Source organism: Cyclobacteriaceae bacterium (assembly GCA_025808415.1).
Classification (GTDB): Bacteria; Bacteroidota; Bacteroidia; order Cytophagales; family Cyclobacteriaceae; genus UBA2336.
Genome location: CP075525.1, coordinates 2,938,029 through 3,168,714, shown reverse-complemented (window position 1 = coordinate 3,168,714; position 230,686 = coordinate 2,938,029). Strand labels below are relative to the sequence as shown.

The window sequence follows — 230,686 nt, the reverse complement described above, 5'->3', positions numbered from 1 at the left end:
TGAAGTGAACCGTCTGTCCATCCAGCCTTTTAATATCCGGTCGTGGTTTTATTTTTCCATGCCGGATAAAGTAGAATAATTCGCTGTTTAAGGTCGGGTGATGAAAGCCAAAATCATGCTCAGGTTCGGGTAAGCCATACCGTTTATTTTTTCCCTGAATTATACGCACCAGCATACTGGTTAACTTTCGTGAAACGAACGCAGGCAACAGGTTAATCAACGCACCACCTATGGTATCGGAAGGTTTGCCGAAAATAAATTTTGGAATAACCCAGTACCCCCTGCGCCAACTGATATCGGTAGTTTGTGAAACACGGCAAGACTCAACCGCCACATCACACGCTGAGTTACCGCCCCCGATCACCAACACGCGCTGATCGGCAAAATCAGAAAATCGTTTTACATCATGCGAGTGTATAAACTTGCCCGTAAACTCGCCTGGATATTCGGGGTATCGTGGTTTCCAGTGGTGCCCGTTGCATACGGCCAAGGCGTCAAAGATTTCAGTTTTTACATTTTCGTACTTTTTAGTGGTTACATGCCACTTGCCGTGTGAGTCGCGTGAGCAATGCACCACCAGGGTATGAAACTCAATGTGCGGATATAGGTTGAATCGTTTGGCGTACGCCTGGAAGTAAGCGGCCAGTTGTTGATGAGAAGGGTAATCCGGGTAATCCTCCGGCATGGGAAAGTCATCGTACTGCGAAAGCGTTTTCGAGCTGATGATGTGTGTGGTTTCAAACACACTGGAGTGCGAGGGCTTGTCGCTGAAAACCCAATTGCCACCCACTTCATTGCCGTAGTCGTACACCACAACTTCATGATGTTCATCCAGCAGGTTTTTAGCGGCCGCGATGCCCGAAGGCCCCGCCCCGATAACACATACTCGTTTCGATGTTGACATGAACTACAACTTTTCGGTTAAAATCTGTAAAAACGTTTTCACCGCATCCACATAATTCCCCACTCGAATGTTTTCATTTTCCGCATGCTGATTGTTATCGGGGTTAACTGTTGGAACACTTACTGCCGGAATGCCCAACGTAACCACAAATGGTGAAATAGGAATGGACCCACCCATCATACGGATTTTTATGGGTTCCTTGCCGAAAGCTTTTGTCATGGCTTTACTCAGCCATACACCTGTTTCAGAATCAAACGGTGTTTGAAACGGACCATATGAAACACTCGACTGTATGGCCGCAATGCGAGGATACTTCATGCGTTCTTCTTCGGTGGGTTCTGTAGCCACAATGTAATAGCCCTTATCCTCGATGTGTTTTCGTACCAGTCCTATTAATCGGTTTGCATCACTGGAAGGTACAAGTCGTATGTCAATTTCTGCAGTAGCCCAGGCGGGAATTAATGTTCGGGCTTTGGATCCGACAAACAACGAGTTCATTCCACGGATATTCAGGGTTGGGTATTGAATGGATTCCTGGAAGTTGTCACCAATTTTATCGGGCTCGGCAATACCCAAAAATTTTCGGATTTCCTGCTCATCATCCGGTACCTGGCGAAGTATTCTTTTCTCTTCTTCGGTAAGCACTACACCATCATAAAAACCGGGTAAGGTAACCCGACCGTCATCATCTTTCATGGAAGCGAGCAGTTGCGATAAGCGCATGGCCGGGTTGGGCGTGTAGTTGCCATAGTTACCGCTGTGGGCCGGTTGGCGTGGACCAAACACCGTAAGGGTGATTTCACAAATGCCGCGCGCGCCAAAACTTAAGGTGGGCTGATTGGAAATGTGTTGCGGACCATCGAAGATGATGAGCATATCGGCCTTCAAATCATTTTTGTATTGCTCTACCGCTTTGGGAAGCTGGGGCGAACCCAGTTCTTCCTCAAAGTCCATGATAACTTTCATGTTGTAGTTTGGTTCTTGCTTGAGTTCGGCCAGTGCATCCAGCGAAGCAAGAAAAGCTACGGCCGGGCCTTTGGCATCGGAAGTGGCGCGGGCAAATATCCGCCAGTCGGGGTTATAGCCTTCGTATAAACGTTCATAGGCAATGGTGTTCCAATTGCCTTGTGCATCCTTCTCTTTCAGCGTGGGTTTCCACGGGCTTTCCTGGTGCCAGGCAGAAGGATTTACGGGTTGCCCGTCAATTTGCAAGTAGATCAGTACCGTGCGGGTATTCTTTGTTGGCTTTTTAACACTACGTTCGGCCAACAACAACGGCACAGTTGCAGTATTTAACCGTTTGGTGGTAAAGTTGCGTTTTGCGAATGCTGCTTCGCACCACTGCACATTCTTTTCAATGTCTTCCGGGTAGTGCGCATCGTTGGGCAGACTCAGCAAATCATAAAAATCTTTAAAGGATGCCACGGCATGCTTTTCAACAATCGCAATGATGTCGTTTGGTTTGGATTTTTGTGCGGATAAAACACCAGCACTGAAAATGAATAGTGAAATGAAAATTGATCTTAACATAGCATTATTTAGTTGGCGTCATTGCGAGGAATCCCGATGACGAAGCAATCCCAAACTTTATATTTTGTTCCCATAATCTTAAGTTAGGGATTGTCTGCCTGTCCGGCAGACAGGCTTCGCCTGTACACATCCTTCGCATCCGCTCGCAATGACGGAGTTAAATTTTAGTTACTTCAAATACTTCTCTGGCAACGCAAACCCTGCACTTTCGGGGCACCAGAATATATTCATAATCGCATAGCGATCGTTTTGTTTTAAGATTTGAATGCTATTGATGCCGCGATTGGTTACCGGGCCGTTTTTCTTTTCTTTGGTCTCATAGGTGCTGAATACATGAGCTATCGTTCCGTATTCTTCCGTAACACGATGCAATTCCCACTCGAAAAATCCGGTAGTGATGCGCGTAGTGAACATGGTTACATAATCTTCAGGCGACATGGTACGATACGTGATTTTTCCTTCTGCATTTTTTCCGGTAGGAATAAGCCGTGCATCGGCTGTAAACAAATTCCTGAAGCGATCCCAATCCCTTGCCGTGCAAGGGTCACCGGAGATGACTTCGTAAAGGGCAGTAATAATTGCATCTATTGATTTTACATCGTTGCTGTAGTCCTTTTGTGCCTGTGCACAGACAGGCAAAACAAGAGAAAGTATAAACAGGTATTTCATCAGGTTTGATTTTTCCGAATGTACGAAAAATAACCACGGCAGAAACAGGCATTTTGATCACCGAATCTTTACTTACTTTTACGGCTGATCATGAGTTTCATTCCAAAATATTCTGTTGTGGTTCCGGTGTATAACCGACCGGATGAATTGCACGAATTGCTGGAAAGCCTCACACAACAAACGCTGAAGAACTTTGAAGTGATTATTGTGGAGGATGGTTCAACAAATCGTTCGGATGGTGTGGTGGATGAGTTCAGGGAAAAGCTGCATATCGAATATATCTTCAAACCCAATTCGGGCCCGGGCCCTAGCCGTAACCTGGGTTTTGCACACGCCAAAGGGGAATACTTTGTTGTGTTCGATTCCGATTGTATTATTCCTCCAACCTATTTTGAAGAAGTTGATAAAGTTGTAACCGGCAACAAGCCCGATGCCTGGGGTGGCCCTGATCGAAGTCATGAAAGTTTTACGCCACTTCAGCAGGCCATGGCTTATACCATGTCATCTGTTTTAACAACCGGTGGAATCCGCGGAGGCAAAAAGCATTTAGGTTGGTTTCAACCACGCAGTTTTAACATGGGCATTTCGAAACAGGTGTATAAAGAAACCGGAGGTTTTGCTTTTAGCCGTTATGCCGAGGATATTGAGTTGAGCATACGGATGAAAAAATCCGGGTTTAAATCGGTGTTAATACCCGAGGCGTTTGTTTACCACAAACGGAGAACGACATTACAGCAGTTTTATCAACAGGTTTCAAATTTTGGTAAGGGCAGGGTGATGGTAGGAAGGGCTCATCCGGGTGAAGTGAAACTTACGCATTGGTTACCAGCATTATTTACTTTAGGTTTGGCTGCTTTGTTGGTATTATCCATCATCAGTTCGGTATGGTTTTTTTTTGGCGCAGTCCTTTACGGGATGTTTTCAGTTGCTATCCTCATTGATTCATACCAATCTAACCAAAGCCTGGTGGTTGCTTTATTAAGTGTTCCGGCAGCGTGGGTTCAATTGTTAGGCTATGGGATTGGTTTTTTGAGGGAGCGGTATAACAGGAACGGTTAACGCCCTCGGCTAACATGCTGAAAATGGCCTACTTAGTTGGTCTTTTTATTTTTTTAGTGGATATTGGGTCGGTGAAACCAACCCTCGCCACATGAAGTATTTTTTACTTGTACTGTTATTAGCAGGAATTTTTTGCAGTACACCCGAGGCCAATGGCCAAACAACTGAGCTAAAGCCGGGTTACTATGTTACTGTTGCTGCTTATGCCAAAGCCCGTGAAGATTTAGCCCAAAAGTTCACTAACAATTTGGCCAGTAAAGGCCATACTGCACGCTATGGGTTTAACACCCAAAAGAACCTCTACTTTGTTTATCTCAGTTATTTTACGGAGTTGAAACCCGCGTTGGTGGAGATGCAAAAAGTGCGGGAGAAGGGTGAGTTTACCGATGCATGGGTACGCGTGGTATCGGGTGAAATCGATATGGCATCGACCACGTTAATCAATGCGTTGAAGCCTGATGAAAAACCGACCCAACCGGTCGTTAAACCGGAAGAAAAGACCATCCCAACCATCAGCAAAGAAGCTGCTCCAAAAGAAGTTGCTGTTGAGGAGGAAATCACAGAGAACCCGCCCATTGTGCAACATAACCCCATGACGCTCGGCAACACCGAAGTATTTATCAGTCTATTCAATGCTACCAACAATAGAGTGGTCGATGGCGAAGTACAGGTTATCGATACGGAGCGTAATCGGTTAATGACAACTGTTAAAGGGAATGAGTATTTGATCCTACCGGATCCGAAAAGCAAATCAGGCCAGCTTACTTTAATTGGTGAAGTATTCGGCTATCGGAAACTTCAACACGAAATCAATTACCCGCTACCGTTGGCCGATACGGTAAAGCCCTACGTTGAGTTGATGGGCACCACATTAGCCATCAAGTTTGATATGGTACGTTATCACAAAGGAGATAAAACTACTTTGTATAATGTTTACTTCTTTAACGATGCGGCCATTATGCGGCCAGAGTCGAAGTATGAGTTAACCAGCCTGCTTCAAATGATGCAGGAGAACCGGAATTATAAAATCCGCCTGCATGGCCATACCAACGGAAACTACCATGGTAAAATTTTAGGCCTCGGCCCGGATAAAAATTTCTTTTCGATGGAAGGGGCTGTACAGCAAACCGGCTCATCAAAAGAATTGTCTGCCCAACGTGCCGAAACCATAAAGGAATACCTGGTAGCTAACGGTATTTCCGCTGATCGAATAGAGATCAAGGCCTGGGGTGGCAAACGCCCCATTTATGATAAGCATAGTGCAAACGCGAAAAAGAATGTTCGTGTAGAGGTTGAAATTTTACAGGAGTAGGTCAACGCTTACCCTTCTGCAAGGCCTTCTCATAAATACCGGCAACAATTTTAACCTGAAGGTGTTCAGGAACCAGGTTGGTTAGTTTGCTGAGCAAAAGATTGGTGAATCCGGGTATTACTTCAGCTTTTTTGTTGAACATCGCCTTCAGTCCTTTTTGGGCTACGCGCTCAGGTGTCATTTCAAATTTTTCGGCTGTTGGCTTCATCGCTTCCATGCCCGCCCGGTTTATAAATTCAGTATCTACCGGCCCGGGGGTAAGGCAGGTTACAGAAATAGTGGTATGACGCAGTTCATGCCGTAGCCCCTTTGAAAACATACGCACAAAAGATTTACCGGCACCATAAAGAGTCATGGTAGGGAAGGGTTGAAAGGCCGTTGTGCTGGCCACATTTAAGATAAAAGCCTGGGGTTGTTTCTTTAAGTAAGGGATAAGCCTATAGGTTAGCGATACAAGTGTACCCAGGTTTACCTGCATCATGGCTTGTTGTTCTTCTAAACTAAGTTCATCAAACATCCCCCAACAGGCATAGCCGGCATTGTTTACTAATACATTGGGTTGAAAGTTTTGCTGCTCGCACCACTTTTCAATTATTGCTGCCGCTTCAGGTTTGCTCAGGTCAGTTGGCAGCGTGAATGTTTTTGCAGGGAATTTATGGCTGATTTCTTTTGCTACTTGTTCAAGCAGTGCTTCCGATCGTGCTACCAAAAGCAAGTCGTAACCTTTTTTGGCCAGTTCATAAGCAATGGCTTTTCCCAGCCCTTTGCTGGCACCTGTTACAATGGCCTTTTGCATATATTTTATTTAAACAAATGATAGAACCGCTGGTAAATGGGGGTGGGGCTGTTTTCATTTTTGATCATATAGTCCCCGCAAATAATAGGAACATACATAACCTGTCGCCTGCTTTGTTCACCAACAATTGAGGATTGTGCCACACGGTGCCATAACCGGCCATCGTGAATGGTCAGGTCTCCGGCTTTTGTCATCAGGCCAATTTCGTTTTTATCAGGCTGGTGATTTATAAAGTAAGGTTTTTTAAACAACAGGCTCATCAGGTTTTGTTTGTGCGAGCCCGGTATAAGCTTTAGTCCACCGTTGTTTTCTACGGCATCTGTTAAATGTATGCCAACGTTAAGCATGGGCATAATTTTTTTGCCATAAAAAACATCGCGCAGGCAGTCGGTATGCCAGCCCATTTTGGTGAACTGGCTGGTATCCGTGTTGATATAATGGTTTATCACAAGTCCATCCTTTTCGTTTTCGCCTATACGAACGTTTTGGGCACCGGGTCCAAGTAACACAAAAAGCGCTTCAAACCGAGGGTCTTTCAAAAATTCATGTAATACTGTACTATGTTGTGAGCTAAACGCGAAGCGCTGAACGATTTTTCTTCCATCAATATCGCGGCCGAACTTGATGGGCACACCATTTATCTTTTCAATGTTCTCGGCTATCCATTTCTGCTCAATGGCTTTCATTTCATTCCTGAAAAGTTCAACAGCATGTTGTTGGATAAAGCCGTTGAAATGTATGAAGCCATGTTTTTCAAAGAAGTCGAGGTGCTCCTGGGTTAATGGGTTTGAAAATTCAAACCGAGGGTATTGAGGTGTCATACTTTAAAGAGTCGTTATGCCTTCTTCTTTACGCAAAAATTATGCAGATGTTATTTGAATGTTACTAAAAATCGCATTTAAAACGTTGCGGTGCAATAGCAGATCGCCAGCCGGCTATTGCCCCGGACCTTTTGGGTATTTCAGGCAGTGGATTTAAGCTAAACCTTAAGTTTAGGGGAAACTTTTACAGCTAGCCAGGCAAAAGCCGGTGCTGCCAAAACATCCAACGTGTAGTGGGCATGCTGAACCAACAAAAGTATACCGACCGCCAAGCTTGCCAGGCCAAACAACCAGTTCCATTGCCGGTTATGCCCCAATAAAAAGAAGAAAAGGGCCAATATACCGGTGTGTCCCGAAAAGAACAGGTCCTTGGTTACGGGTTGTTGGTAGAAAAGTTTATCGACCAGTGGATCCTGAAGAGGGAGTAAGCCGGGGGGAGCCTCCAACGGCACCAGCAAAAGCGTAACAAACCGGAATAAGGTTATTAGCAGGTATGCCTGTAAGGCGGTTAAAAATGCCTTTGGCGATTGTACCAGTATGATTATCGCCATCCCGATAAAAATGTAGAGGATAACAAAAATGTAAACCGAAACTTGTTTTGCTGGAAGAGCAACCAGTACTGGGTCGGGTAAAACATAGCCTTCCCGTGCTTCTACAAACCTGAAAATATGTGGGGCTGCCAATGCACAGGCCACCAGTAGCCCAAGGGTAAGTATGAGGTGTTTTCGAAAAACATTATGGTGCCAGGCGGATGCCCAGGTTAAAAATGTGTCCATAGCCTTACTATGCCTGAATGTACTGGATAAAATGACAGGTAACAATTTGTTAATACTACCCTTTTTGTGAAATTGTAATCGTATACACTACCGATAAATGCAACATGAAAAGAGTGCTTCGAAGTTTTTTCCTGATTATTAATTACAAGACCTTAATTATAACCATCCTGGCCCTGATCTCAACCTATATTTGTTATCATCTTGATCTTACGGCCAAATTCCCCGACATGCTGGTGGGGGTTGCCATTGTTTTTCCGGTGGTATTCTCTATCAGTTCAGCCTACACGCGAAGGGAAACAGCTTTGCAAAGGCTGTCTGATTTTAAAGGCCATGCTATTGCTATTTACTACGCCATGCGCGACTGGACCATCGACAAGCAAAATGATTTACCGGAACGTTCGCGCGTGTTGGTGAATGATATTACCCGGCTTATGCGCGATATGTTCACCAAACATCATCGGCATGAGTGGGAAAGCAATGAACACGAAATTTTCGAGCGTTTTTCGCGGCTTTCGGCTTTAACCATGGAGCTTCGGAGTTACGGGGTGCAAAGCGGTGAGATTTCACGCATCAGCCAATATGTAAGTAAAATGATTATCGCATTCGATAACCTGAAAATTATCCACGCCTACCGAACGCCCATTACCTTGCGGGCATACAGCAAAGTATTTATTTATATTTTCCCGGTTATTTATGGACCGTACTTTGCGGCTACCGCGCACGATTTCTCGCCCGGCCTGGAATATGTAATGCCCGTTCTTTACAGTTTCATCCTGGTAAGCCTTGATAATATCCAGGACCATCTCGAGCATCCGTTTGATGAAGTTGGTGAAGATGACATCCGAATTGATGAACAGGATATGGTGGCCGTAATGAAATAACTGTTATGGCCTCGCAAAATAATGAGCCTGCTTCTGCAAACCGATGGCTGATTATCGCGGGCATTTTTGCTTTGGCGTGGGCATTGTTCTGGTCGGTTGATGCATTGATCATGTACCTCTGCCTTGGCGGGGCAGCATTTTCTATTGCTCAATTTATTATTAAAAGATGGGATCAGAAAGTTCCGGCACAGCGAGGACCGGTAACTTCCAGTGAAGGATTGGGCAACTGGATTAAAAAGTTGCAGCAAGCCAACCCGGCCGATCCGGCATTCAGGAAAACTGTTGTTATCCTTATACTGGGCTCTTCCATTTCATTTGTAGTATTGATTATAGTACTGGGTGTTATTTTCGGGGATAATGATTATGACCAGGTACCCAACATTCAACGCGCACGCGATTTTTATTATAGTAATCAATACGATTCAGCTGCCTATTACTATAGTTTGGCAGCCCTTGACGACCCCGAGAACCCGGATATTTATGTAGAGCACGGCAACGTTTATTTTATCACTGAGCGTTTTAGCGATGCCCTTTCGCAATATGATAAAGCCCTTGCCCTGGATGCCCGGCACAGTGATGCACAATACAATAAGGGCCTGGTTTATTTTGAACAAAAGCGTTACCGTGAGGCCATCCGCATGACGACCAACATCTTATACTATGATCCTTCCTATTACCAGGCTATGTTGTTGGTGGGCGATTGTCATTACAACCTTAACCAACCGGATTCGGCACTTCGTTTTTATGAAGGAGCTTATGTAAACAATTACCGCAGTTCGCAGCTTACGCACATGATGGCGTACTTGTACGATAACCGCGGCAATCAACAAAGAGCTATTGAACTATACCGCGAAACCTTAGGCCTCGATAGTGCTAATGCTGATGTATACGAGCGCCTGGGCGAGCTGCTGCCCCCGCAGGAGGCAAACTGGTACCGGACTCGGGCTGCCCAATTAAAGAAGGGCACGGATTGGTAACTACTTGGCGAACTCCATAAGAATACGTTCGCCTTTTTGTAAACGTAGTTTATTTTCAGAAACAACAAAACGGTCTACTTCAGCCAGGGCCTTCAGGAACGAATCTTCAATTTCCATTTTGCCGTCACAAAACATTTTGGTGGCACCCATCTGGCTAAAAGAAAGTTCAGCCTGGCTTTTTTTATACGAACCAAAGTACCGGTTGCATCCGGCATGTCCGGCTACTTTGTTGTCGGGTGAAAAGGTAATGGTTATGGGTTGCTGCAGCGAAGCATAATCTTTTCCGTTAAGCAAGGTTAATTTCCAATCCACTTCCGTAATGGAAGGTTCGTCAGGTTTACAACCGATAAATAGCGTAACCGCCAGCAGGCTGACCAAAAGTTTATTCATAGATTTTTATTTATCTAACACATCATGATAGGCTATTGTTTTATCGAACACCGATTTGGCAAACGGGCACAAGGGTAAAATTTTTAAGGTATTGTTACGGGCATGTTGCACGGTTGCCTCTACCAGTTGTTTGCCTGCACCTTTGCCGCGCAACACATCCGATACCTCGGTATGGTCAATAATCATCAGTTTTTCACCGGCCATGGAGTAGGTCATTTGGGCTAAGCGCTGATTGTTTTCTTCGATATAGAACGAGCCCTTGTTGCCGTTCTGCTGTTGTAAGATGTTCATTATTGGGTCAAAGTTTTAACGGTTTACGTATTGGCGATGGTGGGGCATTTGTAAAACGTCAGCCCAAAATTTGTACAAAAGCCCGATAGAAGCACAAATGTTGAGTTTACAACTGTCAGCCCCACTATTGCCAATACGATGTTAGTGGCTGGTGTTTTTATTCTTTTCTTATTTTTGTCCATTTCCAAGCATACCATACGATTATTGAGGTAAGTATGCTTTCTATAATAGCATAAAAAACATAGAAAACTCTCCATTCAGAAAGAGATGTAACTGCAATCAAAAGCATAAGTGCTGTAAAAAAAAATCCTACAATTAAGTTCAGCATTCTATTCATTTTTGCTTTCAATATAACAGACAAGCAAACCATTAAGGATGGAACTGCCAATAATACTGAAGCTGCAAATAATTTTACTGGATTGTCAAGCATACTGCTACCATTAATTATCCCTTGCACTTTGTTTGGTACATAAAGTTCAAAATAGTCGCCATAGATATAAAAAAATGTCACAGAAGCCCATAAAGCTGAAAGTTTGATTTTGATGTTTACTTTTAAGTTTTCTAATTCTGTTGCCATATATTTTTTGCTTTTGTCTGCCAAATAAGTTGTAAAAATTGTTTTGTCAAGTTAATAGTGTCATCCTTTAGCATTACAGCCAACGGTTTACGTATTAGCGATAGAGGGGCATTTGGAAAACTTCAGTCCAATATTTGCACAAATGCCCAATAGTATTATCCCGATTTTTATCGGGATTGAGTTAACAACAATCAGCCCCACTATTGCCAATATGATGTTAGTGGCTGGTGTTCTTCGTTTCGTTATTTCATGGGTGTACAAATTTCAAGTAGAAATCCGTCAATGTCACGAATGTAACCAACAGTTTGTCCCCAAGGTTTTTGGATTGGATGTTCAGTAACTAATGCACCAAGTTTTATCGCCTTGTCAATGATTGATTGAACATTGTCAGTAACTAAAGCTAATTCTATTCCAAAAGGTTTATCCAATTGCGAACTTTCAATAAACCCGTTTTTTAAATTTGAATTTGCTAATTCTTTAGAAACGAACGAAATTGTTGTTTCTCCTGTAAGAAGTTCGCCATAGTCATTTTCTGGTGTAATAAATTTTATATCAAATCCGAATGCTTTTTCATAAAACTCAAGTGACTTTGTTACGTCTGAAACGTATAAAATTGTGTATCCTAACTTTACCATTTTTTCTTTTATTGGATTGTTATTTTTTGAATTCGCAAAGTTAAATTGCTTTGAGGGTTAGTAATTGTAAAAATCGGTCATTCTTGTTTTGGCTAAGTTTTTTTGGTGTAACCCCCGTAAATTTTTTAACTTCTTTAATGAAGTGTGCTTGATCAAAATATTCTGATTGAGGATTGAGATCATTTTTTACAATACTTTTGAAAGTTTCATTGCATCTAATTATGTCGATATATGTCTTTAATGATAACCCATAGTCTGAATTGAAAAAACGATTTATTTGTCTGCTTGTCAAGTATGATTTAGTTGCAAGCTCTTTAACATTATAGGTTGTCTTTTGGAATATTTGTTCAAATAACAAAATTCTCCTTTTACAAACCGGTTTCGTTAATAAAATTTTCTTTTCTAAATTATTAGTCATTTGTTGGCAGAAACTTGCGAAGTTGCCCAATGGTAGTGTGTCTAATTCAAGAAAATTATTGGTTAGAACCATTGAAGAGTTTAATAGAGTTTTAAAATTTACAAATTCAAAACAAATTGTTGCAAGAGGTTTAAAACGTATTGCAAATATTTTGGTGTATTTCTCTGTTTTAATGTCTACCGGAATTGTCCAAATACCTGTAAGTTTAATTTTGAAAACTTTCTCGTTTTTAATTTCAACTAATAAATCAAAATAACCGTCTGGCAAAATTGTATGTTCAACAGCTTGTGTCGAGGTTTCAAAAGTCCAAAAGCACTTAACAAAACTTGAAAGATAACCGTTTGTTTTTATTTCTTCGTAATTCATTGGTTGTATGGTCTGTTACACTTGCCACTAACGTTTTCGGGCTTTGCGTTCGGGCGGGTTTCGGAGCACGAAACTGTCAACCTGCACTGAACTTGAATAGAAGCACAAGGCTCCAAATTTGCACGTCACCCCGCCTGACGCAAAACCCGTGTTGTGTGCCGTTTTTACATTATTTTCTCAATTACTTCTTCAGTCTCCGTGTCGAAAATTAAAATCCCTTCTGATTTGTCATTTAGTTGCCCAACCAAGGCTCCACTTTTTGACCAAACAGAACTTTTCCCAACACTTAAAAAATTGTCGCAAAAACCTACGCAGTTGGACATTAACACGGGCATTGAGTATCGCTTAGCTATTGTCGGGTAATACATAAATGCAGTTTCAATACCATTATTAGATTTTGCAACACTTGCTAAATAAATGTCAGTACCAAGCTTGAAAGCGTTTTTGGAATGTTTGGGTTGTAAACTTTCATAACAAATCGCTGGGGCGATTTTAATCTTGTCTTTCGTAATTATAATTTGTCCAACTCCGTTTTCAAAATATGGAAGTTCATCCGAATGTAGTTGTTGCTTTGAATAAGTTTGTCTTGGTTTGTTTGGTTCAAAAATTATCATACTTATTCGGATTTTTGATTTTGTCTTTGTTGGTAGACCAAGTCCTATTATGATTCTGTCTTTGTCGCTTATCTCTTGAAATATGTCTAAACGATTGTCATTTTGATGAGTAGCTAGTTCATTTGCAAGTTCTGGTTCGTAACCAGTCAATGAAAGTTCGGGAAAGAATATCGCTTCTACATTATATATCAAAGCATTGTTAATGAATTTCTTATGTGATTCAATATTGGCTAAAATATTTCCCTTTATTGGTTTTATCTGTGCAATGCTAATTTTCATTTTTGTTTTTTATGTTGCTTTGGTGTCGATTTAAAACCGCCACTTATGTTTGGAAGCCTACCAACTTGCTTGGAGTTACTTCTACCTATAGTTATTCTTTTCAAGTTCTAACAAATATTTTTTACGCCAAAGTCCACCACCGTAACCTGTCAATTGTCCTTCTGAACCAATTACCCGGTGACATGGAATTAGAATAGAAATCCGATTCATTCCATTGGCATGGGCAACTGCTCTCACACTTTCGGGGCTGCCAATTGCTATCGCTTGCTCTTTATACGATTTTGTTTGTCCATAATGAATGCGCTGCAATGCAGTCCATACTTTATTCTGAAAGTCGGAGCCTGGTGTATGTAATGGAACAGAAAATTCTTTTCTTTTGCCGTTAAAATATTCTTGTAATTCGATTTCTAATGAGTCAAAATGTTTGTTATTCCCTTGAATAATTGTAGCATTTAAAAGCTTGGCAATTGATTTCAATTCTGTTTCCAACATTTTTCTGTCGGAAAATTCTAATAGACAAATTCCTTGACTTGTAGCACAAGCAAGCATTGTCCCTAAAGGCGTCTCAATTCTTTTAAGGTCAATAATATTTTGCTGTTTTCCGTTCTTTGGTGAAACGCCAAAAATGTTTTTAAAACTGTCGCCAAAACCGCTTAACGATTCAAAACCTATGTCAAAAGCAGTATGTGTAATACTTCCGCCATTTTGTATTTTTTTAAATGCCGAATTTATTCTAAACATTCTTTGATAGGCTTGAAAGGTAATACCGTGGTTTTTTAAAAACCATCGTCTGATTTGGCTAGGTTCAATTCCTTTTCGTTTAAGGTCGTAATCTTTAAATTTTAATGTTGGATTTTCTGACAGTTCATTAATTATTCTCTGAAATTCAATTGGTGTGTGGTTTATCGTTTCTAATGGATTACAAATTTTACAAGCCCTATAACCTTTAAGAATGCACTCTTCGGATGTTCTTAGAAATTCAATGTTTTCAAATTTTGGTTTTCGTGCAGTACAAGAAGGCCTGCAAAAAATGCCTGTGGTCTTAACTGCCGTAAAAAATACTCCTTCAAATGAAGTGTCTTTTTCGACAATGGCTTTGTACATTATTTCTGCTGTCAGTTCCATGATTCAAACAACGATTTAAAAGATTGTTCACCCAAAATTTTTGAAGTCCTATTTTCTAAAGATGAATATGCATACCCATTTAGAAAATTACCCATACTAATTCTTTTTACGCCAAGCGCTTCAAGTCTTTCAAAATTGGGTAATTCCGGCATACACATTACATTTAGCGGTAAGTCAGTTTCTGTTACCATTGCCGAAATATCACTTTCTTTTGTGATAAAAGGTAAAAATATTCCGTCTGCACCTGATTGTTCATAATTCTTAACTCTTTCCGTTGCAACTTGCAACGTATTTGGAATATTCAAAAGAAAAGCATCGCATCTTACATTGATAAAAAGTGAAATTCCCTTTTGCTTTAAGATGCTATTTACTTCTCGTAAAAGGAGAGAGAATTGAAGGCTATCTTTAAGTTTTCGTTCCCCATTTTCAATAAAACTATCTTCAATATTTATTCCTACAATTCCTAATTTGTCTAATGCTATGATGTTAGTGGCAATTTCTGTCGCAGTATTTCCATAACCAAATTCAATGTCCACAGACAATGGAAGTGTAATGCTTTTAATAATTTTTCCAACAATAAATAATAAATCCGAAAAAGGCATTTGTTCACCATCTTCGTAACCTAAGGAATGGGCAATTGCAGCACTTGACGTTCCGATTGCTTGAAAGTTTAATTTTTCATAAACCTTTGCACTCTGTACATTCCAAACATTTCCAATAATCAGTGGCTTTGTCTGCTGATGTAATTCTTTAAATTTTAGATACTTTGTCATTTTTATAATTGTTTTTGCAAAGATACTTTTGGCTTGTTTTGGTATACAACCGAAAAATTGACAAGTATTTATTTTGTAGGGTATCTACCGTAAAATGGCACACAACGGTTTGGCGCTTGGCGCAGTGGGGGATTTTGAAAAACTAAACTGTCAACACAGCACAATGCTTGATAGAAGCACAAAACTTCAATTTCGCACTTCACCCCCCATTGCGCCAAACGTGTGTTGTGCGTTCGGCTTTCTTTTCTGTCAGGCGAGTTTGACAAAGTTATCTTCTAGTTTTACGTTAAAGTTTATTTCTGCTTTCAACGCCTTAAACACTTTCAATATAGTGTCAATTGTCGCACTATTTGCACTACTTTCAAGTTTTGAAATTTGAGCTTTTTGAACTCCTACAAGTTGTCCAAGTTCTTCTTGTGTCAAGTTTCTTTCTTGTCTTGCTGCCTTAATCATCTTTCCTAAAATGTCCATACGAAGTTCATATTCGTAATCGTCACGCTCTTTTGTCCCAACTTTGCCGATATACTTGTCTTTCATCTCGGCAAGTGAGTATGTCTTTAATTCTTTGGTTGCCATATGATTACTTTTTTTGTTTGTTACTAAAATATTTGTCTCTAAGTCTTAATGCCCGGTCAATTTCGTTTGTCGGAACTTTGTCAACTTTCTTTATGAAACCGTGGGTAGCTATTACCAAAGTTTCTTTGTTATCTGTTTTGTCCCAAAATGCAAGAAGTCTTATTTGAAGTCCTGCGAACTTTGTCCGAAACTCCCAAATGTCATTTTGAAGTTTCTTAAAAAGTTTTGGGTCATTAGTTTGTTCAGCAAGGTCAATATTGTAAAAGATTTTCTTAATTGTCTTTGGGTCGAGTTGCGAAATGAATTCGTCTGCTTCTTCTAAAAATTTCGTCTCAAAAAATCTCATTCAATACTGTCTTGTTTAACGTCACAAAGATAATAAAAGTTTCTAAAAATGGAAACAATATTTTTCGTATTTATTGTCGGGGTTGGTTTTCTAAGCTGACGCACAACGTTTTGCCGCTTTGCGAAGGCGGGGATTTTCAGCACTAAACTTCATTAGATGCACATAACTTGAATTTAGCACTTCACTGTCATAGAAGCACGAAACCCCCGCTTTTGCAAAACGGCTGTTACCAGCAGTATTTCTTTATATTTCGTCATATACTTCGTCTTTGTCCAAGAAGCCGAACTCTTCAATTTGTGGTAAAATCTTGTTCGCAAGTTGTTCGTTTGCCTTGCTCAATTCTTTTAGTTCGTCTGTCGCCAAGTTGTGTTCTGTCAAGCAACGTCTGATTTGATACCAACCTGCATCCCAAGTGTCAATTTTCCATTTGTTGGTCGCCATTTGGTTAAGGTTTGAATAAAAAAGTTTGTAAACAGTTTTTGCTTTTTCAATTACTTCTTTTGCTTCGTCCGATATGTCATTTTTATAAAGCCAATCTGCAACAAATCTGTTTTCGTCCTTTGTTATTTGTTGTCTAAAATCAGGGTCTTTAATTTCCCATTGTTTGATTTCTTCAAGTCGGAAAGGGTAAAAGTTGTTTTTGATTTGATATGTGTTACCCAAATACGAAACATTTTTCAATGCAGATGTTTGATTTGAATTAGAGAATAAACTCCAAACCACACAATCATTGATGAATACTTTTGTCGGTTCGGTTTGAGGAATTAAAAATTGATTTCTGTCATTTAGCCAAGTCGGTTTTGGAATTTTTCTAACTGCGTGCAGTGTCAATGCTTTTTCAAAGTTTTCTTTAATTACTGAAAATGCTCCTGCACTTACACTTGGAGACGATAAAATAGTAACATACTTAGCATTTTGGAAGTCGTTTCCTTTACTGCAAATAGAAGCCAAAAAATCTGGTCTTGCTCTGTGGCGAGTGTCAGTATTTCCGTCTTTAACAGTTATACCGTTGCTCATTGCAGGTAAAATGTAATCGTTTGAATTTTGAGGTCTTTTAAACCAATTATTCAATACATCATTTTTATCAATCAGCCTTAGATGTTTAATTCCGATTGTCGCACCTAAACTATTTGCAATGTCAATTTCTACAGATTTAGCTTCTGATTTCTTTGATAAATTCCATATTAAGAAGGAAATTGGGAAATTGCCTGTTACTCCGTGAAAGCATTTTGAGTGAAACAAAAATCCTTTTTCGTATTTGAAGTTAAAATGTTTGTCTCTGTATGCAACGCTATCAGGTGCGTTCAAGTATTTTAGAGTAGAAAACATACCTAAAAAAGAATTTTTAGGTAGCTCGTGAACAATGCGAAACATAAACTGAGCAAAGAGTTCACGTTTTGCGTGACCTACATCCACACTATCCATTGCAAGTTCTACTTTGGTTTTGCTAACTCCTTTTTTTGAACTACCATCTGATTTAGCGTCTTGTGCTGTTGCAAAAGGCGGATTGATGTAGACTATCCAAGTAATGTTTGGGTCGGCTAACTCATCCCTTAATTTTTTAGGGAGTTTCCAATTTGGTGTAAAAGGTAGATTTCCTTTATTGAAAACATATTCAACATCATCATTCAAATAATCATATTGAAAACAAGTTGCATTAGGAAATACTTTACTTAAATGGTCAGCTTCACTTCCGTGAAGTGTTGACATATATAAGTATTTGTATGCTTCGGCAGGTAAATGATATTCAAGGTTGCCGGTTCCAGCAGCCATATCCCAAATTCTAAACTTGCCAGTTTTATACCAATTTTTTCCAAGCACTTCGTTCCAATAGTGAACTGCTTTTTGTCCAAAATGAAGCGGAGTAAAAAACTCTCCTTCAAATCTTCTTTGGCTTTCGTCTGTTAGTCGGTCAAGTTTTGCGTGAATACCGTTTATAGTTTCGGCATTTTCTACATAATCGTAAACACTCCAAAAATAATCGTAGTCCTTCATTAGGACTTTTTGCGTTTTTGAGTTCTTGTCTTCAAATGTGAAAACTACTCGGCTATTATCTTTGTCAATGATTACTTTGTCACGCTGAATATTGGCAAGGAAATAAAAAGATGGTTTGTAGCCGTTTACAATGTAAGGTCCAATTACATTTTTCCAATGCTCAAAAACGGCTTCAAAGTTTTCTTCGTTTATTATTTTCTTGTCGCCAAAATCCATTATCATTTGTGGATTTAAAGCGTTGTCAAGATTTTTCTTAAATGCTTCCTGCTCTTGTTTCTTGGTGATTTTGTAAACGTGAATTTTTCCCGTTTCGGGTTCTTTCACTAAATGATCAATAAGTTTAGGGTCGGGTTTGCTTGCTGGTCTTTCCCAATCGTAACCGTCATTTGTGTAATAAGTTGACCACTTTCTTGTTTCGGTTATTGTCGCTTCGTTTTTGTCGGCAAGGCAAATGAAAAACGGAATTGCTTTCTCTACTTCAACGTATTTCAGTCGTCTGATGTAATAAAGTGATTGAGCAAGAATTGTCGCAAGTGCTTTAAGGTTTTGAAAGTTTTTGTCTGCCTTAAACTCAAATAATACTTGTGGTGTATATAAATCGTGTCTGTCAGCCGTGTTATACTTAATCTTGAAATAAGTTGCATAAATGCCCCTTACTTCATCTTCTTGTGTTGATTTGTCTAACCTATTTTTAAAATCTTCAAAAGTCATTTTCTGTATTTATGTTTTCGTTTGCACGGGTCTGTTAATATTGCTGGTAACGGTTTGCGGCTTGGCGTAGTGGCGGATTTTTAGCACAAAAGTTCAATCGAAGAACTGCACTTGAACCTACCACAAAACTGTCATACGAAGCACTGAACCCGCCATTACGCCAAACCGCTGTTGGTGGCTGGCGTTTTTCATAATTCCACGTAAACACATTCATTTGCTGTCTGAAATTTGAGTTTTGTCGCTTGAAACTGTTCGTTAATAGCAAATTGTATGTCTGTTGTTCTGTTGTCTCCTGTGTTTATTGTCGTGGCTTGGGGAATGGTATAAGTCAATTCGGTATTATTCGTGTCTAATAGCTTTATGTTTTGTTGAACGTTATTAAAAATGAAAGTCCTATTTGAGTTGTTGTTTGTTTGTATTGAAACTGTAACAATATTGTTTGCTGTTGAATAATTTGTAACACAAATGTCGATTCCCTCAAAAGAGAAAGGATTGTTTATTCCTGTATAACGAATTGTAGGAAGTTCAAATAGTTGTGCAACAAGATTGTCAACGTCTGTGAATGGATTTAATAAATGATAGTTTGCTATGTTTGAGTGGTGATATTTCAACCACGCAGCATATTCAAGAGCTATATCACGTTTGTCGCTTAGGTCGTCATATAATTTTGCTTTACCTTTTACATAGGCTGGGTAGTGATTTATTTTTATGTAAGTAGAAACACAAATAGCCCCTTGACAAGTGCATTCTTGTCCCCTGCTTTCGCAATCACTTCTTTGAAATGCTGTTGTGCTTTTTTCAAAGTGAAGCAATACCCATTCTTCAAACGAAATACTTGAAAAAGCAATTTTTATTTTTGATTTAGAAGCAAGTTCAATCGCTTGTAAATTTTGTTGGTCTCTATCTCTGTCTTTGTCAAAAACAACCCAGATTTCGTCATAAGACCTTTGACTTTTCTTGGCTTCTTTGACCATATTTACGGGGTCGGTCTTGCTCCCGTCAACAATTTCTCTTACATCAACAGTTACAGAGTATTTCCATTCGTCTTCATCGCCTAAAATTTCGCTTATTCTTGAAAAATACGCTTGTTCAGTATGTCCTTCGGTAAGAATATACAAAGACCTTTTTATGTTTTTATTCTTACTCATACTCTGCGATAAATTCAAATTTTTTGATGTTAGGAACTGCACCGAATTTTCCTGTTCTATACCATTTATCAAACGGTATATCAGAACGAACATTTTTTAAATCGTTGAAGTCTTTTACTGAATACAATTCAGTAACTCCGTATTTGTTTTTATCACCAAACCAAATCTGGTCTTTGCGAAAGACTTTTTTATCAAGTAAGGTTGTTTCGTGTGTTGCGAAAACAAGTTGTGAATTGTTTTTATTGACTTTGGGATTATGAAACAATTCAACCAAAAACTTCGCAAGGTCAGGATGTAAGCTGTTGTCAAACTCATCTAAGAAAATCAAAACAGGTTCTTCTTTTTCAAAGGATTCAAGCATCAACCCGCCAATCGCAAACATTGTTTTTGTTCCTTGTGATTCTTGGTCATTGAAAGACAACATTTGAATACCCGATTCATTGCCTAAATGAAATACTTTGTGAACACCAAAGGTTTCAAATTTTAGGTCTTTTATTACTCTTTCTCTAATATTTTCAGGTAAACTTTCAAAATCTTTATCGGGTCTTTCCGATACGTGAACTTCTGAAATTTTAGTATCTGCAACACTTATTAGTTTGCTTAGTTTTCTTCTTAATTCTTGTCTTTCTGGCTTATTGAAGTTTTTTTGAACATTGTTGTAAAGTTCATTGATGTGATGAACGGATGGAATATTCCAAACTTCAATTTCTTTGAAATACAAGTAAATATCTCTAAGCTGGTCATTGGGAATGCCACCAAACTTTGAAAGAAAAAGAGTGTTTTTAGTAACTCTTTTATCTTCTTTTTTGTTTTTCATAGCCTCGCCAAATTCAACAAACTCGTTAGCGTCTTTCCTTTCAAAAATTTTTGAAATCCAATTTGTTTCATAAACGCCCAAATACTCATACAGTATTTCCGTTTTGTTATACTTGATGATGTATCTGTGCCGTTTCTTGTTTTTAGGGATAAAATTTATGGTTATTTCAGTCGGCTCATTTTGTGAAGTAACATCTAATAAAAAAGGGTCGTAAAATCTGTTGGGTATTGGGTCGCCTGCTTTTAATTCCAAAGAATTTAAAACAAAGTTTCGCAATGTCCACATTAACCGAATTAGATTGGATTTGCCTGAAGCGTTAGCACCGTAAATTACCGCTGACTTTAAAAGTTTTAAATTTTTGTAGTCCGAAAGAGGAGCAAATGTGTTCCCTGGTTTCAACTTCAAAGAACTTGCTTCTAAGCTGAAATTTTGCTCTTCTTTAATTGAGCGGTAATTTTTAGATGTTATGTCTATTAACATATTCGTTGCTTGTTATCGTTTCAGTTGCAAAGATAAGTTTTAATCTGATAAAATATTGAATTATGTAAATAATTTACAAGATTTGAGGTTTTAGGTGCTTTTAGCTATGTCAATAGTCATTTTTTGTAGAATTTCGCAAGATATGCTGTCGCCAATTGGCGAAAGTTTGATTTTTGGTCAGTCCGTTGATTGTAGCACTGTCGTCTTACGCTTGCCACCAACTTTTTTATATGCGCTATAAACCTTCGCTTATACACCCAAATTTGGGTGTATAAGCGAAACTCAATCACCAAAACTTATCCCCAAGCCCTTGGCGGCTTTTACCAAAAAGGAGTCTTTGTTCACGAAATTCGATTCGCGCGTGGCCTCTTCCAGCGATACATAACTAATGTTGTTGTTTTTCAACGCAACCATTTTTCCAAACTCACCATGGATGACCAATTCCATCGCCTTAACCCCAAACAAGGTTGCCAGCACCCGGTCGAACGCGGTGGGTGTTCCGCCACGTTGTATGTGGCCTAAAACGGTTTCCCGTATCTCGGCCTGGCAACCGGCATCTTTCAATTGCTGCGATAACTGAAAGGCCACACCGCCCAGCCGCACATGCTCCGATCCTTTTTCCCCGCTGCGCGCTACAATGGTTCCGTTTTTTGGTTTGGCACCCTCGGCAACTACAATGTTCACAAACCCTTTTCCGAATTTATAACGGGCGTCAATGCGCTTCACCAGCTTATCAATTTCGTAAGGTATTTCAGGTATCAGGCATATTTCTGCGCCCCCGGCAATGGCGGTGTGTATGGCAATCCAGCCTGCATCGCGCCCCATTACTTCCATAATCATTACCCGGTGATGGCTCTCGGCCGTGGTCACCAGTTTGTCGAAACTATCGGTGGCAATCTGAACTGCGGTTTGAAAACCAAAGGTCATGTCGGTTGCCGACAGGTCGTTGTCGATGGTTTTAGGTACGCCAACGATATTCAATCCCTGGTCAAAAAGTGCTTTCGAAATTTTCTGCGAACCATCACCACCAATATTGATCACAGCATCAAACCCAAGTTTTTTTATTTTCGTGATCAGTTCTTCCGTGCGGTCAATTTCTTTTACGGAGCCATCTTTTTGAACGATGGGGAATTTCATCGGGTTTGCCTTATTGGTTGTTTTAAGGATGGTGCCGCCCTTTACATGAATGCCCGCTGTTTTGCGCTGGGTTAACCGTATTATTTGCTGAGGTTCGTTGAGCACACCATTAAAGGCCTCAATGCTTCCGTATACTTCCCAATTCTTTTCTTTTCGCGCGCGTTTGGCAATGCCGCGTATTACGGCATTCAACCCGGGGCAATCACCACCACCGGTAAGCACCAGTACTTTCTTTTTTTGTTCTTCCATGGAGTTTGTTGGTGTGCCCTGTGGCACAACACAGGTATGTAAAGTACGCTGACAAACTTCAATTGTCAACAGCAGCCGCGCGTTTTAACCGATCGTTAATGGCGCGGCCAAGGCCAACCTCGGGAAGTAATTCCGCCAGGATAATGTCCACGGGCATCTTATCGAAATCGCGAAGGTATTGAAAGAGGTTTCGTGCGGCTTCTTCAGGGTCTTTGCCGGGCGAAAGGATGCGCTGATAAGGTGAGTTGAAATCGCGCGCAAAACTAAGTATGCCTGCTGTGTGTGCCGGATAGTGTTGCAGAAGTTCTTCTATTTTACCGATGATCAGCGGTTTGCCCGGGGCATAGTGGCTTTTAAGCTGACCGGGTGCCAGTGGATTTGAAGTTGAGTGTGTGTTTACTTTCAGTTTTCCCGTAACGGCTTCAATGCGTTCCAGGCTTAAGCCACCCAGCCGTAACACTACCGGGTCATCGCCCTCAAAACCTACAATGGTTGATTCAATACCGATGCTGCATATCCCACCGTCCAGTATGTAGCTGATGTTGTTGCCGAGTTGTTCATTTACATGTTGTGGCGAAGTGGGGCTGACATAACCGAACGGGTTTGCGCTGGGCGCAGCCAGTGGAAACGATAAGGAAGTGAGCAGTTTACGGGTGAGGTGATGGTCGGGACTACGGAAGCCCACCGTGTTCAGCCCTGAAGTAACCAGTGCCGGAATGGTGTCATCTTTTTTTTCCAACACCAGTGTCAGGGGACCGGGCCAGAACAGTTGTGCCAGGCGCTCGGCTTTTTTAGGAATATGGGTTACATAATTTCGGGCAAGTGAAAGTGCAGGAATGTGCACAATTAATGGATCGAATTGGGGGCGGTTTTTTGCGGCAAAAATTTTTGCCACGGCCTCAACATTAAGTGCATTACCTGCCAAGCCGTAAACGGTTTCCGTGGGTATGGCAACCAATTCACCCTGTGTGAGCAGGGATGCTGCTTTTTCAATGTCCGTACCGATTTCAGCCATGCGTGTGTAAAACTAAAATTAATTCACAATGATCCACAAACCTATCTTCGGCAAAGGCAGGCATTTTACCTGCGATCTTAAACCATCACTGAGATGCCCGGCCAAAGGCTGGCATGGCATTTTGGTACGTTTACGGATCATCAGAAATTGATTTGTCATTTTATAGGTTACGAAAGCCGTTCAACATAAATTTCAGGCAACCACGGAGACAAGGCACATCCTAATGCAGTATGTAGGTATATTTAGCCAATCAACTTAACCCATTGCGTTATGAATAACAAAAACAGGAACATTATTAAGGGTATAGCCGTGCTGCTGGTTTTACTGGCGGTAATGATGCAGATGAATTGGGTGGTGATTCCCGCCCTGGTGGCTTACAAATTCTGGCTGGTGGTTATTGCCTTTGGCATGGTGCTGGTGGCTTCGAAGTAATGCTTTGTTTTTTTGATCATTCGGGCAATCGAAAAATTATTCTCCGCGAGCGTTAAAATGTCATCAAGTGCAAACCAGGCCACTTGATTGGACTCAGTGGATACCAGTAGCGGTTCGTGCTGACTGGCCTGAAATATAAACCGGATGTCAAAATGAAGGTGTTCACGGAAATCTTTACGGGCAGGTATTGTGTGAATGTCTATGTCGAAAAAGTTTTCTGTTAACAGGCAAAGATTTTTAAGGCCAGTTTCTTCCTGTGCCTCGCGCAGGGCAACCGCAAAAATATTTTCGTCACCATCGGCATGCCCACCCGGCTGCAACCATTTGCTTAGCTTGGCATGGTGTACAAGCAGGGCGTGCGAACCTGTTTCGTTTACGATCCATGCCGAACCGGTGAGGTGTCCCGGTAAGTGATCGCGAAAGAAGCATCGCGGTTGTTGGAGCAATTCCAGGAATGGGGTAATAAAAACTGCTTCTTCGGGGTAAGAAGTTTCGTAAACTGTGAGGTTCGCAAAAAGCCTTTCGCGTGATCCTAGGCTCATTGAATCACTACGGTAACCTTGTTTATTTTTTTTGCCTCAAGCCTGCCGGTTTGTTCCCCGCCCCCGAAATTATTGGCGCCATCTTTTTCGGCCAGTATGAAGTAAGAGATAGCTTTTAAATCTTTAAAGCGCACCACGCCTTTATCATCGGTTGTACCTTCTGCAGCTGCATTTTTTTCTTCTTTATAGTCATCTTCCCGCTCAAACAGCTTTACGGTAACGCCCGCTTCGGTATTACCCAACTCGTTACGAACGGTAATGTGAATCTGCGTTTTAATGATCTGTTCCATTACCGTTGAAAATGCTGGAAAGAAAACAACAAGCGCGAAAAGGATAAGCAGTTTTTTCATGGCACTTAAATTTTATGGTTTATACTTGTTTGATGGATTTTTGTGTGTTTGTGCTTATGTGACCCAACAGGCTGTAATTTTTCTTACCCCGAAAACATAATGGCACTAATAGTAAAATTGTTGAAAGCATTATATTCAGGAACACGTTCGAAAATTAATAAACATATTTCCGGAAAACCAGTTATTTCAGGTCGTCAGCTGATGGTTTACGATAATTGACCTTGTGGCGGTCGAGTAACATGAATTGTTGCGGCAGGCGCTGCACAAAGCTATCCCAATCCCGTTTTTCTTGTGGCGACCAAACCACTTCGGCCAGTGCCAGGGCACGCGGGTAAACCATGTACTCCACATGGTCAGTTGTTTTAATGTATTCAGTCCACACATTGGCTTGTGCGCCCAATACATTGGTGTGTTCATCCTGGCTTAGTTGTGCAGGGATAGGCTCGTAGTGATAAACTTTTTTAAGGGGGGTATTACCGCCAATGGCTACTGGTTCATTGGCGGGTTCACCCTGGTAGTGATCAAAGTAAAGTGCAAAGCCGGGCGTCATCACCACATTGTGGCCTGCCTGGGCGGCTGCAATACCTCCATCTTCTCCGCGCCAACTCATTACCGCAGCATGGGGTGCCAGGCCGCCTTCCAGTATTTCATCCCAGCCAATAAGTTTTCGCCCCCTGGCATTCAAGTATTTTTCAATGCGTTGTATAAAATAACTCTGCAATTCATGTTCATCGGCAAGGGCTTCAGCCTTCATTCGTTCCTGGCAAAGCGGGCACGCCTGCCAACGCACTTTCGGGCATTCATCGCCCCCTACATGGATGTATTCGCCCGGAAAAAGTGCCAGCACTTCATCCAAAACATTTTCAAAAAAAGTGAACGTTGATTCTTTGCCGGCACAGAACACATCATCAAAAACACCCCATAAGGTAGCGGCTTTGTAAGGTCCCCCGGTACAGCCTAATTCAGGGTAAGCCGACAGTGCGGCCAGTGCATGGCCCGGCATTTCAATTTCAGGTACGATGGTAATGTGGCGTTGTTGTGCGTAGGCCACAACTTCTTTTATTTCTTCCTGGGTATAATAACCACCGTAGCGTTGGCCATCGAACGTATGGGGCACATCGCTGTAATGCCCGATCAGCGTTTCGTCCCTGTAGGCGGCCACTGCGGCAAGTTTCGGATACTTCTTTATTTCAATGCGCCATCCCTGGTCTTCGGTTAGGTGCCAGTGAAAAGTGTTGAACTTGTATTGCGCCATCAGGTCAATGTAGCGTTTGATAAAATCTACGGGAAAGAAATGCCGGCAAACATCCAGGTGTAACCCGCGCCAGTTAAAGCGTGGAAAATCGGTGATGGAAAGCAGGGGTACTTGTAATCCTGTCGGATTTTCCTGAACGAGCTGAATCAATGATTGAATGCCGTAAAATAAACCGGAGGCACTGGTCGAGAAAATATCCACACCATCGGCATTGATAACCAAACGGTAATAACCTTCGGGCAATACTTCTTTAGAAACAAAACTGCGCAGGGAAACCGATCCTGTTGAGTCGCTGACAATTTTAGCGGGCACTTTTTGGGTAGTGAAAAAATCAACCAGGAAAACAGCGGAGGAAATTTCATCCGGATTTATGGCCGATATGGTAACCGTATCCGGAAGTGTATAATGGCCATGGGTAACATTTACAGAAACAGGTAGGGGTACAATAGTGACAGCCGGAGAAGGGGCTTGTTCTTCCTTTTTGCCTTTACATGCCGCAACCAGAAATAGTATTAATGTGATGGTTAACCTGAGACTATAGTTTGCCATGCTGAGTGATTGAATAATCACTCATATTCGGAAAAAACAGGAAGATTAGCTAAAGGAAATGAACGATCTTTTTTAGCGTAACAGTACGACACCCCCGCGTTTTTCCTGTATGCCGTCCTGCGGTCGGTATGCGCTTTTATACCGAACCACATAGGTATACGTTCCTGCCGGCACCAGTTGGGCAGCATTGTTTTTATACCCGCCATTCCACTTGAACAACCTGTCGTTCGATTGATAGATCATCTCGCCCCAGCGGTTAAAGATGAAAACCTCAAAACCGGTATCATCAATAAAGAAGGTGAAAATCCCGAACGCACTGTTCTCACCAATGGAACTTCCGGGCCTGAAGGCATTGGGCGCCACAATGCGCGGCCTGCACTCTTCGATCACATCGGTTTGGTCATTGCTCACGCAACCAAATGAATTCGTAAGGGCAACACTGTATAACCCGGGCTCATCGACCAACAACGTTTGCGTGGTAATGCCCAGGGGTACTCCTCCCTGGAACCAATTGTAACTGATAAATCCGCTTCCCGGATCAAGCGTGATTTCACGTGTATTAGGATCGGGGTTGGCATCGTTGTTACAGATTAATGCGCGCTGAGGCAAGGCACCCGGTGTTGTGGGGAAGAGTATGATTTGATTTTCAACAAAGCGTGAACAACCGGGAACGGTACCAGTAACCCGGTAAAGCCCACCAATATTTCTTACTAAAGTAGCATTGGTGGCACCGGAAATGTTAGTGCCATCGACAGCCCATTGAAATGCAGTGCCGCCTATGTTGCTGGTAGCGGTGAGTGTAAACGGTGAACCCGTGCAAGGCGTTGTAGTAGTCATGGTAAGTTGCAGGTTACCCGCAACATTAACCGGTTTAACAGGCGAAAAGAATGAGCAACCCGAAGCCGTGTTTCGCACGATAACACGATAGTTCACGCCATTGTCAACTGGGTTTGCCAAGATAGATACGCCACCCGGAATCGGGTTTCCATTACGTTCCCACTGGTAGGTATATGTGCCGGGCTGATTGGTGGTAGCGGTGAGCGTAACCTGATCGGCACAGGCATCGGTTTGGATAAAGTCGGCTGTTACATTGTTGTTTACGATCACAACAATATTTTGTGTGGCCGGGCAAAAGCCTGCATCGGTAACGGTTACACTGTAGGTTTGCGATCCTTGCGGAGGGGTTGCCGTTATGGAAGGAATGTTGGTGGCGCTGGTAATGTTTGGTCCTGTCCAGCTAAAGCCTGAGCCTCCGGTTACGGTTAATGTAACAGGGTTTGTGCAACCATTCGTGGCCACCGTAAAAGGAACCTGTGGATCGGAGACTACCGTAATGTTTTCTGTAGTAATGCATCCATCAGCATTTACCTGTATAATATAACTGCCGGGGACAGGTACGGGAAGCGTACTAAAGTTTGCTGTGCCCAGTGGAGTGGCAGGAATAGTAATAGTACCCGTACCTGAATTGGTGACAAAATAGGTAGCGGCACCAATTCCTACTATGCCGGTGGTTTGCACATCAATGGCAACCGGATCGCACGTTGGTGTTTGTGCCAATGCACTGGTAATATCAATGGCATTGTCGTTAATGCCAACCGTGGTGATGGTGGCACAACCTGAAACCTGATCGGCAACGGTAATTCCATAAGTTCCGGCACCCAAAGCAGTAAGGCCAGGATTTACAACCGGGCCAACCGGTCGGTCTACGTCCTGAAGCGAAGTAGAAGGGCCGGTAACGAAGTAGGTAAACAAACTTGCCGGTGAGTTAATGGTTAGTGCAATTTGTCCGGTGTTCGTTCCGCACGCTGCCGTGTTGGATGGAACTGCTGTAAAGGCCGGTGATTCATTAAACGTGAAGGTAACATTATCTACCACGGTACATGCCGTAATGGGATCGGTTACACTAACTTCGTAGGTAAAAATTCCCGGTATGCTGGTATCAACGGGTTGTGTTTGTGCTGTTCCTGCCGGAGCGCCATTAATGGTCCAAACATAAACGGCTCCCGGGTTTGATGCATCTAATGGAAATACGGTAGTACCCTGACACAGGGTTTGATCAGGGCCTAAATCAACAGGCGGCCGATTGTCAGCCACTATTAACGAGCCTGCCGAAGTACAACCACTTACGGTATTGGTAATGGTTACACTAACGATGGATTGCCGGTCCACCAAAATGGTGCGGGTAGTTTCTCCGGTCGACCATAGAAAGGTGAGGTTGGGCAAATCCGGGTTGGTGGGCGGTAGCGCTTCAAGCAAAAGGCTGCCGTTGCAAATAACAGGTTGTAGCACACCGGCCGGCAAAAATGTTGGGTTGGCAGGAGGCGGGAAAATGGTAATGGTTTGTGTCATTGTGGTGTCAAGCCCACAACGATTAAAAACTCTGAGTGTTACAACATAATCCCCTGCTGCGGCATACGTATGTTGTACCTGCGATGAGTCTGATCCAAAGCCATCGCCAAACGACCATTCAAATTGATCGATTGGATCGGTACCAAAACCTGTGAATAATGTTGGTTCACCCAAACAAAATCCGGCAATGTCCATTCCTGCAGGTTGTATAGGATTACCCACGTTCTGTATAAAGTTGGGTAGCCCTAATCGACTTTGCGTACCACCGGCCAGGGCAAATCCATTTACATTAAATGTGGAAACCAATAGCGTGTCAGGATTAATAGTAATTGTACCGAGCGTATTGCGATTGTTAACGGCTACATAAATCTGTCCATTTGGGCCACGCTGTATCGCGCCCAGCTCTTCGTTTATATTGGCCAGTGGAGGTGTAATCAATTGCGGGTTGCCCTGGTAGTCGATATAAAATTCACGAATGGCAGAAGGTGAGCCCAGAAGTGTTGCAAATATTTTATTGCCTGCAAACTCAACACCGTACACCTGGCCCGTGGCGCTGTTCAGGTTGGCCGTGCGAAAGTTGCTTACCCTTCCACTGGCATTATCAAAATCAAAAATCTCCAATACGTTTGAAACTCCCGGGTTGGACAATGCAACAGCCAAAAGATTTCCCCCGCCAAGTTTCATGTAACCGTGACCAGTTTCCGGGGCAGTTAACACATGATCGGAACCAAGGCTGGAAATGACAGGATTACCAATACCCTGCTGGCTGATGGGATAGGCGCGAAATGAATTGTTTCCGTACTCATGGGCTATCAACCAACCGGCATTGCCGGTAATTCGCTCGGTGCTTCGTGAAAAGAGAAGTTGATTGTATTCCACAATACCGCCATCTCCACTGTTAAGTTTTATATCGAACAAAGAATACCGTAATTCATAGGTGCCGGTTCCGTGAACCTCTTGCGTTGTGAAAATATAATAGAGTGTTTCGTCCCCCTGCACCGGAATGATCAAAGCCGATTGTGTTGACCCGGGCTCGCCACCCAAGCCTGGCGGCATCGGGGCCGGGGTAATCTCCACATCGTTGCGATCAAAAATGCGTGCGCCATCGGTTGAGAAAATTACCTGGCCATTGCGATCACTGATTACGGCAACACCCTCCGGACTGTTAATTGGACCGGTTATGGCTACTGGTGGAGGGACATTAAAATCGATACCCGCATTTTGCCCAAAATACCAGATGTTCGATCGCTGGTCCTGCAAACCATACTCGCGCACATTCACACCTGCATAGGCCTGGCAACCGGTGGCATCAGTCACTACTACATAGTAGTACCCCGCAGAATCTGGTGTGAGCACCGTGCCCACATCGCCATTCGACCAAATAACGGAAACAGGTGTACCGTTTTGAATATCAACTGTAATGCGCATATCATCGCTGGTGTCGTTAGGGCACGGAGGTATGCCGTTGTTGATGGGCAATTCGCATTTACAGGCTGTAGTGTCGGAAACAAGGTTAAGCTGAAGATCAAATTGCGTTAAGATAACCGGGTTAGAAGCGGTTACGGACTGGCCATTTAAGAAAGCAGTTACTGTAGCCGTGAATGATCCACCGTTTTGATAGGTATGCACAGGGCTCCAGGCTGTTGCCCCGTTGCCGTCACCAAAATCCCAAACTAAACTATCGGCACCGGGTGTAACCGTGGGGTAAAATGAAACCGGTGAGTTAGAACATGTACCTGCGGTTACAAACGAAACTGTCAGGTTGAGATCAAACGAAGGCGAGAAAGACGGGAACTGTGTTCCGTTAATATTCGGATTTGCAGGAAAGGCAATCGGTTGGTATTGCACTAAGCTTGCAAGGCTGTCAGTGTCCGAAAGTCTGCCAATCAAAAATGGTCCACCACCCGTTGCCTGGTAGATGTGATAAATTGTTGTGTCGGGGGCAATTTGTAAACCATAGCTTTGGTTTACGGGCAATGGTAAAACAAGGGCCAGCGTTACCGAAGGGTTAAGCAAATCAAACTGTAATACCTGTGCATCAGCACCTGAATCGTTTCTTCTGGAGAGGTAAAGGAACCTTCCTGACGGGCTCCACTCCGTGTCATAAAGGGCTCCGGCAATTGGACTGGCAGAGTTTAAAACAAATTGATCGAACGAAAGGGTACCGGTGGCATCATCAAAATCAAGGATGGCAACATTCCGGTTAACGGATAATGGAGTAACGGCAATTTTTCCGGATGCAGGATGATAGGCAAAGTTACTGGCCGAAATATCCAACCCTCCTGTAAGGTTTGGAAAAGTGGTGTGGGTAAATACCCCCGCAGGTTGTACATGGGTTACGGTGTAATTATCGGTGCCGTTAACATGAGTAATCAACCAATAGTCTGTTCCGTTGTCGTGTGGAATAACGATCATCGCTTCCGAGCGACTGTTGGCAGCTAACCCTACAGGTTGGTTTTTGGTGGTGACATCGCCAGTGGGTGGCGCAGGGAATATCGAGTTACCAAAGGCTGTCATGTCCACAATGCTGAACACGATGCTTCCACCGGCTATACCGTTGGCGCTGTTGGTAAAAATATAGTATTGGTTATCAACGCCTGGTACGGGGCAAATGGCTACGGGCTGATTGCCTGAAGTATTGCCCAACAACCCTGTTCCATTGGGCATGGGTGCAGGGTTAGCGCTGATGTCGTACACGCGCGATCCATCGGAATAAAACATCAGGTCGGCATTGATGGGGCTGGAGGCAACCGCACTGCCCCCGGTACCAAAAGGTAACTTTTGATTGGTGACAATACTGGGAGTATTATCCGATCGGCTAAAGCGAATGGCCGAAGTACTGTTTCCAAAATACCAGTTGTGTCGCGAGAAGTCTTGTGCTGATACATCGGCACCAAACCCTACGCACACTATCAAAACCAACACGCGTACTTTCTGTATCACCCTCATGGTTATCTCACTATGTACCTTAAACTAAGTTTAAATGTGGTAAACGGTCAATTTCTAAACGCCCAACCATCGCTAAAGTATACAATTTGCCTAAAAATATCGTTAAGAATCAGAAAAGGAGGTTGTTTGCCCGCCTGTTGTTTTTTAAGTTTCACGAATCGCTTTAATTTGCCACGATGCCAAATCATAAAACAATCAGTAAGCCATTTTTTTTGCTCCTTGTTATCGGGTTGTTAATGCTTGCTGCCAAAACAGAAGTAACTGCACAGGACCCACAGTTTTCGCAGTTTTATGCAGCGCCACTTTACCTTAACCCAGCGTTGGCAGGCGGTACCGGTCAAGCCCGTGCAGGGATCAATTACCGCAACCAATGGCCGGCTATTGATGCCAACTTCACTACCATGTCGGCTTACTTTGATTATTTTATTGAAGATAAGCGCAGTGGGGTAGGTATAATTTTAACCCGCGATGTGGAGGGACTTGCCGGATTGCGTTCCCTTAACGTGGGTTTGCAGTACTCATACGAGCTTCAGTTTTCAAAAAACCTGGGCTTCAGGCCGGGTGCTCAAGTGTCACTTTATAATAGAGATATAAATTTCAATAAGCTCACGTTTGGCGATCAGTTCGATCCCACAACCGGTCAATTGATTTCCCCTTCCACAGCCGAACAGTTTGTGACCAACTTTAGCAAAACTTTTGTTGACCTTTCATTGGGTGGCGTGTTCTTTACCAAAACAGCATGGTTAGGCGTGGCGGCTTTTCACCTGAACCAACCTAACCAGTCGATTGTAGATGAGAATAGTCCGTTGCCGATCAAGTTATCGGTGCATGGTGGGTTTAAATACAAAATGAAGCCCGGGGTTAAGGGCAGTGGATTGTATGCTCAAGAAGCAGAGCGGAGCATATCCCCGGCCTTTCAATACCGTCATCAGGGTCAGTTTGATCAACTCGATCTTGGTCTTTATTATACGGCCGAGCCGTTGGTGCTGGGATTATGGTATCGCGGTGTTCCGTACAAACAGGTGAATGGCTTTGTTAATAATGAGTCGATTGTATTATTGCTGGGCTTCACCAACATTGGCGCAAAACAAGCGCTCAATATTGGTTACAGTTATGATTACACCATTTCCAAACTGGGTGCCGGAAGCGGTGGGGCGCATGAGTTCAGCCTGGTGTACACCTGGCCGATGCGCGACCCGCGCAAGCCGCCACGGGATAAATTGATTATCCCGTGTCCGGATTTTTAAATTTCAGCCACTTACATAAACTAATAGCAAAGGGCATCAAATTTTTGGTGCCCTTAATTTTTTTTCGATAGTTTTCACTTCTTGAATACGGTAAAAACTAAATCACAATCACCTTGAAACGAAGAGATTTTGTACAGTTGGCGGGGCTGGGTATAGGTGGCATGCTGGTGCCTTTCCCGATGATAGGCAATGCTGTTTCCCTGGATGTACTACTTGCCCCGCGTATAAGTGTTGCACAGAAAAAACAATTGGCTGACGTAGCTTTAAACACAGCAAGGTCGTTAGGCGCTACGTATGCCGATGTGCGCATTGGCCGGTACCTGAACCAGTTTATCACTACGCGTGAGAACCGCGTACAGAACATCACCAATACCGAATCATTCGGTACGGGCATCCGTGTAATTGTAAACGGCACCTGGGGCTTTGCCGCCACCAATAACGTTACAGATGATGGTATACGAAAAGCCACACAACAAGCTGTGGCCATCGCGAAAGCGAATTCAAAATTTCAGAAAGAACCTGTAAAGCTGGCGCCAACACCCGGATATGGTGATGTTACCTGGAAAACGCCCATTCAAAAAAATGCATTTGAAGTTCCGGTTTCCGAAAAAGTAGAATTATTGCTGGGCGCCAATGCGGCTGCCTTAAAGAACGGTGCCACCTTTGCCAACGCCAACCTCTTCCAGGTAAATGAGCAGAAGTATTTTGCATCGACCGATGGATCGTACATCGATCAGGATGTGCACCGCATTTGGCCAACCTTTACAGTTTCTGCCATTGACCGGGCTTCCGGTAAATTTAAAAGTCGCGATGCTTTGAGTGCTCCGATGGGCATGGGGTATGAATACATGATACCGAAAGCTGTAGATAAAGTTAAAGGTCCTGCGGATGTGATGTTGTACCGGAACAGTTATGACATGATTGAAGATGCTACCCTTGCCGCAAAGCAGGCAAAGGAAATGATAAACGCTAAATCAGTAGAGCCGGGCAAATATGATTTGGTGCTTGAGCCAAACCACCTGGGCTTAACCATTCACGAATCGGTAGGCCACCCGTTGGAACTTGATCGGGTGTTGGGCTACGAAGCAAACTATGCCGGAACAAGTTTCGCTACGCTGGATAAGTTGAAGGCAGGCAACTTTAATTATGGAAGTAAGCTTGTTAACATTTTCGCAGACAAAACACAACCCGGTTCATTGGGCGCTGTTGGTTACGATGATGAAGGTGTGAAATGCAAGCGTTGGGATTTAATTAAAGATGGAATACTGGTTAATTACCAGGCCATCCGCGACCAGGTGCATATTATTGGTCAGAATGAATCGCATGGATGTTGTTATGCACAAGGCTGGAGTGATGTTCAGTTCCAACGTATGCCAAACGTTTCGTTAGCACCCGGAAAAGACCCGTACACCATCGATGAAATGATCAAAGATGTAGAGAAAGGAATTTATATAGCAGGCCGAGGATCATACTCCATCGATCAGCAACGCTACAATTTTCAATTTGGCGGAACAGTATTCTACGAAATCAAGAATGGAAAAATTGAAGGCATGCTTAACGATGTTGCCTACCAGTCAAATACCCAGGAATTCTGGAACAGTTGTGTAAAAATTTGCGATGAACGCGATTACCGCATGTTCGGCTCGTTCTTCGATGGAAAGGGCCAGCCATCACAAGTGAGTGCCGTTTCGCATGGCAGTTCAACTTCGCGGTTCAACGGTGTGAACGTAATTAACACAGGCCGTACAATTTAAAACCACCACTATGAAGAGACGGGATTTTATTCAATTGGCGGGTATGAGTGCAGGTGTTGCCATGCTTCCATTTGGGGCATTTGGTCAACCTGTAGATATTGCTTTCTTGTTAACACCACGACTTGATACAAGTCAGAAAAAGCAATTAGCCGATGTGGCGCTCAACACCGCTAAATCCTTAGGCGCCACCTACACCGATGTGCGCATCGGGCGCTACCTGAACCAGTTTGTGACAACACGCGAACGCAAAGTTCAGGGCATTATAAACACCGAATCGTTTGGTGCCGGTGTTCGGGTGATCGTAAACGGTACCTGGGGCTTTGCAGCCAGCAATGATGTTACGGCTGATGGTATCAAGAAAACTACCGAGCGTGCTGTAGCCATCGCAAAGGCCAATTCGAAATTTCAGAAAGAGCCGGTTAAACTGGTTCCTGTTGCTGCCTATGGTGAAGTGAATTGGAAAACCCCCATTAAGAAGAATGGATTTGAAGTTCCAGTAAAGGACAAAGTTGACCTGCTGCTGAATGCGAATGCAAAAGCCATGGAAAAAGGGGCGAGCTTTGTCAATAGTTTAATCTTTTTGGTGAACGAACAGAAGTACTTTGCTTCCTCTGATGGCTCGTACATCGATCAGGACATTCACCGCACCTGGCCGAATTTTTCCGTGTCCATGGTTGACCGCGCATCGGGACAGTTTAAAAACCGTTCAGCCTTCAGTGCACCGGTAGGTATGGGCTATGAATACCTGGATGGAAAAGCCGAAGATAAAATACAAGGACCGGGCGGCATCATTCTCTATAATAAATCATACGACATAGTAGAAGATGCAACCATGGCAGCTGAGCAGGCTAAGCAGATGATTGCTGCTAAATCAGTTGAGCCCGGCAAGTACGACCTGGTGCTGGAGCCATCGCATTTATGGCTCACCATTCACGAGTCGGTTGGCCACCCTACCGAGCTTGACCGTGTACTGGGCTATGAAGCCAATTTTGCCGGCACAAGTTTTCTTACTAAAGATAAGTGGGAGTCGAAGAAGTTTCAGTTTGGAAGCAAGATCGTAAACTTCGATGCCGATAAAACCGAAGTGGGTTCGTTGGGTGCTGTCGGGTATGATGATGAAGGGGTAAAGTGCAAGCGCTGGCATCTGATTAAAGATGGTATACTGGTGGACTACCAGGCCATCCGCGATCAGGCACACATTATAGGCTTAAAAGAATCGCATGGCTGCTGTTATTCACAGAGCTGGAGCGATGTTCAATTCCAACGCATGCCCAATGTTTCGCTGCAACCGGGTAAGGATAGGCTAACGCCCGAACAGATGATTTCCGGAGTTGAGAAAGGAATCTACATTGTTAAAGATGGCTCCTTCTCCATCGATCAGCAGCGTTACAACTTCCAGTTTGGTGGTGTGCTGTTTTTCGAAATCAAGAATGGAAAAATTGAGGGTATGTTGAAAGATGTAGCGTATCAGGCCAACACGCAAGAGTTCTGGAACTCGTGTGTTCAGATTTGTGATGAACGTGATTACCGGTTGAACGGAGCCTTCAACGATGGTAAAGGTCAGCCCAGCCAATCCAATGCAGTTTCACACGGATCGGCAACAGCACGCTTTAACGGAGTGAATGTGATCAATACTGGAAGAACAATATAATTCGAAATTCAAGGTTCAAAATTCAAGATTGAACAGAACCTTGAAGCAATCGACAACAATAAAACTGAATATTGAATTTTAAATCCTGAATTAATCATGGCAATACTATCTAAAGAAGAAGCAAAGAAGATATTGGAAAAAGTGATCAGCTTTTCCAAGGCCGATGGCTGCGAAGTTACCCTGAACGGAAATGATGGGGGGAATATCCGTTATGCGCGTAACAGCGTATCAACAGCCGGTGAAGACAGCAACGTGAGCCTGGGTGTATCATCTTACTTTGGTAAGAAATCCGGTTCGGCCACCATCAACGAATTTGATGATGCATCGATTGAACGAACCGTAAGACGTTCAGAAGAGTTGGCGCAACTGGCTCCTGAGAACCCGGAGTTTATGGAACCGCTTGGTCCGCAAACCTATGGTCCTGAGTCCAAAACATTTTCAGAAGCCACGGCCAAAATTAACCCCGATTACCGGGCGCAAGCAGCGGCCAACAGTATTAACCCGGCAGCCGCAAAAAATATTACCGCAGCAGGTTATTTAGAAGACAACCGTGGCTTTACCTCCATGATGAACAGCAAAGGTTTGTTTGCCTACAACCAATCTACCAGTGTTGACTTTACCGTGACCATGCGCACCAACGATGAAACCGGCTCGGGTTGGGTGCAACGTAACTTCAATGATGTGAGTAAACTCAACACTTCTGAAGCGTCTAAAATTGCGATTGATAAGGCGTTGCAATCCCGCAACCCGAAAGCCATTGAGCCTGGCAAGTATACCGTAATCCTTGAGCCCAACGCAGCCGGTGATTTGATCAACCTGATCTTTGGTAGTTTGAATGCGCGCACGGCTGATGAAGGCAGGAGCTTTATGTCGAAGAAGGGCGGTGGTACAAAATTGGGCGAAAAGATTGTTGATGAACGCGTAAACATTTACACCGATCCCTGGAATGACGATGTGCCCGCATCACCGTGGGCCGGTGGCGGAGGTGGTGGTTTTGGCGGAGGCGGTGGTGGCGGCATTGGAGGCGGGCTGCCGAGAAAGAAAATGGAAATCATCACCAACGGTGCTGTAAAAAACCTGGTGTACGATCGTTACTGGGCGGCACAAAAAGGTGTTGAACCGGTGGCGTTTTTTGGTAACCGGATTATGGAAGGTGGTAAGGCATCGCTCGAAGATATGATCAAGGACACTAAACGCGGTGTGCTGGTAACCCGCTTCTGGTACATCCGTGCTGTTGATCCGCAAACCTTGCTGTACACCGGGTTAACCCGCGATGGAACTTTTTTTATTGAGAACGGGAAGATCAAACACCCGATCAAAAATTTCCGCTTCAATGAAAGTCCGATTATTATGCTGAACAATTTGGAGACATTAGGCAAACAGCAACGCGTAAGCGGCTTTGGCGGAGGCTCATTAATCCCGGCCATGAAAATCCGCGACTTTACGTTCAGCAGCTTGTCGGATGCGGTTTAGCCTTTGAGTTAAATTGATTTATGGCGCTCAAAGTCATCATTTGATTATGGTGGTTTTGAGCGTTTTTTGTTTTTCACACAATAACAATCTGCCAAAACAGCTATACGGCCACTCAAATCTTTTCCTAACTTGAACTGTAACTAAATGGATGGGAAGATGTACTAATCTTCATGATTCTGTATCATTAATAAGTAGAGACAATTAAACCCCAAATCACTTGAAACGAAGAGACTTTATTTATTTAACCGGCATGGGTGCTGCGGCCACCGTGCTTCCGGGTATACCCGTGATGGGAAACCCCATTGCCTGGCAGCAGGCGCTTGAACCTGTTGACCCTGCACTAAAAAAGCGCATGGCCGATTTGGCCTTAAATGCCGCCCGCAGTAAAGGAGCCACCTATACGGATGTCCGCATTGGTCGCTACCTGAATCAGTTTATCATTACCCGTGAAGACAAGGTTCAAAACATTGTTAACACCGAATCGTTTGGCATGGGCATTCGGGTAATATCCAACGGAAGCTGGGGCTTTGCCGCAACCGACAAGTTGGATAACGATAGTATTGCCAAAACAGCGGAGCTGGCAGTTGCCATTGCGAAAGAAAACTCACGATTGTTGATCGACCCTGTTCAACTGGCCCCGCAAAAAGGTTTGGGTGAAGTGAGTTGGAAGGCACCCATCGAGAAAAATGCTTTTGAAGTTCCCATCAAAGAAAAAGTTGATCTTCTTTTAAATGTGAATGATGCAGCTTTAAAAGAAGGCGCCAGCTACATTAACTCATTTATGTTCATTGTAAATGAGCAAAAATATTTTGCATCCACCGATGGTTCCTATATCGATCAGGATGTTCACCGCATATGGCCTACATTCTTTATTACTAAGATTGATGCCGCCACGGGCAAGTTCGATACACGAAATTCCCTGAGCTCACCTATGGGCATGGGGTACGAGTACCTGTATGCAAGGCCGCTGGATAAAATCCAAGGCCAAACAGTCTTATATAAAGATCGTTACGACATGATTGAAGACGCAAGGTTAGGTGCTCAGCAAGTTGGTGAAAAATTGAAAGCCAAATCGGTTGAAGCAGGTAAGTATGATTTAATCCTTGATCCTTCACACCTGTGGTTAACGATTCACGAATCTGTAGGCCACCCTTCCGAACTTGACCGTGTGCTGGGTTATGAAGCCAACTATGCCGGCACAAGTTTTCTTACCTTGGATAAGTGGCAATCAAAGAAATTCAATTTCGGCAGCCCTATTGTGAATTTGTTTGCTGATAAAACACAGGTAGGTTCACTTGGCGCAGTAGGTTATGACGATGAAGGTGTGCCGTGCAAGCGCTGGGATATTATCAAAGACGGTATCCTGGTGAACTATCAAGCCATCCGTGACCAGGCGCATATTCTTGGACTGAGTGAATCGCAAGGATGTTGCTATGCGGATAATTGGAGCAGCGTTCAATTCCAGCGCATGCCTAATGTGTCGCTTCAGGCCGGTAAGGATGGAAAGACCGTTGAAGATCTGATCAAAGGAGTTGAAAAAGGAATTTACATTATTGGCGATGGTTCGTTCTCTATCGATCAGCAGCGTTATAACTTCCAGTTTGGGGGTCAGCTATTCTATGAAATAAAGAATGGAAAAATTGAAGGCATGCTGCGTGATGTGGCCTACCAGGCCAACACCCAGGATTTCTGGAATGCCTGCACCGGCATAGCTGATGAGCGGGATTATCGTTTAGGTGGTTCGTTCTTTGATGGTAAGGGACAACCCGGACAGATCAGTGCTGTGTCGCACGGATCATCCACTGCACGCTTTAATGGCGTTAACGTAATCAATACATCACGAAATATCGGATAATATTATGCCTATACTTACGAAAGACGAAGCCAAGGCTTTATTGAAAAAAATACTAAGCTATTCAAAGGCTGATGAGTGCGAAGTAAATCTAACCGGCACCGATAATGGCAATGTTCGCTATGCGCGAAATGCTGTATCGACCAGCGGCCGCATCAGTCAAACGCAAATTGTTGTTTCCAGCGCATACGGAAAAAAATCAGGTGTTGCCACCATCAATGAATTGGATGATGCATCACTTAAAAAAGTAGTGAGACGCTCGGAAGAACTTGCTCAGCTTGCACCCGAAAATCCGGAGTATGTTCCGTTTTTAGGGCCGCAGCAATACAAGGAATCACAAACCTTTGTGCCGGCCACCGCTCAGATCACCCCGAAGCAGCGCACCGATATGGTTGCGCAAAGCCTTCAGGTAGCGAAAGATGCCAAAGCGGTAGCTGCAGGTTTCCTGGAAGACTCCACAGGCTTTTCGGCCATGATGAATTCAAAAGGACTTTTTGCGTATAACACCTTTACCAATGTTGCTTTTAATGTGACCGTTCGTACCGAAGATGGTCGTGGGTCAGGCTATGCTACACGTGGCTACAATGATGTCACCAAACTCGATACAAAAAAGGCCACACAAATCGCAACGGAGAAAGCGGTGAAGTCGGCTGACGCCAAAGCCATCGAGCCGGGCAAGTACACGGTGATATTGGAACCTGCAGCCGTAGCTGTTTTGTTGGAGCGCATCCTGTTTGGTATGGATGCACGCCAGGCTGATGAAGGCAGAAGCTATTTAAGCAAAGCCGGTGGACAAACCCGATTGGGTGAAAAACTGGTGGATGAACGGGTAAACATCTATTCCGATCCGCAACATCCAGAGTTGCCAACATCAACCTGGAGTGGTGACGGACTACCACAAGAAAAAATTTCGTGGATTGAAAAAGGTGTGGTGAAAAACCTGATCTACTCGCGCTACTGGGCTGAGCAAAAAGGTGCGAAAGCTGTTCCATTCCCCGGAGGCATCATTATGCAAGGGGGAACAAAATCGTTGGAGGATTTGATCAAGGGTACCAAGAAAGGGATTTTGGTTACACGACTTTGGTATATCCGTGATGTGGATCCGCAGTCCTTGCTTTTAACCGGCTTGACCCGCGATGGTACCTTCTATATTGAGAATGGAAAAATAAAGCATCCCATTAAAAATCTGCGCTTTAATGAAAGCCCGGTGATCATGCTCAACAACCTGGAAGAGTTGGGCAAAGCGGAACGTACGGTAAGTGTTGAATCGGAATTGAACTATGTTCTTCCACCGTTAAAGATTCGCGACTTTACGTTTACCAGTTTGTCGGATGCGGTTTAGCAGTTAATTAACTCACCGGCCATTTTGTTATGTTGTTTGATAACCAAATGGTCGGTGAATTTTCCGTTCGAATAATTTACAGGTAACCATTGAATCATAACCTGCAAATTGCGTTCACAAATCTATGCGCAGTTCCGATAAATTCTTCTTCACCCGCCTTCAGTACGATTCCGGTGACTGGGATGTGGATCAGCGCATGCCATCGAATTTATTGAACTCACTTATTGAGTATACAACCTTACCGGTGGATACCCGGGAAAACATTGTTCCGTTAAGCAGTGCGGATATTTTCCGATGTCCGTTCTGTTACCTGAGTGGCCATAAGCTGGTGGAGTTCACCGCCCAGGAGCGGGAGAATTTTGAAAAATATGTGCGCAATGGTGGGTTTGTGTTTGTGGATGATTGCAACCATGACATTGACGGATTATTCGCCAAGTCGTTTGAATCGCAAATGGAGCGTATCTTCGGATCGCAGGCGTTGAAAAAGATACCCAACAACCATGCTATCTATTCTTCCTTCTTTAAGTTTGATGGGCCACCCACAACTTCGCAGGAGTTAAACGGCTGGGGCGATGACCTGGTGCACGATTACCTGAAGGCCATTGAAATAAACGGCAGGATGGGAGTATTGTACAGCAATAAGGATTACGGTTGTGAATGGGATTATGATTTCAGGAACAAACGATTTTATAAAATTGATAATACCCGGTTTAGCGTAAACATTGTGATGTACGCGCTATTACGATAAGAATAATAAACTATGACAACAGATTTAAAAGCTACGGAGCAATCAGTAAATGAAATCATCGGCAAGCTTGCTGAATTGAAGAAAGAAATTAGGAAGGTAATTGTGGGTCAGGAAGAGACGATCGATCAGTTGTTGATTACGTTTCTCGCGGGCGGTCATGGATTGCTGGAAGGTGTTCCGGGTTTGGCCAAAACGTTAATGATCCGCACCTTGTCAGAAGCGATTGATTTAAAATTCAGACGCATCCAGTTCACACCCGACCTGATGCCTTCAGATATTATCGGTACGGAGATACTGGAAGAGGATCATTCTACCGGTAAGCGTTTCTTCAAGTTTAACCAAGGCCCCATTTTCGCCAACATACTTTTGGCGGATGAAATCAACCGTACTTCACCCAAAACGCAATCGGCTTTGCTGGAAGCCATGCAGGAGTTTGCCGTTACCTATGGCGGCATGACGTATCCACTGGAAAAACCTTTCTTCATTCTCGCCACGCAAAACCCTATTGAGCAAGCCGGAACATTTCCATTGCCTGAAGCCCAGTTGGATCGCTTTCTATTATATATTAAAGTGAGTTACCCAACGGCTGAGGAAGAACGCTCGGTTTTGGAGAATACAACCAGCAGCAGAAATGTTGTTATTAAAAAGGTTCTTGACGGATCAAAAATCCTGGAAGCACAGGCACTGGTTCGTGAAGTGCACATCAACCCCGACCTGATTGATTTAGTCAACCGTTTGGTACGGGCTACACGACCCGGTGAAAATTCCGACAGCTATGTAAAAGAGTGGGTTCGATGGGGTGCTGGTCCACGGGCCGGTCAAGCCATGATCTTAACGGCTAAGGCACGTGCGTTGCTTCAAGGACGTTTTGCTGTAACGCAGGATGACATCCGCCATGTAGCTTTTCCGGTATTACGCCATCGTATTCTCATGAATTTTAAAGCGGAGGCTGAAGGTGTAACACCAGATCAGGTAACGGAGAAATTATTTCAAACTGCCATAGTGGCTCCTGCTAACCGCATTTAATGCATGCATGCCCAGGTCAAATCATTACTGAAACCTGAAATACTCAACACGGTTAATGGGCTGGAGTTGATTGCACGGATTATTGTAGAGGGCTTTATGAGCGGAAGCAACAAAAGCCAGTCGGTTGGTGCCGGGCAGGAATTCAGTCAGTATAGAAATTATGAGCCCGGTGATGACCTGCGCCAGCTTGACTGGAAAATGTATGCACGGTCGGAGCGTTATTTTATCAAGCAAGCCGATATCGAAACCAACATCACCGTAAAGTTTATGCTTGATGCCAGTAATTCCATGGCGTATATGGAGGATGGAGTTTCAAAACTTCAGTTTGCCAAAGTAATGATTGCGGCATTGGCCTACCTGGCGCGAAAGCAAAGCGATACGTTTGGTTTGTATACCGTGAATGAACATAACATCAGCGTGGTTCAACCCCGTTTTGAGCAGCAGCAGTTTATGCGGTTTTTGAATGAACTGGTGAAAGTAAAAAGTGAAGGCACCTGGAAAAAGGGAAATGGCCTGGAATTGTTGTATGATCATCATGGTAAGGAAATGATTCTTTTCTTTACGGATCTGTATGATGAACAAGAGGATTTGTTTCGCTTTATCTCAAGGTTAAAAACTCCACGCAACGAGGTGATTGTTTTTCATATTCTGGGCAAACACGAACGTGATTTTGATTTTGAAGGGTCGTTTACGTTTGAAGATCTGGAGAGCAATGTTCGGGTGAAGGCCGATACAACGATTCAGCGGAAAGAATATACAGAAAGGGTTGGAGGCTGGATAAAACAATCAAGAGCGTGGATGCTGGAGAAGCATATCAACTACCAGTTGGTGGTGATGAATGATCCGATTGAGCAAACGCTTCGTGATTTTTTGAAGATTCGTAAAATTATTAACCGATAACGTGTCGTTCCTGAATCCGATATGGTTGTGGGGTTTAACCGGACTGTTGATTCCGGTAGCCATTCATTTGCTGAGCCGCAAGGAAGGTAATGTGATCAGGCTGGGAAGTGTGCGCCATATTATGGATTCCGCATCAGCAAGGTTTAGCAGCATACGATTAAATGAAATCTGGTTGCTGTTGATCCGGTGTCTGCTGTTGCTGTTCATCATTCTCTTGTTAAGCGGACTTTACTTTTCTTCTGAATCACGCAACAGTAAAAAATGGATTTTGGTAGAGAAGGGTCTTGAGCGTGATACTGATTTTATGCCCTTGGTGGACAGCTTACAGGACCAGGGTTTTGAATTACGCTATTTGTATGAAGGATTTCCGGTGGTGGATGATGACCTTGAATTAAATGGTAATATCAATTATTGGTTGTTAGCCCAGGCGTTGCAGGCAGAATCTGTTGAGCGGGCTGTTGTCCTGTCCAATAACTACCTGAAGAATTTTACCGGCCAAAGAATTAATCTTCCAGATAATATCCGGTGGATAACGAAAAGTCCGACTCAACATGAGTTTGAATTGGCTTCTATTGATATTGGTGAATTTGAATGGAAGCGCACCGGATCATCGAGCGGTTTAAAGACCCAATTCTCAACGCAAATTTTGGAGAGTAGTAAGGCCACCGTTAAAGCAGATACACTATCCATTATACTGGTCAGCGAAATCGGATTTGAATACGATAAAAAAATTATGCTGGCTGCTTTGCAAGCCATTCAGCAAACTGCTCCATTTATTTTTATCAATAGCGATGTTACCATTAGCGAATATAGTCCAACACATAAAACAGATTGGGTAATCTGGTTGTCCGATCGAAAGCCTGAAGTCCACGATGTATCAATGATCGCATACAACACAGCTGAAATTTTCAATGACCAAGTATTGTTTGAACAAGTCACTCCAACTTACTGGAGATTGAATACCCGATTGAATGAAGGAGTAGCGTTGAATTCACATTTAACAATCAGGCTTTCAGAAATTTTACTTCCGGTAGAAATGTTTGTGGGAAGATTGGAAGAGAATGACAGACGCACGCTACCTGAGCAAGCTGCCTGGTCATCGTTAAATCCGGTTAGTGATAGGAAAACCGCAAGTGTTTCCGAAAATCTGAATATGTATTGGATGGTGCTTATATGCTTCACTCTGATTATCGAACGGTTATTGGCCTTAAAAAGAAATCAATGAAAGCCATAGATGCACCAAATTATCTGAAAAGGATGAGGCTTCGGTACCTGTGGCTGAGGCTGGGTGAATCGGTATTGTGGGCTGTGGCAACCATGGTATTGATTTTTTCAGTCGGTTTGGTGATGTCTTTAAATATTGAATGGACTGTTTTCATTGCAACAAGTATCGGCATGGTGGTGTTCATCGGTCGTTGCCTTGTGCTAGGAATATTTTCTGTTAGTGATAATCGATTAACGTACTTCATCAATCAGCACTATCCGCAACTAGAAGAGAGCGCTGATCTGCTTTTAGCACAAAAGATGGATCTCACTCCACTTCAGCAGTTGCAAAGGCAGATTGTGTTGGCACGTTTCGAAGACCTTTCAACACAAATCAAGCTGCCGCATAAGTTGAAGCAGGCTTCATTTACCCTTGTCATCGCTGCAGTTCTTTATGTTGGATTATCATCTTTTGTTGAGCAGAAGGATCCTTTAACAATTAATCAACTCGTGAAGTCAGGCAAGGAACAGATTGTAGCAGAACTTCCTGCATCAATCAAAAAGGTATCCATCAGTATTGCGCCACCATCCTATACCAACTTATCAAAGCGTGTTGTTACCGATGTAAATCTTGAAGTGGTGGAAGGAAGCCAGGTTCAATGGAGTATTCAATTTGATGGAAATATTCAGAATGCTTTCTTACTGTTTTCAGATAATGACAGTATCGCGTTAAAACAGGTGAACAATGATTATGCTGGAGGGCATTACTTCATCCGCTCCGGATTTTATCAAATCGGTTGGCGGGAAGCTGACGAAGCTGTCAAGTACTCTGATTACTACAAGATTGAAGTCACCAAGGATTATCCACCGGTAATTACCGTGAATAATGTTCAGCAGTTTATTGTGCTTACGCAAAATGATAAACTCTCCGTTAATGTAAATGCTTTGCTTACGGATGATTATGGACTAAAGGAAGCCCACATTATTGCCACTGTGAGCAAGGGCAGCGGTGAGTCGGTAAAATTCAGAGAGGAAAAATTATTGTTTACTGCCCCCGAAAAAGTAGTAGGCAAGCAGTTTAAAGCATACCGTTTGATTGATTTGAAAAAGCTTGGATTGGAGCCTGGTGATGAATTATACTACTACATTGAAGCCATCGATAATAAAATGCCTGCGCCTAACCGTAGTCGAACCGATACCTACTTTGTTTCTTTGCAGGATACTGCAAGTGATGTTTCGTTTTCCGATGGAGGTTTGGGTGTTGATTTAATGCCTGAATACTTTCGGAGCCAGCGACAGATCATAATCGACTCGGAGAAATTGTTGGCTGAAAAGAAAAAGACCAGCAAGCAGGATTTCAATTCAAGAAGTAATGAATTAGGCTATGATCAGAAAGTGCTGAGGCTTCGTTATGGTCAGTTTTTAGGCGAGGAGTTTGAATCGGGTATTGGTATTCAACAGAATTTTGCAGAGGAAGATGATGATCATGATCACGATGATGAAAATATTGCTGAAAAGTATGGGCATGTTCATGATAAGGAGAATGAACATAACCACGTACAGGCAAAAACCGAAACGCCACAGCCTAAGCACCAACATCATCATACTGATCCGAACAAAGAGGAAAGTCCATTGGATGCTTTTCTTCATGCCCACGACAGCGATGAAGAAGCCACCTTTTTTGCCCAGTCTATTAAAATGAAACTAAAGGCCGCTATTACTGTGATGTGGGATGCAGAACTTCATTTAAGGTTATATGATCCTGAAAAATCACTCCCGTACCAATACAAAGCATTGAACCTGTTAAAGGAAATCAGTCAGGACTCCAGGATTTATGTTCACCGCGTGGGGTTTGATCCGCCACCGTTGAAAGAAGAAAAGCGATTAACGGGCGATTTAAGTGAGTTGAGAAACTCAACCTATCACTATGAGCTTATTAGACAAGCAAATTACCCTTCCATTAGGACTGCGTTATCTGTTATTCAGCAAAGGATTGATGACCCAAAGTCAAAGTTTTCACCATCCGACAAGCAGGTATTCTTGAAAGCCGGACAGGAGTTATCCGTTGTGGCGTTACAAAATCCGAAATACATCGAACAGCTTTCTTTACTAAAAGCACTTGCAGAGAATGAGCTGACAGCGCCTGAGCGAAAGTTAATCCTGATAAAACTCCAAAAAGCATTCTGGGAAATTTTACCGTTGGCGCCACGCGCGGCTGGCAAAGAGGCTTCAGCCCGGCATGCACTCGATCAGCAATTTATCAAAAACCTTGAAGCCCTGGGGAACCAATAGTATATGGTTTTTTTTAATCCGATAGTTTCCGTGTGGATGGTGCTTGTAGCTTTGGTTTTAGTAACCAGCATTTTACTTATGATGGAGTGGGTGCGAAAGCTTCGGTATACAGCGCTTCGCTTATCAGCAGTCGTTCTATTGGGTTTGGCGCTGGCGGGTTTATTTCTCAGGCCAGGTTATTATTCAAGTCAGTCCAGCGAAATCATTTTGCTAACCCCCGGATATCAACCTGCAGTAGTGGATAGCCTGTTGCGACAAAATCCAAGCGCGAAATTGATGCATCTTCAGCAAGCCAAACCCTACCGCAATTCTGAACTGCTCGAATCCTATTCTCAACTTCATTTCAATCACAATGAAATCCGTTATGTGGTAGGTCAGGGTTTGCCCGTTCATGCCCTGGATGCGATTAAAAAGAAAGGTTTTGTATTCATGGCAAGCGAACCACCTGATGGGATTGTTGAAATAGCAGTAAGTCAACCTGTGTACCCACACCAGGATAATTTTGTAAGCGGTGTATTTAAAAACCCGCCACCCGAAACCTGGATCCTTTTAGATGGACCAGGTGGTGTGGAAGATTCGGTATTTCTTGAAGATTCGGGATATAGCCACTTTAAACTTTCCTTTAAACCAAAGCAGGAGGGGCACATTTTGTATTCGATCAGTACAAAAACAAAAGGAACATTATCCTTGCCCGAAAAATTACCCATCCATGTTTGCCAACCCGATACCCTTTCAATCCTTTTTGTGCGGGATTATCCCACCTTTGAAACGCAGTACCTTAAGAATTTTCTGGCGAAGCAGCACCATAAGCTAACCCTGCGGTACCGGTTGTCGCAAAGTATGTATCAGTTTGAATATGCTAATACGGGTTTCCGTCCGGTAAATAATCTTTCGCCTGAAATATTGGGTCAGTTTGATGTTTTGGTTATCGATGGCGAATCGCTGCAACGGTTGTCAAAGTCGGAGGCGGCAGCGGTGGATGAATCAATAAATAAAGGTTTGGGCATCCTGGTGTTATCACCAACCAATCGGATTGATACTAGATTATTTCCCTTTGCACAGTCGGTTGTTAAAACTGACACGGCCGTTACTACCATTAACAATAAAAGTCTAAACCTGCCGGCATTGGCACAAAGGGTTAAAAAGGAACCGGGTGTAACATCCGTTATCGAAAACCAGTCCGGACTACTCTCCGGTTACCGGTATAAAGGATTCGGCAAGATTGGTTTTCAGTTTTTGAAAGAGACTTACCGTTTGATCCTTAGCGGTGATTCCGTAGCCTATAGTCATATATGGATGCCCTTGTTGAATGGAATTTCCCGCGCAAAGAATTATGATGGTAAAATCATTGTCGAGAGCCCATTCCCCGTTTATCCTGACAATCCGGTATCGGTAAAATTGATTTCAAGGGATGACGATGTTCAGCTTGAAGTGGATAGTATTTCATGGCCTTTACAGGAGGATGTTATTATCGATAATGTGTGGTCGGCTAAACTATGGGCGGGTGAACCCGGTTGGCACTCACTGGCCACCGCATCCGGTAACAAGGAGTTTTACTATGTCTCTGCGCCTGGTGAATGGCAGTCGGTGGCACTCACTAATCAGATTAAAGCCAACATATGGGAATCCAGTAACAAGGAAGAGAATGGTAGACAAGATGACTTAGTCAGGAAAGAGTTTAATCCCTTGATCTTTTTTCTTTTGTTTCTGCTGAGTGCCGGATTTCTTTGGCTGGTGCCTAAGCTGTAGCAGGAAGTTACCGGCATCGTTTATCTTTGCCCCGGTTTAAAATCATCATCCCGTGTACTTTCAATACCCGCTCGAACTCATAGGTACTTTCTTCTTTGCCATCTCCGGGGCTTTGGCCATGCAGGATAAAGACCACGACTGGTTTGCTGCCGGTTTCACAGGGTTTATAACAGCCATTGGTGGAGGTACCATCCGCGATATGATGCTGGGAAGTTATCCACTGGTGTGGATTGGAGATATAAACTTCCTGTATGCCGTGCTGGCGGGCGTAGTCATGGCTATTATTTTCTTCCGGTTGTTCATCAGGCTGCGCAGAACATTTCTACTGTTCGACACCTTGGGGATTTCTTTCTTCACCATTCTGGGTGTTGAAAAGGCCATGAGTCTGGGTGTTAGGCCTGAGATTGCCGCCATCATGGGCATGTTTACGGCTGTGATGGGTGGGGTAATCCGCGACACACTGGCCAATGAATTGCCCGTAATCTTCCGTAAGGAAATTTATGCTACGGCTTGCCTGGCAGGGGCTATTGTTTACCTGGTGCTTGATATCCATACTCCGCTGGAGCGCAACTACAACCTGCTGATCTCCATTTCAGTCATCATCCTTATCCGGTTGTTGGCGGTCAAATTCAAGCTTGCATTACCGGGCTTCAGAAAAGTTCGGTAAGACTATCAACACTCAGGAATGAGAAGTCTCGGTACTCATATGTTGGACCGGAGCAGATGAACTCGCTAACTCCCGTTAGGCAGAATTTTATATTTCTGAAAAAAAATTAGCCATTTCTATTTATTTATCGTTTACTTTTGCATTAGCGTTAAACTTAAAACTAACTGCATGATTTTTATCTAGCGTTTCTAACCTAACCACTAAGAAAGAAATTGAAAACACCGATCACCACAGTAAGAGCAGCCAAGGCCGCTTTTCAACTCCCCAGAACAATTCTGTTCTCAACACCAGCCTGTATGGTGACCAGGCGATGCCGACCCGCGCGCTTTGTGCGTATTTGATACCGTAAGCCCGATTTTATTGGCAACCACATACCTGTGTAGCACAGGATGTGCACTGGCGTAATACTACGTCCCCCTTTTTTAAATTTTTGAAAACAACGTCTGAAGCATCACAGGTGTATGCAGACTTAATCCATATCGTTACGATCAATGGAAAATAACAACATCATCGTCAGGCTGGCCACAGCAGACGACAAACATTACGCACAAACCATCACCTCGGAGATGGAAGAATCCGCGAAAGCGCGTGGAACCGGTATTGCCAAACGTTCGCCCGAGTACATCGAGAAGAAGATGGACGAGGGCAAAGCCGTTATTGCACTGACTACCGAGGGTACATGGGTGGGCTTTTGCTACATTGAAGCCTGGCAACACGATAAGTATGTGGCCAACTCTGGACTGATCGTGTCACCACCCTTTCGGAAAAGCGGAGTGGCTACCGACATTAAGCGCAAGATTTTTGAGTTGTCGAGGCAGAAGTACCCCGAGTCGAAAATATTTGGCCTCACCACAGGATTGGCTGTGATGAAGATCAACTCTGATCTTGGTTACGAGCCGGTAACCTATTCGGAACTCACAACGGATGAAGAATTCTGGAAGGGCTGCAGGAGTTGTGTGAACTTTGAAATACTGATGAGCAAGAACCGCACAAACTGCATGTGCACGGCTATGCTATTCGACCCTGCTGAAGCGGCAGTGAAGGTTCAGGCGACACAGCCAGTGAAGTCACAAACGCTGGTGACGGCTGAAGGTAAATTGAAAAAGAAGCGCAAGCGCAGGTTTAAAGGTAACTTTAAGCTGTTTGAGCGTTGGGTTAAGTTCAAGCAGTTTGTGCTGTTGCGTTCGCGGAACAAGAACAACGGCTCGGGTAACGGAGAACCTAAAAAGAATTCTATTTTAAGTTTTTTCTTTTGGTAAGATGAAGAAGAAAGTTGTATTGGCGTTTAGCGGAGGGCTTGATACCTCGTTTTGTGTAAAATACCTGAAGGACGATTTGCATTATGAAGTGCACACCCTTACGGTAAACACCGGTGGTTTTGACAAAGCTGAATTAAAGCATATTGAAACACATGCAATGGCATTGGGTTCTGCCAGTCATAAAACAGTGGATGAAACCGAGAACTATTACAATACGGTAATCCGCTACCTGATTTATGGAAATGTGTTGAAAAATAATACTTATCCGTTGAGTGTAAGCGCTGAACGGATGTCGCAGGCATTGGCCGTGGCAAAGTATGCTAAAGAGCTTGGTGCCGATGCAGTAGCCCATGGCAGTACCGGAGCCGGTAACGACCAGGTGCGCTTCGATATGGTATTGAATATTCTTTTACCAGGAATAGAAATCATTACTCCTATACGTGAGCTGAAACTTTCGCGGGAAGCAGAAATCAGTTACCTGAAAGGAAAAGGTGTGGAGATGAACTTTGTGAAAGCGCAGTACTCTATTAATAAAGGAATCTGGGGAACATCGGTAGGTGGAAAGGAAACGCTTGGTTCATTAGGCATGTTGCCTGAAGAAGCCTGGCCTACACAGGTCACAAAGTCGGGCACCGAAACACTTACACTTACCTTTGAGCAAGGTGAATTGAAGAAGGTTAATGAAAAGGATTTTGGCCATCCGGTGGATGCCATTCATCATCTTCAAACTATTGCCGGGCCTTATGGCATTGGCAGAGATATTCATGTGGGCGATACGATTATCGGTATTAAAGGCCGTGTTGGTTTTGAAGCGGCAGCACCTATGCTGATTATTAAGGCACACCATGCGTTGGAAAAACATGTATTAACCAAATGGCAGTTGAGTTGGAAGGATCAGTTGGCTCAGTTTTATGGTAACTGGTTACATGAAGGCCAGTATCTTGATCCGGTGATGCGCGACATTGAGGCATTCCTGACCAACACCCAGCAAAATGTTACCGGTGAAGTTCATATTGAATTGCATCCGTATCGTTTCCAGGTACTCGGTATAGAATCACCTTATGATTTGATGTCGGCTAAGTTTGGTAAGTACGGTGAAATGAATCTGGGCTGGACGGGTGATGACGTGAAAGGATTTACAAAAATATTCGGCAACCAGGTTTCGATTTATCATCAGGTAAGGGAAGGTGTTGAGAGTGAAAGGGATAAAGTTGAAAGTCAAAAGTATAAAGCTGAAAGTTGAAAGCGAAAAGCATAAAGCTGAAAGCGAAAAGTATAAAGTTGAAAGGATAATAATGGCAATAATGGAGAAAAAGATAAAAGCTGGAATTATTGGTGGTGCCGGGTATACCGGTGGTGAAACCTTACGGCTTTTGCTGAACCATCCTGCCGTTGAAATTTCTTTTGTGCATAGCAGGAGTAATGCCGGCAAACAGGTATATGCTGTTCATGCCGATCTGTTAGGTGAAACCAAACTGACTTTTACCGATACGCTATCAGCTGATGTAGATGTCTTGTTTTTATGTATGGGCCATGGCGAGAGTAAGAAATTCCTTCAGGAGAATATCGTGTTGTCAACTGTAAAGATTATCGATTTGGGTAATGACTTTCGGTTGGGTGATAAAGTGGCTGGACGGACATTTACTTACGGTCTTCCGGAATTGAACCGCGCAGTTATCCGTCAGGCAAACAACGTTGCTAATCCTGGCTGCTTTGCTACGGCTATTCAAATGGGCTTGTTGCCGTTAGCCAGCAAGGGTTTGTTGAAAGAAGTGTACACCACAGGCATAACGGGATCAACCGGTGCCGGACAAAAACTTCAGGACACTACACACTTTACATGGCGTGCCAATAACATTTCTGCATATAAAACATTAACGCATCAGCATTTAGCTGAGATCAATCAATCGTTAAAGCAACTTCAATCTTCATTCTCCAGTGCGTTGAACTTTGTACCATGGCGGGGAGATTTCACAAGGGGAATTTTTGTGAGTTCAATCGTGGAAACACAGAAATCACTGAATGAATTAAATCAACTATTCAAAGAATTTTATCAAGATCACCCGTTCACACATGTTGCCGACACCATGATTGATTTAAAGCAAGTGGTAAACACCAACAAGTGTTTGATTTATCTGGAAAAAGAAGGAAACAAACTGGTGGTTCATTCGGCTATTGATAATCTGTTGAAAGGTGCTTCCGGTCAGGCCGTACAGAATATGAACCTGATGTTTGGTTTGGATGAACGGGCCGGACTTCAACTAAAATCAACGGTATTTTAAAATGGAACGGTTAGCCATTATTGGAGCAGGAAACCTGGGAGTTTCAATAGCCCATGGAATTATAAAAGCCGGGTTGATGAAACCTGATCAGCTTACGCTTACGCGGAGAAGTTTAGACAAACTGGATTCCATACGCTCGGCAGGTTTTTCAGTTACAACAAACAATAGAGAAGCTGTTCAGCAGGCTTCGCTTATTATGATATGCGTACAGCCCAAGCAAACCCTGGCGGTGGTTAACGAAATTTCTTCAGTATTACAGGAAGGAAAGCATGTGTTGATCTCCACCGTTACAGGCATTAGCACAGAAGAGATCGCTTCCCAACTTGGTGGAAAGCAAATCCCCATTGTTCGGGCCATGCCCAATACGGCCATCGCCATTGCTTCTTCCATGACGTGCATTTGTTCGCACCATGCATCGCCACAACAGGTTAATACTGTGATCAGATTGTTTGATGGATTGGGTAAAACCCTTGTGGTTGAAGAGCGGTTGATGAAGGCTTCCACCGTACTTGCGGCAAGCGGCATTGCTTTCTTCATGCGTTTTCTTAGGGCTTCCACACAGGGCGGAATCCAGTTAGGTTTTGATGCTGAAGACGCACAAGCCATTGCGGTGCAAACAGCAAAGGGCGCGGCCTTGCTTTTACAAGACCATGGCCTTCATCCTGAAATGGAAATTGACCGGGTAACCACACCAGAAGGATGCACGATTGCGGGACTTAATGAGATGGAGCACCAGGGACTGAGCTCGGCTATTATTAAAGGACTGGTGGCTTCTTTTGAAAAAATAAATAACATACGGAAATGAAAACGTTTGATGTCTATCCACTTTTCCCAATTACCCCTGTTAAGGCTAAAGGCAGCTGGGTGTGGGATGATCAGGGAAACAAGTACCTGGATTTATATGGCGGACATGCGGTTATCTCTATCGGGCATTCCCATCCGCATTACATTGATGCGATTGCGAATCAACTGGCACAAATCGGTTTCTATTCCAACAGTGTTCAGAATCCTTTACAGGAAAAGCTTGCGGAAAGACTGGGCGAAGTTTCCGGTTACCCGGAGTACCAATTATTCCTGTGTAATTCCGGTGCAGAGGCTGTTGAGAATGCATTGAAGATTGCCTCGTTTGTCACGGGAAGAAAAAAAATAATCGCTTTTAAAAAAGCTTTTCACGGTCGTACTTCGGCTGCTGTGGCCACTACTGATAATCCAAAAATTGTTGCTCCTGTAAATGCAGGTCACGATATAGTTTTTGTTCCCTTAAACGATACTGCTGCTTTCAATGAAGTGATGAGTGATGATGTTGCTGCCGTGCTTATTGAAGGTATCCAGGGACTTGGTGGCATTCATGAACCCGAAGATTCTTTCCTACAGTTTCTGGAAGAAAAATGTAAGCAGAATAACGCCATGCTAATTCTGGATGAAATACAATCAGGCTACGGTCGTACCGGTAGTTTTTTTGCACACCAGCGATCAGGCGTAAAGCCACACCTTATCACAGTGGCTAAAGGCATGGGCAATGGTTTTCCCATAGGTGGGGTGCTGATTCATCCGGATATAAAACCCTGGAGCAGTATGCTGGGTACAACCTTCGGTGGAAATTACCTGGCCAGTGTGGCAGCGCTTGCTGTGTTGGATGTGATCGAAAAAGAAAAATTAGTTGCCAATGCCAAAGAAACAGGTAACTATTTATTAAACGAGTTGAAAGCTATTCCTGAGTTTACAGCTGTTCGCGGTCGCGGATTAATGATTGGTTTGGATGTGCCGGAAATACATAAATCGTTGCGAAAGGATTTGTTGATGAAATACAAAATATTTACCGGTGAGTCGTACCCAAATACGATCCGGATACTTCCTCCATTATCATTATCCAAAGAAGAAGTGGATTTCTTTATCCAGTCGTTGAAATCGTGTTTGGCGGCTATGGAAGTGCCTGTGCCATCAAAAGTATAAGTTATAGGTAGCCTCGTGAAAAAGTTTATTTCGGTATCGGATGTAGCGTCAATTCCAAAACTGGTTGAGAAGGCCCTGGCCTATAAAGCCAATCCGTTTATGGATAAAACGATTGGTGTAGGTAAACGCATTGGGTTGTTGTTTCTTAACCCCAGCATGCGCACACGGCTAAGTACACAAATTGCAGCGCAAAACCTGGGCATGGATACGATTGTATTCAATGTTGGTCCGGAGGGATGGGCGTTAGAGTTCGAAGAAGAAGTGATTATGAGCGGCACCACAGTAGAGCATGTGAAGGATGCAGCCCCGGTGCTTGGAAAATATTTTGATATTCTCGGTTTGCGCACCTTCCCGTTGTTGAAACACAAGGAAGAGGATTACAGCGAACAAGTGATCAAACAGTTTATCAAGTATTCGGGTATTCCGGTGGTGAGCCTGGAGAGTGCAACGTTGCATCCGCTGCAAAGCCTGACAGACATCATTACCATATCAGAAACATGGAGTGAAGCAAGACGGCCAAAAATTGTTTTAACCTGGGCACCGCATGTAAAAGCATTGCCACAATGTGTGGCCAATAGTTTTGCGCAATGGATCAACGCATGGGGCCAAGCCGATTTTGTGATTACGCATCCGGAAGACTATGAACTGGATGAGCAGTTCACGAAAGGGGCAGTTATTACCCGCAATCAGGAAGAAGCATTACGAAATGCCGATTATGTGTTTGTGAAAAACTGGAGCACCTATACCGATTACGGAAAAATTTATTGCAACGATCCGAACTGGATGTTAACCAATAAGAAGCTGGCGATTACGAATAACGCCAACGTTATGCATTGTTTGCCGGTAAGAAGAAATGTGGAATTAAGTGATGAAGTACTCGACAGTGCCAACAGTTTGGTAACACAACAAGCGGGCAACCGGGTATGGGCAGCGCAGGCTGTTCTTTCGGAAATTTTAACTAGTAAATAAGTAATTCCCCTCTCCTGTAGGAGAGGGGTAAGGGGTGAGGTTATGAACAAATTGTACATCATCAAAATCGGTGGCAACGTTCTGGATAATCCAGAAGCGTTGAAAAAATTTCTCCAGGATTTTTCGCACATCCGTGAACCGAAAATTCTGATACATGGCGGAGGGAAACTGGCAACAAAAGTTGGGGAGCAGCTTGGTATCAAAGCCAACTTTGTTAACGGCAGAAGAATTACTGATACCGATACCCGCGACCTGGTAACAATGGTGTACGGTGGCTTGGTAAACAAACAACTGGTTGCACAACTTCAACTATTGGGCTGTAATGCACTTGGTGTAACCGGTGCCGATGGGAATATGATTAAGGCCCGGAAGCGCCCGGTAGGTGAAGTGGATTTTGGTTTTGTAGGTGACATTACACCAGCCGATGTAAATACGGCCTTATTATATTTTCTGCTAAAACAAAACGTTGTGCCGGTGTTTGCTTCGCTAACCCATGCCGATGGTGTAATGCTGAACACCAATGCCGATACTATTGCCTCGGTGCTGGCCATTGCGCTTAGTAAACATTTCGATACACGCCTTATCTTTTGTTTCGAGAAACGAGGTGTATTGAAAAATATTGAGGATGAATCATCGGTTATCCGGTTACTGAACGAAAGTTCCTACAAAAATCTGTTAAACCAGGGTTCGTTTGCGGACGGGATTCTTCCTAAACTTGAAAATGCTTTTGCTGCGATAAACGCTGGCGTAAAAGAAGTATTGATTGGCGAGGCCACGCACTTGCTTCAAAACGTTGGACAGGAAACGGAGGGTACGTTGATTGTAAAGTAATTTTGAATTACGATTGAAGGTTTAAGAATTACGAATGATGAATGATGAATGTTGAATTCTGAACAGCTCTATACCGAAGCCATTAACCTGCTTCAATCGTTGATTGAAACGCCATCGTTTAGTCGTGAGGAAGATAAAACAGCTAACCTGATAGCTTCCTTTCTGGATAAGCATAATGTTTTGGTCAATCGTTCAGAGAACAATGTGTGGGCGGTGAATAAATATTTTGACGAACAAAAGCCAACCATTTTACTGAACTCCCATCACGATACGGTTAAGCCAAACCCAGCCTATACGCGCGATCCGTTCAAGCCGGAAATCATTGACGGAAAACTTTATGGTCTTGGAAGTAATGATGCAGGCGGACCGTTGGTTTCGCTGATTGCTACTTTTCTCCATTTCTCCAGCCAGGAAAACTTACCATTTAACCTCGTGCTTGCTGCAACCGCAGAAGAAGAAATATCCGGTAAAGGTGGTATTGAAAGTATTTGGACTTCCCTGCCTCAAATTGATTTAGCCATTGTTGGTGAGCCTACCTTATGCCAGATGGCAGTTGCCGAAAAAGGATTAATGGTTCTCGATTGTGTAGCCAAAGGAAAAGCAGGCCATGCTGCACGCGAAGAGGGGGAGAACGCACTTTACAAGGCGCTTGATGATATTGAGTGGTTCCGGTCGTACAGGTTTCCGAAAGTATCGCCAACCCTGGAGGAGGTGAAGATGACGGTAACCGTTATACATGCAGGTCAGCAACATAACGTAGTGCCTGCCGAGTGTTCTTTTACGGTAGATGTGCGGGTAACGGATGCTTATACGTTGGAGGAGGTGCTGGAAATTATCAAGCAACATGTTTCCTGTGAAGTTGTTCCACGCTCGATGCGTTTACGTCCTTCTGGAATTGCTAAAGATCATGTGTTGGTTCGCGCTGCGGAGAAGTTGGGAATACATCAATACGGATCACCCACCACCTCCGATCAGGCCTTGATTCCGGTGCCTTCGGTTAAAATCGGTCCCGGGGATTCGGCCCGTTCTCATTCTGCTGATGAATTTATTTTTATTAGTGAAATTGATTCAGGAATTAAAAGGTATATTCAGCTACTTGATGCAATTAAATCTTAGCGCCTCAGCGCCTTGGCGGTAAATTTTACCACCGCAGAGACGCAAAGACGCAGAGAAAATCCAATAAGAATTATGAAGTTGTGGAAAAAAGATAAAGACTCTTTAAAATCGGTGGAAACTTTTACTGTTGGTAATGACCGTGAGTTGGATATGCACCTTGCACCATTTGATGTGTTAGGCTCACTCGCTCATATTCAAATGTTGGAGTCGATTGGGTTACTGAGTAAAGATGAGTTAAGGAAACTTTCTGATGAATTAAAATTGATTTACAGGCGCATTGAAGCTGGGGACTTTAAAATTGAAGAAGGTATAGAGGATATCCACTCTCAGGTAGAGCTTGAGCTTACTAAAAAGCTGGGCGATGCCGGGAAAAAAATTCACAGCGGACGCTCGCGTAACGATCAGGTACTGGTAGATATTAAATTGTATTTGCGCCATGAAGTGGAGCAGATTGTAAATTCTGTTAACAGTCTGTTTGGGTTGTTGCAACAGCAAAGTGAGAAGTACAAAGATCATTTGTTGCCGGGCTACACGCATTTTCAATTGGCCATGCCATCATCGTTTGGATTGTGGTTTGGCGCATATGCCGAAAGTCTGGTAGATGATGTGGTTACGTTTGAAGCGGCTTACCGCGTGGTAAACAAAAATCCGCTAGGCTCAGCGGCCGGTTACGGATCTTCCTTTCCGCTTAATCGAAAATTAACAACCGAATTGTTAGGCTTTGATGATCTGAACTACAACGTGGTGTACGCCCAGATGGGTCGCGGTAAAACCGAGCGCATCATTGCCAATGCTATGGCCAACGTTGCCGGTACGCTGAGTAAACTAGCTGCTGATGCGTGTTTGTTCCTGAATCAGAATTTCGGGTTTATCAGTTTCCCCGATGAGCTGACCACAGGATCGAGCATTATGCCGCATAAAAAGAATCCGGATGTATTTGAACTGATCCGCGCACGGTGCAACCAGATCATGGCTTTGCCTAACGACATTGCCTTAATCACGGCCAACCTGCCTTCCGGTTATCATCGCGATCTTCAATTGCTGAAGGAACTACTTTTTCCGGCCATTCAACATTTAAAAGATTGCCTGGCCATGATGCAACTGATGCTGGAAAACATACAGGTGAAGCAAAATATTCTGGAAGATGATAAATATAGATTCTTGTTCAGTGTGGAAGAAGTAAACAAGCTGGTGCTGGGTGGGATGCCCTTCCGTGAAGCCTATCAGAAAGTTGGGCGGGATATTGAGCAGGGTAACTATTCTCCGGAGCGAACAGTGAATCATACCCATGAAGGAAGCATCGGTAATTTATGTACGGATGAGATTTTCCAAATGATGAAAGAGGTTGTGAAGAGATTCAGATTTGAGAATGTACACGAAGCTTATAAAAAATTATTGTAACTTCTCAGCTTCGCTGTTGGCGGGTCGGAGCGTGCGAAATTCCTTATTCCACGTCAACACATCTTCCAAAACTGTAACCTTACGTAAAGACCCTGATAAAACAATTTCATCGCCCCATGTTGCCGTAAGTTTTTCCGTTCCACCCCAGGCGTTGAACAAACTGTAATAACCGTTACGGGGCCTGTAAACAGCATGGTTATCCATCTCTGATTCAATAACCATATTCTCCTTTTCTATTTTCGACTTCAGCTTTTCTTTAAAATCGACCATCGACTGGTAGTCGTTAATGTAAAGTGTGCCGGTTCGAAAGCCGGTAGTTAAAATGGAGGCCAGTACTACGGGGTAAAACACACCGGCCAGTATGATAAAACTCAAACTTACATCCCATATCGAATGATCCATGTAGGCGGCAAGCAACGTAAACAGGTTAAAGATGACCAACAGCAGCACGGTCAACTTTAAAAAAGTTTTAATACTCCATTTCGATATCTCCTTTCGGATGCGCATAACTTGAACTATTTTTCCGCAAAATAAGTATTGTATCCGTTATGATTTTATCTCCTGAGATTCTTTTGTGGATTATTGTGGGCATTGTAGTGATCAGTTTTGGTTTTGGCCAGGTGCTGGAATACATTAACCTGAAGGCTATGCGCACCGACATACCGGCTGAGATCGCTTCTTTCTATGACAAGGAAAAATATGAGAAGTCGCAGCGGTACCACAAGGAAACAACACGGTTTTCATTTCTTACATCCACCATTGGTTTTGCGGGCTCTTTGCTCATGCTTTTGCTGGGTGGGTTTGGTTGGGTTGACGGACTGCTGCGCACCCTAACGGAAAACCCGATACAGCTGGCGCTACTGTTTTTCGGTGTATTAGGCATTGCCTCCGATTTGCTAACCCTTCCGTTTCAATGGTATGGCACTTTTGTTATTGAAGAAAAGTACGGCTTCAATAAAACCACGGTTAAAACCTTTATTACTGACAAACTGAAAGGGTATGTATTGGGTGCACTAATTGGCGGTGGCTTACTGGCTGCGCTGATCTACCTGGTGGAAACCATCGGCCCTGATTTCTGGATATGGTTTTCGGCCATTGCCTGCGCATTTATGCTGTTCATGAACATGTTCTACACTTCGCTTATCCTGCCACTATTCAATAAACTTACACCACTTGCGGAGGGTGAACTGAAAACCGCCATCGAAGAATTTTCGCGCAAGATCAACTTCCCGATTACCAATGTTTTTGTGATTGACGGCTCAAAGCGTTCCAATAAGGCTAATGCTTTTTTCTCCGGTATCGGAAAAAAGAAAAAGATTGTGTTGTACGACACGCTCATAGCTAACCATACCACCGAAGAACTGGTGGCGGTTTTAGCGCATGAGGTAGGGCATTACAAAAAGAGGCACATCATCTGGAGTTTTGTGCTTTCAGTGGTGCAAATATTTTTTATGCTTTTTGTGCTGTCGCTGATGGTGTTCAATGAAAACTTATCGTTGGCGCTAGGCGGCAGCCAGTTGGCTATCCATTTAAACCTGCTGGCGTTCACCATTTTGTTTTCACCCATTTCAGCAATTACCGGATTATTTATGAACCTGTACAGCCGCAAAAATGAATTTGAAGCGGATGCCTATGCCAGGGAAACCTTTAGCGGAAAAGCGCTGGCCGAAGCCTTGAAGAAACTTTCGGTGGATAATTTATCAAACCTGTATCCGCACCCGGCTTATGTATTCTTTCATTACTCACATCCGCCCTTGTTAAAGCGGTTGGAGCGGATTGTCTAAATTATTGTTTCTGCATTCTCGCAGATTCTGTAAAGGACTCTGACACAACTTTGTCAAGTCATACCACGTTATGAAGTATTGAGATTATTAACTAGTTCTTTTTTAACTTTTCAGCTACACTGTCATAGTATTGTCGTGTAAGCACCTCTGTCCAAGTAGTCGGTTGTTCACCGCCATATAATGCCAAATACGTCACATCACTATGCTTGGTTGAAGAATGCCAATGTTCGATATTTTTCTCACATTTAATTATATCTCCTTCTTTCAGAATTATGGGCTCTTTTCCTCTCTCTTGATAATACGCTTCTCCGTCTACAATTATCAAGACCTGCGCGGAACTATGTTTATGCCAGTCCAAGGTAGAGTTTGCTTTAAAGGTTGCCTTTGTGATGTTATAACCTAATTCGGGGTCGTTGTTAATAATGGTATTTAACCAAGCTTCTCCGATATAATGAGTATTTGGTGCCTTCATGCCTTCTGTTCGATAAGAAGAAATGGAATAGTGAGGGTCTTGGGCAAATAAGAATAAGGGAGTTAAAACGAAAAGAGTAAAAATTGAATTTTTCATATTGTAAACTTTATATTTTGTTCTTATGGTCAATCGGAGTCAGTTGCTTGCGGACAACAACTGAGTATGTGTATAGCATATATTTTCTATATCCCGGTATATCCAAAAGGTGTTATCTCCTTCAACCGTTTTTTAAGTTCTGGTTTCACATTAAGCGTATCAATAAATTCCTCAAACTCCTTCTTCCCAATCTTTTCATTCTTGCGCGTTAGTTCTTTTAATGCCTCATAAGGGTTTGGATAACCCTCCTTACGAAGTATGGTTTGGATGGCTTCGGCAACAACGGCCCAATTATTTTCCAGGTCGACATCAATGGCTTGTTTGTTCAGTTCCAGTTTACCAACGCCTTTCAGAAGAGATTGCAAGGCTATAACCGTATGCGCTAGCGGTACGCCTATGTTCCGCAGCACTGTGCTATCGGTTAAGTCGCGCTGAAGGCGTGAGATAGGAAGCTTGGCGGAGAGGTGCTCAAAGATGGCATTGGCATAACCCAGGTTTCCTTCCGCATTTTCAAAGTCGATGGGGTTTACTTTATGTGGCATGGCTGAGCTGCCTACTTCACCGGCTTTTATTTTTTGTTTGAAGTAGTTCATGGAAATGTATTGCCACGCATCGCGGCTGAAATCAATCAATATGGTATTGATGCGTTTCAGGTTATCGAAGAGGGCAGCCAGGTTATCGTAATGATCAATCTGTGTGGTAGGTTCACTACGCACTAAGCCTAAATGCTTACTTACAAAAGCATTACCGAAATGTCCCCAATTAATTTCAGGGTACGCAACATGATGGGCATTGAAGTTGCCGGTGGCGCCACCAAACTTAGCGGAGTAGGGTATGGTTTTTAGTAATTCAAGTTGGTTGTTTACCCTTTCTATAAAAACGTAAAGCTCTTTACCCAAGCGGGTAGGCGATGCCGGCTGTCCGTGGGTGCGGGCCAGCATGGGTATGTCTTTCCATTGAACACTTAGTGCCGTAAGTGCGTTTACCAGTTTTGCCACAAGCGGTAAGAATTCAGCCCCCATAAACTCCTTCAGCGAAAGCGGTATGGCGGTGTTGTTAATATCCTGTGAAGTAAGTCCGAAGTGAATAAATTCTTTCCAGGTGTTAAGCTTAAGTTCAGCCAGCTTTTGTTTGATAAAGTATTCCACCGCCTTCACATCGTGGTTGGTGGTTTTTTCAATTTCTTTAATCTGCAGGGCATCGGCTTCAGTAAAATTTTGGTACACGGTGCGCAACAGACTTTCCTGTTCCTTAGGAAATTTTGAAAGTTCCGGTAGCGTATGGGTTAGGGCAATGAAGTATTCGATCTCCACCCGAATGCGGTAGCGGATCAACCCGTATTCCGAAAAATAAGAAGCCAGGTTTGAAGCGGCCCCGAAGTACCGTCCGTCAACCGGTGAAATGGCAGTTAGTGTATTAAGTTGCACAGCCTTTAATTAAAGTGTAAAAATAACGGAACGTGATGTATTTCTATTAACCATCCGTGCTTATTGCCGTTTATCAGGACATGGCTAACTATCTGGGTTCGATTTTATAGCTTCGCACGCCATGTTAAAAATGCTTTTTTCTGTATTGCTTATCGGTACCCTGTCGGGTTACGCCCAAAACAGGCCCGGCATGGAACTGCCCATCCGCAAAGCATTGGGAACCATTACGTTGGATGGTAAGCTGGATGAGGATGATTGGGGCACCGCTGCCGTGGCCAAAGACTTCTATCTAAATTTTCCGGTGGACACCACTTTTGCCCCCTTTCAAACGGAAGCCCGCCTCACATTCGATGAACATAACCTGTATATTTCATTTGTTTGTTACGATAACGGCACCGAAGACATCGTGCAATCATTGCGGAGGGATTTTGATTTTGAGAACAACGATAACATGGGTGTTTACCTGGGGCCGTTTAACGATGATTTGAACGGCTTTTATTTTCAGATTACCCCACGCGGTGTGCAAAGCGAAGGCTTGATTTCCGGAGGGGGGACCGGTGGCGATAGTTACAGCGATACCTGGGATAACAAGTGGTACTCCCATGTACAGCGCTATGCCGACCGATGGGTTGCCGAACTGGCCATACCCTTTAAAAGTTTTCGGTACAAAGGCGGTGAGCGGCAATGGAACATTACCTTTTTGCGCTGGGACCGCAAGCGAAACCTGGTGTCCAGTTGGGTGGCTACACCCATCCAATACATACCGGCATCGTTCGCGTATGGAGGCAAACTGGTTTGGGTTGATACCCCGCCACCCAGCCACATGAACATTTCGGTAATCCCTTATGTGGCCGGTCTTCGTTCCGTTAACTTCGAGGAAACCCCAACGGCTTCGGCACACGATCTTTCCGTGGGGTTCGATGCCAAGGTGGCCATCACACCATCCTTAAACCTTGACCTTACCGTAAACCCCGACTTTTCGCAGGTAGAGGTAGACCGCCAGGTGATTAACCTTACCCGCTTCGAATTCCGCTTTCCGGAGCTACGGCAATTCTTTTTGGAGAACAATGATTTGATTGAGCGCGCGGGTTTTCCGAATGCGCGCCCATTTTTTACCCGAAGGGTAGGGCTGGCGCGTGATACTTCCGGATTGATCAGGCAAGTGCCCATTGCTTATGGTGCGCGCATCAGCGGATCGATCAATAAAAACTGGCGCATTAACACCATGAACTTGCTTACCAAAGAGAAGCAGTCGCTGGGCTTGCCCAACCAACTGTATACCGTTGCTGCCGTGCAGCGCAATTTTTGGAAGCAATCCAACGTGGCCTTGCTTTATGTTGAGAAGCAATCGTTGGGTATTAAGCCTGCCGATAGTTTACGTTATTTTAATACTGATCTTTGGAAGCAACGAATAAGGGGTACTGACACTACGCGTGTATTGAATAAAAGCAACCGGGTTTTAACCGCAGATCTGGACTTGCTCAGTGCAGATAATAAGTGGTATGGTAGTTTTTTTTACAGTGCTTCGTTCGATGATTATTTGTCAGGGAAGAATGGTGCAGGTGCTGCCTTTTTGCGCCATACTACACGCAACTACGAAATAACCGGTGGCCACACCATAATCCAGAAAAATTTTAATGCCGAGGCAGGCTTCGTGCCCAGTCAACGGGTATATCCGGGGCAGTGGAGTACGTTTGTGGAAGGAACAGTTTCAATGTATCCTTCCAGCAAAACCATTGCCCGCATGGGGCCTTTTATGGGCGCCAATATTGTTGGTATACCCGATGGAACAGTTACCGACCAGGAATTTAATGCAGGGTATAATTTTGATTTGCTCAATACTTCATCTATTGGTGTTGGCTATGGGTTTACGTATCAACGCCTGACAAACACGTTCAACCCAATTGATGGCGAGCGGTTTATTGAGTTTCAACAAGGCGAAACTTTTAAGTGGGGTAGCTTTACGATAGAATACCAATCCGATGCACGGAAAATCTTTAACTACTACATGTCGGCCAGCTACGGGGGTTTTTATAATGGCAATTTGGTTAACCTGAACGGGGTGCTGAACTATCGCTATCAACCGATTGGCAGTGTGGCGGTGCAGTATGATTTTAATTCAGTACACCTGGCTGAGGGGTACGGTAAGGAAAACCTTTTTTTGATTGGGCCACGGGTTGATTTAACCTTTACCGACAAAATATTCCTCACAACCTTTATTCAATACAACAACCTGGCGGATAATATTAACCTGAACACCCGTTTTCAGTGGCGGTATAAACCAGCTTCCGATTTTTTTGTTGTATATACTGAAAACTACCTGCCCCAGCACCTGAAAACCAAAAACCGGGCGCTGGTCTTCAAACTCACCTATTGGCTGAATATTTAGATTGACAGGTACTTATGATTATTTTTGCCACCTAATTGTTTTAAGTATGGCATTCGGGTTTTTTAAGAAAAGCGAGAAGAAAGAAACACCTCAGGGCGGACCTCATTATTTTGAACTTACAGTAAAGGCAATCGTACAGGAAACAAAAGATGCTATCACAATAGTTTTCGGGCAACCTGCATCGGGTAAGATCAACTATAAATCCGGGCAGTTTTTAACCCTGATTGTTCCGGTCAACGGCAAGGAGGTGCGGAGGGCTTATTCGCTCTGTTCATCGCCATTTGTTGATGATGACCTGGCCGTTACTGTAAAGCGTGTTGAAAACGGCCTGATGTCCAACTGGCTACCGGATAATTTAAAGGTTGGCGACACACTGAAAATTATGGAGCCTATGGGGCACTTTACCACCGAGTTTGGTAAAGACCGTAAACGCCACCTGGTGATGTTTGCCGGTGGTTCAGGTATTACGCCCATGCTCTCGCACATTAAAAGCCTGCTTACACAAGAACCGGAAAGCATAGCCTCGTTGATTTACTGCAACCGCGATATCGACAGCATTATTTTTAAAGATGAGTTGGCTAAATGGGAGACCAATTACCAGGGCAGGTTGCACGTCATCCATATTCTTGACAATGCACCCATGAACTGGCAGGGTTATTCCGGTTTGCTCAACCCTGAAATGCTGAAGAAATTATTTGAGCGCATACCGGCCTGGGGCCTTGAAAAAACTACCTACCTGATGTGCGGCCCCGAAGGAATGATGAAGAATGTGGAAACCTTACTGGCGCAGCACAGCATACCGCAGGATAAAATATTTAAGGAGAGTTTTGTACAGGGTACCATTGATAAGGATAAAAAACAGGAAGAAACTACAGCGTCATCCGAAAATAAAACCCGCGAAGTAACCATACGGTATGATGGCCATGAGTATAAGATAAGGGTTGAGCCGAAGCGCACCATTTTGGAAACTGCCCTAGACCAGGGCATTGACCTTCCGTTTTCTTGCCAAAGTGGTTTATGCACAGCCTGCCGTGGAAAGGCTTTGAGCGGAACCGTTAAACTCGATGAAGAAGAAGGGTTATCGCAAGCCGAACGGGCCGAGGGTTATGTATTAACGTGCGTAGGCCACCCGATGACGGATGATGTGGTGATTGAAATTGGATAAAGATTGTTACGGCTGAAGTTTATAGTCTTTGATTAAAACTTCTGGTGATATATTTAATCGCTTGTGGATTTTCCGCACCATGGCTAGATTCAACTTTCTCTTTTTGTTGAGTATTTCTGAAACTTCCCCCTTTTTTCCAATAATGAGAAGTCCGTATACTTGCCTTAATAAACTAACCTTGTATCAATGAAATCAAGAATATTCTTACTTCTGTTTGCCGTTAGTGGTTATATCGCTGACGCACAAACAAAACCCTCCGGATTGTACATGCCCATCGAGTTTCAAAAGGCTTATGAAAAGGGAACCCGCAAGTTGGATGGATCAGTGTCACCAACGTATTGGCAGAACCGATCGATTTACAAGATCAAAGCAACGGTTGATCCGCATACTAAATTATTGAAAGGTGAAGCAACCATTACCTATCTCAATAACACACCCGATACAGTCCGTAACCCTACTTTTCACACTTATCACGATTACTATAAACCAGAATCAAAGAAGGCCGGTTTTTTCAGTGGCGGAAACGCTCCTGATGCCAACCATAAAGGTGTGATTATTGAAAAGCTGGTGGTGGATAACGAAACGTATGATATAAACAACAGGGACGAGGTGTTTTATGGTGGAACAAATTATACGGTGCGCTTACGGAAACCTTTACCGCCTAAAAGTTCAATGGAATTGAAAATCAACTGGAATTATGTCATACCGGGTAAAGGGTTTGAACGCAGCGGTGCTATCGACAGCACGTCTATGTTTGTAGGGTATTGGTATCCGGAAATGGCAGTCTTAGACGATATTGATTTATGGGACCGTATTGTATATGATGCCGCAACGGAATTTTATCACGACTATTCCGATTATGAAATTGAATTGACCGTGCCGGATAATTTTATGGTATGGGCATCGGTAGCGCCATCCAACCCGGATGAAGTCTATTCATCAACCATTCGCGAGCGGCTTACAAAAGCCAGAGCCAGCAGTACACCGGTTAATATTTTTACCGAGGCCGACTTTAAAAAGTCATCAACGAAAAACGCAACGTGGAAATACACAGCAAAAAATTTTCCTGATTTTGCCTTTGCACTAAGTAATCATTTTGTTTGGGATGCGTGCACGTATAAAGATGCCCTGGGCGAATATTTTATCAATACGGCTTATCCAACCAACCATCCTGAGTTTGCAGCCGTATTGGAGGCCATTCAGGAATCTTTAAAAGTATTTCATACCAGGTTTCCTGTGTATGCTTTTCCGTTCAAACACTTTACCATTTTTAATGGGTTGGAAGGCGGAGGAATGGAATTTCCAGGTATGGCCAATGACCAGGAAATGTCGGGTGCTATGATTGAACAATGGACCGGTAAAAAAGTAAGCGACATGGAAGCTCAGTTGGGCTTAACGCTTCATGAAATGTGTCACATGTATTTTCCATTTATGATGGGCATTAATGAAAAGAAGTATGCCTGGATGGACGAAGGTTTTGCAAGCTTTTCAGAATATTTTATCGACCCATTATTTCCTGCCGGAAATTGGGATCAACCTTACCTGGGATCACAGCGTGTTCTGCCCATCATGGTTCCATCACACATAGCCGAAGGTAGCGGACTTAATTCATATACGGTTGGATCGTATTCTTATGTGTCTTTATATCAGTTGTTAGGCAAGGATTTGTTTCTAAAATGCCTTCATGCATACATGAATGAATGGAAACACAAACATCCAACTCCGTATGATTTCATGTTTACCTTCAACCGGGTTTCTGGCCAGGATTTAAACTGGTTCTGGAACAAGTGGTATTTCGATTGGGGATATATGGATGTTGGTATTAATGAAGTGAAGAATAATGTTATTCTGATAGAAAACAAGGGAGGTCGACCACTTGCTTTTAGTGTAACCATAACCTTTCACGATGGCACCACAACCACACAGGATGTGAGCCCAATGGTATGGAAGGCTTCAAAGCTTTATAACCATAAAGTGAATGCCGGAAAGAAGAAAATCAAATCTGTCCAGCTAACCATTCCTACCAATGGCGATGCTGATGGTAAGAATAATACATGGATAGCAAAGTAGGCTGTCTTATTTATTGAATTCCATCTTGAATCTGTCAGCCTGAGCCTGTCGAAGGCTACTCAGGCTGACGGTTTAACTTCACGTGTTCACTTCATGCTTTTTATTGCTCACTATATTCTCTACGGTCCATTCCACCCTTCTTTCAACAGCATACTTGCGTACCGGGCAATCAGTTTTACTGCATATACGGCACGAGAAATCGAGGCAGCCATCGGAGTGAACAAATAACTCCAGCGATTCGCCAAATTCTTTCCGCACCAGCGAGGCGAGGGCGTCAATTTCATTATGGGCTTCATGCACATTAAGGTACCACGGTACCGTAAGGTGGCAGTCGAGATGAAGTGTAGCGCCATATTTTATAATCCGCATGTTGTGCAGGTCGATCCAGTTTTCCCTGCGGTTAGCATTCAGCATGGAAACCATTCGTGTTAGCAGCTCCATGTCACGTTCATCCATAATGCCTGCTAATGATGAGCGTATAATTTTGTAGCCCGTGTATAGAATTATTAGGCTGAACAGTATGGCAACTGCACTGTCGAGCCAAAGGATATCCGTTATGAAAATAAGAAAAAGCCCCACCAATATACCAAGGGTTGAATAAGTGTCGCTTAGTAAGTGTTACCGCTGGCCAGAAGCGCAAGTGAATTGTTTTTTCGGCATCGCGTGGTTTAGCGGATAAATATAAACTGTAAAGGCCCAGAAAGCCGGCCACTACATTAACAATACTTTCCAACGCATCGGTAAGAATGGCAACCGATCCGGTAAGGAAGTAGGCAAACATTTTGATCATGAGCAACAGGGATGAAAACACCGCTACCCATTTTTGAACGTTAATATTTTGCTGTGCAGGAAGCATTATTTTTTCTTCCGGATAAGTTGGATGATAGCCGGAACAGCGATGATCACCCACACCACATTAATAAAGGTGTTAGCGTAAGCGGTATAATACACCGAGTAAATAATCAGGCAAATTCCCCCAACCATGTTTAGTAGCAGAAAAATCAGTGAGTCAGATTTTACTTTCTGGTAACTGTTTAAGCCATAGGCAGCAATGACCATAATGGAACCGATCCAACCAATAACGTCAATAAGAAGTTTCACGTAGCGTGTAAAGGTTAATGGTTACCGTAATTTGACACGCAATAAATACTTATCTGCGGTTATGTAAAGTGTTTTTTCATCGGGCGTTAATGCGCAGTTAGCTGTCGGTACGGGTAATTTTATTTTGCCCAGTACTTTTCCACCTGTACTAAAAATCCATACTCCACCCGGGCCGGTGGCAAACACATTTCCATGCATATCAATTTTTAGCCCATCGGGTAAGCCGGGTTCTGTTTTAGTGTTTGCCGTAGCATCATAAAATACGGAGGCATGAATAATGGAATCATTTTCACCTAAGCTATACTTATACCAAATAGCTTTGTTGGGATCGGAATTTGCTACGATAAATGTTGAGTTATCGGAAAAAAAAGCAATGCCGTTCGGCCGGGTCAATGAATCGATCACCAAGGTTACTTCTCCAGTCGGGCTTACTTTATAAACTCCCTGAAACGGGATTTCTTTTTCAGGGTCACTGGCTTGTTTCGGTAATCCATAAGGCGGGTCGGTAAAGAACAGATCGTTACCCCGGAATGCGGCATCGTTAGGACTATTGAATTTCTTGCCATCGTAGCGATTGGCTAATGGAGTAAAGTCAGGTTTTGGGTTGGAGAGCGGTGCATTCATGTAGGCCATTTGTCGGTTGCCATGCTGGCATAGTACAAGCCGGCCATTTCCGTCCAGCAGCAAGCCGTTCGAACCGGGTTCTTTGCTTTCGGTTTTTGTTCCTGTAAAGCCCGAAGGAATAAGGTACGTTTCTATGCCCTTCGCTTCGGTCCATTTATAGATCGTATTTTTTGGCACATCCGAGAAGAGCAGCATGCTTTCTGCCTCTACCCATACCGGCCCTTCACTCCACTCAAACCCTTCGCCCAGTATTTCAATGGGCGAATCCATTTGGATTATATTATCCAAAGCGCTGTTAAGGCGCTCAACGGAGCCAATTGTTTTTTTGGTTTGCTGGGAACAGCCAACCAATAGCGATAAAACTGATAAAAAGAGTATTCGCATAAATGAATGGTTTTGATGCCTGACAAAACTAAGACAAATATTTTCTGAAAATCCGGTAACGCTTACAAAGCCGTCCGTTTAATTTCTCACATTCCCCGCGCATGGGCAAATTGGTTTCCAGTATCAGGTGGCTGTCCATAATTTCAAACCCTTTTTGTTGCGCGGTTTCAAGCAACGCCTTTCCCAGCAGTACACTAACACCGGTTCTGCGATAACCTTCCTTCACAGCACCGAGTAAAAGGTTAAGCTGTTTTGTTTTTCGCATCGCCCGTAAAATAAACAGAAAGCCAATCGGAAAAAGCCTGCCCTTTGCTTTTTGAATTCCTTTGCTCATCTCCGGCATAGCCACTACAAAGGCAATTAACCTTCCGGTATCCTCAACAACTACTTTTACAAACTCCGGATCCAAAATGGGCAAATATTGCGCAGCAAATTTTTTCATTTCTTCTTCACTCATGGGTGTAAAGCCAAAGATTGGGGCATAGGCTTCATTTACTAATCGAAGAACAGGAAGGATGTATGGTTTAAGCCCTCGTTTCGAGGTAAACTCAATCACTTTTAACGTAGAGCGACTGGTCATTCGGTTATAGATTTCTAAATGGGTAGCCGGAATTTTTTTCGGGATGTCCATTTGGTACGATACACAATCCACTTCTTTTTCATAGCCAAGCTGGGCTACAATTGCAGGCAGGTAAGGTGGGTTTGTAGGCGTGGCAAGTACAGGCAAGAACTCAAGACCTTCAATTTGAAACCCCTGCGGATCCTTATCCGAAAAGCCAAAGGGGCCAGTGATTTTATTCATGCCGTTGGTGCGGCCCCAGTTTTCGATATAGGCTATCAGGGCATGAGCAACCTCTGGTTCATTCAGGCAGTCGAGGTTATAAAAGCGCACTGTTTTTTCATTGTGCAATTCGTTATAGCGGTGGTGGATAATACCCATAATACGGCCCACAACGGTCTTTTCACGAAATGCAAGTACCCGAATAACATGGCAATATTGGAGGGCTTTGTTTTTTGCGGGATCATGAAAGGCCCATTCATCGGTATAAATTGGGGGTACCCATCGCTTATCGTTTTTATAAAGCCGCTCCGGTAAGAAAATATATTCTTTTAGTTCCTTTTTGGTGGATATGATTTTTAACTCGATGGACAAGGCGGTTGATGGTTCTTTAGCGATTTAACGCGATTATGAGCTTCAATGTCACAAATGATTTTATTTTTGCATTCCGCTCAAGGTACTAATTTAACTATGCTCATAAATGAATGCTTTAGAAAAAATTGAACGGCCTGCACGTAAATTTTTACCCGATACATTTAGGCTAACGGATTGGCTGGAGCTTAAACCCTGGTTCGATAGCCTGTTGAACAGGAACATACAATCCATAAGTGATTTGCGTACCTGGTTTACAGACCGGAGCGAACTGGAGGCTGTAATTGCGGAAGATTTTGCCTGGCGTTATATTAACATGACACGTTTTACCGAAAACGAGGACTATAGCAAAAGCTATCAGTATTTTGTCGAGAACATACAACCTCAAATAGCCCCGGTATCGGATCAGCTTAACCGAAAGGCAGAGGCGTCAACATTCCTCAAAGAACTGGAGCGAGAGCCTGGCTACAACATCATGGTCCGTAGCCTGAAGAAGGATATTGAATTGTTTCGCGAGGAGAATATTCCCGTGTTCACCGAAATCAGCCTGGAGCAACAAAAGTACAACCAACTTTCAGGCGCAATGATGGTTGAGTTTAAGGGCCAAGAGCTTACCCTTCAGCAAGCAGCTGTAAAATTAATGTCGACCGACCGTGCGGAACGCGAAGAGGTATATCATAAAATCACTGCCAGAAGATTGCAGGATAAAGAAACACTGGACCAGCTTTTTACCAGGCTAATAGCCTTGCGCCATCAGGTTGCGGTGAATGCCGGCTTTGCCAACTTTCGCGATTACATGTTCAAAGCCATGGGGCGTTTCGATTACACCCCGCAGGATTGTTTCAACTTTCATGATTCTGTTGCTTCTGAAGTAGTGCCCATGTTGAATGACCTTATACGTGAACGAAAAGAATCACTTGGTGTAGCGTCATTAAAACCATGGGATAAAGCAGTTGATCCGGAAGGACGCGATCCGCTAAAGGCGTTTAATGATGGTCATGACCTTACTGAAAAAACCATTGAATGTTTTCATCGCATTGACCCCTACCTGGGACAATGCCTCTCCATTATGAAAGAAATGGGGCACCTGGACCTGGAATCACGCAAAGGGAAAGCCCCTGGGGGATATAATTACCCATTGGCCGAAATTGGTGTTCCATTTATTTTTATGAATGCTACCTCAACCTTGCGCGATATGGTAACCTTAATGCACGAAGGCGGCCATGCCGTGCATAATTTCTTAACCCGTGAACTAGAGTTAAACGATTTTAAATCAACTCCATCCGAAGTAGCTGAATTAGCTTCTATGTCGATGGAACTTATTTCCATGGACGAATGGGATATTTTCTTTCCGGATGCTGAATCCTTGAAGCGTGCTAAACGCGAGCATCTGGAAGATATCATCGAAACGCTGCCGTGGGTGGCAACCATCGATAAGTTTCAGCATTGGATTTATGAAAATCCCAATCACTCAGTAGAGGAGAGGAGGGCGAGCTGGAATAAAATTCTTACTCAATTTTCCGATTCCATAACCGACTGGACCGGTGAAGAGATTGCAAAGGACTACCTCTGGCAAAAGCAATTGCATTTATACGAAGTTCCCTTTTACTATATAGAATATGGTATGGCGCAATTGGGTGCGGTAGCCATTTGGCGTAACTACAAAAAAAATAAGCAGAAAGGATTACAGGGTTATATGAATGCGCTTAAGTTGGGCTATATGAAATCCATTCCGGAAGTATACGAAGCTGCCGGTATTCGGTTTGATTTTTCATTAACCTACATCCGTGAACTGATGGGATTTGTTAAAGCAGAACTTCAGAAAGTATAGCGGGATAGAATTTATGGCAATAACATGCAGGTAGTTATTAGCCCCTGCTTTTATCCAATAAGTTACTCAATTGTTCAGCTTCCGAATCGGTAAGTGTTAATACCTGGTCAATATCTTTTTGTTTGCGGCTGATTTCTTTTAAAAGTGAGAGACCGTTTTCAGTAATGAACACATCGGTTGCCCGTTTGTCTTTTGGGCAAGATTTCTTTTCAATAAGATTTTTAGAAATCAACCGGTCCAGCAAACGGGATATATCGGAGTTTTTATCCAACATACGCGACTTGATTTCTTTGGCCGAAATGCTTTTGGGGTGTTGCCCTTTTAAAATCCGCAGCACATTAAACTGCTGGCCTGTAATACCAAAGGGCTTGAAATGATTTTGCTGTTGGTTTATTAACCAGTTTGAGGTAAAAATGAGGTTAATAACAGCTTTTTGGTGAGCACTGATGAACCTGGGCTGCTTTATTTCGTCTTCGATTTTCATAGAAGAAAAAAATGGATGTCCCGGGTTAACGGGACATCCGGTAAACGGTCATGATTAGCTGTTCGGAACTTTATCCAGCTCAATCTTAATGTTCAAACTCACATTGTCGCCAACAACCATTTCGCCACTTGCCAATTTATTGGCCCAGTTAACGCCATAATCCTGACGGTTGATAATTCCGGAAACCTTAAAGCCAGCTTTTTCACCACGGCCTGTATTAATGGTGCCGCCATAGATTACATCAAACTCAATTTTTTTGGTTACGCCTTTCATGGTAAAGTCACCTTTTAACTTATACTTGGTTCCGTCCTTTACCAGGGTTCCTTTAAATGTTATCTCAGGGAATTTTTCGGCATCAAAAAAGTCGGCTGATTTTAAGTGGCCATCGCGTTTTTCGTTATCGGTGTTGATTGAGGCAACTTTAGCCGAAAAGGTAACTTCTGCACCCGCAAAATCAGCTGCTTTGGAAACAACAGAACCGGAGTAATCCTTGAACGAACCTTCTGTTTCAGCTACTACCATATGCGATACGCTGAAACCGATTTTTGAATGAACATTGTCAATCTTCCAGGTGGATTGGGCGATTGCACTGCCACTTACCAACAGCGCAACCAAAGCGAAATACATTTTTTTCATTATCGTGTTATTAGTTTTTAGGGTTAATGCGAACATAACACAATTCTTTAAATAAATGTTTAAACATCTATTTTTTATTTTGTAAACCACTGATTTACAGGTTAAAAGAAAATCAAATATTTAGCCAATAGTTTAGTTTAAGCACCACGCCACGCAGGCGGGGTTGCCCTTGGGCAAAGAAACGCCCTTCGGTATCGGTAAAGGCTTCGGTAACGTAATTATCGGTGTACACCAGAAAAATGTCGGATACCGGTTTGAATCGCCACTGCAGGCGGGAGTTGATGTTCAGGTTGTTGATCTGATTGTTGTATTGCACAAAGGTGGTGAAGAATACACTGCGCGAAAGCGTGAGGTCAAATCGCGGACCTATAAGCAGCAGGTTTGCATCGTTGTAGGGCTCGGGCAACCGTATGCGGTTTATGGTAAAGTTTAACGAGGCAAAGCCCCACGGTATATACCGGTAGGTGAGCGAGCCGCTCAGGTTTATGCGGGTACCATTAAAATATTCCCCGATGCGTGACGAAAGGTTCGTGAATACGGCCCTGCGCGCATCGGAATTGAAGTTAGCCACGACCAGGTATTGATGGTAGGCGGTTCCGGCTGCGAGCTTTTGTCCATTCGTGCCACTGGGATCAAACGGGCTAAACAGGTAGGTGTATTCTTTCCGCAAGCGTATATTTCCATTGGCGGTGTTCCTAAACCTGAAACGGTACATCAGGTTGGCATCCCAATCCAACAGCCCGTAGGTTTGGTTGCGCAGAATATCAAAATCAATTCCGGGGCCGTGGCTTTGAATAATGGATCCTTTTGGATAGAAATTATACCATTGCGTGTACGCCACCTGCTGGATGTCCCTTCGCCTGGCAAAACCAACCTCCGGGTTGTAATTGGCCCCCACACTTCGGGTGAATAAATTTATCGTCCATTTTAAAGTACTGTAGGTGATAAAACCCCCGGTGGCAAAAGCTGAATCAAGTTTCTGTTGATCGAACGAATGGTGGTAGAAAAACTTTCCGTTCCATACATTGTTTTTGCTCGCCAGGTTATAATCGATGCCCAAAAGCCTATTGTACTTGGCCGGGTTGAAGGTGAACTCACCTTGTATGGAATCCTGAAAGGCTTGTTTGTTAATGGCGATAATACCAATATTGGATCGTGCAAAAACTTTGCGTTGCAATGAAGCCACCATGTAATTGGTGGATGGTAAATTTATTTTTGGGTCTTCACCGGTTTGCATATCCAAAAACCCAATGCGCCAGTTGTTGTCGATTTTTCCGCTTAGCCTCACCCCGCCATAAATCTGGTTTTGAATGTTTTGCCCGGTGGATTCATCACGTGCTATTCCAATCCTTCGTGAGAAGAATGGGCGGGTACCTTCCACACCAAAGTCGGCAAACAAATCGGCATTTTCCAAAAAGAACTGGCGTTGTTCCGGAAAGAAAATCTCAAACCGGTCGAGGTTGGTAACCTGGGCATCTACTTCAACTTGCGAAAAGTCGGGGTTAACGGTAACATCGAGATTAAGGGCTGAACTTATCCCAATCTTTGCATCAAATCCGGCCTCGGCATTTTTATCAGTAGGGCTTCCCTCAACAAAATTTTTTGTGCCACCCGCCAGGAAATATGGAATAACCGATACGTTTGTTCCGGGATTTTTCAACGGCTCGTCCCAGATAAGTTGCCGGTTGAACGCCATGGTTATAATATCAAAGTTTTGTGGCACAGGCGACCAGGTTGATCGCTCGGCATATTCGCTGTCAATCCGGTAAAAGTTAATATTCCAGGTGGTGAGGCCTTCTTTAAAGCGGATGGATTTAAACGGGATAGCCATTTCAGCAATCCAGTAACCTTCGTATGTCTTTACGCTTGAATACCATTTGTTGTCCCAAATCAAGGAGAGGTCTGATGGCCCAGAGCCTCCGTTTGCAATTAGCCCTTCGCGCTGAACGCCAAACGGGTTTACCCCAAACATGAAACCATTGGTTCGGTCGCTGAAGGGATCGAGCACTACGGTTATGCCATCGTTGCCTTCGCCCCGGAAATCCCTGCGCAAGGAAGGGGTTACATAGCGCCTGTCTTTCTTGATGTTCTCCATGCGCGCAATCAGGTAGATGAATTTATCATCGTAGGTCATCCGTACCTGGCTTTGGCTCTTGGCCAAGGTAGTATCACTTGGAAAGAACTGCCGGAAGTTATTGGCAACATCGGCCTCCAACCAGTCAGGTTCGTCCATTACTCCGTCCAGTACGATGGTTGATTTTGCTTTTTTGATTTTTAAGCCTTGGGCGATGCCATTCTTTATGAAAGCAAGCAGTACAAGGAGGAAAAGGATGCGCACCATATAATCAGACCTGCAAGGATAATTTGAAATGGCGTGCCTTACAAATGGGGTTGGGATGAGTGGATTTTTTAAGATTTGAGATAAAAGTCACGGGTTAGGTTTATGTAATCAGTTGCCCAGGTTTCGCCTGAATCATGTTCGTAAAGAAGAATTTTACCGTGTTCAATGGTTTTATGCATTCGGGCGAACTCCATAAGTTGGCGTTCAACCGGTTTATTCCTTCGGGTTTGAAAAGTCCATTCCCGAATGCAAACCATACCTGCCGCTTGTGCCCAAGTTTTGAAAAGCTTGCCTTCAGCAGCGGGAAGAATAACCGCAAGCCTGCCGGCCGGGTTAAGCCATTTGTTTGCTGCCTCCAGCAAATCCTGAAACGATAAGCTTTCGGTATGCCGCGCAACCATTCGGTTTTCATTTTCCGGCTTATAACTGTTGCTGAAGTAGGGCGGGTTGGAAACAATCAGGTCATACTTTTTTTTTGTTTGAAAAAGTTGCACTGGGCAGTGGTACAGGTGAAGCCTTTCGGCCCAGGGAGCTTGTTTAAAATTTTCACGTGCATCTTCCGCGGCATCCATGTCCAGTTCAACCGCGTCAATGTGGCTTGCCCCTGATCGTTGGGCGATCATCAAGGCGATTACACCAGAGCCGGTGCCAATATCCAATACCGATTTAACATGGGTAACATTTACCCACGCCCCAAGCAATACCCCATCGGTGCCTACTTTCATGCTGCTTCGCTTGTGGGTAACGGAGAATTGCTTGAAATGGAATTGATCGCTTTTAATTCTTCTCATGGCAGGTACATGCTGATGGAGATCATTAGGTTACAAAGTAAATAGTTTTAACTTTCGATAGGTTTAATTCCAACGCTATGACCTTTAAGTCCGATCTTGAAATTGCCCAGGCAGCATCACTGCAACCCATCCGCCAGATTGCCAAAAAACTGACTATCGAAGAAGCTGATCTGGAACTGTATGGTAATTATAAAGCCAAGCTTCCGTTAAAGCTTATTGACAATACCCGGTTAAAGAAAAGCAAGCTCATACTGGTTACGGCCATGACACCCACACCTGCCGGTGAAGGAAAAACCACCACCTCCATCGGGCTTTGTGAAGGCATGAATAAAATCGGTAAGAAAACCACGGTAGTGCTTCGCGAACCATCGCTTGGGCCTGTATTCGGCATGAAAGGTGGTGCCGCGGGTGGAGGATACTCACAGGTTGTTCCGATGGAAGATATCAACCTGCATTTTACGGGCGACTTTGCTGCCGTTGAAAAGGCCAACAACCTGTTGGCTGCACTGATTGACAATGATATTCAAAAACCAGGAGGAGGATTGGGCATTGATCCGCGAACGGTGGAGTGGAAGCGTGTGATGGACATGAACGACCGGGCCTTGCGCAACATGATTACCGGTTTGGGTGGAAAGAACGGAGGCATGATCCGCGAGACCGGTTTCAATATTACAGCAGCCTCTGAGATTATGGCCATACTTTGCTTAGCCAAAGACATGGATGACCTCAAGAAAAAAATCGGGAACATATATGTTGGCGATACTTATGACCAAAAGGCTGTGTTTGCCCGCGACCTGAACGCGCAGGGTGCTGTTGCCTTGTTGCTGAAAGATGCAATCAAACCAAATTTGGTACAAACCCTGGAAGGTAACCCGGCCATTATTCATGGTGGCCCCTTTGGAAACATTGCACAGGGCGCCAACTCCATCATTGCTACACGCATGGGCATGAGCTTATCGGACTACGTAATTACCGAAGCAGGCTTCGGTTCGGATTTGGGTGCCGAGAAATTTATTGATATTGTTTGCGGCTATGGCGACTACTCACCCCATGCTATGGTTTTGGTAGCCACCATCAGGGCATTGAAATATCATGGTGGGGTTAAGCGTGAAGAACTGACAAAACCAAACCTTAAGGCCCTTGAGGCCGGCTTTGCCAACCTGGAAAAGCATATTGAGAACACCAAAATTTTTGGAGTGCCTGCGGTGATCTCACTCAATAAATTTATTACGGACAGTGTAGAAGAATTGAACTGGGTTATCAATAAGTGCGAATCATTAGGTGTTGATATTGCTTTATCGGAAGGATGGGAGAAAGGTGGAGCGGGAATGGTTGAACTGGCGAACAAGGTGGCCGAAGCGGCCGATACCTTTCATGGCAAATACTGGCCGGTTTACGATTGGAAGGATACAGTAGAAGAAAAAGTACGTACGGTGGCCGTTAAAATTTACGGAGCCAGGGATGTTGAGTTTTTACCAAAGGCCAAACAAAATTTAAAGAAGATAGAACGTATCGGGCTAAGCGGTATGCCGGTATGCATTGCCAAAACACAAAACAGTTTTTCGGACGATGCAAAAAAATTAGGCCGGCCGAAGGACTTCATTGTTACCGTACGCGAAATTGAAGTAGCTGCCGGGGCAGGCTTTGTAATCCCGATTACCGGTGATATTCTTCGTATGCCGGGCTTACCAAATGTACCCGCAGCGCTAGGAATGGATATTGACAATGAGGGAAGGATTAGTGGATTGTCGTAAAATTACTTTTGTTGTTGGTTGATTTTTCTGAGTACAGCGACATCATACTGATCGAGCAGTTTTTTCTCACCTTCACGATTTAAAGCCTCTTTGTTTTTTATCAAATCATCAAGCGAGATGATGTGAAGCTTTACATGACTATCTTCAATTACACTAGATTGCCGAAACGCACTATCAAAATTAACACCCGGAGTCATGGATAAAATATCTACTGCATCAGGTTCAAAGCCGAGCCCAAGAAATAACTGCTGTTCAAATTCTTCAGGCTTAACATCTTCGACTACCAATTTCATTTCCTGAAAGGCCAAGAGAAGTTTCTCTCCATTTTTCCGGGTAGGTTCAACAAGTATGTCTAGATCACCGGTATTTCTTCTTACACCGTAGTAAATAGCAGCCTGTCCTCCAATAATAAGAAACTTAACACCATGCTTAATGAGGGCTTTTAAAAATTCAAGATGGTATTCACTGAAGATGCTCACGATAATCGGGTCACCTTTACTTTTTTGTTTCGGAGCTCATAATCAACTCCGGGCTTGCGTAAGCGGTCGTTCAAAATACGCATCATCCTCAGACGTTCTTCACCGGATAGGCTACGAAAGTATTCTTCTTTTTCTTGCTGTTCCTGTTCAATCGTTAGTTTCCTGACTTTCATAATCAAATTTAGTAATTTATAGTAGATGATTTTGACGGTTAACCTTAACTTTAACAATTATGCTTTTGCATCTACTTTTTAATTGGATGAGGTATCTTTTATATAGTCTTTTTGTTCTTTCCATTACGGTTACTGCTCAGCCTGGTGAGTATACCTATACCGACTCTACCGGCATACGAATACTTCAGGGTACCCTGTTATATCCTGATGTGAAAAAGGGCAAAGTTCCGTTGGTATTAATTATTGCCGGATCGGGCCCCACCGATCGTGACGGTAATAACCGGCAATTAAAATCAGACTATTTGAAACTGCTGGCGGAGGGTCTTGCCCAGCAAGGAATTGCTTCCTTTCGTTATGATAAACGTGGCGTTGGAAAAAGCACCATGAAAACCAACCGCGAAGATGCGTTGGTTATTGAAGACTTTTCATCGGATGCAGCGGATTGGATCAGGATTTTTAAATCCGATAAGCGCTTTAAAAATATCATTGTGCTCGGTCATAGTGAAGGATCTTTGCTGGGTATGCTGGCGGCTCAATCGGCCAGGGCGAATGGGTTCATCTCACTGGCAGGAGCCGGCCGGCCAATTGACGAGATATTAAAGGAGCAGATCAAATCGAACCCGTTTAACCCTGAGCAACTGGTGCGTGACAATGAAAGCATATTAGACTCGCTAAAAGCAGGTTTTGAGGTAAAACAAATCAATCCGCTCCTACAACCACTTTATCGTGCCGGCATCCAACCCTATATGATTTCATGGCTGAAGTATGACCCGGCTAAACTGCTAAAGGGTTTGAACATGCCTTGTATGATTGTGCAGGGGAGTACAGATATACAGGTAGCCGTAAAGGATGCTGAGCGTCTAAAAGATGCCCGTCCGGATGCACGGTTCTTACTTATTGAAGGCATGAACCATGTACTTCGCGATGCACCTGAGGAGCGCATGGCCAATATTGCTGTATATTCACAAGCTGAAAAGCCATTATCTTCTGCACTGATTCCTGCCTTGGTTGAGTTTATCCGGTCCGTTAAATAAAAATACATGGCGCATGCTGTTCGTCCGGTTGAAATTATAAAGGTTACAGCGAATAACCGTGAGCTTGTTTCTGACCTCGTAGCCACCGAGGAACCACTTGAAATTCGTTTAGGTTACGGTCAATTAACTGCACGCCAACAAAAAAGTTTATCGGTAACCATGCGAACGCCCGGCCACGATTTTGAATTGGCGCTGGGCTTTCTTTTTACAGAAGGGATCATTCAATCGTTCGATCAGGTAGAAAGTATAAAATATTGTGAGGATGTTGGTCGTGCAGAAGAAAAAGAGAACGTGGTGCGGGTTGAGGTCAAGCCCGAGGTAATAATCGATTTTGAAAAACTGCAACGGAATTTTTATACCACATCCAGTTGCGGTGTATGTGGAAAATCCTCTATTAATGCGGTTTCACAACTATGTCCGGTAATTCCCGTGCAATGGATGCTATCACCTGAAATTATATGCGAGCTTCCACAATCGTTGAGAAAGAGCCAGCATGTGTTTGAGTACACGGGAGGACTGCATGCCTCAGGATTGTTCGGTCGCGAAGGAAGTCTCGTTTTGTTACGCGAAGATGTTGGCCGGCATAATGCACTGGATAAAGTTGTTGGTGCCATGTTGGTGAAGAATGAAATACCACTATACAATTCTATATTGTTGGTGAGTGGCCGTGCAAGTTTTGAACTGGTTCAAAAAGCTGCCATGGCTGGAATTCCTGTGTTAGTTTCAGTAGGCGCCCCATCCAGTTTAGCGGTTGAATTGGCAATTGACTCCGGTATTACGTTATTGGGATTTGTTCGTGATAACAGATTTAATATTTATTCCGGGCAGCAACGGATAACCGCATGACGAATGCTTCGAAACAAATCGGGTTATGGACCAGCACTTCGCTGGTAATGGGCAACATGATCGCTTCGGCCTTGTTCATGCTGCCGGCCACACTTGGTATTTATGGTGGCATAAGCATAATTGGTTGGCTGATTTCCGGAGCGGGTGCCATGTGCCTGGCTTTGGTTTTTGGCTGGCTGAGCAAAATAAATCCTAACGCTACCGGTGGTCCGTATGCCTTTACGCGTGATGGGCTTGGCCCGTTTGCTGCCTTTCTGGTGGCCTGGGGATACTGGATTTCGGTTTGGTGTACCAATGCTGCCATTGCCGTAGCGTTTGTGAGTTACCTCACCACATTTATTCCTGCGATGGGCCATAATCCTATGCTGGCTGTACTTACTGGACTTACTGCAATATGGTTTTTAACGTGGATCAATACCCGCGGAGTAAAAGCAGCCGGTATCGTGCAGGTTGTTACCACTGTATTGAAAATTGCACCGTTGGTTGTTATTACCATAGCAGGTCTCATCTTTATAAAGACGGATAATTTTTTTCCGTTTAACGTAAGCATGCAATCCGATTTATCGGCCATAACCAGCGTAACCACGTTAACTTTGTTTGCTTTTTTAGGACTAGAGTGTGCCACCATACCATCCGGAAGTGTAAAAGATCCTGAAAAAACTATTCCCAAAGCCACCATTATCGGCACCGGTCTAACAACGGTTATTTACATTGTCAGCACGGTTGCGGTTATGGGACTTATTCCACCAGCTTCGCTACATGCTTCGTCAGCTCCGTTTGCTGATGCTGCAGCTTCTATCTTTGGTGAGAGCGGTCGTTACCTGGTAGCCGGGGGTGCGGTAATTTCAACGTTTGGCGCGCTTAATGGCTGGATACTTATTCAAGGGCAAATGCCTTTGGCTGCGGCCCGCGACAAGTTGTTTCCAAAATTTTTTGCAAAAGAAAACAAAAGCGGAACACCGGCAGTCGGACTTATTGCTTCAAGCGTGTTGGTTTCGTTGATGATGAGTATGAACTTTAGCAGAAGCCTGGCCGATACGTATAAGTTCATCATTCTCCTGTCAACGTTAACTACCTTGTTGGCTTACCTTTTCTCCACCATTTCTTACGTGCTCATGGAAAGTAGGCTTAACGGAATAACAAAGCAAAACACTACACGGTATGGTGTTGCGGCCATGGCATTCATTTATTCCATGTGGGCTGTAATCGGTTCGGGTGAGGAAACCGTGTTTTGGGGTTTTATATTACTGATGGGTGGCCTGCCCTTTTATGCCATTATGTTGATGAAAAAGGATTGAGCGCAGAATGAAGGTCACCCATCAATCGGAGTACGGAAAACTCAGGTCAGTTTTTATCAAGCGACCAGAAGATGCCTTTGTAAACGATGCCACGATTGATGAACAATGGCAACAACTGAATTTTCTATCACGCCCCGATTTCCCAAAAGCAGTTTCGGAATTCAATAAGTTTCAGGGCCTGCTCAAAAGCTCGGGTGCAGAATTGAATTATTTACCGCTTCATAACCAAGTAACCCTCGATTCTATCTATTGTCGCGATGCAGCCATTGCAACAGATTTTGGGATGATTATCTGCAACATGGGAAAGCCAGCCCGCAAGCATGAGCCGGCAGCCGAGCAATGGGCATTTGAAAAATTAAATATTCCTATCCTTGGGATAATACAACCTCCCGGAACGGTTGAAGGTGGTGATGTAGCCTGGATTGACCAACACACGTTGGCGGTAGGCCATACTTATCGAACCAATGATGAAGGTATCCGGCAGATCAAGCAATTACTTGAACCCCGTGGCGTAACCATTTGGGTAGTGCACATGCCGCATTACAAAGGCCCTTCGGATGTATTTCACCTGATGTCGGTATTCAGCCCGGTTGATAAGAACCTAGCCGTTGTTTACTCTCCACTTATGCCTGTTTCATTCCGCAACGGTTTGATTCAACGTGGTTATGAGTTGGTTGAAGTGCCCGATAGCGAATGGGATTCAATGGCCTGTAATGTACTGGCCATTGCCCCACGGGAATGTATTATGGTTTCGGGTAATCCTGTTACAAAACAGAAATTGCTGGCAGCGGGTTGTATTGTTCATGAATATGCCGGAAATGAAATAAGCGTGAAGGGAGGGGGAGGCCCAACTTGCCTTACACGACCTTTGAAAAGAGAAGTTTAAAATGATTCCTCACCCCAAAAACCATCAAATTTCTGTACTTCAATATCATCCATAACCTTTACCTGGCAGGCCAGGCGCAAACCGTTGGTTAGTTTATGCGGTGGAAAATTCAAGCGCCACTTTTCCTTTCGTGTTAACGGATTTATGTTTCCGGTAATTTTTACAGCACACGTTCCGCAGGTTCCAATTCCCCTGCAGTTTATGTAGCGGGCATTTCTGTTATGAACGGTAAGGCCATATTTCAGGATTGTGTCACGCAGGGTTGCGCCAGGTTTGCATTCTAAGATTTCACCTTGATAGCGGATAATGGGCATGATTTAAACACGCAAGGCCGACAATCCACCATCAACATGGATAACCTGTCCGCTGATCCATGAACTCTCATCTGTAAGTAAATAAGCAGCCGCCTGTGCTATGTCGCGGGCTTCGCCTACGCGCTTCAGCGGGTGGCGGTCACCACTGACTTTCTTTTTTTCTTCACTCGATAAAATTTTTGATGCAAGTGGTGTATCAGTTATGGATGGGGCAATGGCATTAACACGAATTTTGGGAGCAAACTCGGCAGCTAGCGAGCGGGTTAATCCTTCCAATGCACCTTTTGCCATAGCCACCAATGCATGAAACGGCATGCCTTGCTGAACGGCTATGGTGCTGAAAAATACAATGGAGCTTTGTTCAGCTGCCTTTAAGGGGTTTAATAATTCACGAACGCATTTTGCTGCTCCTAAAACATTAATGTTGAAGTCTTGAAGGAATTCTTCATTTGTAAAGCGATGAAATGGCTTAAGTTGAATGGTGCCCGGCAGATAGGCCAGACCATCGATTTTGCCAGGAAGTTGCGATAGGTCAATGGAGGCTGTCTGTACATCGAAGGTGATGTGTTTTGCACCGACTGTAGTTGGAGCTGACCTGCTAAGGATATACACATCATAATTTTTATCGAGGAGTAGTTGAGCCAGTGAAGCTCCGATACCATAGCTTCCACCTACCAGAACAATGGATTTTTTTTCGGACATGGTTTATGAATTTTACCAAATAACAATCCGGGTGTGTGAATGTTATTTTAACTTTTCATTTCCTCTTGCCATAGGGTTGTCACCGGCATACCCTAGATTTGATTGTGTATCAAAAACATATGATTTATGAAACCAGGAAAGGGAAAAACATGGACTGACAAAGTCAATGACCCGACTAAAGAACCCATCGTAAAGAAATTGGAAAAGGATTTTACCGATATGCCTGCCGGGGGCAAGATGCTGATCGCCACGCCTAAAATTATCGATGATTATATCAGGCATATTCCCAAAGGCAAAAGCGCTAACCTTACGGTTCTGCGTAAAGACCTTGCTGCCGAGTATGGTGCCGATTACACCTGCCCGGTAACTACCGGAATATTTTTACGTATTGTTTCGGAAGCTGCTTACGAACAACTGCAAAAAGGTTCTTCCATTAACAAGGTTGCACCGTTTTGGCGCGTGGTGGAGGAAAAATCGGCTTTAAACAAGAAGCTCTCGTTCGGACCGGATTTTGTAGTTCAGCAACGAAAAAAGGAAGGTATTGCAGCCGAAAGCCCAAAGAAGAAATCCTCCCTTTAGGGCAACGCGCTGATAATATCTTTCAAGAAAGTATTCATATCTACCCAGTTTCCTGAGGTGAGACCAAGTTTTACTACTACCAGGTTTTTGGAAGGTATAATGACAACATCTTGCCCCTCAAAGCCGCTCAGGTAGTACATGTCACTCGGAACATCCGGAAAATTTCGGTCAGTAACATCATTTGGGTTTCCTGCATTGAGCCAGAACTGAGCACCATACTCACCTTTTTTTGCGCCTTTGGCAGGCGTAGTGCTGTACTCAATCCATCCTTCGGGCAAAATTCGTTCATTAATCCAGTATCCATCATTCAGGCAGAGCAATCCAAATCGTGCCCAATCGCGTGCGGTGGCAAATGAAAACGATGAACCTACAAATGTTCCACCCGGATCAGGTTCAATGGTCATGGAGTTCATGCCTATTTTATAAAAAATGTTTTTGTACGGAAAACTGTGGTATTCTGTATCACCAATCGTTTGCCGGATGATGTAGGATAAAATATTGGTGGTGCCGCTGGAATAATAGAACACCTCACCAGGTGTATGTTGCAAGGGTGCTTGTGAGGCATAAATACCAGCATCACGTTTTTTGAATAACATATTGGTGGCATCACTGGGTCCGCTGTACACCTCAGCCCATTTTAGTCCGCTGCTGGCTTGCATCAGGTTGTGGATGGTAATGGTATTTCGCTCGTCATTTTTCCACGCTTCAATGGGCGAAGGGTCATTAACCGATATTTTTCCTTCACGAACGAGTACACCCATCATGGCATTGGTAAGACTTTTCGTCATCGACCAACCGGTAAGGCGTGTGTTCTGATCAAATCCATCTGCATATTTTTCAGCAATGAGATTGCCATCGTGAATGACCGCAACCGCCCGGGTTCGTCTGTTTTTTTCTTCACCGGGTTCTTCAAAGGCATCGTTAATAATCTTATTCAGCAAGTCAAGGTTATATCCAAACAGGTTTACTGAATCAGGCATTTTGTTTCCGGTAGGCCAGGGAATAGTATCCTGATTTACACGTGGAGGAGTGGCTACCTTCCAAGGTTGCTTTCTCAACTCTTCTTCTGTGATTTCATTTACGAGTGTACATCCTAATCCTTTCCGGTAGATGGCTTTGCGTTTGGCAAGTCCAAAAACACTGGCGGTTGCCGATGAGTCAGCATAGTTCACGGAGAATGTTCCAAACGATTGGAGGCCTGAACCCAATTCTTCCCGGATCACATCTTCTGCTTTTCGCCCAGCCAGCATGGTACACGAGCAAAGATTTTTTGCCCCGTATCCGGAGATGATCGGGAAGGCAAGCCAGGCATAGTAGATGCCGTAGGATAGTGCCGCAAGAAAAAGGATGAGTAAGGAACGGAGGATGAGTTTACGCATAGGGCGGATTGGTTAAACCACAAAGTACAAAGAATAGCGTTAAACTTTGTGCTCTTTGCGTAACCTTTGTGTGTTCTGTGGTTTTGTATTTTTAACTATGCACAGCTTTTTTAATTCCCTTGCTCTTTCGGATTCTCACCGCAATCACTTTGTATTCCGGGCACATGGCTTCCACGTCATGTTCATCCGAACCAATTACGTTCAACCCGATTTCAGGGAAGTGGAAGGTTGAACTTAATACACCCGACTTTACTTCATCTGTAATACGAGCTTTTAAATCCACTTTACCCCGTGCTGACTCTACGCACACCATATCGCCTTCTTTGATAAAATGTTTTTCGGCATCTGCCGGATTGATCAGCAACACATCTTCAGTTAATAGCTCCACATTTTTTGTTCTGCGTGTCATCGTGCCTGCATTGTAATGTTCAAGCTCGCGGTTGGTGGTGATGATGTACGGGTATTCTTTTTTATTATCAATAATTTCCTGACTTTCCTTGAAATCGAAATAATGAAATTTGCCTTTGCCGCGTTTGAACGTTTCGGTGTGCAGGATTTTGGTGTCGGTGCCGTCTTCTTTTACCGGCCATTGTTTGCCGTTTTCACCCAATTCATTCCATTTTACACCTTTAAAGAACGGAACGATTTGAGCGATTTCTTTTAATACCGTATCCGGATCATAATCGGGTTGCGGATACCCCATCCGGTTCATGATGTCCACTACAATCTGTCCGTCAGCCTTTGTGCCTTCAATCGGCTCCACTACTTTGTTCACTCGTTGGATCCTTCGTTCACCATTTGTAAACGTTCCGCTTTTTTCTAAGAATGATGCTCCGGGCAATACTACGGTGGCAATCTTGGCGGTTTCGGTCATGAACAGTTCCTGCACAACCAATAAATCCAGCTTTTTTAAAGCTGCCATTACCTTGTTGGTGTTCGGATCGGTCTGCACCAGATCTTCTCCCATCAACCAAAGTGCCTTTAATTTATTATCGAGTGAAGCCGTGTACATCTGCGGAATTTTGTAACCGATGTGATTGGGGAGTTTAACGCCATAGAAGTCTTCATACATTTTATGATACTCGGGATTGGTCACATCAAAGTAACCAGCTCCCTGGTGCGGCTGGCAGCCCATGTCGGCAGCGCCCTGCACGTTATTTTGTCCGCGAAGCGGGTTAACGCCAACACCCCTGCGGCCAATGTTGCCGGTGATCATGGCCAGATCGGTAATGAGCATGATGGCATACGTTCCGTAAGAATGTTCGGTAACGCCTAACCCGTGGAAGGCCATCGCGGCTTTTGCTTTGGCATAAGCGAGTGTGGCTTCGCGCACCAGTTTTTTGTCAACACCGGTGATGCGCTCCAGTTCATTGATATTTACATTCAGGATTTGCTTTTTGAAATCGTCATAGCCCTCCGTTCGCGATTCAATAAACTGCTTGTCTTCCAGTCCTTCGGTAATGATGAAGTACAGCATCATGTTCAGCATAGCCACATTGGTGCCCGGCCGAAGCGGCAGGTGATAGGTTGCATAGCGGGCCAGCTCCGTTCTGCGCGGGTCAATTACAATCGTAGTTTTACCCTTCATGGCAAACTGCTTGAACTTGGCACCCGTTACCGGGTGGCCGTCTGTTGGATTGGCGCCAATTATCAGAATGCAATCGGTATCTTTTAAGTCTTCGATTGAATTTGTGGCAGCGCCAGTTCCGAAACTGCGCTGCATGCCCAAAGCAGTAGGCGAGTGGCACACACGTGCACAACTGTCGATGTTGTTGGTGCCGATAACCACCCGGATAAATTTCTGCATCAGGTAATTTTCTTCGTTGGTGCAGCGCGCTGATGATATACCCGCAATGTAATCAGGGCCGTAAGTATTTTTAATATGCGTGAGTTTTTCTGCGATGAAATCATAGGCTTCATCCCAGGAGGCCGGCTGAAGCTCACCGTTTTTCCGGATGAGGGGAGTACGCAATCTTTCCGGGTGATTGTAGAAGGAAAATGCAAATCTTCCCTTCAAACAGGTATGCCCCTGGTTTACTTCGGCATCGTACGGTGCTTGTATGGATTTTATTTTATCATCGTTAACGGCCACTTCCAGGTTACAGCCCACGCCACAATAGGTGCACACGGTACGCACTTTTTTCTGCACGTTAATGCTCTTCGATTCGAACACATCCGAAATGGCTGACGTAGGACAAGCCTGTGCACAAGCTCCACAACTCACACAATCGGAGGTCATGAAGCTATCATTGAAGCTTTTAATAATATGGCTGTCGAACCCGCGACCGGCCATGCTCAGCACCATTTCACCCTGCACCTCATCACAAGCACGAACACATCGGAAGCAATTGATGCACTTCGACAGGTCGGAAGTCATATACGGGTGACTTAAATCTTTTTTCCGGTCAAGATGATTTTTGCCTTCCGGATAACGAACCGTGCGTACACCTACTTGTGCAGCAACCGTTTGTAGTTCGCAATTATTATTTACTTCGCAGGTGAGACAATCCAACGGGTGATCGGTAAGAACGAGTTCAATAATATTTTTGCGAAGTCTGGTAATTTTTTCGGTATCTGTATAAATGTAGGAATTTGCAGTAACGGGTGTGTGGCAGGATGCTACCGTTTTGGTATTACCATTTGGTTGTAGCGCTATTTCAACGCTACACACACGACAAGAACCGAATGGTTCCAGGTTGGGGGCATCGCAAAGTGTGGGAATGCGGTTTCCTAAACTTCTGCGCACAAACGACAATACCGTTTCGCCATCTTTGATCTTGTATGGTTTGTCATTGATGTATGCCAACATGAGTTTATCTGCACCGTTTCCATTGGTGTGGATGTTTATTGTATCTTTTTTCTTCACCGCTTCCATATCCACTACACTTTAGTAAGAAAGTACGACTTCAATTCATCTTCAAAATACTGCACTGCATTCTTTATCGGCAGCGGCAGGCCACCACCGAGCATGCACAACGAACCGATCTCCAGGGTTTCCAATAAATCATCCAGCAATGCACGATCAATTTTGTAATCGCTGGTTCTTGCTTTCTGTAACATCTCTTTTCCACGGGTTGAACCCAACCGGCATGGGAAACATTTACCACAACTTTCGTGGGCCGTAAACTCAAACAAATGCTCTATATATAAAATGAGCGGAAAGTCTTTTGGAATGCAGACAATGGATGCATGACCAAGAAGAAATCCTTCTTTGGAGAATGATTCGAAGTCGATGGTGAGATCATTGATTTTTGATACCGGCACCAATCCACCCAGCGGACCGCCAATATGCATGGCTTTTATTGGCTCTCGGAAGCCGCCCCCTAAATCGTTCACCACAATACCCAAAGGTGTTCCCATTTCCACTTCGTAGATACCAGGCTTATTAAAGTAACCGTCCAGTGAAATAAGTTTTGTTCCCGTTGATTTAGGTGTACCAATCGAAGCAAATTCCTTTCCTCCGTTCCGCACGATAAAGGGAAGATTAGCAAGCGTTTCAACATTGTTTACCACAGTGGGTAGATTAAACAAACCTTGCTGGGCAGGGTAGGGTGGGCGTACCCGAACCTCAGGTCGTTGACCTTCAATGGAGGAGAGTAATGCTGTTTCTTCTCCACAGATATAGGCACCTTGTGCTTTGATAACTTTGAAGTGAAATGAAAAATCAGAACCGAAAATATTTTCTCCGATAAACTTATGATCATGAAGTTCTCGAATAGCATTTTCAATAACTTCAATTGACTCAGGATATTCTGCTCGTATGTACAATACACCAACTGATGCGTCAGCCAGGTAGCCTGCGATGATCATACCCATCAAAACCGAATGGGGTTGATGTTCCAATAAGTACCGATCGGAGTAGGCCCCAGGGTCACCTTCATCGGCATTGCAGACGATGAACCGTTGATGAGCATCTGTGTTTCTGCAACTTTCCAGTTTAATGGCCATTGGAAAGCCCGCGCCACCGCGGCCGCGCAAACCAGAGTTTTTTAATTCAGTTTGTAACTCAGTAACTGATTTTTTTAAACAGTCTTTAAGGATTTGGTAATAAGCTTCAAGGCCCGGAAATTTTTGTGTAAGAATAGCGGTTCCTTTGGAAGCGATGTTGTACTTATCGGCTACTACCGTTTTGTTCTTTTTTATTTCACTAATGGAATCGATTGCTTTGCCCGAGTAATTTTTTCCGCCATAGTGAAACGCAGCGTTTTCATGGCACCGGCCCAGGCAGCACATTTCGCCAATCTCTTCTTCTTTAAAATATTTTTCGAGCTTTTCTTTTAAGGCAGGCTGGGTTCCTGCGCACAGGCAGGCGCTGCCGTTGCACACGTACACTTTTTTGCCCTGGTTTTCGGGTTTTAAAAAATCGTAGAAGGTAGTGGTGCCGTACACATTCGCTTTGCCTATCAGGAATTCTTTTCGCAGGGCCTCCATTTTTTCAACCGAAGGCGTACCCGTTTCGGCAGCGGCAATGCCCAGTTCTTCAAACAGGGTTTTGGTAACGCCCTTTCTTCCGGCCAGATAGCTTAAATTTTTCGACATAATGGGTTGAAATGCACCTTTAAGGTACTCAATTATTTTGGGTTTTCGCTTTGAAATATGGCAGGCGGTTGTAGGGTGTTTTTATTTATTACTAACCCGGGTTTAACGCTGGGTTGAATAGCGGTAGCATTTTTTTAAGTTGAGGCCTCACTCAACTTCTCCACAATCTCCGCCTCCGGCTCTGTAAATACTAAATCCCGCAGCGCGTGTATCATTTGCCTCACGGATATGTTAAAGGCGCGATTGATCGTGATTAACGTTGGTATGTCCGTTTGTTTTATTTTCTTGGAAGCGATGGATGTGGTAATCAATTGCGTAAAGGCAATGTCATCGTCTTTGTTTTTGATGGTAAGGTTATGCAGCAAGCTGATGTTGGTACTAACCTCGGTGTGTTCCAGTATGGCAATAAACTCCTTTTGGGTAGTGTCCCATTTATCTTTAAAGTATTGCATCAGTTCCTCCATGGTTGCGCTGTCGGAGTTTTCGGCTTCCTGGAGATTATGCTGTATATCTTTTAAAATTTTTGCAGATGCGACTGCATTGCGGGTGGCGTGAAGAAGTTTATTCAGTTCGCGTGCTTCGTTGTCGTGAAGTTCATGCATCTGTAAACCAGAAGCGAAGGTGTATATCTCCGCTTCCAGTTGTTTGATCATTTGGTATTGGTCGGTAAGCGATAATTCTTTTGTTTGAACAGGCATTTCTTTTTTCTGAAAAGAAAGAAAGGGTTCCCTTCGTGTTAATTTTAAAATGCGTAAGTGATAGAGGATAACTTCAACAACCAGGTGGCGGATCTCCGTTTTAAGGGCAGCGATACCGGCTTCGGGTACATCGGGTTTAAGGGTGTGGAGGCATCGCGTAAGTGTAGTCTTTTTTTCAGGTATTACCCGAACAATAAACCGGGTGAAGAATCCAATCAGCGGGAGGAAAACAAGCACACCCATTAAATTGAACAAAGTATGAAAGAATGCGATGGCCGTTACCGGATCGTTCTCCAGGTGAACAACTTTTTCAACCAGGTAAATCAACAGGGGAAAGATGATGATGGCCAGCACGGCTGTTATCGCGTTAAAAAGCAAATGGCTGAAGGCTACCCTTTTTTTAATCGTTTGTGACCCTAAGGAACCTATTAGTACCGTTAATGTAGTGCCCAGGTTAATGCCAATAACCATGTAAGCCGCCAGGGGAAATGAAAGTATACCAGAATTAATGGCGCTGAGGATAATGGCCATGGCGGCAGAGCTGGATTGAATAATTGCCGTAAGCACAAAACCGATGAGGATAAAAACAATTCCAGGATAATGCTGAACCGTGCTGAGATCATAATGTTGCGCCATTCCCTCAATACTGGTTTTCATATAATCCAGGCCCATGAAGAGCAATCCAAAACCGACTAAGAATTTGAAGATATTTGCTGCCCGACTGGACGCGCTGAAAAAAATCAAGCCCACACCGCCAACGCCAACAAAAGGAAGGGCAAGGATTTCAATTTTAACTTTAAACCCAAGGGTGGCAACCACCCAACTGGTGAGTGTTGTACCGAGGTTTGATCCGATAATTACGCCAATGGCGCTTTCCATGCCCAGCACACCGGCACCGGCAAAAGCCAATACCATTAATGAAACAGCCGTGCTGCTTTGCAATACAGCGGTTGCCAGTGTTCCGCTGAGCACGCTCCGAAACCAATTTTCCGTGAACTTGCGGATAAGCTTGCGGAACGTTCCACCGGAAAGCTGCTTCAGGGAATCTTCCAGTTGGTGCATGCCAAACAGAAATATTCCAATACCGGCCAACAGTTCAATAACATTCAGTTCCGAATTCATGTACAGATTGGTTTGGTGAAATTTAATGGTTTTATGTTTTGGATAGAATGATCTTTATCATTACTTGCCCCATGCATGCAACGAGCAAAAGTCAAAAAGCAACCGCTTACCGGTAGTGAACTGAAATCTTTTCTTGATCAAAAAGTACTGGAGTACAATCAGCCAGGTTTTATTGGGCACGACCCGGTTTCCATACCACATTTATTTTCAAAAAAACAGGATATAGAAATAGCTGGCTTTTTTGCAGCCACGTTAGCCTGGGGGCAACGCATTACGATCATCAACAATTGCAGGAAACTATTGGCCTGGATGGACAACGATCCGCATCAGTTTATCCTTCATCATTCTGATAAGGATTTAAAACCATTTACTGCATTCAGGCACAGAACTTTTAACCCAACGGACGCACTTTATTTTATTGAGTTTTTAACATGGTTTTATTCGCGACATACTACGTTGGAGGATGCTTTTCAGGTTGAGCCAACAGAGGCTAGTGTAGAGAAAGGTCTGGTTAATTTCCATAACCTGTTTTTTAGTTTGCCTGAATTTCCACCACGCACCAAAAAACATGTTGCCACACCCGAACGTAAATCGGCCTGCAAAAGGCTAACCATGTATTTGCGTTGGATGGTTCGTGAGGATAATAATGGTGTAGATTTCGGTTTGTGGAAAAGGATCAAGCCCTCACAACTGGTTTGCCCGCTGGATGTACATGTTGAACGGGTAGCCCGAAAACTAAAATTGATCAAGCGCAAACAAACCAACTGGCTTACCGCATTAGAATTGACTGAGAACTTGCGCAAGCTGGATGCTGATGACCCTGTTAAGTATGACTTTGCCCTTTTCGGTTTAGGGCTGGAAAAATTTTAAGTGATTACTTCTTTTTAAGCACACCGTTATCGGAATACCAATATTGATGAGGCGTAAAAGAAGACCACTGGTTTACGTTAAAAGCCGGTGTGCCTGATGCACTGCCCTGGAAAACATAAACCCGAACAGCTTCCTGGTTCCGGAGCCAATGCAGTGGTATGCCGGGCAGGCAACTTTCCGGATTGGCCCCATTATGGATAAGAAAATAAGATTTATTTGCGCCAAATACTGTTGCATTTCCATCCTGATCGATGCATACAGCCGTGCGTTCATCAACGCCAATGCCACGCGCCTCTATTCCGCTGTCTTTCATCATCCTGGCCATAAAGGCAACATGCCTTCCGTGCCGGTCGCGTTGGGTATAGTGCTGGTCGGTAATGGTGTTGGAGAGGTATGGAATTTTAATGAAGCTTTCCGAAATGCTTAACAGCGGATCATACGGGTTTTGTAAAGCTTCCGTTGAAATGATGCTGCCATTTTTAGCGTCAAAAATAATTTCGCCAAGCACGGCACAACCCGCACTGGTTCCGCCAATCGGTACTTTCTTTTCGCTTATCAGGTACTGGATCGCCCGCGATACTTCTGTATCGGCCCAAAAGTTTACGTAATTGGCCTGATCGCCCCCGGCTATAAATAAGGCCTCGGCATTCCTGATCTTGTCACGCGCTTCCGTTCGGTTGGCTTTTTCACGGCTATCAATTAGCAGGGTTTCTACCGAGTTGAGATTGCCCAACCCTTTTATGTAATCGTTATACCCGGTTGATCCTGAAGCACGGATTACAACAAAGTCGCCCCCCGAGGCCCGGTCAATCATCCATCTAATAGCTTCATCAACATCAGTGCTGCCACCCATTAGCACAATACCGAATGTGGTGGGCACATTTACATCGGCTTTATCCCCGGTAATGCCCAGGCTAATGGTTTCAGGTCTGGGGTTTGGAGTGGGATTATCCTGTGCTTGGCAAGAAACCAAACAGAGGGATAATAGGAAAAGAAAAGTACGCAAGTTCATTTAATTATTAGGGTGTCGCTGGTGAATACAAGACTGCCAATCATCAGAAATAGAAGGGCTAATGCCAGGCTGTAATGGACAATTATATTTTTTGGTTTCCAAATAAGCATGGTACTGAAAGTCGCAATTACGGCAAGTTGAACCAGTTGCTCCGATAGCGAGTAGTTCAATAAAAAAATGTTTTGAAGAATGGCCACCACCGACAGCAGTATGGTGAACAGAAAGAATTTGTGGCAAATGGAAAAGTAAAACACTTTGAGGTCAAGACTTTTAGGCCATCGGCTCGGGAAAAGTAAGTTGGCAAGAATGAACAACAGAATTGGATACATGATGACGAAGAGAAACATCGGCATGCTCCACGATGAAAGTACTGTAAGTTGATAGGTTTCCCACCACTCATGGATGTGCAATACAAAAGCAAGACTTATCCATATGAAATAAGGCCCGAAAGGTTGGATGGTCTCCCATCGCTTGATGATGCGGGCGATGCCTGAAAGAATAAGTGTGAGCCCCAAACCCAGGATCAGTGAAATGAGCACACTCACATACTCAAATGGGGTCATAAAGCGGGTTTTTGCTTACAATTTAAACTCATTCTAAATTAAATGTTTAGTGTTTCTACCATCAATCTTGGCCAACATTCAACGAACCTTACAGGGCACGTTTAGTGCGCTAAATAATTGGTTCCCGCTTTAAAATAAGTTTGAAAAAATGACTTCCCATAGTAGATTTGCACACCTTGATGTAAAAACCGGACACTATTAACCTATCATGATAAAAGTATCCCAGCACTCACTCCTCAAAAGCATCAGCACCCTTGTCTTATTTTTCACGTTTAGTTTAGCCTACGCACAACAAATACCGACTGAACCTGAGGCTATTGCCAATGGTGAATCGTTGTTTAACGCCAATTGCAAAACGTGCCATCGGGTACACCAAAAATTGGTTGGCCCGGCTTTGGCCAACGTGTATGATCGTGCGCCTTCTATCGATTGGTTGAAGCGGTTTATCCGCAATTCTGCGGCTGTGATTGCCAGTGGTGATGAATATGCCGTTAACCTTTATAATGAGTACAACAAAACCCAGATGACAGCCTTCACCGGCCTGAAGGACGATCAGATCATGAACATTCTGGCGTACATCAAGGCCGAAACTGAAAAAGGTCCTGCAGTAGCTGCCACACCTGCTGCGGCTGGTGGTGAAGGAGGCGGAGCGGGCGTTCCTGCCGAATACTTGAATATAATCCTGGTTGGGATGCTGGTTATTTTGGCCCTGCTGGTAATTATCCTGGTATTCCTGGTTTCTGCGCTCAAGCGTTTTCTCGATCAAAAGGAATTAAGCGAAGAGGACAGGGAAGTTATTCATTCGCCTTATACATTGGCAAGTATATCCCGCAGCCCGGGTTTCAGGTTTATCCTGATCTTTATTATTGGGTCATTGGGCTTCAAGGCGGTTATCAATGGCCTTTACTCTATTGGTATACAGCAAGGCTATGAACCCAAGCAACCTATTGCATTTTCGCACAAGTTGCACGCAGGTGCATATGAGATTGACTGTAAGTATTGCCACACCGGTGTGCTGAAAGGAAAGAGTGCTACTATACCCTCGGTCAACATTTGTATGAATTGCCACCGCTCGGTTAAAACAGAGTCACCGCAGATACAAAAAATATGGGCTGCTGCTGATTGGCAGCCTGAAACGCTCTCCTATGGGCCTAACCAAAAACCTATTGAGTGGGTACGCATCCATAACCTTCCCGACCTGGCCTATTTCAACCATGCCCAGCACGTTAATGTAGGCAACATCGAATGCCAGACTTGCCACGGCCCTATTCAGGAAATGGAAGTTGTTAAACAATATTCATTATTAACTATGGGTTGGTGTATCGACTGCCACCGCAAAACGGATGTAAACTCAAAGGGTAACGATTACTACAATAAGCTTGTAGAGTTGCACAGCACCTCCAGCAAGCAACCCATGAAAGTTGAAGACATTGGCGGGTTGGAGTGCGCCAAATGTCACTATTAATCAGTTTATTCAGAGTTAGGAAACGTTAAGTCAGACTTCGCTTTTATATATTATGGAGAAAGAATCTACGAAGAAGATATACTGGAAAGGCCTTGAGCAACTCACCAACGATGCCGAGTTTGTAAAACACGCCCATCGGGAATTTGCACCCGGACCGGAGGAAGACCTGGGGCATTCACGCAGGGACTTCCTGAAAATGATGGGCTTTGGTGTAGCGGCAGTTTCGTTGGCAGCTTGTGAGGCTCCCATCCGTAAAGCCATTCCTTATGTTAACAAGCCTGAGGATACCGATCCTAGTATTGCCAATTACTATGCCTCTACGTATACCAATGGAGGCGACTATTGCAGCATCGTAGTGAAGACCCGTGAAGGCCGCCCGATTAAAATTGAGGGCAACTCATTATCATCTGTAACCAAGGGTGGCACAAGCGCTCAGGTTGAGGCTTCCGTACTTTCATTGTACGATAATGCCCGGCTGCGCTTTCCACGCGTAGCCGATAATAAGAAAGCTTCCTGGGAAGATCTCGACAAAGCTGTTATTGAAAAATTGAATGCCATTGGTGGCGGCAAAATCGTTATCGTTAGCAACACCATCATAAGCCCCAGCACTAAAGCAGTAATTGAAAAATTCAAGGCAAAATATCCTTCGGCCCAGCTTGTGCAGTATGATCAGAGTTCATGTTATGGAATGCTGAAGGCCAATGAAGAGTCTTTCGGTAAAGCTATGATCCCCTCTTACGATTTCAGTAAGGCAAAAGTAATTGTAAGTGTGGCTGCTGATTTCCTTGGCTCGTGGGTAGCTCCGATTGAATTTACCAAGCAGTACGCTCAAACCCGTGATGTAGGCGAGGACAAAAAGGAGATGTCACGCCACTACCAGTTTGAGGCCGGTATGTCGCTGGCAGGTGCCAATGCAGATTACCGTACCCAAATTAAGCCTTCAGAGGAGGGCGCAGTATTGGTACAACTTTACAATCTGTTGGCCACGAAAGCAGGGGGGTCAACGGTTAGCGGAGGTGTTGATAAGCCTAACCTTGCCAAAGCTGCTGAAGATCTTTGGAAGAACCGTGGCAATGCCTTGGTTGTTGCAGGTTCCAATGATAAATCAATACAGGTTGTAGTAAACGCTATCAACGATATACTGGGAAGTTACGGATCAACCATCCTTCCGCACATTCCTGTTAACTATCGCCAGGGCGATGATCAGGCCATGGCTGATTTCATCAAGGAAGTGAATGCAGGAAGTGTTGCCGGTGTTATTTTTTACAACTGCAATCCTGTTTATGACCACCCCATGGGTTCGCAACTGGCCAGTGGTTTGGGTAAGGTTCAATTGAAAGTGGCTACGGCTTATAAAGAGGATGAAACCGCATCACTGGTTGATTTCATTGCCCCTGATCATCACTACCTGGAGGCATGGAATGATGCAGAGCCTAAAAAGAACCATTATAGCGTTGCCCAGCCGGCCATAACGCCAATCTTTAAATCGCGTGCAGCACAGGAAAGTTTCCTGATCTGGGCGGGCGAAACCAATGTTGATTATTTTGAAATTGTAAAGAATAACTGGAAAAACTGGTTTTATAAATCCGGAAATTTCCAAACGTGGTGGGACACTTGTTTGTACAACGGTGTGCTTGAGCTTCCGGTTGAAGCAGCTACTGTTTCGTTTGCCGGTGATGTAGGCGCTGCGGCTTCAGCCATCGCCTCGAATTATAAAGGAGGTAGTGGTTTCGAAGTTTTTGTATTTGAAAATGCAACGGTCGGCAATGGTTCTCAGGCCAACAACCCGTTACTGCAGGAATTACCCGATCCGATTACAAAAGCAGTTTGGGAACATTACGTTACTGTTGCACCGGCCGACTCGAAAGGGATCAACTTCAAGGAGGCAAAAACCGAATATTATACGATTTCTATACCGGGCAAAGAACCGGTGAAACTTCCTGTATTGGTACAACCTGGTCAAACACCGGGCACGTTAGGTATTCCATTAGGCTATGGACGCACCAAGGCCGGCAAGGTAGCCGATGGCATTGGTAAAAATGCATATCCATTGATCAACATGGTTAATGGATCACTTAGCTATAGCGTTGCAGGTGCTTCGTTTGAGCCTGCCGGTGAACGGTATCAAATTGCTACCACGCAAACCCATCAAACGTATATGGCACGTCAAACGGTAGTGCAGGAAACTACGCTGTCGAACTTTAGCCGTGCCGATTGGAAGAAAGAATTCAAACCCAAGATTGCCACCTGGAAAGATCCTAACCATAAAGTTGCACCAGAAGAACTTTCATTGTGGAAGGGCCATGATTATAAGAATCACCACTGGGGCATGGCCATTGACCTAAATACGTGTATTGGTTGTGGAGCCTGTGTGGTAGCCTGTAACGTTGAGAACAATGTTTCCATGGTGGGTCGCGAAGAGGTGATTAACCGCAGGGAAATGCATTGGTTGCGCATCGACCGCTACTACAGCAGCGATGCAGCCGTACATGATGTGCGTGGTTTGGAAGAAGCTGCTGAAAATCCGGAAGTAGTATTCCAGCCTATGTTGTGTCAGCACTGTAATAACGCTCCTTGCGAAACAGTATGTCCTGTTGCCGCAACCACACACAGCACAGAAGGACTAAATCAAATGACCTATAACCGTTGTATTGGCACTCGTTATTGTGCCAACAACTGTCCGTATAAAGTAAGACGTTTCAACTGGTTCAAATATCACGACAACCGTCAGTTCGAACAGGTTAACCCGGCTATGAATACCGACTTAGGAAAGATGGTATTGAACCCCGATGTGACGGTTCGTTCGCGTGGTGTGATGGAGAAGTGCTCATTCTGCGTGCAGCGCATCCAAAATGGAAAACTCCAGGCGAAGAAGGAGAGAAGGCCATTGAAAGATGGTGAAGTCATTACAGCTTGTCAGGCTTCTTGCTCAACGGGCGCCATCGTATTTGGTGATGTAAATGACCCGGAAAGCCGCATCAGTAAGCTTTTGAAGATTGCCCCGCGCAATTCCGAGCGCCCGCACGGTATCGATAAGATTGCCGGTAACCCGCGCGCATACCAGGTATTGGAGGAAGTAGGCGTGAAACCGAACATCTGGTACCTGACCAAAGTGAGAAATAAAGACGCATAGCAGAAACAGAAACGAATAAACGAGAGACGTAAAATATTATGGCAGTAACTTCAGTGATACGCGAACCCCTGGTAACCGGTGGTAAAACCATAAAAGATGTTTCGCACGACATCAGCCGTCAGGTGGAAGGCAAACCAACCAAACTGTGGTGGATGGCGATGGCTATTTCTTTGGCTTTACTTGGCTTAGGGGCTTACGCCTGTGCGATGCTGTTGTGGCATGGCATTGGGGTGTGGGGACTAAACAAAACAGTAGGTTGGGCGTGGGACATCACCAACTTCGTGTGGTGGGTCGGTATTGGTCACGCGGGTACATTGATTTCAGCTATCCTTTTGTTATTCCGCCAACGTTGGAGGATGTCGATTAACCGCGCGGCAGAAGCGATGACCATTTTTGCTGTCATTTGTGCGGCCAGTTTCCCCGGCTTTCACATGGGTCGCCTATGGTTAGGGTTTTACTGGGCGCTTCCTCTTCCCAACACATTTGGTTCGTTATGGGTTAACTTCAATTCACCCTTGTTATGGGACGTGTTCGCGATCTCAACGTATTTTACCGTTTCGTTGGTATTCTGGTACATGGGTCTAATTCCTGATTTTGCGGTGATCCGCGACCGCGCAGTGGTTCAGGGAAACAAAATCAGGGCTACGGTTTACAATGCCCTTAGCTTTGGCTGGCAGGGTGGTGCCAAAACCTGGATGCGCTACGAGTCTGTAGCGTTAATCCTGGCCGGTCTTTCTACTCCGCTGGTATTGTCGGTTCACACGATTGTGTCCATGGACTTTGCTACTTCGGTTATTCCTGGATGGCACACCACCATCTTCCCGCCTTACTTTGTGGCCGGTGCTATCTTTTCGGGTTTTGCCATGGTACTTACGCTGCTAATCGTTACCCGCAAAGTGTTTAAACTGGAAGATTATATTACCATTTACCACATTGAGTTGATGAATATCATTATCATCATTACCGGTTCGATAGTGGGTATTGCTTACATAACAGAGTTGTTTATTTCGTGGTATTCACGCGTCCCTTACGAAGGTTACGCATTTTATAACCGCGTGGTAGGTCCTTATGCCTGGTCGTACTGGGCGATGATGACCTGCAACGTTATTTCACCGCAACTTTTCTGGATTAAGAAAATCCGTACCAGCATTGTAGCCACGTTTGTACTGTCCATCATCGTGAACATTGGTATGTGGTTCGAGCGTTTTGTGATTATAGTAACGTCCCTTCACCGCGACTATATTCCTTCAAGCTGGACGATGTTCTATCCTACCTGGTATGATGTGGGACAGTATGTATTCACCTTCGGTATATTCTTCACCGCATTCTTCTTATTTGCCAAATTTTTCCCGGTGATCAACATGGCCGAAGTTAAAAGTATTATTAAGTCAACCTCTGAAAAGAAATAAATCATGGATGCAGACAAGCATTTTGTTGTAGGGATTTTTAACGATGAGGATGTGTTGTTGGATGGCATCAGGAAGGTGCGTTCCAACGGAGTAAAAATCCAGGAAGTTTATTCTCCTTTCCCCGTACACGGCATTGATGAAGCACTGGGTTATAAAAAATCGCGCCTTCCCATTGCAGCTTTTTTGTTTGGGATGACCGGCACCAGCCTCGCGTTGCTAATGCAAATCTGGATGTTGGGTTATGATTGGCCTATGATTATCGGTGGTAAAAATTTTGCTTCCCTTCCGCCTTTCATCCCCGTTACCTTTGAACTTACGGTATTGCTTTCAGCCTTAGGCATGGTTGGCACCTTTATGATCGTTAGCGACATGAAGCCTTACAAATGGCCGCGTCAATTTGATATCCGCAGCACCGAAGATATGCACGTAATGGCAATTGATCTGGCAGCCAACGGTGGAAAAAGCAAAGAAGAATTAAAGCGCCTGCTAACCGAAAGTGGTGCTGTTGAAGTGAACGAAAAAAGTTTTGAGTAATTACACGATGAAGAATACGATGAGACAATCAGCAACTTTATTCATCGGCCTTGCAGCCATAGTACTTGTTTCTTGTAAAGCGGGTGGCGACAACCCGGGGCTTGAATATGCACCCAATATGTATCATTCCGTAGCGTATGAGCCGTATACTCAAATAACCGATCAAAGTGCCGGCAGTTGGCTTACCTCCATTGAATATGAAGATGGCCATGCTGAGTTCTACAACTCTAATCCATTGAACCCGCATCGCATGAATATGCGTGTGCCGCCTGCGCATACCGTTAGCCGTAACAAAGCCAACGTGTTGCCTTACCGTTTACCAAAGGACAGTTTGGAAATCGCTGCTAAAATTAAAAGTCCTTTTGAGGGTGCAGATACCCCCCAACTTTTGTCCGAAGGAAAAGCACTGTATACAATGTATTGCACCCACTGCCATGGAGCCAAAGGTGAAGGCGATGGAAAAGTTGCCACAGGTGTAACCATTGACGGTATTGAGCGCAGCGCCTATGCCGGAGTAGCCAACCTTAAAGGCGATGCGTACAAGAATATTTCAGAAGGTCATATTTTCCATGTAATAACTGCCGGCAAAGGCCTGATGGCCCCGCACGGCTCACAGATTAGCCAGGAAGATCGCTGGAAAATTGCCCGGTATGTAAAGACTTTGCAACAATAGAATTTTAACGCACTAACGAGATAACAGAATACACATGGGTCATTCAGCAATAGTGGAAGAAAAGTTCATCTTCACCCCGGAAGCCAAAAAGAAGATATTCATTCTTTTGGGAGTAGGATTATTTCTTTTCGTTGTAGGCTTGTGGCTTGCCACAAAAACAGATCATCATGATCACGCAGTGGGTCACAGTCATGTCGCGGCCCAACAGATGGTAGCGAGTATTGATACGGCTGCCGCGAGCGAAGCACATGCTGCCGAGGGACATCATGAGACAGCCACCTGGTTAAAACGCCTGTTCACCACCCTGTGGATGAACAATATTTATTTTGTGGGACTGGGTATTATCGGTTTGTTCTTTGTGGCTATTCAATACGCAGCACAGGCGGGTTGGTCGGCCGGTGTTAAGCGTATCCCGTTGGCCATGGGGCATTGGATTCCTATAGCCTTTGGCTTAACAGTTATACTGTGGTTCGTTACTAACCATGATATTTTCCACTGGACACACAGTTCGTTGTATGGGGAGTATCTTGATGAAGCAAAGACACAACCCAACCCGGATTTCGACCATATTATTGACGGCAAGGCTCCTTTCTTCTATTGGCCTGGCAAAGCCGGAAGTTTCCCGATATTCTATATCGCCCGCATGGTTATTTTCTTTGGTATGTGGTATTGGTTCTTTACCATGATCAAGAAAAACATGATGGCCGAAGACCTGGAAGCCGACAGCAAATATTGGTTCAAGAACAGAAGTATTTCGGCCTGGTTCCTGGTGTTCTTTGCGGTAAGTTCATCTGTGGCTGCATGGGATTGGGTCATGAGCATTGATACGCATTGGTTCAGCACCATGTTCGGTTGGTATGTATTTGCAAGTTGGTGGGTAACCGCATTGGCCATGATTACGCTGATAGTGGTGTACCTGAAAGAAGCAGGTTACCTTAAAATTGTAAATGCCAACCACCTCCATGATCTTGGAAAATTTGTTTTTGCCTTTTCTATATTCTGGACCTACATCTGGTTTAGCCAGTTTCTGTTGATCTACTATGCCAATATTCCTGAAGAAACGGTGTACTTCATTGAACGCCTGAGTACCAGCCCTTACAGCTGGATATTTTTTACAAACTTGATTATGAACTTTGTGTTGCCCTTCCTGTTATTAATGACAAGGGATGCAAAGCGTCATCTTTCAATGTTGAAAGTTGTTTGCCCGATTGTGATTGTTGGACATTGGTTTGATTTTTTCAATATGGTAACGCCAGGGGTTATGCAAAACGAAGGTGGCTTGGGCTTGTTGGAGATTGGCACTGCCTTTATTTTTCTTGCAGCATTTCTTTGGATAACCCTGAGCAGTTTGGCGAAGATGCCGTTATTCGGAAAGAACCATCCGTTGTTAGAAGAGAGTCTCCATCACCACATTTAATGTAAAAAAGTATGACGAGTTTGATTGTAATTCTGGGAGTAGCGCTTGTTCTGGTGATCCTTTACCTGATCTTCAGGATCAGTAATTTAGTAACGGTTGCGAAAGCCAAAACCAGCGATGATGAAGTGGACAGCAGTAATGGCATTCATGCTTTGTTGTTTATCTTATTTATGGTGTTTGGCTTAACCGGATTTTTCTGGTATTCCTATACGCATTTCGATTCCTATACGTTGCCTATTGCTTCTGAGCACGGTGCATGGACAGACACCTTATTCTGGATAACCATGGGTGTTACCGTTGTAGCCTTTACGATCATCAGTATTATCAAGTTTATATTTCTGTATCAATACCAGCATAAGGAAGGCCGCACGGCAAAATTCTACCCTGACAATCATTACCTGGAGTTGGCCTGGACCATCATACCGGCCCTCGTATTGGCGCTTCTTGTATTCACAGGACTTCGTGCATGGAACGACATCACCTCGCCAGCCTCTGAAAGTGCCGAGGTTGTGGAAGTTATTGCGCAGCAATTTGCATGGACAGCCCGTTACCCAGGAAAAGACAATGTGCTGGGCGATTATCATTATCAAAAAATCGATGCTATCAATGAATTCGGTTTAGACCTGTCAGACAATAAGACCTTTGATGATTTTAAATCACTTGAACTGCACATCCCCAAGGGGAAGGAAGTATTATTGAAAATACGGGCAAAGGATGTTCTGCACAGCGTATTCCTGCCTCACTTCCGTGTTAAAATGGATGCTGTGCCCGGCATGCCAACCCAATTCAAGTTTGTAGCTACCAAAACAACCGCAGAAATGCGCGATGAGTTAGATAATCCTGAGTTCAATTACGAATTGGCTTGTACGGAAATTTGCGGAAAGGGACACTTCTCCATGAAAATGAGCGTGGTGGTTGATACCCCTGAAGATTTTGAGAAATGGAAAGCTGAGCAAGAGGCATGGCTGAAGCAGAATCCGGACTACCTAAAGAATGTTCCGGCAGGCTTACGTGAATCAGCAATGTTGAAAGCGGGGATACCGGTAGAAACAGGTGTTACTTATTTGGAAGGTGTTAAGGCAGCAGGTGTAGGATCTAACTAAGATTATTTTAAATCATGGCAACAACATATACAGACACTAACATTCACGTTCACCACCACGATGATCACGAACACGACCATCATGAAGGTAACTTTTGGACAAATTATATTTTCAGCCAGGATCACAAGGTAATTGCGAAGCAATTTCTGATTACAGGTATCTTCTGGGCGCTGTTTGGCGGGGCATTGTCGGTAATTTTCCGCTTGCAATTAGGCTTCCCTGATATGAACCTGGAGTGGCTTCGCCCGTTATTAGGTGGATGGATTACACCGGAAGGAAAAATCGATCCGGAATTTTACCTGGCCTTAGTTACCATGCATGGTACCATCATGGTATTCTTTGTGCTCACGGCCGGATTGAGCGGTACGTTTTCCAACTTCCTTATTCCATTACAAATAGGGGCGCGCGATATGGCCTCCGGTTTCATGAACATGCTTTCCTACTGGTTCTTCTTTTTGTCCAGTGTGGTCATGTTAAGTTCTTTCTTTATTGAAACAGGACCTGCCGGTGGAGGATGGACAGTTTATCCCCCTTTAAGTGCATTGCCACAGGCTATTCAGGGGTCAGGTTTAGGTATGACCCTTTGGTTAGTAGCCATGGCCCTGTTTATTGTGAGTACGTTGTTGGGGGGTATCAATTACATCACTACGGTTATTAACATGCGTACACGGGGTATGTCGTTTACGCGTATGCCATTAACTATATGGGCCTTCTTCTTTACAGCCATTATAGGTTTATTGTCGTTCCCTGTTTTATTTGCGGCTGCCTTGTTGTTGATCTTCGACCGCAGCTTCGGCACTAGCTTCTTTTTATCCGATATTTATATCGGTGGTGAGGCATTATCCAATGTAGGTGGAAGCCCTATCTTGTTCCAGCACTTATTCTGGTTTTTGGGTCACCCTGAGGTATACATTGTGTTGCTTCCAGCGTTAGGTATTACATCGGAGATTATTGCCACCAATTCGCGTAAACCAATCTTTGGGTACAAGGCCATGATCGGTTCCATGCTTTTCATTGCCATCTTATCGTTTATTGTGTGGGCACACCATATGTTCGTAACGGGTATGAATCCATTCCTGGGATCAATCTTTATGTTACTTACTTTGATTATCGCAGTGCCCTCAGCTGTAAAGATTTTCAATTATGTAACAACGTTGTGGAAGGGAAATATTCGGTTTACTTCTGCCATGCTGTTTTCTATTGGGTTGGTATCGTTTTTCTTAACAGGCGGTATCACTGGTATTTTCTTAGGTAATTCGGCAATCGACATTCAGTTACACGATACTTATTTTGTGGTTGCTCACTTCCACCTGGTAATGGGTAGTGCATCGTTTTTTGGAATGTTGGCCGGTATTTATCACTGGTTCCCGAAGATGTTCGGTCGCATGATGAACGAAAAACTTGGGTACATCCATTTTTGGTTAACCTTCGTAGGGGTTTACATGGTATTCTTTCCGATGCATTACATAGGCATTGCCGGCTTCCCAAGGCGTTATTATTCATGGACGAATTTTGATACATTCAATGGCTTTACCGATTTGAACACCTTAGTTAGCGTTGCCGCCATCCTGACGTTGTCGGCCCAGTTGATTTTCTTGTTCAACTTTTTCTACAGCATTTTCCGCGGAAGGAAAGCATCAGCTAACCCATGGAAATCCACAACGCTTGAATGGACCACACCGCGTAATCCCGGCCATGGTAACTGGCCTGGCGAAATACCCGCTGTTTACCGTTGGCCATACGATTATAGCAAACCGGGTGCGAAGGATGACTTTATTCCGCAGACCATTCCTTACTCAGAGACCCCTGAATCTAATCTGCCTCATGAAAATGAGTTGATTAAGCTGGAGACTTCAAACGGAGAAGGTGCTATTGTAGTGGAAGGCAGCAAACACTGATAAAGTAATTTTCAAAGTACACTTCGGCCTTTTGGTTTGGGATTTAGCTTTCCGCCAAAAGGCTGAAGTTTTTTAACCGTATGTCAATCAATCGTTCATTTTACCGGCTTACGCTCACAACACTGGTTGCTGCTTACCTGCTTATATTGGTGGGGGGCGTTGTTCGCAGTACGGGGTCGGGTATGGGCTGTCCGGATTGGCCAAAATGTTTTGGGCAGTGGGTTCCGCCTACATCGGTTGAGCAGCTTCCGGAAAATTATAAAGAAATTTATTCCGCTAATCGGCACGAAAAAAATATCCGGTTTGCAAAATATCTAAGTGCTTTTGGATTTACTAAGACGGCTGATCAGCTCCTGACGGATGAGTCGATTCGGGAGGAGGCCGATTTTAATCCTGTTAAAACATGGATTGAATACATTAACCGCTTAATTGGGGTTGTTATCGGTTTATTGATATTTGCCGTGTTTGTTTATTCCCTTAGGTTTTGGAATACTCATCGTATCAGGACCATTCTTGCTTTTACTACCTTCGTTTTGGTGGGGTTTCAAGGATGGATTGGCTCCATCGTAGTGTCAACTAACCTCACGCCATGGACCATCACTGTGCATATGTTTTTGGCGTTGATTATTGTGGCGCTTTTAATTTTTCTGGCTAACCAGTCAAAGGTTTCATTCCGGCAACAACTTATTATACCCGGGATGGCACCATGGATTATTTTGTGCCTGGCCATTGTGCTGGTTCAAATATTATTGGGAACGCAGGTACGTGAAGCCTTGGACCAGGTTGCCAGCCGTATTGCCGACCGCAATGCATGGATCGAGGCATTGGGGGGAAGTTTTCTTATCCACCGTTCATTTTCGTGGGTTGTGATGCTGGCGCATGTAGGTTTATTCTGGAAATTAAAGAAAAGTGGGATGGAACAGCGTTTCATCCTGACCCTATTCCTTTTAATTTTGGGGACACTTTTAACCGGCATTGGAATGGCCTATTTAGCGGTGCCTCCGTTCCTGCAACCGGTTCATTTGTTGCTGGCCACAGTAACTTTTGGTTTTCAGTTTTTGTTGGCACTGCAAGTAAACACTGCAACAAAACCTGTGTTATCCTAAACGTATGGTTACAGGACAACTTGATACGCTAACCGGAATTACCTGGGCAATGGCCAAGGCAAAAGCGTATTGGGAACTTCTAAAATTCAGGTTGTCGCTGCTGGTTGCCTTTTCCTGTGCGTTTGGTTTTACCTTGGCATCACCGTTTGTAAACTGGACAACCTTGTCCATGTTGTTCATAGGGGGCTTCTTGTTGTCGGGTTCGTCCATTGCCATTAACCAGGTAATTGAAAAGGATCTTGACAAATTAATGACCCGAACCATGCACCGCCCGCTACCGACCGGAAGGCTTTCTGTTCAGGAGGCATTGGTATTTTCAGCGTTATGTTTTGTGTTGAGCGTCTTCATCCTTATAAAATTTACAAATCCACTTACGGTTAGCCTTTCGGTGTTATCTATGCTGTTATATAGCTTTGTTTACACCCCGCTTAAGCGAGTAGGGTCGATAGCCGTGTTTGTAGGTGCTATTCCGGGGGCTCTACCACCCTTGCTGGGTTGGGTAGCAGCAACAGATTTTATATCGCATGAAGCATTGATAATTTTTTCAATACAGTTTATCTGGCAGTTTCCACATTTCTGGGCCATAGCGTGGTTGGCTGATGATGACTATAAAAAAGCAGGATTTAAGTTATTGCCATTTGGTGGCCGCAAGGATTTTAACACCGCGGTGCAGATTATGATTTATACATTATTCCTGCTTCCACTTGGCTTGCTTCCCGCGAAATTCGGAATAACCGGTATTGATTCAGCTATTGTTGTAACCGTTTGCGGTGTGCTGTTTCTGGCACAAACATTTTCGCTAATGAAAAATGGTAACCGTACAAGTGCACTGCGCATTATGTTCGGGTCATTTTTGTATTTGCCCATTGTGCAAATAGCTTATTTACTCGATAAAGTTCAACCCTAAAAAGAGGAGGGGATATGAGTGCTGAAATTAAAGAATTGAAAATTGTTGAAGAGGCGAAGAAGCCCCTTTCCATGAACCCAAAGAAGTTTGCCCTTTGGTTGTTCATGATGAGTGTGATAATGCTTTTCGGTGCATGGACCAGTGCATACCTGGTGAAACGCGCTGATGCCGGATGGGCTGAAATCATCCTGCCCTCACAATTTTGGGTGAACTCGGTTATTGTCGTGCTAAGCAGCATAACCATGATTTGGGCATATTTTGCGGCAAAACGCGATAATATCGATCAACTAAAAATTGCTTTGCTACTTACTGCGATTTTAGGGTCGGCATTTTTAGCCGGTCAATACCTGGCGTATGGTGAAATGGTGGCATTAAAGCAACACTTAACCGGAAGCAACGTCTCCCATTCATTTTTGTGGATATTACCGGGCGTACACGGCCTGCACATCGTAAGTGGGCTGGTTTTTATCGTGATTGTGCTGGTAAATACCTACAAGTTTAAAGTGCATTCAAAAGGCCTGGATCAACTCGAAATGTGTGCCACCTACTGGCATTTTTTGGGTGGACTTTGGCTATATTTGTTCATATTCTTAATATTGAATCCGTAAATAAAAACCTGTTTTTTTAAACCATGGCAAGCACCTCAACCGTAACCGTACCTGCTCCCGGAAAATCAGCTTGGGATGGCGGGGTATCTCCTATGAACGCCAGTTATGGCAAGCTCATGATGTGGTTTTTCCTGCTCTCTGATGCGTTTACCTTTTCTGCCTTGTTAATTACCTACGGGCTGGTTCGTTCTTCACACAAAGCTTATACAGGTGCTGTAAGCGACTTTACGTTTTCACAGGCTTATTGGCCAATCCCAGAAAAGGTTTTTGAAGCTGTGCCCTTTTTCCATGGGTTAAATGCACCCCTTGTTTTCGTAGGGTTGATGACATTCATCCTGATCATGAGTTCTGTAACCATGGTATTGGCCGTGGAAGCCGGTCACCGAATGGACAGGAGGGCAGTAGAGAAGTGGATGCTTTGGACAATTGTTGGTGGGTTCACCTTTCTGGCTTGTCAGGCATGGGAGTGGAGTCACTTTATTCATGGTACTGATGGTGGAAGTATTTTAGCTGACGGAACAAAAATTTTTGGGGCCAACTTATCCATTAATCAATATGGCCCTCCTGATTTTGCGGCTTTCTTCTTCTTCATTACCGGTTTTCATGGTTTTCACGTGTTTAGTGGAGTAATGCTGAATTTTCTTATTTACTACAATACGGTAACCGGGGTTTATGAACGAAGGGGCCATTACGAAATGGTAGAGAAGGTTGGTCTATACTGGCACTTTGTAGATTTGGTTTGGGTATTTGTATTTACCTTCTTTTATCTGGTTTAATTTCTAATTGTTAATACACCACATTATGGCACATGTTGAAGAGGCACCACAAGTAACCGTACTCCCACCCGATACCGCTAAGATTAAGAAATTATGGACCGTGGCCGGCATTCTCGGTTTAGTTACATTACTTGAATTTGCGGTGGCCTTTGGTGTGCCCCACGAAATGAAAGACCTTCGTGTCTGGACATTTATTTTAATGACTATTGTAAAAGCGGCCTATATAGTTGGTGAATTTATGCACCTACGATATGAAACCAAGGTTCTGCTTTGGTCAATATTGATCCCAATGGTATTTGTGGTGTGGATGCTGGTGGCTTTCGTTTATGAAGGTATCCATATTGAGTTAGCCAGACCCTGAAAATATTAAATAAGATATGTAAAAGGCTTAAGTTTTACTTAAGCCTTTCTTTTTTTGGATGAATGAAAGGTTTAAAACTTATTTTGCTCGTATTAGCCCTGGCCCTACCGATAGGCATTTTTTTGTTCTTGAAAATTTTTGGCAAAAATGAATTTTCGGTTGAACCTTATTACATAACGGGCGTGTCTGTTCCGGATGGATGTCCACTTCCTGCAGCTAGGGCATACGCTATTCCAGAGCGTATTTTAAACCGACTTTCCTGGTCGGAGAAGGATAGCTTGACTCTTTTTTTAATTGCTTTGAAGGAAGATGGAAAAGCAAACCTGGAGCGCATACAAGATCGTTTTTTGGATCATGAGCTTCGCAAGGTATGGGTTCAAATTGACTCCAATTCGTTGGATTTTGATCCAATTGGTAAAGCCGTTTTTATTTCACTTGACAGCCTTAAGATTTTTAAAACATGTTTTTTCTTTTTAAAGGAACCTTATAATCTTTTGCTTGTTGACAATAAACGGAGAATTAGAGGTATGTATGTATTAAATAACCGTGAAGAAATAGACCGGTTACTATTGGAAGCCAAAATTATCTTAAAAAAATATTAACGTGGAACAACAGGAACCTTATAGAAAGCTCATTATTGCTGTATCCATTATTATTCCCATTGTAGTGGCCATCCTTTTCCGGGTTAAGATTGATGGCCACGACTTTTCATTTTTGCCACCCATATATGCTTCTATCAACGGGGCTACTGCATTTTTACTTATAGCTTCGGTGGTAGCCATTAAAAATAAAAAACAAAAGTTACACGAGGGCCTGATGAAAACCTGCCTGGTGTTATCAGCAGCATTTTTGGTAATGTATGTGATTTACCACATGACCAGCGACTCAACACCTTACGGAGGGGAAGGAGTTATTCGATATATCTACTATTTCATACTGATTACACATATTATTTTATCGGTTTTGGTTATTCCATTTGTTTTATTTACGCTGGGTCGTGCGCTTTCAGCTAATTTTTCCAAGCATAAAGCCCTGGCAAAGTACACGTTTCCGCTTTGGCTGTACGTGGCCATATCCGGTGTTATCGTATATTTGATGATCAGTCCGTATTATTCATGATGAGTAAAATTCGATTCACGATCCTTTTTCTGCTCATGAGCCCTTGTAGTATACAGGCGCAATGCGCCATGTGCCGCACACAGTTGGAGAATAATGTAAGCAATGGCGATGTAGGTATTGCTGCCGGAATCAACACCGGCATTTTATACTTGCTTAGCCTGCCTTACCTGGCCATTCTGGTTTTAGGATATGTTTGGTATAGAAACAGCCGGAAGAATGTCATCAAATTACGCCAGGGCCCTGTTGCAGGGTAAATGCCCAAGGTGCCACTCAGGTAAAATGTTTGTTTACCCTGCTGGTAATATTTTCAAATTTGCCGTTATGCATCATCAATGCCCGCATTGTGGTGTTCGGTTAGAACCTGAACCGGGGTTTTATCAAGGCGCCATGTACGTAGGGTATGGAATTTCAGTGGCTTTCATTGTTGCCATAGGCTTGGTGCTTTACGTTGCAGGAAACCCATCCGAATGGGTTTATATTGGTGTTGTAATGATGTTTATGCTGTTGGTGGCTCCCCTCAATTTCCGGTACTCCCGCATTATTTATTTGTACTTATTTGGCGGAATCAAATTCGATCCGCGCTATGCACAATAGCGTAATTTCTTAACTTTATCCGATGCAGTTCCTTCTGAAGGATAAAGTTACAAGGTTGCTTTTTGTGCTGGTGTTGATCTTCGGCAGCTTTGGACTATACTTTGCCAAGCTTGCCAGCCGGCCGGCAAATCCTGAAGTTATTGCAGCGGGGTTCTCCAAACACCTAAGTCAACTATACGAAAGTCTGGAACCTTCTGTGAAAGACTTTCGTGAGCACCCCACAAGAGACCTCACATTGATCAAAGCCCAACCAAATGTTCGTTTTATAGTGATTAACGATCAAGATATTGTTCAGTGGACTGATAATCAGTTTATACCACCAATTAGATTTGTCTTGGATGATTTTACCTTTAAATATTTAAAAGTTTCATCGGGTGATTTTTTGCTTCTAAAGTGGAATCTAAACAATGACAAACACCTGGTTGCAATCGTTCCCTTGCATGTGCATTATAAAATCCAAAACGATTATTTGGAACCTTGGTACAACCCTTTGGTATTCGGAAGGTACGAGGTAGCTATTTTAGACCCAACAACGGAGCAGGGTCATTTAATCAGTGTGCATAACACGCCTCTATTTCGGTGTGTGATTCCGTTTCTGCCAATTTCTTCCGGTAAGGATGCCGTGCTTACAGTTATCTTCACCCTATTGTCGATTACTGTTTTTTTTATTTTGATTTTTCGACTACTACAGAATCTATCATCACGCTTTTCAACCGTTAAGTTTTTCTTGCTGGCCGGAAGTATAGTTTTGGTCCGTTACCTGATGATTGATTACCGGTTTCCGGCACAGTTTATTGAAACTGACATTTTTAGCCCCAAGTATTTTGCTTCATCTGAATTGAACCCATCACTGGGTGATCTGTTTTTGAATTCAGTGGCTGTGGCAGTGCTTTGCTTGTTTCTTTTCCTCAACTTCTTTCGCCATGACAAAGCCTTGATGCTTGAAAGACAACCGTTGGTTCGTTGGCCTGTTTCCATCTTTGCCGCCACAGCTGTTCTTTTTGGGGCACTGTTTCCATTTATTGTAATCCAAACCATTTATAACAATTCGGCCATTACGCTAAATATTTCAGAATCACTTAGCCTTGATGCGCTTCGCATATTGGCGTTTATTTCGGTAGTACTTTCATGGATCAGTTCATTTTTGTTTATGCATGTTTTTATCCGGTTGTTGGTAAACCATCGCTGGGTAAAATCCTTTTTGTCATTAGCCCTGGGAGTGGTAGCATTTATTGTTATCAATGAACTCACCGGACAGCGATACAGCGTTCCATTGATAACGGGTACCATCTATGTAATGGTAGTTGTATTTTTCCGACTCTATAGTTCTTTTCAGCGATTCAGCTATGTTACCTTTTCTTATTTCTTTTCGGCTATTGTATTTTTCTCCATCAGTGGTGTTTTGGCCACCCATCAGTTTAGTATGGGTGAACGGGTTGCCAACCAGTTAAAATTTGCTAACTCGTTTTTGATTGATAAGGATGATTTTGGCGAATTTTTGCTAGCTGAGGCAATGGAGAAAATAGCAGCAGATTTTTTCATTCAGTCCCGTTTGTCTGGGCCTTTTGTAAACCGTGAGGCTGTGCGGCAGAAGGTACGGCAGGTTTTTATACCAGGTTATTTCAACAAATACACCATTGACATTCATTTATATGGCACCAGTGGTGAGTCGTTAGATGATACCGATGCGGTTAACTTCACTTCATGGATTGCTTCATTTGATGAAAAGGCATCCCAAACTGCCTATGAAGGTATTTACTATTTTAATCGCCCTGACAATGAATCGGCCCGGAAGTATCTGGTAGTAGTTCATGTTAAGCGTGGCACAATCAGTGCGGGTTACATTGTGCTGGAGCTGCTTTTGAAGCGCGTTATTCCGGATAATGTTTATCCAGGATTGTTGGTTGACAACCGGTTTCGACAGGCATTCGGTACACAGGCCTACAGCAACGCTATATGGGTTAATGAAGAAATCCAATATTGGTCGGGTGAATTTAACTATGCTGAGTTGGATAGGGGTTTTCTGAAGAACGAGCGCCTCTATAAAATGGGAGTCCGGCATGCCGGCTATATTCACACTGCATCGCGCGATGCCAGCGGAAGAGTAGTGATGGTTTCTTCGCCTGCTCCATCTTTCATTTTCACGCTGGCCGATTTTTCTTTTCTTCTTATTGTAGGCCTATCTGCCTTATTGCTTTTTTTATTGGGCATTGGCCTGGTGGATTTGCTACGGGTAGAACGGTTGTTGTTGTCCACCCGCATACAGCTTATTTTGAATCTTGCTTTTTTTATTCCCCTTATAGCCGTAAGTGTTATTACCTTGGGTTTGACGGCACGGTCAAACCTTGAGCAACTGAATGCCGACTACCTTGCGCGTTCACGTAACTTTACTTCACAGTTAAGCAATGTATTGACCGAGTGGGGTGAAGTAGAGGGGGCAGCCGGTGATTGGAATTTTGCCCGGTTGTGTAAACTCGCTAACCTTGATGCCAACCTGTTTACACCTTCCGGCAGGCTTCAGTTCACCAGCCAGCCATTGATTTTTGAAAATCAGCTACTCTCGCCCTTTATTAACCCAGCGGCACTTGACCGTATTCAGCGAGGTGATCGCTTTTTTATTGCCGATGAGCGGGTGGGTAAACTTAACTATTTCATCGCCTACTCGGCATTGCTTTCACCAAACGATGGCTCGTTATTGGGTATACTGGGTATACCATTTTTTCAGTCGCAAAGTTTGTTGGAGAATATGCAGATTACTGTATTGGCCAACATCCTTACTATTTTTACGGCCATATTTATTGTGTTGGCTATTGTTTCTTTTTGGGTAGCGCAATGGCTCACCTTTCCGTTGCGCATGATTACCCAAAAGCTTGGGCGAATTTCGTTAACACAATCGAACCAGCCGCTGGAATGGCAGTCGGATGATGAAATTGGTTTAATGGTTCGTGAATACAATCAAATGCTTTCCACCTTAAGTGAAAGTAAAAACCAATTGGAACGTGTTCAACGCGAAAAAGCGTGGCGTGAAATTGCCCAACAAGTGGCCCACGAAATAAAAAACCCGCTTACGCCCATGAAGCTTATGCTTCAGCAAACTGAACGGCTTCCCGATACGGACCCAAAAACACTTGAAAAAATCAGGAGGGCAATCGCTTCTATATTGGATCAGGTTGATACCCTGGATGGTATTGCTTCATCGTTCAGTACCTTCGCAAAAATGCCTGAACCTGTAATGCGCCCTGTTGAATTGGTAGGATTATTAAAACGTGTTGTACACCTGCATGAGCAAACAGCCGTGGTTGAGCTTTTTACGGAATTAGATGTGGCAACGGTTCAGGTTGATGAACAACTGATCAGTCGCATATTTTCAAATATTATTTTAAACGGTATACAGGCTGCCCGTGAAGGGCAGAAACCTCAGGTTAGCGTGTCGGTAAAACAAAAGGATAATGTACTTTGCATTTCCTTTACCGATAATGGAACAGGCATACGGGCAGACTTGAAGGACAAGATATTTCTACCCCATTTCAGTACCAAGCAATCCGGTTCGGGCCTGGGCCTGGCCATTGCCCGGCAGGGTATTGAACAAATGGGTGGAAGGATTTACTTTGAATCAACCCCTGGTGAGGGGAGTATTTTTTTTGTGGAACTTCCCCGGGCGCTGGAATAAAACATAACAAGATTAATAATCGATACATGAAGAATATCCTACTTTTAGTATTTGTGCTGGTATGCAACGTACTTCAGGCACAACAAATAGTGTTTCCTGTCGTCAGGAATTTTGGTGGTATTTATGATATACCAGATGCTGTGGAAAGGCCTGATCCCACTTTGGATTACAAAATTGTTATTGACCTTGCCGGTGGAAGTGAAAATCCGGCTGTCATAAATGATCACTTGAATAACATTGCCCGCATGATCAATTTGCACGGCATAGGTGGTGTGCCGAAAGAAAAAATCAAAGTAGTTGTGGCAATCCACAACCAGGCTACCTATTCAATAATGGATAACGAGAGTTATAACCAGCGTTATAAAGTTGATAACCCCAACCTTGCACTGTACAAAGCTTTGCGCGAAGCCGGGGTTGAGTTGTTTGTTTGTGGGCAGTCACTTATCGGGCGAAACATCGATAAGACTAAAATATCCCCTGATATCAAAATTGCAACCTCCATGCTCACCGTGCTAACTACCTATCAGCTGAAAGGATATGCCTGGTTTAAATTCTAAGAATCAGGCAGATTTCCCGCGCATGGCAATCATTACTTTATTGGCGAAAACGAAATCATCCAGTTCTTTTACACCGGAGTGGGTAATGTCATCTTTTCCACCTTCCCATAATTTTTCGCCCTGGTAAAGAAACATGATGTTATCGCCAATACCCATCACCGAATTCATATCATGGGTAACAACAATAGTGGTAGTGTCATAGTCTGAAGTAAGAACCTGGATGAGTTCATCAATCAGTATGGAAGTCTGCGGATCAAGCCCTGAGTTGGGCTCATCGCAAAATAAATACTTTGGGTTATTAACGATTGCCCGGGCAATCCCCACGCGCTTGCGCATACCACCACTGAGTTCAGAAGGCATTTTTTTATTGGCATTTTTTAGACCTACCCGGTTCAATACCAGGTTAACGCGGTCCTGCTTTTCGTCTTTGGGCATAATGGCCAACATATCCAACGGAAAGCGGACATTTTCTTCAACGGTTTTTGAATCGAAAAGCGCCCCGCCCTGGAACAGCATGCCAATTTCTCTTCGTATTTCAATTTTTCCGTTCCGGTTAGCTTCGGTAAAATTCCGGTTATCAAAAAACACATAGCCTTCATCGGGTTTAACCAATTCAACAATGCATTTTAGCAAAACGCTTTTGCCGGTACCCGAAGCACCAATAATCAGGTTAGGCTTGCCTTTTTCAAACCTGCCACTTATATCCTTCAGGATTTTTTTGTCGCCAAACAATTTTGATATGTGCTGTATCTCGATCATGCCGGTGAAAGTAATAGCTGTGCCAGCAGGTAATCGGCCAGCAGAATAGCAATTACGCTGGTAGTTACCGCTTTTGTACTGGATATCCCCACTTCAAGCGCGCCACCAACGGTGTAATATCCTTTATAAGATGAAATGGAAGCCACCAGAAAGCCAAAGGTTACCGCCTTGATTAAAGCGAAGGTTATTGTGAATTCGTTAAACAGGTAGCGTATTCCGTAAATATATTCGGTAGGGGCGAGGATTCCGGTAACAACACCCACCAGGTAACCGCCCATTAGCGCACAAACACCTGATACAATTACCAATAAGGGGTACATTAAAATAGATGCAACAATTTTTGGCAGCACCAGGTAATTAATGGAATTAATGCCCATTACTTCCAGGGCATCAATCTGTTCGGTAATGCGCATGGTGCCCAGGTTTCCCGACATACTGGAGCCAACCTTACCTGCATACACAATGGCCATTACTGTTGGGGCAAGTTCAAGCACGGTCATCTCGCGCACCACCTGTGAGATAACGTATTTGGGAATGTAGGGAGCCACCAGGTTAAAGGCAGTTTGAACGGTGGAAACCGCACCAATAAATGAGGAAACTAAAACAAAAAGGAAGATCGAATTAACCCCGATGAGGACGCATTCATCTAAAATTAATTTATAGTGGGTTTTAAACGATTCGCGATTAATGAACAGGTACCCTAAAAAAATGAAATACTTGCCTATTTCCTTCATGAAAACGTGATGTTACGTATGGGGTATACCTTTAAATCCTTATCACTATCTTGCTAAAGATACCAAAAATAACATTTCATTTGATATGCGTAAACTAGTAGTGGTAACGGGGGGCACAAAGGGTATTGGCCGTGCAGTAATAGAGAAATTTATAAACCATGGATTTGATATTGTAACCTGCGCCCGTAAACAAACAGATCTTGATGCGTTGGTAAATGCTTTAAAAGATAAGGCTACCATCCACACGTTTCAGGCCGATGTTTCGGATAAAAGCCAGGCAGCATTGTTCTGCCAATTTGTTTTAAGCCTGAAAAGACCGGTGGACGTTTTAGTGAACAATGCCGGTTATTTTGTTCCCGGTCAAATCTCAACCGAGCCGGATGGCAACCTGGAAGCCATGATGGCCGCTAACCTGTACAGCGCCTACCACACCACCCGTGGATTTGTTGAGGCTATGAAAGCAGCTCGGTCGGGCCATATATTTAATATTTGTTCCATAGCCAGCATAAAAGCATATGCAAATGGGGGCTCCTATGCCATCACGAAGTTTGCCATGCTGGGCATGTCGAAGTGCTTGCGGGAAGAATTGAAAGAATATGGCATACGCGTAACAGCTGTAATGCCCGGGGCTACCAAAACAGCCAGTTGGGATGGGGTTGATTTGCCCGATGAACGTTTTATGAAAGTTGAAGACGTGGCCGACCTAATTTATGCTTCCTATTCCCTTTCGGGCCGTAGCGTAGTGGAGGAAGTGATAATAAGGCCCCAATTGGGCGATATTTGAAGGTAATAAAGTTGAACAAAATCACCGCTGTATCGGTTAACTTTGCATTCAAATATTAACCCGTGAGCCCCGAAATAGCTTCCCTTAAGCGATATTGCAACAACCTTGTACAGTACAGCCGAAGAAAGACCCTGGAGGTTTCTATAGGTGATGTTCCGTTGGGTGGCAATAACCCTATCCGGGTACAATCCATGACCACCGTAGATACTATGGATACCCTTGGTTCGGTAGAGCAGACTATCCGTATGGTGGAAGCTGGCTGCGAGTATGTTCGCATAACCGCACCCAGTTTAAAGGAAGCACAAAACCTGGCGGAGATAAAAAAAGAACTTCGTAAACGTGGCTACCGTGTTCCTCTCATAGCCGACATTCACTTTACCCCCAATGCTGCCGAGCTGGCCGCACGCATTGTTGAAAAGGTTCGCGTTAACCCGGGCAACTATGCCGACAAAAAGAAATTTGAAGTTATTGATTATACCGATGATGCATACCGCGCTGAACTTGACCGCATACGCCAGAAGTTTACCCCCCTTGTAAAAATTTGTAAGGAGTACGGCACGGCCATGCGTATCGGAACAAATCACGGTTCACTTTCAGACCGTATTATGAGCCGGTATGGCGATACCCCGCTGGGCATGGTTGAGTCGGCATTGGAGTTTTTACGAATATGTGAAGACCTTCAATACTATAATATTGTGCTTTCCATGAAAGCCAGCAACCCGCAAGTAATGGTGCAGGCGTATCGGTTGCTGGTGCAGAAATTGGATGAAGAAGGCCTCAAACCTTATCCCCTGCACCTGGGCGTTACAGAGGCAGGCGATGGTGAGGATGGAAGGATCAAATCGGCCGTGGGTATTGGTACGTTGCTGGAGGATGGATTAGGCGATACCGTGCGTGTTTCGTTAACCGAAGAGCCTGAAGCCGAGGCGCCCGTGGCAAAGATTATGGTCGACCGGTATGTTGATCGTCTGCATCATAAACCCATCCTGCCACTGACAGAGTCACCCATCAATCCATTTCAATACACCAGGCGTGCAACACACGAAGTTGGTAATATCGGTGGAGCGCATAATGTGCCGCGTGTGATTGCCGATCTTAGCGAAATAGAAATAAAGGATTACAAAGATTTAAAATGCATCGGGCATTTTTATTTACCCGAACCTGATAAGTGGCGCATGAATGATCAGGGCGCAGATTATGTTTACACCGGTAGTCGTCCAATTGATTTTATGCTACCGAACGGACTAAAAGAAATCCGAGATTATAAAACATGGAATGTGTCGGATGATAAAGTGAATAAACTGCCTTTGTTTTCAGCCGATGAGTTCATGAGTACACATGAGCTTCACACCGATGTTAATTTTGTTCGTTTCGCTATCCATGAATTAAATGAACGTTTGCTGAATAAACTCAATAGCACACCCTCTGTTGTTGCCGTGCTTTATAGTGTTAATGCTCACGCTATGGCTGAGCTTAGAAGGGTGTTTTTTGAATTGGTGCAGCAACAGCTTTCTTTTCCCGTTGTAGTGCAACGTACGTATAACGTAATGCCCGAAGATAACCTTCGTATTTATGCTGCTACTGATGCCGGTGGATTATTCATAGATGGTTTTGGTGATGGAATAATGATAGGAGTAACCGGTGTTTCGGAAAAGGAAGAACAATTGCGTTGGGCTGACATTTGTAACAAGACATCGTTTGGCATACTGCAGGCAACACGCAACCGCATGTCGAAAACGGAATACATTTCCTGTCCATCGTGCGGCAGAACATTATTTGATTTGCAGGAAACTACTGCTATGATCAGAAAGCGCACCGATCATTTAAAAGGTGTGAAGATTGGTATTATGGGTTGCATTGTGAACGGCCCGGGCGAAATGGCCGATGCAGACTATGGCTATGTGGGTTCGGGTGTGGGGCGCATTACCTTGTACCGTGGAAAAGAAGTGGTTAAGCGTAATGTGCCTTCGGCTAATGCGGTAGATGAATTGATTGAATTGATCAGGGAAGACGGTGTATGGTTTAACCCGGAAACAGTAGAAAATTAGAAACGATGGAAGATAAGGGGCAGGCAAACAACGCAAAACCAACCGGAAACCGGTTAAAAGAATTTTTTCAATTGGGTGAGGTGGCCGGTTATTTTTTCCGCAAAAAGGATCCAACCCGTCCGAATACCTTCAATATCCGGGCTATGCATACCATCAATAAAATATCCATTTTGATCTTCCTGGTATGCCTGCTTATCATATTGAAGCGTTATATCTTCGGGTATTAGTGTTTTGGTAGAACTTTTACCTACGGTTGGGCATGTAAGTAATTTGATAATCAGTAGGTTACATTTCTGTCAGGATTAGAATTACTTCTTGTTTATTTCACTATTTTTGTCTGATTACCCCTATCATGATCAGGGCATTTGTTCTCGTAGTTGGTTCGCTTTGGCTTTTGGGTAGTTGTACCCAAAAGGTGGTATGCCCTGCCTACCAAAGCGCCTTTATTTACGATAAGCAGGAACTCCAGAAAAAGTATAGTTATTTCAACGAAGAAGGTGAGCCCAAAGTGCTGGCCAGTGCCAGCAAAACCAAGTACCTGATTGCTGAGCCTACTACTTACAGAAAGAAAAACAGGAGTTTACAAACCGTGGTTATGAAACCGGTAAATCCGGTTGTTCCTGATTCTTTGTTGATGGATGACCTTGCCGTAGCTTCCGATCTTGACCGAGCCGCGCGTTCGGTTATTGACAGCACCTACATTGTGGATGTTGAGCCCCGCGATTCTACTGCTGTAAAGGAAACAAAATATGTGATCAGTGTTGATCGGGAAGTGCGTGTGTTAAAACACACTTACCCCGATAGTATTCATTACGATTCAGTCACCAATCGTTACGATCGGTTTTATGTACCCGGTGTTCCGGTTAAGCCAAATTACCACGTAAAAGAAATTGGTTTCAACGTTGAACAGGATAACTACATGTGGTACCTGCGCGATGTGTTGGTGTTACCGGATGTGCGCCTGGCAAAAGAAATAGGGGAAGCTAAAAAATCAGCGAAAGCCGTTAAGAAGGAGAAGAAGGGAGTTAAAGGTTTCTTTGGAGGTTTATTTAAGAAGAAAGATAAGAAGGCCGATGATGCATCATTGGATCAGCAAAAAGTTTCGGCTGATATGGATGAGTATAACTTTGATGAGTTTGACGATGCCTCGCGCGATACAGCATCAGCGAAAAAGCCGGCACCGGCAGCGAAGAAGAAAAATGGATTTGCAGTCTTCCAGAAGAGAGATAAACCGGCCAAACAAAAGGCCGAACCTAAATCTAAAAAAGCTGACACACCACCTGCTAAAAAGGAGGAGGACGAGGATGACGGGTTTTGATTCCATCAGAAGCCATCTCAAAAATACACTGTCATTTCGAGCGGCTGCGGAGCAATCTCAATTTTACTAAGACGCAAAGGTTTAGTGGTTGAGGATTAATAGCAGCGAGGAAAAGCAGCGTTAATCAAACAGCGTTAGGTTTCCGTGCTGGTCGGCCGGAGGGGTTGGAATAATGAGGGAGGGAACATCTGTTTTAATTTCATTGATGCGAGGCGATACCGGGTACAGGCTCAGTTTATCAGCAGGGTAGGTTAACAACTGGGCTACGATATGGGTTTCGGTTGCTTTGGAGTCAAGCCAAACTTGTTCACTTTGTTTATTGAGGATAACCGGCATCCGATCCGTAATACGGTTTACGGTTTCATTGGCAGCAGTGGTAATGATGGTGAACGTGTGTACCATGGCCCCGCCTTCGTCTTCAAATTCTTCCCAAAGCCCGGCAAATGAAAAAACATCCTGATCAGTAATAAAACGATAAGGGATGGCCGTTTTCTTTCCGAGCTTTTTCCAGGCATAGAACCCATCGGCAGGAACAATACACCGGAATTTCATCAAGGCTTTTTTCAGTACCGGCCGCTCCAACAAGGTTTCAGTGTGCAGGTTAATAATACGTTCACTCAGTGATTTGTTGCGTGCCCATTGTGGCGGACGGCCCCAATAAAATAACGACAGGCCCTGCGGGGCGCCACTGGTGATTACAGGTAAGAGTTGGGTAGGGGCTGCGTTGTACCTTGCCGAGTAAAATTCCGGTACATCGGCTGAAAAGCGCTCAGCAATTTTTTCGGAGGGGGCCGTTATGCTGTACCGTTCAATCATGCAGGTTTGTTGCGTAGCACAAGATAAGCATTTCAGTAATGATCAGGTTATTGAGGGGTACTTCTTTCGTGCAGGAATGCGATCGTGCGTGCTTCCGACCAATAGATACCCTTCGTATTGAATTGTGCAAAACCAACATGCCCACCATGCGTTGGGGCTTCGAACTGAACAAACGGGTGATCCTTTAATAGGGTTGATGGAAAGCATTCAGCGCTAAGAAAGGGGTCATTCTGGGCGTTAATCAACAAAGTAGGTATGGTTATGTTCTTTATAACCCTAATAGCACTTGATTTTTCGTAATAGTCGATGGCATTTTTAAACCCGTGCACCGGCCCGGTAAAATGATCATCGAACTCCATTAAGGTTTTTATTTTATCCAGCCCCCGTGTATCCAGACTGGTTATCACTTTTGATTTTTCCATTACCTTTTTTTTGAGACTGCGCAGAAAGCGTTGGGAGTAAATCCAGTTGCCCGGTTTAGAAATTTGGATGCAACTGGTATGCAGGTCAACCGGAACGGAAATGACAACCGCCTTATGGAGCAGGGGCGTGCAGGTTCGCTCTTCGCCCAGGTATTTTAACGTCAGGTTTCCACCCAGACTAAAACCGATCAGGTTTATTTCAGTGAACCGACCAAGCTGCACAGCATGTTCTATCACCGTGTGAAGATCATCCGTGGCCCCGCTGTGGTAAAAGCGCAGTTGCCGGTTCATTTCACCACTGCAGCCCCGGTAGTTCCAGGTAAGTACATCATAACCGTTTGCAAAGCATTGCCTGGCCATGCCTTTTACATAAGCCCGTTCTGTATCGCCTTCCAGTCCATGCGAAATGATAACCAGTTTGTTTGAATTTTGTGTAAGCCAATCCAGGTCAAGAAAATCATCATCGGGTGTGGTAATGCGTTCGCGCTGGTAAGGGTGTTGAAGGTTAACCTTGCGTACCAAAGCCGGGTAAATGGTTTCGAGGTGGGCGGTGAATAGGAGGAGAGGAGGGGAGTAATTCAATTTTAGATTTCGGATTTTAGATTTTAGATTTTTGATTTGATAATTTTTTCTTGGATGTGGTAATACTTGATACAACTATAGATAGAAGTTCGTTTCCTTCTTTTATGAGTACATCTGTTTTAGATTTTACATCTGGTTCTAATTCGGCAATTAACTCCAGGAAGTAAATGGATTCATCGGCCTCTTCTTCAACAATTTTGAGCTTATTGATAAAGTCAGCCATAGATTTGGCGCGACATGCTGCACGGTAATTGGCACCAACTGAACTCGCACAACGAATAAGCTGTTTTGAAAAAATATTTAGCGCAAGGGTAGGCTTTAAATCCTGACAAAATTTAACAACATCAATAGCAAATCTTTTCGTTCTGGTCTTTAATTCTTCTGATGTCATAGTATTTATTTAAGAATTGAATTTCTAAAATCCCAAATCTACAATCAACAATCTAAAATAAGATTGAGGTGTCCCAAATGGTGTTCGCCATGCCACGCATATAAGGCAATAAGCCGGTTAAGCGGTACATACTTACTGGTTTCCGGATGGAGAAAACTTTTCTGAAGATCATCAGGGGTTAACCCACGAAGTAGTGAAATCCATTTTGCATGCAAGGCCTTTAACAATGCCACAGAAAGTTCCGGGTCCAGTTTTGTCTCCGGGGTTTCGGCCCAGGCTTTTTCATCATACGCTTTTATGAGCGGTGTGTTTTCGGTGATCATCCACTTGCTCCGGATGTAGGCATTCATGTGGCTGTCGGCTAAATGATGGATAACCTGACGACCAGTCCACCCACCCGGGCGGTATGGGGTATTCAGCAAAGCCGGTGTAAAGTTTTGCAGGCAAGCCTGGATTTTATCCGGCAAGTGTTGAATGATTGCGATATTCTCTGCTATTTCTTCCGGGGTGTAGGTTGGCTTTGGAATAAATTTTCCGATGGGGTATTGAAGGTTTACCTCAGGCATGGGCTTCTTCCGGGTCAGGTTTTTTGAGTTTGTTTTTCTCTTTGGCTTCCTGCCGCTTTCGTTTTTCGCGGTTTCGTATGCGGATGTTTACCATTTCAATCAACAACGAGAAAGCAACGGCAAAGTAGATGTACCCTTTCGGGATGTCGTACTCAAGTCCTTCCAGGAAGAGCATGAAGCCTATCAAAATTAAAAAGCCCAGGGCCAGCACTTCCATAGACGGGTGCTTGCTGATGAAGTCACTGATCTTGCCGGCAAACACCATCATAATACCAATGGAAATAATGACGGCAAAAATCATGAGCAACACTTGCTTGGTAAGGCCTACTGCAGTAAGGATTGAGTCGAAAGAAAAAATAATGTCGATTAAAATAATCTGAAGAATAATACCGCTCACATTCACCCGAGGCTTCATTGTTTCGGGTACTTCATCTTCCTCCCCTTCAATTTCATGGTTTATTTCGCGCGTGCTTTTGGCAATAAGAAAGAGGCCGCCAAACATCAAGATCAAATCGCGGCCGCTGAAGGGATGTTCTTCATGGATGTATTTATAAAGAAACTCAGGTGTAATGTCGCCTAAGGTAAACAGCGGCTCGGTGAAACCAATTACCCAGGTTATGCCCAGCAACAACACAATGCGCACACCCATGGCCAGCATAAGGCCGAAGTTTCGGGTACGTGCCCGTATCTCAACCGGCAGGCGGTTGGCTACAATGGAAATGAAAATGATATTATCAACACCGAGTATGATTTCAAAAAACGTAAGGGTTAACAGTGCCAGCCAGGTTTCGGCATGCAAAAAGATTTCCATTGAGCGGGGGTCGGTTTAGGGCTTAAAAATAGAGTAAGTAAGCATGACTAGCAATGGGGCAAAAAGCATTTTAAGGGTAACTGTTTAAACTGTAAAAAATTGATTTACAAAGTTTTATACAAATTCAAAATCAAATTCCGGATTTGTGGATTTCACCAAATATTTGGTAAGTAAAATCCATTATTTTTCATGCATCACCATCACTTTCTTCCGCGCTATTCCCTCAGGTGCCTGCACGCGCAGGATATACAACCCACCTGAAAGTTCGCTGGTTGCAATGGTTTTTTGCTGTTCGCCAATACCAAACTGGCCAGCATAAATTTGTCGCCCGTGGGCGTCCACCATTACTATAGGCACAGTTGAACGGGCTGCTTGCGGCAGTACAACGTTTACTTCATGGTTAGCCGGGTTTGGGTAAACCTGTATGCTGGCGGCAAAGGTGGGGTCTTCGATGGAGGTTGTTATATCTGGCTCCACCGGACTATCAAAAATCTGTGCTTGTAAAACCTGTTGGTTTCCAGCGCTTATAGATTGCACAAAAACAATGATAGCGCTGTTTCCAGAAATAAGCGATACGAGGTTACGGTCGCTCCAGGTTACCTCCGGTATAGCAATGGATTCACCCGGATCCAGGGTATGATTTAACAGAATACCGGCAGCATTGGGTAGCAACTGCCGAACAACATTTATAAATGGATTGACATCTTTTTCAACAATAGCCAGGAACGCATTGGCTCCTTGTAAGGATAAGGTGGCTGAAGTTGTATTGGTTATTGAAGCGTTGATTCTAACAATACTTCCATCTTTTACTGGTGGGTAAATGTCTATCCTTATGGGTGAAGGCTCAAGTACACGGTTGTCATACAATGTTTCAGCCCATTGCGTGGCTACTCCTGTTGGATTAAATAATCCATCAATCCGCAAGGTTGGCGCGGAAGTTATGCCGTAAAATGCCGTGCGTGCATTGTTAATAGCCGGAAATAATTGATTTTGCGGATCAGTGCCTGGGAAGTTTGTGTGAAATTGCATTTTGATAATTTCACTTGAACCGCCAGAAGGAAATGTATTAAACATTTGATTGTGTGCGACTACATCCGGGGCAGCGGAATTGGTAAAGTTTTCAACCAGTACGTTTCGATTTCTCTCACCGATAAAAACATTATCAAAGGAAAACCCTTCACGGGTCCCTGTATTGGTACTGGAAAAGGCAATCCTGAAAACAACTCCAGACCCACCACTTAATTCATCAAGTTTGTGTACAACATGTCTCCATGATTTGTACCGGCCATCCTCCTGATTACCGGACCACCCGTAGTCGAATTGACTTTGATTACCCGGTTTGCTGGCAATACCTTGTTGCTGATACCAATTGATACCCGAGTTTACAGTACCGATAACAAACCAATCATTGTCATTTAAAATATCGCCACTCAAATTATACTGAAGTACGGCTCCATCAATACCCCCGGGCGTATCGGCCCAAACATCCATGGCTATTACGGGTCTATTTGTTGCAAAACTATAGCATTGGCTTAACACCCATGATTTCTCCAATGGATTGTATAACCCTGTGCGATTGGTAACCCAGGCATTGCCTGTGCCCGTCAACGAAGAATCCCTTGAAATTACGGCACCGGCCGGAATACCAAATTGCCAGGAAGAGTTAGAGCCTCCATTAATCCACCCATCAGCAGTGGTGTTAAAGTTTTGCTCGTAGGAAGTGGTGGAATTTATGGGGTCAAAAGTAGGTACAATAAAGATTGGTTTTTGAATGGTGTCCCTGCAATTGGCAAAAGTCTTCACAATCAGTTGGACAGAGTCTCGTCCAACAGAATTATATGTCGTAGCAGGCATCTTTCCTGTTCCGATGATTGAAGCAGATAGAGTATTGGTTTTGTTAAAATCCCAGGTATACGTCTCAATGGATGCATCGAGGTTAGGGTTGGTAGTGGCATTGAATTGAGTGGGTGTTCCTAAGCAGGCATTTAACCAGGAGAAATTTACATTTGGTACCGGGTTTACAAAAATAGTTTGTTGTGCAGTAACCGTACATCCATCCGATGTTGTCATGGAATACCGGATTGTTTTCGAGCCAACCCCGGTATACTTATGCTCTAAATCAAAATATGAACCTCTTGTCCGGCCACCATGAAGGGGTACAGGCAATGAACCGATCCCTTCGGTAATAATATCCCCGTCATCAAAGTTCCAACCAGTGGACTCTATTGTTGATAAAGCACCAACTGGAGTGATTTGCGATGTATTAGTTATGGAAACAAAAGTATTATCACAAATATCCCCAATTGTTAAAGTGGGGTTAATGCTTGGAAAGACTGAAAAATTCCTAGTTGTAGAATTTGAACAATTTGTTGTGCCATCAACAAAAGTGTATGTTATCGCGTAAGCCTGGCCAGGAATAAAAATTGCACTAGACGGAACAAGTTGGGCTTGACCTGTTGTAAGATCGATATCTGTCAATCCTGGCGCACCTGTTCCGCTCCACGAAGCGCCTGAGCCACTTGGGGAGGCAACTAAGCGAATAGGCTCCGATGATTTACAAATATTGGTGATGTCAGGAGAAATGCTAACGGATGGTAAAGGGTTGATTGTCGTGGCTACTAATCTGCCATCGCTTTGGCAAAAATTAATAGTTTGGGTAACATACCGTGAGTAATTACCCGCTGACGCAGAGCTTATGTTTAAATCGATTGCTGTAGCATTCTCCGGATCAGCAATTGGATTAATTTGCCCAGTCAAATCTGGATTAAGATACCAGCGTACGGTTGCAGTTGGCGAGGAAGTGGTTACACTATATGGGGTGATCGTTTCATTTAGACAATAGGTTGGTGAAGCAGCGAGCGGGGCGATAGGCTTTTCCCGGACAACGATATCCACACTTGCCACCGGACTCTCGCAACCATTTTGAAAACGCGATACGTATCGCTGAAAGGTTTGCGTTGAAACGACCGTGTTGGGAACTAAAAGCTGCGTTGGGTTAACGATATTGACTGTAGGTGTATAAATAGTATTTGGGTCTGGTGTATTAGGCCCAAGGGTTCCGTACCATCTAAAAGAATCACCACCTCCGGTAGCATTCAAATTTGTAAATGGATCTCCGGAGCATATTGGTGCAGGATTGGAAATACCCGGGGGAGTAGGATTTGCATAAACGGTTATCGAAACTGGAACAGTGGCACTTTCGCAGCCGTTAACTGTTTGCGTCATATGCTTGGTAAATATACCTGCAAAGTTTTCATCAAGCCCCAGTTCAGCAAAAGTAGGGCGGGCAGGATTGGTTATACCTGCAATCGGTGAACTTGGGGGTGGACCACCATTGTTGTACCAATTTATTGAGCCAGTTCCATTCACCTGCACCCTGTTAGCGCTAATGTTATCTGAAACACAGTATGAAGGAAGCGGATCGAATCCGGGTGCTGCCGGATTTTCAAATACTCGGGTTGAACCCCATGTAAGGAGTGATTCAAAGACACCATTAGTTGCAAAAATGTCAACGAAGTATGAGCCTATTCCAGCTAATGCCGGGTTTAACCGATAGGTTTTGGGATTACTGGCCGGTATTTCAATAAAATAGTTGGGATAGTTGACCGGATCGGCAATGTCCAAATAACCGACTCCTATTCTAAAAAGCCGCATTCTGGTATAGGTAAACCCGGCCGGAATTACTAGAGGATTATGGCTTAAGATTGCGCTCAAACCCCCAGCGGTGCAATAAAACGGCTCAAGGTTATTAACGATTACATTTGAAGCAAAAACATTTACTTGCATGGAGGTACTACCGGAACAGTTATCTGCACTTGTATGTGTATACGTTATGGTAATGGGGTTATTTGCCGTTCCGGCTATTTGAGGTGAAAAGTAATATTTCCCATTTGGGAAAAGGCTCACCCCAAGTCCGGTGAACACACCACTTCCATCTGAGGGAATTGCTGATGCCGCCAATTCGTATGGGTTCTCTGTATTGTTAAATTGAGTTCGAACATTGGCGTCTGTTCCTGACGGGATAAACGCTACCGCAGGTACCGGGTTTATATTTACAATAACGCTACTGTTAGCGGTATTTGAAAAGTTGTCGGTAACAAGCAGGTGATAGGTAATTGTTCCTGTCCCAGGTGGTGTTACAATTGGATTTGGGTTAGTACTGGTAAATCCCGCAGGTGTTGAAGTCCATGAATAAGTAAATACTCCTCCTCCTCCAATAGCCGGAGGATCTCCTCCTAATAAAGTACTTTGACCGGAGCAAATAGATCGGTCTACACCAGCATTTGCAGATAATGCAATAACGTTTAATGTAACAGTATTTGTTAGGTCTTGGGCGCTGCAACCAGTTCTGCTAACCCTTATCTTAAATTGATATGTTCCCGTGAGGTTTAGTGTGCCTGTATTAAAAATTCTATTACCATTGTTTCCTGTTTGGGAGGCGCCAATGTTAGCTTCTGGTGCCGGAACATACCCCACAGGTGCTGCTGTAAGTACAAGTTGGTAAGAATAATTGTTGTCTTGAGTTGTTCCTACTGTAATATTAACACTGGAGTTTTGTGCTGGATTTGTTGTGGTTGGTGTTACCGAAATGCCTGTGTTAATGGCAGGGTGAACAGTCAGATTTGTTGCAGAGTTTGTACTAACCAAGTCACTATCGTTGTTCCTGATAGTTATCGGGCCAGTGGTAGCTCCGGCAGGGATGGTGAATGTAACCGAGCTACTGGTGTAACCGGGCATTATGTTGGCTGGTGGAATGGCTACGCCATTTATAGTAATCGTTGGTAAAGCATTTCCGGTGACAGGGTTTCCGGTGCCGGTAAACCGCGCTCCATTAACGGTAACATTGTTGCCGATACAGGTAGATGTTGGAGTAAACGTAGTAATGCTAGGTCTGTTCTCCGTGGTAAAGGTTATGCTTTGTGCGGTGGTTGCATTGTCGTTGCTGTCTTCAACCGGGTTAACCTCAACATAGTAAACCTGATTTGGCAAAAGTGTTGCCGTTGGGTTTAGGGTGATTATAGTGTTGGTGACATTGATGGAACCAACAAAATTTACGGTAGGGCCGGCATCCCCGTTTTCCTTTAATTCAACCAGCCCACTTTCAATATCTGTACTGGTAATTGGTGAATTGTCGAGTTTGCGAATGGGTTCATCAAATGTGATGATGATATTGCCAACTGTTGAAAAATTTATAGAACCATTAGCTGGTTGAAAGGATATGTTGGGTGGCGAAGCATCCACAAAAGAATAATCTATACCGGTGATGGTTGCAGCGCCAGGTGTTACAGCCGGACTGGTGAATGTTATACTTGCTTGGGTAAATGAAGGTTGGGTGGCTGGAGTAGCAGCGTTTACCGCTGCTTCAACATTAACCACAATAAAATAATTGGTGGTGCCTGCCCCCGAGAGCACATCGCTTATTCCCGTAAATTGAAGTTGTGCGCCCAACGTGCCTGTATTAATACTGGCATCCCCTCCAAAAACCGCATCAGCTGATTTGAATATCCTTGGGTTGAGAAATTTACCAGAGGCTGTTGAGGTAAGCGAAACCGTGAGTGCATTAAAGGTGGTAGGTCCGTTGGTAGTTATAGAAAAGCCCAGTATAGCCTGGTTGGTTGCACCACTGTTCAATGGGCTTGCAGCAATGTTACTTCCTGGCCCGGAGATTTGAGTCAGCGTAACGATTAGGGTAGTAAGCACAGATGCTGTTGGTGCCGAGCCATTATTCAAATAGTTGTACGTTTGCGCATCGCCTCCATTATAATTAAAAGGAACAATTGTGTAATGGTACGTTACTCCCCCTTGCAGGCCAATATCGCTGTAACTCGTTGCTGATGCGTTTGTAGTAGTAATCAACGTTGCGCCATTGAGTGGATTGGGGGGTGCGGAACCATCGGTTAACCCGGTGAGGTTCACTGCACTTGCGACTCGCCTGTAAATCAAATACCCAATGGCATTGGTTAGCGTATTAGCTGCATCAAAAGCAAGATCAATAGTAGTGGCACCGTTCAACGTTGCCGTGAAGGTTGTGGAATGCCCACTGGGTTCTGTAGAAAGCGTGAAGGCGGAAGTTGTGGGCGGGGAATCGGTTTTGTAATTGGCGTTACCCGCATTTTCGCGGTAAGGATAAACCCTGAATTCATATTGGCTGGCGGGGTCTAACCCAGTAACGGATAAATTATTTATACCAAAACTTAGGTTAGCGGCAAAGTTATCATCCGACCAGTCGGGGTCATCGGGCACAATCGGCCCATCGGCAACAGCGGTAAATATTCCTGCCGGAAGTTTACGGCCAACAACAAGGTAAAATTCAGGTGCCGGTGAACCAGTTGCGCCTGTCCAGCTTAATGAAATTGAAGTTGTACCTGAGGTGGTTGCTGTTAATCCTGTTACATGGTTAGCTGGTTCTGATTGCGACCAACCGGTAACTGATAATGTTGTAAGTAGAAGAATATAAAAATAATGTAATCGTTTTGTCATAGATCAATTTTTTAACTCTCCGTTTCGATCTGTCTTAATTAAAAATATAGAGGGTACGTTACTGAGTGTATTGGTGCCACAAATCAATAATCCGCCATCTTCTGTTTCGCGTATGGTGCTTACCGTTTCGCTGCCGGTGCCGCCAATGGTTTTTATCCAAAACATATTTCCCTGCAAATCAACTTTTACTAACAGGATGTCGTTCAACCCATTTCCTTTCTGTGGGTTGGTGGTGAAATGCCCGGCCAATACAAATCCTCCATCGGAAGTAGCCGTGAGGGCAGTACCATAATCCTGGATATCCGAGGTGGTGGCCTCTACACTTCCGTCTATTGCATCAAAGTACTTTACGCTGGAAGAAGAAATTTCGCCTTGGGGAGTGACCCGAAAGAAGATCATGTTGGCGTTGGAGCCGTTTGGATTGGCGCGTGTGCCTACAACACCAAAACCAACATCTCCAATGTTCGGAAGCTTTGACGGTTGAATATCATTAGGCCTCAACGATTGGGTTGTTGCAGTAGTTATACCGAGTGAACTGTTCTGGGTGAACACTGAACCATCCTGAATAAAAGGGATGGAAGCGTACGAGAAATCAAAGTTTTGTTGCTCTAAGGCTATGGAAGTAGCCCAAACAAAATTTCCGTTCAGGTAGTGAAGCGATTTTGCATTCCGGTAGCTGCGTTGGAGCGCAGCATACTCAAGATAACCCTCTTCTATGGTAAGGGTGGAATTGAAATATTGAAGGTATGGGCGTACCGGTGCAGATAATGACTCCTGGTAAGTACCCAGAACAACAACTTTATTGTTTGGCGTAATGGTAACCGATACTCCGCTATAATCAGTTTTGATAATATTAGTTGTTTCATCTCTGCGATACAGGGTTTTAATGCTATCCAAATCGTTACTGATGTGCAGCATACGGGCAGATATTATATCGATGTTATCGGTTTGCGTTGCACCGGGGTCGGTTTTAATGCGTTCGCCTACAATGATGTAACCTTGGTTATTTGGCAACGCTTTAATGGCATTGCCTGAACCGCCCTGATAATATCGAATGGGCGTAGTGCGGTTTCCCCGTTTATCGGTTTTGAAAACAACTGTTAAAACGGAGTCGCGGGCGATAGTCATATTACCCAGCACAATGTAACCGTCATCGGTAAGCTCAGCTGCGGTTGCCTCAATGCCCTGGATGCCGCTGTACAATTTGATGAAGGTTGTGCGTTCGGAGAGTTCGGCATTCTCCATGTTGGTGCAGGCGGCAATCAAAAAAATGAATGCTATGGATAGAGATGATCCCAAAAATCTTGTTGTCAGCACGGGAACTCGCAATGACGTGTTTTTCATTTTTGAGATGATTTGAAGAATGTATTTCATTTTTTACGGGTGATCTTTTGAGGGTTGTGTTTATTGAAAATGTAAGAGCCTGCAAGAGACAAGGAAGATTGTTTAAAAACCGGATCGGCATAACCGTAATCCAGTGCCAGCGATTGATTGGCAAAAGCCGTTTGGGGGGTACTTACGTTGGTAAGCCCATGCGCATACCTAACTTCAAATACAATAAAACCAGGACCTACCGGTAGTTTAACACCAGCAGCGGCCAAAGCACTTAAGTTGATGCGTTCACGGTCCAGGTCAAGCCCGCGTTCGGGCACGCCCGGCTGATCGGTGCGTTTACGTTCAGCTGTTAGTTTACTGCTCAACAGGTAATCGGTTGAGAAGCCCAGGGCAATGTATGGATTGAATTTCTTGTCCATGAACTTGTACTCCAACGTTACGGGCAACGATAGTGCTGTTTGTGATTCAGATCCTTCGAATTCATTCAATAGTTTTTTGTCCGGCTCTGCCGGGTTTGTACCCCTGTCCTCGATTTGAAAGATTTCAAACCTTCTTTGCTGGTACAGCAGTTCGCCATGAAGGGTCCATTTTTTTGTTTGCCTGAATAACGTTATGGGTAAATCCATGGCTGCGCCAAACTGAAAGGCAACGGCTTGCTTAAACCGGCTGTCTTCCGCCAGTTCAACCACGGTTACCAACTCTTTAATATTAGGTTGTGAAAAATTTACACCAAGCCGCACGCCAATGCGGTACACCGGATCTTCGCGAAACGAGTTGTATAGTGCTACAAATTCAGCCGGGTCAACATCCGGGTTGGGGCGATAGTAAGGATCGGCTTTTTTAAGGCTAAGCATGGCGGCATCGGCCTTTTGTGGTTCTTCCAGGTAGATGTAGCTCATGGTGAGGATTTTCAGTGCCTCTACACGAAGTTGCTTTTCCTCTTTCGCGAAGCCACCTTTTTCGGAGGGCTCCAGGCAACTCTTTAATTGGGCCTCAATCTCGTGCAGGCGGCCTTGTTCGTAAGTTGCCCGTGCCAGGCGCAACGTTTGTGCGCATTGCGACCAGGCATGTAAAGCAGTTCCGGAGAATAGAATAATCAGTAGAAGTCTTTGCATAGATTAATTCGTTCCGGGTTTAAAATTTTTACAAGTCGATTCATAATCCAAATCCTTACCCACGTAAGTAGCCCATTCATCGGGTGTCATGTCACGCTCGATAAATTCCTTGCAGAGGATGTTGGACATTGTTGAAATTTTTGTTGGATATGCGCGAATACTTTCTTCCGTTTCAATAGCGCCTAAGCGGACACGCTGGCTACTGCTTTGCAAGCCCACCATCAGTTGTTCGTCATCCGGTGAAAATGTAAGCGACCAAATCCAGTCGGTGTGGTCAAATAATCGAATGGGTGGTTCGGTTAACCGGTTTACATTCCATATCCTAACGGAACGGTCTTTACTGGCTGAGGCAAAGAAACTGCCCGCGTGGTTGTAGACGATTTTTTCGATAGGGCCATCGTGCCCCGGCAGATTACGCACGAGTATATTGTTTCGCACAATACGCAACAAGCCGGCTTCATTACCGACAATCAATTGATTTTCGGTTGGGTGCCAGGTTACGGCCGTGAGGCTTCGGCCAAGATTTTTTACTTCTGTAACCGTAAAGTTGTTGGTTACGTCCCATATGTACAATGTTCCGTTATCGCCAGCACCGGCCAATTTTTTTCCATCACCGCTTAAGTCGATAGCGTTTATTTTTACCGGAGCTTTAACAACTTCTTTTGCCGTGTTAAAGTCGGCCAGCTTTATACTCATGCCACCGTTATCGCGGGCAAATAAACCCTTGCCATCGGGTGTGAAATGTACATCCTCAATGTTGTAAGTAAAGCCGGTGATTTTTTTGGGCTCTGCTTTCATGTTGTTCAGGTCATACAATTCAATATAGTTGTTCCGATCATCAAGGGTGTATAGTCCGGCTGCTGCCAGCCTGGTTTCATCGGGGCTGATATCCATTGAGTATACCTGGTAGTTGGGGCGTTTCACTTTGTCAACCAAGGTTTCGCCTTGCCATGAATTATTACGATGAGCCCACCGTATAATTTTGCCATCGCTTCCACCGGAATATATATGTTCATCCTTGCCGTGGGTAACCAACGACCTTGCTGCCCCGAAATCATGACCTTTTAAACTGGTTGTAAGGGGGTGCGGGTTGGCTTTACCAGCTTTATCGGTTTTGTTTTTTAATGCAAAATAAAGTCCGTTGTAGATGTCGGTATCAAATTCATAGCCATCGTTATTTGTATTAAAGTAATAAGCCTGTTGTGCCAGCAGGGCTTCCAGTTGCAAATCACTGCTGAGGGTTAGCGATTGCAAAGCCATGGCCTTGGCCTGGGCTACGTAGCGCCTGCGTGTTGCATCGGCCCGGGCAATATTGGCTTTTTCTTCATTGGCTTTGGCTAATTTTTCATTGGCCAGGGCAGTTTTTTCATTGGCTTCCGCAAGCCCTTTTTGTCTCCTGGCCTCAGCTTCCTGTTTTTTGGCCTCTGCTTCGTTTTCCTCGGCCTCTTTTCTGGCTTGATCTGCCAATAAGCGCTGGGCTTCTTCATTTTTGCGCGCGTCTTCGGCCTCAACCCTACGTTGTTCAGCTTCTTTTCGTGCAGCTTCAGCGGCTAAATAGTTTTCTTCGGCACGGGCACGTTCGGCTTCAGCGCGGTTGAATTGATCTTCAGCTTCTGCTTTTTGAATAAAGGCATACACCAAAAATAGAAGCGCAATTACGGTGAGTGTACCAAACACCAGGGCGGTAATCCTGGCGCGTTGCAGTTTTCGCTTTTGTTCCAGTTCGCGAATGCGCTGTTCAGTCTCGAATTCTTTCTTGGAGTATTCCAGAAAGATCATGGTGCGCTCGAAGGCCGGGTTGTACCGCTGCCCCCAAACTAAAGTGGGTTTATGTTTCGCTAACCAGTTCAGCGCCAATTGCAAATCGGGCGGGCGCCATAAGCCGGCTTTACCAACCTGATATTGTGCCGATGCTTCGGCCAACCGCAAATACATTTGCACAGCATCGGCTTCATCATCCACCCAGTTTTTCAACCGCACCCAAATCCGCATTAAACTTTCATGCGAAATATCCACCATGGATTTTGAAGTAAGTGGTGTGCCGTGTGCTGGGGTGAGCAAGGAACGGCCCGGTTCGCGGAATTTTTCTATTACTTCGGCAACATCCTGTTCGGAGCAATCGGCAATGGCTGCAATTTCATTTAAGCGGGTAGGCCTTCGAATACCAAAGTTTTCGCCCCGTTTTTCCGTAATGGCCTTAAACATTATTTCGCATATGTGCTTCTGCGCTTCGGTAAGTTCATCATAGGCTTCGTTGGCGTGCATACTCAACGCCTCGGCCATGGTGCCTATCGCCTCGTAGTGCTTTAAGTCAACCTGTTCTTCTTCGTAATCGCGGTAGTGGCTCCAGTAGTCCCATGTGCGCATGAGGGCATGTTGCAGAATGGGCAACTGATCTGGATTATCCCCAAGATCATTTAGTAATTGCTGCACCAATCGCGAAGTAATATTAGCGCCACCTACGGCTACAGGCCCCTCAATGGCCCTGCGTTTTTGTTCGCGGGTCAATTGTGGAATGAGGTAGTGGCTATCATTTATTTTACGGGTAAGTTCAGGGAATTGCGCACAGTCGCCAATGAAATCCGAACGCATGGTTATGGCAACATAGATGGGCGCATCCGGATAGTTCACGGCCTCCATCAGCAGGTTAACAAAGGCCAGTGTTTCGTTTACGGAATTCGGATCGGTGCTGTCTTTAAAGCGGAAGAGCTCTTCAAACTGATCGACCAAGATTAAGTAATTCACATCGGCCGACCTGCGCGATTGCTCAACCGCCTCAACCAAACCCAATGAACTGCTGCGCAGCAGCGTTGAGAAGATGGTGCGTTTTATTTTTTGTTCTTCAACTTCGGCATTCAAATATTCCTGGTTGTTCTTTAATAATGATTCGGCCAGGTTGTCAATAGGGCCAGCACCGGGACGGGTAACAATTACTTCCCAGTTGGGGCTGGCATCGGTAAGAAAACCGCCATAAAGGATTGGTAACACGCCACAATAAATAAAGGAAGACTTACCGCTACCGGAAGGGCCGATAACGCCAACGAAGCGGTTCTTGGAAAGTTTAAGGAGCACTTCATCACTCTGGCCCTCCCGGCCAAAGAACAAATGGCTTTCTTCGATTTTAAACGGCCGTAATCCTGGGAAAGGATTTTGTACCGATACCTTTTCGTCAACGTATTGTGGCATAAACGTTTTGATTAAGGGTGGTATGAATGTTAAGATTTATGCGTTCGGTTTTACACTTTTATTTTTAACCATTAAACTCTTCCAACAACGACTTTATCGATTGGGCTGTGTCGCGCGGGTCTGCCTGCACGATGCGCAAATTCTGGTTCTTGAAAGCCTCCAGGTTTAAGCTGGCACCGGTTGCGGCAAAAACTGCTTTTCCTTTTATCGGCTTTTTTCTTCCAAAGCCCGGGGCTTTAAGCAAATCCAATACTTTCATACGCACCCATTGATCGTTCACCTTTCCTTTATAGATAATGGCTGCATCGAAGTTGCGCAGGTTGTCGATATGTTTTTGGCGGAGGTCCAGCAGTTCGCCTTCGAAACCCGGCATAAGCACTTTGTAACCACTTTTTTCAATCACTTCGATTAACGGTTTTACCTCGTTATGGTCAACGCGGTCATGCACCAGGTAAATGGATTTTCCACCGGTATCATCCAGGGTGCGTTTTTCATCCGCTTCCATTAGTTCTTCGCGCATAATGTTTTTGAAATCCTCCAGAGGCGTTTGTAAAATCTCCGCGCCTTCCTGTGCTTCGGTGTCACGCTTAATGTTGTCAATGAATGCGCGCTGCCGTTCGCTGGCGTTGATCAGCAGCGGGCTTATCCAGATGAGGCGGGTGAATTGATCCTTGCTTACTTTCTGGCTCTTTTCTGCTGCAAACCGGTTTTGCAATTCAACAATGGAGCGGTCGGAACCATCGGGTATTTCGCCATAAGCGCTGCCAATTAAATGAATGGAAAGTTGTGCATCTTCCAAATCCTTTCTTACTGCTTTTTCCAAATCGTGTATGTTGCCGGGCAGTGTTTTGGTTGGCGTTACAATGTAACCATGGCGCTGAAGTTCACGCTTGATGATATTGCGTTGTACAGATAAATCGTGCCCGGTTTCGGCCAGGTAAATGGTTTTGCGTTTAAAAATGTTTTTTACTTCGGTTTTCGTACCGGTTTCTTTTAGTTGGATGAGGGTATCGTAAATATCATAGGCTAAATCCACCATCTTCATCCAATACTGTCGCTCGGCTTCAGAACTGAAATAGTCTGAGTACTCGCGAACCTCACCGGTTTCGGTATCCAACTGGTACATTTCATAACCGATTAACTCGCGTAAGCGAGGGGGTTGCTCCTGTACAGATAAGGGATTCTTAAAAACTTTAAATACCCGGTTGCGATTTTGCCCGCTGGCTTCCGCTGCCTGGTAAAACGTTTCCAGGTTATCAAGGCACTGACCGGATTGGATAAAATACGGAGAAAGGATACTCACCAGGGTAGCGGCATTGTCCAGCTTAGGTGAGGCCATGTTATCGTACTCGCTCTTGAGTAAAATGTTGGGTTTCGACCCCAGCACTTGCGTAAGCATCAGGTCGAGGAATTTCTTAAACTGGGTTACCCAGCCCTGTTGGCCCTGCAGTGTTTCATTATCTTTATCCGAGAAAATTATAAGTACATCAACTTCAAGCTTCATGGTTGGGGTGGTATGGTTTAAGGTTTATGGGTTACGATAGTGTTTCTTGTTTTTCGGTTACGTTGCGAATGAATTTTTCCACCAGTTCGTGATGATTGGCTAATACGAAAAAGAAGTCCATCAGGTTGATGTGAAAAACTACAGCGCGCTCAACAGCCTCCATTGAATTCAGCTTTAGCCCCTGGCCGTTCAAGCTGAACAATTCACCGTATACCTGGCCGGGTGCTAAGGTTATTTTGCTAACGCCATCTTCTTTTAGTTGTACTTCGCCATGGGCTACAATAAAAATCGGACTGTTTTGGTCGGCAGGGTTGAAGGAAATTTTTTCGCCCTTGTTTAAATCGTAGGCAACAATTTTATCAAACAGGTCGGCCAACAATACACCGTTTATGTTTTTAAATTCAGGCAGTTGTTTCAGGAACATGATCATTTCTATACCCAAAAAGAATCCATCGTTTAGTCCATCCAGCAACTGGTTGTTTTCAATGGCGGAGTCAAGGTAACGTTTATCCCGGTCGGGAAGCCTTTCTGAAATGGTGTTGTAAGCGTTTTTGTCTTTATTATAAATAACCCAGGCGGCTGTTTCCTGCAGTAGTTTATCGCGGTTAAACATCTGTGCAATTAATCCACGGCTAACACGAAACTCGGGTATGTAAGCTGAAGTGTAGGCAGCACAAACTTTGGTCCACCGGTTGTTTAGGTTGAAATCGCGGTTAAGGATGTAATTGATTACCTGAACGGGGTTGTAGTTTTCGCGCGGAAAATAGATTTGTAAAAGCTCCAGTTTGCGCGGCACGGGTATATCATCGAATAACGGGAAGAGTTTCGGCTTGAGGTCTGGATCAACGAACAAGTCCATCAATTCAATGGCATAAGCAATGCCATTGGGGTCGCCCGATTCAATGTTTTCTTTAACTAATTGTACTGCTTCCGGATCGTAGAGAATGGACAGTAGTAAAGTAATCTGGTTGTTGTTCATCCGGATTTCTTCGCGTAGGGCACTGCGCATCAATTGATAGTGCTCTGTTTGCGGAAGCTCATACAGTGCAGCCTGGTTCCAAATGGCTTTACTGATTTCAGCTTCCAGCAAGTCCATTACTTCACGCGCCTGGCGTCCACTGGCCCGGTAATTTATGTAGCGAAGGGAGTATAGTATTTGTTTTACGATTCGTTTGTCGGGGTAATCGGCTTTCTTCCAGAGTAAATCCAATGCCTGCTGGCCACCAATGCGCCCGATAATTTGTACTATCCGTAGCATCACCAGGTCGGTTTGCCCGGATTTGTGAAAAGCAGTTTCCAATACGGGCAGTACAGGCTCACCGGCTTCAATAAGGGCAGCCGTTGCCTGATGACAATATGAAGGTGAGGAGAGGAGTTCGATCAGCGTTGGCCAGGTTTCGGGCCGTTTCACTTTGCGCGCGGTAATCAGCGCTTCATGGCGCACGTTGTAGTCGGCATCGCGCAGAAGTTCCAGTAAAATGAAAATGGTACGCTGGCTGATGAGTCTGCGCAACAGTTTGGCGGTCAACATCCGGTCGGCCGGTTTTACCGATTTGCTAAGTTTCATCAATTTTTCCGGATTGATGGACAACAAGTCACTGTCCTCAGCAGCGTTGGTGGCCTGTGTCGCCAAACGGGTAACATCTGAATCTTTGTCGATACCCAGGGCCTGCATTTTCTCCAATGCAAATGCTTTTACTTTATGGTGGCTGCTGTTCGCAAGACCAAGAACAGCGTTTTCGAACAGGGCCGGTTCAATTTTTTCCATCAGGCGCAAGCCGTAAAGTACTTTGTCTTCAACCGAGCTTTTGATTTCTTTTTCCAAAACCCGGTCAACCGTGTATTCCTGTTCAACTGTATGCTCAACTTTTGATTTATTGATGATCAATGTTTTTTGCAACGTTTTGCGGTAGCTCGAATACATTTTGTTTCCCACGAAATACCATAGGCCAACGATGGGCAATGTAAACAGTGTGATGTACAGGAAGTCGAATATTTGCACTTTGTTGATGAGGTAAATCAGGCCCCCGGCAATCATGGTGGCAAAGCCGGTAACAATTCCCTCTACTTTGGTTTGAACATCAATTTTGATATTGGTTTCTACCGGCAACTGATAGAGTTTGAAGGCGGGCTCGTCCAGGGCTTCCTTTGTGGAGTTGATAAAGAGCATACTCATGGCAATCATCACAAAGAAGATAGTGAACGAGGGGCTATCAGGTGTGTAGCCAAAAGAAATACCGATGATCAACGCGGCTATGGTAAATAAGATGATTAATAACGGGTTTACTAAAATCGCCACGCGTAAGCCATAGTCTTGTAGAATCCTTTCTGAAGCGAACACATCAAACAGAAAGGCAAAAATCACAATGGTTGCTTCAAATAACGCCAGGAAACTGGCCAGCTCCTCGGGCTTAAAGCGCTTGGTGGAAACACTCAGGAAGGAGTATTCCACAAAGTTCAGGGCAACAATGGAGATGATAACGAATGTGGAAAGAATGATGAGGTAGCGGTTTTTAAAAAAACCTGCTATGGAAACCTTAACATTTGTTTCCTTCTCTTTCTTTAGCGACCATCGTTCGCCAGCAAATCTTACGGACAGATAAATGAATAACCCGGTAAAAATGGTAATACTGATTAGGCTCAGGGTATATAGCGATTCAACCTGGTCGGCTTCAGTTTCACCGGGCAGCAACGGGAGTACAATGGGTATGGCAAAGAATGAAATCAGTGAAGCCACCAGGGCGCCTTGGTCCACCGTACCTAAAAGCCGTTTCGATTGTCGTACATTAAAGAAGCGGTTAAACGCGCCCCAAAAAACCAGCAGGATAATGAGGGTGAAAGGAACCAGTTGGGTAAAGCCATAAAAATAAATCGTGTTCTTATCCTTAAAAACAAGGTCAGCAAATTCAATGGCAGCTGTTACCAGCATGATTACAACCAGGCTTAAAATGCCCAGCAACCGAAAAGGTATTTTCCGTTGTAAAAAGTTGTAAGCGATGGTAGCCACCATGCCAAAGGCCCCTGCTATGGCAAAGGCTCCGGGCAAATCGTCCTGTTCGCTGTAATTATTGAGAAAAAGCGTTTGCGCTGCAACGGTAAAAGTTGCCAGAAAGGCTCCCATGAAGAAACCCATGGTCAATAGCAGGGCTACACGCCCTTCCTCACCCTCTTGAAGGTCAAGCAACCGGCTGAAGAGGCTTTGTTTAGTTTCCATTGAAGTGATTTAATGGCGCAGGCCGTGCTCACCTTCTTAACCCCGTGCAACTCCCATTCAACCGCAAAAACCACTTGGGTACAGCAAAGAACACGGCTAACATACCGAAAATTCGGTATTCCAGTGGTTAAATCCAATGAATAGCCAAAATTTTAGCTTTCTATGCTTTATCATTGCTTACCTTAAGTAAAGGTTTAAAAGTTGCATGGTGGGCAGTCAGACGTTGAGGGGGTTCTATTTTAGCCCGGTTCTCCGCATCTGTAAGGTTGAAGCCCAAAATGATCAATTTTTAAGGGCAGATGATCGTAGCATTGCATCAAAAAACGAAACCCTGAAATAGTGATGAAAAGACTTCTTATTGCATTGCTCGCGCTGTTAACCTTCATTTTGTTTATCAACAAAGGTTACGCGCAAGGATCCAAAGCAGCAGCGGAGGCTGAAAAGTATTACAGTATCCGCAATTACGAACAGGCACTTCCGCTTTACCTGGAAGCCATTAAAGCAGGAGATAAAGACCCGCTAACTCATTATAAAACAGGTGTTTGCTATCAAAAATCCACCGACTTGTCAGAGCAAATGAAGGCCATCGGGTATTTTGAACATGCCCTGAAGAATGGTGCCAAAGTTCCGGCCAGCACCTATTACGACCTAGGTGGTCTTTATCTTCGTACCGAAGACCTTCAAAAAGCAATTGATGCTTTTACCAAATACAAAGAACTTTCAACAGCCGACAAAAAGGCTGTGGCAGCTGCTGAGCGTGCCATTGCCACGTGCCATAATGCGGTGGCATTCATGTCAGTACCACGTCAGGTTAAAGTGAATAGTTTCGGTTTTGGGGTAAATACAAAATATACTGAGTATAATCCGGTCGTATCGGCCGATGAGAGCATCCTGGCTTTTACGGCCCTTAGGCCTAATACCGGCAAAACGCGGTCGGGCGATAAATTCATAGAGGAAATCTACATTTCCTACAATACTTCGGGCACCTGGTCGCAGCCGGTTGTGGTGCCCATTACATCCGACTATAACGTAGGTACCGCGGGGATATCTGCCGATGGCCAAAAGATGATGATCTTTATGGGCGGTGCCACTGACCCGGGAAACATTTTTGTGATCAACCGCTCTGGCGATACCTGGTCAAAGCCTTCCATTTTTGCATCTACGCTCAATAGCAAAAACCTGGAAACCACAGCAAGCATTACCCCCGATGGCAAGACTATTTATTTTGCCAGCGACCGTTTGGGTGGTATGGGCGGATTGGACATTTATAAGATTGAGTTGCAAGCCAACGGCAACTGGAGCCAGCCGGTTAACCTGGGGCCTACCGTAAATACAAAAGACAACGAGGATGCCCCGTTTATCCACCCGGACCAGAAAACTTTGTTCTTTACTTCCGATGGGCACAGCACCATGGGCGGACGGGATATTTTTATGACCAAGAATATTAATGGCAAATGGACAAAGCCTGAAAATATGGGCTACCCGATTAACACTACCGCCAACGATAATTATTTTACCCTGATTGCTGACGGAACGCGTGCCTATTTTTCATCCGACCGCAAAGGCGGACAAGGTGCCCAGGATATTTATTACATCGACATGCCTGAAGATGCCGGCAACATTCCGCTTACCATGATAAAGGGAAGGATTTTAAATGCGGACACAGGCAAACCCATGCCAACCAAAATTTATGTGATCGATAACCAGACTAACAAGAAGCTTGATTTCGTTTACGATCCGGATCCACAAACCGGTAATTACCTGATCATCCTTCCACCAGCCCGTAACTACGATGTAATAATTGAGTCGGAAGGTTTTCTTCCATATACCATCAACGTAAACGTGCCGAACCAGGATTACTTCTACGAATTGTTTCAGCAAATCAACTTAAAAACCATTAAGCAATTTGATGTAGTGGTTGGCCAGGAAGTACAAGTGAAGAATGCATTCTACAACACCAATCAGGATTCAAAAGCCGACCTCCGAAAATCGCATGAAGCTAAACTGGCGCAAAGCGGCAATGTTGATATTTACGATATGATGATGGACCTGCTGGCTGCGGGCGATGATGAAGGTGTGGATTACATCCTTGAACTGATACACCTTACCAATACCATGGATAACGTTAATTTTGACGACAGCAATCCCAATCTTGAAGTAGCCACCCGTGTTTATTACTACGATGAGAGTGACGAAAGTAAATTTGAAAAAAAAGTAGTGGATGGAAACACCATCCTTTCCCTGCCTACATTTGAAGTGGCCACCGAAGCAAAAAAGCAAAAGCAACAAGCGGCTAAAAAACCAGTTACGTACGACAAATCGGTATTGAACAAGCAGGTTAAAATTTATTTTGATGTTGCAAAAAGCGATTTAAAAACCCAGTACAATGCCCCATTAGACGAGCTGCTCGCGGTTTTGAAAAAGTATCCAGATTTAAGTGTTGAGATTTCAGGTTTTGCCTCGCAGGAGGGTTCAGAAGAAATGAACCGCGAACTTTCAAACAAGCGTGCTATTGAAGTATTAAACTACCTAAACCACAGGGGTATTGTGCGCAGAAGGATTGTTGCCAAGGGTTATGGTGCAACCAAAACAGAAACCAGCAAAGAAGAAGGCCGCAGGGTAGAAGTGAAGATTATCGATGTGCAAAACTGATTGATTTAAAAAGTAATAGTTTAGGTTTAAGGCCTGCTGCAACAAATTGCAGCAGGCTTTTTTATGGCAATAACAATGAACTATCGCCATAGCTTAGGAAACGATAGTTATGCGTTAAAGCTTCGTGGTAAATTTTTCTCCAATCATCGCCAACAAACGCAGCAACCAACAACATTAGGGTTGAACCCGGTAAATGAAAATTGGTAATGAGTCCATCGCAGATGCGAAAACTATAACCCGGCAGAATATAAATGGAGGTGTGCCCGATTAGTGTAGTGAGGTTGTTCCGCTCCATATAATCTTTAACAGCCGTTAGCGCCTCTTCCTTATCCGGCAGGCCGGTATCCCGGGTATATGGATCGTTTTGTTCAATAATAAATGCTGCTTTTTTGTTTTCCAGCAATCGTACTCCGTACCAGTAAAGGCTCTCCAATGTGCGCATAGAAGTTGTTCCTATAGCCACTACGGAAGAATTTTTTTGTAATAGGTTTTCAATATTTCCGCGCGTTACCATTACCTGCTCCTGGTGCATGGTATGTTCCCGGGCGTTTTCAGTTTTAACCGGCTGAAATGTTCCGGCACTTACATGCAGGGTAAGAAAATCCTTTCTGATTCCTTTAGCTTCCAGAGTTTCCAACACGGTATCCGTAAAATGAAGCCCGGCTGTTGGTGCGGCAACCGCGCCCGCATGATGGGAATAAATGGTTTGATACCGGTTTAAATCTTCATCCTGTGCTTCGCGTTTTATATAGGGTGGTAAGGGGGTAACACCAACACGATTGATCACTTCCGAAAAGGGGAGCTCGGCCGGAGACCAGGTGAAAGTAACCACCCCTTGTTCTTTGTTTATCAATGCTGCCGATAACTCCCCGCCCATAAACATCCTTCTGAGGATGTTATTTAGCTTCCAACGCTTTAGGTTTCCGATCGTACATTGCCACGTACATGCCGCGGTTGCTTGCATAGCCTCGGCCAGTAAAGTGGAAGGATGTGCCGGTTGAAGTAAAAATATTTCAATGGTCGCACCGGTTTCTTTCTGAAAAAAAATCCGGGCGGGTATAACCCGGGTATTGTTAAAATAAAGAAATGCGTTATTGGGTAAATGTTCAGCAACGGACTTGAACACACTGTGTGTGATTTTGCCCTTCTTAAAGACCAACAAGTTAGATGCATCACGTTCATCCAGGGGAACATTCGCTATCCGGTCTTCCGGAAGTTCATAGTTATAATCATGTATAAAAACAGGAGGCTTCATTTTCGCGGGCAAAGATAAGCGTAAATATTTCTTTACTTTAGCCTTTATTGCCTTGTATGCCATTAAATGCAACGTATAAAAAGAAAGTATTCCACTTTGGTTTTGATGCCCGTACCTCGCGCGGGCGCATGAAGGATAAAACAGCGTGGTTCATTAAACTGTGGGATAGCAAACAACCTAACGTGGTGGGCTGGGGCGAATGCGGACCTTTGCCAGGGCTTAGCGTGGATGACCGGCCTGACTTTGAATCAGTTTTGGATAGTTGCCTGGCACACGTAAGTGCAATTCAACACCAGGAGGATATTGTAAAGATTGTTCCTGCAGGATTTCCATCCATACGTTTTGGATTGGAGGCTGCCCTTTTAGATTTACGGCATGGGGGAGTTCGTAAAATCTATAACAACTCCTTTTTTTCGGGCACACCAATCCCGATAAACGGATTAGTTTGGATGGGTGACCTGGATTCCATGCTGCAACAGGTTTCATTGAAAATCGCTCAGGGTTTTCGGTGTATCAAACTAAAAGTTGGCGGATTGAATTTTGAGAAAGAGTGTGATATCCTCCAGTACATCCGAAGTAAATATTTTCGTGAAGGGATAACCATCCGGTTGGATGCAAACGGAGCCTTTAAACCTGAAGAGGCGAAGTATAAACTTAACTCACTGGCGCGCTACAACGTTCACTCCATTGAACAGCCGGTTAAGCCCGGGCTTGTTGCTATGGAAGAACTTTGCCGATCATCGCCCATTCCTATTGCGCTTGACGAGGAATTGATTGGTGTCGCGTTGAAAGCGGATAAGATAAAATTACTGGACCGGATAAGGCCGCAGTTTATTATCCTTAAACCATCGCTGCATGGTGGTCTTCTTTCCTGTGCTGAGTGGATTGCCCTGGCTGAAGAGCGTAATATTGGATGGTGGATTACTTCGGCACTTGAGTCGAACATTGGATTAAATGCTATTTGCCAGTTTACGGCCAATTACACGATAACCATGCCACAGGGGTTGGGTACAGGCAAGATCTATCAAGACAATATTCCTTCACCGCTTACCGTTTCTGAAGGCACGATCTCCTACGATGCAAAAAAGTCGTGGGATATTCAGGAACCTCTGTAAGCGTTGATGTTAATTTTTCTTCTTGTAATAGGTTCCATTAAAACTGCAACCTGTTTCGTGTAAGGTGCACGGCCCAACCTCCTGAATGCGAATGGTATTCTCAACCAGGTTGAAAATAAATTCCATACGACAATCGGCATGGTTGTAAAAACCACCGTACTCAGTTTCGCCATGGATAGCCATGCCCATACTGCCTGCCGCCTGGCCCGTACAGGAATTTTGTTTCAGCGACAGTGAAAAAGAAAGGTCATTTCCTTCAGGCATAATTTCCAGGTACGCTGTAAAACCTTTCATGTTGCTTTCATGAAGGTACACTCCGTACAAATGGCTGTAGTCCCAGCTATCCTCTGTTTCATACACACCGGGATCGGTCAATACAGAATCCGGTTGTTGTTCGTCACCGTTCGTATCGGCTGAGTAGGTTTCGGTGGTTGGCTTTGGTGAACAGCCTGTAACGAAAAGCGAAAAGATTATTACTACTGTAAATTTCATTGCGTAGCAGCAAATTCTTTGAGGGTGATAACCGGTTTGCCCAATTCTTCCCAGGTTTGTTCCGATTGAAACTTTTCCGGGTACTTATTCAGTGCCTCAATAATTTTTGAACCGTAATTAAGCCCTTGAGCAAACAAGCCAAAAAATTTTATTAACCCAACCGGAGCACGCATAATGCCAAGCTTTTCCTTTTTATAATGTTGCTTAAACACAGCGTAGGCTTCATCGGTCGTAAAACCTTCCAACCCTTGTATGGCATATTCCTTATTTTCATTCGGATAGCGTTGAAAGGATCGTGCAACCTGCAAACCGTAATCTGCAGCGGCAATAAAATATTGTTTGTGTTCCGATTTTCCAGCCAACACCAGGTACTTGCCTTTTTTATAGTTGGAATAAAAGTTTTCCATGAAGGTGGATGGGTAAAATATTGTATAGGGTATACCCGATTCCTTTACTAGTTTAACGGATTGCTGTTTTACCTTAAACGCCCACCAGTCGAAACCATTCATACCTTGATAGAAATGGACCAGGGAAGAAATCAGGGCAAGCTTTTTAATATTCGTTTTTCGCGCAGCTTCAATAATCAATTTTACGCCATCGGTTTCAGCGTGCCAATCGGTAGGTTTTTCAATATTTTTTACCGACAGGTTAATATAGATTGCATCGCAGCCTGCAAATGTTTGCTCTAAATCGTGCAGGTTTTTAAGGTCACCTTCAACCAATGCAACCTCCGTAGGCAGTTCGGTTGCGGCACGCGCAGTATTTCTTACCAATGCTTTTACGGTAAAGCCTGCGTTAACCAAGGCAAATGTTACCGGCTTGCCCAATAAGCCAGTGGCGCCAACAACTGCAATGTTTTTTATCATAGTTTGGTTACATTGTTTGTAGAACCGGTCAATTTTTAGTTTCAGGCTTCCATAAATTCAGCAATAAGCCTGTGAAAATGGTGGGTGCCCTTTTCTTGTTTTACTGAGTACCTGCCGTGGCTATAGAAGCGGGAGCGAATACCGCGCTGGACACTTTCCACCACGGCTTCATCTTCCAGTTCCACCCGGTTTAAGTCTGATCCTGCGCCTTGGTTGTATTTGTTCTCATCCCAGATGAAGGTATAAAAGGTGACTTTGGTTTTATCAATTGCCATAGGCTCAACAACGTTGAGCGACAGGCCCCACGGATAGAAGTTAAACATCATGTTAGGGAACACCCAGAAATAATAACCGCCAACATTTTTTCCGTAATCCGGTGAATGGGATGGTAAATCGAAAACGAGTTGACCATCTTTGGCTATGCCAAGTTGCAGGTTTGCGTACCGAAATAGTTCGGTTGTATAATTCCCGTAATCAATTACCTGGTTTAATGAGGCATGAACAAACGGAATGTGAAACCCTTCGAGGTAGTTTTCGCAATACAAAGCCCAGTGTGCCTCCACGGTGTATTCTTTTGTTAGTTCAGGCTTAAAAATAAATTTATCCAACGGAAGCCAGCCTATCCGCGAAAGCATTTCTTGAAAGAAAGGCTCAGGTTCAAAGGTTTTGGTAAGCGATGTAAAAAGCATGGTACCCATTTCGAAAAGAGGAAGGTTGGCGAGGTTATCGCTTTCCGTAGGGAAGTTGTCAACCTCTTTAAACTCAGGCATAGAAAGGAACTTGCCATTAAGCTGAAACCGTCTTCCGTGATAGGGGCAGCGGATGTCATGAACCTGGCAGGGGGCGTTTACCAACTGGGCGCCCCGGTGTGTACATACGTTTGAAAGGCAGTGAAGTTTTTCTTTGTCGCGCGCCAATAGCAGGGGTTCTTCCATGAACGATTTAAGCAAGGTTACGGGTGCAAGTTGCCCTGCTTTTTCCACCAAGCCTGAGTGACCGATGTAATGCCAGGTTTTTGAAAAAATTTTTTCTTTACTGGCTTCGTAATAATGGGTGCTGGTGTAAAATTCAGAGGATAATGTTTTAGCAGAGGCAATGACCGGGTTAACCTGTAGTGATTTCATGGAGTTAAGTTAAGTAAATTGCTTCATTAATTTTGGCCACGCGGCCATCAGCGACTTTGTCTACTGCCCGACAAACCTTGTGCTGGATGGCTCCGTACTTAGCTTCATGAAAATAAATGAAATTATATATTGGGCTGCCCGGCTTATTGCTGCCATAATAATGTTGCAAACCCTCTATTTTAAATTTACCGCTTCGGAAGAATCGGTTTATATCTTTACAACTGTGGGCATGGAACCCTGGGGCCGGTATGGTACCGGAATAGCAGAGCTGATTGCCTCGGTGCTTTTGCTGGTTAATGCTACGGCCTGGCTGGGTGCTGTGCTGGCTTTTGGAATAATGGCCGGGGCGATTGTGATGCATTTAACCGTGCTTGGGGTAGAAGTTAAAGGCGATGGAGGCCAATTATTTATTTATGCCTTACTGGTATTGGTAAGTGCAGGTTATATCCTGCTTAAGAACAAAAAGGAAATCATTTCCCTGATTGAAAAAATAAAGCGTTAAATTTTTACTGTTCAATTTCTTTTAGTACCTGAACTAATAAGTCGTTAAGGTCAGCGTTTCCTTCCAGCGATTTTTTTAATCCATCAATAAGGAAACGTGGTATTTTCTCGCCTTTTTGAGTTTTGGCACGGGCTTCGGTAATCATCTCCAGCACGGTTTCTTTATCGTTTAGCTGTTCTGCAGATTTCACTTTGGTCGCCAGTTCATTCCAGGTTGTTGCTTTTTCTTTGGCTTCTAATTTTTGCTGAACCGCCTGGCCAACCACTACGGTTCGTTGTTCAATGCAACTGTTGTATTTGTTTATTATTTCCGTTAGGTCGTTTCTACCCAGGTCTTTATTGGAAATTTCCGCACTTAGTTCCTCACATTCTGAAACAAAGTCCATTACCTTTTTTTTAAAACCAATGTTGGGTACATCCATTCCTTTTCCATCGCGCTTGTAGAGGAAACGGCCATCCCAGGTTTGCTGGTTTTCCATTTGGTAAGCATACAAACTGAGGTATCCGCCTAGCAGCAATTTCATGTAAACGTAGCGGTCAAAATTCCTTACCAGTTGATAGTCTTCATTGTTAATCCTGAAACCTCTTACCTGTTTCATGGAATAAACAGTCTTCTTTTTGTTCTTGTCGGTAAACTGGATTTTTGGCTCTGCACCATAATTGAGGTAAACAACTTTGCCGGTAAGGGTGTCGCCTATGGTTAACGCAACAAAGTCAGCTTGGGCGGAGCTGGCCAGGTATCCCGCCAAACAAAGTATGATTAACACCAACTTGAGCATTTTACTATTTTCCATAACGCACCGGTTCTTTAGGCCTGAAAGATAAGTTTCGGGCACGTGTATTTCAACCGAGGCAGGTGCTGTCCATTATTTTTGTTTCAGGCGCCCTGCTTCTTTCAAGGCCTTTGTAATAATCCACTCCAATTGCCCATTTGAACTTCGAAATTCATCGGCTGCCCATTTTTCAACGGCTTTCAGTACTTCCGGATCGAGGCGTAAAGCAAATGGTTTTTTCTGCGCCATAGTTATTCGTGGTCTGCCTGTAAAATCTGTTTAAGTGAATAGGCCATTGAATCGGCATTTTCTGTTCCCAGTTTTAATGTGCCGGCACCGCGCAATGTAATCACCATGTATTTGCTTCCGGTTATGTTAATTGTTATGGTGTTCTTAAAAATATTACGGTGAAATCCACATTGGATTTTTTCAAACCAGGTTTCCTTTTCTTTTACCCGAAAGGATTCGATGGCGGTTATTGGAATGTTTTTCCATCGTATAATTTTTGGGATGAACCGGTAGTGTAAACCTTCATCGTTGATTTTTACCTCGTATTTAAAAACCAACAATATAAAAAGCATGGGTAACAGCAGCATCCCTATCGATAGCAGCAATGCCCATGTATTTTCATCATTAGTGGTTGGCACTAAAACAAGAAGCTCAACAATCAGCAAGGCAATGAACACAAACCAAAGCCATTTTACCTGACTGAATCGCTGGACTTCTTCGTAGTGGGAGATGCGCATCGTATTAATTGTGTAGTGTTCCTGTGTTTACTACCGGGCTCACATCCTTATCGGCACAAAGCACTACCATCAGGTTGCTTACCATGGCAGCTTTGCGTTCTTCGTCAAGGGTAATGATCTGTTCTTTGGAAAGATGGTCCAGGGCCATTTGTACCATGCTTACGGCACCTTCAACAATCTTATATCGGGCGGAAACTACAGCCGCAGCCTGTTGCCTGCGCAGCATGGCGCTGGCAATTTCAGGAGCATAGGCCAGGTAGCCGATCCGGGCTTCAATCACATGGATGCCGGCAATCTCTAACCGGTTACGCAGGTTTTCTTCCAGTGTATGGTTTACCTCATCGTGGCCTGAGCGAAGGGTTACTTCCGTGTCTTCCTCAAAGTTGTCATACGCATACATGCCGGCAAGTTTGCGCACGGCCGAATCGCTCTGGATTTTTACAAAGTTTTCATAATTATCAACCTCAAAGGCAGCTTTGAAGGTGTCGCGTACCTGCCACACCAGAATAACTCCGATTTGAATAGGGTTACCAACCTTATCGTTTACCTTAATTTTTTCACTATCAAAGTTGCGTGCGCGAAGGGAGATTCCCTTCTTACTGAAGAAAGGGTTAACCCAGTAAAAGCCGTTGCGCTTCACGGTACCCTTGTAATCACCAAACAGTACCAATACCATAGAGGCGTTTGGCGTGATGAAAAAGAAACCAGGCATAAGCAGCAGGGCAATGGCTAAAGGCCAGATAAAGACAGGGTTACGCATAGCAATAAGGCCCCAGGTACCCATGGCCAGCAGAATCAGCACGGTTAACAGCATAATGTAACCGGAAAGCGGGGTGTACTCTTTTTCGTTGTTCATAAGGATGATATTAAAATGATATTATAAAGATATTATTTTAAATTATTAACGCAAAAGGTGCTTTAGGGTTTCAGATTGTTTTTGAAAAGGCGTTAGGCTTTATTTGGGGCTTATTTTACGGTTATGGTCCAGTATAATCCCAAGTCGTGGTTCGCGTTGATCTTCCATGCCTACAGCCGGTTTGTTATGAAAACCCTGCTGCCGGCACTGGTTTTTATGGTTTTGTTTACCAGTGCGGTTTGCTATGTCATTCTCGAAATTATTCACCCCGATAAGGATGAATTCACCAGCACCACTGCATTGCACTCGCTGCTGGGTATAGTGTTGGGTTTATTCCTGGTGTTCCGGATCAACAGTGCGTACGATCGTTGGTGGGAGGGACGTAAACTTTGGGGTGCCATGGTAAACAGCACACGAAACTTTGCTTTGAAGCTGAACGCTTATCTAACTGAGCAGGATAAAGTAAACCGTGAATGGTTTTCAAAGATGATCCCTAATTTCGTTCACGCCTCCAAAGAACATTTGCGTAAGGGCGTTCAACTTTCAGAGTTGCAGATACCTGACGAAGGTTTTGTGGATGCTATAAAAAAAGCCAATCACAAGCCAAACGCTATTGCCGGTTTGCTTTACAATAAGGTAAATGCCCTTTACATGGAAAAGAAATTAACAGGCGAACAGTTTTTTGTGTTGGATAAAGAACTGAAAGATTTTATTGACATAATCGGGGCGTGCGAACGGATAAAAAATACACCCATACCGTACTCGTACAGTATGTATATTAAAAAATTCGTTTTCATCTACATCATTACCTTGCCTTTCGGTTTTGTCACCACGTTTAAGTACGTCACCATTCCTACAGTACTTTTAATCGCTTTTGTTTTGCTAAGTGTTGAATTGATTGCGGAAGAAATTGAGGATCCTTTCGGACGGGATGTGAATGATTTACCCACCGATGAACTGGCTGAAAAAATAAAGGATAACGTGCAGGAGATATTGGTAAAAAACGGATCAAAATAGTGTACTCACGATAAAGTAGAGAATGATCAGTAGGATCAATACTCCATACATGATCAGGTCTACCCGTACATAAGGCTTATATTTATTGTACAGATCTTTTATTTTCCTGAACATCGTCTGTAAAGTTAGCTATCCTGGCGTTTGAGGCGGCATAAAGTTACAGATTTGGAATGTTTTATTGCCCTTCCCTTGTTTTTGATGGATGGGTGTTGAATATTTCATCTTTGATTTTCTGCGGATGCGCTTTTCTGGTTTAGTCATTATTGTTTGGTTAATGCAACCTGCAGTTGCGCAGGAGGTATTGAATAACAATTCCCCGGCAGTAAGGTGGCAAAAAATCAATACGCCAAATTTCCGCATCCTTTACCAACAAGGTTTTGATGAACAAGCCCAACGCATGGCCAATACGCTGGAGCACATACGCCAAGCAGAGTCGCGCACGTTGGGCGTGAGCACCCGCAAAATATCGGTGGTGCTGCAAAGCCAGAATGCTATTTCGAACGGCTTTGTTAGCCTCATCCCCAGGCGTTCGGAGTTTTATACCATGCCCCCACAAGATTATAATTTTACCGGTACAACCGAATGGCTCGACCAACTGGCTTCACACGAATACCGCCATGTTGTTCAATTTGATAAAGCCAACCGGGGCTTTAATAAACTCCTGTATTATGCGTTTGGTCCGGCTACGCTGGCAGCTATGTCCGTTACGGCAGTGCCCCAATGGTTTTGGGAAGGCGATGCCGTAGTTACGGAAACAGCCTTTACACCTGGGGGCCGGGGGCGTGTACCCAATTTTGGTCTAGTGTTTCGTACCAACCTGCTCGAGGGGAGGGAATTTAATTACCATAAACAATACCTTCGATCGTATAAGCACAACATCCCCGATCACTATGTACTGGGTTACCACATGGTGAGTTATTTGCGCAGGCATACCAACGATCCGATGATCTGGGACAAGATTACCAGCCGTGCATGGAGTGTTCCTTTTGTTCCATTTACTTTTTCCAATGCCATTAAAAAAGAAACCGGTATGCACGTTACCGGCTTGTATAAAAAAATGGCTGCTGACCTGGAACAGGAATGGCAAACTGAAATCGAAGCTTTGTCACTAACCTCATTTGAAACCCTTCCGCACCAACCGCGCACCGGTTACACCGATTATTTATATCCGCAAGTATTGGAAGATGGGAGCCTGGTGGTCATGAAACGCGGTATTGGCGATATTCTGCAATTCAGGATACTGAAGGATGGGTTGGAGAAACGATCGTTTATTCCTGGTGTGGTGAATGGTGCCGGGATGCTTTCAGCAGCGGGCAACCTGGTGGTGTGGAACGAATATGGTTTTGACCCGCGCTGGCGAATGCGTACCTATTCGGTTATTAAACTGTATCATGTAAAAGAAAAGAGGTTGAAGATTGTAACACGGAAAACACGCTATGCAGGCGCAGCACTTTCACCCGACCAGAAAAAAATTGTTACGGTAGAAACCGATACAGCGTATAACACCAATCTTGTGGTGCTGGATACGGCCGGTCATGTTCTCAAAAAATTCCCCAACCCGCACCAGGCTTTTTACTCCATGCCACGATGGTCGTTCGATGGCCAAAAAATCGTGACTTTAAAAACGACAAAGCAGGGAAGGGCCATATCGGTTTTCGATTATGCCAGCGGAGAGGAAGTTGAACTGATTGCACCTTCACAAGAAAATATCGGTCACCCGGTGTTGGTGGGCGACCACCTTTTTTACAATTCACCGGTAACTGGCCTGGATAATATTTATGTACTTGATTTAAAAACCGGGCAACGACTGCAAGTCACCAACAGTAAATATGGCTCCTACAACCCGGTGGTCTCACCGGATTTTAAAACGATCTACTACAATGAACAAACCCGGGATGGAATGGATGTGGTAGCCATTCCGTTTGATCCCACAGCGTGGAGACCTTACACGCCAAAGCCCAATCCAAAATCGTTCTTCCAGGTTATTACCGAGCAGGAAGGCAGGCCTGGTTTGTTCGACAGTGTTCCACAAAAGGTTTATGCTTCAAAACCTTATTCCAAGTTGGCTGGTGTAATTAATCCGTACAGTTGGGGTGCTTATTTCAACACCGGCCTTACCCAGGCCGACATTGGTATTTCTTCACAGGATATTTTGAGCACCACCATTATTAAAGCGGGTTACTTGTACGATATCAATGAACGCACGGGTATGTGGCGTACCGGTATCAGTTATCAGAATTGGTTTCCGATTATTGATGTAGATGTAACATTTGGAAAAAGAACCCTGGACGAAGGTCCGTTGCGTTATGCCGACATTGTGGCGGGAGATACTATCGTTAAAACAGAAAATCTTTCTTTTAACTGGAATGAAAAAAATATTGAGGGTGGGATTCGCCTGCCCCTGGTAACTACCAATTCGCGATACTTTGGAAATTTTACCGTTGGAAATAATGTTGGGTATACGCAAGTCGACCACTTCACGAACTCCATCACGGGAACCGGCAGGTTAATTACCCCGCAAATACCTGTATATTGGATCCGCACGGTGCCGGGTAACGGTGATCTGGTGTACAACAGGTTTTATATGTCGGCTTACCGGTTGCTAAAACAAAATCGCAGGGACATAAACAGTAAGTGGGGGCAGGCGTTTTTTCTAAATGCATACAGCACTCCTTATGGTGGCGATTATTCCGGCAAACAATTTTCATTTTACACGACACTTTACTTTCCGGGCTTGTTCAAGCATCACTCCTTGTGGGGATATTGGGCATATCAGAAAACAGCGATTGAATTATTGAGACGCACATCGGCAAATGTTGAATTCACAGATAATAACACTTACCTCTTCCGGAATCAGATTCCTTTGCCGCGCGGTGTGCCGGTATCGCGGTTTAAGGATTTTTACAGCATGTCGGCAAATTATACATTACCCATCTGGTATCCGGATGTAGCCCTTGGCCCGTTGGTAAATTTTCAACGTGTGCGCGGCAATGTGTTTTGCGATTACGGGTTTGGCAGTTCTGTATTTCCAAACCGTACCGATAGCCAACAATACCTTTCTGTGGGCGGTGAAGTAAAAGTGGACCTTAATATCATGCGCCTTTTGAACCAGTTTAATATCGGTTTTCGCTATTCCTATGGCCTGCAGCCATCGGTAACCCGGTTCGAATTCCTGCTCGGGACCATCAACTTTTAAGTAATTTTCGGGTTTGAATATCGGCTGTTTTAGCCCTATTTTTGACCTCCTTTAATAATCCGTAATCTGAAAGAATATCATGGCTGAGATTGTACGAATGCCCAAAATGAGTGATACCATGTCGGAAGGCGTCATTGCCAAGTGGCATAAAAAAGTGGGCGACACCGTGAAGTCGGGGGAACTGATGGCCGAAATTGAAACCGACAAGGCCACCATGGACTACGAATCCTTTAACGAGGGGACTATTTTATATGTTGGGGCGAAAGAAGGTGAAGCGGTAAAGGTTAACGATATACTGGCCATTGTAGGGAAGAAAGGCGAAGATTATAAGGCATTGTTGGAAAGCGCAGGCCAGGTTGCCGATAGCGGAGGCAGCAAAGCCGAAGAACCTACAGCAGAGGCCAACACCGCGCAGGCTGTTGCTATTGATACATCAGGGATAAAAGCCGAAATCGTGCTCATGCCCAAAATGAGTGATACGATGACGGAGGGTGTTATTGCTGCCTGGCATAAAAAAGTTGGTGATGCGGTAAAATCAGGCGAATTGCTCGCAGAAATTGAAACAGATAAGGCCACCATGGATTTTGAGTCGTACCACACCGGCACACTTCTTTATGTAGGTGCCGATGCGGGTAAACCCGTTGCCATCAATGGTGTGCTGGCCATCATCGGTGAGAAGGGTGCTGATTGGCAAACTTTACTAAAGGCCTATGGGGCTAAATCATCGGGCTCACCAAAAGCACCTTCAGCATCATCAACGACACCATCGAATGCCCTGGCAAAACCATCTACCCCAGTTGCTGTGCCCCAACAGGCTCAAACCGGAAACGGAAGGGTTAAAGCATCTCCGTTAGCCAAAAAACTGGCGAAAGAAAAAGGTTTGGATTTGCGAACCATTACCGGCACCGGGGATTATGGAAGAATAACGAAGCGCGATGTAGAAAACTTTAAAGGCTCGGGCACTAAAGGTTCAACCTTCGTTTTACCCACCATTGTTGCAGAAGAAAGCTTCGAAGAAATACCGGTTTCGCAAATGCGCAAAACCATAGCACGCAGGTTGGCAGAAAGCAAGTTTACGGCACCTCACTTTTACCTGACCATGGAAATCAACATGGATAAGGCTATTGATGTTCGTAAGAGCATCAATGAAATCAGTCCGGTAAAAGTATCGTTCAATGATATTGTGTTGAAAGCTGCTGCCATGGCCATACGCCTTAACCCGGATGTGAATGTTTCCTGGTTGGGTGAAAAAATCCGTAAGAATAAGCACGTGCATATTGGTGTAGCAGTTGCCGTTAAAGATGGCTTGGTTGTGCCGGTGGTTCGCTTTGCCGACAATAAAACATTTTCGCACATCGCAGCCGAGGTAAAAGAACTCGCCCAAAAGGCACACGATAAAAAACTGCAACCAAGCGATTGGGAAGGAAGCACGTTCACCATCTCCAACCTGGGCATGTTTGGCATCGATCAGTTTACCGCCATCATCAACCCGCCCGATGCTTGTATACTTGCTGTGGGTGGAATAAAGGAAACTGCTGTTGTTAAAAACGGCCAGCTCGTGCCCGGCAATGTAATGAAGGTTACCCTATCATGCGACCACCGTGCGGTTGACGGTGCCGTGGGGGCAGCATTTTTGAAAACCTTAAAAGATTTACTGGAGGATCCTATTAAAATAATGGCCCAGCATATATAATCATTCAGTCATATTTAGTCCTCCTACGACTTTAAGTCGTAGGAGGACTTTTCTTATTCTCATGAAAGTAAAATCAACAACCGTACTGGCCATTAAGCACAATGGTCATGTTTCTATTGGTGCCGATGGGCAAGCCACCATGAACAATTATGTGGCTAAAGGAAATGTGAAGAAAATCCGAAAACTCCATGATGGCAAAGTGGTTACTGGGTTTGCAGGCTCAACAGCCGATGCCTTTACCTTACTCGACCGCTTTGAGGAAAAACTTAACGCCTACGGAGGTAATTTAAAACGTGCCGCTATAGAATTAGCGAAAGACTGGCGCATGGATCGGTACTTGCGCAGGCTTGAGGCCATGATGATAGCCTGTAACAAGGATGAGATATTGATCCTGTCAGGCACAGGCGATGTACTTGAACCGGAAAACGAGGTAGCCGCCATCGGTTCGGGCGCCATGTATGCACAGGCTGCAGCCCTGGCGTTGAAAAAACATGCGCCACATCTATCGGCAGAGGAAATCGTACGGGAGAGCCTGAATATTGCAGCCGATATCTGCATTTACACCAATCACAACCTTGTCATCGAGAAGCTTTAGACTATTTTTTAGTGTGCTTTGGTGTCTTCGCGAATGAGTATGCGAGCTTCTACAAAGATTTATCAATCGCCCTTATAATTGCCATACAGGCTTCCCTGATCTGATCATGGGTAATGGTTAAGGGAGGCGCGATCCTGAAGCTATTGGGATGTGATAAAAACCAATAGCAGATCACACCTTCTTCTTTGGCAAATTCAACAATGCGGTTCACCTGTTCGGCAGTATTAAAATCAATCGCAAACATTAGTCCGGCCCTCCTGATTTCTTTAATGGCAGGATGTTGAAGCAATTGCTCGATTAGCCTGCCTTTTTCTTCAACCGTTGACAATAGTTTTTCATTTTCAATCACTTCAAGTGTTGCCCGTGCCGATGCACAGCAAACCGGGTTTCCGCCAAAGGTTGTGATATGGCCCAGCGGAGGATCGGATGTAAGGCATTCCATTATTTTTTTATCGGCTATAAAAGTGCCAATAGGAAGCCCACCTCCAAAAGCTTTTGCCAGTGTTAGTATATCAGGAACGATGTTAAACTGCTCAAAGGCGAATAACGTTCCGGTGCGCCCCATGCCGCATTGGATTTCATCCAAGATTAATAATGCACCAGTTTCATCGCAACGTTTCCGAACGGCTTGCAAATAATTTTTTGAAGGAATACGCACCCCGGCATCCCCTTGTATGGTTTCCATAATGACACACGCTGTTCGTTTAGTTATATGAACCAAATCATCAGTGTTGTTGAATTCAATAAAGCGAACATCGGGTAGGAGCGGACGAAAAGCAGATTTTTTCACTTCATTGCCCGAGACGCTTAACGATCCATGCGTACTTCCATGGTACGATTTTTTACATGAAACAATTTCTGTTCTTCCGGTAAAACGTTTGGCAAGTTTCAGGGCACCTTCATTGGCTTCTGTGCCGGAATTAACGAAGTAACAACAATTTAGTGATGGGGGAAGCAGGCTGGCTAATTTAGCGGCTAATTGGTTAGGTGTAGCTTGTATAAACTCTCCGTATACCATCACATGCATGTGTTTGTCCAGTTGGTTTTTGATGGCTTGAATTACCCTGGGGTGCCGGTGCCCGATATTGCTTACGGCAATTCCGGAAATCAGATCGGTATAGCGTTTTCCGTCAGGGGCATACAGATAAACGCCCTCGGCCCGCTCAATGGAAATTCCGTACGGTTGTTGGGTGGTTTGCGCCAGGTTGTTCAAAAAAATCTCTGCACTGAAATCCATGCCCTAAAACTATGCATAGGCTTATCAACAAAAAAGTCCTGGCGATTTTCACCAGGACTCTTTTGCAACGTGTGGGGTTGATTTATAATCCGGTTAAGGATTTATGATGAGGGTATATAAAATGCTTACGGTAACGGCAACAATCAGGAACATCACCCTTCTCATGCGATGGAGTATCCTGCTTTCTATTCCAATGGTTTTTAGGGTTGTCATGGGTATAGTGCGTTGTTTACATGATAAAGTTGATGAAAACGATCTGTTCCTGGGGGGCGGGTTATCCGGAAAACATACACAGGTATTCTTGTGGCATCAATTGGGATGTTGAGCTGTTGATACTACTACCTTAAGGTGCAGTTTAAAGGCGTTTTTAGCGATTGATCGCCTTATTTTCCCGTTCATTCCGGTTTCCGGCCCGCGAAAGGGCAGGGGCTTCCATCTCGGCCATAGGCCTGTATTTGGTCTTTTTTGCAGTAACTACTACCCTTTGGTTATCCTTTTTTGTGCGTTTTTTGTGTAAAATGTTACACTCGGCTTTTGATTTGTAGACCCTGTGCCTGGGCGTTTGGGCCTGTAGGGAACTTGAGATCAGTATCCCGATAAGGATGAGCACGATCAGTACAACCATTTGTTTAAAGCGCGAGGCAATCTGCCCGTTGGCAATCTCCCTATAATCCATTTCTTTCATCATACCTTGTTTCGATCTCGAAGTATTCTATGATGCAAATTTGATCATCGTGCGGCTGTTGGAATTTTAAATGGAGCTTTAAACCCTACATTGGTTTTAAATTTGGTTGGATTGTTCAGCAGCGACCTATGGAAAGTTCAATCCTGAAGAATGATGGAAGGGGATGCCGAATTACCCCAAAACCATTAACGAAGGTAAATTAAAGGGCTTCTCATTTTTTTTACCGTTACAGAAACTGTAAAAAATCAATGTTTGCCTTACATGGCTGAACTATGAATTTGCGGTATAAAGCTTCATAAAATCCTCAATCTCTTTCTGAAGATTACGGGGATAATCCTGGTCGTAGGCCACAGTGGCTATGGACTTGAATAGTTCGCCAACCAGTTCAGGTGCAAAGCCAAGTTTTTCGGCATACAAACTGGCAACCTCCAGTTCAACATCTTCAACAATGTTGTCCAGGTTGATGAGGTACACCAGGTGATATAGCGATTCAATTTTTTCGCGCGGTTCGTTGAATGCTAATTGGTTAAGGTCAAGGTTGCTGCGCACCAGGTCATCGGTATGTAGGTTTAACTGAATGCCCCACTTAAGCAGGCAGCGTAGAAATCTGCTCTCAATAGTTTCCTGTTGCAGGAAAAAACCAAGGATATTAAAGTAACTCTTCTTAATGGCATTGAGCTGCTCATCGGAAAAGTTGGGGTGGGGGAGGTCTTTCATGATGGCAAAGTTAATTATTTCGGGCAGTACTTTCTTTTGAGGGCCCCGGCATCGGCAGCACCCAACTTAACGGCCATGGCTAAATCGTTGCATACACCACGGGTTATGTTCTGATTGACTTTTGCAATTACCCTTAGCTTATAACCGTTGGCATTTTCCGACCGTAGAAAAATTGCCCAATTGCAATCCGTTTCGGCCTCGCGGTAGTTTTTGAGGTTTAAGTTGGCACGGGCGCGTCCTTCAAAAATGTGATAATAAATATCTGGTGCATCGCGTGGATCCATCACAATTTCAAATGCTTTGCCGTATATACTGGTTTGATTTTTTTTAAAGATATCTTTCCCTAATGTGAAATAGGTTAAGGCCTCTTCGTTATTATTAAGATTATCAAGATTTATGATGGCAATCTGATAAAGGGCTTCCAGGTTCCACGGTTGCTGGCTATAAATATGTTTAAGCGATTGGATGGCCTGTGCATAGTCACCCAGGTTGTACTCACAGATAGCCAGTTTACGAAGCGTTTCCATGCGTACAGGGGTTTCCTGTTTTTTCAGGATTTCGAGGAAGTGTAACGATTCGGGAAAATGCTTTTCATTAAACTCATGATCGGCTTTTAACCGCACCGTGTTTAACAAGCTGTCGTGTGCAGCATAAAACCTGAATTCAACCGGTTGTTGTTCACGAAGGGAGTTGATCATCTTAAAGGCCTGATCAACCTGCCCGGTATGGAAAAGTGAAAAAACTTCGGTAACCAAAGCTTTGTTCCGTTCATCCAATTCGGCCAGGCGCTTTTCATGCACATACGAAATGGTATGCACAATGCCGAAGCAAATGCCGGCAATAATTAAAAACGTAAGAAAAGCCAGGCCTTGTATCCGGAAATATTCCTTATCGAACGTATAGCGTGATGCTTGACTGGCTTTCCAGCGTTGATAGCGTTGCCGCTGAACATCTCGCCAATAACTTTCGGTATGGTCGGAATAGGACTGGTAGGCATTAAGCCGGGCATCGTAGCGCGATTTTTTTAGCGGGTCGGAAAGGGTATGATAGGCCTCGTTGATCGCCTTGAACATTTCTTCGGCCTGCGGATTTCCCGGATTCAGGTCGGGGTGGTATTGAAAGGCCAGTTTTTTATAGGCAGCCCGTAGTTCGGTTGAAGTGGCTGAGCGGTCAATCCCTAATAGCTGGTAAAAATCGGCCATAGTATGAAGTTACTACCTATTTTGGGTAAAACGTAAAAAGCCTGCAAATAGTCCGCTGGAAAAATGGGTTTTTGTTCCTTAATAATGAGTTTAACTACAGGATTAGTATGGTGGCACATTGGGCATAAAATCGTGAAAGGTTTCAGATTACCTTTCGGAAAACTCACTCTATCAGGAAAGTCTTTCAAGAGTTCACTATTCAGGGTATATTTATTCCAAATACTATCCTATGAAAGCTGCCTTCTTACTTTCTTTGAGTATATGTCTGTACTCTAAGCACGCTTGCACAGCTCAACTTGCTCAAAAGAATACACAACGTTTAGTTTATTCATACCTGGCATCCGGAAAAGAAACACCAACTTTATTTGGAAAAGAGAAACCCAGTAAAGCTTTTACCAATCAGTTTGATGTTGATTTGTTTGCAGGTGCAGCATCAGGGCAGGTTAGTATCCAAAGCAATACCATTGATGATGTAAGCGGTAGTATTTCTCCAATGGCAGCAATTGAAGTGTCGCTGCGTAAATCCGGATTTGGGTTTCAGACGGGACTTTCCTTCTGGCGCTACAATTTTGATGTGAAGACCATATCGGCAGACGGAAGAAGACTACAATTAAACTATTTGGAAATGCCTTTAATGGCCCGGTATTCGTTTGCATCGGGTTTGTATTTTAATGCTGGGCTATCAACCAGTTTTAATATTGGCAGTACAGCAGATTTTGATTTTGGCACAGGTCGGCCAAATCAGGAAAACCGTATGAATAAAGCTGAGTTGATTGATGCTATTGCATCTGGCGGAAAGATTACTGCAGGTTATCGTTTTCCGAAAGGGCTTAACATACAAGCATTTTATTTTAAAGCCATTAAAGAAATTTTGAAGGATGGCTCTGATGGTAAAACTTTTGCTTCCGGAGGAATAATGATTGGTTATAAAATCACTAAACGTTGATGGGTGTGAAAAGAAAAAGGCTTCATTTCTGAAGCCTTTATAATGCTTGGGAAGCGGGTTATTTTAATTTTGCCACTTCCTGAACAAGGTCAATCAATTTGTTGGAATAGCCCCACTCGTTGTCGTACCAGGCTACTACTTTTGCAAAATGATCATTCAGTGAAATACCGGCCTTGGCATCGAAAATGGAAGTGCGCGGGTCGCCATTGAAATCCTGCGAAACCACATCATCTTCCGTGTATCCTATAATGCCTTTCATTTCGCCATTGGCAGCATTTTTCATGGCTGTTTTAATCTGCTCGTATGAAGCAGGTTTCTCTAACCTAACGGTAAAGTCAACTACCGATACGTTGGCCACCGGCACCCGGAATGACATTCCGGTTAACTTTCCTTTCAGTTGAGGGATAACAAGCGCCACGGCTTTTGCTGCACCCGTAGAAGAGGGGATAATGTTCTGGTACGCGCCACGGCCACCTCTCCAGTCTTTAGCGGAAGGGCCATCAACGGTCTTTTGCGTAGCGGTTACGGCATGAACGGTAGTCATCAAACCTTCAACAATTCCAAAATTATCGTTTAATACTTTGGCCACTGGTGCAATGCAATTGGTTGTGCAGGAAGCATTAGAGACAATGGTTTGATCGGCCTTAAGGCTTTTATGGTTTACTCCCATAACGAATGTTGGGGTATCATCTTTCGCAGGAGCAGACATCACCACTTTTTTTGCTCCGGCAGTAATGTGTTTTTGTGCTGTTTCCTGAGTAAGGAATAATCCGGTGGATTCGATTACGATTTCTGCCCCAACTTCATTCCATTTCAGGTTGGCCGGATCTTTCTCGGCTGTAACCCTGATTTTCTTACCGTTGACTAACAGGTTGCCGTCTTTCACTTCAACGGTACCCTCAAACCGGCCGTGGGTTGAATCATACTGAAGCATATAAGCCATGTAGTCTGGCTCCAACAAATCATTAATTCCAACAATTTCAATGTCAGGGCGGTTAATGGCTGCGCGAAGCGCCATCCGACCAATACGTCCGAATCCGTTAATTCCAATTTTAGTCATGGTATTGAAAGGTTAAAGTAAGCGTTTCAGAAGGCGACAAAATTAAAGGTTGATGCTTTAAAACCAAGGTTTGGAAAGATAAATTCCCACGGGCCAAAGACCGGTAAACTGGTGCTGCGCAGGAATTATAGGTTATATTTAATGCCTTTTAATTTCAAACGTGTGAATAAATACCTCTCTATTATTAATGCCCGAACCGGACTGGCTGTTGGCCTGGCTGCTGCGGTCAGCTACGTTACATTAGCGTATAACTTTCAATACAACTTCGATTTGGCCATGATCAGTATCGCCATCATTTTCCCGCTGGTATTCACCATTCGAAGTGCGTTCCGAAGGAGGGAAAAGGCATTGGAGCATCTTTCGCGCTTCAAGGCTGGATTGATAACCGTGGATGCCTGTTTTCAGGAGAACCGAAAAATTGATCCGGAAGGAAAAGAAGGAATCAGGCTTACGATTCGTAACATAGCCGATTACCTGATCAGCTTTTTGGGAGATGGTTGCTCACGCGAAAAGGTGGAGGAGGAGGCTGCGAAAGTTGCCCGGTTTATTCGTGGAAATTCCGATCACATTGGTAACGCCACCGCCCTGAAGATCTATCGGTCAATGAAGGATGTTTATCAGGGCATGGAGAATGTGGTGGCCATTAAGCACCATCGCACACCCATATCCATACGGGCATATTGTTTGATTTTTATCTACATCTATCCCGTAATCTATACGCCCGCTCTGTACAACAGGCTGCACGAAGGTATTTCGAACAATAGTTCATGGATATTGTACACGTTATCCATGTTCTCTACGTTTATCCTGATCTCGCTTTATAATGTTCAGGAGCAACTTGAAAATCCATTTGATCAAAACGGTATTGATGATATCCGGTTAAATGAATTCAAGATCAATTGAAACCATTGATGATGTTCTCCGGCTATCGACCCGTCCGGTTATTGTTTCGCACACCGGTTTTAAGGGCGAATGTGACAATCAACGCAACCTATCCGACAGGCACCTGGAGGAAATCGGAAAACGAAACGGTTTGGTAGGTATTGGCTTGTGGGAAACTGCTGTTTGCGGCACCGATGCTGAGGCCACTGCGCGTAGCATCAGGTACGTAGCCGACAAAATTGGTGTGGATAAGGTGGGGCTGGGGTCTGATTTTGATGGTGCCATTTGCACACATTTTGATGTGGCAGGGCTGCCCAACATGGTAATAGCTTTACAAAAGCAGGGGTTTAACATGCAGGAGATTGACAAGATTATGGGAGGTAACATCCGCGATTTTATGCTTCGGAATTTACCCATGGAGTAGAAACAAAAAAACCGCTGATCTCCAGCGGTTATTTTGTAGTCCGTACGGGAATCGAACCCGTGTTACCAGAATGAAAATCTGGTGTCCTAACCCCTAGACGAACGGACCGTCTTTAAAAAAGTGTCGCAAAGATAGCCCCACAAGCCTTAATTGCAAACCCGGGTTTCAAAAAAATCTGATGTATTTACGGGGGCAACCTAAACCCGAAAGTTGTCATCCATTTGACCTTTCCCAAACATTTTGGGTCGGGTTTTCGTACACCGACAAGGCTTTGCCGTAGAATCAGCAAAGCATGAAGTGCGGACTATGACAGAACAGTTGGAATCAAATGTATTGAATGAAGTTTTTACCAGCATTATCGAAGATGCGGATGCAAATATTCTCTTTGTAAACCAGTATTTTGAGGTAATATCCCTTAATCCTGGCTTTTACTGGATTTTTCTTGAAAACTATGGCCTTGATTTAAAACCGGGCACTTCTATAATCAATGCAATGATGGGGGTTAACCCAACCCTCGCAACCGAATGGCGAAAACGCTGTGAACGTGCCATGAAGGGCAATTCGTTTAAGGTTGAAGATATTTTTGAAGTTGATAACCGGAAGCATTATTGGGAAATCTATTACAAACCGGTTTTTTACAGGGGACAAAACTTTGTTTCTGTTTTTAGCCGCGACATAACCATCCGCAAGGCATACCAGGAAAGGATTATCCGCAACGAAGCCAACCTGCGGTCGATCATCAATACAGTCGATAACAGCATTTGGTTAGTCAATACCCGTTTTGAGTTGATTGATTTTAATAAGGAGTTTTTCAAACAATACAAAAAAGCTTTTGGCATCCGGCTTGAACGCGGAAAAAATATCCTTGAGTTACTTCCTGGAAATATGGAACAACTGAAACGTGCCTGGAAAGAGCGTTACGAAAGTGGTTTGAAAGGCAGGTTCGGAAAATATATAGATACGTATTCAATTGATCAGGAACTCAGGACCTTTGAAATTAAAACCTATCCCATTGTTGAAGATGGAATGGTTACAGGTTTAACCGTGTATTCACGCGATATTACCCAACAAAAGAAAGCAGAGAACATGCTGCTTGCACAAAATGAAGAACTTTCGCGCATCAACAGCGAACTGGACCGTTTCGTATACAGTGCCTCTCACGACCTAAGGGCTCCATTAATGTCCGTGAAAGGATTGGTTAACATGATTAAGGTGGACAACGATCCGAGCAATACAGAAAAGTATCTTCAGTTGATTGAGCAGAGTATTTATAAACTCGATAATTTCATTACCGACATCATTCACTATTCCCGCAACTCCAGAATGGAGGTTTTGGCTAAGGAAATTGATTTTGAAGCTATCCTTCAGGAGTCTATTGACTCATTAAAATTTATGGAAGGTGCCAATCAGGTGAGGAGCATTCGCGAAATTCGAGTTGCTGCTCCGTTCTATTCTGACCATAGCCGGTTAATGATTGTTTTCAACAATATCCTTTCCAATGCCGTAAGGTACCGCGATCCGTGGAAGGAGGATTCGTTTATTCGTATTCAAATTGAATCCGGTTATAAGCAAGCAACTATCAAGTTTACCGATAACGGCATTGGCATTAGTGAAGAATACCTGGATAAGGTTTTCAAAATGTTTTTCAGGGCATCAGCCGACAGTAAGGGTTCAGGCCTGGGTTTGTATATTGTTAAAGGGGCTGTTGAGAAACTAGGCGGTACTATTTCAGTAACCTCTCAATTGGGCAGTGGTACTACTTTCGAAATTATACTACCGAACAAAGGAAGTAACGCCACCCTCAACTAAGTCCCGCTAACGGATTCCGTACATTTTCAGCACCGGATCGTGTAATGATGCTCCTTTTTCCGTACACAAATAATGTATTGCATACGCAATATCCTCAGCCGAAACCCATGTGGAGAAATTAGCATTGGGCATAGCGGCACGGTTGGCCGGTGTATCTATGGTACCGGGCACCACCACAGAAGTTACAACACCTTTTGCCTGGCCTTCGGCATTTAGTATTTCAGCAAATCGGAACAAAAGCGATTTGGCCAATGCGTAAGCAACGGAACCTTTTGCTTCTTTTGGGTTGAGCGATGGCTTCGATCCGATGAGCACCATGCGCCCACCATTGGGTTGGGCCATCATATGTTGGTGCAGGTTACGGGCAATAAAGTATGAGGTCTCAAAATTGCGCGAGTACATCTTCTTCAATACCTCATCGGAGGTTTCCGAGAGGCTGCCGGGCGAAAACCCACCGGCCAACAGTATTCCAATTTCAATACTGCCGTGTGTTTCAATAATTTTATCCGTGAGTGCGTTAACTTCTTTTTCACGGGTCAGGTCAACAGCGTAATAGTAAATATTCCCTTCAAAATCGTGCTCCAGTTTTTTTCCTTCCGACAGAATGGCAATAACGGTAAAGTTTGCCTTCAGGAACTTCTCCACCACAACCCTGCCCAGATTACCGCCAGCTCCGGTTATTATTACATTCTTGTCCGTCATGGCTTATTTTGGGGGGCTGTGTTTCTTTTTTGATTTTGAATGGTGTAGGTGCTGATATTTTGATTGCACCGGTCCGCGTTGCGACATGGAACGTTGCTTCGTTTTTGCCTTTCGTTCCTTCTCGTCAATTTCAACAATCCGCGAAAAGCCTATGGTCAGGTACGCAAACATGTCCCTTCGGTTTCCTGGCAAGTCGTAAATGGTTTGATTGGAATTAACCCGGTCGATATAATCTTTTTTACGTGGATCAAATATGCCGTAATACCCCCTTAAATCAAATGATATGCGATAGTTCTCGCTCAAGTCCCAATCGGAACGAAAACCTATTGCACCATATATCTGCAGTTGGTTAAAGTCACTTTTATCCAACAACTTAAAGTCTTTCAGGTTTGGTACTAAAACCCCATCATACTCTACGGTATAATCCGGTGGAAGAATCGGGTAGGTTGATTGTGGAAATGCCAACTTGCTATCCAGGTGGGTAATGGTTTCTTCTCCGGAAAGCATATAGGCAGCACTTACCGAGGCCACAAAGCTTACCTTGAAGAACGACATATCAATCATGTGTAGTTTAAAACCGATAGGCGCATGTATAAAAGTCATGTTGATTTTGCGTTCTCCAACATCGCCACCAGATGTATTGATCACATTAAAATACTGCCCTGTTTTGAAAATACTGGGGTCGAACGTTAGGCCAAAGCCCGGGCGATCCACGCCATAGTGAACACCTATGGGTGCATATTTCAGGTTGTACTTGATGCGGTAACGCGGGTCTTTATTAAAGCCGTCATCCCAGGTGTAGGGGATGGTAAGCCCGGTAAATACACCCAGTGAATGCACTTCCTGGCCTGTTGCCTCCAAAATACTACACGCCAGCAAAAGCGTGACGATAAAGGACATAAAAGGAGAGGCAAGGTTCATTGTGTAACGTAATTAACAGGGCAAAATAATAATTAATCTTAATAAGGGGTAATGAATTGCCTACCGTATGACTGTCTGATCCGGTGAATATCCTTATTTTTCTCTTAATTCGCAGCCGTATGAGCTTGTTGCGGTATCAGGTAAGTGAACTGAAGTGGAGGGGTAACATTTATGCAGCCTTGCTGGAACGTTTGCTTCTGGCTATGTTCTTATTTACGCTGTGCCGCATTTCATTTTACCTGTTCAATGCATCTTACTTTCCTGGCATTTCTACCAGTGGGTTCCTGCGCATTTTTATGGGTGGCATACGTTTCGACTTTGCCACAGTCCTCTACTTAAATGTACTTACCATTGTGTTGAGCATTATACCGGTCGATCTTCGGTTCCGTAAAGGCTATCAACAAATCATCCGGTATAATTTCTTTGTATTTAATGGACTGGGGTTGGCCATGAATGCGGCCGATATGGTATATTATCCATTTACGTTACGGAGGACTACGGCCGACATTTTTCAGCAATTTCAAAACGAAACAAACCTGGGGTCACTTTTTTTTCGGTTCCTGGTTGATTATTGGTACGCTTTGCTTTTTTGGTTAGCCCTTATGGTGTTGATGGTCTGGCTTTACGGGAAGATAAAAGTGGGGGCACGTATGGTTAGAAACCCATGGGCGTACTATGGATTCGGGTTGCTCTCCATACCCCTTGTTGCCTATCTTTTTGTTGGTGGTGTTCGGGGTGGGTTTGCCCACAGCACCCGGCCCCTTACGGTAAGCAATGCAGGCGAATATGTCAGGCATCCGCAGGAGATTAGTCTCGTATTAAATACACCCTTTGCGGTTTTCAGAACGTTGGGAAAAACCAAAATCAGGAAAATTCAGTATTTCGAGCAGGACAGGCTGGAAAGCCACTACACACCTTTGCACACGCCTCCCGATTCAACTGCCTTTCGAAAAGACAATGTAGTGATCATTATACTGGAAAGCTTTTCGAAAGAGTTTATTGGTGCGTTTAATCATGATAAAGAAAATTATACCGGTTACACTCCCTTTCTTGATTCGTTGATAAACCACAGCCTTACCTTTGAATACTCGTTTGCCAATGGCCGTAAATCCATTGATGGCTTACCCTCGGTACTTGCCTCCATTCCATCGCTTGGGGTGCCGTATGTACTTACTCCTTTCTCTGGTAACTCTATTAACAGCCTTGGCTCTACCTTGCAGGGCAGGGGATACCACACTTCATTTTTTCATGGTGCGCCTAATGGCTCAATGGGCTTTAAAGCATTTATGAACCTGGCAGGTTTTGAGCACTACTATGGTAAGGATGAGTATGAGCGCGATGTTGAAAATGCCTCGGACGACTTTGATGGGATTTGGGGCATATGGGACGATCGGTTTTTTGATTATTATGCCCGGCAACTCAATACCTTTCCTCAACCTTTCGTGTCCTCGCTGTTCTCGGTAAGCTCACATCACCCGTTTAAAGTTCCTGTAGCATTTGAAGAAAAATTTAAAGGTGGCGAACACCCCATACTCAAATGTATTGAGTATACCGATTATGCACTGAAGAAATTTTTTGAACAAGCCTCAACAATGCCCTGGTATGAAAACACACTGTTTGTTATTACTGCCGACCACTGTTCTTCTAATATTTTATTTGATGAGTCGCACACTACATGGGGATTGTTTTCAGTGCCGGTTATTTTTTTTAAGCCCGACAATAGTTTAAGAGGACGAAAATATGAACTTGTTCAGCAAATTGATATCATGCCTTCTGTGCTGGGCTATCTTCAGTACAATAAGCCTTATGTTGCTTTTGGCCGCGATATTTTTAGGGAAACTACTAAGCCTTTTGCTTTTAATTACCGCGATACCTATAATTTATATTTAGATGACTACCTGCTTGTTTTTGATGGAAAGGAAGTGGTAAGCCTTTTTGATTATAAAAATGACAAAATGCTTACCGGTGACTTAAAAGAAATACATCCTGAACAAGCAAGGGAAATGGAGCTACAGATCAAGGCCATCATCCAGCAGTATAACAACCGGATGGTTGAAAACCGGTTGTTGCCGTAGCATGGATTGAAATTTAATTGATGATAATTCCTAACTGGATCATAATCATGTTGGTTCGGGTGTAACCGGTTTGGTATGATACCGTTCCATTGTCAACCTGAATTGAACCACGTTTGACATAACTGGTTTGGTCGCCAAAGTGATACATGGCACGCAGCGTAAATGAAACATCGCGGTTGCCGTTTTCATTTAGGGTTTTGCGTGCGTAGAAACCACCCCCCAGGGCATAACCGAGTCCGGCATCGTTAGTGGTGTTGATCACTTCGGGCTCATCATCATTTAGGATGATATTTACCACATTCTTATCGATTTTTGTACGCGTATTGAAAATTTTTACCCCCAGTTGGCCGTCAACAAAAGGAACAAAGCCAACTTCCTTGTTGCTTAAAAAAAATCGTGATAACCCGCTGATGCCATAATAATTGAACGAGGTTTTGTACGGTGGCGCGGTGGGGGTAGAGGGTTGTTTATCGCGACCGAAAGTTATGTAGGAAAAATCAGCACCCACAAAAACTGGGGAGTAGCCCTTTTTTCCTTTGGGGTTGAACAACGCATTGAAACCAAAGCCAACAGCAATGCCACCAACAGGATTGTCGACAGCTTCTTTCAGCTCGGCCGAGGGTATGCCCACATTGGCGAGCAAAGAAACCTGGTACGTTTCGTGATCCTGCGAAAAAACTGTAAGTATACCTAAACTGAACAGGAAGAGGAGGGGTCTCTGTATTTTCATATCAGGCAAGGTTGTGGTAAACATTCTGTACGTCATCGTCACCTTCAAGGGCCTCAACACATTTTAATACTTCATCTTGTTGCTCTTCCGTCAACGCTTTGGTAGTGGTGGGGATATACTGCAATTCCGAGCTTTTGGGCTCAAGGTTTTTAGATTCGAGGAATTTCTGCATGTGCCCGAATTCGGTAAATTTGGTGTACACAATAGTTTCATCATCCCCACGTTCAATTTCATCAGCCCCTGCATCGATCAGGTCCAACTCAAGTTCATCAAGGTTTAATTTGGCGGGATCGAATTTAAAAACACCTTTGCGTTCAAATAAGAATGCAACCGATCCGGAGTTGCCCATACTACCACCGTTTTTAGAGAAATGAAGACGCACGTTGGCTACCGTTCGTGTTGGGTTATCCGTAGCACACTCCACCATAATGGGCACACCATGTGGGGCATAACCTTCGTATGTTATTTCCTGAAAATCTTTTTCTTCTTTTGATGATGCGCGTTTAATGGCTGCCTCAACGCGATCTTTAGGCATATTAACGCCCTTTGCGTTTTGTATGGCCATCCGCAGGCGTGGGTTGTTATCCGGGTTGGGGCCATTTTGTTTTACGGCAATGGCAATATCTTTTCCGATCCTCGTAAAGGCTTTCGCCATTTTGTCGAACCGGGCAAACATTTTGTGCTTTCGTTTTTCAAATATGCGTCCCATGGTATGCAGTTAGTTTTAAGCGCTCAAAAATAAATTGTTGATGATTAATCCTGAAATGGATCATGCCCTTTCTGCCTTTTCCCACACTACCGATTGACGGCCTTTGAGCAACCGCAGCAAGCCGAAGAAAACACTTAGGTTCATGAGGGTGAAATAGTAAGGTACAAAGAATCCTTTTACCGGGATTTTTTTATTCCGCAAAAAGTGCCCACTAAGGGCGAGTATGTAAAAAATACTCTGAAGCAGGAAAGTGGTCAGGTACAAGAATGAGTTATGAATAAGCCAGGCGTTTGAAAGGAAAACGAAAAGTAAGGCAAGCGGGGCAAGCGTCCACCGCAGTACCCGGTGCGATACATATTGAAAAGTTACCACACCATACCGAAAGGGGTTGAGCAGGGGAGTAAGGCGCGCAATGGCCTGTAACCCTCCGGCTGAAATCCTGACTTTTCGTTTCCACTCGTCTTCTGTTGTGGCCGAAGGTCCTTCCATGGCATAGGCATCAGGTTCATAAACAAACCGGTATCCTTTCGCTACGATTTTCATGGAGAGGTAAAAATCTTCAATGATGGTATCGGGTGGGGGGCTTTCGTAAAGTGAAGTACGGATTGAGAACAATTCACCCGCGGCCCCCACTACAGTATATAGATCTGAGTCTGCTTTTTTCAGCAACGATTCGTACTTCCAATACAGTCCTTCACCCGCCCCCGAAGCATTATCGGCCTCTTTCCATATGACTTGTTTCTCTCCTGCCACACCGCCAACAGTAATGTCTTCATAATGACGCACGATGTTTTTTATGGCGGTGTTGTTTAGCGTAGTGTTAGCATCGGTAAAAATTACAACGGAGGTTTTGATGTGCTTCATGATCCGGTCAACGGCATGGATTTTTCCTTTTCGTTCAGCCTCATGAAATAGCTTCACGGAATTGAATTTCCTCACAAGGTCAGGAGTACTATCGGTAGAGCCATCGGTTACAACTACTATACTGAGCTTATCAAGTGGATAATCAAGGGTGAGCGAGTTGTTGATTTTTTCAGTAATGAACCGCTCCTCGTTAAAGGCCGCGATGACCACGGTAACTTCTGGCCAGGCGGTAGCTTTATCTTTCACCTTAGGTTTTCTGGCGGCTAAACGGGAGGCCAGCACAATGATGATGAAGTAAAACAAATAGGTGTATAGAAGCAGGGCCAGGCTGATCCAGAATAAAACCGGGGCAAAATTGGTCATTGGGTTGCGAAAATGGCCTTAAAATTCGATAAAAAATACATTTTGGGTCGAAAATACACAGGTTATTTGGCGATATTTGTTACCCTTTTCAAACTGACAATATTCAGGTAATGATGAGAGTTGGCTTTATCTCAATTATCTGTTGTCTTTTCTTTAGCGCTTTCTCCCAGGCACCTGTCATTACCGGGCAGGCGTCCGATAAGATTGTTATTGCTGAAGATCAGTCAATAGAAGTCCTTTTCACCCACCTTTTGGTGGATGACCCGGACAGCACTTATCCGGATGATTTTGCGATGGCTGATCTTTGCGGGCAGACAGTAGCCTATTTTCTTATTGGCTTTGTATTTATTTGGCTTTTTATGCGAACGTGGATTTCCAACATCGTCTTTAAATATAGTCTAATTAGCTTGTTTTCGGCACTGGCTCTTCAAACGGTCTCTGCAAAAGAAAATGGGCCTGGTATTAAAAACTCTTTCGAACAAGATATCCAGGTTTCGATCGGAGGATCACCCGTTTCGAATGGTCATTTGCAGGATTTTGGTGCGATCAACCTATTATCAACATCGTCAGCCATTACCATTACCATTGAGAATAATGGTTCACCCGAAGATCTTACCATAAATACCATAACACTGGGCGGTGCACATGCAGCAGATTATATTCTAGCCACCCCTGCTTTACCTTTAACGCTCGGACCGACTTCCACAACTACCTTTACAATCTCTTTTTCTCCGCTGTTAAGTGGTGTGCGAAATGCTACAATACAAATTAACTCCGATGATCCGGACACAAATCCTTTTGTTATAAATCTGCAAGGATCGGGAGTAAAGCTAAATCAAACCATCACGTTCAATCCATTAACTCCAAGAACTTTTGGCGAAGGTAGCTTTACATTAAGCGCAACCTCCTCTTCAGGGCTACCAGTAAGTTACTCAAGCAGCAACCCATTGGTTGCAACCATTAGCGGTAATACTGTTACCATAGAAGGAGCGGGCACAACTACCATCACTGCCTCTCAAGTGGGTAATGAAACCTATAATCCAGCCACGCCAGTTGATCAAAATCTTTTAGTTAATAAAGCTACCCCAGCCATTACCTGGAATACGCCTTCGCCCATTGTATACGGCACCCCGTTATCGGGCACTCAGCTCAATGCCACTGCCAGTGTAGCAGGTTCATTTACCTACACACCGGCAGCGGGTACGGTATTGAATGCAGGCGCCAGCCAGGTGCTTTCTGTAAATTTCACACCGACCGATATAACAAACTACAATACAGTCAATGGTACCACCGTGGTAATAGAGGTAACGAAAGCCACCCTTACCGCCACGGCCAATAACCAGAGCCGAACTTATGGTGCCGCCAACCCTGCCTTTACAATAAGTTATAGTGGTTTTGTAAATGGCGATACACCTTCAGCATTGGGTGCAGCGCCAACAGCTGGAAGTGTGGCTACAACTGTCTCACCGGTAGGCACGTATCCGATAACCGTTACGGGTGGAGCAGATAATAATTACAATTTCACATATGTGAATGGCACCCTTACCGTGAACAAAGCCACTCTGACTGCCTCTGCGGATAATAAGAGTAGATTATATGGGGCTGCGAATCCTACCTTAACAATAACCTACACGGGTTTTGTAAATAGCGAAGATGCATCCGTGTTAGATACTGCGCCCATTGCAACGACAACGGCTTTGGCTACCAGTAATGTGGGCAGTTACCCAATCACGGTATCCGGTGGTGATGACTCTAATTACACGTTTAATTATGTTCCGGGTACACTCGCAATAAACAAAGCAATACTTTCGGCTACAGCTGAGAATAAAACACGCACGTATGGAACTGCTAACCCTGCCTTTACAATAAGCTATAGTGGTTTTGTAAATGGCGATACCCCATCCGTTCTTGATTCACCACCGGTTGCTTCTTCAACTGTTGTGGCCACTACACCAGTGGGTTCTTATCCAATTTCATTAACCGGTGGCACGGATAATAATTATGATATCGTGAATACCGCAGGTACCATCACGATTTCCAAAGCAACCCTCACAGTTACAGCTCAGAATGCAACCAGGACGTACGGTGCTGCCAATCCTGTCTTTACACTCAGCTATTCAGGTTTTGTAAACAGCGAAACAACTACGGTGCTCACCTCAACACCAACTGCCTCAACACCTGCTACACAAACCAGTGACGTTGGTACCTATGCGATAAATGTTTTCGGAGGCACTGCTGCCAATTATGATTTTGTTTATAGCCCCGGTACACTCACTATTACAAAAGCAACGATAACGGCCACTGCTGCAAATGCAAGCAGGGTATATCAAACCGCTAACCCGGTATTTACGATTAATTATGCAGGTTTTGTGAATGGTGAAGATTTTACTGTGTTGAACACTCTACCTGTTGCAAGCACAACCGCGATACTCTCAAGCCCAGTAGGCACATATCCTATCACGGTATCCGGTGGCGATGATAACAATTATACCATCAGCCATGTGAATGGAACGTTAACCATTACCAAGGCTACCCCAACCGTTACCTGGAATACACCCTCACCCATTGTATACGGCACCCCGTTATCGGGCGCCCAGCTCAATGCTACGGCAAGTGTAGCAGGTTCTTTTACCTATACACCGGCAGCGGGCACGGTATTGAATGCAGGTGCCAGCCAGGTGCTTTCTGTAAATTTCACACCGACCGATGTAACAAACTACAACACAGTCAATGGCACCACCGTAGTAATAGAGGTAACGAAAGCTACCCTTACCGCTACAGCCAATAACCAGAGCCGAACTTATGGGGCCGCCAACCCTGCCTTTACCATAAGTTATAGTGGTTTTGTAAATGGCGACACACCTTCAGCATTGGGTACAGCCCCAACAGTTGGAAGTGTGGCAACTCCTGCCTCACCGGTAGGTACGTATCCGATAACGGTTACAGGCGGATCAGCTAACAATTATAATTTCACTTATGTGAATGGCACCCTGACGGTGAACAAAGCCATGCTGACTGTCACCGCGGATAATCAGAGTAGACTATATGGGGCCGCGAACCCGACATTTACTATTAGTTATTCTGGTTTTGTGAATGGAGAAAACCCAACGGTTATCACCAGTGCACCTTTAGCCACCACAACAGCCACCTTGGCCAGCAACGTGGGTACTTATCCAATTACGGTTTCAGGTGGCACGGCTGATAATTATACGTTCAATTATGTTTCAGGAACCCTAACCATTACTAAAGCCACAATTGTTGCCACGGCAGCAAATGCAACCCGGGTATATCAGACGGCCAACCCAGCATTTACCATTAACTACACGGGCTTTGTTAATGGTGAAGATTTAACAGTACTAAACACATTACCTGTTGCGGGTACTACCGCTATACTGTCGAGTCCAGTAGGTACATATCCCATCACGGTAACGGGTGGAGATGATAACAACTACACATTCAGCTATGTAAGTGGAACGCTAACAATTACTAAAGCCACTCCTGTTGTTACGTGGAGTAATCCAGCAGCAATTACCTTTGGAACGCCATTGAGTTCAACACAATTAAATGCCACTGCCAGTGTAGCCGGAACATTTACGTACACACCAGCCCTGGGAACCATCCTTAATGCAGGGGCAAATCAAACGCTTACGGTAAACTTTTCTCCTTCCGATGCAGCGAATTACAACCCCGTAAATGGAGTAACGGTACAGATAACCGTGAACAAGGCAAATCCGGTAATAACCTGGGCGAACCCTTCAGCAATTACCTACGGAACTGCACTGAGTGCGACACAATTAAACGCAACCGCCAATGTGCCTGGTTCTTTTGTTTATACACCAGCAACAGGAACCATCTTAAATGCAGGGGTAAATCAGGTATTGTCCGTTAATTTTGTTCCTACTGATGGTGCGAATTATAATTCAATTATTGGGGCAACTGCTTTAATCACGGTTAATAAGGCGACACCAACCGTAACATGGTCAAATCCTGCAAGTATAACCTATGGCACAGCGCTCTCGGCAACACAGCTAAATGCGACCGCGAGCGTACCCGGAACATTTGTATACGCGCCAGGAATGGGTACAATATTAAACGCTGGGGTAAACCAAGCTTTATCCGTTAATTTTACACCTACTGATGCATCGAATTATAATACCGTAAATGGTACTACGGTATTTATAACCGTAAACAAAGCAACTCCAACCGTTACATGGAGTAATCCGGCACCGATAACCTATGGAACATTACTGAGCAGTACCCAACTGAATGCTACTGCCAGCGTGGCCGGAACATTTGTTTATACTCCTGCTTCGGGTACGCTACTAAACGTAGGGGTTAATCAAGTTCTGTCGGTTAATTTTTCTCCAACTGACCTTACTAATTATAATCCTGTAAACGGAACTACGGTCCTGATTACCGTAAATAAAGCAACGCCAGTAATTACATGGAATAATCCGGCTTCTATTACATACGGAACGGCATTGAGTGCCACCCAGCTGAATGCAACGGCCAACGTACCAGGTGTATTTGTCTACACTCCTTCAGCGGGCACAGTATTAAATGCAGGTGCCAACCAAATACTGTCCGTTAATTTTACACCAACCGATGCTGCTAATTATAATTCAGTAAATAATTTTCAGCGTACGATTAACGTGAACAAAGCTGATCCTGTAATTACCTGGCCTAATCCTGCATCTATTGTCTATGGTACGCCATTAAGTGCAACTCAACTAAATGCTACAGCCAGTGTACCCGGAACTTTTTTGTACACACCTGCCATCGGAACAATTTTAAATGTGGGGGTTAATCAGACGTTGTTATTGAATTTTACACCTACTGATGGTTTAAATTATAACTCCATTAGTGGGCGAACCGCTTTAATAACCGTTACAAAAGCAACTCCCGTTGTAACCTGGTCTACACCCTTACCAATTAAAATCAATGAACCCTTAACACCGACACAACTTAATGCCACGGCCAATGTGCCTGGCACGTTTACATACACACCGTCAATTGGTTCTTCCTTTCCAACAGCAGGAACTTATACACTTACTGCATCCTTTACGCCCACCGATGCTTTAAACTATAATTCTGTACCCAGTACTCAAGTGCAGATTACGGTTAACGATAAGGATAATCCGGTTGTAACCTGGGCAAATCCTGTAGCCATTACGTACGGCACGTTACTCAGCGCAACGCAATTGAATGCAACAGCCAACGTGCCGGGTACCTTTTCGTATACGCCTGCTTTGGGAACCTTATTGAATGCAGGTGCAAACCAGACACTTTCGGTTACTTTCGTGCCTGATAATACTGTAGTTTATAATACGGTAAACCGTACCGTACAAATCACTGTTAATAAGGCACAACTAACGGCTACAGCAGCCGACAGGACACGTGTTTATGGTGCCGCCAACCCAACCTTTACAATAACGTACACCGGATTTGTAAACGGTGAAACAGCCAGTGTGATTGATACACCTCCTGTTGCTACCTGTTCTGCCATTGCAGCGGATAATGCAGGAAGTACGTTTCCAATTATTCCTTCAGGAGGTATCGACAATAATTACACATTCAATTATGTCAATGGTACATTAACCATCACCAAAGCTCCCTTAACAGCTCGTGCTGATGATAAATCACGGTCGTATGGATTGCCGAATCCAGGTTTTACCATTACCTATTCCGGGTTTGTGAATGGCGATACAGAAGGTTCAATTACACCACCATCAGCTGTTTCAAGCGCTACTGTGTTAAGTAATGTTGGAAATTATCCAATCACATTAAGCGGAGGTGTATCCATTAACTATAATTTTACTTTACAGAGCGGAACCCTTACTGTTAACCCTGCCCCGCTTGTTGCACGGCCTGCCGATGCGAGCAAATCATATGGACAGAGTAATCCTGTGTTTACGATAACCTATAGTGGTTTTTTGAATGGCGATAATCCAGGTGCAATCACGCAACCAACGGCAAGCACCCCAGCAACGAACACGAGCCCTGTAGGTACTTATCCAATTAATCTGTCGGGTGGAAATGCGGTTAATTATAGTATAATATTGCAAACCGGATTATTAACCATAAATAAAGCTCAACTTACTGTCACTGCCAATAATCAATCGCGTGTTTATGGATCTGCAAATCCTCCACTAACTTTTGTATATACTGGATTTGTTAATGGCGAAAACGCATCAGTTATTGATTCAGCCCCCACTGCCACCACTACCGCAACTGTGCTAAGTGATGTCGGGAATTATCCAATCAATGTAGCGGGTGGTTCTGCTAATAATTATAATCTCAATTATGTTTCGGGTATTTTAACCATCACTAAAAAGGTATTAACGGCAACAGCCGTAAATGCAAGCCGAACTTATGGGTCAGCAAATCCAATTTTTTCAATTACATATTCCGGTTTTGTCAATTCAGAAGATGTTACGGTGATTGATGTTTTACCGGTTGCTACAACTTCCGCAACGGTTACTAGTCCGGTGGGTACATATCCAATCACATTAGGCGGAGGGACAGATAATAATTATAGTTTTAGTTATATCCCTGGAACGCTGGCCATCACAAAAGCCACACTCATCGCAACGGCCGTGAATGCCAGCCGTGAATTTGGGGCTGCGAATCCTGCCTTTACAATATCCTATTCAGGGTTTAGAAATGGTGAAACTGCCACTGTTCTTGGTACACCCCCAACCGCATCTACTACTGCCAATGCATCAAGCCCGGTGGGTACCTATACCATTACAGTTTCGGGAGGTGTTGACAATAATTATACGTTTACCTATGTGAATGGAACGCTTACTGTAGTAAAAGCAACGCCCGCAATCTCATGGTCCAATCCTGCGGCAATAGTGTACGGAACGCCCTTGAGTGCCACACAACTGAATGCCACTGCAAGCGTACCAGGAACATTCACCTATACGCCCGCGGCAGGCACCATTTTAAATGCTGGTTCTAATCAGGTTCTTAGTGCAAACTTTAATCCTACTAATTCAGCTAATTATAATTCAGTTACGGGTATTACTGTATTGATTACTGTTAATAAGGCTACACCAGTAATCACATGGGCTAACCCGGCAGCCATTACCTATGGTACTCCACTTTCTTCAACGCAACTAAATGCAACGGCCAATGTACCGGGAAGTTTTGTGTATAGTCCTGCAGCTGGTACGATTTTAAATGCAGGCGTAAACCAGGTGTTATCGGTTAACTTCACCCCAACGGATGTTACTAATTACAATAGCGTATCCGGAAGCACGGTACAGATCACAGTGAATAAAGCAAATCCGGTGGTCACATGGAATACGCCTTCACCAATAACCTTTGGAACTGCGCTTAGCTCAGCGCAGTTAAATGCATCTGCCAACGTACCCGGAACATTTACGTACAACCCTGTGGCAGGAACAATATTAAATGCAGGGGCAAATCAGCCATTGTCCGTTAATTTCAGTCCAACAGATGCTAATAATTATAACCCGGTAAATGGAACAACGGTAACTATTACCGTGAACAAAGCCACTCCGGTAATCACGTGGTCAACACCAGCGCCTATAACGTTCGGTACAGCACTTAGTGCCACGCAATTAAATGCGACAGCCAATACAACTGGTACTTTTACGTATACACCAGCAAGCGGTACAGTGCTGAATGCTGGAGCTAACCAGGTATTATCAGTGAATTTCGTTCCAACCAATACCAATAACTTCAACAACGTGAATGGGGTTACTGTATTAATTACCGTCAATAAGGCCAATCCTGTAATCACTTGGAATAATCCATCACCGATAAACTACGGCACACCATTAAGCGCAACTCAACTTAACGCATCGGCTTCTGTGGCGGGATCATTTACCTACACACCAGCTTCAGGAACGCTGCTCAATGCAGGGGCTAACCAAAAACTTGCCGTCAGGTTTGTGCCAACGAATACCGGTAATTTTAATATCATTGAAGAGGCTGCGGTAGCCATCACGGTCAATAAAATTAGTTTGACTGCGCGTGCTAATAACATCAGTCGTATTTATGGTATAGATAATCCTGAGTTAACCATAGCATACACTGGCTTCGTAAACGGGGAAAGCGAATCGGTATTGGACAGCAAGCCATTGGCCAACACCACGGCCACAAAAACCACTTCTGTGGGCACTTATCCAATTACTGTTTCCGGGGGTACGGATAATAATTACAATTTTATTTACGCTGCAGGCACGCTTACTATAACCAAAGCAACATTAACTGCTGCCGCAGATAATAAGACAAAATTGTTTGGTACACCAAACCCTGAATTAACCATCAGTTATTCCGGCTTTGCCAATGCCGATAATGTCAATGATATTGATGTAAAACCGCAAGCGACTACCACTGCCACGCTTTCTTCACCGCAAGGTGGTTATCCAATTACTGTTGCTGGTGGCAGTGATAATAATTACAACTTCAATTATGTTCAAGGTACGTTAACGATTACACCCAATTTTCCGCCCACATTAACTGATTTTTCTATACAGACACCTGAAGATGTGCCCTTTGCTTTCAAATACTCAACCTTTGGAGATAATTTTTCGAGTTTTTCAGGTAGTCCAATTCAATTTGTAAGGGTAATTTCTTTACCCACACAAGGCACACTCTTTTGGAAGGGCATTGCGGTCACAGCAGGCACTGAAATTACTGTTGAAGGTGGTACCATTAATGATTTCATTTATTTGCCTAGATTAGATTTTTATGGTTCAGATTCTTTCAGATGGAATGCTTATGACGGGGCTTTTTTAGCCGGACAGAACGCCAACGTATTAATTTCTATAATTAGTGTAAATGACCCTCCGGTGTTAAGCAATATAGAGACAACACCTGTATTATATAGTCTGGGTGACCCTGCCATACCGGTATCTACATCAATATTGATAAACGATGTAGATAATTCAAATATGTTTTCAGCAACCATTTCGATAATTGAAAATTTTACTAACGGTGATCAGCTTTCCTATCGACCAGAATCCGGATCGCCAATTACGGCTACCTATAATTCAGCAACCGGTATTTTAGACTTAACAGGAAAAGATACACGTGCTAATTATGAGGCTGCATTGGCAAAAGTATTGTTCAGCAGTCCGGTTACGGGTGATGCTGAAATATCAGATAAGCGAGTAGCTTTTGTGGTGCGCGATAGTTTGGATGACAGCAACGCGGTAAGCAGAATAGTATCCATAACCGCGGTATTTCCTGAAGTAAGTATTGTAAATGCATTTACACCTAATGATGATGGTGTTAATGATTATTGGGATTTTGTTGACCTGGATTATTACGCTGACATTGATATCAGGGTGTTTGATAGGAATGGTTCATTGGTATTTCAATGCAAGACCGTTGATTGCAAATGGGATGGTAAGAAAAACGGCAAGGCATTACCACCTGGCCCATACATTTATACCATCTATTTGAATGGAGGAAAGCGCAAATACCAGGGTACAGTAACGATATTGAGATGAAACGAATGGTCAGGCTATATCGGAATCTACTACCCTTAATACTTTTATTTGGCGGAATGCATGCATCAGCGCAAGAAGACGACTTTACGCAATATTATTTGAACCTGCCCGCTGTTAACCCAGCCTTTACGGGCGTTGACGATTTTTTCAGTATAAATGCTGGTGTAAGGGAAGGCTGGAATGATTATGGAATTCAAAACGACAATTCTTATTTCAGTTTCTTCGGGGCATTAAATACTGGAAGTCGTTCCGGGCGGAGAAATAATTCCTTGCGCACGTCTGATCCTTCTCTTTTTGAAAAGATCCAAAATGAAAATAAATTCAGAAGGCGCCATGGATTGGGCGGTATCGTTACCAGTAGGAAGGTAGGTCCCTATAAATCATTTGGCAGTTTCTTAAATTACTCCTATCATTTACCTTTAACATCCAGGCTAAGCGCCTCGTTGGGCTCCAGGGTAGGCTTTACGAATCAACGTATTGACTTTTCAGGACTTCAGGTGCGCGATGATGTAAACGACTTATTCTATCAAAGTTTACTGCTGGCGGGGCAGGGTACTCAGAATACTTTGCTGATGGACTTTGGTATGGTAGTTTATTCAAAGCGGTTCTTTCTGGGGTTCTCATCGGATAATCTATTGGCACGAATGATGAATGGCGATGGGTTATTCAGCTTGAATTCAGGCGTTCGTTACAGCGCTCAGGTAGGTGCATTTTTGCCGCTCAACGCAGAATGGATGATATCACCTGGTATTTTTACAACCTATAAAGAAGGTTATGATTTAAGGTGGGCAGCCAACCTCCGATTGAAATATAAAGACTTCATCTACGTGGGATCGGCATATGAGCCTGATCTAAAAACCTCCTTACTTTTTGGTTTAAACACAAACAGACTATCCATTAATTATGCCTATGATATGTACATGGGCGGGCTGGATAATTTTAATATAACTACCCACGAGTTGATACTGGGTATTACGGTATACAATCCCTATAAGTTAAAGCCTCGTTTCTGGTGATGGATAGAATGAAGTATTTGATTCTGCATCAATTCTTTTTTATTGCCGTACTGGTGGCAAGCGCTCAGGAACTTGATTTCAGCCAATCTGAAAGACTCCGTTCAGACATAAACTCAAATGATGAGGAGTTGTCACCACTGCTATCGCCTGATGGATCGACACTGTACTTTACAAGGGCATTTCATAGTAAAAACCTGGGCGGTAAATATGCGGGTACCGATATCTGGATTTCCCGAAAGGATGGCAATGGTAACTGGACTCCGGCAGTGAATGCAGGCAAGCCCTGGAATAATAAGCGCCCCAACGCTGTTATTGGCATGAGTCAGGACGGTAAGACAGTTTATTTACTGAATGCATACAACTATAAAAGTGGAATCTCATTTTCCAAGTTGGTCAATGGAAATTGGACCAAACCGGAGTTTGTTCCTGTACCTGGAATAAATCGCGATGACTTTGTGGGGATCTATGTACACCCTTCGTTTGAGGTGATGGTGATATCCATGAAGGGAAAAGATAGTTATGGTGAAGAGGATATCTATATAAGCTTAAAGAATCCGGCTGGTGAGTGGCTACCTCCAAAAAATCTGGGATCTTCTATAAATACATCGGGTTTTGAGATTTCCCCTTTTCTTTCAGTTGACAAATCAAAGTTATATTTTTCCAGTAATGGGCATGGAGGCCAGGGTGGCGCAGATATATTCGTAAGTGAAAGATTATACGATTCATGGGATATTTGGTCTGTGCCAAAAAATCTGGGTTCTACCATTAATACATCCGGTTTCGACTCTTATTTTTCCATTTATGCCGATACGATAGCTTATTATTCCCGTAATCATGGTGGAAAAGGAATAGACTTATTTTCCCTTAAGGTGTCTTATGTAAACAACGTATTGCCGGCAGGTTCCAGTTTTCTTTCAGAAGAAGAACTTAATCAAATATATCCTAAACGTATCTCAACCCGATTGGATTTTAACCGGGGAATCTCAAGGCTCTCCAACGATCAAAATGAAATTGTGTGGTTTGTTGCGAACCGGATATTGTCACGCACTGGATTAAAAATTTTGATTTGGATTCGTGAAGAAGAAGATAGTAAAGTAACGATTGAACGGACAAATGAAATCGTCCAGGCGTTACGGTTAGTTGGTTTAGAGCCATCGCGTGTTTTTATTTCTACTCAAAATGTTAAGCCTGAGCTAAACAGAAACGGGGGTGGTGTAATCGAAATCCTGTTGTTTAAGTAGGTGGAAAGGTTTTGTAGTAGAATTCATTTGCCAAGCCGAACATTTCTTGATCGCCCCGTGAATCACCATAGGCAATAATAGTTTCGAATTTTGCTAAATCGAATTGCGCTTTAATTCGTGTGGCTTTTTCAGGCCCATAACAATTTTTTCCAGCGTACTTGCCTGTAAGTTTATTTTCCATAACCTGAAGGAGGGTTCCTAAGCACAAAATACCCATGTCATCACACCATGGCTTCACCCAGTTTTCAGCAGATGCCGTTACTACAACAACTGTATCGTGGTTTTTTTTATGGAAGAGTAGACGCTCAATAGCCTCTTGACGAAGCATTTTTGGAATGGATTCCTTCGCAAATGCCATACACACTTGATTAAACCTTTCGATAGGTTCTTTGCTGAAAAACCATTGAAGGAGTATTTCTTTGGCTTTATTGTTGGATATTATCTTAAGTATATAGAGGATAAGAACAGGTGAAAGAAATATTAAACCAAAAAGTAATTTTGTTCGTCCATGATAATACGAAAGAAATTCTATCAGGGAGTCCTTTTGTGTCAGGGTTCCATCAAAATCAAAAAGGACAAGCTTGTTCACTTAATAATAAATGATAATGTAGAACGAAATAATCCACAAAAGTATGGTGATGAGGATAAATTTATCCTTGACCAGTATGCTGGTTGGTGATCCACTGTTTTGCTCCACCAAGGTAATTTGTAAGTAACGCATGATGCCGGCAATAACAAACACGGTTGTTGCAAAAAGATACGAACTATTGAAATGTGCAATCACTTCTGCCGACACGGTATACATAATATATGACACCACGATTACGGCAGCGAAAATGGTCAGGCAGGCGTTAATGAATTCGAGATTATAACTTGAGGATGTTTTTCGGATAACAGACGATGAGGTTGCCTGAAGAACAAGATCATCGCGCCTTTTTGCCAGCACCAAAAACAGTGAAAGCAATAGTACCATAATAGAAAGCCAATGGGAAACTTCAACCCCCGACAACACCCCACCACTATAAATGCGTATTAAAAACCCAAGCGAAACAATGAATAAATCGACAATGGGTATATTTTTCAGGCCGAAAGAATAGGCGATGTTCAGCACCAGGTAACAACTCAGCAGGATGAGGAATACAGGATTCAGTAGGTAAGAAAGCAACAAACCACTTGCTGTGAAAATTACGAGCAGGACGGTTGCGGTTGAACGGCTAACGGCTCTGGATGCCAGCGGTCTATCCTTTTTTAAGGGATGGATACGATCAACTTCAATATCTTTAAGATCGTTTAAAATATAAACGGCTGATGCAATCAGACTAAAGGCTATAATCCCCAGGATAATAATTTCCAGGCGCTCGACCTGAAAGATACTTCCTGCAAAGAAAGTTGGGATGAGTAAAAAAAGATTTTTTATCCAATGTGTAGGCCGTATTAGATGTATAATTGGCCGCATGAATTACCAGATGTTTTCCAGGTCTTCTTTCGTGTAGAGATGATTGCGGTCGTTGTATAGAGATTTCAGTTGCCTTCCGTTCAACTTTAGCGGATCTTTTGTAAAAAGCCGTGACAACCAGGCAATAGGAAGAAGAAAAATAAAAAATATCAAGCCAAGGAGAATCTTAGAATTGATCCAGCCCAGAATGTGCGCAATTTTGAGCCACACCCATTCAATTCCCTTTGCCGCAATAGGGATAAAAACGGAGACCAAGCCAATGCCTATAGCTACTTTTGCAAGGATTTGTGCCGCATTGGTAAAATCTTTTACAAATAAAACCCAGGCGATAACCAAAAACCCGGAAACAATGACCAGGATGGTTTTGTATCTGTCTTGCTTTTGCACGATGAAAATTTAGAAAAGTGTGTAAATGAATGGCGCAACAGCTGAACCACCACCAATCACCAGTAAGACTCCAATAAAGATTAGCAGTAAAATAATGGGAGTGAGCCACCACTTTTTTCGGGCAGCCATAAACTTCAGCACATCTCTGAGAAATTCCATAACCAACTGATTTTTAGACGTTCAAATATACTTTAATCCAGTGTAAATTCTTCCTTCCAGTTGTCTTTTTCTTGCCATTCCGGTTGGACCTTTTTCTCGAAAACATAATTCCCGACCACCAGATAATCCATTTCGGTGCGCATAAAACAGCGGTAGGCGTCTTCAGGTGTGCAAATGATGGGTTCGCCACGAACATTGAAACTGGTGTTTACAATGACACCATATCCTGTAAGTTTTTTGAAGGCCTCAATGAGTTGATAATATCTGGGATTTGTTTCTTTGTGCACGGTCTGAATGCGGGCAGAGAAATCAATATGTGTAATTGCCGGCATGTCGGAGCGGAGATGGTATAATTTATCTTTCAGTGAGAAAGAATTATAGCCTTCTGGTAAAGGTTTACGCCTGGATTCCAGTACTGGCTGTACCAACAACATGTAGGGCGAAGAAGATTTATGCTCGAAATATTGTGGGCAATCTTCCGCAAGAACGGAGGGGGCAAAAGGCCTGAATGATTCCCGGTATTTGATTTTTACGTTAAGCTTTCGTTGCATTTCAGCACTTCGTGGGTCACCCAAGATGCTTCTGCCACCTAACGCCCGGGGTCCAAACTCCATCCGGCCTTGCATCCAACCCACTACATTGTCTTCGGCAATTCGCTGTGCCACATACGCACACAGTTCGGAATAGTCGTTAAAGTGCTTACCCTTGGCCGCGTATTTTCGGATTACGTGTTCAGCATCCAGATCGGAGAATTCAGGCCCTAAGTATGATCCTTTCATTCCATCCATAGTTTTTGGTGCAACACGTTCTTTACCAAAATATATATGATAGGCTGCCTGTGCAGCACCCAACGCTCCTCCGGCATCACCTGCTGCAGGTTGTATAAAGATGTCGTCAAAAATGCCGGTATTGAGCAGTTTTCCGTTGGCCACGCAGTTTAAGGCAACCCCTCCGGCAAGGCACAAATGCTTTGAGCCGGTAAGGCGTTGTGCCTCTTTACCCATCAAAATAACTGCTTCTTCGGTTACGTGTTGTATCGCCAGGCCCAGGTTGCAGTGATGTGCTTCAAGCTCATCCTCAGGTTTTCGGGCTTTGAAGCCAAAAAGTTTTTCCCATTTATCTTCATGCACCATGCGAAGCCCGGTGGCATAGTTAAAGTATTCCTGATTCAGCCAAATTGATCCATCTTCCTTGATAGAAACAAGCTTTTCTTTAATGATAGCTATATAATTATTTACCTGCTCGCTGCCCGGAACGCCATATGGAGCTAAACCCATAAGTTTATATTCACCAGAATTCACCTTGAAACCAAGGAAATAAGTGAATGCCGAATACAATAATCCCAAAGAATGGGGGAACTTAAGTTCTTTTAGGATTTTAATGTCTTTTCCAGTACCGTGGCAAATGGAGGCAGTAGCCCATTCGCCTACGCCATCAATCGTCATAATAGCCGAATCCTCAAAAGGAGAGGAATAATACGCACTGGCTGCATGTGAAAGGTGGTGTTCCGGAAACAAGAGCTTAAGTTTCTTCTTATCAAAGTCCGAAATTTTTGAAAGCTCATCAAGGATCAATCGTTTGAGGAACATTTTTTCACGTAGCCACACAGGAATGGCTGTTATGAAGGATGAAACTCCTTTTGGGGCAAAGGCATAGTAGGTCTCCAGGAGGCGCTCAAATTTCAATAACGGTTTGTCGTAGAAGGCAATGGCATCCAGTTTATCAATAGTAGTGCCGGCATAATCGAGGCAGAACTTGACTGCTTGGGAGGGGAAACCCGGGTCATGTTTTTTGCGGGTAAAGCGTTCTTCCTGGGCTGCGGCTATAATTTCGCCATCTTCAATTATGGCGGCTGCAGAGTCGTGATAAAAGGCAGAAATACCAAGAATTTTCATGCGGATAAGTAGTAATTCAAATAGGTTTCGACAAGCTTCAAAGGTGATTAAAAAACGCGGAAATTTACAGAGATTCAAGGGTTTTTAGTGCGTGCAAGCATAACTTTTTTGGGGGTGTTTACGTAAGGATGACTACTTTCGAAAGCGGAACATTATATGACATAACAGGGGCTAAAAAATGCTCTATTTTGGAAAGTATGAGAATGTAGGCCTTGCATATCCTAGTCAATTTCTAATAGCTCTTATAATGGCTTAAATTTTGGTACCTTTGGTAAATAGTAACAGTTGGTTAACATGGATATTCTTTTTCTCTTAAAAGTCATTTGGAGGAAAAAGTGGTTGTGGTTAAGTATTCCAATACTGGCCAGTGGCGCAGCATATTTTTTCACTCTCAATCAGGTTCATAAGTATAGGGCATCAACTCAAATGGCCACTGGCTTTACTACGAACGATCAGGTGCATTTAAAAGAAGAGTGGTTCAATCCAAGAGATGCCGATATCAAATTCAGTAATCTATTGAATTCGATGAACGCAGGAATAGCGATTAACTTTGTTCAGTATAAATTGTTGTTGCACGATTTGGATGAAAGACAGACCCCATTTCACCAACCTGATCCAGAAAAACTTCAAACTGACAGTGCAGAGATAAAATATGTAAAAAGTTTAGTAAGTGTAATGTTGGATAGTTTAATGCCTTTATCCACTTCTTCAAAAGGCTACCCGGTTATCAGAAAATTTTTGGCTGCTTACAGTTATGATTATTTAATCGTTAAATCAAGTTTGTCAATATTCCGTATTCCAAACACTGATTTTATCCAAGTTGACTATGTTTCCGATAATCCACATCTGTCCGCATTAGCAGCCAATGCATTTTGTGAGGAATTTATCAGGTTTAATAAATCCTTAACAACGGAACGTGCCGGTGAATCTGTTGAATTTTTGGACTACCTGGTCAGGCAAAAGAAATCGGAATTGGATGAAAAGATGGAGACCCAACGTTTGTTTAAGACCAGCAACAGCCTGTTTAGTGTTGAAAAGGAAGGGGAAAATAAGTTAGCGCAGCTATCCGATCTGGAGAAACAGCGGGATGATATCCGCAGTACGCTTTACAGGATTGAACTTACCCGCGCCAACCTAACTAAACAATTAAACGGAGTAACGGGCAACCCGATTGGTACAACCGATAATCAAAAAATCATTGAATTGAGAAATGCGATCAATACATTGAATGACCGGTACATTACAGGAGGACAGGTGGATAATAAGTTAAGGGACTCTATAAGTTTTTTACGGGAACAACTGAGAATTCAAACTTTGACTAATGGATCTGGTCAAACGACTCCTACATTATCCAAAACGGATATACAAAATAGCCTTAATGAGTTAGAGGTTGAGTTTCAGGTGGCTAGAACAAACCTCAATACGGTTGAGGCAAAGATAAGAAGTTTGCAATATAGCTTTTCTGGTTATGCTTCTAAGGAAGCTAAATTAGCGGCTATTCAAAAGGAAGTGGACCTTGCTTCGCAAGAATATTTAGAGGCGGTTGCTAAATTTAATGAAGCAAAAAACAGGTTATTGGCTTCGAACACTTTACGACAGGTTTCAGCTGCATTTCCTCCACAGGACCCGTTGTCCTCAAAGCGAATTTTAATTGTAGGTTTGGCAGGTTTTAGCAGTTTTTCCATTTGTATCTTTTTTATTGTATTGCTTGAATTTCTCGATCAATCAATACGGTCAACCGATAAATTTCACTCTATTGTAAACCTGCCATTAATTGGTTCCGTCATCCGTTTGAATTTAAGCAATTTCAATATTCCGCAATTCTTCAATCAAGCCGGAAATGAAAATGGTGAGTTGTTTAAATCGATCTTGAGAAAAGTCCGACATGAAATTGTTTCGTTTAATTCTCCCGTAATTCTGGTGACAAGCGTACGGAAAAATGAGGGCAAGACTTTTTTTATTATAGCCTTATCCTATGTATTAAGTTTGGTTAATAAGCGGATATTGATTGTGGACACTAATTTTCGAAATAATGTTCTTTCTCAAATTTTACCAAAGGGGAGGGGCAAAGTAAAATCAATAGAGGACAAGCAACCGGTAATTGGGCTATTAACATCCTCTGCACAGGATAAGGGCGACCCTGAACCTGACGATACTGAAATGGCTTACGAGTTAATAACCCCCACTATTTATAAGAATATCTTTATAGTGACCAATGCCGGCAGTGGCAGTGCTTCTCCCGCTGAGATTCTAAGTGGACGGAATTTCAAAAGCTTAATCGATGGCTTTAAATCCAACTTTGATTACATCATTCTCGAAGGAGCGGCATTAAATGATTATGCCGACACTAAAGAGCTAGTTCAGTATGTTGATAAAGTGATTACTATTTTCTCTGCCCAGTCAACCATCTCTCAACAGGATCGTGAGTCAATCCAATACCTGAATTCATTGGGTAATAAGTTTGGTGGGAGTATCCTTAATCGAATTGATCCAAAAGATTATAAATTGTGATGCTTTAATCAGTTTTAATATACTGGTTAAATTCCTTCTCTTTCTCAATAAGTATGCGTTTAACAATTGCTTTGGCTGACTCAAAATCAATTAATTTATTGTCGCGGTACTCGTTGGCTTTTTGTACCACCTTTTGCAGAACTTGAACATCCGCTTTTTCCCTGAAGGGAGCACGTAGAGGCTCAACATCAAAGTCTACAGGAAAGTGTTTTTTGACTAAATTAAAAACCTGATCCGGGCTCTTAAGGTTACCCAGTTTATTTATTTCGTCCAGCAATGCATTGGCTTTAGGCTCTGTTACCCCATCAAGGGCATGAAGAAGCTGATCAAGTGTAATATCTGATTTGTGAATATCTTTTATTATATCTGAAGAAAGCTGATTTGTTTGAACCTTTATTTTTTTAATTTTTTCATTGACCTTTTTGGGAAGAAAGACAGGCTCAGTTTCCTTAAGAAGTTCATTGGCGATTATTTCAGGCGCGTACTTTTTGTACAAAATGAAGCCGATCAAAGAAAGGGTCAATAGGGTTAAAGTTAATATTAGCGCTGCCTTTTTAAGCATTTTTTTGAAGTAGGTTATTTGCAATATATGGTTCCCCCTCATTTTTAGCAAAGTTATTAATCTCGGTTATCTTTACGGAAAATCGTTTAGCGTTGGCGTCTGATAAAAGTTTGTTTCATTGGATAAATCATGGGGCGTACGCGCTCATCAATCAAGTTTCCGTAGTCTTATTAGGCTTTGCCAGTATTTTTTTCTTGGTTCGGATGATACCCCCATCAGAAGTAGGGGTTTGGGTTTTATTTACCAGCGTTGGGGGTATTCTGGAAACATTACGGATTGGTTTTATACGTACCCCTTTTGTAAGTATGCTGGTTGTTGCAAAAGAAGATGAATATTCAAAAATCATACAAAATTCCCTTATCCTTCATTTTATCCTGACTTGTGCCATAGTCATTTTGTTAAGTGTGAGTGCCGGTTTCTTGTCAAAGTTTTGGTACGCTGAAAAACTCGAACAATTGTTTTATATATATGCGGCAAATTCACTATTCCTCATAGCTTTCTTTCACTTTGAGTACTTGCTGCAAGCAAGGCTGGAGTTTAAAGCTATTTTCATAGCCAACTTCATCAGGCTGTTTATCTTTTTTGCCTACATTCTTGCCTATTATATCATTGGCAGTAGCCCTTCATTGAATGAACTGGCCCTTATCCAGGTTTGCTCAACACTAATAGCCTCATTTTTCTCATTTCAATTGTTGAAGAACAATGTGCCTACTTTTTATAGAGGGCTTTTTGATTCAAGAATCCTGTGGAAATTATTTCGATTAGGCAAATATACATTTGGCACTAATGTTAGTTCTATGCTTATTAAAAATACTGATAGTTGGATGATTGGTCGATTAATTTCTACTGCGGGAGTCGCCATGTATAATCCAGCCCTCCGTATTTCCAACATTGTAGAGGTGCCCACGCTTGCCATTGCTAATATTGTATTTCCCCAGGTAGGAAGTAAAATGAGGGATTCTGGAATTGAGGGCGTCCAGTCAATATATTATAAGTCCGTTAGCCTGATACTGGCAGTGATGCTTCCGGTAGTGCTTCCGGTTTATTTTTTGGCTGATTTTATTATACTGGCGATTTTTGGTAAGGAATACATGGATGCGGTTCCTATTCTTCAGGTTACTATATTTTATACACTTTTAGTCCCTTTTAGCAGGCAATTTGGAACGATTATGGACGCCCTTCAAATGCCCAAGCTTAATTTCTATTTATCATTGCTAATGGCTGTTATCAATATCATATTGAATTACTTTTTCCTTCAACTTTATGGTGTGATTGGCGCGGCTTACAGTACGGTTATTTCTTTCTGTTTTATTTTTATTGTGAACCAGTCAATACTCCACTATAAGTTTAAAATCAATACTTGGAAAGTTTTTTTGGAAGTAATTGCGTGGTATAGTTTCGGGTGGCGTTTTTGTAAAAATTGGATTAGTTTGAAGATACGATGAGTAATTTTTTTATCCTGATAGTACCTTGAGTAAAAAATTTACAGAAAAGGATTTGGTTAAAATATCGGTTATTGTATTTGTAATGGCCGTGTATCTATTTATGTTTTTCAAGATACTTATCCTTGAATGAAAGAGCGCATCAATACTTTTGTTATTGTATTTGCTGTTACATTCATTTCAGTAGCAGTGTCTTATTTCATGGCGACTTCAAATATTCTGGTTGGCCCGTTAGTCATTCTTGGGGTATTTGGCTTTTTTATTTTTATGGGTATTATCTATGACTTTAGTTTTGGGGTTTATATACTTTTTCTTTTGGGAACCTTTATGTTTTATGTCTCCCGCCTTATTCCGGCACCTATTCCATTTGGAATATTTTATGATGCATTGGTTGTGATAACTTTTGCGGGAATTTTTTTGAATGTAAAGCAAACAAAAGAGTGGACAAATTTTAATAATGTTTTTACGTTTTTCTTCGTCATTATTACAGCTTATCAACTTTTACAGCTATTTAACCCCAATGCTGTATCTATAAGTGGGTGGCTGGTGTCCATGAGAAACAATACCTCGCTATTGCTTTACATTACTTTTTTTCAACTTTTTATATCCCTTAAAAACATAAGGTATTTTACAATTCTTTGGCTTGGTGTGGCAGTGATTGTTGCCCTTTACGGAATTTATCAGGAGGTTTTTGGTTTAACTGCCTTTGAGTGGAGATGGATTTTTGAAGCCCCTGGACGATTTGAGCTTTTTTATGTATGGGGCAGCATGAGAAAGTTTTCTTTTCTTTCCGATCCTGCTGCTTATGGAATGTTCCTGTCCTTTAGTGGGTTAGCGTTTGTTGCTTTGGCCTTTGGTCCATATAAAGGGCATTGGAAATTTGTTTTCATTTTAACTTCGCTTGTTGTATTTGTAGCCATGCTTTATTCTGGGACCAGAACAGCGACCGCCATGGTAGCGGTTGGGCTTTTGCTTTTGATTTTAATGAATATCAACAGTACAAAAGTCATCTTATTTGCCATGGCTATTGTATTCGCTGGCGGAATTATTTTCTTCGGACCATTTTATAGTGCCGAAATAATCCGGCTCCGTTCTACATTTACGCCTTCCGAAGATGCATCCATGGGGGTAAGGGATTATAAGCGGTTGAGATTCCAAAACTATATTCGTACCCACCCTATTGGTGGCGGGTTAATGACCACAGGAACAAGTGGGCTTCAGTATTCACCGGGTCATCCGTTGGCCGAAGGGTGGGATCCGGATAGTGGGTATCTTGCAACAGCGTTGGAGCTTGGGTGGATTGGATTAATTATATTTATAGCTTTCTTTGCAGTTGTGATGATCAAGGGGATAATTAACCATTTTTCAATTGCCGATCCGTTTCTTAAAAACATGAATTTGGTATACACTATGCCATTCTTTGCGTTATCTGTCGGGCATTTTACCCAGCACGCCATGTTTTCAAGGCCGGCAAATCTTATTGTTATTGCTACTTATGCCCTGTTAATTCGGTTACCCCAATTTGATCGATTAAACTCTGATACAATCAAAAAAGTATGAAAACTATACAATACTTAACCCTTATGCTAGTGCTTGGTTGGGATGCTACACAAGCACAAAACGTTGATTACAACAAGATCATCTTACCTGACCGGGTTCAAAGCCAGGACTTTGGTGAGAAATTAGTTCAGCTCGCATGGAAAAACCATCCAAAAAATGAGATATTAAAGCGCGAGTTGTTGATCGCTCAATACCAGGTTGGTCGTTCTGCGGCCGATTGGATGGATTTGATAACTATACAGGGAAACCTAAACGAAATAAACATAAAGGGTGCCGATCCTAATTTTCCGGTTTTTTTTCCCCGTTATAATTTTGGCTTAATAATACCTTTGGGCGTTTTTGTGACTAATCCAAACGAGACCAAACAAAATAAGCAAAGATTATTGATTGCTCAGGATGAAATAAATGCGCAAAAACTGGAGATACGGAGAGTGGTACTAAAGGCATACAATGAATACTTGATGCGCGAACGAATCTTTAAAATCCAATCGCAACAGTTTTCGGATATTGAAAGTAATTTTAAATTGGTTGAACAACGCTTTAAAAATGGAGAAATAACGTTTGAGCTTTATACGGCAAGCCAAACAGACCTTAACCGTGCCTCAATTCTTTTACTGGAATCTGATCGTGATTACAAAAATGCCAAACTCGATCTTGAGCAATTGATTGGTGTTAGACTTGAAGATGTAATGTAATTACAAAATAGTATTTCTAAGTGCAACAGAAATTTTTGAGTAGTATATTTACCTCTTAAAAGTTTACTTTTTCTTAGTTGAGTATTAGAAAAATTTAATCTCAGTATTGCTGAATTGAGTTTATTTTCAACCCCCTTAAAACCCTTTCCCTGTATTAAATGAGTTCACTTGTTGTTAAAGATACTAGTTCCAATAGACGCGGCTGGATTGATTATGCAAGGGGCTTTGTCATTATATATGTCGTCTACAGGCACGCTTTAACGGGTTTGCTTAATTCCGGTGTTAACATAAAAAATGCTATTTACCTGGTTCAAGAATCAAGTATGCCTGTTTTTTTTATCGTTTCGGGTATATTCATTTATTCGAGTGCACTTAAAAGAGGGTTGGATACATTCGTTCGTTTTAAGTTCGAGTCTTTAATGTATCCCTATTTTGTGTGGGCATTTATTCATCTTACTATTCAAATATTATTTAACTATTTCTCTAATTCGGATAAAGATGTTTCTTATTATGTGTATTTAATTACTTATCCGAGAGCTATCGATCAATTTTGGTATTTATACACACTGTTTGCTGCTATGCTGCTTTTTGCGGTGGTGAACTTTAAACTTTTAAAGTTTAATATTTTTGCGAATGTAATTCTTGCTGTGGTACTTTATTTTTTGTCTTTTTATATCCACACTAATTATTTCGCCATACATGACGTATTTTTCTATTACATATTTTTGGTTTTTGGTTTTTTAATAGCGGGCACTATTCTACATAGTAATGGTAGTTTCTTTTCGGGAAGGTGGCTGTATTATGTGTTGCCGGTTTTTGTGTTATTGCAAATTTATTGGGCCCGTGAATACCCAAATGTCCACTTTGTTATCGATCTGGATTATGTGGGGTTTATAGTGTTTGTGCCAATCACAATTATTGGTACTATGGTTTTGTTTTTTATCTCTTATAAACTTGATCAGTGGAAATTTTTGAAAGTAATACAATACATCGGAAGTCATTCCCTATACATTTATATCATGCATTTGATTTTTGCAGGGGCGATTCGTGTTATGTTATTGAGGTTTTTCCCATCAATGCCCTCAATAGTTGTGCTTCTCTTAATTATAATAGGCGGAGTGCTGATCCCTGTCCTCTGTTATAATGTACTAATAAAGTTGAGATTAAACGGATTGTTCACCCCGCCTGCTGGCATCAAGCGATTTATTTATTTCGGCAGTAAACCTCAATAGTACCAGGATAGACAATTCGTGGTGCCTCAAAAGTATCAAGTAATTGATAATTCTCTTTGAGTTTTTCTCTGATTGCGAACGGGTAAAAATTGTTAAGAGTTGGTATATATTCGAATAGTACGAGGTCGTAATATTGATCGCTTATTCGGGATTGAAAGTACTGCAGTTCCCGCTCAAACATTCCAACACCGAGGTGAAACCACAGGGGTCCTTTTTCAAGTTTAAAATTTGCATCATGGGCCAGCGGGGTAAGCTCTGACATATTTAGAATAACAGGTTCTTTCTCACTTCTTATTTTATCAATTAGGGGCATTAAACGATCCAAACCTTTAACGGTACTTTCTGGCATCCGAATGTGCTGAAAGGAGGGTAAGGATGATTTTTTCCAGGTGGATAGATCTGCATAGTAGTTGCATTCTGCAGGCTGCAGGATATAAGTATTTATAGAGATAATGGATTTGTCGGTAGCTACTGGTGTGACCCTTGCCAGGATTTTGTCAGCATATTTCCAGTATTTTTCTGACCACCATAAACTTATAAGAATAGTTAAGGATACGAATGCAATACGTGACTGAAACCAGCTTGTTTTCTGTAATTGAATCAAAATAAAGGCACACGAGAAGGCATGGAAAAAAAAGTTGTTATCCTTGGGTACATAGCTTGTAACCTGATAGATCATAGCTTGAACAAGAATGCCGACCACAAGCAGTGTAAATAAAAAATCCCTTTGAGTTATGCCTTGTTGATGCCATTTTATATAAAAAAGTAGAAGTACGACCAAAAAGTAAAATTTCTCCCATCGTGATTCTTCCATGTTAATCCTGAGAAGATCATGAATTGCTATACGTGCATAATGTGGTGGTTGGCCGAAGTTGAACCAGTAGACGAAATCATACTGCAGAAATGGAAGTATAAAGGCTAGGAAAAACACAATAAGAGATATTGTAAAAATAAGGGTAGGTTTAACGGTGCGCGATTGATACGAATGTACCGTAACAATTATCAAACCTATGAGCAATGCCAGGCCTCCACCATCTTGCTTGGTAAAAAAAGCCACTGTAAAAAATAAAGAGGAGCTTATCAGCATAATCCAGGATTTTTTTTCTTCTAGATTTTTCAGATAATGAAACAGAAAACCAAAGGCAAGGAGTTGAAAAATGATAACCGTATGATTGTACTGGGGCCAATACAATCCAAGAATAAACGTTAGTGAAAAAATAACTAAACTGAGGAACCTCGTGTAAAAAGTGGCCTCATTGTTCACCAGTATCCATCGGAATGCAACGCCTGAAACAATGTTCATAAATGCCTGTGCCTTAACTAAAGTAAAGAGCGTTGGCCCAAAGAGCTTAAAGAAAAGGGCCGGTATCAGCCACGAGCATACCCCCATGGGTATGCCGAAATCCTTGTAGGGTAGTTCTCCCAGGTAAAGCCGGTAAGCCCCTTCCCAGATCATGTACAGGTTTATTTGGTATGACAAATCAAAAAATAAGGGAAATAACGAACAGCCGATTATAGGTAGTAATTCGATGGTAAGAGGGATCCATTTTTTCATATCATCGCAGGCTATGGATTGTGAAACTTAAAAGGTTTAGTGCGATCGAATAAATAACGAAGGATTTGAATAACCACTTGGGAACAACTGGATAACTAAGGGCAATAAGAATCAAGAGTGCCGGAAAAAAATCAAGCGAAAAGCGTTGCGTATTCACCTGCATCCAGCCATTGTTATGATAAAGTAGAATACTCGAAAGAATCAATACGATCGTACTCCAAAATGCAATTTTAAACTTAGTTTCTTGCTGTGCCTTAAAAGCAAAAATTATAAATGGTGAAGCAGCTAGAATTGAGGTTCCATATTGGTCGATACCAGCTACCTGCAAATTCATACTACCTGCAAAGAGCAAGTTATGTCCCTTTACCAGCAAATGGTAGAAATTATAGAGAAAGTACTTGGTGCTAAATAGCCCATATTCGTTTATTCTTTCCTGGATGGGCGCTGCATAAATCAAATATTGGTAACCGGTATCAAAAGGATTATGAAACCTTAAATGGTTAAGCACAAAATAGGGTATTACACAAACAAAAGCTGTCATAAAAGCGACAGCGATATTCCGGATCGCAATTTTTTTATTAGGTTCATCTACATAAAAAAAGTATAGGATAAGAATTCCATAAAAAACGGTCATTTGCCGGGTTAAGAAAGCCAGCGCCAAAAGTACACCTACAATAAGTGCCCTCTTTTTTCCATGTAACTCAAGTAGCAGCATCAGCAACAGACAAATACAAACCACATGGGCGAAGCCATTAATGTGGTCGCTGGTAAGTACTACCCACCAATACCCACTGCCAAAAAAGAATCCAAGAAATACCCAAAGCTTATCAGTTGAATCCCCAATTAACTTAATCAACAACTGGTACAAAAGATACATGCTTAAACAGGAAATCACCAGGCTTAAAAAGATTGTGTTTACTGCGTTACCGAACATGGCTACCAAAGGTGTTACCAGAACAGCAGGGAATGGGGGAAAGCAAACGAAATACTTGCCCTCAAATACTGAGGCATCCCAAAAGTAGCTATCGATATTGAGGTTACCTTTAAGGAAGGCCTCAGCCTGCATGATGGCAAGATTTGAGTTGTAATCGCTTTTTAGTACTACGGGAATATGAAAGAGCAGGTAAGCGGAAAAAATTAAAATCCAATGTCGCCAGTTCAGGTTTTGAAAAGATAAAATTTCGTGCATGAATTGCTTCATAAACAAAGAATTAAAGCGTAACTATCGGTGTTAAAGTTATGGGATTTTAATAGAATGACGAGTGATTTTATTACAAATTGGAACAATTACCCGCTGGCAAAGTCAAAAGTTTCATCGCCTGTATTTGCCGGGGATTTTAGTGCTCAGTTGGCTGATACTTCTCCTTTCATAGTTCGTGGTAATGGCCGCTGTTATGGCGATGCATCACTTGCGCCCTCCATAACCAGTACCCTCAAGTTCAACAGGATTATTAATTTCGATGAAAGTAAGGGGATCATCACCTGTCAAAGCGGTTTATTGCTATCCGATATTTTAGACGTGATTATGCCCAGGGGTTGGTTTTTACCAGTTACTCCGGGCACCCGGTTTATAACCGTTGGTGGGGCCGTTGCTTCGGATGTGCATGGTAAGAATCACCATAAGGATGGGTCATTTTCACAGCACGTAATTTCATTAAAAATCCTGACGCCCAAAGGAGAAATTATTTCCTGCAATGCATCTGAGAACAGTGAGTACTTTTGGTTTACCTGTGGTGGAATGGGGCTCACCGGAATTATACTTGAGGTAACATTTTCATTAAAAAGAATCGAAACTGGTTATATCAGGCAGGTACAAATAAAATCGGGAGGATTGGATGAAGTGCTGGATCTTTTCGAACAATATAGTCATTACACTTATTCAGTGGCATGGATCGATTGCCTGAAAACAGGTGCTAATTTTGGACGTAGCATTCTTATGTTAGGTGAACATGCTTCAGTTCCTGAATTAAAGAGTGCCAGGCATGCATTTCCGAAAAAATCAAAAACACTTTCAGTACCCTTTAACTTTCCATCTTTTGTGTTGAATGGACTGTCAGTAAAGGCTTTCAATTCTTTCTTCTATGCAAAGAATTATAAGAAGGAGATGCATTCAATGGCTACCTGTGAAAGTTTCTTCTACCCATTGGATGCTATTTTGCATTGGAACAGGATTTATGGAAAACGTGGATTTGTTCAATACCAATTTGTAATTCCCAAGGAACGGGGAAAAGAGGGGGTGCGCAATATCCTTAATCGCATAAGCAGCAAAGGTTGGGGTTCATTTTTAGCGGTGCTTAAACTTTTCGGAACGCAGCAAGGCCCAATTTCTTTCAATATGGAGGGATATACACTGGCACTGGACATCCCTATTAATGATAGGCTTTTTTCTTTTTTGGATGAACTTGACCTAATGGTTAAGGATTATGGCGGCCGTATTTATTTAACAAAGGATGCCCGTATGAAAGCCGAAATTTTCCACAGCACATATCCCCATGCATCAAATTTTGTATCCTTTTTAAGGAAGATTGACCCAGAAAGAAAAATTGTATCCTCGCTTTCCAGGCGACTTGAAATTAAATAGTTATTATGAAAAGAGTACTTATACTTGGTGCTTCCTCCGAGGTGGCCCTGGCTTTGGCAGATCAATTGGCTGCAAAATCGTGTGAATTGATTTTGGCTGCGCGAAACAGTGAGCGGTTAGCTGCCGTAAAAAGTGATTTAACAATTCGGTTCGGTATCAAGGTTAACCTGGCTGAATTTGACGCTTTACAACCCGCTACGCATAAGAAATTTTATGAAAATCTTGACCCCAAACCCGACACCGTAATTTGTGTTTTCGGTTATTTGGGTGATCATACCAGGGCAATAATTGATTGGGAAGAAAGTGCTAAAATTGTAATGTCGAATTACGTTGGGGCAGTTTCTATTTTAAATGTAATTGCCAACGATTTTGAAAAGCGGGCAGAAGGTATCATTGTGGGTATAAGCTCTGTAGCCGGAGAACGTGGCCGACAGAGTAATTATTTATATGGAAGTGCAAAAGCAGGTTTTTCGGCTTACCTGTCTGGTTTAAGAAATAGACTTTTTAAAAACGGTGTGCAGGTAATTACTGTAAAACCCGGTTTCATGAAAACACGGATGCTTGGGAACATGAAAACTTCTCCTTTCCTGACAGCCCAACCCGACAAGGCTGCTTCATTGATTATCCGGGCAATGGAACGTAAAAGAGATGTTGTGTATGTTTTGCCCACCTGGAAGTGGGTTATGCTCATGATCAGAAATATACCGGAGTTCGTTTTTAAAAGACTTAAGCTTTAAGAACTCAAAAATCGTTTTCAATTTATCTTAGAAATAGAAAGGGATCGCAGGTCAAAGCCCACGAGGAATATTAGATTATAGGCTTCTGACTATTTCTTTCTGAAAGTTATAAACTCTTTAGAGATCAGGTGCTTGGCCGGCCACCAATAAAAGGAAGTGTTGGCAAACAGGCTGATTTTATTAAGCTTGGTATGACTGTACCGGAACTCTTGCTCAACGGGTAATGGCTCCAAAAATTTCATTAGCTTTTTGTGGGTCATGTGATTCAGCTCCAGGTATTCCTGCACCAGATCATATTGGCCAAGGGTAGTCTGGTTTCGTTTCCGGATCATGTTCACCAGCATTTCTTGAGGCATGTATTGCAGCCACGGTACATTGATGATACGTTGCATATGACTGGCGTATGGCCCTTCCCAGGGTGGATAGCTAAAATAAAGCAAGCCTCCTCTTTTCAAATTTCGGTTTACCAGGATGTCGAGAATTCCCGGAATCCAGTCCGGTTTAATGTGCTCAATCACATCGTTGAGGATGATTACATCGTATTCCTTATCAATAGGATTCTCGATTATATTTTTTTGTGAAAACGTTACCTTGTCAGTGGGATATTTTTTCAGCAAGGCAAAGGCTACTTCAATATGTTTTTCATCAATATCATAGCCGTCTACAAGGGCGCCTAAGTTATTGGCCATCCAGATGCTCATGCCCCCAACGCCACAACCAAAGTCCATCACGGTCTTTCCGTTGAAGTCAAAATGTTTTTTCAAAAGCTTTTTATCAATGTCAAGATGTCCGCCCTGGTCGAGCAAGGTTTCTTCTGCGTACTTGATGCCGTCTTGTATTCTATCCTGGTGTGTAACTTTTACTGAACTCATTGAGTATGGAAATATTTATAATTTGAACTATAGAAATAAACGTTGTTTGAATTAGTGTACAGGATTTAATGCTTGCGAAACCAGGGGTGTTAATTTTTCAGCTATGATTTTGTTGCCTGCTTTGGTAACATGACAGAAATCAATGTAGATATATTCCTGGCCATCAAAGGCAGTGGTAAAGTCGTATATCCACGGATGATCTTTTTCCCTGATCAGTTCCTGAAGTTCGTGGTAAACAAAGCGAAAATTTTCTCCCAACTCTTCGTGCAGTTGAAGGTGCTCCACCCGTGGTGAACCGATATAGGAAACGGGTTGCAAAACAGCTATAAATTTTCCGCCCCGGCTGGTAACCAGTTCATGGGCCATTTCCCAGTTTGCCATGAGCATGCTTGCAACACTTCGTCCTTTATCAGAGTCCAGGCAATTGTATAGCGAAGGTTTTTCATCACCCGTATTTTGACGATACTGGATAAGCAGTAAAATATTTTTAGTGAACAGGTTATTCAGTACGGTTAAAATCACTTGTTTGCCACCGCCATAAATCTTTTTTTGAAATAACGGTATTAGCCGGTGACCGGGAAGTTCCTGAATTTCTTCAGGACATAGAAAAGCAGCATCGTTTACACCATCGTAAAAAATAACAAGGTCTGCTTTTTCACCTTTGGCATATATCGAAATTAAAGCATCCAGGTTTTGCCGGGAGTTATACGCAAGCTGGGCGTGGTTGACCACCGTGCCCGTGTTGATTTGGTGATGGATAAGTGCCGGTATGGTGTTCGCATCGTCCGATCCTTCGCCCCACAGGGTAGAACCGCCAAAGAAATGAATGGCCGGTGTTGGTGATGCACCAGCCGGGGGTGTATGTACTCTGTGTCCATGCTCATCAATCGTTAAGGTTTTACCCGCATAGGGAAGCATTTGCCATTCGGCAAAGGGCTTGTAACGATGGGCTGTAGCATGATAGTCATCAAAAATAAGTTTAGCATACGCATGGTCATCGTTATAACCGGGAAGTAAATGCCTTTTTTCAGCTCCTATTTTCCCCAAATAAATTCCCACTGCCCAGTTGGTGATGACCAGCAGCATCAAGAAGACAAATACACTTATGGAAAGACTCTTGAGATAAGAAAGTATTTTTTTCATGCGCGAGTTTGCCCTAAAGTTAATAGCACAGAAGGGAATATAAAATCTGGAAAGGGTTACTTCTTAATGATTAGTTTGTGTCGTTGAATACCTGCTTCCCCTTCAAGCGCGAGAATATAGAGTCCGGAAGAAAACGCTAATTCAATTTCTGAGTGGTCAGCGGTCAACAGACCTGTTTGTACAACCTGGCCCCAGCTATTGAGCAAGGTATACGGTGTTGGTTTTAAAATTCCTTTAGCCGAAACTGAATGTTCAGCAGGATTGGGATACAAGTGAAAAGCAGGCTGCCTGGGTTCGGTTCCTGTAATCACATAGGCAAACGGAGGAGAGGTTTTTGAGCACGATGATTTCGTTACCCGCACCTGGTAGTTACCGCTGATCAAAGGAGTGTAGGTAGACTGTGTAGCCCCGGCTATTTCTTCACCGTTCAGCAGCCATTGAATATCTGCAGTAACGCTTGACACCAAGTGATCCTGTTCAACCGAAATTTCAGGTAGTGGTAGTTCAACGGTGGCCAGGAGTTGAAAGCGCTTATGACCAAAGGTGTTGGGGTCATCGGTAATTTGAAAGGAGTAGCGCTGATTGGATGTTACCCGTACGTTCACGCCCAGGTAGTTGTCCTGCAAGACAAATTCCCGTTCGCTTTCCAAGGCTGAGCCGGAGAATTCAAGTGTATACGTGCCGGGTTTGGTATGTTGCACGGAGAGTGTTACCCCTGCAGTACACGTATCGGGCATATTTTTTATGGCTACCAACACTGAATCGGGCGTAAGCGTAGCGAAATTGTAGTAACTGTTTTGTTGTTTCACGCCATCCCGATGCGGATCAAACCTCAAACCTGAGCGGTTGTTAAATTTCAAAAACGTCCGGTCTACTAGTCCATTGTGGTTCAATGAAATGGTAAGACTTGAATTTGAGTCTTGTTTTGTTCTGTAAAAAATAGCTTCGTCTGTGGCTTTTGCATTTTCCTGAATAGTGAGTGATGCACCTGCACTTGTTGCTTTTACCCAAAATGCCTGCCCCTGCGCAATTAAACCTTCAAATTCTAAATCTCCATCTTCTCCATCCCATTGCAGGAATCGTCCGTTGCCTTGCTCATTGTCTCGAACATAAACCGTTGGATTTATACCATTACCTATCCAGCCTGTTCCACCCCATTGAATGGGGGCCGCATACGGATTGCCCAACAGGCTCCAGCCCGCGTTGGGCAGTGCAGAACCTGCGTTCAGCTGAAACGGAAAATCACCGGTATGCACTTCACCGGCTACGGTAATTGTAGTGGGGTCATCTGCCTTTCGAACGAATACCGCATAGCCTCTTCCCATCGAAAATTCCGCAGCACTTGTTGTGGTTGGATAGGGGAGCCAGCCGCCCGGCTCTGTATAATAAAAGAGCGAAGGATTGGTAGTCAGCCCTGGCCCGGTTGACCGGCCATCAAAATTTCCCGTTACCAGTACACGCTTCTGAAGGTCACCTACGGTTGCACCCTGAACCGGAAAACCCAGGTAGCGGTACATCCTTCCAGGGCGAACATAACGTTGAAACCGAACGTCACCCGTGATATCTCCCGTGCCCTCAACGCGTTCAATGCGGGCAGTCTGATCAGCAGTGGAAACCAACGTAAGAAATCCATTCGCGTTTAATGTTCCGTTCAGCATCTTCACCGATTCCGCCACGAACAGGGAATCCTGAAGGATGAGCGCACCTGCTCCTGTGAGGTTAGCGGTTACGGCCGACACATGATCAACCAACGGCTTGGTGTACAGGTAGGAGTTGGAGGATGACGATGAGGTAACGGACAGATTACTGTTATCAAAAGCGATGCGGCCGGTTTGGTTTTGAGGGTTGATGGTACCCGACCCGATAATGGTTAAATGATTTTTACCCAAACCTAATTCACTTCCCGCGTGTACGATTAATCCGCCACCGGTTGTTGATCCCAGTTCCAGTGTTTTCGGTAAGGTGCCTTGCGTGATACTCACCACCGAATTTCCTAAAATAGTGAGTTGATTAAAAACCGCTTTGGTACCCGTTAGGTTAATAGTATGAGGCGTGCCTCCTAATAATGTGAGCCCAAATTTTTGAGTGGGATTAAATTCAGTTGTTGTTTGTAATATAAGATTCCCACCCAGTTGAATGTTGCTGGTGTTATTGGCAACTCCGTTTACCATGGCATTAGCCGTCAGTGTTAGATTACCCAAAATAGTAGTAGTGCCACTGCTTAAGGTTTTGGTTCCGCTTTGAACCACTACGTTACCATAGGTATGCGCGGGTATGGCAGTAGCATTGGCTCCAAAACGAATAGTAGAGGTAGGAGAAACTGATCCGAATGCCACTGGCTGACTTGTATTTACATTCACAATGCCATTGCCCTCCACATTAATGACTCCGGTAAACGTATTGTCAACCGTCATCTCCCCACCGTTACGTACCCACAACGCTGACTCGTTACCGCCAATGCTTAACGGTCCGCCTTGAGTGGCTACTTTGTTTACATTAAATACCTGAAAATTGCCGGTAAAAGAGAAGTCCCAATTATTTGTTCCACTGCCATCGGGCGGATTGGGTCCCCAGGAAGATAACAGATTTAAATTTTGCCCAGGCTTTGGGTAGTATTGTTGTAGCGTTTGGGTGATAACGGAAAATTTTACACATTTTGATACACCATCTGTTCCATTACCAAAGCTACTTGAATTGGGTGTTGCACAGACTACATGTTCGCCTGGTAAAATTTTCCAACCGAGTGGAGCGTAACCAGCCGGGTACACATATTTATCGCTACTCCATCCATCCACTTGCCTTGTTAATTGGTTGCTGTTGACCCTAAATTTTAAAGTTCCACCACCGGTTTCCGTAGTAGCCAGAACGTTAAGATCAATGGTGCCTGGGTAGTTTTTATAAACGACTTGCTCATTAACCAAGGGGCCAATGACGGTGCCTGAAGCAGCATTGGTCAGGGTAAAGCTGGTAACGCTGTTGTGTGATCCACGATCAGTTAACAATTCAACTGTAATATCATCACTACTGGTGGCCCCCAGGTTGTCAGTAACGGTTAGCCTGAATTGAAAAGTACCTGCCTGCAGGTTAGTGATTTTAAGTATGCGGGTATCCGTTTGCTCCAAAGTAAGGGTAGGAGCAGGAGGATTCTGTAGTTGTATCCACTGAATGGATGTAATGGAACCATCAGCATCAAAAAAATCGGAGTTCAGGTAAAGCGTACCATCACTCACCAGAAATTTTTTATCAACCCCAACATTAACGTATGGTGGAACGTTGGCCGTTGAATTTTTGGTGAATTGCAGCAGCCAATCGTAAATTGGATAACCTGATGACAAATTATAGATAGGATTCCAAGTGGCATTGTGTTCGATGGCATCCAACAAAGTAACATGAGGCCTGATGCTTCCTGGATTGGCACATGCGTTAATTGCCGCAGCCATTGTGGTCGCGTGAGTGTAGTTTAATTGTATATCCTCTGTTCCGTGAAAAATCCACATAGGGATGTTTACCAGTGAGCAGGCTTCTTCAATAATATCATTGGTACGTCCGCAAATGGGTACCATGCCCGCTATCTTGTGTGGATAAGCCGCAGCGTATATCATGCAGCCCTGGCCACCCAGGCTTAACCCCATGATATAGATTTTATCCGTATTAATGGTGCGAATGGTCTTAACATATTCAATCACCTTATCAATGTAATCTGCTGTCCAATCCTGGTCTAAAATATTGGGTATAGAAAAATCGCGTTTCAGTTGGGGCGACACCACGATAAATGGCCTTGAAGCGTCCCATCGCCCTTGCGCAATCAGGTAGGCAGGCGTTGCATCGGTAGCCTGTGTTGTTAGCAGATTAATATTGTCTCCAATCTGCCCTAGTCCATGTAAGTTGATAAGCAATGGGGCAGGTTCGTTTGGGTTATTTCCCGGAGGGGTGTAAATCCAAAACTTGATACGGTCCTCAAGTATAGGATCTTGAGTATCTGTGCTTATCTGGCATGATGGACATGGCGCTTGCGCAGATGCCACACCGGGGCCAATCGCCAGTAAGGTGAGTAAAAATAATATTCGATATGGTTTACCAATCTTAAACACTTCCTTCGTGGGGTTAAGGAATCCTGACTCGTCATTGCGAGGGAGCTTGCCTGCGGTAGGCAAGGGGCGACCGAAGCAATCTCATTCTTCAATGAGAACTGAGATTGCTTCGCGCCCTTACTCATCCTAACCCTTCCGCTCCCCGACAATTGTCGGGACAGGCGCAATGACGGTAAACGTTTTTCGCTACATCAGTTTCTATAACAAGCTAAAAATACCAAAACAAGTCTTTCTAACCCACACCCTTCTCCTGCAGGAGATGGGAAGGGGGTGAGGTTATCAAATAACGTGAGCCGGTTTACCAACCGGCTCACGTAACACGCAAATCATTTTTCTGTTACTCAAAATGGAGTATCAGTTTGCGCTGAAGCACAGCGCTGCCTTGCCGTATCGATATAATGTACAGCCCCGGGGCTGTGTCCTGCGATACGTTTAATTTATGAACACCGTTTACGTGCGTCCCTTTTAGGGAAGCATCAAACACGCTACGCCCGGTAAGGTCAACAATCGCGATGTTGGCATCCAGTGTTGATGTAGTTTCTATTTTCACATACAGTTTATCGTGGGTTGCCGGGTTAGGATACACGTAAACGTTGAAGCCATCATGCACCGGGTTTTCCGTGTCGGTTACCAGGTACTCGAACGATTCGGAAACTTTTGAGCAACCGCCTTTTGAAACCAATACCGTATACGAGCCGGGCTCAACGGGTTTAATACCCCGGTCGTAGGCATCCAAGGGTTCGTTGTCTTTGTACCACTGCATAAAGGTTCCAGCAGGTATTTCGTTTACAATCTCCAGTACATCGCCATTGAACTCAACCACCGGCATCGGTACTTGGTTGATTTCTACATAGGTAGAGGCTTTATTCCCTTCGCAGCCGTTGATTACGGCAGCCACCTGGAAAAGTGTGGTGCTGGCAATTGGCCCCGATACCCAGGTTGCATTGGTTTGGTTGGGTATTAACTGACCATCCTTATACCAGCGCAGGCTGTTTTCAGGGTTGGTCTCTGCCTTTAAGGTAACCTGTGCGCCATCGCAAAGCGTGTAGTACGGCCGGTCAACCGATACGAGAGGCATAGGCGTGTACGTAAAGGCAAGCGGTGTGGCCGACAGCAGTTCGTTGCTGCAGCCGCTAAACCCGGTGCGGATAACCAGGTTGTTTGTGCCGGGTTGCAAGGCACTTACCGGAACAGCAAGGGAAATGGTTCCGTTGGCGTTTGATTGCAATTCCGATAACGGTGTTTCATCATTCAGGTAAGATGCATAGTAGAATACACCTTGCTGTATATTGGTAAGCTGAATAGTGGCCGAAGTTCCGCCACACACATTTTCAACAGTAGCCACTGCATTTTTCTGAAGCGCAGGGCGGCTGAGTGTGAGCGTAAACCTGCCGGCACCATAACTGGCTGTGCTGGAGGTAACCGCAAAGTTATAATGATCACCGCCCGTAAGTGTTTGTGTGGTGTTGGTGAAATGATCGGTAAGCGTAACTGCGCCAACACCCACCAGGTTTTCGATGTTCTCGAACGAGAGGGTGTAGTTACCCGGTGTTACATCATCGACACTTAATGCAACTGTCTTTTCGCAGAAACTGTTTGAGATATTGTTGAAGATGAGTTTCACATTTTCTGAGGATAGCGTACTAAGGTTCAGGATCTGATTCTTCATTTTCATACCGTCTATGCCGGGCTCATACGTGTCCTCATATTCGTTGCCAACAATGATGTATGCTTCATCTTCCAACGAGCCATTCGACAAAACAATGGTAATACTGTTGACCGTTGCTTCCTCTTCCCGGAAGAAGGTAGAAGTGTTGGTGCGCTTGGCTTTCTCGTGTATGGTAAGGGATGGATTGGCTGTTACAGCTTGTACCCAAAAGGCCTGACCAGGAGCTATGATACCTCCGGTTAGGGTTCCAAGTCCGTTGTTGGCATTATAGGTTCTGAAAACCAACGTTCCGCTTGTATTATCGGGTACGTGTACTATGGGTGATAGACCGCTCTTTATCCAGTCACTCGTCAGGTTGTTCCACATAATAGCTGATGCATACGGATTACCCACCAGGTTCCAGCCTGTGTCACCTCCACTACCGGGGGTAAGTGTATAGGGTACACTGCCCTGGTATGGATTACCCGTCATGGTGAGGGTAAGCGGGCTGTTGCCGTTGTAATTGAAAATAGAATAGCCGCGGCCCCGTTCAAAGGTTACCGAGTTATTACTGCCGGTATGCGGATAGTTAATATAGCCACCATTGTTCTCTACATAGTAAAACATTGAAGGGTTAGGCGAATTCGGACTGCTGCCGGTAAAAGGCCCTGTAATGGGCATACCACTCTGTTGCCACATGGCCACCGTCATGTTGGCCACGGCCGATGACATGTACCGGTATTTTCTCGCTATGCTCACCCAGCGCTCAACCTTTGCGGCACCGGTAATGCTTCCGTTGCCTTCAAGCTCCTGCAGGTAGGCCGTTTTGGTTTGCGTGGAAACCAGCGTGATGTTGCCGCCAGAATTTACCTCACCGGCTTTTATTTTTAACCCATCGGTTATCCGCAGCGGTGATTGTATCACCAGGTCTCCGGTGCTGCTAAAGGTGGTGGTAACCATGCCGGCTGTGTTCAGCACATTATCCACATACAAATTGGAATTTTGTGCGCTGCTGCTGTTCAGGGTTAGATTACTTCCGTTAAGGGCCAGCCTGCCGGTTTGCCCGGCAGCATTTATAGTAGCAGCATTCTTCATTACCAGGTGGTTGTTGCCCAGGTTAAGCGTGCTGCCGTTGGCCAGCGCAAGCCCGCCACCATTGGGTGAGCCAATGTTAATAGTTGCGGAACTACCACCGTTCACCACGCTTGCTGTAGTACCGGCAGCGGTTGAAATCCTGTATAAATCCAGTGTACCATTAACACTTAGGGTTTGTGTACCGGCCTTTGCCAGGGTTAAATCCAGTGCATTGTCGGTGGCCACGGTGGCCGGGGTGCCGGCCAGTGTAATATTTTCATGTACCGTAACGCGCGAAGCATTGGACGGTGCGCCCTTTAACGCAATGCCCGAAGTAGCGGTGAGGTTACCCATAATGGTAATGTCACCGGCTTCAAAATTTTTGTTGCCTGTGCCGGTAAGGTTTACGTTACCATAGGTAGCCGCAGGAATAATGTTATAGGCATTGAAGTTAACCGTACTTGTAGGCGATACACTCAAAAACTCAGGCGCGGTGGTGGCATGATTAAGGTTAACAATACCGTTACCCTGTACTTCCAGTTTGGCCGAGATCGTATTATCAATATCGAATGTAGTACCATTAGGCACAACTATCTTCGACACACTTCCACCAATAGTTAGCGGGCCGCCAAGACCGGTGCTTGGGCGGGTAACCATATAAATCTGCCCATTGTTGGCAAGCGATGCCGGGGAAGAGCCATTCCCATCGGGAGTATTGGACCACGTGTTAGTTAAGTTAAGCGCACCGGTTGCTTTTGTATAATACATTATACCACTGTTGGTAGTAACCGGCAAAGCAACTGATGCAGCCGATTTGTTACCCGAAGCATCAAAAGCTTTTACGGTAAAGTTATACAATGTGCCAGGCTCAAGGCCGGTGGCCATGTAGCTGGAAACTGTTGTCGAATCAACAATAGTGTTATTGATCAAAATTTCATATCCTGCAACGCCAACATTATCAGTTGAGGCTGTCCAGCTAAAGGCAACATTCGAAAATGTTTTACTTGAGAGCGTTAGTCCAGTGGGCACTGTTGGTGCAATAAGGTCTTCAGTAGTTGAAGCATTCACCGTTGAGCTAAAGGCTGATATGGCACCATCAGATGGATTAATTGTTCTTAACTTGTAGAAATATGTTCTACCGGGCAGCACCGTATTATCGGTATAGGAAAGCCCTGTGGCACGAGCCACGATTGCAAACGTTCCATCAACAGCCAGTGAGCGGTAAACTTCAAATTCATGGGCAGGTGCTCCTCCATATTGCCAGGTTAATCCTACACTGGTCATTCCGGTTCCAGAGACAGCGAATGCCGATGGAGCAGCAAGCGGGTCCGGTGGTATGAATTCGCCAGTCTTCAGCATGGAGGTGGGAATCGTAATCCAAGCCCCATAACTAGATCCTGATTTTATACGATATTGAACTGTTAAGGATTGATCGCCTGTAAATTCATTGAACAATACCACAATACGGTGAAAAGCAGAATCCAGTGTGACATCCTCGCTTGTTGCTGTTACTGCGCCATGTAACCCATCGTTATTCACAATACGATATTGTGTAAACTCAGCCTGATTGGCTGGGTTTCGATTGAATCCTTTAAGAAATAACATACTTCCATCATCGGAAGTTGTATTGAACTGCACTATAACATTTCCGGTACCTGGCTTTGTGATGTACCCATCAAACTTTATCTTATAAAACTCCTGCTGGGTAGCAATACCAAGGGTACCGTTAGGATGCGGAGGATCAGTATTCGGGTTAACGTTAAAGTTGGCAATCTTCCCGGTAAATTCCGCGGTATTCCAGTTAATGGGAGGGAGGTCGTTGAATCCACTTGGACCTGAAATAAAAGGATCTAAACTCTGCCATGCTCCGGTTGAATGCTCATAATAAAGTCCATCTACATAGGTTGTACCTGTGATTAGATTACTTGGTGGAGATAGAATGCCTGCAAAATCCTCGGTCTGAACAGTAATTTGATAGGCATTATTAGCAGTAAGGCCTGTTATGGTAAAAGTTGTTGTTGCCGTGGTGGTGAATGCTGTACCTGAAGGACTTCCGGTATAATTTATCTTATAGCGTCTCACCCCGATATTATCGGTGCCGGCATCCCATTCTAATCGAATAGTGGTAAGGTTATTAAAGGTAACCCTAACGTTTTGCGGAGGCGTTGGGGGCACGGCATCCCCTAACGTAGTAACAACTACGTTCTCATTAATATCATTGTTTCCAGGAAAATATATTGATCGTGCGGTGCTGCTAACAGCGCGAATTTTATAGTAATAGGTAGTGTTTGCAACGAGGTTGTTGTCAAGGTATGAAACAGCATCTTCCGCAGTTCGTGTAACGAACGTATAAACAGTCTCACCTGTTCTCCTCCGCCATATTTCAAAACCTGATTCATTAGGTGAGTTATCGGTCCAGCTTAAAAATATGCTGGAGGCGCTTTGAGCCGTTCCGGAAAAATTACTGGGTAAGGTAATTGTTGTAGGGGTATTAAAGGTGACTGCAACAGGATCGGAACTCAAGCTTTGGCATCCACTAATCTCTGCAGTTTTTAACGTATAAATGCCGGGTTGATCGGACTTACGTTGGATCATTGATAACGTATCAAGTCTGTCATTGAAAATATCATTAAAGGTTCTGTCTGGTGTAAACTGAACACCATTATTGGACCATAAATATTTTTCATTCTTTTGGCTGGATTTTAACACCACCCTGTCATCATTACTTATTACCGTTGGGAAAACGGTTGATCCTAACGCTTGAATACTAGGTTTAGGCGGGGCAACTTCAGTAACTATTACAGGATCAGACCAACGGTTCCAATCGCTTTCACCAGGGTTTGCAACCCGGCTAAAGCGTGCCCGGTAGGTGCCGGGCAAAGTTGCTGAATAAGTTGATGATGTAGCCCCAGGAATGATTTGGCCATCTCTTTCCCACTGATAAGCCAAAAACCCTTGGGCCAGATGGAGTACTGTAGCGGCACCGGAGGTGCCGCATACTTCAGGCTTACCAAAATTGACATGGATATTGGCCTTGTTTTTCCTCATCATCCAACTAAAAAAGTCTGGTTCTGCGTAGGCGTTGTTCCACACCCCATGGCCAAGTGTTGGGTACAGTTTATACCGAACATCCATGCCAGCATTTCTGAAATTTTGAATCAGTGCTTCGGTGTGAACTGGTCTTGGATTAGTATCTGTACCGCCTTGGAAAACCCACAGCGGAACAGTATTGATAAATGGATATATTGGATAGTTGTTTTCCGGGTTGTTTACTGCAGACATGGGAAGCGCTGCAGCAAACAACCACGGTGCGGTACGGACTAACCGGTAAGTGCCTGAACCACCATCCGAAAGGCCATGGACATAGATTTTGTTTGGATCAATATTATATTTTTGCATTAACAACCTAATGATTCGAACAACATTGTTCGCACCGCCTTGTTCCCACCCGTTTAAGTTCTGCGGATAAAGCACAAAACCCGGGAAGGCTCTGGCAGGCATATTTGGATCACTAGGCAACATATTACTGGTTATCCCGGGATGTAACACAGCCGATTGATGAACCGAACCACCGTGGGTCATACTGTGGTCATTGTTTAAAAGCCGAAGCGCGCCAAGTGATTCTACATTTCCTGTAGCGTTACCGTTGAATGGTATGTTAACCCTAAAGCTGGTAGTAGTCAAAACTTCTGCTACTGTTCGGCTACCATTGTAAGAGGCAACTGTGGAATTACTGATAAGAATTTGATTACCGTACCCGCTACTAGAAAAACCGTGAGTTGCGTTTGTAGTAACGATAATTTGTGAGCCACCGCCTGTGCTAGTCACTCCGGTAATTGAGTATTTGGTGTTATTCACCGGGGGGTTATTGTTAGTGTTTGGATCGTAAAATGTACTGCCCCAATAGCAGTTCGATCCCCAGCAGTTTGCGCGTTCACCAAAGCCATGAGCCATTACAATCAGCGGATAGCCACCAGCTACATTAGGGTTAGCGTTGTAGTTTTTCGGGAACAACAACCTGTAATTCATTACGTAGAGATCTTGCCCCCAATTGTTTAACCTTCTAAGATTTCCCTCCTTATAGTTTATTGAGCCAAAACCAGCCATTGCATAATATGAGGTTGAAGGTAGACCATTGACCAGGCGATGGCTAAAAGTTTGATTCTCTTTCAGATAAAACCTGTTATTAAATATTCCCGAACTACTCTCATCATTAACCAAACGGATATCAACATTAATGAAAGTGCCAGATGTTCCAGGCCCGGCTCCTCTTGTTCCATCATTTTTATAATGAAAATAAGTCCAGGTGGTGTCAATTTGCGAATAAGAGAGGTTGCAAAGCGAGGTAAAAACGGCAATAAAAATGGCGATTTTAGCCAGTGGTTTCATAGACGGGGGCAATTGATTAAAGCTACCTACTAATATCCAACAAAGGTCGTAAAAGTGACAACCCAAGGCGTAATATTTAACATTAAATTTTCATAAAAAACAGGGGGTTTTAAACTCAAAACGGGGCATTTCTGCCCAAAAGGCAATACAGTCAGCCGGTTATGGCTTAAAACCCTATGTACCATTTAAAAGTGAAACCAAACACATGGGATTTGGTTCGCAAAAAGTGGGATTATTTGGGGCTGTGTAAACCTCACCCTTCCTATCGGTAGGCACCTGCAGGAACGGGGAAGTTTACCTGCCGGATAGGCAGGGGGTGAGGTTTAGTTGAAAAAATCTACTGAAGTTGCTGTATTTAGTCTTTCATTGGATGTTTTGCATAACTTCGTTTGACAGCGCAAGGCTCAGAAAATGAGATACTTTAAAATACGTCATGATACAGCGGATTTATATTGATACATCAGTTATCGGTGGACTATTTGATATCGAATTTTCGAACGACACTAAACCATTTTTTGACAGAGTGGAGAAGGGTGAATTAAGAATTGTTTATTCAGAGATTACGATTGATGAACTTGCCAACGCTCCTGACAGGGTAAAAAATTACCTCCAGGAACTGAATTCAACGCAAAAAGAATTTGTTGAGATTTCTCAAGAAGCAGTTAATCTTGCTGATACGTATATTCGGGAAAAAGTTGTTGGCAAAACAAGTCGGGCTGATTGTATTCACATTGCCTTAGCGACCCTTTACAAGGTTGATATTTTGGTTAGCTGGAACTTTAAACACATTGTAAACATTAGTAAAATCAGAGGGTATAATTCAGTAAATTTGAGGCTGGGACATCAGACTTTAGAAATCCGCACCCCAAAAGAAATTTAGTATGGCAACAAAGACAGTAAAGATTGAAAAGGGTTTTGATGCTGTTGCCTTCATGAGGAAGCAACGGGACAAAATAAGTAAGGATATAGCCAATATGGATTTTGAAGAAATAAAGAAATACTTCTCAAAAAAACGGACCACCAAGCGGCCAGCAACAAGTAAAACTTTTTGATTTTTTAATTACACCTTTGCCTGCAGAGTTTTCTTGCCCCGTCAGGGTTGAGGGTGTCGAAACCCAATACACACTTTAAACGAATGTCATCTCAGCAACCCTCCATAAGCGTTTTTATGCTGGCCTATAATCACGGGCCGTATATTGCCCAGGCTATACAAAGTATTCTGGATCAAAAAACCGATTTGGATTACGAGTTGGTGATTGGCGAAGATTGTTCAACCGACAATACCCGTGCAGTCATTACCAGTTTCAAAGAACGCTATCCGGAAAAAATAAGGGTAATTGAAAATACCACCAATGTGGGCATGCACGAGAATTTCCTGCGCACACTTTTTAGTTGTACCGGAAAGTACTTATGTATCTGCGAAGGAGATGATTACTGGGAGCATCCGGATAAATTAAACATCCAATATCAATTCCTGGAGTCACACCCCGATTACGTTTTAGTGTGTGGCAATCATAAAAAATATATCCACAACGAAAAGCGGTTTGAGCGGGGCGATTCAGTTTCCGTAAAGGATCATGACATCAGTTTTGAAAAGCTTACGCGGTTCAATTGCATCACCACGGCAACCATTATGTTCCGTAATGTTTTGAAGCGTTCTGATTTTGCCGATGACTTTTACTCCATCATCAGTTGCGACTGGTACATGCACATGAAGCTGCTTAACCATGGTAAAATCAGGTACTTAAATTATGTTTTTGCCGTGTACCGAATTAATGACGGCAGCATTAACGGGCGCACTAACCGGCTGGCCATCGCGAAAAAGGAAATGGATTTTTTGCAGTTGGTAAAAACCGGAAGCTTGCTTGCGTTGGATAACAACAAGAAGGAACAACTCGAAACCTCCATCATCTTTAAGCATTATGACCTGGCCAGTGCCCATGCCTTGAACAGAAGCCGGAAAGAGGCGATCGGCTTATGCCTGCATGCTTTTAAAAACAGACCCTTCAGTAAGGAAGGTTTCGTTAGCCTGGTTAAAACTTCAATCCAGATTATCAGCCCCGGCTTGTTTCAGGCCCTTCGAAGGGTTAAACGCAAAGCGGTAAACGCGGGGTAGTGCATGGCTAGAAGCCATCTCAAAATATTTTCGTCATTGCGAGGAATCAGGAAGGGAAGAGCGTAAGTATGACGAAGCAATCCCACACTAAATAGTTAGAACTAAACGTAAAGTTTGGGATTGCTTCACTCCATCCCACACCCCACCTGTCCGTTCGCAATGACGTAGTCTATAAAATAAACCATACTTTCTGAAGTGATATGGCCCTTGAAACGGATACTCGAATTAGATAATATCAAAACCATAATTTTGAGGTGGATAGTTGATATGCTGCATTTGTTTTTGGATACTATAATACTTACCTTTGACGTAAGTAACGCGTAACAGGACTATGATTGTATCCTTTGGCTCCAAAGAAACAAAGAAAATTTGGGACGGTGAGCGAGTTAGGGGATTGGCTATAGAAGTGCAGGAAACGGCAAGGCGAAAATTGAGAATGCTGAACAACGCACAAACTATAGCAGACTTGAAAATTCCACCATCGAATAGGTTGGAGAGACTAAAGGGTAATCTTAAAGACTTTTATTCGATAAGAATTAATGACCAGTGGAGAATTATATTTCAATGGGATAAAGGTATCGCTTCAGACGTAGAGATATTGGATTATCATTAAAACTGATAAGCATGAAAAAATTAAAAAACATTCACCCAGGAGAAATCCTTCAGGAGGAATTCTTAATCCCACTAGGACTTAGTGCCTATAAATTATCGAAGGACATAGGAATACCTCAGACAAGGGTGTCTGAAATCATAAAGGGGAACAGAAGAATAACGGCTGACACGGCACTTCGACTATCAAAGTATTTTGGTAATTCAGCAAAGTTCTGGCTAGGGCTTCAAGACGACTTTGATATTGAGGAAGAGGAACAGATTAAGTCAAAAGAATTTGATTCCATTGAGCACTACCAAGTCAATACAGCATAATCAAAATTTTCTCATGTTAAGGCTCATCTAATTCCAACAGCAACACAACCCATGCGTAAGCATTACTATAATTTTCGATGATCCGTACAGATACTCATTTGAAAGTCATGACCTTCAGGTATCTTTGCGGACTTTCAGTCTATAATTTTAGCTCACTATGATCCCTGTGACCAAACCTTTTCTTCCGCCACAACACGAGTACGAAAAATACCTGGATGGCATTTGGCAGCGCAACTGGCTAACGAATAATGGCCCGCTGGTAAATGAGTTGGAACTGAAACTGAAAGAATACCTGAAGGTTAATCATTTGCTTTTTCTTACCAACGGAACCATTGCCATTCAAATAGCCATAAAGGCATTAGACCTGAACGGAGAGATAATCACTACGCCTTTTTCGTATGTGGCTACTACCAGCAGTATTGTTTGGGAAGGCTGCAAACCCGTGTTTGTTGACATTGACAAGAATACACTCAACATCGATCCCAAAAAAGTTGAAGCGGCTATAACGGCCAATACCTCGGCCATTCTGGCTACACATGTGTACGGAAATCCGTGCGACATTGATGCGCTACACGCTATTGCAGAAAGGCATAACTTAAAAGTGATTTATGATGCAGCACATGCGTTTGGTACCCTTTACAAGGGAAAGTCGGTTTTCGAATTCGGGGATGTAAGCACTGCGAGCTTTCATGCCACTAAACTTTTTCACACCATAGAAGGAGGGGGGGTTGTTACCAACTCAGCAGCACTGCTCAAGCGAATGGCTTATATGCGCAACTTCGGCCACGATGGTCCTGAAAAATTTGCCGAGGTGGGCATCAATGGAAAGAATTCTGAATATCATGCGGCCATGGGGTTGGTTAATCTTTCGCATATTGAGGCTATTCGCCAGGCACGCAAAGTGCAAAGTGAATATTACGATAAGGCGCTGAAAAACCTGAAGTGTCAAAAGCCGGCCATTGCAAAAGAAGCTACGTTCAATTACGCCTATTATGCCGTGGTATTGCCGACAGAAGAAATTACCATTCGGATGGTTGAGGAGTTAAATAGGAATTTGATTTACCCGCGCAGGTACTTTTATCCTTCACTGGATGAATTACCGTATTTAGAAAGGGCAGAATTGCCCATAACCCGTTCCGTTAGCAACCGGGTGTTGTGCTTGCCGTTGTATCATACACTCACAAATGAAGAAATTGACTTTGTGGCGCGGATAATGTTAAGGGTTCAAAATAACTGATCGTGTTAGTAGCCGGAGCCAGCCGCCACGCAAAGGAAGTACTTGATATACTGTATCGGCAGAATCAAACAGATGATCTGCGATTCTTTGATGATATCCATGTAAACGGCCCTAATTTTTTTTATGAACGTTTTCCGATCATTCATAGCGTGAAGGATGTTCAGGAAATTTTCAAAGCAGATAACCGGTTTATTTTAGGATTGGGCGGCACGAATGCAAGGGCAGTAGTGGCAAAAAAATTACTAACAGCCGGAGGAAGCCTTCATACTGTCATTGCTGAGTCGGCACGAGTGGGTCATTTCCAGGTAACAATTGAGTCAGGTGTTAACATTATGGAGTTTGTGTTGATCAGCAGCAGTGTTGTTATTGGTGAGGGAAGTCTGATCAATGCATTGGCAGCCATCCATCATGATGTGACAGTAGGTTCCTATTGTGAAATTTCTCCCCGGGCTACCTTACTGGGTGGATCGTCCGTTGGTGATTTCAGCAGCGTTGGAAGTGGGGCTGTTATCCTGCCGAATATTAAAGTAGGAGCGAATGTGATTATTGGTGCAGGAAGTGTGATTACGCGCGACATACCGGATAACGTAGTGGTGGTGGGCGTTCCGGGCAAGGTTATCAGGGAAAATTCTAATCGTGCTTCTTAAGGTTATTCCATTACCTGGCGACTTAATTTAGGATAATTATTATCTGGAAGATTGTTATGAAAAATTCGAAGAATGTACTGTTGTTCTTTATCTCTATTCTTATCCTGTTCTGGAATCCATTGTCATTCCACCTCTACTACTCCAGTCATGAGGTATTTGAATCAAAAGTTTTGAACTTTCTTTTTTGGTTAATACCAATTGGTGGAATGCTTGCCATACTCTATGTAAGGCGACAAAAAAGTTTATCGCAAAAAACAGAAAGCCTGATTTTTAATGGCGCATACATTGGTATAATCCTTGGTTTTCTGATCCTTATTAATTTTTTAATTGGAGTATTTACAGCACCTGAAAAGGAAAGCGCTGCCGGCCGCGTGATAAAAAGCGATGGTTTGATTTTTAAACCCAAATCAGTTGCTGTTTATAAAACTGTGGAGTTTGATTATACGGCAACAATCAATAGCCTGGGGCTGCGCAACAAAGAGGTTGAAATTGAGAAAGCAGAGGGCATCTATAGAATTTTGTGTTTTGGCGACAGTTGGACGTTTGGGTGGGGGGTTAACATTGAATTTAGCTGGCCCATGCAAATGGAGAATTACCTGAAGGAAAACGGATACACCCATGTTGAAGTTATTAATTGCGGGCAGGGAGGTCAGTTTACCACTACCTACAAACAATTCATGGCGGACGCTGTACCCCTGCTGAAGCCCGATTTGGTTTTGGTGGGTGTTCTTCAGTTGGATGACCTGGCGCAGCTATTTGAAAATAAATTACTGGCTGAACCAAAAGGAGATGTGAACAATCCCAAATACCTGATCCGCTCCTTCCTGATGGCTTCGTTTGGAAATTATCTAAAGCTAATGAGCCGGGATGATTCAAGTGCAATTAATATTCAAGCTGTATGGGAGGCCGACAATAAGGGCCTGATTAAAGACTTTAAGGGCCTTCGAAAACTTCGTTTTACCACGTTAACCGACACCATTCAAACATTATTCAAAACCGGAAACTTAAATCCCGGCTTGTTAAACAACTATATAGATTTTCCTGACCGTGTAACCATTTTCAACAACCCTAATCACCCGGCTACGCTGGACGCCATGCAAAAAATGAGTGATGACGTTCAGGAAATGAAAGGGATATGTGAAGCAAACAACGCAGCATTGATATTCATTAACCTTCCCATGAATTACTTTACAGGTCATAAGGTTGAGCGAATGCCTTCGGATGTTTTGAACGAATATTTCAAGGAAAATAATCGTATTGATTCTATTTATTCTTCTATCGCGTTTGCCCATCAACTTCCTTATGTTGAGCTTACTGAGCATTTTAAAAAGCTTAAAGAAAAGAATGCCTACTTCTTTAAATACGATGGGCATCCCAATGAGCGAGGCTACCATGAAATTGCCACAGAAACAGGGAGGTATTTAGTTGAAAATCATTATCTCAAAAAATAGAAGGTGAGTGTCCGCTTCAGCTCCTAAATTCAAATCCCCATGGTTCGTGTCCTCACGAACCGCGTCATTATTCACACGTTTGGTCTGTGGGACACAGACCGAGGAGATTTTAGTTCTATTTAGGACTTAAAACGGATACTCAGGAAATAGAATCCATGCTTAAAAATAACCTACATTGGTAAATTGATTTTAAGACTGCTTCTGATCAGATTAGTTTATTTTTCACTTAACCAGTAGAATCCAAGTATCCCTGAAATAGAACCTGCTCTTGGCACGGTATTGATCACGTACGGTACGGGCTTCTTCCAAGGTTTGGAAGTTGCCTACGTGTACATAGCTAAAGTTTCTTAGAGCGGAGTAAGTCACTATAGCGGGGAACCCATTGGCTTTTAGATCATTTGCGTATTTGTTGGCATTGGTACTGTATTTAAAGGCACCAACAATTACATAATAGCCCGGGGGCAAATCTGATTTCTCCTCCACAACTTTTTCAACAGCTTTAGGTTCTTCCGGCTTTACTTCTGGTGTTGCTGTGGGTTGTTCGACTTTAGCTTCCTGTTTAGGTTGCTCTTCGGTCACTGGTCGGTCAACGGGTTTTTCTTCCGGTTCTGTATTTTCAGTTGCTTTTTCCTGTTTGGCAGGTTCTTCTGCCGGTTGAGTAGTTTTGGTTGTGGGTGACGGGCGGCTTACCTGCTTCTTGCCCAGGCGCAAGCGAACATGCAGTTCGTGTGAACCAGTTCCAAAACCATCTACAACATTTGGGGCAAATTCGTAAGCATACCCCACATTGATTTTCTCTTTTATAAAAAAACCTAAGAAAGCAGCGGGGCCGTAATCCTGTCGGTAAGAGCCACCAGCCCATAGTAGGTTATCTATTTTAAGAACACCCAATACTTCAAATTGACTTTCTTTTATTTCGTTTGTCCGGTACAAAAAGTAAGGTTCGAATGCAAAGCGGTCACTGATTTTGAAATTATAACTAATGGAAGAAAAGGTATTTTTGAGGGCATCAAATTCAGGGGTATTGAAATTATCTTCCGAAATAACTTTAGTGGCAAATAAACTGGGTAATGCGAACCCAATTTTTAGGTTATTGAATTGGTAGTGGATACCAAATTGCCCGATAAGGTTTGAGGTGTTCGAGTTGGTCAAGGAAGGGTCAGTAGGGTCGTCAACTTTACTAATATCCACCCGGCTCATCGAATACCCCATGGATAACCCAAACCCGATTTTATGGTTTGTATCTGTACTCTTGCCCAGGTAGGCCTGATAGGCAAAGGAGGCAGAGCCAGCATTGGTTTGAAGTACTCCTGCCTGATCGTTGTAAACATTGACAGCCCACCCCATTTTATAATTAACCGGAACCTGCAGGTTTGCTGTTATCGTTGATGGAGAACCATCAAACTGTGCCCATTGCTTGCGAAAATTCAGGTTTAATTCGGTATAACCGTTAGGGGCTATAAAGGACGGGTTTAACAGGTAGGGGCTTAGAAAATAATGATTGTAAATCAGGTTCTGTTGGGCTACCACCGGGCTCAACAAAACCTGAAGAAGAATAAGTGCGAGGAGGGGTCTTAAAAAATTCATTTAGAATTATCGGATTAGCGTTACGGATCCATTTATCGGCTTTTTATCCGGACACCGAATTACGTAAAAATAAACTCCCTGCGGAAGCAACGAACCGTTAAAGGTTCCATTCCATTCGGTCGTATATCCTTTTGACGAATATACTTTTTGACCCTGGCGGTTAAAAACCTCTACAAAACAGTCGTCAATCAAATCGGCATTATTGATAGACCAGGTCTCTGTTTTGATATCACCTTTTCCATCAGGCGAAAAAGTATTGTTGGGTTTCACAATAGGGTCTTCCTCCCGTACGTGCAGGTTAACTATATCACTTGCAGAAAGTCCCTCACCATCCGTAACGGATACCATAAATTGGTACATTCCGGGCACCAGATTGGTTAGTTGCAGGAAGGTAGTATCATTGGGATTAATCGTTACCAAATTTCCGGCAGTCTGCGTCCATAAATAGGAAGAGATAATGCCATCAGGGTCAGAAGCCTGGGCGGTTATTTTTATTGAGTTTACCGGAAGCTGGATCATGCGATCTCCTCCGGCATCTACAACAGGGGGCAGATTTGACACAGGCGCAGGGAAAACCTGAACAGTCGCATTATCTGTATTGGTTAACCCATCATTATCCGTTGCTAATAATTGAAATACATAAATGCCTTCAACCAAATTGCTCAACGATAGTGTAGTAGTTGTATTTCCACTCATGGTTACAGCCGGCCCTGATAGTTTTGTCCAAAGTACTGAAGCTATTGTTCCGTCATCCGTGGCTGAGCCATTTAATACGGCAGTGTTTATTGGAAGAACAATGTTTTTATTTCCACCGGCACTAACGGCAGGAGGCAAATTAGTAGTAGCCGGCAATACGGTTACTGTAACCTGGCTGGAACCCGTAGCACCAAGATTATCGGTAACGGTTAGCCTGAATTGGTAAGTGCCTTCAACCATATTCGTTACTGATAATGAAGGTGTGCTTTGATTGGCCAATGTGCACGAGGGTCCGCTTAACTTAACCCAATCGTATGAAGCAATTGTGCCATCCGGATCGTTTCCGCTACCATTAAGGGTAATGCTGTTTGTTGGTAGTTTTATAGTTTGATTTGTGCCTGCATTGGCAAAGGGAGCCTGATTGGCCGTTGCTGCATTAACGGTTACCAGAGCATCAGCCGATCCAATAGCGGATAGGTTGTCGGTAGCGGTAAACCTGAACCGATACACGCCTTCAACAAGGTTATTAACCGTGAGCAATGTGGTATTTGCATTAACCAATACTGCACCCGCTGGGCCACTGACCTGGGTCCACAAACGAGTAACAATGGTACCATCCGGATCGCTGGCACTACCTGAAAGTTGAATGGTATTGGTGGGTAAAAAGATTGTTCTGTCAGGCCCAGCACTAACAACAGGAGCTTGATTTACGGTTGCCGGATTCACCGTCAGGGTCATGTCACTGGTGGCAGAAGCCCCATTATTATCAGTTACCTGTAAGCGGAATACATAAATGCCCTCTACCAGGTTAGATACTGAAAGGGTTGGGTTGGTCAACGTACCTGTTGTAACCGTTGGTCCAGAAACTTTGGCCCATAAGTACGCGGCTATGAAACCATCCGCATCACTTCCTGATCCATTGATATTTGCACTGTTTGTTGGCAGTGTGATAATCAAGTTCGGGCCTGCATTTGCCACTGGGGGTTGATTTACTGATGCGGCATTTACAGTAACGATTACATCATCGCTGTTGGTGGCATCTTTGTCATCCGTTACGGTCAATCTGAAAACGTAAACTCCTTCTACCATATCTGCTACTGAGAGGGTTGCGGTAGTGGTATTTGAGAGCGTTGCTGCCGGCCCGCTTTGTTTTGTCCACAGGTAAGACACGACAATACCATCGGCATCGCTACCTGAGCCAAAAAGCGTGATGCTGTTAACAGGTAATGTAAGTACCTGATCGGGGCCAGCAAAGGCCTGAGGGGGTTGATTAACTGCAGCGGGTAATACAGTAACTGTTGTCTGGGCAAATGCGGTTAGTCCTTCATTGTCAGTCACAGTCAATCTGAAGGTATAGAGACCCTCAACAAGATTACTTACTGATGCAATAGGGAAATTTCCATTTGTAATAGTAGCTGCTGGTCCACTCATTTTTGTCCATAAATAAGAGGCAATGGTACCATCCGGATCAGATGCCGTGCCTGTAAGGTTAGTTGTGTTTACCGGCAATGTAAGGGTTTGATTTGTTCCTGCATTCACCACCGGAGGTTGATTGATAGCTGCGGGGTTAACCGTTAGTGTAACATTACTAGAACCTGTTGCCCCATCATTATCCGTTACCGTTAACCGGAAAATGTAAATTCCATCAGCAGGTACTTGAACCGTTAACGTGGCTGTGTTGGCGTTTGAAAGGGTAGCGGCCGCACCACTGATTTGCACCCAGGCATAACTTACGATTGTCCCATCCGGGTCAACTCCGGACCCCGTAAAGTTAGTAGAGTTTGTAGGTAAGGTAATCGATTTGTTTGGGCCTGCATTTGCAATAGGAGATTGGTTTGTGGCGGATTGCACGACCACGTTCACTTCATCAAACGCGGTAGCTCCATCATTGTCGGTAACGGTTATTCTGAATGTATAAGTTCCTATAATAAGGCTACTGGCTGTTAGAGTAGCTGTTGTGGCTCCGCTTAAAGTTGGGCTGGCAGGACCAGAAACATAGGTCCATAGGAATGAGGCTACGGTACCATCAGGATCGGAAGCAACTGCAGTTAGGTTAGTTGTTGTTGTTGGCAAAGTAATAACCTGGTCTGCGGGTGCAGTAACCACTGGGGGTTGGTTGGCCGCAAATACGAAAACACTCACATCATCGCTGGCGGTGGCTCCCTGATTATCGGTTACGGTTATTCGAAATACATAAGTGCCTAGCTGCAGGTCATTTAAAGTAAAAGTCGCTGTATTGTTTCCGGTGCCTGAGAACGATGGGCCGCTGATCTTTTGCCATTGATAAGAAGCAATGGATCCATCGGGGTCGCTTGCGGTGGCTTGTAAAACAGTACTATTAGCCGGCAAAGTAAGACTGACATCCGAACCGGCATTAACAATTGGAGATTGGTTAATGGCTGCCGGTAATACCGTTAATGTCATTTGAGCTTGACCTGTCGCTCCCTGGTTATCGGTAACCGTTAACCTGAAGACATAACTTCCTTCCACAAGTCCGGAAGCTGTTAAGTTTGCGGTATTTTGATTCGTTAGGGAAGCAGCAGGACCGCTTTGTTTTGTCCAGCTATAGGCTGTAATGGTACCATCGGAATCTGTTCCAGATCCATTGATTATAATTGAGTTAGTCGGTAGGGTAATCGATCGATCGGGGCCTGCATTGGCTACCGGTGGTACATTTACGGGTGCTGCATTTACCGTTACCGTTACATTTGCAAAACCAGTTGCCCCATTGTTATCGGTTACGGTAAGTCTGAAGGTATAAACTCCCTGAATTAAATTGCTTACCGTTACTGTGGTTGAGGTAGCATTTGTTAAAGTTGCTGTATTGGGGCCACTGACCTGTGTCCATGAATAGGCAGTTATCCAACCATCCGGATCTGACCCAGACCCTACAATGTTTGTAGAGTTGGTAGGTAGTGTTAAGGTAATGTTGGAGCCAGGATTAGCAGTGGGCGATTGATTTGTCCCAATCACCGTAACGGTAGCTTCTTCAAATGCTGTTGCGCCACTATTATCAGTAACCGTAAGCCGTACTACATACACACCCGCTACCAGACCTGACATTGTTAAGTTCTGCGTTGTAGTGTTGGTGAGTGAGGCTGCGGGCCCACTTATTTTTGTCCACAAATACGCGGCAATCCAGCCGTCTGTATCACTTCCCCAGCCATTTAAAGTAACTGTGCTGGTAGGGAGATTTACGGTTTTGTTACCACCGGTATGTGCAGTAGGAAGTTGATTGACGGCTGCAGGATTAACCGTAACCGTTACATCTGCAGAACCAGTAGCACCCAGATTGTCCGTAACAGTAAGCCTGAAAACATAAACTCCCTGAACAAGATTACTCAAGCTTAGTGTAGTTGTAGTGTTGCCCGTCATGGTGGCGGCAGGGCCACTTACCTTTGTCCATAAATAAGAGGCAATTGAGCCATCAGGGTCTGATCCACTTCCTACCAGGTTAAGGGAGTTTGTTGGTAGTGTAATAGTCTTGTTGGTTCCTGCATTGGCTATCGGATTTTGATTGCCACTAAAAACTGAAATTTTAACATCATCGAATCCAGTTTGCGAAGCACTATTGGTAGCGGTAAGCCTAAACGTATAAACCCCTTCTACTAAATTTGACAAGGATAGGTTGGGGGTATTTGCGTTGGTCATTGTGGCAGAAGGCCCGCTAACTTTAGTCCATAAATATGATGTGATGCTTCCGGTGGTAGTTGAAGCGGCTCCATTAACTGTTGTTGAGTTCGTTGGCAGTGAGAGGTTTTTATCGGGTCCTGCATTGACAGAAACACCTTGCTTTACCTTGCTCATCATCCATTCATAAACATTTGGCGTGTGTAACGAATTGTCGGTTCGGTATGCATAGTTCCACGCATCATGCCAAACGCCAGGATA

General features: G+C 43.7%; 182 protein-coding genes, 1 tRNA gene and 1 pseudogene (2 of these 184 only partly in view). 92 read left to right on the top strand and 92 right to left on the bottom strand.

The window, feature by feature from the left end; all coding sequences use genetic code 11:
• The 3 genes from KIT51_14080 to KIT51_14070 form a co-directional block, all read right to left on the bottom strand.
• On the bottom strand, nucleotides 1–904 hold the 5' portion of the coding sequence (locus KIT51_14080) for an NAD(P)-binding domain-containing protein (GenBank protein UYN85988.1). The gene continues 380 nt to the left of window position 1, outside the view; only the first 904 of its 1,284 coding nucleotides appear in the window; the start codon lies at nucleotides 902–904; its stop codon lies beyond the left edge, outside the window.
• Nucleotides 905–907: 3 nt separating this feature from the next.
• Nucleotides 908–2,434 carry a M20/M25/M40 family metallo-hydrolase gene (locus KIT51_14075; protein UYN85987.1) on the bottom strand — a complete coding sequence of 509 codons (1,527 nt, stop codon included), beginning with the start codon at nucleotides 2,432–2,434 and terminating at the stop codon, nucleotides 908–910.
• A 168-nt stretch (nucleotides 2,435–2,602) separates the two neighbouring features.
• The gene (locus KIT51_14070; protein ID UYN85986.1) at nucleotides 2,603–3,103 is read right to left on the bottom strand and encodes a nuclear transport factor 2 family protein; all 501 of its coding nucleotides are present in this window, start codon (nucleotides 3,101–3,103) and stop codon (nucleotides 2,603–2,605) included.
• 90 nt (nucleotides 3,104–3,193) lie between these two features.
• Here KIT51_14070 and KIT51_14065 point away from each other — a divergent pair, with 90 nt between their 5' ends.
• Nucleotides 3,194–4,162: a glycosyltransferase gene (locus tag KIT51_14065; protein ID UYN85985.1), complete on the top strand. Its 969-nt coding sequence runs from the start codon at nucleotides 3,194–3,196 to the stop codon at nucleotides 4,160–4,162.
• A gap of 91 nt (nucleotides 4,163–4,253) precedes the next feature.
• Nucleotides 4,254–5,474: an OmpA family protein gene (locus tag KIT51_14060; GenBank protein ID UYN85984.1), complete on the top strand. Its 1,221-nt coding sequence runs from the start codon at nucleotides 4,254–4,256 to the stop codon at nucleotides 5,472–5,474.
• Between the two features lies 1 nt (nucleotide 5,475).
• On the opposite strand, the gene KIT51_14055 is transcribed toward KIT51_14060, so the two are convergent.
• From KIT51_14055 to KIT51_14045, 3 genes are all read right to left on the bottom strand, one after another.
• The gene (locus tag KIT51_14055) at nucleotides 5,476–6,270 is read right to left on the bottom strand and encodes an SDR family oxidoreductase (protein ID UYN85983.1); all 795 of its coding nucleotides are present in this window, start codon (nucleotides 6,268–6,270) and stop codon (nucleotides 5,476–5,478) included.
• Nucleotides 6,271–6,275: 5 nt separating this feature from the next.
• A complete protein-coding gene (locus tag KIT51_14050) occupies nucleotides 6,276–7,091 on the bottom strand; it encodes a phytanoyl-CoA dioxygenase family protein (GenBank protein UYN85982.1) in 816 nt (271 codons plus the stop codon).
• Between the two features lie 158 nt (nucleotides 7,092–7,249).
• Nucleotides 7,250–7,867: a phosphatase PAP2 family protein gene (locus KIT51_14045; protein UYN85981.1), complete on the bottom strand. Its 618-nt coding sequence runs from the start codon at nucleotides 7,865–7,867 to the stop codon at nucleotides 7,250–7,252.
• 104 nt (nucleotides 7,868–7,971) lie between these two features.
• Here KIT51_14045 and KIT51_14040 point away from each other — a divergent pair, with 104 nt between their 5' ends.
• Both KIT51_14040 and KIT51_14035 read left to right on the top strand, forming a co-directional pair.
• Nucleotides 7,972–8,748 carry a hypothetical protein gene (locus KIT51_14040; GenBank protein ID UYN85980.1) on the top strand — a complete coding sequence of 259 codons (777 nt, stop codon included), beginning with the start codon at nucleotides 7,972–7,974 and terminating at the stop codon, nucleotides 8,746–8,748.
• Between the two features lie 5 nt (nucleotides 8,749–8,753).
• Complete coding sequence (locus tag KIT51_14035) at nucleotides 8,754–9,725, top strand: tetratricopeptide repeat protein (GenBank protein ID UYN85979.1); 972 nt, start codon at nucleotides 8,754–8,756, stop codon at nucleotides 9,723–9,725.
• Here KIT51_14035 and KIT51_14030 read toward each other — a convergent pair whose 3' ends face one another.
• From KIT51_14030 to KIT51_13960, 15 genes are all read right to left on the bottom strand, one after another.
• Nucleotides 9,726–10,115, bottom strand: coding sequence for an META domain-containing protein (locus KIT51_14030; GenBank protein UYN85978.1), 390 nt, complete (start codon nucleotides 10,113–10,115; stop codon nucleotides 9,726–9,728).
• Nucleotides 10,116–10,121: 6 nt separating this feature from the next.
• Nucleotides 10,122–10,406, bottom strand: a complete 285-nt coding sequence (locus tag KIT51_14025; GenBank protein UYN85977.1) for an N-acetyltransferase — start codon at nucleotides 10,404–10,406, stop codon at nucleotides 10,122–10,124.
• Between the two features lie 157 nt (nucleotides 10,407–10,563).
• Nucleotides 10,564–10,983, bottom strand: coding sequence for a hypothetical protein (locus KIT51_14020; protein UYN85976.1), 420 nt, complete (start codon nucleotides 10,981–10,983; stop codon nucleotides 10,564–10,566).
• A gap of 242 nt (nucleotides 10,984–11,225) precedes the next feature.
• Complete coding sequence (locus tag KIT51_14015; GenBank protein UYN85975.1) at nucleotides 11,226–11,618, bottom strand: VOC family protein; 393 nt, start codon at nucleotides 11,616–11,618, stop codon at nucleotides 11,226–11,228.
• 40 nt (nucleotides 11,619–11,658) lie between these two features.
• Nucleotides 11,659–12,402: a helix-turn-helix transcriptional regulator gene (locus KIT51_14010; GenBank protein UYN85974.1), complete on the bottom strand. Its 744-nt coding sequence runs from the start codon at nucleotides 12,400–12,402 to the stop codon at nucleotides 11,659–11,661.
• 164 nt (nucleotides 12,403–12,566) lie between these two features.
• The gene (locus tag KIT51_14005; GenBank protein UYN85973.1) at nucleotides 12,567–13,295 is read right to left on the bottom strand and encodes a carbon-nitrogen hydrolase family protein; all 729 of its coding nucleotides are present in this window, start codon (nucleotides 13,293–13,295) and stop codon (nucleotides 12,567–12,569) included.
• An 81-nt stretch (nucleotides 13,296–13,376) separates the two neighbouring features.
• Entirely contained in the window at nucleotides 13,377–14,420 is a 1,044-nt protein-coding gene (locus KIT51_14000) for a bifunctional transcriptional activator/DNA repair protein Ada (protein UYN85972.1), read from the bottom strand.
• Nucleotides 14,411–15,193: an isocitrate lyase/phosphoenolpyruvate mutase family protein gene (locus KIT51_13995; GenBank protein UYN85971.1), complete on the bottom strand. Its 783-nt coding sequence runs from the start codon at nucleotides 15,191–15,193 to the stop codon at nucleotides 14,411–14,413. The genes KIT51_14000 and KIT51_13995 overlap by 10 nt, the downstream gene beginning before the upstream one ends.
• A gap of 249 nt (nucleotides 15,194–15,442) precedes the next feature.
• A complete protein-coding gene (locus KIT51_13990) occupies nucleotides 15,443–15,769 on the bottom strand; it encodes a helix-turn-helix transcriptional regulator (GenBank protein ID UYN85970.1) in 327 nt (108 codons plus the stop codon).
• A 4-nt stretch (nucleotides 15,770–15,773) separates the two neighbouring features.
• On the bottom strand, nucleotides 15,774–16,115 hold the full coding sequence (locus KIT51_13985; GenBank protein ID UYN85969.1) for a type II toxin-antitoxin system RelE/ParE family toxin: 342 nt from the start codon (nucleotides 16,113–16,115) through the stop codon (nucleotides 15,774–15,776).
• A gap of 243 nt (nucleotides 16,116–16,358) precedes the next feature.
• Nucleotides 16,359–18,821, bottom strand: coding sequence for a hypothetical protein (locus tag KIT51_13980; GenBank protein UYN85968.1), 2,463 nt, complete (start codon nucleotides 18,819–18,821; stop codon nucleotides 16,359–16,361).
• Between the two features lie 188 nt (nucleotides 18,822–19,009).
• Complete coding sequence (locus KIT51_13975) at nucleotides 19,010–19,969, bottom strand: RloB domain-containing protein (protein ID UYN85967.1); 960 nt, start codon at nucleotides 19,967–19,969, stop codon at nucleotides 19,010–19,012.
• A complete protein-coding gene (locus KIT51_13970) occupies nucleotides 19,962–21,266 on the bottom strand; it encodes an ATP-binding protein (protein ID UYN85966.1) in 1,305 nt (434 codons plus the stop codon). Before KIT51_13970 ends, KIT51_13975 begins: the two co-directional genes overlap by 8 nt.
• 282 nt (nucleotides 21,267–21,548) lie before the next feature.
• On the bottom strand, nucleotides 21,549–22,652 hold the full coding sequence (locus tag KIT51_13965; protein UYN85965.1) for an ATP-dependent 6-phosphofructokinase: 1,104 nt from the start codon (nucleotides 22,650–22,652) through the stop codon (nucleotides 21,549–21,551).
• Between the two features lie 58 nt (nucleotides 22,653–22,710).
• Nucleotides 22,711–23,667 carry a threonylcarbamoyl-AMP synthase gene (locus KIT51_13960; protein UYN85964.1) on the bottom strand — a complete coding sequence of 319 codons (957 nt, stop codon included), beginning with the start codon at nucleotides 23,665–23,667 and terminating at the stop codon, nucleotides 22,711–22,713.
• Nucleotides 23,668–23,937: 270 nt separating this feature from the next.
• Here KIT51_13960 and KIT51_13955 point away from each other — a divergent pair, with 270 nt between their 5' ends.
• The gene (locus KIT51_13955; protein ID UYN85963.1) at nucleotides 23,938–24,099 is read left to right on the top strand and encodes a hypothetical protein; all 162 of its coding nucleotides are present in this window, start codon (nucleotides 23,938–23,940) and stop codon (nucleotides 24,097–24,099) included.
• Here the strand turns inward: KIT51_13955 and KIT51_13950 are convergent.
• The 4 genes from KIT51_13950 to KIT51_13935 form a co-directional block, all read right to left on the bottom strand.
• Nucleotides 24,042–24,641, bottom strand: a complete 600-nt coding sequence (locus KIT51_13950; GenBank protein UYN85962.1) for an NUDIX hydrolase — start codon at nucleotides 24,639–24,641, stop codon at nucleotides 24,042–24,044. The two genes, KIT51_13955 and KIT51_13950, sit on opposite strands and share 58 nt — an antisense overlap.
• Nucleotides 24,638–24,991, bottom strand: a complete 354-nt coding sequence (locus KIT51_13945; protein UYN85961.1) for a hypothetical protein — start codon at nucleotides 24,989–24,991, stop codon at nucleotides 24,638–24,640. Before KIT51_13945 ends, KIT51_13950 begins: the two co-directional genes overlap by 4 nt.
• A gap of 181 nt (nucleotides 24,992–25,172) precedes the next feature.
• The gene (locus KIT51_13940; protein ID UYN85960.1) at nucleotides 25,173–26,795 is read right to left on the bottom strand and encodes a beta-N-acetylhexosaminidase; all 1,623 of its coding nucleotides are present in this window, start codon (nucleotides 26,793–26,795) and stop codon (nucleotides 25,173–25,175) included.
• 72 nt (nucleotides 26,796–26,867) lie between these two features.
• Nucleotides 26,868–32,093 (bottom strand): gliding motility-associated C-terminal domain-containing protein, encoded by a 5,226-nt coding sequence (locus tag KIT51_13935; protein UYN85959.1) that lies wholly within the window; start codon nucleotides 32,091–32,093, stop codon nucleotides 26,868–26,870.
• A 176-nt stretch (nucleotides 32,094–32,269) separates the two neighbouring features.
• Here KIT51_13935 and KIT51_13930 point away from each other — a divergent pair, with 176 nt between their 5' ends.
• The 22 genes from KIT51_13930 (at nucleotide 32,270) to argH (ending at nucleotide 59,808) form a co-directional block, all read left to right on the top strand.
• Nucleotides 32,270–33,340: a type IX secretion system membrane protein PorP/SprF gene (locus KIT51_13930; GenBank protein UYN85958.1), complete on the top strand. Its 1,071-nt coding sequence runs from the start codon at nucleotides 32,270–32,272 to the stop codon at nucleotides 33,338–33,340.
• A gap of 113 nt (nucleotides 33,341–33,453) precedes the next feature.
• Nucleotides 33,454–35,094, top strand: a complete 1,641-nt coding sequence (locus tag KIT51_13925) for a TldD/PmbA family protein (GenBank protein ID UYN85957.1) — start codon at nucleotides 33,454–33,456, stop codon at nucleotides 35,092–35,094.
• A gap of 10 nt (nucleotides 35,095–35,104) precedes the next feature.
• Nucleotides 35,105–36,745 carry a TldD/PmbA family protein gene (locus KIT51_13920; protein ID UYN85956.1) on the top strand — a complete coding sequence of 547 codons (1,641 nt, stop codon included), beginning with the start codon at nucleotides 35,105–35,107 and terminating at the stop codon, nucleotides 36,743–36,745.
• Between the two features lie 96 nt (nucleotides 36,746–36,841).
• Complete coding sequence (locus KIT51_13915; GenBank protein ID UYN85955.1) at nucleotides 36,842–38,218, top strand: TldD/PmbA family protein; 1,377 nt, start codon at nucleotides 36,842–36,844, stop codon at nucleotides 38,216–38,218.
• Nucleotides 38,219–38,435: 217 nt separating this feature from the next.
• On the top strand, nucleotides 38,436–40,073 hold the full coding sequence (locus KIT51_13910) for a TldD/PmbA family protein (protein ID UYN85954.1): 1,638 nt from the start codon (nucleotides 38,436–38,438) through the stop codon (nucleotides 40,071–40,073).
• A gap of 1 nt (nucleotide 40,074) precedes the next feature.
• Nucleotides 40,075–41,412: a TldD/PmbA family protein gene (locus tag KIT51_13905; GenBank protein UYN88595.1), complete on the top strand. Its 1,338-nt coding sequence runs from the start codon at nucleotides 40,075–40,077 to the stop codon at nucleotides 41,410–41,412.
• A gap of 124 nt (nucleotides 41,413–41,536) precedes the next feature.
• Complete coding sequence (locus KIT51_13900; GenBank protein ID UYN85953.1) at nucleotides 41,537–42,160, top strand: DUF4159 domain-containing protein; 624 nt, start codon at nucleotides 41,537–41,539, stop codon at nucleotides 42,158–42,160.
• A 12-nt stretch (nucleotides 42,161–42,172) separates the two neighbouring features.
• Entirely contained in the window at nucleotides 42,173–43,186 is a 1,014-nt protein-coding gene (locus KIT51_13895) for a MoxR family ATPase (protein UYN85952.1), read from the top strand.
• A gap of 3 nt (nucleotides 43,187–43,189) precedes the next feature.
• Complete coding sequence (locus KIT51_13890) at nucleotides 43,190–44,086, top strand: DUF58 domain-containing protein (protein UYN85951.1); 897 nt, start codon at nucleotides 43,190–43,192, stop codon at nucleotides 44,084–44,086.
• Between the two features lies 1 nt (nucleotide 44,087).
• Nucleotides 44,088–45,311 (top strand): BatA domain-containing protein, encoded by a 1,224-nt coding sequence (locus tag KIT51_13885; GenBank protein ID UYN85950.1) that lies wholly within the window; start codon nucleotides 44,088–44,090, stop codon nucleotides 45,309–45,311.
• Entirely contained in the window at nucleotides 45,308–47,581 is a 2,274-nt protein-coding gene (locus KIT51_13880) for a hypothetical protein (protein UYN85949.1), read from the top strand. Before KIT51_13885 ends, KIT51_13880 begins: the two co-directional genes overlap by 4 nt.
• Nucleotides 47,582–47,584: 3 nt before the next feature.
• Entirely contained in the window at nucleotides 47,585–49,330 is a 1,746-nt protein-coding gene (locus KIT51_13875) for a hypothetical protein (protein ID UYN85948.1), read from the top strand.
• Between the two features lie 52 nt (nucleotides 49,331–49,382).
• Entirely contained in the window at nucleotides 49,383–49,997 is a 615-nt protein-coding gene (locus tag KIT51_13870; GenBank protein UYN85947.1) for a trimeric intracellular cation channel family protein, read from the top strand.
• Nucleotides 49,998–50,488: 491 nt separating this feature from the next.
• Nucleotides 50,489–51,256 (top strand): GNAT family N-acetyltransferase, encoded by a 768-nt coding sequence (locus KIT51_13865; protein UYN85946.1) that lies wholly within the window; start codon nucleotides 50,489–50,491, stop codon nucleotides 51,254–51,256.
• Nucleotide 51,257: 1 nt separating this feature from the next.
• Nucleotides 51,258–52,499 (top strand): argininosuccinate synthase, encoded by a 1,242-nt coding sequence (argG, locus tag KIT51_13860; protein UYN85945.1) that lies wholly within the window; start codon nucleotides 51,258–51,260, stop codon nucleotides 52,497–52,499.
• Between the two features lie 61 nt (nucleotides 52,500–52,560).
• Nucleotides 52,561–53,538 carry an N-acetyl-gamma-glutamyl-phosphate reductase gene (argC, locus tag KIT51_13855; protein ID UYN85944.1) on the top strand — a complete coding sequence of 326 codons (978 nt, stop codon included), beginning with the start codon at nucleotides 52,561–52,563 and terminating at the stop codon, nucleotides 53,536–53,538.
• 1 nt (nucleotide 53,539) lies between these two features.
• On the top strand, nucleotides 53,540–54,343 hold the full coding sequence (gene proC, locus KIT51_13850; GenBank protein ID UYN85943.1) for a pyrroline-5-carboxylate reductase: 804 nt from the start codon (nucleotides 53,540–53,542) through the stop codon (nucleotides 54,341–54,343).
• A complete protein-coding gene (locus tag KIT51_13845; GenBank protein ID UYN85942.1) occupies nucleotides 54,340–55,491 on the top strand; it encodes an aspartate aminotransferase family protein in 1,152 nt (383 codons plus the stop codon). Before proC ends, KIT51_13845 begins: the two co-directional genes overlap by 4 nt.
• Nucleotides 55,492–55,506: 15 nt before the next feature.
• A complete protein-coding gene (locus KIT51_13840) occupies nucleotides 55,507–56,460 on the top strand; it encodes an acetylornithine carbamoyltransferase (GenBank protein ID UYN85941.1) in 954 nt (317 codons plus the stop codon).
• A gap of 42 nt (nucleotides 56,461–56,502) precedes the next feature.
• Nucleotides 56,503–57,291: an acetylglutamate kinase gene (gene argB, locus KIT51_13835; GenBank protein ID UYN85940.1), complete on the top strand. Its 789-nt coding sequence runs from the start codon at nucleotides 56,503–56,505 to the stop codon at nucleotides 57,289–57,291.
• A 48-nt stretch (nucleotides 57,292–57,339) separates the two neighbouring features.
• Complete coding sequence (locus KIT51_13830) at nucleotides 57,340–58,407, top strand: M20 family metallo-hydrolase (GenBank protein ID UYN85939.1); 1,068 nt, start codon at nucleotides 57,340–57,342, stop codon at nucleotides 58,405–58,407.
• Between the two features lie 72 nt (nucleotides 58,408–58,479).
• Nucleotides 58,480–59,808 (top strand): argininosuccinate lyase, encoded by a 1,329-nt coding sequence (argH, locus tag KIT51_13825; protein ID UYN85938.1) that lies wholly within the window; start codon nucleotides 58,480–58,482, stop codon nucleotides 59,806–59,808.
• Here the strand turns inward: argH and KIT51_13820 are convergent.
• The gene (locus KIT51_13820; protein UYN85937.1) at nucleotides 59,800–60,315 is read right to left on the bottom strand and encodes a hypothetical protein; all 516 of its coding nucleotides are present in this window, start codon (nucleotides 60,313–60,315) and stop codon (nucleotides 59,800–59,802) included. The two genes, argH and KIT51_13820, sit on opposite strands and share 9 nt — an antisense overlap.
• 41 nt (nucleotides 60,316–60,356) lie before the next feature.
• Between KIT51_13820 and KIT51_13815 the strand changes: the two genes are divergently transcribed.
• A complete protein-coding gene (locus KIT51_13815; GenBank protein UYN85936.1) occupies nucleotides 60,357–61,592 on the top strand; it encodes a M48 family metallopeptidase in 1,236 nt (411 codons plus the stop codon).
• 91 nt (nucleotides 61,593–61,683) lie between these two features.
• Here KIT51_13815 and KIT51_13810 read toward each other — a convergent pair whose 3' ends face one another.
• The gene (locus KIT51_13810; GenBank protein ID UYN85935.1) at nucleotides 61,684–62,160 is read right to left on the bottom strand and encodes a cupin domain-containing protein; all 477 of its coding nucleotides are present in this window, start codon (nucleotides 62,158–62,160) and stop codon (nucleotides 61,684–61,686) included.
• An 86-nt stretch (nucleotides 62,161–62,246) separates the two neighbouring features.
• Complete coding sequence (gene purB, locus KIT51_13805) at nucleotides 62,247–63,587, bottom strand: adenylosuccinate lyase (GenBank protein ID UYN85934.1); 1,341 nt, start codon at nucleotides 63,585–63,587, stop codon at nucleotides 62,247–62,249.
• A 130-nt stretch (nucleotides 63,588–63,717) separates the two neighbouring features.
• On the opposite strand from purB, the gene KIT51_13800 reads away from it, so the two are divergent.
• The 3 genes from KIT51_13800 (at nucleotide 63,718) to KIT51_13790 (ending at nucleotide 69,211) form a co-directional block, all read left to right on the top strand.
• On the top strand, nucleotides 63,718–65,976 hold the full coding sequence (locus tag KIT51_13800; protein UYN85933.1) for a carbohydrate binding family 9 domain-containing protein: 2,259 nt from the start codon (nucleotides 63,718–63,720) through the stop codon (nucleotides 65,974–65,976).
• Nucleotides 65,977–66,022: 46 nt separating this feature from the next.
• Nucleotides 66,023–67,141 (top strand): ferredoxin--NADP reductase, encoded by a 1,119-nt coding sequence (locus KIT51_13795; protein ID UYN85932.1) that lies wholly within the window; start codon nucleotides 66,023–66,025, stop codon nucleotides 67,139–67,141.
• A gap of 186 nt (nucleotides 67,142–67,327) precedes the next feature.
• Nucleotides 67,328–69,211, top strand: coding sequence for a M1 family metallopeptidase (locus KIT51_13790; protein UYN85931.1), 1,884 nt, complete (start codon nucleotides 67,328–67,330; stop codon nucleotides 69,209–69,211).
• Nucleotides 69,212–69,289: 78 nt separating this feature from the next.
• Here KIT51_13790 and KIT51_13785 read toward each other — a convergent pair.
• The 4 genes and pseudogenes from KIT51_13785 to KIT51_13770 form a co-directional block, all read right to left on the bottom strand.
• Nucleotides 69,290–70,070, bottom strand: a pseudogene (locus KIT51_13785) (cation transporter).
• Nucleotides 70,067–70,312 (bottom strand): hypothetical protein, encoded by a 246-nt coding sequence (locus tag KIT51_13780; GenBank protein ID UYN85930.1) that lies wholly within the window; start codon nucleotides 70,310–70,312, stop codon nucleotides 70,067–70,069. Before KIT51_13780 ends, KIT51_13785 begins: the two are co-directional and overlap by 4 nt.
• A 21-nt stretch (nucleotides 70,313–70,333) precedes the next feature.
• The gene (locus KIT51_13775) at nucleotides 70,334–71,320 is read right to left on the bottom strand and encodes an SMP-30/gluconolactonase/LRE family protein (protein ID UYN85929.1); all 987 of its coding nucleotides are present in this window, start codon (nucleotides 71,318–71,320) and stop codon (nucleotides 70,334–70,336) included.
• A gap of 28 nt (nucleotides 71,321–71,348) precedes the next feature.
• Entirely contained in the window at nucleotides 71,349–72,473 is a 1,125-nt protein-coding gene (locus KIT51_13770; protein ID UYN85928.1) for a hypothetical protein, read from the bottom strand.
• 106 nt (nucleotides 72,474–72,579) lie between these two features.
• Here KIT51_13770 and KIT51_13765 point away from each other — a divergent pair, with 106 nt between their 5' ends.
• Nucleotides 72,580–74,301, top strand: coding sequence for a M3 family oligoendopeptidase (locus KIT51_13765; protein UYN85927.1), 1,722 nt, complete (start codon nucleotides 72,580–72,582; stop codon nucleotides 74,299–74,301).
• Nucleotides 74,302–74,338: 37 nt separating this feature from the next.
• Here KIT51_13765 and KIT51_13760 read toward each other — a convergent pair whose 3' ends face one another.
• From KIT51_13760 to KIT51_13745, 4 genes are all read right to left on the bottom strand, one after another.
• On the bottom strand, nucleotides 74,339–74,785 hold the full coding sequence (locus tag KIT51_13760) for a MarR family transcriptional regulator (protein UYN85926.1): 447 nt from the start codon (nucleotides 74,783–74,785) through the stop codon (nucleotides 74,339–74,341).
• Between the two features lie 54 nt (nucleotides 74,786–74,839).
• A complete protein-coding gene (locus KIT51_13755; protein UYN85925.1) occupies nucleotides 74,840–75,421 on the bottom strand; it encodes a YceI family protein in 582 nt (193 codons plus the stop codon).
• Between the two features lie 112 nt (nucleotides 75,422–75,533).
• On the bottom strand, nucleotides 75,534–77,762 hold the full coding sequence (locus KIT51_13750) for a carbohydrate binding family 9 domain-containing protein (protein UYN85924.1): 2,229 nt from the start codon (nucleotides 77,760–77,762) through the stop codon (nucleotides 75,534–75,536).
• A 68-nt stretch (nucleotides 77,763–77,830) separates the two neighbouring features.
• Nucleotides 77,831–78,553 (bottom strand): methyltransferase, encoded by a 723-nt coding sequence (locus KIT51_13745; GenBank protein ID UYN85923.1) that lies wholly within the window; start codon nucleotides 78,551–78,553, stop codon nucleotides 77,831–77,833.
• A gap of 77 nt (nucleotides 78,554–78,630) precedes the next feature.
• On the opposite strand from KIT51_13745, the gene KIT51_13740 reads away from it, so the two are divergent.
• Nucleotides 78,631–80,307 (top strand): formate--tetrahydrofolate ligase, encoded by a 1,677-nt coding sequence (locus tag KIT51_13740; GenBank protein ID UYN85922.1) that lies wholly within the window; start codon nucleotides 78,631–78,633, stop codon nucleotides 80,305–80,307.
• Nucleotides 80,308–80,309: 2 nt separating this feature from the next.
• Here the strand turns inward: KIT51_13740 and KIT51_13735 are convergent, their stop codons facing one another.
• Nucleotides 80,310–80,786, bottom strand: coding sequence for a hypothetical protein (locus tag KIT51_13735; GenBank protein UYN85921.1), 477 nt, complete (start codon nucleotides 80,784–80,786; stop codon nucleotides 80,310–80,312).
• Entirely contained in the window at nucleotides 80,783–80,959 is a 177-nt protein-coding gene (locus tag KIT51_13730; protein ID UYN85920.1) for a hypothetical protein, read from the bottom strand. Before KIT51_13730 ends, KIT51_13735 begins: the two co-directional genes overlap by 4 nt.
• Nucleotides 80,960–81,045: 86 nt before the next feature.
• On the opposite strand from KIT51_13730, the gene KIT51_13725 reads away from it, so the two are divergent.
• The 4 genes from KIT51_13725 to KIT51_13710 are packed head-to-tail and all read left to right on the top strand — an operon-like array spanning nucleotide 81,046 to nucleotide 85,023.
• Nucleotides 81,046–81,993, top strand: coding sequence for an alpha/beta fold hydrolase (locus KIT51_13725; GenBank protein ID UYN85919.1), 948 nt, complete (start codon nucleotides 81,046–81,048; stop codon nucleotides 81,991–81,993).
• A gap of 6 nt (nucleotides 81,994–81,999) precedes the next feature.
• Nucleotides 82,000–82,839: a formate dehydrogenase accessory sulfurtransferase FdhD gene (gene fdhD, locus KIT51_13720; protein UYN85918.1), complete on the top strand. Its 840-nt coding sequence runs from the start codon at nucleotides 82,000–82,002 to the stop codon at nucleotides 82,837–82,839.
• Nucleotides 82,836–84,137, top strand: a complete 1,302-nt coding sequence (locus KIT51_13715) for an amino acid permease (GenBank protein ID UYN85917.1) — start codon at nucleotides 82,836–82,838, stop codon at nucleotides 84,135–84,137. Before fdhD ends, KIT51_13715 begins: the two co-directional genes overlap by 4 nt.
• A gap of 7 nt (nucleotides 84,138–84,144) precedes the next feature.
• Nucleotides 84,145–85,023 (top strand): hypothetical protein, encoded by an 879-nt coding sequence (locus tag KIT51_13710; GenBank protein ID UYN85916.1) that lies wholly within the window; start codon nucleotides 84,145–84,147, stop codon nucleotides 85,021–85,023.
• Here the strand turns inward: KIT51_13710 and KIT51_13705 are convergent.
• Nucleotides 85,020–85,337, bottom strand: a complete 318-nt coding sequence (locus KIT51_13705) for a 2Fe-2S iron-sulfur cluster binding domain-containing protein (protein UYN85915.1) — start codon at nucleotides 85,335–85,337, stop codon at nucleotides 85,020–85,022. The genes KIT51_13710 and KIT51_13705 overlap by 4 nt on opposite strands.
• A 3-nt stretch (nucleotides 85,338–85,340) precedes the next feature.
• On the bottom strand, nucleotides 85,341–86,039 hold the full coding sequence (locus KIT51_13700) for an SDR family oxidoreductase (protein ID UYN85914.1): 699 nt from the start codon (nucleotides 86,037–86,039) through the stop codon (nucleotides 85,341–85,343).
• Between the two features lie 126 nt (nucleotides 86,040–86,165).
• Between KIT51_13700 and KIT51_13695 the strand changes: the two genes are divergently transcribed.
• Entirely contained in the window at nucleotides 86,166–86,618 is a 453-nt protein-coding gene (locus KIT51_13695) for a hypothetical protein (protein UYN85913.1), read from the top strand.
• On the opposite strand, the gene KIT51_13690 is transcribed toward KIT51_13695, so the two are convergent.
• The 4 genes from KIT51_13690 to KIT51_13675 all read right to left on the bottom strand — a co-directional run bounded on the left by KIT51_13690 (nucleotide 86,615) and on the right by KIT51_13675 (nucleotide 94,356).
• Nucleotides 86,615–87,997, bottom strand: a complete 1,383-nt coding sequence (locus tag KIT51_13690) for a serine hydrolase (GenBank protein ID UYN85912.1) — start codon at nucleotides 87,995–87,997, stop codon at nucleotides 86,615–86,617. The genes KIT51_13695 and KIT51_13690 overlap by 4 nt on opposite strands.
• Before the next feature lie 91 nt (nucleotides 87,998–88,088).
• Complete coding sequence (gene fdhF / locus KIT51_13685; protein UYN85911.1) at nucleotides 88,089–90,872, bottom strand: formate dehydrogenase subunit alpha; 2,784 nt, start codon at nucleotides 90,870–90,872, stop codon at nucleotides 88,089–88,091.
• A 5-nt stretch (nucleotides 90,873–90,877) separates the two neighbouring features.
• Nucleotides 90,878–92,536, bottom strand: a complete 1,659-nt coding sequence (locus KIT51_13680; protein UYN85910.1) for an NAD(P)H-dependent oxidoreductase subunit E — start codon at nucleotides 92,534–92,536, stop codon at nucleotides 90,878–90,880.
• A gap of 134 nt (nucleotides 92,537–92,670) precedes the next feature.
• Nucleotides 92,671–94,356: a Na/Pi symporter gene (locus KIT51_13675; protein ID UYN85909.1), complete on the bottom strand. Its 1,686-nt coding sequence runs from the start codon at nucleotides 94,354–94,356 to the stop codon at nucleotides 92,671–92,673.
• Nucleotides 94,357–94,431: 75 nt separating this feature from the next.
• Between KIT51_13675 and KIT51_13670 the strand changes: the two genes are divergently transcribed.
• On the top strand, nucleotides 94,432–95,226 hold the full coding sequence (locus KIT51_13670) for a TIGR02757 family protein (GenBank protein ID UYN85908.1): 795 nt from the start codon (nucleotides 94,432–94,434) through the stop codon (nucleotides 95,224–95,226).
• 4 nt (nucleotides 95,227–95,230) lie between these two features.
• On the opposite strand, the gene KIT51_13665 is transcribed toward KIT51_13670, so the two are convergent.
• Both KIT51_13665 and KIT51_13660 read right to left on the bottom strand, forming a co-directional pair.
• The gene (locus tag KIT51_13665; protein UYN85907.1) at nucleotides 95,231–96,199 is read right to left on the bottom strand and encodes a cyanophycinase; all 969 of its coding nucleotides are present in this window, start codon (nucleotides 96,197–96,199) and stop codon (nucleotides 95,231–95,233) included.
• A gap of 35 nt (nucleotides 96,200–96,234) precedes the next feature.
• Nucleotides 96,235–96,801 (bottom strand): hypothetical protein, encoded by a 567-nt coding sequence (locus KIT51_13660; protein ID UYN85906.1) that lies wholly within the window; start codon nucleotides 96,799–96,801, stop codon nucleotides 96,235–96,237.
• Between the two features lie 208 nt (nucleotides 96,802–97,009).
• On the opposite strand from KIT51_13660, the gene KIT51_13655 reads away from it, so the two are divergent.
• The 19 genes from KIT51_13655 to KIT51_13565 all read left to right on the top strand — a co-directional run bounded on the left by KIT51_13655 (nucleotide 97,010) and on the right by KIT51_13565 (nucleotide 118,131).
• A complete protein-coding gene (locus tag KIT51_13655) occupies nucleotides 97,010–98,266 on the top strand; it encodes a c-type cytochrome (protein UYN85905.1) in 1,257 nt (418 codons plus the stop codon).
• Nucleotides 98,267–98,318: 52 nt separating this feature from the next.
• The gene (locus KIT51_13650; protein ID UYN85904.1) at nucleotides 98,319–101,399 is read left to right on the top strand and encodes a TAT-variant-translocated molybdopterin oxidoreductase; all 3,081 of its coding nucleotides are present in this window, start codon (nucleotides 98,319–98,321) and stop codon (nucleotides 101,397–101,399) included.
• A gap of 38 nt (nucleotides 101,400–101,437) precedes the next feature.
• Entirely contained in the window at nucleotides 101,438–102,808 is a 1,371-nt protein-coding gene (gene nrfD / locus KIT51_13645) for a polysulfide reductase NrfD (protein ID UYN85903.1), read from the top strand.
• 3 nt (nucleotides 102,809–102,811) lie between these two features.
• Nucleotides 102,812–103,342 carry a DUF3341 domain-containing protein gene (locus KIT51_13640; GenBank protein ID UYN85902.1) on the top strand — a complete coding sequence of 177 codons (531 nt, stop codon included), beginning with the start codon at nucleotides 102,812–102,814 and terminating at the stop codon, nucleotides 103,340–103,342.
• 19 nt (nucleotides 103,343–103,361) lie between these two features.
• Nucleotides 103,362–104,015, top strand: a complete 654-nt coding sequence (locus KIT51_13635; GenBank protein ID UYN85901.1) for a cytochrome c — start codon at nucleotides 103,362–103,364, stop codon at nucleotides 104,013–104,015.
• Nucleotides 104,016–104,049: 34 nt separating this feature from the next.
• Nucleotides 104,050–105,432, top strand: a complete 1,383-nt coding sequence (locus tag KIT51_13630; GenBank protein ID UYN85900.1) for a quinol:cytochrome C oxidoreductase — start codon at nucleotides 104,050–104,052, stop codon at nucleotides 105,430–105,432.
• A gap of 11 nt (nucleotides 105,433–105,443) precedes the next feature.
• Nucleotides 105,444–106,535, top strand: coding sequence for a cytochrome c oxidase subunit II (locus tag KIT51_13625; protein UYN85899.1), 1,092 nt, complete (start codon nucleotides 105,444–105,446; stop codon nucleotides 106,533–106,535).
• Nucleotides 106,536–106,549: 14 nt separating this feature from the next.
• Entirely contained in the window at nucleotides 106,550–108,433 is a 1,884-nt protein-coding gene (locus KIT51_13620; GenBank protein ID UYN85898.1) for a cbb3-type cytochrome c oxidase subunit I, read from the top strand.
• Between the two features lie 80 nt (nucleotides 108,434–108,513).
• Nucleotides 108,514–109,539 (top strand): COX15/CtaA family protein, encoded by a 1,026-nt coding sequence (locus KIT51_13615; protein ID UYN85897.1) that lies wholly within the window; start codon nucleotides 108,514–108,516, stop codon nucleotides 109,537–109,539.
• 4 nt (nucleotides 109,540–109,543) lie between these two features.
• The gene (gene cyoE, locus KIT51_13610; protein UYN85896.1) at nucleotides 109,544–110,446 is read left to right on the top strand and encodes a heme o synthase; all 903 of its coding nucleotides are present in this window, start codon (nucleotides 109,544–109,546) and stop codon (nucleotides 110,444–110,446) included.
• A 14-nt stretch (nucleotides 110,447–110,460) separates the two neighbouring features.
• Nucleotides 110,461–111,054, top strand: coding sequence for a cytochrome c oxidase subunit 3 (locus KIT51_13605; GenBank protein UYN85895.1), 594 nt, complete (start codon nucleotides 110,461–110,463; stop codon nucleotides 111,052–111,054).
• 23 nt (nucleotides 111,055–111,077) lie between these two features.
• A complete protein-coding gene (locus KIT51_13600) occupies nucleotides 111,078–111,830 on the top strand; it encodes a cytochrome c oxidase subunit 3 (GenBank protein UYN85894.1) in 753 nt (250 codons plus the stop codon).
• 25 nt (nucleotides 111,831–111,855) lie between these two features.
• Nucleotides 111,856–112,191 carry a cytochrome C oxidase subunit IV family protein gene (locus KIT51_13595; protein UYN85893.1) on the top strand — a complete coding sequence of 112 codons (336 nt, stop codon included), beginning with the start codon at nucleotides 111,856–111,858 and terminating at the stop codon, nucleotides 112,189–112,191.
• A 62-nt stretch (nucleotides 112,192–112,253) separates the two neighbouring features.
• Nucleotides 112,254–112,793 (top strand): hypothetical protein, encoded by a 540-nt coding sequence (locus tag KIT51_13590; GenBank protein UYN85892.1) that lies wholly within the window; start codon nucleotides 112,254–112,256, stop codon nucleotides 112,791–112,793.
• Nucleotides 112,789–113,310, top strand: coding sequence for a DUF420 domain-containing protein (locus KIT51_13585; protein ID UYN88594.1), 522 nt, complete (start codon nucleotides 112,789–112,791; stop codon nucleotides 113,308–113,310). Before KIT51_13590 ends, KIT51_13585 begins: the two co-directional genes overlap by 5 nt.
• On the top strand, nucleotides 113,307–113,564 hold the full coding sequence (locus KIT51_13580; GenBank protein UYN85891.1) for a hypothetical protein: 258 nt from the start codon (nucleotides 113,307–113,309) through the stop codon (nucleotides 113,562–113,564). Before KIT51_13585 ends, KIT51_13580 begins: the two co-directional genes overlap by 4 nt.
• A gap of 67 nt (nucleotides 113,565–113,631) precedes the next feature.
• Complete coding sequence (locus KIT51_13575) at nucleotides 113,632–113,904, top strand: DUF983 domain-containing protein (protein ID UYN85890.1); 273 nt, start codon at nucleotides 113,632–113,634, stop codon at nucleotides 113,902–113,904.
• Between the two features lie 22 nt (nucleotides 113,905–113,926).
• Complete coding sequence (locus KIT51_13570) at nucleotides 113,927–117,574, top strand: HAMP domain-containing histidine kinase (protein UYN85889.1); 3,648 nt, start codon at nucleotides 113,927–113,929, stop codon at nucleotides 117,572–117,574.
• A 26-nt stretch (nucleotides 117,575–117,600) separates the two neighbouring features.
• A complete protein-coding gene (locus KIT51_13565; protein UYN85888.1) occupies nucleotides 117,601–118,131 on the top strand; it encodes a DsrE family protein in 531 nt (176 codons plus the stop codon).
• Nucleotides 118,132–118,134: 3 nt separating this feature from the next.
• On the opposite strand, the gene KIT51_13560 is transcribed toward KIT51_13565, so the two are convergent.
• On the bottom strand, nucleotides 118,135–118,890 hold the full coding sequence (locus tag KIT51_13560) for an ATP-binding cassette domain-containing protein (protein UYN85887.1): 756 nt from the start codon (nucleotides 118,888–118,890) through the stop codon (nucleotides 118,135–118,137).
• Nucleotides 118,887–119,624: an ABC transporter permease gene (locus tag KIT51_13555; protein ID UYN85886.1), complete on the bottom strand. Its 738-nt coding sequence runs from the start codon at nucleotides 119,622–119,624 to the stop codon at nucleotides 118,887–118,889. The genes KIT51_13560 and KIT51_13555 overlap by 4 nt, the downstream gene beginning before the upstream one ends.
• 85 nt (nucleotides 119,625–119,709) lie before the next feature.
• Here KIT51_13555 and KIT51_13550 point away from each other — a divergent pair, with 85 nt between their 5' ends.
• The 4 genes from KIT51_13550 (at nucleotide 119,710) to KIT51_13535 (ending at nucleotide 123,774) form a co-directional block, all read left to right on the top strand.
• Nucleotides 119,710–120,408 (top strand): SDR family oxidoreductase, encoded by a 699-nt coding sequence (locus KIT51_13550; GenBank protein ID UYN85885.1) that lies wholly within the window; start codon nucleotides 119,710–119,712, stop codon nucleotides 120,406–120,408.
• A 62-nt stretch (nucleotides 120,409–120,470) separates the two neighbouring features.
• Nucleotides 120,471–122,456 (top strand): (E)-4-hydroxy-3-methylbut-2-enyl-diphosphate synthase, encoded by a 1,986-nt coding sequence (gene ispG / locus KIT51_13545; protein ID UYN85884.1) that lies wholly within the window; start codon nucleotides 120,471–120,473, stop codon nucleotides 122,454–122,456.
• Between the two features lie 5 nt (nucleotides 122,457–122,461).
• Entirely contained in the window at nucleotides 122,462–122,683 is a 222-nt protein-coding gene (locus tag KIT51_13540) for a hypothetical protein (protein UYN85883.1), read from the top strand.
• 125 nt (nucleotides 122,684–122,808) lie between these two features.
• A complete protein-coding gene (locus tag KIT51_13535; protein UYN85882.1) occupies nucleotides 122,809–123,774 on the top strand; it encodes a hypothetical protein in 966 nt (321 codons plus the stop codon).
• A gap of 120 nt (nucleotides 123,775–123,894) precedes the next feature.
• Here the strand turns inward: KIT51_13535 and KIT51_13530 are convergent, their stop codons facing one another.
• The 11 genes from KIT51_13530 to KIT51_13480 form a co-directional block, all read right to left on the bottom strand.
• Nucleotides 123,895–124,590, bottom strand: a complete 696-nt coding sequence (locus tag KIT51_13530; protein ID UYN85881.1) for an SOS response-associated peptidase — start codon at nucleotides 124,588–124,590, stop codon at nucleotides 123,895–123,897.
• A gap of 47 nt (nucleotides 124,591–124,637) precedes the next feature.
• Nucleotides 124,638–125,594 carry an alpha/beta fold hydrolase gene (locus KIT51_13525; GenBank protein ID UYN85880.1) on the bottom strand — a complete coding sequence of 319 codons (957 nt, stop codon included), beginning with the start codon at nucleotides 125,592–125,594 and terminating at the stop codon, nucleotides 124,638–124,640.
• 16 nt (nucleotides 125,595–125,610) lie between these two features.
• Nucleotides 125,611–125,985, bottom strand: a complete 375-nt coding sequence (locus KIT51_13520; GenBank protein ID UYN85879.1) for a four helix bundle protein — start codon at nucleotides 125,983–125,985, stop codon at nucleotides 125,611–125,613.
• Nucleotides 125,986–126,029: 44 nt separating this feature from the next.
• Nucleotides 126,030–126,551, bottom strand: a complete 522-nt coding sequence (locus KIT51_13515; GenBank protein ID UYN85878.1) for a putative metal-dependent hydrolase — start codon at nucleotides 126,549–126,551, stop codon at nucleotides 126,030–126,032.
• Complete coding sequence (locus KIT51_13510; GenBank protein UYN85877.1) at nucleotides 126,544–127,362, bottom strand: TerC family protein; 819 nt, start codon at nucleotides 127,360–127,362, stop codon at nucleotides 126,544–126,546. The genes KIT51_13515 and KIT51_13510 overlap by 8 nt, the downstream gene beginning before the upstream one ends.
• Nucleotides 127,363–127,542: 180 nt before the next feature.
• On the bottom strand, nucleotides 127,543–133,842 hold the full coding sequence (locus KIT51_13505; protein ID UYN85876.1) for an Ig-like domain-containing protein: 6,300 nt from the start codon (nucleotides 133,840–133,842) through the stop codon (nucleotides 127,543–127,545).
• A 3-nt stretch (nucleotides 133,843–133,845) separates the two neighbouring features.
• Nucleotides 133,846–135,186, bottom strand: coding sequence for a hypothetical protein (locus KIT51_13500; GenBank protein UYN85875.1), 1,341 nt, complete (start codon nucleotides 135,184–135,186; stop codon nucleotides 133,846–133,848).
• Nucleotides 135,187–135,212: 26 nt separating this feature from the next.
• The gene (locus tag KIT51_13495) at nucleotides 135,213–136,292 is read right to left on the bottom strand and encodes a PorT family protein (protein ID UYN85874.1); all 1,080 of its coding nucleotides are present in this window, start codon (nucleotides 136,290–136,292) and stop codon (nucleotides 135,213–135,215) included.
• Between the two features lie 3 nt (nucleotides 136,293–136,295).
• Nucleotides 136,296–139,478, bottom strand: coding sequence for a High-affnity carbon uptake protein Hat/HatR (locus KIT51_13490; GenBank protein ID UYN85873.1), 3,183 nt, complete (start codon nucleotides 139,476–139,478; stop codon nucleotides 136,296–136,298).
• Nucleotides 139,479–139,542: 64 nt separating this feature from the next.
• A complete protein-coding gene (locus tag KIT51_13485) occupies nucleotides 139,543–140,982 on the bottom strand; it encodes a hypothetical protein (GenBank protein ID UYN85872.1) in 1,440 nt (479 codons plus the stop codon).
• Between the two features lie 31 nt (nucleotides 140,983–141,013).
• A complete protein-coding gene (locus KIT51_13480) occupies nucleotides 141,014–144,196 on the bottom strand; it encodes a HEAT repeat domain-containing protein (GenBank protein ID UYN85871.1) in 3,183 nt (1,060 codons plus the stop codon).
• A 342-nt stretch (nucleotides 144,197–144,538) separates the two neighbouring features.
• Here KIT51_13480 and KIT51_13475 point away from each other — a divergent pair, with 342 nt between their 5' ends.
• Nucleotides 144,539–146,848, top strand: coding sequence for a PD40 domain-containing protein (locus KIT51_13475; GenBank protein ID UYN85870.1), 2,310 nt, complete (start codon nucleotides 144,539–144,541; stop codon nucleotides 146,846–146,848).
• A gap of 61 nt (nucleotides 146,849–146,909) precedes the next feature.
• Here the strand turns inward: KIT51_13475 and KIT51_13470 are convergent, their stop codons facing one another.
• Entirely contained in the window at nucleotides 146,910–148,103 is a 1,194-nt protein-coding gene (locus KIT51_13470; protein UYN88593.1) for an S-adenosylmethionine:tRNA ribosyltransferase-isomerase, read from the bottom strand.
• 56 nt (nucleotides 148,104–148,159) lie between these two features.
• Between KIT51_13470 and KIT51_13465 the strand changes: the two genes are divergently transcribed.
• The gene (locus KIT51_13465; protein UYN85869.1) at nucleotides 148,160–149,218 is read left to right on the top strand and encodes an o-succinylbenzoate synthase; all 1,059 of its coding nucleotides are present in this window, start codon (nucleotides 148,160–148,162) and stop codon (nucleotides 149,216–149,218) included.
• Between the two features lie 9 nt (nucleotides 149,219–149,227).
• Here KIT51_13465 and KIT51_13460 read toward each other — a convergent pair whose 3' ends face one another.
• From KIT51_13460 to KIT51_13450, 3 genes are read right to left on the bottom strand one after another with little or no spacing between them, the layout of a single operon-like run.
• Nucleotides 149,228–149,710 (bottom strand): hypothetical protein, encoded by a 483-nt coding sequence (locus KIT51_13460; protein UYN85868.1) that lies wholly within the window; start codon nucleotides 149,708–149,710, stop codon nucleotides 149,228–149,230.
• Complete coding sequence (locus KIT51_13455) at nucleotides 149,707–150,573, bottom strand: NAD(P)H-binding protein (GenBank protein UYN88592.1); 867 nt, start codon at nucleotides 150,571–150,573, stop codon at nucleotides 149,707–149,709. The genes KIT51_13460 and KIT51_13455 overlap by 4 nt, the downstream gene beginning before the upstream one ends.
• Before the next feature lie 44 nt (nucleotides 150,574–150,617).
• Nucleotides 150,618–151,700 carry an aromatic ring-hydroxylating dioxygenase subunit alpha gene (locus tag KIT51_13450; GenBank protein UYN85867.1) on the bottom strand — a complete coding sequence of 361 codons (1,083 nt, stop codon included), beginning with the start codon at nucleotides 151,698–151,700 and terminating at the stop codon, nucleotides 150,618–150,620.
• A gap of 106 nt (nucleotides 151,701–151,806) precedes the next feature.
• Here KIT51_13450 and KIT51_13445 point away from each other — a divergent pair, with 106 nt between their 5' ends.
• Entirely contained in the window at nucleotides 151,807–152,202 is a 396-nt protein-coding gene (locus tag KIT51_13445) for a DoxX family protein (GenBank protein UYN85866.1), read from the top strand.
• A gap of 4 nt (nucleotides 152,203–152,206) precedes the next feature.
• On the opposite strand, the gene KIT51_13440 is transcribed toward KIT51_13445, so the two are convergent.
• The 4 genes from KIT51_13440 to KIT51_13425 form a co-directional block, all read right to left on the bottom strand.
• The gene (locus KIT51_13440; GenBank protein UYN85865.1) at nucleotides 152,207–152,995 is read right to left on the bottom strand and encodes a hypothetical protein; all 789 of its coding nucleotides are present in this window, start codon (nucleotides 152,993–152,995) and stop codon (nucleotides 152,207–152,209) included.
• Between the two features lie 72 nt (nucleotides 152,996–153,067).
• On the bottom strand, nucleotides 153,068–153,223 hold the full coding sequence (locus KIT51_13435) for an Arc family DNA binding domain-containing protein (GenBank protein UYN85864.1): 156 nt from the start codon (nucleotides 153,221–153,223) through the stop codon (nucleotides 153,068–153,070).
• Nucleotides 153,224–153,225: 2 nt separating this feature from the next.
• On the bottom strand, nucleotides 153,226–153,720 hold the full coding sequence (locus KIT51_13430; protein UYN85863.1) for a hypothetical protein: 495 nt from the start codon (nucleotides 153,718–153,720) through the stop codon (nucleotides 153,226–153,228).
• 4 nt (nucleotides 153,721–153,724) lie between these two features.
• The gene (locus KIT51_13425) at nucleotides 153,725–154,576 is read right to left on the bottom strand and encodes an SPFH domain-containing protein (GenBank protein UYN85862.1); all 852 of its coding nucleotides are present in this window, start codon (nucleotides 154,574–154,576) and stop codon (nucleotides 153,725–153,727) included.
• Between the two features lie 123 nt (nucleotides 154,577–154,699).
• On the opposite strand from KIT51_13425, the gene KIT51_13420 reads away from it, so the two are divergent.
• The 4 genes from KIT51_13420 to hslV all read left to right on the top strand — a co-directional run bounded on the left by KIT51_13420 (nucleotide 154,700) and on the right by hslV (nucleotide 161,077).
• Nucleotides 154,700–155,593: a hypothetical protein gene (locus tag KIT51_13420; protein UYN85861.1), complete on the top strand. Its 894-nt coding sequence runs from the start codon at nucleotides 154,700–154,702 to the stop codon at nucleotides 155,591–155,593.
• A 274-nt stretch (nucleotides 155,594–155,867) separates the two neighbouring features.
• Nucleotides 155,868–158,789, top strand: a complete 2,922-nt coding sequence (locus KIT51_13415) for a hypothetical protein (protein UYN85860.1) — start codon at nucleotides 155,868–155,870, stop codon at nucleotides 158,787–158,789.
• Between the two features lie 79 nt (nucleotides 158,790–158,868).
• On the top strand, nucleotides 158,869–160,482 hold the full coding sequence (locus tag KIT51_13410) for a pyruvate dehydrogenase complex dihydrolipoamide acetyltransferase (protein UYN85859.1): 1,614 nt from the start codon (nucleotides 158,869–158,871) through the stop codon (nucleotides 160,480–160,482).
• Between the two features lie 61 nt (nucleotides 160,483–160,543).
• A complete protein-coding gene (gene hslV / locus KIT51_13405) occupies nucleotides 160,544–161,077 on the top strand; it encodes an ATP-dependent protease subunit HslV (GenBank protein ID UYN85858.1) in 534 nt (177 codons plus the stop codon).
• 49 nt (nucleotides 161,078–161,126) lie between these two features.
• Here hslV and KIT51_13400 read toward each other — a convergent pair whose 3' ends face one another.
• From KIT51_13400 to KIT51_13385, 4 genes are all read right to left on the bottom strand, one after another.
• Complete coding sequence (locus KIT51_13400) at nucleotides 161,127–162,314, bottom strand: aspartate aminotransferase family protein (GenBank protein UYN85857.1); 1,188 nt, start codon at nucleotides 162,312–162,314, stop codon at nucleotides 161,127–161,129.
• A gap of 367 nt (nucleotides 162,315–162,681) precedes the next feature.
• Nucleotides 162,682–163,002 (bottom strand): hypothetical protein, encoded by a 321-nt coding sequence (locus tag KIT51_13395; GenBank protein ID UYN85856.1) that lies wholly within the window; start codon nucleotides 163,000–163,002, stop codon nucleotides 162,682–162,684.
• A gap of 267 nt (nucleotides 163,003–163,269) precedes the next feature.
• Entirely contained in the window at nucleotides 163,270–163,716 is a 447-nt protein-coding gene (locus KIT51_13390) for a hypothetical protein (protein UYN85855.1), read from the bottom strand.
• A 14-nt stretch (nucleotides 163,717–163,730) separates the two neighbouring features.
• A complete protein-coding gene (locus tag KIT51_13385) occupies nucleotides 163,731–164,918 on the bottom strand; it encodes a J domain-containing protein (GenBank protein UYN85854.1) in 1,188 nt (395 codons plus the stop codon).
• A gap of 229 nt (nucleotides 164,919–165,147) precedes the next feature.
• Between KIT51_13385 and KIT51_13380 the strand changes: the two genes are divergently transcribed.
• Nucleotides 165,148–165,864 (top strand): PorT family protein, encoded by a 717-nt coding sequence (locus tag KIT51_13380; GenBank protein UYN85853.1) that lies wholly within the window; start codon nucleotides 165,148–165,150, stop codon nucleotides 165,862–165,864.
• 58 nt (nucleotides 165,865–165,922) lie between these two features.
• Here KIT51_13380 and gap read toward each other — a convergent pair whose 3' ends face one another.
• A complete protein-coding gene (gene gap, locus KIT51_13375; GenBank protein ID UYN85852.1) occupies nucleotides 165,923–166,924 on the bottom strand; it encodes a type I glyceraldehyde-3-phosphate dehydrogenase in 1,002 nt (333 codons plus the stop codon).
• Between the two features lie 162 nt (nucleotides 166,925–167,086).
• Here gap and KIT51_13370 point away from each other — a divergent pair, with 162 nt between their 5' ends.
• Both KIT51_13370 and KIT51_13365 read left to right on the top strand, forming a co-directional pair.
• Complete coding sequence (locus tag KIT51_13370) at nucleotides 167,087–167,827, top strand: hypothetical protein (GenBank protein ID UYN85851.1); 741 nt, start codon at nucleotides 167,087–167,089, stop codon at nucleotides 167,825–167,827.
• Complete coding sequence (locus tag KIT51_13365; GenBank protein UYN85850.1) at nucleotides 167,808–168,230, top strand: membrane dipeptidase; 423 nt, start codon at nucleotides 167,808–167,810, stop codon at nucleotides 168,228–168,230. The genes KIT51_13370 and KIT51_13365 overlap by 20 nt, the downstream gene beginning before the upstream one ends.
• A gap of 36 nt (nucleotides 168,231–168,266) precedes the next feature.
• Here KIT51_13365 and KIT51_13360 read toward each other — a convergent pair.
• A tRNA-Glu gene (locus KIT51_13360) sits at nucleotides 168,267–168,338 on the bottom strand.
• Between the two features lie 198 nt (nucleotides 168,339–168,536).
• Here KIT51_13360 and KIT51_13355 point away from each other — a divergent pair.
• The gene (locus KIT51_13355; GenBank protein UYN85849.1) at nucleotides 168,537–170,039 is read left to right on the top strand and encodes a PAS domain-containing sensor histidine kinase; all 1,503 of its coding nucleotides are present in this window, start codon (nucleotides 168,537–168,539) and stop codon (nucleotides 170,037–170,039) included.
• A 6-nt stretch (nucleotides 170,040–170,045) separates the two neighbouring features.
• Here the strand turns inward: KIT51_13355 and KIT51_13350 are convergent, their stop codons facing one another.
• Together KIT51_13350 and KIT51_13345 are read right to left on the bottom strand one after the other, a co-directional pair.
• On the bottom strand, nucleotides 170,046–170,741 hold the full coding sequence (locus KIT51_13350; GenBank protein UYN85848.1) for an SDR family NAD(P)-dependent oxidoreductase: 696 nt from the start codon (nucleotides 170,739–170,741) through the stop codon (nucleotides 170,046–170,048).
• Between the two features lie 3 nt (nucleotides 170,742–170,744).
• Nucleotides 170,745–171,662, bottom strand: a complete 918-nt coding sequence (locus KIT51_13345) for an outer membrane beta-barrel protein (protein UYN85847.1) — start codon at nucleotides 171,660–171,662, stop codon at nucleotides 170,745–170,747.
• A 119-nt stretch (nucleotides 171,663–171,781) separates the two neighbouring features.
• On the opposite strand from KIT51_13345, the gene KIT51_13340 reads away from it, so the two are divergent.
• Nucleotides 171,782–173,737, top strand: coding sequence for an LTA synthase family protein (locus tag KIT51_13340; protein ID UYN85846.1), 1,956 nt, complete (start codon nucleotides 171,782–171,784; stop codon nucleotides 173,735–173,737).
• A 13-nt stretch (nucleotides 173,738–173,750) separates the two neighbouring features.
• Here KIT51_13340 and KIT51_13335 read toward each other — a convergent pair whose 3' ends face one another.
• Genes KIT51_13335 through KIT51_13325 form a run of 3 tightly spaced genes read right to left on the bottom strand, consistent with a single transcriptional unit; the run spans nucleotide 173,751 to nucleotide 176,403 of the window.
• Nucleotides 173,751–174,467: a hypothetical protein gene (locus KIT51_13335; GenBank protein ID UYN85845.1), complete on the bottom strand. Its 717-nt coding sequence runs from the start codon at nucleotides 174,465–174,467 to the stop codon at nucleotides 173,751–173,753.
• A gap of 1 nt (nucleotide 174,468) precedes the next feature.
• The gene (locus tag KIT51_13330) at nucleotides 174,469–175,176 is read right to left on the bottom strand and encodes a YebC/PmpR family DNA-binding transcriptional regulator (protein ID UYN85844.1); all 708 of its coding nucleotides are present in this window, start codon (nucleotides 175,174–175,176) and stop codon (nucleotides 174,469–174,471) included.
• 60 nt (nucleotides 175,177–175,236) lie between these two features.
• Nucleotides 175,237–176,403: a glycosyltransferase family 2 protein gene (locus tag KIT51_13325; protein UYN85843.1), complete on the bottom strand. Its 1,167-nt coding sequence runs from the start codon at nucleotides 176,401–176,403 to the stop codon at nucleotides 175,237–175,239.
• A 110-nt stretch (nucleotides 176,404–176,513) separates the two neighbouring features.
• Here KIT51_13325 and KIT51_13320 point away from each other — a divergent pair, with 110 nt between their 5' ends.
• From KIT51_13320 to KIT51_13310, 3 genes are read left to right on the top strand one after another with little or no spacing between them, the layout of a single operon-like run.
• Nucleotides 176,514–185,891: a gliding motility-associated C-terminal domain-containing protein gene (locus KIT51_13320; GenBank protein UYN85842.1), complete on the top strand. Its 9,378-nt coding sequence runs from the start codon at nucleotides 176,514–176,516 to the stop codon at nucleotides 185,889–185,891.
• A 56-nt stretch (nucleotides 185,892–185,947) separates the two neighbouring features.
• Nucleotides 185,948–186,907, top strand: coding sequence for a PorP/SprF family type IX secretion system membrane protein (locus KIT51_13315; GenBank protein UYN85841.1), 960 nt, complete (start codon nucleotides 185,948–185,950; stop codon nucleotides 186,905–186,907).
• Complete coding sequence (locus KIT51_13310) at nucleotides 186,907–188,148, top strand: PD40 domain-containing protein (protein UYN85840.1); 1,242 nt, start codon at nucleotides 186,907–186,909, stop codon at nucleotides 188,146–188,148. Before KIT51_13315 ends, KIT51_13310 begins: the two co-directional genes overlap by 1 nt.
• On the opposite strand, the gene KIT51_13305 is transcribed toward KIT51_13310, so the two are convergent.
• The 5 genes from KIT51_13305 to KIT51_13285 are packed head-to-tail and all read right to left on the bottom strand — an operon-like array spanning nucleotide 188,141 to nucleotide 192,045.
• Nucleotides 188,141–188,737 (bottom strand): haloacid dehalogenase-like hydrolase, encoded by a 597-nt coding sequence (locus KIT51_13305; GenBank protein UYN85839.1) that lies wholly within the window; start codon nucleotides 188,735–188,737, stop codon nucleotides 188,141–188,143. The two genes, KIT51_13310 and KIT51_13305, sit on opposite strands and share 8 nt — an antisense overlap.
• Nucleotides 188,738–189,604, bottom strand: coding sequence for a UbiA prenyltransferase family protein (locus KIT51_13300; GenBank protein UYN85838.1), 867 nt, complete (start codon nucleotides 189,602–189,604; stop codon nucleotides 188,738–188,740). It abuts the gene before it with no gap.
• A 3-nt stretch (nucleotides 189,605–189,607) separates the two neighbouring features.
• Nucleotides 189,608–189,991, bottom strand: coding sequence for a hypothetical protein (locus KIT51_13295; protein UYN85837.1), 384 nt, complete (start codon nucleotides 189,989–189,991; stop codon nucleotides 189,608–189,610).
• A 9-nt stretch (nucleotides 189,992–190,000) separates the two neighbouring features.
• Complete coding sequence (locus tag KIT51_13290) at nucleotides 190,001–190,150, bottom strand: hypothetical protein (GenBank protein ID UYN85836.1); 150 nt, start codon at nucleotides 190,148–190,150, stop codon at nucleotides 190,001–190,003.
• A gap of 32 nt (nucleotides 190,151–190,182) precedes the next feature.
• Complete coding sequence (locus KIT51_13285) at nucleotides 190,183–192,045, bottom strand: carbamoyltransferase (protein ID UYN85835.1); 1,863 nt, start codon at nucleotides 192,043–192,045, stop codon at nucleotides 190,183–190,185.
• 294 nt (nucleotides 192,046–192,339) lie between these two features.
• Here KIT51_13285 and KIT51_13280 point away from each other — a divergent pair, with 294 nt between their 5' ends.
• Nucleotides 192,340–194,556, top strand: a complete 2,217-nt coding sequence (locus KIT51_13280; protein UYN85834.1) for a hypothetical protein — start codon at nucleotides 192,340–192,342, stop codon at nucleotides 194,554–194,556.
• A 4-nt stretch (nucleotides 194,557–194,560) separates the two neighbouring features.
• Here the strand turns inward: KIT51_13280 and KIT51_13275 are convergent, their stop codons facing one another.
• On the bottom strand, nucleotides 194,561–195,118 hold the full coding sequence (locus KIT51_13275; GenBank protein ID UYN85833.1) for a hypothetical protein: 558 nt from the start codon (nucleotides 195,116–195,118) through the stop codon (nucleotides 194,561–194,563).
• Between the two features lie 203 nt (nucleotides 195,119–195,321).
• Between KIT51_13275 and KIT51_13270 the strand changes: the two genes are divergently transcribed.
• The 4 genes from KIT51_13270 to KIT51_13255 all read left to right on the top strand — a co-directional run bounded on the left by KIT51_13270 (nucleotide 195,322) and on the right by KIT51_13255 (nucleotide 200,047).
• Nucleotides 195,322–196,563 carry a flippase gene (locus KIT51_13270; GenBank protein ID UYN85832.1) on the top strand — a complete coding sequence of 414 codons (1,242 nt, stop codon included), beginning with the start codon at nucleotides 195,322–195,324 and terminating at the stop codon, nucleotides 196,561–196,563.
• Between the two features lie 126 nt (nucleotides 196,564–196,689).
• Entirely contained in the window at nucleotides 196,690–198,120 is a 1,431-nt protein-coding gene (locus KIT51_13265; GenBank protein ID UYN85831.1) for an O-antigen ligase family protein, read from the top strand.
• The gene (locus KIT51_13260; GenBank protein UYN85830.1) at nucleotides 198,117–198,815 is read left to right on the top strand and encodes a TolC family protein; all 699 of its coding nucleotides are present in this window, start codon (nucleotides 198,117–198,119) and stop codon (nucleotides 198,813–198,815) included. The genes KIT51_13265 and KIT51_13260 overlap by 4 nt, the downstream gene beginning before the upstream one ends.
• Before the next feature lie 158 nt (nucleotides 198,816–198,973).
• Nucleotides 198,974–200,047, top strand: a complete 1,074-nt coding sequence (locus KIT51_13255) for an acyltransferase (protein UYN85829.1) — start codon at nucleotides 198,974–198,976, stop codon at nucleotides 200,045–200,047.
• On the opposite strand, the gene KIT51_13250 is transcribed toward KIT51_13255, so the two are convergent.
• A complete protein-coding gene (locus KIT51_13250; protein UYN85828.1) occupies nucleotides 200,019–201,602 on the bottom strand; it encodes a hypothetical protein in 1,584 nt (527 codons plus the stop codon). The two genes, KIT51_13255 and KIT51_13250, sit on opposite strands and share 29 nt — an antisense overlap.
• 1 nt (nucleotide 201,603) lies before the next feature.
• Nucleotides 201,604–202,803, bottom strand: a complete 1,200-nt coding sequence (locus KIT51_13245) for a glycosyltransferase family 39 protein (protein UYN85827.1) — start codon at nucleotides 202,801–202,803, stop codon at nucleotides 201,604–201,606.
• Between the two features lie 54 nt (nucleotides 202,804–202,857).
• Between KIT51_13245 and KIT51_13240 the strand changes: the two genes are divergently transcribed.
• Together KIT51_13240 and KIT51_13235 are read left to right on the top strand one after the other, a co-directional pair.
• The gene (locus KIT51_13240; GenBank protein UYN85826.1) at nucleotides 202,858–204,183 is read left to right on the top strand and encodes an FAD-binding oxidoreductase; all 1,326 of its coding nucleotides are present in this window, start codon (nucleotides 202,858–202,860) and stop codon (nucleotides 204,181–204,183) included.
• 5 nt (nucleotides 204,184–204,188) lie between these two features.
• The gene (locus KIT51_13235; protein UYN85825.1) at nucleotides 204,189–204,920 is read left to right on the top strand and encodes an SDR family oxidoreductase; all 732 of its coding nucleotides are present in this window, start codon (nucleotides 204,189–204,191) and stop codon (nucleotides 204,918–204,920) included.
• Nucleotides 204,921–205,009: 89 nt separating this feature from the next.
• On the opposite strand, the gene KIT51_13230 is transcribed toward KIT51_13235, so the two are convergent.
• The 4 genes from KIT51_13230 to KIT51_13215 form a co-directional block, all read right to left on the bottom strand.
• Nucleotides 205,010–205,792 carry a methyltransferase domain-containing protein gene (locus tag KIT51_13230; GenBank protein UYN85824.1) on the bottom strand — a complete coding sequence of 261 codons (783 nt, stop codon included), beginning with the start codon at nucleotides 205,790–205,792 and terminating at the stop codon, nucleotides 205,010–205,012.
• Between the two features lie 51 nt (nucleotides 205,793–205,843).
• Entirely contained in the window at nucleotides 205,844–206,935 is a 1,092-nt protein-coding gene (locus KIT51_13225) for an SGNH/GDSL hydrolase family protein (protein ID UYN85823.1), read from the bottom strand.
• Between the two features lie 56 nt (nucleotides 206,936–206,991).
• Nucleotides 206,992–211,026, bottom strand: a complete 4,035-nt coding sequence (locus KIT51_13220; protein ID UYN85822.1) for an alpha/beta fold hydrolase — start codon at nucleotides 211,024–211,026, stop codon at nucleotides 206,992–206,994.
• 337 nt (nucleotides 211,027–211,363) lie between these two features.
• Entirely contained in the window at nucleotides 211,364–218,137 is a 6,774-nt protein-coding gene (locus KIT51_13215; protein UYN85821.1) for a fibronectin type III domain-containing protein, read from the bottom strand.
• 433 nt (nucleotides 218,138–218,570) lie between these two features.
• Here KIT51_13215 and KIT51_13210 point away from each other — a divergent pair, with 433 nt between their 5' ends.
• The 8 genes from KIT51_13210 (at nucleotide 218,571) to KIT51_13175 (ending at nucleotide 224,512) form a co-directional block, all read left to right on the top strand.
• Nucleotides 218,571–219,017, top strand: coding sequence for a type II toxin-antitoxin system VapC family toxin (locus KIT51_13210; GenBank protein ID UYN85820.1), 447 nt, complete (start codon nucleotides 218,571–218,573; stop codon nucleotides 219,015–219,017).
• Nucleotide 219,018: 1 nt separating this feature from the next.
• Nucleotides 219,019–219,189, top strand: coding sequence for a hypothetical protein (locus tag KIT51_13205; GenBank protein ID UYN85819.1), 171 nt, complete (start codon nucleotides 219,019–219,021; stop codon nucleotides 219,187–219,189).
• Nucleotides 219,190–219,272: 83 nt separating this feature from the next.
• Nucleotides 219,273–220,253, top strand: a complete 981-nt coding sequence (locus tag KIT51_13200; protein UYN85818.1) for a glycosyltransferase — start codon at nucleotides 219,273–219,275, stop codon at nucleotides 220,251–220,253.
• 331 nt (nucleotides 220,254–220,584) lie between these two features.
• Nucleotides 220,585–220,866, top strand: coding sequence for a type II toxin-antitoxin system RelE/ParE family toxin (locus KIT51_13195; protein ID UYN85817.1), 282 nt, complete (start codon nucleotides 220,585–220,587; stop codon nucleotides 220,864–220,866).
• An 11-nt stretch (nucleotides 220,867–220,877) separates the two neighbouring features.
• Nucleotides 220,878–221,177, top strand: a complete 300-nt coding sequence (locus KIT51_13190; protein ID UYN85816.1) for a HigA family addiction module antidote protein — start codon at nucleotides 220,878–220,880, stop codon at nucleotides 221,175–221,177.
• A gap of 157 nt (nucleotides 221,178–221,334) precedes the next feature.
• On the top strand, nucleotides 221,335–222,414 hold the full coding sequence (locus tag KIT51_13185; protein ID UYN85815.1) for a DegT/DnrJ/EryC1/StrS family aminotransferase: 1,080 nt from the start codon (nucleotides 221,335–221,337) through the stop codon (nucleotides 222,412–222,414).
• Nucleotides 222,415–222,416: 2 nt separating this feature from the next.
• Nucleotides 222,417–223,061, top strand: a complete 645-nt coding sequence (locus KIT51_13180) for an acetyltransferase (GenBank protein UYN85814.1) — start codon at nucleotides 222,417–222,419, stop codon at nucleotides 223,059–223,061.
• Nucleotides 223,062–223,117: 56 nt separating this feature from the next.
• Nucleotides 223,118–224,512, top strand: a complete 1,395-nt coding sequence (locus KIT51_13175; GenBank protein UYN85813.1) for an SGNH/GDSL hydrolase family protein — start codon at nucleotides 223,118–223,120, stop codon at nucleotides 224,510–224,512.
• A gap of 222 nt (nucleotides 224,513–224,734) precedes the next feature.
• Here the strand turns inward: KIT51_13175 and KIT51_13170 are convergent, their stop codons facing one another.
• Together KIT51_13170 and KIT51_13165 are read right to left on the bottom strand one after the other, a co-directional pair.
• Entirely contained in the window at nucleotides 224,735–226,099 is a 1,365-nt protein-coding gene (locus tag KIT51_13170; protein ID UYN85812.1) for a PorP/SprF family type IX secretion system membrane protein, read from the bottom strand.
• A gap of 6 nt (nucleotides 226,100–226,105) precedes the next feature.
• A protein-coding gene (locus KIT51_13165; GenBank protein ID UYN85811.1) for a tandem-95 repeat protein crosses the window boundary here: on the bottom strand, nucleotides 226,106–230,686 show its 3' portion. 657 nt of this gene lie beyond the right edge of the window; the window shows 4,581 of its 5,238 coding nt (coding positions 658–5,238); its start codon lies beyond the right edge, outside the window — the gene reads right to left on this strand; its stop codon occupies nucleotides 226,106–226,108.

Excerpts from the sequence above, each read along its gene's own strand:
- KIT51_13565 (UYN85888.1), top strand. The coding sequence starts at position 117,601 with ATGAAGAATATCCTACTTTTAGTATTTGTGCTGGTATGCAACGTACTT.
- KIT51_13970 (UYN85966.1), bottom strand. The coding sequence starts at position 21,266 with ATGTTAATAGACATAACATCTAAAAATTACCGCTCAATTAAAGAAGAG.
- KIT51_13380 (UYN85853.1), top strand. The coding sequence starts at position 165,148 with ATGAAAGCTGCCTTCTTACTTTCTTTGAGTATATGTCTGTACTCTAAG.
- KIT51_13335 (UYN85845.1), bottom strand. The coding sequence starts at position 174,467 with ATGAAAATACAGAGACCCCTCCTCTTCCTGTTCAGTTTAGGTATACTT.
- KIT51_13680 (UYN85910.1), bottom strand. The coding sequence starts at position 92,536 with ATGTCGAAAAATTTAAGCTATCTGGCCGGAAGAAAGGGCGTTACCAAA.
- KIT51_13190 (UYN85816.1), top strand. The coding sequence starts at position 220,878 with ATGAAAAAATTAAAAAACATTCACCCAGGAGAAATCCTTCAGGAGGAA.
- KIT51_13790 (UYN85931.1), top strand. The coding sequence starts at position 67,328 with ATGAAATCAAGAATATTCTTACTTCTGTTTGCCGTTAGTGGTTATATC.
- KIT51_13830 (UYN85939.1), top strand. The coding sequence starts at position 57,340 with ATGTTGAATTCTGAACAGCTCTATACCGAAGCCATTAACCTGCTTCAA.
- KIT51_13775 (UYN85929.1), bottom strand. The coding sequence starts at position 71,320 with ATGCGAATACTCTTTTTATCAGTTTTATCGCTATTGGTTGGCTGTTCC.
- KIT51_13300 (UYN85838.1), bottom strand. The coding sequence starts at position 189,604 with ATGCGGCCAATTATACATCTAATACGGCCTACACATTGGATAAAAAAT.
- KIT51_13490 (UYN85873.1), bottom strand. The coding sequence starts at position 139,478 with ATGCCACAATACGTTGACGAAAAGGTATCGGTACAAAATCCTTTCCCA.
- hslV (UYN85858.1), top strand. The coding sequence starts at position 160,544 with ATGAAAGTAAAATCAACAACCGTACTGGCCATTAAGCACAATGGTCAT.
- KIT51_13700 (UYN85914.1), bottom strand. The coding sequence starts at position 86,039 with ATGTCCGAAAAAAAATCCATTGTTCTGGTAGGTGGAAGCTATGGTATC.
- fdhF (UYN85911.1), bottom strand. The coding sequence starts at position 90,872 with ATGGAAGCGGTGAAGAAAAAAGATACAATAAACATCCACACCAATGGA.
- KIT51_13945 (UYN85961.1), bottom strand. The coding sequence starts at position 24,991 with ATGAAAAAACTGCTTATCCTTTTCGCGCTTGTTGTTTTCTTTCCAGCA.
- argB (UYN85940.1), top strand. The coding sequence starts at position 56,503 with ATGAACAAATTGTACATCATCAAAATCGGTGGCAACGTTCTGGATAAT.
- KIT51_13505 (UYN85876.1), bottom strand. The coding sequence starts at position 133,842 with ATGACAAAACGATTACATTATTTTTATATTCTTCTACTTACAACATTA.
- KIT51_13320 (UYN85842.1), top strand. The coding sequence starts at position 176,514 with ATGATGAGAGTTGGCTTTATCTCAATTATCTGTTGTCTTTTCTTTAGC.
- KIT51_13515 (UYN85878.1), bottom strand. The coding sequence starts at position 126,551 with ATGCCTGAGGTAAACCTTCAATACCCCATCGGAAAATTTATTCCAAAG.
- KIT51_13800 (UYN85933.1), top strand. The coding sequence starts at position 63,718 with ATGCTTTTTTCTGTATTGCTTATCGGTACCCTGTCGGGTTACGCCCAA.
- KIT51_13285 (UYN85835.1), bottom strand. The coding sequence starts at position 192,045 with ATGAAAATTCTTGGTATTTCTGCCTTTTATCACGACTCTGCAGCCGCC.
- KIT51_14035 (UYN85979.1), top strand. The coding sequence starts at position 8,754 with ATGGCCTCGCAAAATAATGAGCCTGCTTCTGCAAACCGATGGCTGATT.
- KIT51_14070 (UYN85986.1), bottom strand. The coding sequence starts at position 3,103 with ATGAAATACCTGTTTATACTTTCTCTTGTTTTGCCTGTCTGTGCACAG.
- KIT51_13280 (UYN85834.1), top strand. The coding sequence starts at position 192,340 with ATGGATATTCTTTTTCTCTTAAAAGTCATTTGGAGGAAAAAGTGGTTG.
- KIT51_13480 (UYN85871.1), bottom strand. The coding sequence starts at position 144,196 with ATGGAAACTAAACAAAGCCTCTTCAGCCGGTTGCTTGACCTTCAAGAG.
- KIT51_13510 (UYN85877.1), bottom strand. The coding sequence starts at position 127,362 with ATGGAAATCTTTTTGCATGCCGAAACCTGGCTGGCACTGTTAACCCTT.
- KIT51_13960 (UYN85964.1), bottom strand. The coding sequence starts at position 23,667 with ATGGCTGAAATCGGTACGGACATTGAAAAAGCAGCATCCCTGCTCACA.
- KIT51_14045 (UYN85981.1), bottom strand. The coding sequence starts at position 7,867 with ATGGACACATTTTTAACCTGGGCATCCGCCTGGCACCATAATGTTTTT.
- KIT51_13390 (UYN85855.1), bottom strand. The coding sequence starts at position 163,716 with ATGAAAGACCTCCCCCACCCCAACTTTTCCGATGAGCAGCTCAATGCC.
- KIT51_13750 (UYN85924.1), bottom strand. The coding sequence starts at position 77,762 with ATGGTGCGCATCCTTTTCCTCCTTGTACTGCTTGCTTTCATAAAGAAT.
- KIT51_13435 (UYN85864.1), bottom strand. The coding sequence starts at position 153,223 with ATGGCGCAGAAAAAACCATTTGCTTTACGCCTCGATCCGGAAGTACTG.
- argH (UYN85938.1), top strand. The coding sequence starts at position 58,480 with ATGAAGTTGTGGAAAAAAGATAAAGACTCTTTAAAATCGGTGGAAACT.
- KIT51_13395 (UYN85856.1), bottom strand. The coding sequence starts at position 163,002 with ATGATGAAAGAAATGGATTATAGGGAGATTGCCAACGGGCAGATTGCC.
- KIT51_13880 (UYN85949.1), top strand. The coding sequence starts at position 45,308 with ATGAAAGCCATAGATGCACCAAATTATCTGAAAAGGATGAGGCTTCGG.
- KIT51_13290 (UYN85836.1), bottom strand. The coding sequence starts at position 190,150 with ATGGAATTTCTCAGAGATGTGCTGAAGTTTATGGCTGCCCGAAAAAAG.
- KIT51_13225 (UYN85823.1), bottom strand. The coding sequence starts at position 206,935 with ATGAAAAAAATACTTTCTTATCTCAAGAGTCTTTCCATAAGTGTATTT.
- KIT51_13930 (UYN85958.1), top strand. The coding sequence starts at position 32,270 with ATGCCAAATCATAAAACAATCAGTAAGCCATTTTTTTTGCTCCTTGTT.
- KIT51_13210 (UYN85820.1), top strand. The coding sequence starts at position 218,571 with ATGATACAGCGGATTTATATTGATACATCAGTTATCGGTGGACTATTT.
- KIT51_13615 (UYN85897.1), top strand. The coding sequence starts at position 108,514 with ATGTCAATCAATCGTTCATTTTACCGGCTTACGCTCACAACACTGGTT.
- KIT51_14065 (UYN85985.1), top strand. The coding sequence starts at position 3,194 with ATGAGTTTCATTCCAAAATATTCTGTTGTGGTTCCGGTGTATAACCGA.
- KIT51_13495 (UYN85874.1), bottom strand. The coding sequence starts at position 136,292 with ATGCAAAGACTTCTACTGATTATTCTATTCTCCGGAACTGCTTTACAT.
- KIT51_13485 (UYN85872.1), bottom strand. The coding sequence starts at position 140,982 with ATGAAGCTTGAAGTTGATGTACTTATAATTTTCTCGGATAAAGATAAT.
- KIT51_13875 (UYN85948.1), top strand. The coding sequence starts at position 47,585 with ATGGTTTTTTTTAATCCGATAGTTTCCGTGTGGATGGTGCTTGTAGCT.
- KIT51_14025 (UYN85977.1), bottom strand. The coding sequence starts at position 10,406 with ATGAACATCTTACAACAGCAGAACGGCAACAAGGGCTCGTTCTATATC.
- KIT51_13430 (UYN85863.1), bottom strand. The coding sequence starts at position 153,720 with ATGCGCATCTCCCACTACGAAGAAGTCCAGCGATTCAGTCAGGTAAAA.
- KIT51_13205 (UYN85819.1), top strand. The coding sequence starts at position 219,019 with ATGGCAACAAAGACAGTAAAGATTGAAAAGGGTTTTGATGCTGTTGCC.
- KIT51_13325 (UYN85843.1), bottom strand. The coding sequence starts at position 176,403 with ATGACCAATTTTGCCCCGGTTTTATTCTGGATCAGCCTGGCCCTGCTT.
- KIT51_13595 (UYN85893.1), top strand. The coding sequence starts at position 111,856 with ATGGCACATGTTGAAGAGGCACCACAAGTAACCGTACTCCCACCCGAT.
- KIT51_13535 (UYN85882.1), top strand. The coding sequence starts at position 122,809 with ATGATCAGGGCATTTGTTCTCGTAGTTGGTTCGCTTTGGCTTTTGGGT.
- KIT51_13670 (UYN85908.1), top strand. The coding sequence starts at position 94,432 with ATGCAACGAGCAAAAGTCAAAAAGCAACCGCTTACCGGTAGTGAACTG.
- KIT51_13400 (UYN85857.1), bottom strand. The coding sequence starts at position 162,314 with ATGGATTTCAGTGCAGAGATTTTTTTGAACAACCTGGCGCAAACCACC.
- KIT51_13695 (UYN85913.1), top strand. The coding sequence starts at position 86,166 with ATGAAACCAGGAAAGGGAAAAACATGGACTGACAAAGTCAATGACCCG.
- KIT51_13715 (UYN85917.1), top strand. The coding sequence starts at position 82,836 with ATGACGAATGCTTCGAAACAAATCGGGTTATGGACCAGCACTTCGCTG.
- argG (UYN85945.1), top strand. The coding sequence starts at position 51,258 with ATGAAGAAGAAAGTTGTATTGGCGTTTAGCGGAGGGCTTGATACCTCG.
- KIT51_13520 (UYN85879.1), bottom strand. The coding sequence starts at position 125,985 with ATGACATCAGAAGAATTAAAGACCAGAACGAAAAGATTTGCTATTGAT.
- KIT51_13245 (UYN85827.1), bottom strand. The coding sequence starts at position 202,803 with ATGAAGCAATTCATGCACGAAATTTTATCTTTTCAAAACCTGAACTGG.
- KIT51_14075 (UYN85987.1), bottom strand. The coding sequence starts at position 2,434 with ATGTTAAGATCAATTTTCATTTCACTATTCATTTTCAGTGCTGGTGTT.
- KIT51_14055 (UYN85983.1), bottom strand. The coding sequence starts at position 6,270 with ATGCAAAAGGCCATTGTAACAGGTGCCAGCAAAGGGCTGGGAAAAGCC.
- KIT51_13655 (UYN85905.1), top strand. The coding sequence starts at position 97,010 with ATGATAAAAGTATCCCAGCACTCACTCCTCAAAAGCATCAGCACCCTT.
- KIT51_13575 (UYN85890.1), top strand. The coding sequence starts at position 113,632 with ATGCATCATCAATGCCCGCATTGTGGTGTTCGGTTAGAACCTGAACCG.
- KIT51_13355 (UYN85849.1), top strand. The coding sequence starts at position 168,537 with ATGACAGAACAGTTGGAATCAAATGTATTGAATGAAGTTTTTACCAGC.
- KIT51_13730 (UYN85920.1), bottom strand. The coding sequence starts at position 80,959 with ATGAAAGTCAGGAAACTAACGATTGAACAGGAACAGCAAGAAAAAGAA.
- KIT51_13215 (UYN85821.1), bottom strand. The coding sequence starts at position 218,137 with ATGAAACCACTGGCTAAAATCGCCATTTTTATTGCCGTTTTTACCTCG.
- KIT51_13935 (UYN85959.1), bottom strand. The coding sequence starts at position 32,093 with ATGAGGGTGATACAGAAAGTACGCGTGTTGGTTTTGATAGTGTGCGTA.
- KIT51_13175 (UYN85813.1), top strand. The coding sequence starts at position 223,118 with ATGAAAAATTCGAAGAATGTACTGTTGTTCTTTATCTCTATTCTTATC.
- KIT51_13330 (UYN85844.1), bottom strand. The coding sequence starts at position 175,176 with ATGGGACGCATATTTGAAAAACGAAAGCACAAAATGTTTGCCCGGTTC.
- KIT51_13460 (UYN85868.1), bottom strand. The coding sequence starts at position 149,710 with ATGAAATTTACAGTAGTAATAATCTTTTCGCTTTTCGTTACAGGCTGT.
- KIT51_13705 (UYN85915.1), bottom strand. The coding sequence starts at position 85,337 with ATGCCCATTATCCGCTATCAAGGTGAAATCTTAGAATGCAAACCTGGC.
- KIT51_13470 (UYN88593.1), bottom strand. The coding sequence starts at position 148,103 with ATGAAGCCTCCTGTTTTTATACATGATTATAACTATGAACTTCCGGAA.
- KIT51_13690 (UYN85912.1), bottom strand. The coding sequence starts at position 87,997 with ATGCGTAAACTCATCCTCCGTTCCTTACTCATCCTTTTTCTTGCGGCA.
- KIT51_13410 (UYN85859.1), top strand. The coding sequence starts at position 158,869 with ATGGCTGAGATTGTACGAATGCCCAAAATGAGTGATACCATGTCGGAA.
- KIT51_14010 (UYN85974.1), bottom strand. The coding sequence starts at position 12,402 with ATGAATTACGAAGAAATAAAAACAAACGGTTATCTTTCAAGTTTTGTT.
- KIT51_13200 (UYN85818.1), top strand. The coding sequence starts at position 219,273 with ATGTCATCTCAGCAACCCTCCATAAGCGTTTTTATGCTGGCCTATAAT.
- KIT51_13260 (UYN85830.1), top strand. The coding sequence starts at position 198,117 with ATGAAAACTATACAATACTTAACCCTTATGCTAGTGCTTGGTTGGGAT.
- KIT51_13955 (UYN85963.1), top strand. The coding sequence starts at position 23,938 with ATGAATAACAAAAACAGGAACATTATTAAGGGTATAGCCGTGCTGCTG.
- KIT51_13240 (UYN85826.1), top strand. The coding sequence starts at position 202,858 with ATGACGAGTGATTTTATTACAAATTGGAACAATTACCCGCTGGCAAAG.
- KIT51_13540 (UYN85883.1), top strand. The coding sequence starts at position 122,462 with ATGGAAGATAAGGGGCAGGCAAACAACGCAAAACCAACCGGAAACCGG.
- KIT51_13365 (UYN85850.1), top strand. The coding sequence starts at position 167,808 with ATGAATTCAAGATCAATTGAAACCATTGATGATGTTCTCCGGCTATCG.
- cyoE (UYN85896.1), top strand. The coding sequence starts at position 109,544 with ATGGTTACAGGACAACTTGATACGCTAACCGGAATTACCTGGGCAATG.
- KIT51_13340 (UYN85846.1), top strand. The coding sequence starts at position 171,782 with ATGAGCTTGTTGCGGTATCAGGTAAGTGAACTGAAGTGGAGGGGTAAC.
- KIT51_13315 (UYN85841.1), top strand. The coding sequence starts at position 185,948 with ATGCATGCATCAGCGCAAGAAGACGACTTTACGCAATATTATTTGAAC.
- KIT51_13170 (UYN85812.1), bottom strand. The coding sequence starts at position 226,099 with ATGAATTTTTTAAGACCCCTCCTCGCACTTATTCTTCTTCAGGTTTTG.
- KIT51_13975 (UYN85967.1), bottom strand. The coding sequence starts at position 19,969 with ATGAGTAAGAATAAAAACATAAAAAGGTCTTTGTATATTCTTACCGAA.
- KIT51_13590 (UYN85892.1), top strand. The coding sequence starts at position 112,254 with ATGAAAGGTTTAAAACTTATTTTGCTCGTATTAGCCCTGGCCCTACCG.
- KIT51_13570 (UYN85889.1), top strand. The coding sequence starts at position 113,927 with ATGCAGTTCCTTCTGAAGGATAAAGTTACAAGGTTGCTTTTTGTGCTG.
- KIT51_13640 (UYN85902.1), top strand. The coding sequence starts at position 102,812 with ATGGATGCAGACAAGCATTTTGTTGTAGGGATTTTTAACGATGAGGAT.
- KIT51_13995 (UYN85971.1), bottom strand. The coding sequence starts at position 15,193 with ATGACAAAGTATCTAAAATTTAAAGAATTACATCAGCAGACAAAGCCA.
- KIT51_13250 (UYN85828.1), bottom strand. The coding sequence starts at position 201,602 with ATGAAAAAATGGATCCCTCTTACCATCGAATTACTACCTATAATCGGC.
- KIT51_13345 (UYN85847.1), bottom strand. The coding sequence starts at position 171,662 with ATGAACCTTGCCTCTCCTTTTATGTCCTTTATCGTCACGCTTTTGCTG.
- KIT51_14020 (UYN85976.1), bottom strand. The coding sequence starts at position 10,983 with ATGGCAACAGAATTAGAAAACTTAAAAGTAAACATCAAAATCAAACTT.
- KIT51_13270 (UYN85832.1), top strand. The coding sequence starts at position 195,322 with ATGATACCCCCATCAGAAGTAGGGGTTTGGGTTTTATTTACCAGCGTT.
- KIT51_13990 (UYN85970.1), bottom strand. The coding sequence starts at position 15,769 with ATGGCAACCAAAGAATTAAAGACATACTCACTTGCCGAGATGAAAGAC.
- KIT51_13740 (UYN85922.1), top strand. The coding sequence starts at position 78,631 with ATGACCTTTAAGTCCGATCTTGAAATTGCCCAGGCAGCATCACTGCAA.
- nrfD (UYN85903.1), top strand. The coding sequence starts at position 101,438 with ATGGCAGTAACTTCAGTGATACGCGAACCCCTGGTAACCGGTGGTAAA.
- KIT51_14000 (UYN85972.1), bottom strand. The coding sequence starts at position 14,420 with ATGGAACTGACAGCAGAAATAATGTACAAAGCCATTGTCGAAAAAGAC.
- KIT51_13600 (UYN85894.1), top strand. The coding sequence starts at position 111,078 with ATGGCAAGCACCTCAACCGTAACCGTACCTGCTCCCGGAAAATCAGCT.
- KIT51_13845 (UYN85942.1), top strand. The coding sequence starts at position 54,340 with ATGAAAACGTTTGATGTCTATCCACTTTTCCCAATTACCCCTGTTAAG.
- KIT51_13385 (UYN85854.1), bottom strand. The coding sequence starts at position 164,918 with ATGGCCGATTTTTACCAGCTATTAGGGATTGACCGCTCAGCCACTTCA.
- KIT51_13660 (UYN85906.1), bottom strand. The coding sequence starts at position 96,801 with ATGACCCCATTTGAGTATGTGAGTGTGCTCATTTCACTGATCCTGGGT.
- KIT51_13560 (UYN85887.1), bottom strand. The coding sequence starts at position 118,890 with ATGATCGAGATACAGCACATATCAAAATTGTTTGGCGACAAAAAAATC.
- KIT51_14030 (UYN85978.1), bottom strand. The coding sequence starts at position 10,115 with ATGAATAAACTTTTGGTCAGCCTGCTGGCGGTTACGCTATTTATCGGT.
- KIT51_13650 (UYN85904.1), top strand. The coding sequence starts at position 98,319 with ATGGAGAAAGAATCTACGAAGAAGATATACTGGAAAGGCCTTGAGCAA.
- KIT51_13500 (UYN85875.1), bottom strand. The coding sequence starts at position 135,186 with ATGAAAAACACGTCATTGCGAGTTCCCGTGCTGACAACAAGATTTTTG.
- KIT51_13350 (UYN85848.1), bottom strand. The coding sequence starts at position 170,741 with ATGACGGACAAGAATGTAATAATAACCGGAGCTGGCGGTAATCTGGGC.
- KIT51_13980 (UYN85968.1), bottom strand. The coding sequence starts at position 18,821 with ATGACTTTTGAAGATTTTAAAAATAGGTTAGACAAATCAACACAAGAA.
- KIT51_13265 (UYN85831.1), top strand. The coding sequence starts at position 196,690 with ATGAAAGAGCGCATCAATACTTTTGTTATTGTATTTGCTGTTACATTC.
- KIT51_13950 (UYN85962.1), bottom strand. The coding sequence starts at position 24,641 with ATGAGCCTAGGATCACGCGAAAGGCTTTTTGCGAACCTCACAGTTTAC.
- KIT51_13765 (UYN85927.1), top strand. The coding sequence starts at position 72,580 with ATGAATGCTTTAGAAAAAATTGAACGGCCTGCACGTAAATTTTTACCC.
- KIT51_13275 (UYN85833.1), bottom strand. The coding sequence starts at position 195,118 with ATGCTTAAAAAGGCAGCGCTAATATTAACTTTAACCCTATTGACCCTT.
- KIT51_13445 (UYN85866.1), top strand. The coding sequence starts at position 151,807 with ATGAAAATAAATGAAATTATATATTGGGCTGCCCGGCTTATTGCTGCC.
- fdhD (UYN85918.1), top strand. The coding sequence starts at position 82,000 with ATGGCGCATGCTGTTCGTCCGGTTGAAATTATAAAGGTTACAGCGAAT.
- KIT51_13965 (UYN85965.1), bottom strand. The coding sequence starts at position 22,652 with ATGGAAGAACAAAAAAAGAAAGTACTGGTGCTTACCGGTGGTGGTGAT.
- KIT51_13725 (UYN85919.1), top strand. The coding sequence starts at position 81,046 with ATGAGGTATCTTTTATATAGTCTTTTTGTTCTTTCCATTACGGTTACT.
- KIT51_13530 (UYN85881.1), bottom strand. The coding sequence starts at position 124,590 with ATGATTGAACGGTACAGCATAACGGCCCCCTCCGAAAAAATTGCTGAG.
- KIT51_13555 (UYN85886.1), bottom strand. The coding sequence starts at position 119,624 with ATGAAGGAAATAGGCAAGTATTTCATTTTTTTAGGGTACCTGTTCATT.
- KIT51_13605 (UYN85895.1), top strand. The coding sequence starts at position 110,461 with ATGAGTGCTGAAATTAAAGAATTGAAAATTGTTGAAGAGGCGAAGAAG.
- KIT51_13580 (UYN85891.1), top strand. The coding sequence starts at position 113,307 with ATGATGAGTAAAATTCGATTCACGATCCTTTTTCTGCTCATGAGCCCT.
- KIT51_13940 (UYN85960.1), bottom strand. The coding sequence starts at position 26,795 with ATGGCAAACTATAGTCTCAGGTTAACCATCACATTAATACTATTTCTG.
- KIT51_13630 (UYN85900.1), top strand. The coding sequence starts at position 104,050 with ATGGGTCATTCAGCAATAGTGGAAGAAAAGTTCATCTTCACCCCGGAA.
- KIT51_13255 (UYN85829.1), top strand. The coding sequence starts at position 198,974 with ATGAGTTCACTTGTTGTTAAAGATACTAGTTCCAATAGACGCGGCTGG.
- KIT51_13425 (UYN85862.1), bottom strand. The coding sequence starts at position 154,576 with ATGAACAACGAAAAAGAGTACACCCCGCTTTCCGGTTACATTATGCTG.
- KIT51_13620 (UYN85898.1), top strand. The coding sequence starts at position 106,550 with ATGGCAACAACATATACAGACACTAACATTCACGTTCACCACCACGAT.
- KIT51_13465 (UYN85869.1), top strand. The coding sequence starts at position 148,160 with ATGCCATTAAATGCAACGTATAAAAAGAAAGTATTCCACTTTGGTTTT.
- KIT51_13760 (UYN85926.1), bottom strand. The coding sequence starts at position 74,785 with ATGAAAATCGAAGACGAAATAAAGCAGCCCAGGTTCATCAGTGCTCAC.
- KIT51_13675 (UYN85909.1), bottom strand. The coding sequence starts at position 94,356 with ATGAATTCGGAACTGAATGTTATTGAACTGTTGGCCGGTATTGGAATA.
- proC (UYN85943.1), top strand. The coding sequence starts at position 53,540 with ATGGAACGGTTAGCCATTATTGGAGCAGGAAACCTGGGAGTTTCAATA.
- KIT51_13550 (UYN85885.1), top strand. The coding sequence starts at position 119,710 with ATGCGTAAACTAGTAGTGGTAACGGGGGGCACAAAGGGTATTGGCCGT.
- KIT51_14040 (UYN85980.1), top strand. The coding sequence starts at position 7,972 with ATGAAAAGAGTGCTTCGAAGTTTTTTCCTGATTATTAATTACAAGACC.
- KIT51_13820 (UYN85937.1), bottom strand. The coding sequence starts at position 60,315 with ATGCGCATCCGAAAGGAGATATCGAAATGGAGTATTAAAACTTTTTTA.
- KIT51_13235 (UYN85825.1), top strand. The coding sequence starts at position 204,189 with ATGAAAAGAGTACTTATACTTGGTGCTTCCTCCGAGGTGGCCCTGGCT.
- KIT51_14015 (UYN85975.1), bottom strand. The coding sequence starts at position 11,618 with ATGGTAAAGTTAGGATACACAATTTTATACGTTTCAGACGTAACAAAG.
- KIT51_13625 (UYN85899.1), top strand. The coding sequence starts at position 105,444 with ATGACGAGTTTGATTGTAATTCTGGGAGTAGCGCTTGTTCTGGTGATC.
- KIT51_13900 (UYN85953.1), top strand. The coding sequence starts at position 41,537 with ATGCGCAGTTCCGATAAATTCTTCTTCACCCGCCTTCAGTACGATTCC.
- KIT51_13920 (UYN85956.1), top strand. The coding sequence starts at position 35,105 with ATGAAGAGACGGGATTTTATTCAATTGGCGGGTATGAGTGCAGGTGTT.
- KIT51_13795 (UYN85932.1), top strand. The coding sequence starts at position 66,023 with ATGGCATTCGGGTTTTTTAAGAAAAGCGAGAAGAAAGAAACACCTCAG.
- KIT51_13415 (UYN85860.1), top strand. The coding sequence starts at position 155,868 with ATGCAACCTGCAGTTGCGCAGGAGGTATTGAATAACAATTCCCCGGCA.
- KIT51_13865 (UYN85946.1), top strand. The coding sequence starts at position 50,489 with ATGGAAAATAACAACATCATCGTCAGGCTGGCCACAGCAGACGACAAA.
- KIT51_13710 (UYN85916.1), top strand. The coding sequence starts at position 84,145 with ATGAAGGTCACCCATCAATCGGAGTACGGAAAACTCAGGTCAGTTTTT.
- KIT51_13810 (UYN85935.1), bottom strand. The coding sequence starts at position 62,160 with ATGAAAAATTCAATTTTTACTCTTTTCGTTTTAACTCCCTTATTCTTA.
- KIT51_13895 (UYN85952.1), top strand. The coding sequence starts at position 42,173 with ATGACAACAGATTTAAAAGCTACGGAGCAATCAGTAAATGAAATCATC.
- argC (UYN85944.1), top strand. The coding sequence starts at position 52,561 with ATGGAGAAAAAGATAAAAGCTGGAATTATTGGTGGTGCCGGGTATACC.
- KIT51_13745 (UYN85923.1), bottom strand. The coding sequence starts at position 78,553 with ATGAGAAGAATTAAAAGCGATCAATTCCATTTCAAGCAATTCTCCGTT.
- KIT51_14050 (UYN85982.1), bottom strand. The coding sequence starts at position 7,091 with ATGACACCTCAATACCCTCGGTTTGAATTTTCAAACCCATTAACCCAG.
- KIT51_13890 (UYN85951.1), top strand. The coding sequence starts at position 43,190 with ATGCATGCCCAGGTCAAATCATTACTGAAACCTGAAATACTCAACACG.
- KIT51_13475 (UYN85870.1), top strand. The coding sequence starts at position 144,539 with ATGAAAAGACTTCTTATTGCATTGCTCGCGCTGTTAACCTTCATTTTG.
- KIT51_14060 (UYN85984.1), top strand. The coding sequence starts at position 4,254 with ATGAAGTATTTTTTACTTGTACTGTTATTAGCAGGAATTTTTTGCAGT.
- KIT51_13815 (UYN85936.1), top strand. The coding sequence starts at position 60,357 with ATGATTTTATCTCCTGAGATTCTTTTGTGGATTATTGTGGGCATTGTA.
- KIT51_13915 (UYN85955.1), top strand. The coding sequence starts at position 36,842 with ATGGCAATACTATCTAAAGAAGAAGCAAAGAAGATATTGGAAAAAGTG.
- KIT51_13755 (UYN85925.1), bottom strand. The coding sequence starts at position 75,421 with ATGAAAAAAATGTATTTCGCTTTGGTTGCGCTGTTGGTAAGTGGCAGT.
- KIT51_13420 (UYN85861.1), top strand. The coding sequence starts at position 154,700 with ATGGTCCAGTATAATCCCAAGTCGTGGTTCGCGTTGATCTTCCATGCC.
- KIT51_13450 (UYN85867.1), bottom strand. The coding sequence starts at position 151,700 with ATGAAATCACTACAGGTTAACCCGGTCATTGCCTCTGCTAAAACATTA.
- KIT51_13185 (UYN85815.1), top strand. The coding sequence starts at position 221,335 with ATGATCCCTGTGACCAAACCTTTTCTTCCGCCACAACACGAGTACGAA.
- KIT51_13310 (UYN85840.1), top strand. The coding sequence starts at position 186,907 with ATGGATAGAATGAAGTATTTGATTCTGCATCAATTCTTTTTTATTGCC.
- KIT51_14005 (UYN85973.1), bottom strand. The coding sequence starts at position 13,295 with ATGAAAATTAGCATTGCACAGATAAAACCAATAAAGGGAAATATTTTA.
- KIT51_13985 (UYN85969.1), bottom strand. The coding sequence starts at position 16,115 with ATGAGATTTTTTGAGACGAAATTTTTAGAAGAAGCAGACGAATTCATT.
- KIT51_13230 (UYN85824.1), bottom strand. The coding sequence starts at position 205,792 with ATGAGTTCAGTAAAAGTTACACACCAGGATAGAATACAAGACGGCATC.
- gap (UYN85852.1), bottom strand. The coding sequence starts at position 166,924 with ATGACTAAAATTGGAATTAACGGATTCGGACGTATTGGTCGGATGGCG.
- KIT51_13195 (UYN85817.1), top strand. The coding sequence starts at position 220,585 with ATGATTGTATCCTTTGGCTCCAAAGAAACAAAGAAAATTTGGGACGGT.
- KIT51_13440 (UYN85865.1), bottom strand. The coding sequence starts at position 152,995 with ATGGAAAATAGTAAAATGCTCAAGTTGGTGTTAATCATACTTTGTTTG.
- KIT51_13635 (UYN85901.1), top strand. The coding sequence starts at position 103,362 with ATGAGACAATCAGCAACTTTATTCATCGGCCTTGCAGCCATAGTACTT.